Raw genomic sequence first — 230,686 nt, forward strand, 5'->3', positions numbered from 1 at the left:
CCTGCGTGCCTTCCTGGAAAAACGCCAACCAGCCTGGCAGGAGCCGCAAGTATGAGCCACACGCATATCGACACCCTGCTGGTTGCCAACCGTGGCGAAATCGCCTGCCGCGTCATGCGTACGGCCAAATCCATGGGCCTGCGTACCGTAGCCGTGCACAGTGCCATCGATACCAACGCCCGCCATGTGCGCGAAGCTGATGTGGCGGTCAATCTCGGCGGCGCCAAGCCCGCCGAAAGCTACCTGCTGATCGACAGGATCATCGCCGCCGCCAAGGCCAGCGGCGCTCAGGCCATCCACCCGGGCTATGGCTTTCTTTCGGAGAACGCCGCCTTCGCCCGCGCCATCGAAGAAGCCGGGCTGGTGTTTCTCGGCCCGCCCGCCTCGGCCATCGAAGCCATGGGCAGCAAGTCGGCAGCCAAGGCGCTGATGGAACAGGCCGGCGTACCGCTGGTGCCGGGCTACCACGGCGAAGCGCAGGACTACGAAACCTTCCGCGCCGCCGCCCAACGCATCGGCTACCCGGTGCTGCTGAAAGCCGCCGCCGGCGGTGGCGGCAAGGGCATGAAGGTGGCGGAAAGCGAAGCACAGCTGGCCGAGACGCTGGAGTCGGCCCAGCGCGAGGCTCAGTCGGCCTTCGGCGACTCGCGCATGCTGGTGGAAAAATACGTGCTCAAACCGCGTCACGTGGAGATCCAGGTGTTCGCCGACCGTCACGGCAACTGCCTGTACCTCAACGAGCGCGACTGCTCGATCCAGCGCCGCCACCAGAAGGTGGTTGAGGAAGCTCCGGCCCCCGGCCTGACGCCAGAGCTGCGCCGCGCCATGGGCGAGGCGGCGGTCAAGGCGGCGCAGGCCATCGGCTATGTCGGCGCCGGCACCGTGGAATTCCTGCTCGACGAGCGCGGCGAATTCTTCTTTATGGAGATGAACACCCGCCTGCAGGTGGAACACCCGGTCACCGAGGCCATCACCGGCCTCGATCTGGTCGCCTGGCAGATCCGTGTCGCCCGCGGCGAGCCGCTGCCGATCACCCAGGAACAGGTACAGCTCAATGGCCACGCCATCGAGGTGCGGCTGTATGCCGAAGACCCGGACAACGATTTCCTGCCGGCCACCGGCAAGCTTGCGCTGTACCGGGAGTCCGCCAGCGGCGACGGCCGCCGTGTAGACAGCGGGGTCGAACAGGACGACGAGGTCTCACCGTTCTATGACCCGATGCTGGGCAAGCTGATTGCCTGGGGCGAGAACCGCGAGGAAGCGCGCCTGCGCCTGCTGGCCATGCTCGAGGAAATCCGGGTCGGCGGCGTGCGCACCAACCTGGCGTTCCTGCGTCGCGTGCTGGCTCACCCGGCCTTCGCCGCCGCCGAGCTGGACACCGGCTTTATCCCGCGCCACCAGCAGCAACTGCTGCCGGAAGTCGGTGAATTGCCGGAAACCTTCTGGAATCTGGCCGCCGATGCCTGGGTACAGAGCGAAACTCCGCTGCAACGCGCCGACGATGCCCACTCGCCCTGGGCCGGCCGTAGTGGCTGGCGCTCGGGTGGCCCGGCGGAAATCGACCTGCACCTGAGTTGCCAGGGCAGTGAGCGCAAGGTGCGTGCGCGCCAGCTCGCCCGTCTGCAGGGCGAGGAACTGCTGGCCGAAATCGACGGTACGCGCCAGCGCCTGTGCGCCATCCGCCGTGGCGATACGCTGTTTTTGCAATGGGCCGGCGAACTGCATGCCGTCACCCGCTTCGATCCCATCGCCGCCGCCGAAGCCAGCCATGTGCAGCATGGCGGCCTGAGTGCGCCGATGAACGGCAGTATTGTGCGCGTGCTGGTCGCACCGGGCCAGGCAGTCGAGGCTGGCACCGCCCTGGTAGTGCTGGAGGCGATGAAGATGGAGCACAGCATCCGCGCCGCCGAGGCCGGTACGGTCAAGGCGCTGTACTGCAGCGAAGGGGAAATGGTCAGCGAAGGCGCCGTGCTGGTGGAGCTGGAATAACCACGCACTTCGATTACGGGGGTTGAATGTGAAGGAAGAGCGACATCCACCCTACGCCTGCCAACGTAGGGTGGACTCGTCTTTTATGTCCACCAGCCCTTCGTATCCACCGCCCCGTGCTTGCTCCCGTCACCCAGCTCGGCGCACCCTATTCAGCAATTGCCTGGTGGATCTGTCCACTGCCCCCGGAAAGCATTGAGGAAATCCGATGAGCCTACCCTCCTCCGTCCGCCTGGTCGAAGTTGGCCCGCGTGACGGTCTGCAGAACGAGAAACAACCCATCAGCGTCTCCGACAAAGTGCGCCTGGTGAATGACTTGTCCGCTGCCGGACTGCGCTATGTCGAAGTGGGCAGCTTCGTCTCGCCCAAATGGGTACCGCAAATGGCCGGCAGCGCCGAGGTGTTTGCCGGCATTCAGCGCAGCCCGGGGGTCACCTACGCAGCGCTGACACCAAACCTCAAGGGTTTCGAAGCCGCGCTGGAAGCCAAGGTAGAGGAAGTGGCAGTGTTCGCCGCAGCCAGCGAGGCCTTCTCGCAGAAGAACATCAACTGCTCCATCGCCGAGAGCCTGCAGCGCTTCATCCCGCTGATGGAGGCCGCCAGGGCGGCGAACGTGCGCGTACGAGGCTATGTTTCCTGCGTGCTGGGTTGCCCGTACGATGGCGAAATCGCCCCGGCCCAGGTCGCAGCCGTGGCCCGCGAGCTGTACGCCATGGGCTGCTACGAGGTATCACTGGGCGACACCATCGGCACCGGCACCGCCGGCAAGACCCGTCAACTGATCGAGACGGTCGCCCGCGAGGTACCGCACCACCTGCTGGCCGGGCACTTCCACGACACCTATGGCCAGGCCTTGGCCAATATCTACGCCAGCCTGCTCGAGGGCATCAGCGTGTTCGACAGCTCGGTCGCAGGTCTGGGCGGCTGTCCCTACGCCAAGGGCGCCACCGGCAACGTCGCCACCGAGGACGTGCTGTACATGCTGCAGGGTCTGGGCATCGACACCGGGATCGACTTGGATCGACTGATCGACGCCGGCGCGCGCATCTGTGAGGTGCTGGGCAAGGCCAACGGCTCGCGCGTGGCGCGCGCTCGGCTGGCGAGTCGCTAGGCTCCCGCGCACCTTCAGGAGCGGATTCATTCGCAAAATTCGCGGCCAACGCCGTTCCCTCAAAGCAGACCTCAACACCTGACCAGGCAGAAGCGAACCTCGATGAAAAATACCGCTACCCTGCGTGACTACCAGCATGTGCGCCTGCTGGCGATTCGTTCGCTGTTCGAGATCGTCGAACAGTCCAGCGAAGGCACGGTAATCGTCGACCGTGACGCACGTATCGTCTGGATGAACGAGCGCTACGCGCGCCGCTATGGCCTGGACGAAGCCAACCAGGCCATCGGCCAGGACGTGGAGAAAGTGATTCCCTCCAGTCTGCTGCGCCAGGTAGTGGAAACCGGCGAGCCGATCCTGCTGGACATGCTCGACACGCCCGGCGGGCCACTGGTGGTGATGCGCCTGCCGGTGCACGACGACGACGGCGAGGTCATCGGCGCCATCGGCTTTGCCCTGTTCGACCAGCTGAAGAACCTTGCGCCGCTGGTAACCCGCTTCATGCAGATCCAGGAGGAGCTGGCCTCGACCCGTTCGCTGCTGCAGGCGCGCCAGGCCAAATACAGCTTCGCCCATTTCATCGGCAACAGCGCCGCCAGCCTGGAAGTAAAGCGCCGTGCCCGGCGCAGCGCAGCTAGCGAATCACCGGTGTTGCTGCTCGGCGAAACCGGAACCGGCAAGGAACTGCTGGCCCACGCCATCCACAGCGCCTCGCCACGGGCCCACCGGCCCTTCGTCAGCGTCAACTGCGCAGCCATTCCGGAGAGCCTGCTGGAAGCCGAATTCTTCGGCACCGCGCCGGGGGCCTTCACCGGTGCCGACCGCAAGGGCCGCCCCGGCAAGCTGCAGATCGCCCAGGGCGGCACGCTGTTTCTCGACGAGATAGGCGACATGCCGCTGGCCCTGCAAAGTAAGCTGCTGCGCGTGCTGCAGGAGAAGGAATTCGAAGCAGTCGGCTCCAACGAAGTGCGGCGCAGCGACATTCGCCTGATCGCCGCTACCTCGCTGGATCTGGAGCAGGCCATCCAGGTCGGGACCTTCCGCGCCGATCTCTATTACCGCCTCAACGTCCTGCCGATCCAGCTGCCGCCGCTGCGCGAGCGCCTCGACGACCTGCCGGCGCTGTGCGAGACCATCCTCGATGAGATCCCCGGTCATCATGAGCTCGACGCCGAGGCCGTGGCATTGCTGGCCAGCCACGCCTGGCCCGGCAACGTGCGCGAGCTGCGCAACGTGCTTGAACGCACAGCGTTGCTCAGCGACGAACCCCGCCTGGGCGCCGCCGCCCTGCGCTCGGCCATCGGCCGCCTGGTGCCGCTGCCGCAGCAGCGCCCGGCGACGTCCACGCCACAGGTTGCAGTCGGCAACTTCCATGCCGCCCGCGAAGCCTTCGAGCGCGAACTGATCCGCCAGGCCCTGGCGGAGCACTCCGGCAACGTGCAACAGGCCGCCGCGCGCCTGGGACTGGGCCGCTCGACCCTGTACAAGAAGATGGTCGCCCTGGGCCTTTCGTCCTGAAATGGAGACTTTCTCATAATAGAGACAGGCGTTGAGAACGGGACTTTGCGGCGATTACCCAGGGAAAATTCTCAAGTCTGAGACAAAAGGCTTTCTAGTTCCTTCGATGGGGCAGAATTAATCCTTTAATTTCAATAACTTAAATAGTTGGCATGGATTTCGCTATCTCCTGCCCGCACCCGCTCCGGGTGCCGACAACAACAATCAGCCGCGCACCACGCGGCGCCAGGAGATAGCTCCATGAGCGTGATCATCGCCCTCGCGGCCCTTGCCCTGCTGATGCTCGCCGCCTACCGCGGCTACAGCGTCATCCTCTTCGCCCCCATCGCCGCCCTTGGCGCCGTCCTGCTGACTGACCCGTCTGCCGTAGCGCCGGTGTTCACCGGCGTGTTCATGGAAAAGATGGTCGGTTTCATCAAACTCTACTTCCCGGTGTTTCTGCTCGGCGCAGTGTTCGGCAAGCTGATCGAGCTATCCGGTTTCTCCCGGGCAATCGTCGCCACCGCCATCCGCATGATCGGCACCGGCCAGGCGATGCTGGTGATTGTGCTGGTCTGCGCGCTGCTCACTTACGGCGGCGTGTCGCTGTTCGTGGTGGTGTTCGCCGTGTACCCGTTCGCCGCCGAGATGTTCCGCCAGAGCAACATCCCCAAGCGCCTGATCCCGGCCACCATCGCCCTCGGCGCGTTCAGCTTCACCATGGATGCCCTGCCCGGCACCCCACAGATCCAGAACATTATCCCCACCACCTTCTTCGGCACCACTTCCTGGGCGGCCCCCTGGCTGGGCGTGATCGGCACTCTGTTCGTCTTCGTCGTCGGCATGTTCTATCTCAACCGCCAGCTGAACAAGGCGCGCCATGCCGGTGAAGGCTACGGCACCGAACTACGCAACGAGCCGGAGACCGCCGAGGACATCGCCCTGCCCAACCCCTGGCTGGCGCTGGCGCCGCTGGTGCTGGTGGGCGTTTCCAACCTGCTGTTCACCCACTGGATTCCGCAGTTCTACGGCCAGACCCACACGGTGCAACTGGCCGGCATGACCACACCACTGAGCAGCGAAGTAACCAAGCTCACCGGCATCTGGGCGGTGCAGGCAGCGCTGCTGGCGGGCATTCTGATGGTGCTGATCTGCGGTTTCGGCGCCATCCGCACGCGACTGGCCGAAGGCACCAGGACCGCCGTCGGCGGCGCCCTGCTGGCCTCGATGAACACTGCGTCGGAGTACGGCTTCGGTGCGGTGATAGCTTCCCTGCCGGGCTTTCTGGTACTGGCCGACGCACTCAAGAACATCCCCAATCCGCTGGTCAACGAGGCTATCACCGTCACCCTGCTGGCCGGCATCACCGGCTCAGCCTCCGGCGGCATGAGCATTGCCCTGGCAGCCATGTCCGACACCTTCATCGCCGCCGCCAACGCCGCCAGCATCCCGCTGGAAGTGCTGCACCGGGTCGCCTCGATGGCCTCCGGCGGCATGGACACCCTGCCGCACAACGGCGCTGTGATCACCCTGCTGGCGGTGACCGGCCTCACCCACCGGGAGGCCTACAAGGACATCTTCGGCATCACTCTGATCAAGACCCTGGCGGTGTTCTTCGTCATCGGCGTGTTCTACGCCACCGGCATCGTCTGAGCGTAAAGTGACAAAGGAGACAAACATGAATCTGCAAGGCAAGACCGCCCTGGTCACAGGCTCCACCAGCGGCATCGGATTAGGGATAGCCCTCAAACTGGCCGAAGCCGGTGCCAACCTGGTACTAAACGGCTTCGGCGACGTGGAGGCGGCCATCGCGACCGTCTCCACTAACGGAGTCCAGGTGCGCCATCATCCAGCCGACATGAGCAAGCCCGAGGAGATCGAGGCGATGATGCAGTTCGCCGAGCAGCAGTTCGGCGCCATCGACATTCTGGTCAACAACGCCGGCATCCAGTACGTGGCGCCGGTAGAGGAACTCCCGGTGGAGCGCTGGGACAGCATCATCGCCATCAACCTCAGCTCAGCCTTTCACACCACGCGCCTGGCACTGCCGGGCATGCGTAAACGCAACTGGGGGCGGATCATCAACATCGCCTCGGCCCACGGACTGGCCGCTTCGGTCGGCAAGAGCGCCTATGTTGCGGCCAAGCACGGCCTGGTCGGCCTGACCAAGAGCGTGGCGCTGGAAACCGCCATCTCCGGTGTCACCTGCAACGCCATTTGCCCGGGTTGGGTACTAACGCCGCTGGTGCAGAAGCAGATCGACAGTCGTGCCGTCGACGGCGATATCGCCCGCTCACGCCACGACCTGCTGGCCGAGAAACAGCCTTCGCTGGACTTCGTCACACCCGAGCAGCTTGGCGAACTGGCACTGTTCCTCTGCAGCGACGCCGCCATTCAGGTGCGCGGTGCTGCCTGGAACATGGACGGCGGCTGGCTCGCCCAATAACCTGTATCGATGCAAACCTGTAGGATGGAAACCGCGAAGCGTTTTCCACTACCCGGCCGGTGGATGTAAAAAACGACATCCACCCTACAACAAGAATCAAATCCGGAATCCGCTATGTCGCAACCGCTTTGGACCCCCTCTGCCGACCGCATCGCCACCACCCGCATGGATGCGTTCCGTCGCTTCATCAATCAACGTCACGGCCTGCAACTGGCCGACTACCCGGCCCTGCACGCCTGGAGCGTGACGCAGCGCGAGGCGTTCTGGCAGGCCATCGTCGATTTCTTCGAAGTACGTTTCGCCAGACAGCCCGAGGCGGTACTGCGCGAAGGAGCGGCCATGCCCAGTGCCCAGTGGTTCCCCGGAGCCACCCTGAACTTCGCCGAGCACCTGCTGCGTCGCCGCGACGAGCATCCGGCGCTGATCGCCATCGGCGAGGACGGCTCCCGCGAGCAGTTGTCCTATGCCGAACTGGCGGCCCATGTCGCCGGTCTGCAGCGCAGCCTGCGCGAGGCTGGCGTCGGGGTTGGCGACCGCGTGGCCGCCTTCATGCCCAACACCTGGCAGACGGTGGTCGGCATGCTCGCCAGCGCCAGCTTGGGCGCCACCTGGTCATCCTGCTCGCCGGATTTCGGTACCCAGGGGGTGATCGACCGCTTCGGTCAGATCGAACCCAAGGTACTGATTGCCGCTGCCGGCTATCGCTACGCCGGCAAGAACCTGAATCTGACCGACAAGCTCAACGAAATCCTCGAACGCCTGCCCTCGCTGCAACAACTGGTGGTGGTGCCCTACTCGCGCCCCGAGGCCAGCGCCCTGGACTACCGCTCGACGGCACGCGTGAGTCTCTGGCATGACTTCTATCAGAACAGCGGTGAACCGCAGTTCACACAGATTCCCTTTGAACATCCGCTGTACATCCTTTACTCCAGCGGCACCACCGGGGTGCCCAAGTGCATCGTCCACGGGGTCGGCGGCACCCTGCTGCAACACGTCAAGGAGCTGGGGCTACACACGGATCTACACACTGACGACACCCTGTTCTACTACACCACCTGCGGCTGGATGATGTGGAACTGGCTGGTCTCAGGCCTGGCCCTGGGCGCCACACTGGTGCTGTTCGACGGCTCGCCGTTCCACCCTTCCGCCGAGCGCCTGATCGACCTGATCGACGCCGAGAACATCAGCATCTTCGGCACCAGTGCCAAGTTCCTCGCCGCCCTGGAAAAGGCCGGCGCCAAACCGCGCGAGACACATAAGCTGGAGCGCCTGAAGGCCATCCTTTCCACCGGCTCGCCGCTGGCCCACGAGAGCTTCGAGTACGTCTATCGCGACGTGAAGGCCGACCTCTGCCTGTCCTCGATCTCCGGCGGCACCGATATCGTTTCCTGCTTCGCCCTCGGCAACCCGACGCTGCCGGTTTGGCGGGGCGAGCTGCAGTGCAAGGGTCTGGGCATGGATGTACAGGTGTGGGACGAGAGTGGCAAACCGATCATTGGTGAGAAAGGCGAGCTGGTCTGTGCCCGGCATTTCACCTCGATGCCGGTGGGCTTCTGGAACGATGCGGATGGCGATAAATTCCGAGCGGCGTACTTCGACACCTTCCCGGGCGTCTGGGCGCATGGCGACTATGCCGAGGAAACAGAGCACGCCGGCCTGGTGATCCACGGTCGCTCCGACGCAGTGCTCAACCCGGGCGGCGTGCGTATCGGCACTGCAGAAATCTACCGACAGGTGGAAAAGATACCGCAAGTGCTAGAGTCGCTGGCCATTGGCCAGGACTGGCAAGGCGATGTGCGAGTAGTGCTGTTCGTTCGTCTGCGTGACGGACTACAGCTTGATGATGCCCTGCGCGAGGAGATCCGCCAAATGATCCGTAGCAACACCACTCCTCGCCACGTGCCGGCGAAGATCATTCAGGTTCGAGACATTCCTCGCACCATCAGTGGCAAGATCGTCGAACTGGCAGTGCGCAATGTTGTTCACGGCCGCCCGGTGAAAAACACCGATGCACTGGCCAACCCCGAGGCGCTGGAGCTGTATCGTGACCTTGCAGAGCTGCAACAATAGGGTCCTGTCGCACGTTAGAAGTGACCAGCAAGGTTTTGTAACCGACATGATGCCCGCCATGCACAAACCCTTCTTTCTGCTGTTCGCCCTGCTCTGCCTTGCTGCGCCTGCTTTGGCCAAGGATCCCGTGCATCTCTATATGCCGGACGCGCCACCGCTGACGCTGCTGAATCAAGGTAGCCATCACGGCCTGACCGGAGACATCGTGCTGGCGGCGCTGGCACGTAGCGGCCGGCTGGTACGGATAGAGGGTGAACCCTGGCCCCGGGCACAAATGCGAGTCGCCAGCGGCCGCAACCTGTTGATCGTTCCACTGTCGCGCACACCGGAACGCGAGGAGCAATACACCTGGATCGCCCCGTTGATGATATTGGAGCGCGCCTTCTTCAGCCTTGACGAGCCTGTCAGCAGCTTTGCCGAAGCCCTTCAGCGCTACCAGCGTATCGGCGTGGGACTGGGTACTCCGCAGGCGGAGATACTCAAGCAACAGGGTTTCAGCGAAAGCCAGATCGTCCAGCTAAAGCTCGGCGAGAACCCGGCATGGATGCTGGAAAAGGGCCGTATCGATGCCTGATTCACCAGCGTGCCGGAAGCGCTGTACATCTGGAAGGACGCGCAGCCTGGCAGCCGGCCTCTGAATGCCAGCCCAATACTGGTTGAGACGGGGCTGTATCTGGCCTGCTCGAAGAACTGCGACGACGAACTGGTCTCGGCTCTGCGCACCGCCATCACAGAAATGGAACGCGAGGGGATCAGTCAGCACCTGCGCAAGGCCTATCCCTACCTTCATACCCTGGCGAAATAACCCCGAAGCCTCTATTCAGGCAACCGCGCACGGCCACAAATCCGGCTGAATGCGGGCACAATAGCCGACCGAAGAAATTGAGGATCTCATCAATGGCAAAAGCTATGGCCCGCCACATACTCGTCAAGACCGAAGCGGAAGCTGCTGCTCTGAAGAAACGCCTTGCAGCCGGCGAAGCCTTTGACGTACTCGCGCGCCGATACTCAACCTGCCCTTCCGGCAAGAAAGGTGGCGACCTGGGGGAAGTACGTCCAGGGCAGATGGTACGAGCAGTGGATCAGGTGATTTTCAAGAAACCACTGCGCGAGGTGCATGGCCCTGTAAAGACCCAGTTCGGCTATCACCTGATCCAAGTCTTCTATCGCGATTGAAGACCGCTCGCTCAGCCCTGCTCGGCTGCTTCCCGCGCCAATACCGCACCGTGCACGCGGTTGACCCACCAGCCGAACAACCCGGCAGTAAAGAACATGATGATGCTGTAGAGCGCCGCAGGAATAGCCATGGTCGGATTGTTCAACAGCATCGGGCTCAGTGCCAGGGCAATGGCCAGTGTGCCGTTGTGAATGCCAATCTCCATGCCAATGGCAACAGCCTGACGCTGCGACAGCTTCAGCAGGCGCGGCACGAAGTACCCCACCGCCAAGCTCAGCAGGTTGAAACTCAGAGCCGCCAGGCCTACCAGCGGCGCGTAATCGACAAAGGTCTGCCAATCCTTGATCACCGCCAGAAGCACGATCAGCGCCAGAAACAGTGCCGACATGATCTTTACCGGCCGCTCCATACGCGCCGCAAAACCGGGAAAACGGCTGCGAACCCACATGCCGATGGCCACCGGCCCCAAAACGATAAGGAACACCTGGATAATCTTGGCAAACTGCAACGGAATGGCCTGATCACCCTCCATGAAATACATCAGCGACAGGTTCACGATCAGCGGCATGGTGAGAATAGCGATTACCGAGTTGACCGCCGTCAGAGTGATGTTTAGTGCCACATCACCATGCGCCAGATGGCTGTAGAGGTTCGCCGTGGTGCCGCCGGGCGAAGCAGCCAGCAACATCATGCCAACTGCCAGCGCAGCCTCCAGTTGCATCCCCTGAACCAGGAGAAAGCAGGCCAGCGGCAGCAGGATTATCTGACAGCCAAGCCCGATCAGCACCGGTCGCGGGTATTTGACCACCCGGGCGAAGTCCGCAAGGGTCAGGGAAAGCCCCAGGCCAAGCATGATGATGCCCAGGGCCAGGGGAAGGAACAGAGTGCTCAGAAGGCTTGCAGTCATCTTGTTATTCTCGTGCCGGAAGGAAACCTGCAGCTGGCGGCAAATGCCAGCCGGCCAGCCCTGCCGTTAGCGAATCTGGCAGGCAGTCTAGACTAGCGGACACCCGACAGCCGGGGCAGCATTATCAGACAGACAAGTGACAAGCCATGCAGGCGACTGATGAGTCAGCTGCCCTGCCTGCTCAACCCCGTAGTTCAGCGACCACAGCCGCCAGCGCATCAGCCGGATCAGCCGCCTGGCTGATCGGCCGGCCAATCACCAGGTAGTCGGAACCAGCTTCCAGAGCCTGGCGGGGAGTGAGAATGCGCTTCTGATCGTCAGCACTGCTGCCGGCTGGACGAATCCCCGGGGTCACCAGTTGCAGATACGGCTGTGCCACCTTAAGCGCCCTGGCCTCCTGTGCCGAGCAGACCAGACCATCCAGACCCGCATCGGCCGCCAGCCCGGCCAGGCGCAGCACCTGCTCCTGCGGCGGCACATCCAGACCGATACCGGCCAGATCCTGCTGCTCCATACTGGTCAGTACCGTCACCCCGATCAGCAAGGGTTTCGAGGTGCAGCCCCGCTCCAGTTCCTCGCGACAGGCAGCCATCATGCGCAGCCCTCCTGAGCAGTGCACATTGACCATCCATACGCCTAGCTCGGCAGCAGCGCGCACTGCCATGGCGGTGGTGTTGGGAATATCGTGGAATTTCAGATCGAGAAAAACCTCGAACCCACGCGCCTGCAGCGCTTCGACCACCTGCGGGCCACTGCGGGTGAACAGTTCCTTGCCTACCTTGACTCGGCACAGTTCCGGATCGAGCCTGTCGGCCAGCTTCAGGGCGGCCTCACGGCCGGGAAAATCGAGGGCAACAATGATCGGAGTCTGGCAGGCTGGCATAGGCAGGTCTCGGCGGAGGTAAAAACGCCGCGCATTGTAGCGCAAAGGTTCCGCGCCTGCGTGCGGCCCACCACGCCCTGACAAGTTGCCGGCAAGCGAGTATGGTGAAATAAGACCACCCGAAGGAGTCAATCATGCCCTGGTACGCCTGGCTTATCCTGATTCTGGCCCTGGGATCCATCCTTGGCAGCCTGCTGTTGCTACGTGACACGGCCAGAAAGCTGCCACTGACCGAGGAACAACTCAAACGCATCCGAGAACGTAATGCCGAACAGGATGCCAAGGATCGGCAGGAGCGCTGAACAACGCGCTGTATTCTCAAGCGCTATCGCTACAGTTTGCCGGCTCTGCCGGGCAAGCTGATGATTTCTCAACCGTTCGCCGGCAGCCCTGCATTATCAAACGATGGCATTTGCCGACAAGGCAGACCACGCTAGCGTCTGGCGGTTGCCGGCGGCCCTGCCGAGCCGTCCACTGCTACGGGCATGACGGCAATCCGGTAAGGCGAAAATATCCGCGTCAGCGCTCCGGAAGCACGAAGTTGCTCAAACAGCACGGTGAGCTGCTCCGGGGAAATCGGAGCGCCGTTGCGCAGCATGGCGTGGTGACGGTATATCTGGTCAACGCGATTGGAGATCAGCAATTGCCGAGCCTTGTCTCGATTGCGTCGGATGAAATCGTACAGATTGGAACGTGTCACTAAAGCAATATCGGCCCGTCCGCGCAGCACCATCAGCAGGTTGCTGTCGTGGGAATGTCCGAGGTTGGCGTTGAAGGTATTGATCAGGTAGTCGGGATCGCTGCGGAAACCGGCGAATCCGTAATGGTAGCCCCGGTACAGAGCCAGGCGCTTCTCCTGCAGTTGCTCGAAATAATCCTGATCACGCCCGCTTATGTCGAGCGCAACGAATAGCTCGGCATCTTCCAGGCCCATATCGACCGCTGAGGCGTCGATTCCCTGCCAGCCCCATGCGGGATTTTCAAAAATGGCCATGTCGATACGCCCGCGCTGTAAATCGCCAAAACGCCGAACAATGGCCGTGGGCAGCAGGGTGAAGTAATAGTCCTGCTGAACATCGTTGAGCGCATCAAGCAACTGCGGCAGCAGCCCGGTGGCCTGGTTGAGGTCGGACTTGATCACATAGGGGGGGAAATGGGCCGCCCCTACCCGAACGGTTTCCGCTGCAGACAGCGAAGCCACAAACAGCAGGCTCATTGCTCCCAGCCAGGCTCGCGTCCAGCACCGCGAATGGCGCATTGAGACTCCTCCGAAGTTTCTGCTGCTCAACAGCTGGCAGCCTACTCCAGTACAGGCCTGACCGACTAGATGGTTTTTTGCTTCCCAGGGCGCATCGATAGAGCCCTTCAGGACTCTTTACAGACCAGCGAAAGAGCTTCTTCGGCCAACTGATCCAGAGTCATCGGGCCATCCGGACGGAACCAGGTGGTAGTCCAGCTCAACGCGCCGGTGAGAAAGCGTCGCTGAATGAATGGATCCCCTTTAAAGAAACCGGCCTCGCGCGCCTCGTTCAGTACTTCAAGCCAGATCTGCTCGTAAGTGTCGCGCAACGCCAGCACCTGGGCCTGACTACGCGCCGAGAGCGAACGCCATTCGTACACCAGTACAGCCATGGCCTCACCAGTACCGCCCATGATCGACTGCAGTTCGCAGCGAATCAGTGCCAGTAGACGCTCGCGGGTTCCCCGGGCCGCCGCCAGATCGGCTCGCATCAAGGCGGTGTTGTAGATGATGGTCTCCTCCATCACTGCGCGCAGGATTTCATCCTTGCTCTTGAAGTGATGAAAGATGCTGCCTGACTGGATACCGATGGCACTGGCCAGGTCACGCACCGTAGTACGTTCGTAGCCCTTGCTGCGAAACAGGTGGGCGGCCTTCTGCAGCAGCTTGCCACGTGCACTCTCCGGATCGGTCAGTTGTCCGCTGTCGACCAGCGTCTGCATCACCGCTCGGGCATTCTGTTCATCCACGCTGGCATCTCCCCGTCTCTGCAAATGGTCGCCGCGTTAATCCTGATTGGAGCAATCGCCGGCAAGTGCTTGTCGTTAGGGTGAAATTTATGCCTGACAGCGATACCAAGCAAGCGCTTGGGCGCACTTTTGGCTGTTATGCCATCCCCACCCACTTTTCAACCAAGCGCTTGCTTGGTAGTGTTGTTCTACCTTTTCATTGTGTGACGGGCCAATTCCAATGACCAAGACCGTGCGCATCGGCTGCGCCTCCGCATTCTGGGGTGATACTTCCACCGCCGCCGCCCAACTGGTTCGGGGTGCCGAACTGGATTATCTGGTGTTTGACTACCTTGCCGAGATCACCATGTCGATCATGGCCGGCGCCCGCATGAAAAAACCCGAAGAAGGATACGCCCGCGACTTCATCGAAGTGCTGGCGCCGCTGCTGGGCGAAATCGCCGAGAAAAAGATCCGCATCATCTCCAACGCCGGTGGCGTAAACCCCGCCTCCTGCGCTGCCGCCATGGCCGCCGCCTGTGAAAAGGCCGGCGTGAACCTCAAGATCGCCGTTCTGCATGGCGACAACCTGCAAACCAAGCTCGGCGAGCTGGCTAAAGCCGGCACCAAGGAAATGTTCACCGGCGCCTCGCTGCCGCCGTTCTGCGTCTCGGTTAACGCCTACCTGGGCGCTCCGGGCATCACCGCCGCGCTGGAGCAAGGCGCTGATATCGTCATCACCGGCCGCGTGGTCGACAGTGCCGTGGTCTCCGGCGCTCTGGTGCACGAGTTCGGCTGGAGCTGGCAGGACTACGACAAGCTCTCGCAAGCTGCGCTCGCCGGCCATCTGGTCGAATGTGGCGCACAAAGCACCGGCGGCAACTTCACCGACTGGCGCGACGTGCCGGACTACGAGCACATCGGCTTCCCCGTGCTGGAAATCGAAGCCGATGGCCAGTTCGTCATCACCAAACCGGCCAACACGGGCGGGCTGGTCACGCCGTTCACCGTCGGCGAGCAGATGCTCTACGAAATCGGCGACCCGCGTGCTTACCTGCTGCCCGACGTGGTGTGTGACTTCACTCAGGTCAAGCTTGAGCAAGTCGGCGAAAACCGCGTACACGTCAGCGGCGCCAAAGGTCTTGCACCTACCGACACGTACAAAGTCAGCGCCACGCACCCGGACGGCTTCCGCTGCACCGCCAGCTGCCTGTTGGCCGGTATCGATGCGCGCGACAAGGCCGAACGCGTCAGTCAGGCCATCATCAACAAAACCAACGAGATGTTTATCGAGCGCGGCTGGGGGCCTTACCGCGAGGTCAATATCGAACTGCTGGGCACCGAAGCCACCTATGGGGCTCGCGGTCAGCGCGGCGACACCCGCGAAGTGGTGCTCAAACTCGCGGTCAGTCATGCCAAAAAAGAAGCGCTGGTGCTGTTCTCCCGCGAGATCGCCCAGGCTTCCACCGGCATGGCACCAGGCCTGACCGGCATTGTCGGTGGTCGCCCTACCGTGTACCCGATCATCCGCCTGTTCAGCTTCCTGGTGGACAAAGCGGCCTGCAATCTGGAAGTGGAAATCGGCGGCGAACGCACACCGGTTGCCCTGCCTGAGGTCGGCCGTTTCGACGCTGCTCAAATCGCCGCCGAAGCCGCTATCCCGACCGCCGAAGGCAGCGCCACGGTCTCGGTGCCGCTGGTCAAACTGGCAGTAGCCCGCTCCGGCGACAAAGGCAATCACAGCAACATCGGCGTGATGGCGCGTAAAGCCGAGTACCTGCCGTGGATCGCCCAGGCCCTGAGCTGCGAGGCAGTCGCCGGCTGGATGGGCCATCTGCTCGACGCCGAAAAGGGCCGCGTCAGCCGCTGGTACCTGCCGGCCACCCACAGCCTGAACTTCCTCCTGGAAAACGCCCTGGGCGGTGGTGGCGTGGCCAGCCTGCGTATCGACCCGCAAGGCAAGGCGTTCGCCCAGCAACTGCTGGAATTCCCCGTGCCGGTGCCGCGTGCATTGGCTGAGACTTTGTAGGGTGGATGACGCTTCACCCATCCACCAGATCCTGGTGGACAACGCTTCGCGGTTGTCCATCCTACGACGAGGACGATAACGACAATGGCATACGACTCCGTATTCAGGGCCGGCCTGTTCGCCGAACAGACCATCCTGGTCACCGGTGGCGGCAGCGGCATCGGTCGCTGCGTCGCTCACGAGCTGGCGCATCTGGGCGCGCATGTGGTGCTGGTTGGCCGCAAGCCGGACAAACTGGAAAAGACCGCGGCTGAAATCACTGAAGACGGCGGCAGCGTCAGTTTTCAGGTTTGTGACATCCGCGACGAAGAGTCGGTCAAGGCCATGGTTAAAGCCGTGATCGCCGAACGCGGACGCATCCATCACCTGGTCAACAACGCCGGCGGCCAGTTCCCGGCGCCGCTGGTAGGAATCAACCAGAAAGGTTTCGAGACCGTGGTACGCACCAATCTGGTCGGCGGTTTTCTGCTGGCCAAGGAAGTGTTCGTACAAAGCATGAGCAAGCATGGCGGCAGCATCGTCAACATGCTCGCCGACATGTGGGGCGGCATGCCCGGCATGGGGCACTCCGGTGCGGCGCGTGCCGGCATGGACAACTTCACCAAAACCGCTGCCTACGAGTGGGGCCATGCGGGCGTACGGGTCAATGCCGTAGCGCCCGGTTGGGTGGCTTCCAGCGGCATGGACACCTACCCCGAAGCGATGAAGAACATGATCCGCAACCTCAAGGATCACGTGCCGTTGCAGCGCATCGCCACCGAGGCGGAAATCGCCTCAGCCATCGTATTTCTGCTCACCCCGGGCGCCAACTTCATCAGTGGCAACACTGTGCGCATCGACGGCGCGGCCAGCCTCGGCACCCGCGCCTGGACCCTGGGCAAAGCCAAGAACAGCGAGTCCTACAACGGATTCCACCGTGCCTACCAACCTGACGTACTGAAGGACGGAGAATAACAATGCCCGTGATCCAGTCAGAGATCGACGTCCACGGCGAAGCCTTTGCCGCCAACCGTGAAGCGATGCTTGCGCATATCCAAAGCTTCCGTGAAGTGGAACAAAAGGTGCTCGACAAGGCTGAAGAAGCCAAACCCAAGTTTGAAAAGCGCGGTCAGTTGCTGCCGCGCGAGCGCATCAACCTGCTGCTCGACCCGGGTGCGCCGTTCCTTGAGCTGTCCTCGCTGGCCGGTTACAAGCTGCACGACGACAAGGACGGCACCCAAGCCGGTGGCGGCATTATTGCCGGCATCGGTTATGTGGCCGGCGTGCGCAGCCTGATTCTGGCCAACAACAGCGCCATCAAGGGCGGCACCATCTCCCCCACCGGCCTGAAAAAGTCCCTGCGCATGCAGCAGATCGCGGTGGAAAACAAACTGCCGATCATCACCCTGGCAGAAAGCGGTGGTGCCAACCTCAACTACGCAGCCGAAATTTTTGTCGAAGGTGCGCGCGGCTTTGCCAACCAGGCGCGCATCTCGGCCATGGGCATTCCCCAGATCACCGTGGTGCACGGCAGCTCCACTGCCGGTGGTGCCTACCAGCCGGGCCTGTCGGACTACGTGGTGGTGGTACGCGGCAAGGCCAAGATGTTCCTGGCCGGCCCGCCCCTGCTGAAAGCCGCTACCGGTGAAATTGCCACCGATGAGCAACTGGGCGGCGCCGAGATGCACGCCCAGGTCGCCGGTACCGCCGAGTATCTGGCCGAGAACGACGCCGACGGCGTGCGCCTGGCCCGCGAGATCATGGCCATGTTGCCGTGGAACCAGCAGTTGCCGGCGCGTCCGGCCAAAACCTGGCGTGAGCCGCTGTATCCGGCCGAGGAACTGCTGGGCATCGTTCCGGCAGACCCGAAAAAGCCCTACGACGTACGCGAAATCATCGCCCGCATCGCCGACGGCTCCGAGTTCCTGGATTTTAAAAACGAGTTCGACAACCAGACCGTTTGCGGTCACCTGCACATCGAAGGTCAGGCCTGCGGCTTTATCGGCAACAACGGCCCGATCACCCCGGCCGGTGCAGCCAAGGCGGCGCAGTTCATTCAGTTGTGCGAGCAAAGCAACACGCCGATTCTGTTCTTCCACAACACCACCGGTTTCATGGTCGGCACCGAGTCCGAGCAGAACGGCGTGATCAAGCACGGCTCGAAGATGATCCAGGCGGTGGCCAACGCCACCGTGCCGAAGCTGACCATCGTCGTCGGCGGTTCCTACGGCGCCGGCAACTACGCCATGTGCGGCCGCGGCCTTGACCCACGCTTCATCTTCGCCTGGCCCAACAGCCGCACCGCGGTGATGGGCGGCGCCCAGGCCGGCAAGGTGCTGCGCATCGTCACCGAGGACAAGCACCGCAAGGAAGGCAAGGAAGCCGATCCGAAGATGCTCGACATGCTGGAAATGGCCACCGCGCAGAAGCTCGACAGCCAGTCCACTGCCTTGTATGGCACCGCCAGCCTGTGGGACGACGGCCTGATCGACCCGCGCGACACACGCAAGATCCTCGGATTTCTGCTGGACATCTGCGTCGAAGCGCAAATCCGCCCGCTCAAGAAGAACACCTTTGGCGTAGCCCGCCTGTAACTTGCTCGACGCACTCTGGAAGAAAGGACAACAACAATGCATTTCACCCAGGAACACGAAGAACTCCGTCGCACGGTCAAGAATTTCGTCGACAAGGAGATCAACCCCTACGTCGACGAGTGGGAGAAGGACGGCCGCTTCCCCATGCGCGAAATCTTCAAGAAGGCCGGCGATCTGGGCCTCTTGGGCATCTCCAAGCCGGAGAAATTCGGCGGCATGGGCCTGGACTACAGCTACTCGATCGTCGCCGCCGAAGAATTCGGCACCGCCCACTGCGGTGGCGTACCACTGGCCATCGGCGTGCAGACCGACATGTGCACCCCGGCCCTGGCCCGCTTCGGTTCCGACGAACTGCGCGAGCAGTTCCTTGCCCCGGCCATCGCCGGCGACATGATCGGCTGTATCGGCGTTTCGGAAACCACCGCCGGCTCCGACGTGGCGGGCCTGAAGACCACTGCGCGCAAGGACGGCGACGACTACGTCATCAACGGTCACAAGATGTGGATTACCAACAGCCCGCAGGCCGACTTTATCTGCCTGCTGGCCAACACCAGCGATGACAAGCCGCACGTCAACAAGTCGATGATCATCGTGCCGATGGACACCCCCGGCATTACCGTCAGTCCGCATATCGAGAAACTCGGCATGCGCAGCTCGGAAACCGCCCAGGTGTTCTTCGACGACGTACGTGTGCCGCAGCGCTACCGCGTCGGCCACGAGGGGGCCGGCTTCATGATGCAGATGCTGCAGTTCCAGGAAGAACGCCTGTTTGGTGCGGCCAACATCATCAAGGGCCTGGAGCTGTGCGTCGACCAGACCATCGAGTACTGCAAGGAGCGCAAGACCTTCGGCAACGCGCTGATCGACAACCAGGTGATCCACTTCCGCCTGGCCGAGCTGCAGACCGAGATCGAAGCCCTGCGCGCCCTCGTCTATCACGCCACCGAGCAGTACATCAAGGGCCGCGACGTCACCAAACTGGCCTCCATGGCCAAGCTCAAGGCCGGTCGCCTGGGCCGCGAAGTGACCGACAGCTGCCTGCAGTACTGGGGCGGCATGGGCTTCACCTGGGACAACCCGGTCTCGCGCGCCTACCGCGACGTGCGCCTGGTCTCCATCGGCGGCGGCGCCGACGAGATCATGCTCGGCATCATCTGCAAGATGATGGGCATCCTGCCGGGCAAGAAGAAGGGCTAAGCGCCGGACGTGGGGTGGATCACGCTCCACCGATCCACCATCGAGTGTCACGGTGGATGGGCAAGCGACATCCACCCTACGCAGATGTCGCGATACGCCGAATGATTGAAGGAGCCTGCAATGGCTGAACTACCGAGTTGTGAAACCCTGCTGCTGAACCTTGAGGGCGGCGTGCTGCACGTCACCCTCAACCGCCCCGACAGCCGCAACGCCATGAGCCTGGCGATGGTTCATGAACTGCGCGCCGTGCTGGCCGCGGCCAGCGCTCAGAGCGATGTCCGCGCACTGGTGCTGCGTGGCGCCGGCGGACATTTCTGCGCCGGTGGAGACATCAAGGACATGGCCAGCGCGCGGGCCCGCGGCGGCGATGCCTACCGTGAACTGAACCGCACCTTCGGCAGCATGTTGGAAGAATTCCAGCGCGCGCCGATGGTGGTAATTGCCGCACTCGAAGGCGCGGTACTGGGTGGCGGCTTTGGCCTGGCCTGCATCAGTGATATTGCCATTGCCGATGCCGGCTGCAAGTTCGGCCTGCCGGAAACCACTCTCGGCATCCTGCCGGCGCAGATCGCCCCGTTCGTGGTCAAGCGCGTAGGCCTGACCCAGGCCCGTCGACTGGCCCTGACCGCTGCCCGCTTCGACGGCGTCGAAGCGCTGCGCCTGGGTCTGGTGCACTACTGCGAAGCCAGTGACAGCGCGCTGGAACAGCGCTTGACCGAAGTGATCGAGCAAGTACGCAAGTGCGCGCCGCAGGCCAACGCCCTGACCAAAGCCCTGGTGCTGACCTCCGAGGACGAAGAGATGGGCAGCCTGCTCGACCGCGCAGCCGAGCAGTTTGCGGCAGCCGTTACCGGTCCCGAAGGCGTGGAAGGCACCATGGCCTTTATGCAGAAACGCGCTCCCAACTGGGCGCAGTGACATCGTAGGGTGGATGTCGCTTTCCACATCCACCAGAACACCGCACGGTGGATCGACGAAACGCGATCCACCCTACGTAAATCCGTAGTGGATTCGACGGCAGGAGTAGAACAACAACATGGCTGCATTCAACAAGATTCTAGTTGCCAACCGTGGCGAGATCGCCTGCCGGGTGATGCGCACCGCCAAGGAACTGGGCTACCGCACCGTGGCGGTGTACTCCGAGGCCGACGCCGACGCGCGCCATGTGCAGGTGGCCGACGAGGCCGTGTGCATCGGCCCGGCCCAGGTCAACCAGTCGTATCTGGTTATCGACAACATCATCAATGCGGCGAAGAAGACCGGCGCCGACGCCATCCACCCGGGCTACGGCTTCCTCTCGGAGAACGCCGACTTCGCCCGCGCCTGTGAGGCCGCAGGCATCGTCTTCATCGGCCCGACCGTGGAAGCCATCCACCTGATGGGCTCCAAGCGCCTGTCGAAGATCGCCATGATCGAGGCCGGTGTGCCCTGCATCCCCGGCTACGAAGGCTCGGCCCAGGACGACGAGACCCTGATCCGCGAGGCCGAGCGCATCGGCTACCCGCTGATGATCAAGGCCAGCGCCGGCGGCGGTGGCCGCGGCATGCGCCTGGTGCAGCAGGCCAGCGAACTGTCCGAGCAGATCCGCACCGCCCGCTCCGAGGCGCAGAACGCCTTCGGCTCCGGCGAGCTGATCCTCGAGCGAGCGGTGATCCGCCCGCGTCACGTGGAGATCCAGGTGTTCGGCGACCAGCACGGCAACATTGTCTACCTGGGCGAGCGCGACTGCTCGGTGCAGCGCCGTCACCAGAAGGTGGTCGAGGAAGCGCCCTGCCCGGTGATGACGCCGGAGCTGCGCAAGGCCATGGGCGAAGCCGCGGTCAAGGCGGCCGCCAGCGTCAACTATGTCGGCGCCGGCACCGTGGAGTTCCTCCTCGATGCCTCCGGCGAGTTCTTCTTCCTGGAAATGAACACCCGTCTGCAGGTGGAACACCCGGTTACCGAACTGATCACAGGGCAGGACCTGGTGGCCTGGCAGATCCGCGCCGCCGAAGGCCAGAAGCTGCCGCTGACCCAGGAGCAGATCCGGCTCGACGGCCACGCCATCGAAGTGCGTCTGTACGCTGAGGATTCGGCCAACAACTTCCTGCCGCAAACCGGTCGTGCCCTGCGCTGGGAGCCGGAGCTGCTGGACGGCGTGCGCATCGACCACGGTCTGGTCGAAGGCCAGGAAGTGACTCCGTTCTACGATCCAATGCTGGCCAAGGTGATCGCCTACGGCGCGACCCGCGAAGACGCCCGGCGCAAGCTGGTCCGCGCGCTGGAGAACTGCGTGCTGCTGGGCGTCAACGGCAACCAGCGCTTCCTCGCCAACCTGCTGAGCAACGCCGAGTTCGCCGCCGGCAACGCCACCACCGCGTTCATCGCCGAGCACTTCGCCAGCGACGAAAGCCTGACCCCGCAGGCACCGGCCGCCAACGAACTGGCCATCGCTGCCGCCCTGCTCTACCAGGCCTCGGCCAACGGCACCGCCCACCAGGGCGGCCTGGCCGGCTGGCGCAGCGCCGGCAGCGCGCCGTGGCGCTTCGTCCTCAAGCAGGGCGAGGCCAAACACACGGTGGAGCTGGACGTGCTGGGCAGCGGTAGCCAGGCTCACCTCAAGGCCCGCGTCGGCGAAACCGAGCTGGAACTGAAACTGCTGGCCAGCGACGGCCGCTGGCTGACCCTGGAAGAGGACGGCGTGCGCAGTCGCCGTGCCTATCACCTGGACGGCGGCAGGGTCTGGCTGTTCGGCCACTTCGGCAACCTCGAACTGCTTGACGTCACCCACGAGCCAGCCGGTGGCCAGAACGCCGCCAGCAGCGGCGCGGTGAAGGCACCGATGGATGGCGCCATCGTCGACGTACTGGTCGAGGAAGGCGCCCGCGTCAGCAAGGGCCAGCTGCTGGTGGTGCTCGAAGCGATGAAGATGGAGCACCCGCTCAAGGCCGGCGTCGACGGCACCGTACGCCGCATCGGCATCAGCAAGGGCGATCAGGTCAAGAGCCGTCAGCTGCTGGTGGAGCTTGAAGCCGACGAAGCCTGATCACTTCCCTTGATGCGTCACCCCGAGCCCCGCTCCAAGGCCTCACCAGAGGTCCTTGGGCGGGGTTTGGTCTTTTCCGTGCAATCGCCTGTGTGGAGGCCTTATGTCGCTCAACGGTAAAACCCTGTTCATCACCGGCGCCAGCCGGGGTATCGGCCGCGAGATCGCCCTCAAGGCTGCCGCCGATGGCGCCAATATCGTCATAGCGGCCAAGAGCGCCGAGCCGCATCCAAAACTGGAGGGCACCATCTTCAGTGTCGCAGCCGAAGTGGAAGCGGCTGGCGGCAAGGCCCTGGCCCTGCAGCTGGACGTGCGTGACGAGCGGGCCGTGGCAGCCGCCATGGCGCAGGCCGCCGAGCATTTTGGCGGTATCGATGCCCTGGTCAACAACGCCGGGGCGATCAAGCTGGTGGGCGTGGAAAAACTCGAACCCAAGCGCTTCGACCTGATGTACCAGATCAATACCCGCGCGGTGATGGTCTGCAGCCAGGCCGCACTGCCCTATCTGAAAAACAGCGCGGGCGGGCATATCCTCAACCTCTCCCCACCACTCAACCTGGACGCCAAGTGGTTCGCCTAGCACGGCCCCTACACCGTCACCAAGTACGGCATGAGCATGCTCACCCTGGGCATGAGCGAAGAGTTCAGGAAGTACGGCATCAGCGTCAATTCCCTATGGCCGAAGACCATGATCGCCACCGCCGCCATCGAGTTCGAACTGGGCAGCCGCGACGCCTTCAAGCGCGCCCGCACACCGGCGATCATGGCTGACGCGGCCCATGTGATCCTCTCCAGTCAGGGCCGCAGCATCACCGGGCGCCTGCTGATCGACGAGGACATTCTGCGCGAACAGGGCGTCAGTGATTTCGAGCAGTACCGCTTCGATCCCGCCGGCGGCAGCCTGGTGCCGGACCTGTTCGTGGATTGAACAGCGCTGGATACAACCGGCCTCTTCTCCACTTTGGAGAGGGAATGCGTTTTCGACTTCGTAGCCCGGATTTCATCCGGGCTACGTACGGAGGACGCGGCAGCGTTACCGCCTCTGAGCTACTGCTTGAACTCGAACTGCAGCTCGGCACCTTCAATGGAGTCCCAATAGTCATCCACGTGCTCGTTGCTGATCAACCGACCGCTGATCTGGAACGGACTTTCGACTTCGGCTTTCTCACCAAACAATGGCGGTAACAGTGGGGCAAGTTCATCGCGGGTCTCGCTTTCCAGCGCCTGCTCGAACAACTCCTGCGGCAGGCTGAGATCCAGCGCCGGTTTGGACTCGGACTCTGCCGGCTTGGGTTGCGGCACCGCGGCGGGTCCGGGCTTGGCGGCGACGGGCTCCCTGGCGGGGGCGGCAGGCTTGCTTTCGACCGTTCTGGCAGGCGATGCCGGCTCGACAGGCTCGGATTTGCCGGCTGGTGCAGACTCGGGTGCGGCAATTGCTGCGGGCTCTGGCTGGGCATGCTGCGCAACAGGCTCGGACGCGCGCTCACAGGCGCTCAGCCAGGCCAGGCTCAGCAACAGGAAAATGCTCTTACGCATCATGGAAGAAGAGTAACTCGATCAGTAACGCGCCCATGCTCCCCCGCCTGGGCGCGTCTGACAAGCTGGCTTACAAGACTTTTACCCGGCAGCTCATTCAGCTGACGGCTCGCTGACCAGATGCTCGAGCTCGGCTTCGATATCCAGTTGCGGGTAGTCGGCCTGCAATTGTTCCAGCAACCGCTGCGCCTCCTCCTGCTTATCGGTGTTGCGCAGCTCCAGCAGACGCAGCAGCGCCTCGCGCGGTTCGCTCTGGATCACCAGTTCGGCCATCGGAGCGATTGCGGCGGTGCTGGCCATCGGCGTATCAGCAACTGCAGCAGGCGCCACCGGCCGTGGCATGGCCTCAGCCTTGAGGCGCTCCTGGGGCATGGCCATGCGCGTCATCGGCTCGCTCTCGGCTGCCCGCTTGGCTGCCATTGGCGCAGGTGCTGGCGCGGCCGGGCTCATCGCCACACTGGACGGCACTGCGTCGAAGGCATCCGGTGTCTGCTCCAGCGTGCGCCAGGTCAGGCTGACGCCGATCCCGACACAGGCCAGCCCGGCGACGGCAACCGACCAGCGCTGGCGACCACTGCCGAACAGCCATTGGTGCAAACGCTGCGTCCAACCGGCGTTGTCGCTGTCGATCTGGGCCTGCTGCGCTTCACGGGCCGCCGTACTGGCCGCGGCCAGGATACGGGCATCCAGCTCGGCCGAGGGTTCGCCGCTGCCATGGGCACGAAAATGCGCCAGCAGCTCCTGTTCGTGATCCAGCGATTCTCGTTCGTGGGTCATGCGGACAACTCCTCGGTGGCCAGCAGCCGGCGCAGTTTCTGCAGGGCATAGCGCAGACGGCTCTTGACCGTCTCGGCAGGCGTGCGGGTCAACTCGGCAATCTCGTTCAGTTCCAGGTCGCCATGGGCGCGCAGCAGGAACACCTCGCGCTGGTCTTCCGGCAGGTCGGCCAATGCCGCCTGCAATCGCTCGCTATCACGGCTCAGGCCCCACTGCTGCTCAGGGCCCGGCTGCGGGTCGGCCTGGGCGTGCAGGCCTTCGTCGTATTGGTCATGCCCGGCCTGATGACGACCCGTCTTGCGCCAGTGGTCGATCAGACGATTGCGGGCGATCTGGTACAGCCAGGTCTTGAACAGCACCGCCTCGCGCTGCTCGCTCTGACTGCGGATCAGGCTCATCCAGGTTTCCTGAAACACTTCCTCGGCCAAGGCATGATCGCCGCACAGGCCAAGCAGAAAACGGAACAGGCCCAGTCGATGGCGCTGGTACAGCACATTGAATGCCGCGGCATCGCCGCGCCGGTAACGCCGCAATAAAGCGGCGTCGTCATCCGTGAGAGGTGCGTTCACTGCTGAACTCGTACTGGTGTGGAGCCGGAAGTTTGCAGGCTCTGGGCAATTTCGGCCAGCTGGATAAACTCACCGCGCAGGCCGAAGCGATCCTCGCCCCTGGCCGAGCGCGCCAGTTCGATGCTTTGCGCCAGACCGAAGTCGCCCATGTAACGACCGTCCTTGAGCTGCTGGGCGAAGGCGGCAACCGCCGAGGCGAAACGCAAATCCTCGCTGGCGGCGTTCATCGGCTTGGCCTCGTCATGCGCGATGGGGCGCTCCAGCAGTCGACTGCCCGCCTCGCCCGGCGCCTTGTAGCGAATCCGCAACCAGGCCAGTTCGCCACTCCCGCTCGCGGGCTGGGCATTGCTCTGATAGCGCAGCGGCTCCAGCCAGCCCTTGCCACCTGCCGGGACGATCTCGTAGAGCGCAGTGACCGTGTGACCGGCTCCAATGTCGCCGGCATCGACCTTGTCATTGCTGAAGTCCTCGCGCTTGAGGGCGCGGTTCTCATAGCCCAGCAGCCGATATTCGCTGACTTCGGCCGGGTTGAACTCCAGCTGCAGCTTCACGTCGCTGGCCACCGTAGCCAGGGTCGAGCCGAGCTGATCCACCAGCACCTTGCGCGCCTCGCGCAGGTTGTCGATATAGGCATAGTTGCCGTTGCCGGCGTCGGCCAGTTGCTCCATCAGGCGCTCGTTGTAGTTGTCCACGCCAAAACCCAGGGTGGTCAGCGAGACGCCACTCTTGCGCTTGTCGGCGGCCAGCTGCTTGAGACTGTCGAAGTCGCTGATACCTACGTTGAAGTCACCATCGGTGGCCAGCAGGATGCGGTTGATACCGCCGTCGATCAGGTGCTTGCTGGCCTGCTGATAGGCCAGCTGGATACCCGACTCGCCCGCCGTCGAGCCAGCAGCAGTCAGTTGATCGATGGCCGCGCGAATCTTTGCCTTTTCGCTGCCTGAGGTGGAATCCAGAACCACCTGGCTGTCTCCGGCATAGGTCACCAGGGAAACACGATCCTGCGGGCGTAACTGATCGACCAGCAGCCTCAGCGTGGCCTGCACCATTGGCAGGCCTTCGCGGCGGTGCATGGAGCCGGAAACGTCTACCAGAAATACCAGGTTGGCTGGCGGCAGCTCGTCTAGCTGACGATCCGATGCCTTGATGGCGATACGCAGCAGGCGCGTCTGCGGGTTCCACGGTGTCACCGCCAGCTCGGTGCTGACACCGAAAGGTACGTCTCCCTGCGGCAACGGATAGGCATAGGGGAAATAGTTGACCAGCTCCTCCAGGCGTACCGCGTCCTTCGGCGGCAATTGCCCGGCATTGAGAAAGCGCCGCACGTTGGCATAGCTGCCGGTATCGACATCGATGCTGAAGGTGGAAATCGGAGTTTCGGCAGCGGCAAACACCGGGTTGTCGGCATAGGTCTGGTACTGCTCTCGCGCAACCGGTGGTGTGAAAGTAGTTTCCATTCGCGCCAGAGCCGGCATGGCAGCGTAGCTCTGGACTGACCCAAGGCTTAGTCGCGCACCAGCCAGAACCGGAGCGGGTGCATCGGCCACTGCGGGTAAAGGGTTCTGGGACATCGGTCTGTCGGTGGAATCGGAATTGCTGCAGGCCGCCAGAACCAACAGCACGCTGATACAAAAGCCGCTAGCCAGCGGGCGGATGGGCACTCGTGAACGAGTCGGCATGATGCGTCTCCTGAACAATGCATAAAGGCTTCGTCCAGGTAGACGGTGTCATGTAGCAAAGCGGGTTAAGCTGCGTGAAAATGCGCTGGGCAGTACCCGGGGGCTCAACGAAAGTTCGTTGAGCCAGGCTCCACTCAGGCAAAAATCACTGAAGCCGATGCATGCTGTAGATGAGCATTGCGAACGACCTTTAACCCCAGGTCACTGCTGCGCAGACAACCGACCTAGAGTCCTTCAGCTTCCAGGCAAAGCTGTGTGGCCAGCATTCCGAGGGTCATCAGCGCCCTCTCCGCTTCGCGGTTCCAGGGGATCCCGCAGTTCAACCGTACACAGTGATTGAACTGCTCGGTATTGCTGAAGATCAGTCCAGGCGCGATGGAAATACCCTGCCTGAGCGCGCGCACGTGCAGATCCTTGGTGTTGACCCGTGCCGGCAGACTGACCCAGAGGATAAAGCCCCCCTTGGGTCGGGTCATTTGCGTACCGGCCGGAAAATATTGCTGAACCGCCAATTGGAAGGCACTGAGGTTTTTGCGGTACTCCTGACGGATATGCCGCAAGTGGCGGTCATAACCACCATTTTCCAGATAGGCGGCCACCGCCATCTGCGTGACACTGCATGCCGAATGGGTGGAGAAGGTCTGCAGACGCTGGATTTCTTCCTGATACTTGCCGGCAACAACCCAGCCGATCCGTACCCCCGGCGACAACGTCTTGGAAAAGCTCGAACAATAGAGTACCCGGTTGTCTCGGTCATACGACTTGAGCGCCTTGGTCGGCCCCTGCTCAAACATCAGTTCGCCGTATATGTCGTCTTCGACAATCTGGAAATCATAGTCCCCGGCCAAGCGCAGCAGCTGACGCTGACGCTCCTCGGGAATGGTACCTCCCAAAGGGTTGGACAATCGTGCCGTCAGCACCAGCGCCTTGATCGGCCACTGGTTGGCTGCCAGTTGCAGAGCTTCGAGGCTAATGCCGGTGGTGGGATCGCAGGGAATCTCGATCACCTTCAGGCCGAGAAGATCCGCCAGCTGCAGCCAGCCGTAGTAGCTAGGCGACTCCACCGCAATCAGATCACCCGGTTTGGTAGTCACCCGCAGCGTCATCTGCATGGCATCTACACAGCCATGGGTGATTACCACCTCCGAGGGATCAACCACTACCCCGGCATCACGCATACGGATCGCCACCTGGCGCCGCAGTGGCTCGAACCCCGGGCTGAACATGTAACTGAAGGCTCGCGGGCTATGAAAACGGGTGACCTTCGCCAGTTGTTGGTGCAGCGCACGTACCGGCAGGTATTCGACATGGGGCACCGCCGCCCCCAAAGGAAACACTCCTTCTCGGCGCGACTCGGTAAGAATCTGGTCGATGATGCTGGCGCGCGTCACCAGCCCCGGTCGCTCTACCCTGGCGATATCTGGTGTCGGCGCGGTCAGGGCCGGGGTCTGGTGTACATAGAAACCGGACTGTGGGCGGGCCCGAATTAGGCCCTGATCCTCAAGATTGGCGTAGGCCTGCAGCACCGTAGCATGGCTGACGTTGAGCTGCGCGCTCATCTTGCGTACAGACGGCACGCGCTCGCCCGGCTGATAGACACCACGACGAATGTCCTCAGCCAGCTGCTGAGCAATGCGCTGGTAGAGCAACAGATTAGTCATGGTCGGCTCCTCCGGATCACTGAACCATAACAGTAGCTCAGAGGATGACAATTGTACCGAAACAGATCGCAACAGTTTGGGCAATACAGCCTAAAATGACAGCTGTACCTGTTCAGTAAAAGTAGAGAATTCTAAAAATCCAAATGTCATGCCCTAGACAACTTCGTCAGACGGTGAACCGTCTGACGAAACAGCAGGTGCGGAGCTTGAAAGAAATGCACGCCGGCTAGCGCATCGGGCCTAACTGACCGTTTTCGTCGGAAAAGACGATCTCGACCCGTCGATTTTGCGCTCTGCCACGAGCCGAAGCATTCTCGGCCACCGGGAAAGCGACACCATAACCAGCCACTTCGATGCGCTTGGCATCGATGCCCAGATCCATCAGCAGATCTGCCACAGCCTGGGCCCGGGCACGAGAGAGGCTCAGGTTGTCCTCGACACTGCCGGTATTGTCGGTGTAGCCCTCGATCCGCACCCGACGCTGCGGGTTGAGCTGAAGGAACTGCACCAGCTTGAGGAGGGTGCGGTTGGCCGCAGACTGCAGCTCAGCCCGTCCGGCATCAAACAGCACGTCGCCCAGGGTCATGACCAGACCGCGCTCGGTCTGGTGGGTGACGAGACTGACCAGTTGCTCCTCAAGCCAGTCGCTATGCTGCTGTACGCTATGCAGTTTGGCTTCACGCAGGGCCAATTGCAGACGCTGAAGCTCCAGCTCCTGACGAGCCAGTTGCTCCTGATTGAGACTGATTGCACTGTGCTGGCGGGCAATCTCGGCATAACGCTGACTGAGGTAGGCGTAGTGACGCACGTCGTCGCCGCTGCCCCAGTAGCTGGCCAGGCGCTCTGCCCGAGCCAGCGACTCCCCGGCCCGGATTACGTCTTTGGGCGCAGCACGCAGCACCGCTGAATCTTCCTTGACCGATTGAAAACTGTTGCGCGCTGCCTCCAGAGCCCCCTCATCGGAACCCGAGTGCAAAGCACAACCGCTCAACAGTAAAGCCGCCAGCGGCAGCGCTGCACGCGTAGGCATGCTCATTACAACGCCCCCAATTGCTGGCGCAGACGAGTGATGCGCTGGTTGATCTCGGCCAGTTGCTCGCGGCCCTTGGCATTGACCTGTTCAGCCTCGGCCAGACGGGCATCAAGCTCCGACTGCTCGGCAAGCAGCCGGGCCTCCTTGTTCCGCCCGTCCTGCAACGCCTGCTGCGCCCTGGAGAACTTGTCCTGCGCCAGGCGCAGCGATTCGGACTGTTCGATGGAAACCCCCATGGTCTGAGCCTGGGCTAGGGTCTGTTCAGTAAGGCGTAACTGTTCCAGAGGCGCCGGATCGCTGACACAGGCACTTAACGCCAGCACCAGCGGTACGAGAAGAAGTCGATTCACACAAATATCCTACTGATTGACGTCGCCCACCGGATCCGGCTGCATCTGCTGGGCCTTCCAGAGCTCCAGATTGTGCCGCAGCAACTGCTCGGGCAAACCGGCAGCGACCAATTCTGTCATCTTCCGCGCCAGTTGTCCGCGTAGCCATGGCTCATTGCAGGCCGAGTTGTGCGACAGCGTCAGATACAGCCCCTCACTGGAAACAGGAGGTTCCAGTACTTCCAGGTCGTTCTCCATGCCCAGCGTCTCAGCCAGGGCCAAGCCTGGGTAGTGCTCGTAGATAACATAGTCGGTGCGGTTGAGCAGCAGTTTCTGGAAAGCCTGAGCCAGGCTGGGAACCTCTTCCAGAGCCAGATTGGCCTTGGCATAAGCGTCGAACTGCTGACCATGGCTGTTGTTGACCAGTCGCCCACCGGTACGTCCCTGGAGATCGCCCCAGTTACTGTAGGGAAACGCCTCACCCCTACGCACCCAGACCACGCTCGGGGTGAAATAGAATGCGGGATGCACATAGTCCATGCTGTCGAGCCGTGGCATGGTCAGAAAAGCGCCGGCGATCAGGTCGACCCGGCCAGTGCGCACTTCATCCTGTGCCCGTGACCAGGGGCCGGTATAGATGATATCCACTGTCACCCCCAGCTCTTTGGCGAGATGCCGGAGCAGATCGGCGTTGGCGCCGATCAACTGCTGTGGGTTCTGCGGATTGCGCCAGAGATAGGGCGGATATTCGGGGTTGCCGGTCGCCACCAGGCGTTCACATTTACCTGCAGCCAGACCCAGTGTCGGCGCCAGCGCCAGAACGCACCACAGCAACAGTGACTTCAATAGACAACGCTCGTGCATTGGCAACTCTCGCCTCATGGGGTAACCGCCGCTAAAGACCTGATCGAATCCGACACCTCACCTATCCATGCTAGCTTAGTGACGCCTCCGCCACTCCATGCGACAGGGACGTGCCATGAAAAAACTGCTTTATGTTTCTCTCCTACTGCTCATCGGTGGCCTGGCAGTACTGTACTGTTTCCCGGCAGTACAGTGGGCTGGCCTGCAGTTGCTGGAACAGCAGCGTGCGGGACTCTCCTCCCGACAACTGCGTGTGGCTGATCTTAACATCCATTACTACCAGGGAGGATTACCGAAAGGTGAAACCCTGGTACTGCTTCACGGGTTTGCTGCAGATAAGGATAACTGGCTGCGCTTTTCCCGCCACCTAACCGATCGCTATCAGGTAATCGCTCTCGACTTGCCTGGTTTCGGTGCCAGCGAGCGACCTACCGGCAGCTACGACGTCGGCACTCAGGCCGAGCGACTAGCCGGAATCCTCGACGCTCTGCAGCTTGAACGGATACATCTGTTGGGTCACTCCATGGGCGGCCATATCGCGGCGCTGTACGCAGCTCGCTACCCTGAGCGTCTGAACTCGCTGGTTTTGCTCGCCAACGCCGGGGTCGACACTCCCGTGCGCAGCGAATTCTTCCAGATTCTGGAGAATGGCGGCAGCAATCCACTGATCGTCCGCCAGCCGGAGGACTTTGCCCGGCTGCTGAGTTTCATCTTCACCGAGGTGCCCCGGATTCCCGAAAGGCTCCGTTACTACTTGGGCGAACGAGCCGCCAGCCAAGCCGAACATCATGAGCAGGTCTTCAGTCATCTGGTCACCCGCCACATTCCCCTTGAACCGCTGTTGCCACGCATCCAGGCTCCAACCCTGCTGCTCTGGGGAGACCATGACCGCGTGCTGGACATTTCCAGCCTGCAGGTCATGCAGCCGTTGTTGGGTAAGGTGAGCGTAGCCGTGATGCCTGGGATCGGTCATGCACCGATGCTGGAAAGTGCGGAAGAATGCGCCCGCATCTACCGGAACTTCCTGCAAAGTCTGGAATAAACTGAAATAGGCTCAGCGCAGCTCCCCCTAAGGCCCTCCGGAGCGGGCCTTGGGGGGCATCGATTCTGCAGGATCAGGCGGACAGCTCGATCAGCAGCTTGTTCAGGCGCTGCACGTAGGCCGCCGGATCCTTCAGGCTGTCACCGGCGGCCAGGGCGGCCTGATCGAACAGGATGTGCGAAAGGTCGCTGAAACGATCCTCGTCCGGTTCGGCGTCCAGTCGCTCGATCAGCGGGTGGGTCGGGTTGAATTCGAAGATCGGCTTGGACTCCGGCACCTTCTGCCCGCTGGCTTCGAGGATCTGGCGCATCTGCAGGCCAAGATCCTGCTCACCGATGGCCAGGATCGCCGGCGAATCGGTAAGACGGTGTGACACGCGCACCTCGGCCACCTGTTCGCCCAGCGCCCCCTTGAGACGCTCGATCAATCCCTCCTTGGCTTTGGCTACTTCCTCCTGAGCTTTCTTGTCCTCTTCCGAGTCCAGCTTGCCCAGATCCAGATCGCCGCGGGCGACGTCGACGAACTGCTTGCCGTCGAATTCGGTCAGGTAGCTCATCAGCCACTCGTCGATGCGGTCGGTGAGCAGCAGCACCTCGATACCCTTCTTGCGGAAGACTTCCAGATGCGGGCTGTTCTTGATCTGCGCGTAGGATTCGCCGGTGAGGTAGTAGATCTTGTCCTGGCCTTCCTTGAAGCGACCGAGGTAATCGGCCAGCGACACGGACTGCTCGTCACCCTCGCCAGCGGTGGAGGCAAAACGCAGCAGGCTGGCGATCTTCTCCTTGTTGGCGAAATCTTCCGCCGGGCCTTCCTTGAGTACCTGGCCGAAGGCCTTCCAGAAGGTCTTGTAGTCGTCCGGCTTGTCCTTGGCCAGCTTCTCCAGCATGTCCAGCACGCGTTTGGTCAGCGCCGACTTCATGGAGTCGATGACCGGACCGGACTGCAGGATTTCGCGGGAAACGTTCAGCGACAGGTCGTTGGAATCGACCACACCCTTGATGAAGCGCAGGTACAGCGGCAGAAACTGATCGGCCTGGTCCATGATGAACACGCGCTGCACATAAAGCTTGAGGCCCTTCGGCGCTTCGCGGTGGTACAGGTCGAACGGGGCACGTGCCGGTACGTACAGCAGCGAGGTGTACTCCAGCTTGCCTTCGACCTTGTTGTGGCTCCAGCTCAGCGGGTTCTCGAAGTCATGGCCGACGTGCTTGTAGAACTCTTGGTATTCCTCGTCCTTGATCTCGGTACGCGGGCGAGTCCAGAGCGCACTGGCGCGGTTGACGGTTTCCCACTCGACCTCGGCCGACTTGTCCTTCTCCTCGCCGTAATGCTCCTTGGGCAGTTCGATGGGCAGGGCAATGTGATCCGAATATTTCTTGACGATGTTGCGCAGACGCCAGCCGTCGGCGAACTCTTCCTCGCCCTGCTTCAGGTGCAGAACGATGCGGGTACCACGCTCGGGCTTTTCGATGGTGGCAACCTCGAACTCACCCTCGCCCCTGGACGACCAGAGCACACCCTCGGCGGCCGGCTGCCCGGCTCGACGGGTGAACACCTCGACACGCTCCGCAACGATAAATGCCGAATAGAAACCGACGCCGAACTGGCCGATCAGGTGCGAATCCTTCTTCTGATCACCCGAGAGGTTCTTCAGGAATTCGGCAGTACCTGACTTGGCAATGGTACCCAGATGGGCAATGACCTCATCACGGCTCATGCCGATGCCGTTATCTTCAATGGTGACGGTCTTGGCGTCCTTGTCGAAATACAGACGAATCTTCAGATCAGCAGCGCCTTCGAGCAGCTCGGGCTTGGCCAGAGCCTCGAAGCGCAGCTTGTCGGCCGCGTCCGAAGCATTGGAAATCAGCTCGCGGAGAAAGATTTCCTTGTTCGAGTACAGCGAATGGATCATCAGGTGAAGCAACTGCTTCACTTCGGTCTGGAAGCCCAGAGTCTCTTTTTGAGTTTCCACACTCATGGTCGTCTAACTCCATCTACAGGTCAGGTGTCGCCAAGACAGGCGGATTTCCTGCAGATGGGGACAGTCGGCGGGATTTCAAGAGTAATCACTCAATCACGCCGCACAAGGCGGGCATCAGGGTTCGAGCAGTTCCAGATTACCGATCTCGCCAGGCAGAAAGCGGAAACTGGCCTGGCCACCACCTCGTCCCATTTGTTGGCTGAGATGGATGCTGCCGTCCGCATCGATACCAACGAAACGCCCTTCTACCGTGCCGCCGCCAGCCCGGGTTAGACGCATGCTCAGATTGCGGTAATGTTCTGGGTGACGCTGCAGGCGGGCAAGGCTGAAACGCTGGCGACGATCCGCAGGACGGCTCACACGCTCCTCAGTGACTACACGTTCGGAGCGCGCATCGGTCTGCACGCTGGCGACTGGCGGCAGCGGAGGGAAATGATCGCCCTCCACAGCCCAGCCGGACTCACCCCGTTTACGCAGACGAACCGGAAGCTGCTCGTTACGTTGCTCGACCTGTGCCTCCACCAGCAGCTCCAGCGTGCTGCCGGCAAAGCTGAGCGGCGGCAACCTCAGGATGACGACATCGGCGGTGGCGAAGCGACGCTGCAAGTAGTCATGCAACACGTGGGCAATGGTATCGCGCGAATCGAAGGTCAGATCCACTCGACCATCGACATAACGCAAACGATCACGGTACAGCTCCACACGGCCACTGAGACTGGTCTTGAAACGCGCAGGCAGCACTAGGTGGAAATCGCCTTCCAGGCGATTGGGAGCCCTCGGCTGCAGATCCAGATGCAGGGTATACCCGCGACTCAGACGACGTGCCTCGGGCAACTCCTGCTCCGGCAGCAGCCAACTCAGCTCCACTTCGGGCAGGTTGTCACCGCTGTCCTGTGGCAATACATCCACCCGCACTGCTCCCTCGGAATGTTGTGGCAAGCGGATGATAAGTTCACGCTGGGCAAAGAAATCCGCTCCTTCACGCAGGCTCAGCACGCCGCCGATCAGTTCGCCATGTTGCGGGCGGAACGGCTGGCCGTTTAGCTCGCCAGCCAGTTCGATAGTCAGCTCAGGCTGCCCCTGCAACTCGGGATTGAGCCAGTCGAGCCGGATGATCGCCTCCAGACGTTCCGGATCCTTGCCCGCAAGCCCCACCAGCCCTGCCACCAAAGGAATAACGCCAAGACTGAAAAGAATCATGGCGCTGCGCGCCCGACTCCAGTGTCTGAGAAGATAGATCAGAGTGACCGGGGGAAAAAGGCTGCCCCAGCCCCAAAGCAGGCTGGTAGCGAAGGCTCGCATAATCAGCCAGACCAAACCGGCCAGCATCAGCAGCAAGCCGGCGATAATCAGCAGCGCATCCATCTACAGAATCCTTGTCGTTGTTCACTGCGCAGCCGTCCTCTGCCTTTCCCCGCTCAGGGCTCGTCGACCTTGAAGTGGGCACGGGCGGTGGCGATGGGTTCCGTCTGAGTGGTCTGCCAGGCGGTAATGGCCACATTGGCTACCCGCCGCCCCTGGCGCCAGACCTGACACTGCGCGTAGGTGTCACGATAATGACCAGCACGCAGGTAATCTATCGAGAAGTCGATGATTTTCGGCAAATGAGGAATCCCCATGAACATCAGCAGATGCAGCATGGCGGCATGCTCCATGAAGCCGGCGATCACTCCGCCATGCAGCGCCGGCAAGGTCGGGTTACCAATGCAGTCGCGGTTGGCGGGCAGACGGAAGACCATGTCGTCGCCGAGACGCAGGCACTCGATGCCGAGCAACTTGGCATAGGGAATCAGGCTAATCAGCGGATCATAGTCGTTCTGCTCGTGGGCCCTGGCCACCAGTTGCTCGAGGTTCAGCGCGCTCATGCAGCACCTCCCTGATGGGCGTCCGACCTGGGTTCTCGCCCTGAGGCAATCCTGCCCATGCGCATGAAGGTTCCGACCACGTGGGCAATCGGCTGCTGAGGGTCATCCTGATAGGCGTAGCCGCGAGTGAAGATGACATTGGGCGTCACCCGGTAGCACTCGGCGAAACCGAACACGTCACGCCCGGGTTCGGCTGGATGCATGTAGTCGATGCGCAAATCCAGAGTCGGGCAGATCTCAAACTCAGGCAACACACAGACAGTGGAGATGCCGCATGTGGTGTCCATCAGCGTAGTAATGGCGCCGCCGTGAATCACCCCGGTGTCCGGATTACCGACAATGTGCGGCGCATAGGGCAGACGCAAAGTTAGGCCCTGCTCACTGGCACCCTCCACGCTCATGCCAAGCACCTGGCAATGGCGCAGCGCCGCCAGAAAGCGCTGCGCTCGCTGCCGAATGGACTGTTCATTCATATAACGCTACCTGCCCCACTGCTCGCAAGGGAAAGCCGCACATGATAACGCCTTGCAAGGACAGGCTCACAACCCTTGCGGACAATGCATGGAACTTAGACGACAGGCGCGTCATCAAAGCGTCATGTGCCGGAGAGCTGTTCCGGTATCTCCCCCACAGACACACGGAGTGATGAACGTGAACAAACCACTGACCTATGCCTTGCTGCTTGCTACGACCCTGGGCCTCGCCGCCTGCGAGAAAACTCCGGAAGAGAAGATGGAGTCAGCCCGGGAGTCTGCTGCCGAGGCAGTTGACAACATGCAGGATGCAGCACGGGAGACCGGCGAAGCGATCAAGCAGAAAACCGATGAGGCGCTGAACAATGAGCCAACCATCGGCGAACGCCTCAAAGATACCGCCAAGGATACTGCCGAGGCCATTGAGGAAGCTGGCGACAGGGTCGAGCAGCGTGTCAATAAAGAGCCGACCATTGGTGAGCGTCTTAAAGATACCGTCAAGGACACCACTGAAGCCATTGAGGAAGCCGGCAGCAGGGTCGAACAGCGAATCAAAGAGGAAAACTAGGTTCCGACGGCCTGAAAGCAGACGACGCCCCCTGGTTAACCAGGGGGTTCCTTTTTCTGCACCTTGCTATTTCGGCAGCCAAAGAAAAGAAAGGCCCGGCCGCGCATTTCGCGACCGGGCCGTTGTTCCGCTCTGCAGATCAGTCTTCGCGATAGCGACGCAGTTTCAGCGCCTTGCCGGCGACCCGAGTGTCCTTGAGTTTGCCGAGCAACCGGTCAAGACCCTCTTCCGGCAACTCCACCAGACTGAAAGTTTCGCGAATCTGAATCCGGCCAATGGCCTCACGGGCCAGACCACCCTCGTTGAGAATGGCTCCCAGCAGATTCTTAGCGGCAATGCCGTCGCGGGTACCCAACGCAGTGCGGCAGCGCACACGGCCTTCGCCCAGCGGCAGCGGGGCGCGACGCTCGCGATATTCGCCGCGGGCCGTGTCGCGCTCGCGGCGTTCACGCGGGGCACCGACACCCGGCACCAGCGGCTGTTCGCGTTCGACGCTGGCCAGATCCAGGGCCTGACCATTGGTGGCCTTTTTAAGCAGTGCAGCAGCCAAAGCACGCGGGCTACAGCCGATGTCGGCGATCAGCCGATCAAGCAGATCGCCATGGCTGGCTTCGGCCTCACTCACCAGCGGGGTCAGGCTGGCGGTCAGTCTCTTGATACGTGCATCGAGCACCTGCTGCGGATTGGGCAGCTTGACCTCACCGACCTTCTGCCCGGTAACACGCTCGATTACCTGCAGCATGCGTCGCTCACGCGGCGTCACCAGCAGCAGCGCACGGCCATCACGGCCGGCACGGCCGGTACGGCCGATACGGTGCACGTAGGACTCCGGGTCGTACGGCATGTCGACGTTGAACACATGGGTGATGCGCGGCACGTCGATACCCCGGGCAGCCACGTCGGTGGCCACGACGATGTCCAGACGGCCATCCTTGAGCGAGTCGATCACCCTCTCGCGCTGGTTCTGGGCTATATCGCCGTTGAGCGCGGCAGCCTTGTAGCCCTTGGCCTCCAGCGCGCTGGCCAGATCCAGAGTAGCCTGTTTGGTACGTACGAAGGCGATCAGCGCGTCGAACTCTTCCACTTCCAGTAGGCGCAACACGGCGTTGACCTTCTGATCGGCATGGATCATCAGATGCGCCTGCTCGATACGCGAGACCGTCTGGGTCTTGGCCGCAATCTTGATGTGCTTCGGCTCGCGCAGGTGCTTCTCGGCGATGGCGCGGATCGAATGTGGCAACGTGGCGGAGAACAGCACACTCTGACGGCTTTCCGGCATGGCTTCGAAGATCACTTCGAGGTCGTCCATAAAGCCCAGCTTGAGCATCTCGTCGGCCTCATCCAGCACCAGATGCTGAATAGTGGACAGCAGCTTCTCGTCACGCCGCAAGTGGTCGACCAGCCGTCCGGGGGTAGCAACGATGATCTGTGCCCCCATGCGCAGCGCCTTGAGCTGCGGGCCCATCGGTGCCCCACCGTAGACGGCGACCACGTTCACGCCAGGCATCTGTTTGGAATAGGTTTCGAACGCAGTGGCCACCTGCAGGGCCAGCTCACGGGTCGGCGCCAGGATCAGAACCTGAGGCTCACGCTTGCTCGGGTCAATCTTCGACAGCAAAGGCAACGCGAACGCAGCGGTTTTGCCGGTACCGGTCTGAGCCTGACCGATCATGTCGTGACCCTCAAGAATCACGGGAATGGCTTGCGCCTGAATGGGAGATGGCTCCTCGTAACCAACAGCGGTCAGAGCAGCAAGAATATTGGAGTGAAGGCCGAGCGCGGCAAAGCCGCCGGATTCCTGGGTCATGGGTCTGCCTCAAAACGTCCGCAAAGACCCATGCCCTCCAATGCTGCGCGTGCCTTGTAAGACCTTGTGGGTCACCCTGGCAGCCTGGTCGGCGGGGATTTGCGAAATATGATGAAAGTGAATCGTCAAGGATAGTCCGCGAGGGACTGGCTGCCGGGCACGGAAGCCCGGGCGAATTGCACTACCTGAACGTGGTCAGAAAATTAACCGGCGCAAACTATACCGGAAAATCGCTTCGCGCGCGCTGGTTTTTATCCTTTTCCCGACAAATATCAGTTAGGGTGCTCAGCTGGCCGGCCGTAGCGCAGCAATCAAAGGCTGCAGGGAATACCCCAGACGCGGCGCCAGCGCATCGGCCCGTTCGCTCAGGCATGCCAAATCCAGCGACTGACCTAGACTTTCCGGAATCAGCAGCACGACATTGCCTTCCTTGACCGGGCATTCCCAGTAATGACGATGGTACAGCCCGCGCAACAGCGCGGCGCCAAGTGGCTTGCCATCGTTGCCGGCCCACTGATTGATGATCAGCCAGCCGCCCGGGTTGAGCTTTTCCCGGCAACTCTCCAGAAAGTGCCACGCCAGGTGCCCGGCCCCCGGCCCCTGATCCGTATACAGGTCGACAAAGATCAGATCGGCGGTTTCCGCACTGGCGAGCAGTTCCACCGCATCACCAATACGTATGGTCAGCCGCGGGTCATCATCCAGACCAAGGAGCTGCATGGCCAGGCGCGGTACATCCGGGCGCAGTTCGATAACCTCGACATCCTCCAGCGGCAGGAACTTCAGGCACGCCTGGGTCAGGTTACCGGCCCCAAGCCCGAGGAACAGCGCGCTTTCCGGTGCTTCATGGCACAACGCGCCCATCAGCATGGCACGCGTGTAGTCGTATTCCAGCCAACTGGGATCCGGCGGATAGACACAACTCTGCTCGATGCCCTGGCCAAATTCGAGGAAGCGGTAGGCGCCGATCTGCACCACACGGATCACGCCATAGGCATCATGCACCTCGGCCAGCAGCACCTCGTCCAGCTTCTGCATCTCCTCGCTCGGCGGCAAGCCAGGCATTGCTCCATCCCCCACAGTGACATCCCGCACCACAAGCGTGCGAGCAAAGGCGCCGATTGTCATTGAAGCCAACACCCCTGGTCACGCGATAATTCGACAACTTGCGTTGCACCTACATAACAATAACGAGGTTCCCCATGTATGCCATCATCGGCGCCGGCCCCATGGGCCTGTGCGCAGCACGGCAATTGAAGAAACAGGGCATCGACTTTGTCGGTTTCGAACTGCACAGCGATGTCGGCGGGCTATGGGATATCGACAACCCGCATAGCACCATGTACCACTCGGCGCACCTGATCTCCTCCAAGGGCACCACCGAGTTCCGCGAATTCCCCATGGATCCCGAAGTTGCACCCTACCCGCATCATAGCCAGATGCGCCGCTACTTTCGTGACTACGCCCGGCACTTCGGTCTTTACCAGCACTATCAGTTCAACACCCGCGTGCTGCGGGTCGAGCGCCAGGCGCAAGGTTGGCGGCTGATCAGCGAATGTCGCGGTGAACAGCGTCACTGGCAGTTCGAGGGCATACTGATCGCCAGTGGCACCCTGCATACGCCGAACCTGCCGCCTCTGCCGGGTGAGTTCGCCGGCGAGTTGCTGCATTCGAGCGCCTACAAGAGCGCCGATAGCTTCGCCGGCAAGCGTGTACTGGTGGTTGGCTGCGGCAACTCGGCCTGCGATATCGCCGTCGATGCCGTGCACCGTGCTGCCTCGGTGGATCTGTCGGTACGCCGTGGCTATCACTTCCTGCCCAAGTTCATCCTTGGCCGGCCGACCGACACCTTCGGCAACGTCATTCCTCTGCCTCGCCCGCTCAAGCAGCTGCTCGACGGTTTCCTGGTGCGCGCCCTGGTAGGCAAGCCCTCGCAGTACGGCCTGCCGGATCCGGACTACCGCCTGTACGAGTCGCACCCGGTAATGAACTCGCTGGTGCTGCACCACATCGCCCATGGCGACATCCACCCACGCGGCGAGATTCGTTCCGTCAATGGTCACAGCGTGACCTTCGCCAGTGGAGAAAGCGGCGAATACGACCTGATCCTGATGGCAACCGGCTACAAACTGGACTACCCCTTCATCAAGCGCAGCGAGCTGAACTGGCCGCAGGATGTCGGCGCGCCACAGCTGTATCTCAACGTATTCCACCCCGAACATGACGATCTGTTCATGCTTGGCATGGTCGAGGCTTCAGGTCTTGGCTGGCAGGGCCGTGATGAGCAGGCCGAACTGGTGGCACTGTACATTCGCCAGTTGCGTGCCGGCAGTCCGGCTGCCCTGAAACTGCGCCGTACCATCCGCGAGCAGGCGGGGCGGCGCGTCGATGGCGGCTACCAGTACCTGCAACTGGAGCGCATGGCCTACTACGTACACAAGGACAGCTACCGCCGGCGCATCGCCGAGCACAGTGCTGCACTGCGCCGCGAACTGAGCAGCGCCACCCTGCCTGCGGTACAGGAGGTCTGAGGATGGACGAGGTTAAAATCGCCTTCGACCCGAGCAGCCTGGTGCTGATCAACCTGATCGTTGCGCTGATGATGTTCGGCGTCTCGCTCGAACTGCGCGCCGAGGATTTCCGCCGCATCGTGCGTTCTCCCCGTGCGCCCTTCATCGGCCTGCTGGCGCAGTTCCTGCTTTTGCCGGCACTGACCTGCCTGGCCTGCTGGCTGCTACGCATCGAGCCAGAACTGGCACTGGGTATGACTCTGGTGGCATCCTGTCCCGGCGGCAGCTTCTCCAACATCATGACCTGGATGGCGCGTGGCAACGTCGCTGTCTCGGTGAGCATGACCGCCGTCTCCAGCCTTGCCGCCAGTGTGCTGACGCCACTTAACTTCGCCTTCTACGCCTGGCTCAACCCGTATACCCAGCCTCTGCTCACCAGCATCGATATCGATCCGTTCGGTCTGCTGCTTCTGGTGGTACTGGTACTCGGCGTACCGCTGGTGGCCGGCATGGCTATCGGCAGGCGTTTCCCTCTACTGACCCTGCGCGTGGAGAAACCGTTGCGTCTGGCCAGTCTGGTCGTGATGCTGGGTTTCGTTGGATTGGCTTTCAGTCGCAACCTGGATCAGTTCCTCAGCCATTTCCATCTGTTCTTCTGGCTGGTTGTCGGGCACAACCTGCTGGCCCTGTTGATTGGTTACTGCAGTGCGCGAATGGCGCGCCTGAGCGAGGCAGACACCCGAGCCGTCACTCTGGAGACCGGCATTCAAAACTCCGCACTGGGTCTGGTGATTATTTTCACTTTCTTCCCGCATGCCAGCGGCATGCTGCTGATCGCCGCATTCTGGGGCTGCTGGCATCTGGTCTCGGGCCTGAGCCTAGCGTGGCTCTGGTCGCGCCGCACGTCGGCAGCGGCGCCTGGCAGGCCGATCCAGGCAGGAGAACCCTGATGCACGTTACCCTGATCACCGGCGCTGCCGGTGGGCTCGGCTGGCAGCTGGCACGGGCCTGCCACGCCCGCGGCGACGCCCTGCTGCTGACCGACATCGATGCTGCCGGTCTGGCTGAGCGTATTGCAGAGCTGGAAAGCGATCGAGTACTGGGGCTGCCCGGCGACATCACGGAGTCGGCGCTGCATGAGCAGCTCATCGAAGCCTGCCGCACACGCTTCGGCCGTCTGGACCTGCTGATCAATAACGCCGGCATCACCCATCGCTCCCCCACCGTACGCACAGCACCTGCCGTGTTCCGCAAGGTCATGGCAGTGGACTATCACGCGCCGCTGGAACTGACCCTCAGCGCCCTGCCGCTGCTGCGCGAGAGCCGCGGTCAGGTAATTGCCATAGGCTCCATGGCCGGCTGGATGCCGGTTTTGGGACGGGCAGGCTACTGCGCGGCGAAAAGCGCACTGGCCCAGGCCTTCGAGGTATTACGAGGAGAAATCGAGCGTGACGGCATTGGCCTGCTGCTGGTCTATCCAAGCTTTCTCGACACTCCCATCGAACGCAACGCACTCGGTGCCGACGGTCTTCCTGCCGCTCATCCGCGCTCAACGATCGGTGCCATACGCAGTGCCGAGTGGATGGCCGTGCAGACTCTCCAGGCCCTGCAACAACGCCGCAAGCGACTGTTTCCGGATCGCGCCAGCTGGCTGGCAAGCCTGCTCTGGCGTCTGACCCCCAGTCTCTACTACCAGAAAATGAGCCAGCGCTTCGCCGGAGAATTGCCATGACTGCCCTTGCCCCCTACGCACTGGGCCTGTTCATCCTGCTGGCCTACACACTGGAAGCGGTAACCGGCTTCGGCAGTATCGTCATTGCCCTGTCACTCGGCGCGCTGCTGTTGCCAATCGATCAACTGCTGCCAGTACTTGTTCCACTGAACATCGGCATGACCGGCTACCTAGCCTGGCAGCACCGCGCACAGATCGACCTGACGCTGCTGCTGGGCAGCATCCTGCCGGGGATGTTGGTCGGCACCCTGCTCGGCTACTGGCTGCTGCCCTGGCTGGATGCCGGGCTGCTCAAGCGCGGCTTCGGCGTACTGATCCTGTGGTTCGCCGGCCGTGAGCTATGGCGTCTGCGCCGGGCTAGCACTCTGCCGCAGCGTCCGGCCTGGCTGACCCGTCTGATCACCCTGGGCGCTGGTCTGAGCCATGGACTGTTCGCCTCCGGCGGTCCGCTGCTGGTGTTCGGCCTGACCGGCACGCATCTGGACAAGGCTCGTCTGCGCGCCACCCTGGTCAGCGTCTGGTTCACCCTCAACAGTCTGCTGACCCTGGCTTTCCTGCTCGACGGCCGCCTGATTCCGGCACTGCCACAGGTATTGGGCTATGCGCCGCTGCTGCTGCTCGGCGTCTGGTTCGGCGAACGCCTGCATCGGCGTTTTGACGAGCGTCATTTCCGCATCGCCATCTACATCCTGCTGCTGGCCACCGGCATCCTGCTGCTGGCCCCCTGGAGACTGCCATGAGCTACGACATCATCATCAAGAACGGTCTGTACTTCGACGGCACCGGCACCCCGGGGGTCCGTCGTCACATTGGCATCCGCAATGGACGGATCGACGTACTCAGCCTCAGCCCGCTGAACGAAGACGGTTGCCCTGAGGTGATCGACGCCGAAGGCAAGTGGATCACCCCAGGTTTTCTGGAAATCCACTCACACTACGACGCCGAAGTAATTGCCGCACCGGCACTGAAGGAGTCGGTGCGCCACGGCGTAACCACCGTTACCATCGGCTCCTGCTCCATTTCCATGGTGCTGGCTGAACCCGAGGACTGTTCGGATCTGTTCACCCGGGTCGAGGCAGTGCCGCGCGAATATGTCCTGCCGATCCTGCAGGAGAAGAAGACCTGGCGCGACGCATCTGGCTATCGCGCTTTCTACGACCAGCTACCGCTGGGACCGAACGTCAACTCCTTCCTCGGCCACTCCGAGCTGCGCGTGGCAGTCATGGGCCTGGAACGCGCTACCAGTCGGGTCAAACCGACCGAGACTGAAATGCGGCGTATGGAGCAACTGCTGGAGGAAGCACTGGATGCCGGCTGTATCGGTCTTTCGGTAATGACGACACGGCTGGACAAGATGGACGGTGACCGCGCCTGGTCAAGTCCCTTGCCTTCTACCTTCGCCAGCTGGAAGGAGTTTTCACGACTGTTCGCCATCCTCCGTCGGCGCGGTGCCGTGCTGCAGGGCGCGCCCAATGCGGTCACCAAGGTCAACGTGTTCGCCTTCCTCTGGCAAGCCCATGGCTGGTTCCGCAAGCCGCTCAAGTGCACCATGCTCACAGCCCTGGATCTCAAGTCGCAACCACTGCTACACCGTTTCACGCGTCTTTCCGGCTGGCTGGCGAACAAGGTACTGCGCGGCCACTTCCGCTGGCAGACCCTGCCGGCCCCCTTCACTCTGCGTCTGGAAGGTCTCAACGTGAACGCCTTCGAGGAGTTCGGTGCAGGTGAGATTCTGCGCAATATCAAGGATCCGGACGAACTCTACGCCAAGGTCAAGGAACCCGAGTTCCGCGCCCTGTTCAAGAAGCAGGTCAAGGCGATCCTGACCAAGGGCCTGTGGCACCGCGATTTCTCCGATTGCTGGGTAACCGAATGCCCGGATCCTGCAATGGTCGGCAAGAACTTCAAGCAGCTCGGTCAGGCGCGCGGCCTGGACGCGGTGGATGCCTACTTCGAGCTGGCCTGCCAGTACCGCGAGGAGCTGAAATGGACGACCTGCTACGGCAACGAGCGCGAGCCGATCATGCGCAAGCTGCTGGCCAGCCCCTGGACGCACCCGGGCTTCGCCGACTCCGGCGCGCACCTGCGCTCCATCGCCCAGTACAACTTCCCACTGCGTTTTCTCAAGTACGTGCGCGACGCCGAACTGGCTGGCGAGCCGTTTATGGAGCTGGGGCAGGCGGTACGCCGCTGCAGCGGCGAGCTGGCCGACTTCATTGGGGTAGATGCCGGATACATCCGTGTCGGTGATCGCGCCGACCTGGTGCTGATAAACCCGGCGGGACTCGACGAAACACTGGATGAACTGCACGAGGCGCCGATGGAAGTGCTCGGCCTGGAGCGAGTGGTCAAGCGCAATGACGCAGCGGTGGAGCTGACGCTGATCAACGGTCGGATCGCCTACCGGCGTGGCCTGGAGTACCCGGACGAGTTGGGCAAGGTACAGCAGTACGGCTGTTTCCTGCCGAGCCGCGAAGTGCTGCCGCGCTATCAGCCCGTGGCACAACCAAGTCATATCGCACCGGCCTAAGGGAGTCTGGGCTTTCAGTGAGCGGGGCCAGTTCGGTTAAGATGCGCCTCTTCCGCCCCAATGTCAGAGACGCTCATGCCACACACCTGGAGCCCAGACAGCTGGAGGGCCAAGCCTATCCAGCAGCAGCCCGAATACCCTGACGCCGCACACCTTGCTCGGGTTGAGCAGACCCTGGCCGGCTACCCGCCGCTGGTGTTCGCCGGCGAGGCCCGCGAACTGCGCCGGCAGTTCGCCGAGGTCACCCAGGGCCGCGCCTTCCTGCTGCAGGGTGGCGACTGCGCTGAAAGCTTTGCCGAATTTTCCGCAGCAAAGATCCGCGATACCTTCAAGGTGCTGCTGCAAATGGCCATTGTCATGACCTTTGCCGCTGGTTGCCCGGTGGTGAAGGTGGGCCGCATGGCCGGCCAGTTCGCCAAACCCCGCTCGGCAGGCTACGAGACGGTCGATGGCGTCACCTTGCCCGCCTACCGCGGCGACATCGTCAACGGCATCGCCTTCGACGCCGCCAGCCGCGCGCCTGATCCCGAGCGTCTGCTACAGGCCTATCACCAGGCCACGGCAAGTCTCAATCTGCTGCGCGCCTTCGCTCAGGGTGGCCTCGCCGATCTGCATCAGGTGCATCAGTGGAACCTGGACTTCATCGCCAACTCGGCACTGTCGGAAAAATACCGACAACTGGCCGAGCGTATCGACGAAACCCTGGCCTTTATGCGCGCCGTAGGACTGGACAGCGCCTCCCAACTGCGCGAAACCAGCTTCTTCACCGCCCACGAGGCTCTGCTGCTGAATTACGAGCAGGCCTTCGTTCGCCAGGACAGCCTCACCGGCCGCTGGTACGACTGCTCCGCGCACATGCTTTGGATCGGCGACCGCACCCGCCAGCTCGATGGTGCCCACGTCGAATTCATGCGCGGCATCGAGAACCCGATAGGGGTCAAGGTCGGCCCGAGCATGGATCCGGACGAACTGATTCGCCTGATCGACATCCTCAATCCGGAAAACGATCCGGGTCGCCTCAACCTGATCGTGCGTATGGGGGCCAACAAGGTCGAGGCACACTTCCCGCGCCTGCTGCGCAAGGTGCAGAGCGAAGGCCGCCAGGTGCTATGGAGTTCAGATCCGATGCACGGCAATACCATCAAGGCCTCCAGCGGCTACAAGACTCGCGACTTTGCGCAGATCCTCGCCGAAGTCCGACAGTTCTTTGCCGTTCACCGCGCCGAGGGCACCCATGCCGGCGGCATTCATATCGAGATGACCGGACAGAACGTCACCGAGTGCATTGGCGGTGCACGACCGATCACCGAGGATGGCCTGAGCGATCGTTACCATACCCACTGCGACCCGCGCATGAATGCCGACCAGTCCCTGGAGCTGGCCTTCATGATCGCCGAGACACTGAAGCAGGCACAGCGCTGACCCGGGTGGAGAACCGGCTCACACTTATCCTGCGCTTCTGCGGCATAATGCAGGCTGCGCCGACCGTCCGGCGCAGTAGCTGCGAAATGACCGTACTGCTGTCTGTCGGGTAGATTCGCCGCCACCATCACTTACACGGACAATGATCATGCAACTGCGTACCTCTCTCTCCGCCTTCGCCCTGTCCGGCGCCGTCCTGCTGAGCGGCTGCCAGAACATGTCCCCCGATGCCATGCTGCAATCCGGCCTGATGGCCGTGCAAGCTGCCACCCTGACCGATGCACAGGTCAAGAGCATGTCGGATCAGGCCTGCGCAGAAATGGATGCGGCTGCCAAGATTGCCGATGCCTCCAGCCCCTATACCAAGCGCCTGGAGAAGATCGCCGCCAATCTAGGCCATCAGATCAACGGTACTCCGATCAACTACAAGGTCTATCTGGCTGATGAGGCCAATGCCTGGGCCATGGCCAACGGCTGTGTGCGCGTCTACAGCGGGCTAATGGACCTGATGACCGACAATGAAGTGGAAGGAGTTCTTGGCCACGAGATCGGCCATGTCGCGCTCGGTCACACCAAAAAAGCCATGCAGACCGCCTACGCTACGGCCGCAGCCCGCAACGCTGCCGCTGCCTCGGGCAACTCCACCGTGGCCCTGCTGTCTGCTTCACAGCTCGGCGCACTGGGCGAGCAACTGATCAATGCACAGTTCTCGCAAAGCCAGGAGAACGCCGCCGACAACTTCTCCTTCGACCTGCTGACCGAGCGCAACATCCCGCGCCAGGGTCTGGTCACCGCGTTCGAGAAACTGGCCAAGCTAGGCGGCGGCGAAGGCAGCCTGTTCTCCTCCCACCCCGGTGCCTACGAGCGTGCGCAAAACATGCGCACACGCCTGAGTCAGCAATAGGAAGCCAAGACGTCTGCCCTGAGGAGCTTACGGGGCAGACTCTTCCTGCCTACTCAGTTAACCTGGCTGCCAGCCGGCGGCGCAGCCAGGGAGCACTGCTAACCAGGCTGATACCGGCCAATACCAGAGCCGCGCCAATAATGAAGTTCAACGTCAGCGGCTCGTCCAGCACCAGTACCCCGAAGCTCACACCGAACAGGGGTGTCATGAAGGAAAACACCGCCATGTTCGAAGCCAGGTAGCGGCGCAACAGCCAGAACCATGCCAGGTAGGTGAAGAACGACACCACCACACCTTGCAGCAAAATGCTGCCCACAGCCAGTGGCGTCCAACGCAGCTGACTGAAATCCACCACCAGCAACGCATAAGCCAGCAGTAGCACAAAGGCCACTCCTAACTGGTAGAACAGTGTCAATCCCGCTGGGGCTTCCGACAGGCGCGAGCCGCGCACCACAACGGTGGTCATACCCCAGGCCATGCCTGCACAGAGTCCCAATGCATCGCCGAGCAACATCGAGGCGTCAAGTCCACCCCAGTTCCCGCCGATGCCGAAAGCCACCACTACACCGCTAAAGCACAGTGCAATACCCAGCCACTGCAGTAGACGCAGACGTTCGCTGGGCAACATAAAATGCAAACCCAGTGCCGAGAAGATCGGCGCCGTGTAGAGAAACACCGCCATGTGCGAAGCCGTGGTAAAGCGCAAGCCAGCGGCAATGAAGAAAAACTCCAGAGCAAACAGCACACCAGCCAGCAGACCGGCCAGCCAGGTCGGGCCTAGCCACTCACGCCAGCCACGTTGCCATAGCAACAACAACCCAACCAAAACGGCAGCGATGCCGGAGCGCAAGGCCACCTGCAACATGGGCGCGACGTCATCGGCCGCCAGCTTGATGGCAACCTGCTGACTGCCCCATATGGCGCAGAGCAGCAGCATCACCTGGAACAGGAAAATGTCGGCGCCCTTACGTGCAGCACTCATTCAGACACTCCAGTCAGTTCATTTACACAACGAGCTCTCCCGTATCGGCTACAGCGCCTCGTTCAGGACACCCGGGCGCATCCGCCAACCCAGTTGACGCCAGCGGCGCCGCATAGGCCACAGCATTCGCAGCGCCGAAACTCGCCACGAACCATCACACAACCTTGCTGAACGTCGCCAGCCACGCCAACAGACTCGACAGCTGTCGTTCCAAAAAGCATTGCAGCAGAAAGTTGGATCACGCCATAGGCTTGTATCTGCCAGAAATGCCCAGTCAGACAGCATAACCGCCCCCATGACGGCAATCGTCCATTCGCCGCCCTCTATGGCACCGAAGGTTCTCGCCTGAAGAGAGCGAAGATTGACGTCCTACTCCAGCGCCAACATCAGTGCACAGAGCAGCAGGAAAACGCAGAACAGACTGCGTAGCAAAGACTCCGGCAGTGAATGCGCCAGACGCACTCCCCAACTGATGCTGAGAAGACCACCGACGGCCAGCGGTACCCCCATCCACCAGTTGACCTGGTCATGCAGCGCATAGGTGAACAGCGTCACTCCAGTGCTGGGCAGTGCCAGTGACAACGACAGCCCCTGCGCCACAACCTGGGTAGCACCAAACAGACTGGTCAGTGCCGGCGTTGCCACCACCGCACCACCGACGCCAAACAGTCCCCCCAGAGCACCGGAAAACCCACCTAGCACGGCGAGCCAGCCACGCCTTTGCTGCAACCGGTCGACGCACGGACGCTGAGGCATTTGCATTCGCAGCAGACTGTAACCGACCAGCACCAGCAGAAACCCGACGAAGGCCCAGCGCATGCTGCGCGAATCCAGATCCACCGCATAGAGCGAAGCCAGCCAGGCACAGACGAGACCGGAGACACCAAGCAGCAAGGCATTGCGCAACTCGATGCGGTTGCGCTGGTGGTAACGCCAAAGCGCCAGCATCACATTGGGCACTACCATCACCAGCGCCGTCCCCTGAGCCAGTTGCTGATCCAGGCCGAACAGCACGCCCAGCACCGGAATGGCAATCAGACCGCCACCGATGCCGAATAGTCCGCCCAGTGTGCCGAGTCCGAGCCCCAGCAAAAGATTCAGCAGTGGATCAAGCAAATTCATGGCACCCCCCGGACATTTCCACGCATGGTAGTCGCCAGCATATGGCGCGGAAACGCACAGCCACGCAAAATGGCTTTGCCCACAACGCAAAACAGAGACCACGCCATGAATCCCGATGTACTGACCGAGCAGTTGCAGCTGTTTCTCGATGTAGTGGAAAGCGGCAGCTTCTCGGCAGCGGCCCGGCGCCATCCCCTCACGCCCTCGACGGTAGCCCGACGCATTGACGCGCTGGAACGGGCGCTTGGCAGCACCCTGTTCAGCCGCACCACGCACGCGGTGCGGCTAACCCCGGCAGGCCTGGCCTTCGCTGAACGAGCCCGTCGCATCCTCGCCGAGCTGCACTTGGCGCGCGCTGAAGCGGTATCGCTAAGCAGCGCCCCGGAGGGTCTGATCCGCATTGATGCACCCTCGCCCTTCGGTCGTCGCCACCTGGCACCGGCTATCGCCGACTTCCTGCGCGCCAATCCCGGGCTGGACGTTCAGCTAAGACTGATCGACAGCTTCATCGACCTGCAGGGTGAGCATTTGGGGGAAGTGGATATCGTGGTGCGAATCGGCCCGCTGCCTGACAGTCGCCTGGTCGCCACTGCGCTGGCGTCGATGACCCGCATCGTCTGCGCCAGCCCGGAATATCTGCGCCGTCGCGGTATTCCGCGCTCCCCCCTTGAACTGGAACAGCATGACGGCCTCGATTGGGACAGCCTGGCACCTCCTTATGCCTGGCGCTTCGAGGTCGATGGCCGACTGCAACTGTGCAAGCCCAGGCGTCTGCGGCAGACCAGCAACAACGCCGAAACGCTACTGTTCAGTGCACTTGCCGGGCTCGGCATCGCCCATCTGCCAACCTGGATGAGCAGTGAGTACCTGCAGCGTGGCGAGCTGATCCCACTGTTCTGTGAGAACGGCCTGCCAAAGGCCGAACCTGCCAGCATCTACGCCCTGCGCCTGGAACGCGAGGCCAGTCCGCGCACGCGCCTGTTGCTGAGTTTTCTCAAACAGCGCTTCGGTTTTCCACCGCCGTGGGACCAGGCACTGCAGGCCAGCCTGGACGGCTCGCATCACTAGCAGCAGGCTTCAGGCGGTTGCCTGCTCCAGCCAGCCGAGAATGCGAACGGCACTGTCGCGATCTTCCCCGCAAACCTCCCGGTCGGCCATAAAGGAAGAGCAGACAGCCGGCCGCTCGGGGCGCCCGAAAAGCCTGCAGAGAAAGTCCGGGGAAAGATGTATGCAGCGCACGCCTGCCGGTTTCCCGGCCGGCATGCCTGGAATAGGTGAGCTGATGGAAGGCGCGATGCAGCAGGCACCGCAGCCGGCACGACACTCCATGAGCAACCTCGAAAGGGTAAAACCGAGGGCGCAAATCCTAATAATGCCGGCCGCAGCCTGTCGAGATTTTTCCACTCAGCGGTTGCGCTGCAAACGAGCCACCAGACTGGAGGTGTCCCAGCGGCCACCGCCCATGCCCTGGACGTCGGCATAGAACTGGTCAACCAGTGCCGTTACAGGCAGTTGCGCACCGTTGCGCCGCGCCTCCTCGAGCAGGATCGACAAATCCTTGCGCATCCAGTCGACCGCGAAGCCGAAGTCGAACTCGCCAGCCAGCATGGTCTTGTAGCGGTTTTCCATCTGCCAGGACTGTGCCGCTCCCTTGCTGATGACATCCACCACCGCATGACCGTCAAGACCGGCGCATTGGGCAAAGTGCAGCCCCTCGGCCAGTCCCTGAACCAGCCCGGCGATACAGATCTGGTTGACCATCTTGGTCAGTTGCCCACTGCCGACCGGCCCCATCAGCCGCACCATCCGCGCGTAGCTCTGGATTACCGGCTCGGCTGTGGCATAGGCCTGTTGTTCGCCACCGACCATCACCGTCAGTACACCGTTGACCGCGCCGGCCTGGCCACCGGACACCGGCGCATCAAGAAAGCTCAGGCCACGCTCGGCAGCAACGGCCGCCAGTTCACGGGCAACATCGGCCGAAGCCGTAGTGTGGTCGACCAGAACCGCCCCCGGCGCCATGCCGGCAAAAGCACCCTGCTCACCCAGTACTACGCTGCGCAGGTCATCATCGTTGCCCACGCAGCACATCACCAGCTCAGCGCCTTGAGCGGCCTCACGTGGTGTCGCAGCACTACTGCCGGCATATTCGCCCATCCACTGCTCGGCCTTGCCCTGCGAGCGGTTGTAAACCGTCACCTGATGCCCCTTGCGGGCCAGATGCCCAGCCATCGGATAGCCCATGACGCCCAGGCCGAGAAACGCCACCTTTGCCATATCAATACTCCTTCGAATGCAGGCGGCAGAGCCTAACATGAGGTTTGCCCGGATCGAAAAGGCCTTCCATACTGCCTGCGATTCTGGATCAGGCTGCAGTGCTAAGGAGCGCCCATGGGGCATTGGTTGGTCATCGACTTGGAAGCCACCACTGATGAAGGTGGCTGGCCCACGGAGGAAATGGAAGTCATCGAGATTGGCGCCTCACTGGTAAGACCTGACGGCCGCGAGTGCGATCACTTCCAGCGTTTTGTCCGGCCGCAGCGCCGACCTTGCCTCACCGTCTTCTGCCGTGAGCTGACTCACATCGAGCAGAACGATATTGATGCGGCTGCCTCCATGCCGCAGGTCTGGTCGCGCTTCGAGAACTGGCTGCAATGCCAGGCCCCATTGCTGGCCGGCTGGTGCAGTTGGGGTGATTACGATCGCCGCCAGCTCGAACAGGAATGGCGCCAGCACGACCTGCACAGCCGGCTGGCAGAAATTCCGCATCTGAACCTTAAGCAGGCCTTTGCCCGAGCCCGTAAGCTGCCACGCCCGGTTGGACTGAACACTGCACTGCAATTGGCCGGTATGCAGTTCCAAGGGCAGCAGCACCGCGCCCTGGAGGATGCCCGCAACACTGCCCGGCTGCTGCCGCTGGTACTGCCGCTCAAAGGGTAATGACGGGTAAATTGCGCTTGGGCATACTGACGCCCCTTTTTCAACCGGTCCCAAGGAAACGCAAATGTTCAAGGTCAACGAGTATTTCGACGGCAGCGTCAAATCCATCGGTTTCACCATGGCACAAGGCAATGCCACCGTCGGCGTCATGGCACCGGGCGAGTACGAGTTTGGCACCAGCCAGGCGGAAATCATGCACGTCGTCGCCGGCGCCCTGACGGTCAAACTGCCTGGCAGCGACAGCTGGGTCACCTACGAGTCTGGTAGCCAGTTCAACGTACCGGCCAACAGCAAGTTCCAACTGAAGGTTGCCGTGGACACTGCCTACCTCTGCGAATACCACTGATCCATTCCAAACTGGCCGGATGCGTCCGCCTGCTCCAAGGAGCAGTCCGGCACACCGGCCACCACTTGCCGGAAGGCCTGTACTCACTGCTCTGTAACAGAACCGGACCGGCAGAGTTTTCCAGCCCGAACTCAGCAGGAGCAGCCATGCCCCGCACCGCCATTCTTCTACCCGTCGGCCTGCTTGTTGTGGCCATGACGTCGATTCAGAGCGGCGCATCGCTGGCCAAGAATCTGTTTCCGCTGGTCGGTGCCGAAGGCACCACTACACTGCGCCTGGTGCTTGGTGCCGTCATCCTGTCGCTGGTCATGCAGCCATGGAAAGCCCGGCTGAGCCTGCGTAGCTGCCAGACATTGCTGGCCTATGGCGTATCGCTGGGCGGTATGAACCTGCTGTTCTACATGTCCCTGCAGAGCATTCCGCTGGGCATTGCCGTAGCGCTGGAATTCACCGGGCCACTGGCATTGGCACTACTCTCTTCGCGACGCCTGCTGGACTTCATCTGGATCGTGCTGGCCGTGCTCGGACTATGGCTGCTGCTACCCACTGGATCACGCGATGCTGCCATCGATCCGCTGGGCGCCACACTGGCTCTAGGCGCCGGCGTATTCTGGGCGTTATACATCGTCTTCGGACAGAAGGCCGGCGCAGAACACGGCCGCCACACCGTAGCCCTCGGCACCTGGGTGGCAGCCCTGATGGTGTTCCCCGTCGGTTTGTGGCACGCCGGCAGCAACCTGTTGGCGATGGAACTGTTGCCCATTGCCCTGGGTGTAGCAGTGCTATCGTCGGCTCTGCCCTATAGCCTGGAGATGCACGCACTCACTCGCCTGCCAGCCCGAACCTTCAGCATCTTGATGAGTCTGGAGCCGGCTATCGCAGCACTGTGCGGGCTACTCTTTCTCGGCGAGAAACTGCTTTGGAGTCAGTGGCTGGCAGTGGCGGCCATCATCATTGCCTCGACCGGAGCTGCGGCCACCATCAGGCCTCAGCGCTGAAACTCGCGTCATGCTGCCCAGGTTCATCTAACGCAGCACTTTCCTGCAGATCCTAAAGTTTCCGGGGACGATAGTGACCGATGATCTCGAAAGCGAACAGGATGTCTTCCTCCTGCGTGCCGCTACCAATGTTGTGCAGGATCAGCGGCACACCCTCGGCACCGGTACGGTCGCTGACGATGCCGATATGAGTGAGCCCACGTCCCAGATCCCAGGTAACAATATCCCCGGGCCTGAATGCTGACGCTTCCTGGCGAAGTGGCAGCGACCAGCCCTGACGCCAGAACCAGGTCATCAGGTTGGGGACGCGGCGGTGGTCAATATTGCTGTCCGGCCGCGTCAACCCCCAGCGTTGCGGATAGGCCGCAAAGTCAGCGCGCATGTCGCGGTGCACTGCCTCCTGCAGGTCAAGCCCCTGCACACGCAAGGCTCGAATTACCACATCGCTACAGACTCCAGTCCATAGCGGAACGTCCCCGCCTGGATAGTCGAGACGGCGGTAGCTCGGGTCATAGCCTAGAGTCAGGCCGACCTGGCTGCGCGCCGCCTGAACCAGTCGCTCGGGCTCGATGGCCTGCACGGGGACGCTCAGCAGTCCCAGCAGCCCGATCACACCCCACATTGATACCCAGCTCACAGGCTGGCACGCAGTGGATAGAGCAGTTCTTCGCGGTAGCCGGCCCAGACCCGAACCACGTCCGGGAAGGCGTCATCAAGCGTCGTATCGCCACTGTCAACCAGCAACGGACGCCCCTCCAGCGTAGCCAGCTTACGCTTGGTAGCCACCACCCGCAGCCGTTCCAGTCCCACTGCCCGAAGGACGCGCGGACTGATCTGCTGGTTGCCTCGGCCAATGATGTGACCCTGACCACCGATGGCGGTCACCAACAGGTAGGCCGTATGCCCATCGACCAACTCGAACAATTCGCGCTCGTTGACATCCCGAGCAATAACCTGACCATCCTCGATCACATCCACGCCCAGCAGAGTGGTTTCCAGTCCAAGATTCTGCGCCAGCCCGTGCAGAGTCGAGCCTGGACCCAACACGTAGCGAGTGCCGGGCTCCCAGTCGCTTTCCAGCCAGGCAGCGAGATCGGCCAACACCAGCTCCTCCGACTCCACCCCACCCTGCTTGACCGCCTGCACATAGCCGCCTTCCTGCGGTACACAAAGCTCGCCGTACCAGCGTGCGGTTACCCGCCCCTCGCGCAAGGCATTCTCGTCGATATCGCGCACCTCGCCACTGGTCAAGCGAACCAGCCCGCCTTCGATCAGGCGGACGGTCAGCTCGCCGGCGGCACGCGGGCTGATGGCATAGACGCCGGACTGAATCTTCACCCCGGCGGGAATTCCCAGAACCGGCTGATCAGGACGAACCGCCGAGCAGACATCGCGCGCTGTCCCATCACCGCCAGCGAACAGGATCAACGCCACGCCGGCCTGCTGCAGCTGCTGCACGGCGCGGCGCGTATCCTCTGCTGTGCTCGGTCCGGCGCACGGCTGTCCCAGCAAACGATGGACAAAGCCCATCTGTGCCAGCAGATCGCCGCCCATGGCCCCCGGATAGCTGATGAATTCAATGCGCTCGCGCAATGGCAGGAGCTGCTCCAGAGCTGTGCGCGCACGTTGCGCGGCCCGTGGTTCGATGCCCAGGGCCAGCGCCTGCTCGGCCAGGCCGTCGCTCCCCTTGAAGGCGGCCGGGCCACCCAGGCCAGCCAGCGGATTGATGATCAGACCAATATGAAAACGCGACATGTATTCCTCATATGAACACAGGCTGTCCGGCCACCGGCCTTAAGAATTGCCGGGATCACCACCCAAAGTATCCCGTCATAGCGTCGTCATCCAGTGCTTGTAAATTGACCGCAGCCAAAAACAAGGGAGACGCCAAATGAATCTGCACGACGCCACTGCCTGCCAGCATCCGACCAATTCGTCCCGGCAAACCCGGGAAACGACGGGCGGTTTTATCATCGACAGCCAGAACCGTGAAATCCCCATCACCGAAGAGATGATACGGCAGGCCTGTCGGAGCTTGCTGGAGGCCGAGCGGACACAGGCTCAGAGCGTCTGAGCCTGCTGGCAGCCAGCTCAGCTGCGCGGAACCCGTTTCAGTGCCACCGAGTTGATGCAGTAGCGCAGCCCCGTTGGTCGCGGGCCGTCGGGAAAAACATGACCCAGGTGGGCATCGCAGCGTGCACAGCGCACCTCAATGCGGTGCATTCCATGGCTGAAGTCGTCCAGCTCACGAATGACGCTATCGTTCACCGGCTGGAAATAACTGGGCCAGCCGCAGCCTGAGTCATACTTGGCATCCGAATCGAACAACGACTCACCGCAGCAGACACACTGGTACAGGCCGGGCGTCTTGTCGTTATGGTAGACGCCACTGAAGGGACGCTCCGTGCCGCCCAGGCGACAGACATGGAACTGTTCCTCGGACAATTCCTCGCGCCAGACCTCCAGAGGCTTCTCCAGCTTTTCCATGGCATTCTCCTTCTCGATCAGCTAAGCGGCTCTGCCGATTCTGCCACGAACGGCAGCCCCGCAATGACAGTCGATTGCAGCACAACGATCCATCGGGCAGAAAGCGGGAAAATGGCGACCTGTCATGCAGAACAGAAAAAACCCCTCCACGCACCTTTGCCATGCCCAAGGCGCGACGTATGATTCGCCCCCAAAGTCAGTCCCCAGCTCCGGTTGCCGTACCCTGCAAGAGGTGCCGGCAGTACACCCGGCGGGCATCTCATCGATCAGGATTTCTCACATGCAGGTCAGCAAATCGAACAAGCTCGCCAACGTCTGTTACGACATCCGCGGACCGGTACTCAAGCACGCCAAACGTCTGGAAGAGGAAGGTCACCGGATCCTCAAGCTGAATATCGGCAACCCGGCACCGTTCGGATTCGAGGCCCCCGAGGAAATTCTTCAGGACGTGATCCGCAACCTGCCAACCGCACAGGGCTACAGCGACTCCAAGGGACTGTTCAGCGCGCGCAAGGCGGTGATGCAGTACTACCAGCAGAAGCAGGTGGAAGGCGTCGGTATCGAGGACATCTACCTGGGCAACGGCGTATCCGAGCTGATCGTCATGGCCATGCAGGCGCTGCTCAACAACGGTGACGAGGTACTGATTCCCGCTCCCGACTACCCGCTGTGGACGGCTGCCGTAGCACTTGCCGGCGGCAAGCCGGTGCACTACCTGTGCGACGAACAGGCCGGCTGGTTCCCGGACATCGCCGACATGCGAGCCAAGATCACGCCAAATACCAAGGCGCTGGTACTGATCAACCCGAACAACCCCACCGGCGCGGTGTACTCCAAGGAGGTTCTGCAGGACATTGTCGAACTGGCACGCCAGCACAATCTGGTGCTGTTCTCCGATGAGATCTACGACAAGATTCTCTATGACGACGCCATGCACATCAGCACCGCCTCGCTGGCTCCGGACGTGCTCTGCCTGACCTTTAACGGCCTGTCCAAAAGCTACCGGGTGGCCGGTTTCCGTTCCGGCTGGGTAGCCATCTCCGGGCCAAAGCACAAGGCGGCCAGCTATATCGAGGGCCTGGATATCCTCGCCAACATGCGCCTGTGCGCCAACGTACCGAGCCAGCATGCGATCCAGACGGCTCTCGGCGGCTACCAGAGCATCAACGACCTTGTTCTTCCAGGCGGCCGCCTGCTGGAACAGCGCAACCGTGCCTGGGAGCTGCTTAACGACATCCCGGGCGTCAGCTGCGTCAAGCCCATGGGGGCGCTTTACGCCTTCCCTAGGATCGACCCTAAGGTCTGCCCGATTCACAACGACGAGAAGTTCGTGCTCGACCTGCTGCTTTCGGAAAAGCTGCTGATCGTTCAGGGAACTGCCTTCAACTGGCCATGGCCAGATCACTTCCGCGTAGTCACCCTGCCCCGGGTGGACGATCTGGAGCAAGCCATCGGCCGCATAGGCAACTTCCTCAAAGGTTACAGCCAATAGAGCACCATGGATCTGCAGATCGACGATTTCTACCGCGACGCCGCCAGTGGCCTGCTAATGCTCTATCAGGCCTTCCCACGCAAGATGGCCCTGTACGTGGAAGACCTTATCGGCCGCGAGGAGCCCGACGAGTTCGGCCTGCCCAGCAAACGCCACCAGGCCTGTCTGGGCGCCCTCCTGTGGTTGGCTGAAGAAGGTTATCTGCGTTTCGAGTCGACCATCGCCTATGACGCGCTGGATCAGGCCGTGCTGAGTGAAAAGGGCTTTCTGCGTCTGTCTGGTGCCCTGCCCCATATACAGGTGCAAGATCAGACACTGCCTCCGAGCGTACGCCGCGTCCATGCCACTCTAGCTTTCCAGCTGCGCGAAGCACTGGCCGAGCAGGATGGCGAGCGCATCGCCAGCCTGACCCGCCTGCTGTTCGAGTAGCGCCAGCCCGGTCAGACGACATAGTTTGAAATAGTCACCGCTTGAAAGGCTTCAGAGGCCGCCCTTATATAGCCGGCATTACACCAGAATCTTTCCCTGTGAGGAGTCCGTCCACACCATGATGCGCATTATGTTGTTCCTGGCCACCAACCTAGCGGTGCTTGTCATCGCCAGCATCACCCTCAAACTGCTGGGGGTCGACCGCTTCACCGGCCAGAACCATGGCAGCCTGCTGGTATTCTGCGCGGTGTTCGGCTTCGCCGGCTCGTTGGTATCGCTTTTCCTGTCCAAGTGGATGGCGAAAATGAGCACCGGCACGCAGATCATCACTCAGCCGAGAACCCGCCATGAGCAATGGCTGCTACAAACCGTTGAAGAGTTGTCCCGCGATGCCGGCATCAAAATGCCGGAAGTCGGCATCTTCCCGGCCTATGAATCCAACGCTTTCGCCACCGGCTGGAACAAGAACGACGCCCTGGTAGCAGTCAGCCAGGGTTTGCTGGAGCGATTCTCTCCCGATGAAGTACGTGCGGTACTGGCTCACGAGATCGGTCACGTGGCCAACGGCGACATGGTCACCCTGGCGCTGATTCAGGGTGTGGTAAACACCTTCGTGATGTTCTTCGCACGCATCTTCGGCAGCTTCGTTGATAAGGCGATCCTGAAGAACGAAGAAGGCCACGGCATCGGCTATTTTGTCGCGACCATCTTCGCCGAGCTGGTGCTGGGCATCCTGGCCAGCATCATCGTTATGTGGTTCTCGCGCAAGCGCGAGTACAAGGCTGACGAAGCTGGCGCTCGTCTTGCCGGTACCGGTTCAATGATCGCCGCTCTGCAGCGCCTTCGCGCCGAGCAGGGCGTACCGGTGCAGATGCCCGACAGCCTGACCGCCTTCGGTATCAACGGCGGCCTGAAAAATGGCCTGGCCGGCCTGCTGATGACCCACCCGCCATTGGAAGATCGTATCGAGGCGCTGCGCCGCCTGGGCTGATGCTCAAACCGCAGACTAAAAAGGCGACCCTCGGGTCGCCTTTTTCATTGCAGCAGTGCCGCTAGCGGCGCGTCAGATGGAACACCCGCTCATCCACAGCAGTCAGGCCGCTGTCGCTGAAGCGCGGATTTCCCGTCAGCACATCCTTTTCCTCCACCATGCGCAGCGACCAGCCTGCCGCGAAATGCTGCCTGACCTCGTCATCCTCCACCGAGAATGGCGGGCCATCCATACGCTGCTGATCGTATACCAGCGTCACCAGCAGCCCCTGGCAGGCTTGCGGCAATATCGTCTGAAGATGCGCGACATAGCGCTCGCGCATTTCCGGGGGTAACGCGATCAGCGCGGCGCGATCATAGAAGGCCTGGCAGTTGGCGACATGCTCATGGCCCAAGGCAAAAAAATCGCCGCAGAGAATCTGAAGCTCACCTGCCTGATAGACCTTGAACGCACCCTGCTGGGAGACCTCAGGCTGAACATCACGCTCGGCAAAGAAATCCTGCACCGCACGCTCTGCCAGCTCGACCCCAATGACCCGGTGCCCCTGCTCCGCCAACCAGGCCAGATCAAGACTCTTGCCACATAGCGGTACCAGCACTGCTGCATCGCCGGGTAGCCCGAGGCCTGCCCAGTGTCGGCGCAGATAGCCGTTGACCTTCTCCTGATGAAAACCGATTTGGCTACGCGCCCAACGCTCCTGCCAGAACGCCTCATGCATGGATAACCCTCCACAAATTCGATAGGAATGCTCAACTATTTATGCTGGAAGTCGATAGATCCAGCGACGAAGATGGCGTCATCCTACTTCAGGAGCTGTTCGCCATGCTGCCCTCACTGTTCATATCCCACGGTTCGCCCATGCTGGCTCTGGAGCCGGGCGCCAGCGGCCCAGCTTTGGCCAAACTGGCCGCCGAACTGCCCAGGCCCAAGGCTATCGTGGTGGTGTCGGCACACTGGGAAAGCCAGCGTTTGCTAGTCACGGCAGGTGAGCAACCGCAGACCTGGCATGACTTCGGCGGCTTCCCAGCCCCGTTGTACGCCGTGCAGTATCCCGCTCCCGGCGCACCAGCGCTGGCCAAGGAGATCGCAGAGCAATTGAATGACGCGGGTCTACCGACAGAGCTCGATGCCCAGCGCCCATTCGATCATGGCGCCTGGGTTCCGTTGTCGCTGATGTATCCGCAAGCCGACATTCCCGTACTTCAGATTTCACTACCCAGTCGCCTCGGCCCCGAGCTGCAGACCCGTGTGGGGCGCGCACTGAGCAGCCTGCGTGAGCAAGGCATATTGCTTATCGGCTCCGGTAGCATCACCCACAACCTGGGCGAGCTGAACTGGCGCGCAGGCCCGGAAGTCATCACGCCCTGGGCTCAGGCATTTCGCGACTGGATAGTGGAAAAACTCGCATCCAATGACGAACAGGCGCTGCACGATTACCGCCACTTGGCGCCAAACGCCGTACGCAACCACCCGAGTGACGAGCACCTACTGCCGCTGTTCTTCGCCCGCGGCGCCGGCGGCACCTTCAGCGTCGCGCACACAGGGTTCACCTATGGCGCGCTGGGTATGGATATCTATCGCTTCGACTAGCCGCTGCTCTTCACGCTGTCCCAGGCGATCTGCGCCAGCAGATCACGGCACTCGCCCAGCTCGCTCTGGGTGCGGCCGGCCAGCCAGTTGCGCGCCAGATCATGCGTCGGACCGATTACCACCGAGGCGAAGCAGTCATCTGGTAGCGCCTTGAACAGTCCCTGTAGGCGGTACTCGGCGAGCGCCGTGAGAATCTGCGCGAAATGCTGGCGATTGGCTTCGCGCAGGGCACCGCCCATTTCTCCCGCCTCGACCCGACTGCGGCTGTGCAGGATGAAACGCGCCCAATCCGGATTGGCCACCACCCAATCGATGTAGCTGGTCACCAGCAGCTTGACGCAGGCTTCGGCGCTGGCTGCCTCGGCAAACCCGCGCTGCAACAGGTCGGCGTATTGGGCAGTGCCGGCCAGATACAGCGCGGCAATGATCCGCTCCTTGTTACCGAAGTGGTGGTACAGACTGCCGATGCTCGCACCAGAACGGTCGCGAATCATCTCGATGGTGGTGACATCGACGCCGTGCTCGGTGAAGCAGGCCAAGGCAGCCTGCAGGATCTCGTCTTTACGCGATGGACGGGCCATGCCGCTCCTCATGAATAGAATATTTTTCTAGAATAATTTTCTAACGCTCGTATACTGCCTCGGCGCGCGCTCATCTTCAATCGCAAACACGCAGGAGAGAGTCATGAGTCAGATGTTGCAGATGTTCCAGCAGGCCGGTGCTGCCCAGTTCAGCGCGATGATCGGCCAGGTCGCCCCCTACTTCGCCAGTATCGCTCCGCAGATGGTCGAGCTGCGCCCCGGCTATGCCGAGGTCAGCTTCGCCAAACGCCGCGAAGTGCTCAACCATATCGGTACGGTGCACGCCATTGCCTTGTGCAATGCTGCCGAGCTTGCCGCCGGCAGCATGACCGACGCCTCCATTCCTGCCGGTTGTCGCTGGATTCCAAAGGGCATGACGGTGGAATACCTGGCCAAGGCCAATGGCGACATCCGTACAGTGGCCGACGGCAGCCAGGTGGATTGGAGTAAGACCGGCGACATCAAGGTGCCGGTGATGGCCTACGTCGGCGACAAGCCGGTGTTCCGCGCGGAAATCACCATGTACGTCAGCCAGGCCTGAAAATGCAGAGGCCCGTCATCGACGGGCCTCGTTCAGCGCTCAGTCGAGCCGCACCAGGATACGACCGACCATGCCGCCGGCCAGTATCCGTTCGATGGCTCCCGGCAACTCCGCCAGGCCAATTTCCTGGCACAACACAGAAAGGTCGAGCTTCCACTGCAATGACAGCTTGTCCCACATCGAGGCCTTGACCACCAGCGGCAGTTCCACCGAGTCCACACCCAGCAGATTCACCCCTCGCAGGATGAACGGCAGGACACTGGCCTGAAACCCCACGCCGGCAGTCAGCCCGCAACAGGCCACACTACCACCGCGCTGCAGCGACTTGATCACATTGAACAGGATCTCGCCGCCCACGGTGTCGACTGCCGCCGCCCACTGCTCCTTGAGCAGCGGGCGCTCTCTTCCATGCTGCAAAGCCTCGCGCGACACAATCTCGTCGGCTCCCAGCCCGCGCAGAAAATCCTCCTGCTCGCTTTTGCCGGTAGCGGCGGCAACACGATAGCCCAGACGCTTGAGCAACATCACGGCAATGCAGCCGACGCCGCCAGTCGCTCCGGTCACCAGAACTGTTCCAGCCTCGGGGGTAGCTCCGGCCTGCTCCAGCTTGTCGACACACAGTGCCGCAGTCAGTCCAGCGGTACCGAGCATCATTGACTCGCGCAGCGACAGACCACGCGGACGCTTAATGGCCCAGCTCGATGGAACCCGGATGTACTGGCCGAAGCCACCAGCGGTATTCATACCCAGGTCGTAGCCGGTGACGATAACCTCGTCACCTACCGCGAACTCGGCCACGCTGGACGCCTCGACCACACCGGCAGCATCGATGCCCGGAGTATGCGGGTAATTGCGGGTCACCCCGCGATTGCCGCTGGCCGACAAGGCATCCTTGTAGTTCAGCGAGGAATAGTGCACGCGAACCAGCAGGTCACCGGCCGGCAACTGCTCAAGATGCCGACCGACCACTTCCTGGTGAAAACCGCCATCGGCATCTTCACTAACCAGCAAGGCCTTGAATTCAGTCATTACCCTCTCCTCTCGTAATGGTTGCGGCTGCACGTGCCCGGTAGCCGAGCTACCAGAAGCGCTGCTGGTTGAGACGGCTCAGCCAGGTCAGAACGAAACGATCCAGTGCCATGCTGGCCGCCAGCCCGACACGCTCCTGCAGACTCTTCTTCTGCGCAAAGTGCAGGTGAAACAGCTCTGCCTCGGCCGCTCGCTCGGCCAGATACTGGTCACTGGTCTTGATCTCGTCCACCAGTCGCTGCTCCTGTGCGGCCATGCCAAGCCAGACCTCACCAGTGGCAATGGCATCGATGTCCAGCTGCGGACGGTAGCGAGCCACAAAGTCCTTGAACAACGCATGGGTGGTTTCCAGATCCTGCTGGAACTTCTCCCGTCCCCTTTCGGTGTTCTCACCAAAGACAGTCAGGGTTCGCTTGTATTCCCCGGCGGTGAGCACTTCGAAATCGATATCGTGCTTTTTCAGCAGCCGGTGCACGTTGGGCAACTGCGCCACCACACCGATTGAACCGAGAATGGCAAAAGGTGCCGAGAGAATCTTCTGGCCAATGCAGGCCATCATGTAGCCGCCGCTGGCGGCGACCTTGTCCACGCATACCGTCAGTGGAATTCCAGCCTCGCGGATACGCACCAGTTGCGAAGACGCCAGACCGTAGCTGTGCACCATACCGCCACCGCTTTCCAGGCGCAGAACCACTTCGTCCTCGGGACGCGCCATGCTCAGCAGCGCGGTGACCTCATGGCGCAGGTTGTCGGTGGCCGAGGCCTTGATGTCCCCGTCAAAATCCAGCACATACACCCGCGACTTGCCTGCTGATGCCTTCTTCTCCTGCTTCGCTGCCTTGGCTTCGGCCTTGCGGGTCGCCTTGAATTGCTCCTTCGGCAAAATGCTGTGTTCCAGCCGCTCGCGCAGATCCCGATAGAAATCATTGAGCTTGCGCACCTGTAACTGGCCGCTGCCACGCCTCCCCCTGCCACGGATGGCTGCAATAGCCACCAGCACCACAATGATGGCGACCACCAAGGTCAGGGTCTTGGCCAGAAAGCCGGCGTACTCGCTAAGAAACTCCACGGAACCCCCTTTAGGCAAAGCTGCCGCGCCTGTGCGCGAAAGCCCAAGCATACCGACGCAGCCAACTGACGGCCAAGCTCGGCGGCAAGCCCCTTGAACTGTATCCGACTGGAGCAGCCCCTTATCGCTCAGAGTGGCATGGCAGCAGAAAAAACAGTCATGATGCAACTTCATACAAGCAATTCAAACAAGCGTATGTTTTTTCGTTGACAGTCTCCCTGCTTCCTCATAACCTCGAGACAACTTGAAGCGTGCCGGGATCAAGACGGACGTGGGCAGCATCTACCTGATACGACATGGCCAGGCCTCCTTCGGCGCCGAAGACTACGATGTCCTGTCGCCCATCGGAGTGCGTCAGGCCGAGGCGCTGGGCAGCCATCTCAACGATCTAGGCATCGTCTTTGACCGTTGCGTCAGTGGCAGTCTGCGTCGTCAACGCCATACAGCCGAAGCAGCGCTGCAGCACATGAGTCGGCCCCCCGAACTGGAAACCGACGAAGCCTTCAATGAATTCGATGCCGATGCGGTGATTCGTACCCTGCTACCGGATCTGCTGCCCGAAGAGCCCGAGGCCCTGCACATCCTGCGCAACGCTGCGCAAAACCGCGCCGAGTTCCAGCGGCTTTTCGCCCGAATGATCCACCGCTGGATATCTGCCGAATATGACAAGCCCGGCCTGCAGAGCTGGCAGACTTTCATCGAGCAGGTCGAAGGTGGCCTGCAGCGCCTGCTTGAGCAGGCCGACAGCCGACAGAACATTGCCGTCTTCACTTCCGGAGGCACTATTACCGTCCTGCTATGCCTGATAACCGGCGTACCGGCGGAAAAAGCCTTCGAACTGAACTGGCAGATCGTCAACACCTCGCTCAGCCTACTGAAGTTTCGTGGTCGCGAGGTCAACCTGGCTTCCTTCAACAGCTATGCGCATTTACAGCTGCTGAAGATGCCGGAACTCGTAACTTACCGATGAGTTCCAGCCCACTGCAGCCGCAAGGCTGCGCGAAAAAACCGAAAAAAGGATAAGACCATGAGCGTTGCTGACATCGTCCAAACCATGCAATCCAAGTTCAACGCCAGCGCCGCTGCGGGCCTGGATCTGGTGTTCCAGTTCAATATCGAAGACGGCGACAACTATGCCCTGATCGTCAAGGACGGCACTTGCGCCATCGAGCAGGGTGACAACCCCAATGCCAACGTAACTCTGATCATGGACAGCGAAACCCTCAAGGGCATCGTTAGTGGTGAAACCGATGGCATGCAGGCCTTCATGGGCGGCAAGCTGCGCGCCGAGGGCGACATGATGCTGGCCATGAAGCTGGGCGAGCTGTTCCCGGTCTAATCGGAACAACAGCCGCCTGCAAGAGAAAACCGGAGTCCGCGCACTCCGGTTTTTTTATGCAAGGCATTGCCCCCAGCAGTCCCTCATCCTCGTAGCAACCATTGAATCAGGCCGCTTGATCGACAGGCAACACGCCTGCCTATAACACCACGGCATCGCTTGTGGGGGGGCAGAGAGCAGCATTAGATTAGCCAATTATCTGGGCCATTCATCATAAACAGAAGGGATAAGTATGGCGCTTATTGACCCATCCACCAGCATCCGCAGTGGAGAGGAACTCGACGTCAAGATCATAGACGCCTACCTCAAGGCCAATATCCCCGGATTGAGTGGCAACGCGAAAATCAGTCAGTTTCCAGGCGGTGCCTCCAACCTCACCTACCTGGTCGAGTACCCGCAACAGGAGTTCGTGTTGCGACGCCCGCCGTTCGGCCACAAGGCCAAATCAGCCCATGACATGGGCCGCGAATACCGCATCCTCAATCAGCTCAATGCCGGCTTCCCCTACTGCCCCCGAGCCTACCTGCATTGCACCGACAAATCGGTGATTGGCGCAGAGTTTTACGTCATGGAACGCGTGCGCGGCATAATCCTGCGCTCGGATATTCCCACCGGGCTGAACTTCAGTCCTGAACAGACCAACGCTCTGTGCAGGAGCTTCATCGACAAGCTGGTGGAACTGCACAGCGTCGACTACGCCGCCTGCGGCCTGGCGAGCCTGGGCAAGCCCGAAGGTTATGTTCGACGCCAGATTGAGGGCTGGAGTGATCGCTATGAAAAAGCCATGACCGACAACGCCCCGACCTGGGAAACGATCAAGGACTGGCTGCGTGACAAGATGCCGGCCGATCATCCCAAACCGGGCCTGGTGCATAACGACTACCGTTTCGACAATGTGATCCTTGATCCAAACAACCCGATGCAGATCATTGGCGTGCTCGACTGGGAGATGACCACCATCGGCGATCCACTGATGGATCTGGGCAATACCCTGGCCTACTGGATCGAGGCTGGCGATCCACCTCCAGTGCAGTTGATGCGCCGTCAACCGAGCAACGCACCTGGCATGCTCACACGTCAGCAGTTCGTCGACTACTACGCCGAACGAGCCGGCATTGATATTCGGAACTTCGATTTCTACTACACCTACGGCCTGTTCCGGCTAGCCGGCATCGTCCAGCAAATTTACTACCGTTTTCATCATGGTCAGACCCAGGACAAGCGTTTCTCTCAGTTCATTCACATGAACAAGCTACTGGAGCAGATGAGCCTGCAAGTCATCAGCAAATCCACTCTCTAACCCCGGGGTAACCACAATGTCCAAGACTCAACTGTTCGACCTCGACGGCAAGATTGCCTTCGTCTCCGGCGCCAGTCGCGGTATCGGCGAGGCCATCGCCCGACTCCTGGCCCAGCAAGGTGCTCATGTGATCGTTTCCAGCCGCAAGATTGATGGCTGTCAGGCAGTGGCCGATGCCATCCTGGCTGACGGTGGAAAGGCCACCGCCATGGCCTGCCATATCGGGGAAATGGAGCAGATCACCAGCGTCTTCGCGCAGATCCACGAGCAGTTCGGCCGCCTCGACATCCTGGTCAACAACGCCGCCACCAACCCGCAGTTCTGCAACGTGCTGGACACCGACCTGGGCGCTTTCCAGAAGACTGTGGACGTGAACATTCGCGGCTACTACTTCATGTCGATCGAAGGCGGCAAGCTGATGAAGGAAAACGGCGGCGGCTCGATCATCAACGTCGCCTCGATCAATGGCGTCTCCCCGGGCGAGTTCCAGGGCATCTACTCGGTGACCAAGGCCGCGGTGATCAGCATGACCAAGGTCTTCGCCAAGGAATGCGCGCAGTTCGGCATCCGCTGCAACGCCCTGCTGCCGGGCTTGACCGACACCAAGTTCGCCTCGGCGCTGACCAAGAACGACGCAATCCTCAAGCACGCCCTGCAGCGCATTCCGCTCAGACGCGTGGCCGAGCCGAGCGAGATGGCCGGAGCCGTGCTCTACCTGGCCAGCGAAGCCTCCAGCTACACCACCGGCGTGGCCTTAAACGTGGATGGCGGCTTCCTCGCCTGAACCGGACAGGCCGGGTGCACCGACAGTGCCCGGCTCACCTGCCGGTTTACCCCTTTACCAGTCCTTGAGTGCCGTCTCGGCGGCCGCGTTCATCGGCTCAGCCAGTAGGCCGGTAGGGGTCAGATTGACCCTGTAAACGGCATCGGCGGCAATCGGCAGGTAAGCCACTCGCAACGCCTGCGGGTCGAACATCAGCAAATCGCGCTGGTTCAGCCGCAGCCAACGCCACAAATCGACCCCGTAAAGACTTTCCGCCAGTTGAACACGAGCATGCCGAGCCAATGCCTGCTGCTCAATGGCTAGAAAGCGGCCTGACAGTCGCCCCAGACGGTAGCCCGGTTCCAGCCCGATCAACTCGGCCAGACCCTTCCAGCGAATCAGCCGAGCATCAAGCTGCCACATATCGCCTTCCAGGGTTACCGTGCGCTCATGCCCACCTTCCAGTAGAGTCACCTGGTAACGCTGCTGGCCTTCGGCTTTGAAGCTCAGGGTTACCAGCGGCCTACCCGGCTCGATCGCCTTGTAGCCATACAGGTCGTAGGCCACCAGTCCCACCAGTCCGGCCAGGGCAAGGAAGGCCAAACCACAGGTACCTCGCAGCCAGCCGAGAAACCAGCTCGCATTGAGCAGAATGCGCAAGGCCACCAGCAGCGTCAGCACGCCCAGCAGTGCCAGCGCCCAGGCTAACCCGTCGTATTGCATCGATTGCGTTCCTTCTCTGACGAAATCCCGGCATTATGCTCAGCTCTCCTCGCGCCGAACAGCGCCTGCCTGCGCACTTGCCCACAACTCGACACTTTGCCCATGCCCTTCGCCCTCGAACTTGCCATCGACCCCGGCACTCTGGCCATCCTGGCACTGGTTGCTTTTCTTGCCGGCTTCATAGACGCAATCGCCGGCGGAGGCGGCCTACTGACCCTACCTGCCCTGCTCACCGCAGGTCTTCCACCTCATTTGGTACTGGGTACCAACAAACTCTGCGCCACCTTCGGCTCAGGCACAGCGGCACTGACCTTTTTCCGTCGCCGCCTGTTCGACCCCAGGCAATGGCGTGGCGCACTGCTGGCGACCCTGATCGGAGCACTGGCAGGAGCGCTGGTTGCCCACTGGATGCCGGCAACTTGGCTCAACCAGATGCTGCCACTGGTTGTGTTCGCCTGTGCTCTGTACCTATTGTTCGGGCGCACGCCAGAAGCGACCGGGGAGCAGAACCGTCCAATCGCTCAAGGCCGGCAATGGCCTCAGGGACTGGGCCTGGGGTTCTACGATGGCGTGGCCGGCCCCGGTACCGGAGCCTTCTGGACCGTTAGCAGCCTGCTGCTATACCCTCTGGACCTACTGCGTGCCAGCGGCGTGGCACGCAGTATGAACTTCGTCAGCAATGCGGCGGCACTGGTGGTTTTCATCGCTTTCGGACAGGTGGCCTGGATACTGGGTCTGAGCATGGGCGCAGCCCTGATGACCGGTGCCTTCCTCGGAGCTCGCACGGCCATCCGTGGCGGCTCAACGTTCATTCGTCCGGTTTTTATCCTGGTGGTTCTGGCTCTCACCGTACGACTGGTGTGGCAGCACTGGTTTGGCCAGTAGCCGCATCAGGCGTGAAGTTGCGGCTTCGGCAGCCCTAGACGCTGCGCCACATAAAGATCGATCAGGTAGCGAGCAATGGAACGCTGCGCCGGCAGTGGCGGCAGCGTATCGATGCGGAACCAGCGAGCATCCTCGATCTCGTCCTCCTGCATGACGATATCGCCGCCGGCATAACGCGCATGGAAACCCAGCATCAGCGAATGCGGGAAGGGCCAGCCTTGACTGCCGACGTATTGCAGATCCTGCACCTCGATGCCGACCTCCTCGCGAACTTCGCGCGCTACGCAATGCTCGACCGACTCGCCAGGCTCGACAAAACCGGCCAGGGTGCTGTAGACGCCGGTGACAAAGCGCGGTGAACGGGCCAGCAGGATCTCGTCATCACGGGTGACCAGCACAATCATGCTCGGTGCCAGGCGTGGGTAATGCTGCCAGTTGCAACTGTCGCAGCGCATGGCTCGCTCGCCCGGCATCTGCCGGGTCGGCGCACCGCAGCTGCCGCAAAAACGGTGCTCGGTAAACCAGGTACCGATCTGTGCGGCATAGCTGAGCATACGGAAAATTTCCGCCTCGCCAGTCAGCATGAATTGACGCAGGCTCTGCCAGCTGCATCCGTCGAGACAGGCCGAGTGATCCAGCAACAACAGGTAGACCGGATCTTCGCCCAGGTAGCCAATACCCTGCTCACCGCGCACAGGCAGATCCTGGCGCTGGATCCACTCACGAGGAAACAGCACGCCATTGCTGTCACACAGAAAGTGCTGCTGGCTGTACAGCAGCACCCAGCCACCTGGCTGGGCAGGATCGAGAAAAACGTTACGCCAGCGCATCAGGCCGCAACCTGCATACCCAGAGCCCGGACGCTTTCCTCAGCCAGGTCAAGCACGCTGGGACGTGTCTCCGGCCGCAACACGGCACCGCCCTCCAGGTAGTACTCCAGACTGCTGAGCGCATCGGCCAGGGTTTCCAGCATCTGTTCCGACGGCATCGGGTCAGCATCGAGCATGCGTGTCTGGATGTAATCGGCACAAGCGCCGACCAGGGCAGCGGCCCGACGCTGTTCAAGGAACCACAATCCACCACGCACGGCCTGCAGACTGAAGGGCACATTGCTCAGGTGCATCTTGTCGCCGTTCGACTCCAGATAGGAGGTAATGGCGCGCTTGGCCAGTGCCAGGCCTGCCCGGGCCTCGTCGACCACGACGATCCGGGCCTCGCTGAGCTGGTGCCCAGCAAAAGAGTCGGCCTCGTTACCCGGCTCGACGGCTACCGGTCGACTGTCACGACCGTCGCCGCTTTCAAGGCTAGCGACCATCCCTTCGACATAGAGCACGGCATCGGCCAGCCTGTGCAACTGCTCGGGACTGGCCGTCTCGCCTTCACTCCAGGCAGCGACTTGCGGCAACTGCGCGCTGAGCGAATTCCCCGCCGAATTCAAACCAACCATGCCCAGTGTCTTGGCCAGCTTGCCCAACAGGGCGTGCAGGCCGGTCAATGCTTCGCCCTGCAGAGTGCCACGCTCAAGCAGATCGAGCATATCCTTGGCGCTGGCCAGCTCCTCACGAATGGCAGTCGACAACGAACGCATCACCCCCTGCCCGGGGCCTGCCAGTCGCTGGTATTCCTCTTCCAGCAGATGATCGGTGAAAGGCATCGGTGTCAGGCCGAAAACCTCACGTACGGCAGTAGCGTGCGGGCCATGAGTGTCGGCCAGTGCAACCAGGTATAAAAGTTCCTTGAGCAGGCTTCGTGGCACCTCATAGGCAGGGTTGGCCAGCATCAGCTTGAGTTCACGATCAACCCGTGAGAACAGTTGCTTGCGCGATTTGCGCGGCAGCAACTGACCGTCGCACTGGGCCTCCATGGCCGCCGCGCCGATCCAGCACATACGCCCACGAGGCTCGTTGGCGAACAGGCTGTCCAGACGAGACATCGCCCGCACCATCAGTTTCAGGCTGGCCTGCAGGTTCTGCTCGCGAATGAAACCCAGCAGCCCCACCTGGTACATGTGGCGCAAACGCTTGCCTTCCATCAGCCTTGCTGCACCATCGAGTGCTTGGGAAGCAGTGCGGGGGCGCGCCTGGTCTAGACGTACACTGAAAAAGAAGCTCTCCGGCAGTGGCTGCTGGGCAGCGGCCTGCCGCAGCTCGTTGATAGCCGGCAACAGCAGCTCGGGGATTTCCTGACGATGGGAATCGACGTTCTCCAGGTAACGGCGCAACACGTGCAGCGCATTGCTCAGCGCCGCCAGCTGTACGTCCCGCTCCTCACCGGCGCCTGCAGGAATGTCGGTAGCCAGTTCCAACACCTCCTGAGCCAAAAGTTCAGCGCCGGTCAGCTCTATCAGACTCAGCGTGCCGCGCACCTGCTGCAGACTTTCCACTGCCTGTTGCAACAGGCTGCCGTTATGACGCTCGGCAATGAAATGTTCCAGACTTTGCTCGGCCTCTTCCATGGTGACGAACAGCTCGTCGCGCACCAGGCTTAGCGATGTAGCTCCACTTACCATGCTCTATGCACCTCGCGACCCGCAGCAGACAACGGGGCACAGCCCCCTGGCGAGCAACCTAGCCGCCGCCAATCCCTTTGCGGCCCCGCATCCACCGGACGTATGCGACATTGTCATCCGCTGTCGCCAGACAACGGGCATTCCTGCATCGACCGCCTCGCCTCCTGCTCGATACCACATCAGTCGGCGAACTCCGGCTTCTGCTTACTCATGTGCGCCGTCATGGCCAGCCGCAAATCCTCTGACTGCAGCATAGCGGCATTCCAGGTAGCCACATAATCAAGACCATCGTCGACGCGATGATCACGCATATAGCGGATCATCGCCTTGGTACCACGCACCGCCAGCGGAGACTTCGAAGCAATCTCCCGGGCAATGGCCATGACGCCTTCGAGCAGTGCCTCCTGGCTCTCGTAGGTACGGTTGACCAGACCTAGACGGGCCGCCTCATTGCCATCAATAGTGCGTCCCGTGAATGCCAGTTCGCGCATCATGCCGTCACCGATGATGCGCGGCAGACGTTGCAGAGTGCCGACATCGGCCGCCATGCCCATGTCGATTTCCTTGATGGCGAACTGCGCATCACTGGTGCTGTAGCGCATGTCGCATGCACTGATCAGGTCGATGGCACCGCCCAGGCAGTATCCCTGGATCGCTGCCAGCACAGGCTTGCGGCAATTGTCGACGGCGTTGAACGACTCCTGCAATTCAAGAATCTTGCGTCGCAGCGCTTCGGCATTGCGCCCCACGTCCTTGCCCAGCTGTGCACCGACAGAGGCCAGCAGCATCAGGTCGATCCCCGAGGAAAAGTGCCTTCCCGCGCCGGAAAGCACCACAACACGAACCGTATCGTTCTCGCTTGCCCACTGAAAGATGTCGACGATTTCACGCCAAAAATCGGCGTTCATCGCGTTGACCTTTTCCGGACGGTTGATCTGCACATGGGCGATCTTTTCCGCCAGTTCGACGCTGAAGGCTTGATAATCGGACATGGCAGACATCCTCGGCCGCAACGCGGCAGTGCTGTAATTAATGGTGATTAATAATCGAGCAACTATAACAAGCAAGCGATAAAAGTCGATGCTTGGCTGTGTGACACAGGCCACGCCCCAGAATTAACAAGGACTTTCAACAACACGCCATAAGAGATTGATCTGCCGGGGTCTCCACCCCGGCAAAACCCTCACTCCTATTCAATCAGACAGTCGACGCGGTACTCGCCATCCTCGGTCTGCAGCCCGTGAACATCAATATCGAAACCCGGGAAGGCCTGATCGAAGGTACGGGCGAAGCTCAGGTAGTCGAGAATCGACCGAGTCGCTGCGGTAAAGCGTTCACCCGGCATGATCAATGGAATGCCCGGCGGATAAGGCACCAGCATCACTGCCGCGATACGTCCTTCGAGATGATCGACGGGCACCGCCTCGACCTCGCCACGCACCAGGCGGTCATAGGCATCGGCCGGTTTGATCGCCACCTCCGGCAGTACCGTGTACATACTTTTCAGAGCCCGGGCGGTAGCGTTGTCGCGATAACAGCCGTGCAGGGCATCGCAAAGATCGCGCAACCCCATTCCCTGATAACGCCCGCCGCCGGCTTGGACGATGGAAGGCAGTACATCGGCCAGTGGCAGGTTGGCGTCATAGCTGCGCTTGAACTCCAGCAGCTCGGTCAGCAGGGTGCTCCATTTGCCCTTGGTAATCCCCATGGAGAACAGCACCAGGAAGGAGTACAGGCCGGTCTTCTCCACCACCAGGCCACGCTCCCAGAGGAACTTGCTGACCACTGCGGCAGGGATGCCCTGCTCTTCCATGCTGCCGGCAGCGTTGAGCCCCGGCATCACCAGCGTCACCTTGATCGGATCGAGCAATACATAATCGCCCGCCACCTCGCCGAAACCGTGCCAGTCGGCGTCCGGCTGCAGCAGCCAGTCACTCGTGGCAAGGCTATCGACGCCATCGGCCGCCGGCGGCTGCCAGATGCTGAACCACCAGTCATCAGCGGACAGGTTGCTCCGAACGTTGGCCAGCGCGCGACGGAAACTCAGTGCCTCGTCAAAGGTCTCCTGAATCAACGAGCGCCCTGCCGGCCCCTCCATCATTGCCGAAGCCACATCCAGCGAGGCGATGATGCCGTACTGCGGCGAAGTGGAGATGTGCATCATGAAGGCTTCGTTGAAGCGGTCGCGATCCAGCTGCCGCTGGCCACCATCCTGTACATGAATCATCGAAGCCTGGCTGAAGGCCGCCAGCAGCTTGTGAGTGGAGTGCGTAGTGAACACCAGCGGCGAACGCTCGTCACAACGCGTGCCCATACCGTAGCGTCCGGCATAGAACTCATGGAACGCCGCGTAGGCGTACCAGGCTTCGTCAAAGTGCAGCACTTCCACCGAGTTGCCCAGCGTCTGCTTGACCATCTCGGCGTTGTAGCAGAGGCCGTCGTAGGTGGAGTTGGTCACCACCGCCAGCTTGACCTTCGGTGCGCGGCCGCGAGTCAGCGGACTGGCGTCGATTTTGGCCTGGATCGACTCCTTGCTGAATTCACTCAGCGGAATCGGCCCGATGATGCCCAGCTCGTTGCGCTCCGGGCACAGGTACAGCGGGATGGCACCGGTCATGATAATCGAGTGCAGGATCGACTTGTGACAATTGCGATCCACCAGCACCAGATCGTCGCGGCCGACCATGGAATGCCAGACGATCTTGTTCGCCGTCGAGGTGCCGTTGATCACGAAGAAGGTGTGATCGGCGCCGAAGTTGCGTGCGGCACGAGCCTCGGCCTCGGCCAGCGGGCCGGTGTGATCGAGCAGCGAACCCAGCTCCGGCACCGACACTGAGAGGTCCGAGCGCAGGGTGTTCTCTCCGAAGAACTGGTGGAAGGCCTGCCCCACCGGGCTCTTGCGATAGGCCACACCACCGCCGTGACCGGGCGTGTGCCAGGAATAGTTTGACTGTGCGGTATGCCGTACCAGTGCCTTGAAGAAAGGCGGCAGCAAACCCTCCAGATAGTTGTGCGCGGCTCGGGCCACCTGGCGGGCGAGAAATGACACGGTGTCTTCGTAAAGATAAAGGATGCCGCGCAGATGGTTGAGATCGGCCATGGCCTCGGCTGGCGCATTCTCGATGGTGACCTGCTCGCCAAGGGCGAAGATCGGTAGCTGCGGCGCTCGCACCCGCGCCACGCGGATCAGCTCGACCATGTCTTGCAACAGTCGGCTGTTCTCCCCTGCCCCCTCCGCTGCGACCAGAATGCAGGCCAGACCGTGATGGGTGGAGGCGACGATGCGCCCTTCGGCTGCGCTGGCCGTAGTCAGAATGCTGAAACCGTCCTGAGCAAGTTCCTGGGCGATCGCACGCACGCGCTCGCCAGCGACCGTATCGGCCTTGATATCGCGGTGAACGATTAGGACGGGAAAATTGAGATCTTTATACATTGTGGCGTCCTGAAGGCTGGCAGGTAGAACCTGCCCGTCGCTTCAGGTTAGAGGCTCGCCTGCAGCGGCGGAACCCCCCGTGCGTGGAGCTATACGAAAAAGTCGCAATTGCGCTGTTCGTTATTCCGTCTTTGCTTCCAACTGAGCCCACAAGGTCGGGCCGCCGGCAGCTTTCTCGATCGCTGCCAGCCGCGCCTGATGCGCGGCCAACTCTTGCTCGTTGGCGCGAATGACGCGAGTGCGCACTCGCGAGGCATCAAGCCGGCGGATCGGTGCGGCCTGCGGGCGACCACTGCCATCAGCGTCCGCCCCCTCGCCGGCCAGTGACAGGTGGGTCTGACCACCGGTCATCGCCAGGTAGACGTCGGCGAGGATCTCGGCGTCGAGCAGTGCGCCGTGCAGTTCGCGATTGGAGTTGTCGACACCGTAGCGCTTGCACAGAGCGTCCAGGCTATTACGCTGCCCCGGGTGACGCTCGCGCGCCAGCATCAGGGTATCGAGCACCGTGCAGTAGTCATAGACCTCGGCACGCTCACTCTGCCCCAGCAGAGCAAACTCGTTATTGATGAAGCCGATATCGAACGCTGCGTTATGGATGATCAGCTGGGCGCCCTTGATGAACTCATAGAACTCATCGGCCACGTCACGAAAGCGCGGCTTGTCGGCGACAAACTCATTGGTAATACCGTGAACCGCGATAGCGCCTTCGTCGATCTCGCGATCCGGATTGAGGTAGACATGAAAATGCCGCCCGGTCAGACGCCGGCCGAGCACCTCAACGCAACCGATCTCAATGATCCGGTGCCCTTCGGTGACCGGCATACCCGTGGTTTCAGTATCCAGTACCACATAGCGATTGACGCTGTTGTCGCTTGTCACACTCGCCTCTCTGATCTATTTGGGGCGGGACATTCTAACTCAGCCCCTGCGCACCTCGTCGACGCCGCGGTTGGCCAACTGGTCGGCCCGCTCGTTACCCGGATGACCGGTATGCCCGCGCACCCACTCCCAGCGCACCTGATGTCGGTTCACCTCCTCATCAAGCTTCCGCCAGAGGTCGGCATTTTTCACCGGCTCCTTCGCGGCAGTTTTCCAGCCACGTTTCTTCCAGCTCGGCAGCCATTCCTGGATACCCTTCATTACGTATTGAGAGTCGGTCACCAGGCGCACCGAACAGGGTCGGGTAAGAGCCATCAGTCCGGCAATGGCGGCCGTCAGCTCCATACGGTTGTTGGTGGTACTCGGCTCACCGCCCCAGAGCTCCTTTTCCGCCCCCTTGTACACCAGCAGCGCTCCCCAGCCACCCGGGCCCGGATTGCCCTTGCAGGCGCCATCGCTATAGATCACAACTTCATCGGTTTCAGACATTACTCAGCTCTGTAAGGGGATTTCAGGTCGCCGGTGCAGTCTCAACTATCGGCGTCACGCCGACTGATCTTGGCCACCGGCAGCGGCAGCAGTTTTCCCATAGGTTCGCGGCGCGACTGCCGCAGCGGGCGCAGGCCTACTACCAACTTGCGCGCTACCAGCAGATAGAAGCCGGCACCAGGCAGTTGCCAGGCATCACCCCAGCGCTCCAGAGGACTCAAGCGCAGCTGCCATACCAGCGAAGCGAGCGGCGGACGATAGCACCCGAAACGACGTTTCTCCAAGGCAAACCCCAGCAGCGCCAGCCAGTCGCAAACCCGCCTTGGGGCAATGCAGCGCGCTCGGCCCAGGCCGTCGCGGGCAAACAGTCGTCGCGCGCCCCATGTGCTCCAGGGATGGATGCCGAGGATCAGCAAGTGCCCCCCGGGACGAACGCTGCGCGCCGCTTCACGCAGCAATCCGTGCGGCGACAAACTGAAATCCAGGCCGTGCTGCAGCACCACTACGTCAGCTGCATGCTCACCCAGCGGCCATGATTGCTCTTCGCAAACGATCTGCACGCCGGGCATGGGTGCCCCGAGACGCACATTGCACTGGATCTGGCGAGCCTTCGGTGGGCCTTCCGCGCCAGGCCCATAGCTCACCAGATAACCGCCGAAAAAACGTGCCAGCTCTTCCTCCAGCAAGCGCCGCTCTTGCTCCAGCAGCAGTTGACCTACGGGCCCGGCCAGCCATTCGCGAGCCTCACTGACGAGCATGAGCCATTCGGGATCGACCCGGGCAAATGCCTGATCGCTCATCGCTACCTCCGCATGACAGTTTCTGCGCCTGCGCCTAAGATGCACCTTTATCACCAGCTTAGCGACCCGCAATGATTCAGATCGACGCCCTGCCTGCTTTCAATGACAACTACATCTGGCTGCTGCAGGATCCGCACACCAAACGCTGCGCCGTGGTCGATCCGGGCGATGCGACTCCGGTACTGGCCTGGCTCGGGCAGCATCCGGGCTGGCAACTGAGCGACATTCTGGTGACTCATCACCACCTCGACCACGTCGGCGGCATCGAACGGCTGAAGGCCGAGACAGGTGCGCGCGTGGCCGGGCCGGCTACGGAACGCATCCCGGCCCGTGATATTGCCCTGAACGACAAGCAACCGATCGAGGTGCTGGGCCTGGAGTTTCACGTGCTGGCAGTCCCCGGTCATACCCTGGGCCATATCGCCTACTATCATGCCGACGAACAATTGCTGTTCTGTGGCGACACCCTGTTCGCCGCCGGCTGTGGCCGACTGTTTGAAGGAACACCGCAGCAGATGCACGGCTCACTGGCGCGCCTGGCCGCTCTGCCGGGCGACACGCGAGTCTACTGCACTCACGAATACACCCTGAGCAACCTGCGCTTTGCCCTGGCGGTAGAGCCGCAGAACCTTCGTCTGCAGGATCGTTTCGCCGAGGTCTCAAGCTGGCGTGAGGCAGGTCGTATCAGCCTGCCATCGAATATCGAGCTTGAGCTTGCCACCAATCCTTTCCTGCGTACCGGCGAGCCGGCTGTGATCGCCGCAGCCTGCGAACATGGCGCTACAGATGAAACGCCCGAGATGATTTTCGCCGCTCTGCGTGCCTGGAAGGACAATTTCTGAAGAGGCGCCTGGCGCGAGCAGCTTTTCTAGAGCGAAGTTCAGGCAGGCCAAACGGGGGGCAACAAGCGGGCTGGCGTCCGACGCTACCAGTGCCAAATGATCATTGCGAACCGCTTTTTAACCGGATATCAGTGGTGAACTGGCACTTTTCATACAGAAATCAGGTAGCGCCGAGCTATAACCAACAAAAGATCGATAACCTCGCAAAAGACTGGTGAAAACTTGACCACCCCCTGGTCGGTTCCTAGAATCGCCCGATCCTTTTTCGCAAACAGTACACCAGCCAATGCCTTCCTCTTTGCGCAACTTATTGAATACCAAGGCATTGTTGCGCAGATCCCACCTACTGGTGGTAATCGGCGCAGCCGCTCTCAGCGGCTGCCAGAGTCTGTCAGATACGCCAAGGGATCCCGGCCCCAGCACCTCCCGCGCCGTGGGGCTTGAACGCGAGCCACAGTGGCTGAATCACGACATTAAACCCCGTGAATATCAGGATATCTGGGAGCGAATGCGCGACGGCTTCAAGCTTCAGGATGAAATCGGCATCAACCCGCGCATCGAGCGCATGCGCCTGTGGTATGCCAGTAACCCCAAGCATGTGGACACCGTCAGCGAGCGCAGCGCGCCCTACATCCACTACATCGTCGAACGCCTGGCCGAACGAGGCATGCCGATGGAGTTGGCCCTGCTGCCGGTGATCGAGAGTGCCTACGACCCGATGGCCTATTCGCCTGCTCAGGCCGTCGGGCTCTGGCAGTTCATTCCCTCCACCGGCCGTCATTTCAACCTGCGGCAGACCGCTTGGTACGACGGCCGGCGCGACGTCACCGCCTCGACTCAAGCCGCCCTGGACTACCTCAGTCGATTGCACGAAATGTTCAACGGCGACTGGTTGCTGGCTCTGGCAGCCTACAATGCCGGCGAGGGTCGCATCAGCCGGGCTATCGAGCGCAACGAAAAACTGGGCCTGCCCAGCGATTACTGGAACCTGTCGCTGCCCAAGGAAACCGAGAACTATGTACCCAAATTGCTCGCCCTGTCTCAGGTCATCCTGACTCCGGAAGCCTATGGCGTCACCCTCTCGCCGATTGCCAACGAACCCTACTTCGAGCGGGTGGCCATCAAGCAGCATATGGATCTGTCCCGTGTTGCCAGACTGGCCGATCTGGACGAGAAGGAGTTGCTGCAGCTTAACCCTGCCTACAAACGCGGCATTACCCTGGACGGTCCGCAACATCTACTGGTGCCTGCCGAGAAGGCCGACTTGCTCAGCGCCAATCTGGCGCTGATGAAACCACAGGAACTGGTCGACTGGCAGAGTTACACCGTGCGTTCCGGCGACAGCCTGCATGCCATAGCCAACCGCCATCACGTCACCGTCAGCATGCTCAAGGATATCAACCGGCTAAGCAGCAACAACCTGAGCATTGGCCAGGTACTAACCATTCCGGGCCGCCCCGGCAGTCAACCGAGTGAGCCACTTTATCAGCGCGGCGCAACACCCTCCGGTGCTCCCACCTATCGTGTCCGCGAAGGGGACAACCTGTGGCGAATTGCCCGGACCCACAATGTGGCAGTGCATGACCTCAAGCGCTGGAACCGGCTGCAGGGCAACCAGCTCAAAGCCGGTCAGGTGCTGCAAATTGCCGATGCGGCCAGCGACAAGTCACTGGCCGAGAATTCCAACCGCCGCAATGGTTCTCGGGAAAAGGTCACCTACTACCGGGTGCAGGAAGGCGACTCCTTCTACGTAATTGCCAAACGTTTCCAGGTCGATCTCAAACGTCTGCAAGCCTGGAATCCACGCACTAGCACCCTGCGTCCCGGACAGCTACTGACGCTGTATCTGCCCTAAGTGACCAGCCCGGTCGAGCACGCTGCTCTCATCGCCTCCCGTCTCCCAGCAGCAATAGCAGCACCATTCTTGCCGATCGGCAGTGCCTCTACGGCCACGCACTCTTTTTCCTGTCCGGACAAGCTGTTACTGTACCGTTCAAGAAGCCCCAAAGCCGCCATGGACCGGATTTCACGCCTGATGCGTCCCCTCCTTCTGCTGTTTCTCGGCCTGGTAATGAGCTCTGCCGCCTCGGCCAGCATTAGCGAGAGTCATGGCTATGCGCAGTTCGGCACCCTGAAATATTCGGCCAGCTTCAGTCATTTCGACTGGGTCAATCCTGATGCGCCCAAAGGCGGAACGCTTCGGCTGATGGCCTCAGGCACCTTCGACACGCTCAATCCCTATCCACTAAAAGGCACCAGCCCGGTGTCCACCGCGCACTTCCTGCAATACGGCGTCAATGAGCTGAACGAGCCACTAATGGTCGGCACCGGCTCCTACGACCCATCAGGCGACGAGCCAGCCTCCAGTTACGGACTGATCGCTCGCAGCGTGGAGTACAGCGAAGACCGCAGCTGGGTAGTGTTCAACCTGCGTCCCGAGGCACGCTTTCACGACGGCAAGCCAATCACCGCTTACGACGTGGCCTTTTCCTACCGCGTACTTCGTAATGAAGGGCATCCGCAGTACCGCACCAACCTTCAGGAAGTGAAGCGCGTCGACATTCTCAATCGGCACCGCATCCGCTTCGTTTTCAAGCGTGCCGGCAACCCTCTGCTGATCCTGCGCCTGGGCGAAATGCCGGTGCTACCGCAGCACTACTGGAAGGATCGCGACTTCAAGGCCACCACCTTTGAACCGCCACTGGGCAGTGGCCCCTACCGCATCACCCAGGTGATACCAGGCCGGCGCCTGGTGTTCGAGCGAGTGAAGGACTGGTGGGGCAAGGATCTGCCGGTAAACCGCGGCAAGTACAACTTCGACCGCGTCGAGGTGGACTTCTACCGCGACAATCACGTGGCCTTCGAAGCCTTCAAGGCCGGCGAATTCGATCTGTATATCGAGAATCAGGCAAAGAACTGGTCGAACGGCTACCGTTTTCCCGCAGTGGCCCGCGGCGACATCATCCGCGCCGAGATTCCCCACCAGATCCCCACCCAGACCCAGGCGCTGTTCATGAACAGCCGGCGCGCCCTGTTCAGCGATGTCCGGGTACGCGAGGCACTGGGGCTGATGTTCGACTTCGAGTGGACCAACCGCACGTTGTTCAACAATGCCTACGTGCGCGCCGAGAGCTACTACCCCAACAGCGAGTTCTCCGCCACCGGCAAACCCGAAGGCGCCGAGTGGCTGCTGCTGTCGCCACACCGTGAGCGCCTGCCAAAACAGCTTTTTCTTGAACCGCCCAGACAACCGGTCACTGAAGGCCGCGGCATCCCCCGCGAAACTTTGCGGCGCGCTCTCGGTCTGCTCGCCGAGGCCGGATGGAAACCCAACGGCCAGTATTTGCGTAACGCCCGTGGCGAGCGCTTTGAGTTCGAGATCATGCTGGTCAACCCCAGTCTGGAGCGTATCCTCCAGCCCTACAGCGCCAACCTGGCAAGCCTCGGCATCCGCGCCAACCTGCGCACCGTCGACCGTGCGCAGTACAAGCAGCGTCTCGACCAGTACGATTACGACATGATTCTGCTCACTCTGCCGCAAACCCTCAGCCCTGGTCTGGAACAGTCGCTGTACTTCCACTCCAGCCAGGTCAACGTCAAGGGTGGACGCAACTATGCCGGCGTCGCCGACCCGGTAGTGGACGAGATCATCGACCGGCTGCTCTCGGCCCAGACCCGCGACGAACAGATTGCAGCTACCCGTGCGCTGGATCGCGTCCTGCTCTGGCAGCACTATGTGATTCCCAACTGGTACATCAACTATCACCGCCTGGCGTACCGCAACCGGTTCGCCTTCGTCACCACGCCGCCCTACACCCTGGGCCTGCGAGCCTGGTGGCTGAAGCCTACGGAGAACGCCCGATGATCCAACCGCTGCGCAGTTTCCTGCTTCACGGTAGCAGCCTCCTACTGCTCGGCCTGGCCAGCCTGGCCACTGCCGCCCCCCAGCATGCCGCCACGCTGTATGACGAGCCGCCCAAATATCCGGCGGACTTCAGCCATTTCGACTACGTCAACCCGGATGCGCCCAAGGGCGGCATCTTCCGCCAGGCCGGCTTCGGCAGCTTCGACAGCCTCAACCCCTTCATCAGCAAGGGCGTAGCGGCCGACGACATCAGTCTGATCTACGACACCCTGACCGTGCAAAGTCTGGACGAGCCATTCAGCAGCTACGGTCTGCTCGCCGAGAAGATCGAGAAAGCTCCCGACAACGCCTGGGTGCGTTTCCTGCTGCGCAAGGACGCGCGCTTCCACGACGGCACGCCGGTCACCGCTGAAGACGTGCGCTTCACCTTCGAGACCCTGATGAAAAAGGGTGCGCCGATGTTCCGCGGCTACTACGCCGATGTCGAGCGGGTGGAAGTAGAGTCGCCGCACAGCGTGCGCTTCGTTTTTCGCCATGCCGGCAACCGCGAACTGCCGCTGATCGTCGGTCAGTTGCCGGTACTGCCTCAGCACTGGTGGAACGAACTGGATGACAGCCAAGCTGCATTGCAGCCCATTCTCGGCGACGAGCGCATCACTCGCGACATCCGCCTGGAAGATACTGGCCAGGCCATACTGGTGCAGTTGCAAGAGGATCCGCGCCTGGCCGGCAAACAGAAACTCAGCCTCGAGCTGCTGCGGCTCAACCTGCAGGCAGCCGCCCGCTCCGAGGAACCGGCTCTGGCAGCGTTGCGCCTGGTCAGCGACTTTCAGGAGCAGGACGCGCACAGCCTGCGCCTGATCCTGAGCCAGGCCGGCGACGAAACATTACTCGAAGCCCTGCGTCAGCTGCCTCTGCTACCAACCCGGCGCGACTTCACTCGCGGCAACCTGGAACCGCCACTGGGCAGCGGTCCCTACCAGGTCGAGCGTGTCCAGCCCGGACGCAGCATCAGCTACCGACGAGTGGAGGACTGGTGGGCCCGGGATCTGCCGGTGGCCCGTGGCCTCTACAACTTCGACCGGCTGCAGACCGACTATTACCGCGATAACACCGTAGCACTGGAGGCGCTCAAGGCCGGACAGTTCGACTACTGGCTGGAAACCAGTGCAAAGAACTGGGCAACCGCTTACAACGTTCCGGCGGTAACCAATGGCCAGTTGATCAAGGAAGAAATCCAGAACCACAACCCCACCGGCATGCAGGGTTTCATCTTCAATACCCGTCGCCCGCTGTTCCAGGATCGCCGGGTACGTGAGGCCCTGGCCCTGCTGTTTGATTTCGAGTGGGCCAACAAGCGCCTGTTCAACGGTGCCTACTTCCGGACCCGCAGCTATTTCGACAACTCCGAGCTAGGTTCGAGTGGCCTTCCCGGAGAGGACGAGCTGGCCATTCTGGAACCGCTACGCGGGCAGATTCCCGCTGAGGTCTTCAGCCAAGAGTTCCGCGTTCCGGTCAGTGATGGCAGCGGCATCATCCGCGAACAGCAACGACGCGCGTATCAGTTGCTGCAGCAGGCTGGCTGGCGCATCGAGGGTGACCGTATGCTCGATACCGAGGGTCAGCCGGTCAACTTCGAATTCCTGCTGGTGCAGACCGAGTTCGAGCGGGTACTGCTGCCGTTCAAGCGCAACCTGGCCGACCTGGGCATCGAGCTGACCATCCGCCGGGTAGACGTGTCCCAGTATCTCAATCGTCTGCGTTCACGCGACTTCGACATGATCGTCGGCGGCTTCGGCCAATCCAACTCGCCTGGCAACGAACAGCGCGAATACTGGCACTCCTCCAGCGCCGACAATCCCGGCAGCCGGAACTTCATCGGCCTCAAGGATCCGGCCATCGACCAGTTGGTTGAAGGGTTGATCGCAGCCGACTCCCGGCAAAGTCTGATCGCCCACACCCGCGCACTGGATCGAGTGTTGCTCTGGGGCCACTACGTGATCCCCAATTGGCACATCCGAACCTGGCGCGTGGCCTACTGGAACCGCTTCGAGCACCCGGAGGTCACCCCGCTGTACGACATCGGCATTCACACCTGGTGGGTGCGTCCGGGACAGGAGCAGCCAAGCAGGCTGCCAGCGCAGGCGCAGGAGGAGCAATAAGATGCTGGCCTATATCCTCCGCCGCCTGCTACTGATCATCCCTACCCTGTTTGGCATCCTGGTCATCAACTTCATCATCATCCAAGCCGCCCCTGGCGGACCGGTTGAACAGATGATCGCCAAGCTGGAAGGCTTTGATGCTGCCACTGGCGGCGCCACCGGCCGGGTCTCTGGCGGTGGCGCTGAAGTCTCGGTAGCCGGCTCCAGCTACCGTGGCGCCCAGGGGCTCGACCCCAAACTAATCGAAGAAATCGAGAAAATGTACGGCTTCGACAAGCCGGCTCACGAACGCTTCTGGCTGATGATAAAAAGCTATGCCCAACTGGACTTCGGCAGCAGCTTCTTCCGCGACGCCCAGGTCATCGACCTGATCCTGGAGAAAATGCCGGTATCCATCTCGCTGGGCCTGTGGAGCACCCTGATCACCTACCTGGTCTCAATTCCGCTGGGCATCGCCAAGGCCACCCGGCACGGCAGCGCCTTCGACGTCTGGACCAGTTCGGCGATAATCGTCGGTTATGCCATCCCCGCCTTTCTTTTCGCCATCCTGCTGATCGTGCTGTTCGCCGGCGGCAGCTACTGGGACTGGTTCCCGCTACGCGGGCTGACCTCGAACAACTTCGATGAACTGAGCCTTGGCGGCAAGATCCTCGACTATCTCTGGCACCTCGTGCTGCCGGTCACCGCACTGGTCGTCGGCAACTTCGCCACCCTGACCCTGCTGACCAAGAACAGCTTCCTCGACGAAATCGGCAAGCAGTACGTAACTACCGCCCGAGCCAAAGGCCTGACGGATCGGCGCGTGCTCTACGGCCATGTATTCCGTAACGCCATGCTGATCGTGGTGGCCGGTTTTCCCTCTGCGGTGCTAGGCATTTTCTTTGCCAGCTCCATGTTGATCGAAGTGATCTTTTCCCTCGACGGCCTCGGTTTGCTGGGCTTCGAATCCATTATCAACCGCGACTATCCGGTGGTCTTCGGTACGCTATTCATCTTTTCCCTGTTCGGCCTAGTGGCCAAGCTGCTCAGCGACCTGATGTACACCCTGATCGACCCGCGTATCGACTTCGAAAGCAGGGAGGGCTGAAGATGAAACTGTCCCCCCTCAACCAGCGCCGCTTCGAGCGTTTCAAGGCCCACCGCCGCGGCTGGTGGTCGCTGTGGCTGTTCCTCATCCTGTTCGGCCTGAGCCTCGGTGCCGAGCTGATCGCCAATGACAAACCGCTGGCGGTGCGCTACGACGGCCAATGGTACTTCCCGGTACTCAAGCGCTATCCGGAAACGGTGTTCGGCGGCGAATTCCCGCTGCAGGCCAATTACAAGAGCCCCTACATTCAGGAGCTAATCGCGCAGAAAGACGGCCTGATGATCTGGCCGCCGATCCCCTTCAGCTATTCGAGCATCAACTACGACCTGGAAGTGCCTGCCCCGGCGCCGCCTTCGGCACAGAACTGGCTCGGCACCGACGATCAGGGGCGCGACGTGCTGGCACGGGTGATCTACGGTTTCCGCATCTCGGTGCTCTTTGCCCTGGCGCTAACGCTGGCCAGCTCGGTGATCGGAGTCGCCGTGGGTGCTTTGCAAGGCTTCTATGGCGGCTGGATCGACCTGCTCGGGCAGCGCTTCCTGGAAGTCTGGTCCGGGCTGCCGGTACTGTTTCTGCTGATCATTCTGGCCAGTTTCGTACAGCCGAATTTCTGGTGGCTGCTGGGCATCATGCTGCTGTTTTCGTGGATGAGTCTGGTGGACGTGGTGCGGGCCGAGTTCCTGCGAGGACGCAACCTGGAATATGTGCGCGCAGCCCGAGCGCTGGGCATGGGCAACACCGGCATCATGTTCCGTCATATCCTGCCCAACGCCATGGTCTCGACCATGACCTTCATGCCCTTCATCCTGACCGGCGCCATTGGCACCCTGACCTCGCTGGACTTTCTTGGCTTCGGCCTACCAGTAGGCGAACCCTCGCTGGGTGAGCTGGTTGCCCAAGGCAAGAGCAACCTCCAGGCTCCCTGGCTGGGTATCAGCGCATTCGTGGTTCTGGCGCTGATGCTGAGCCTGCTGGTATTCATCGGAGAAGCCGCCCGCGATGCCTTCGACCCGAGGAAATGACATGAGCCAGCACGAGACCCTGTTACACGTTCGCGACCTGGCCGTCGAATTCGTCAACGGCGAAAACTGCCAGCGCGTAGTGGAAGAAGTCACCTTCGATATTCGCAAGGGCGAGACTCTGGCCCTTGTCGGAGAAAGCGGTTCCGGCAAGTCGGTGACCGCCCATTCCATTCTGCGACTGCTGCCCTACCCGCTGGCCCGCCACCCGCAGGGCAGTATCGAGTATGCCGGGGAAAACCTGCTGCAACTTAGCGAAGCGCGCCTGCGCAACATCCGCGGCAATCGCATCGCCATGGTGTTCCAGGAGCCGATGACCTCGCTCAATCCTCTGCACACCATCGAAAAGCAGATCAGCGAAGTGTTGGCCTGGCACAAGGGCCTGCGCGGCAAGGCAGCCACTGCCCGGATCCTGGAACTGCTGGAGCTGGTCGGTATCCCCGAACCGAAGAAGCGTCTGAAGGCCTATCCACACGAGCTGTCCGGCGGCCAGCGACAGCGGGTGATGATCGCCATGGCTCTGGCCAACGACCCCGAACTGCTGATTGCCGACGAGCCAACCACTGCTCTGGATGTCACGGTGCAGCTGAAAATCCTCGAATTGCTCAAGGATTTACAGGCACGACTGGGCATGTCGCTGCTGCTGATCAGCCACGATCTCAACCTGGTTCGCAGAATTGCGCATCGTGTATGTGTCATGCAGCGCGGTCGGATCGTCGAACAGACGTCGTGTGAAAAATTGTTCCAGGCGCCCGAGCATCCCTATACCCGGGAATTGATCGGTGCCGAACCCAGTGGCGAACCAGCGGCCAACCCCGTGGGTAAGCCGCTGCTGGAAGTGGACGACCTGCGCGTATGGTTCCCGATCAGAAAGGGCCTGCTGCGCAAGACCGTGGATCACGTCAAGGCAGTGGACGGTATCAGCTTCAGCCTGCATCAGGGTCAGACCCTGGGCATCGTCGGTGAAAGCGGTTCCGGCAAGTCCACCCTTGGCATGGCCATCCTGCGGCTGCTTGCCAGCCGTGGCGAAATCCGCTTCCAGGGCCAACCCCTGCAGGGGTTGTCGCAGAAGGACGTACGTCCTTTGCGACGGCAAATGCAGGTGGTCTTCCAAGATCCGTTCGGCAGTCTCAGCCCGCGCATGTCAGTGGCCCAGATCGTCGGCGAAGGCCTGCGCATCCACGGGATAGGCAGCGAGGCCGAACAGGAACAGGCAATCATCGACGTACTTATGGAGGTGGGTCTGGATCCGCAGACGCGGCATCGCTACCCCCACGAGTTTTCCGGCGGGCAACGGCAGCGGATTGCCATTGCCCGGGCACTGGTGTTGAAGCCGGCGCTGATTCTGCTCGACGAGCCCACATCGGCGCTCGACCGAACAGTTCAACGCCAGGTGGTGGAGCTGTTGCGCGACTTGCAGGCCAAGTACAACCTGACCTACCTGTTCATCAGCCATGATCTGGCGGTGGTTCGGGCGCTAAGTCACCAGTTGATGGTGGTCAAGCAGGGACAGGTGGTGGAACAAGGCTCTGCCGAGTCAATCTTCGGCGCACCACAACACCCTTATACGCAGCAGTTGCTGGAAGCCGCCTTCATGGCCCCGGCAACCGCTCACTGATCCTTGAAACAGGAAGAGGAATAGCACAATGGGTTTTCTAACCGGTAAGCGTGTACTCATCGTTGGCGTTGCCAGCAAACTGTCCATCGCTTCGGGCATCGCCGCCGCCATGTACCGCGAAGGCGCTGAACTGGCCTTCACCTACCAGAACGAGAAGCTCCGCGGCCGCGTCGAGGAATTCGCTGCCGGCTGGGGTTCCAGCGCCGACCTGTGCTTCCCCTGCGATGTGGCCAATGACGAGGACATCAACGCAGTATTCGAGGCTCTGAGCAAGAAGTGGGACGGTCTGGACTGCATCGTTCATTCCGTTGGTTTTGCCCCGGGCGACCAGCTCAACGGCGACTTCACCGAAGTCACCACCCGTGAAGGCTTCAAGATCGCCCACGACATCAGCGCCTATAGTTTCGTCGCTCTGGCCAAGGCCGGCCGCGAACTGATGAAAGGTCGCAACGGCAGCCTGCTGACCCTCTCCTACCTGGGCGCCGAGCGCACCATGCCGAACTACAACGTAATGGGCATGGCCAAAGCCAGCCTGGAAGCCGGTGTACGCTACCTGGCCTCCAGCCTTGGCCCGGAAGGTACTCGCGTCAACGCCATTTCCGCTGGTCCTATCCGCACCCTGGCCGCCAGCGGCATCGCCAGCTTCCGCAAGATGCTGGCTGCCAACGAGAAGCAGACCCCGCTGCGTCGCAACGTCACCATCGAGGAAGTCGGCAATGCCGGCGCCTTCCTCTGCTCGGATCTGGCCTCGGGTATCAGCGGCGAGATCCTCTATGTCGACGGTGGCTTCAACACCACCGCCATGGGTAACCTGGAAGACTGATCCGGCCACTATCCAACGAAAAAGGCCTGCCACTATGGCAGGCCTTTTACTTTCCGCGGTTCATCACTCAGCCAGTGCAAGACCGGCCGAGCAACTGGAGGTTTACCACCAGTGCTCCACTTGCACACCGAAGTTGTAGCCGTGACGGGCATTGCCGAATACACCGCTGTCAGACAGTGCCGAACCTGCTGCCAGTTGAGTGGCCGCCTGCTGTGCGGCACGGTTCCAGGAGGCATAGGTCAGGTACAGGCGAAACTCTGGACGCGCCCAGAAGCCAGGCCCGGCAGGTGACCAAGTCGGCGCGATGGTGACCTTGGTCAGCTTGCGTGTGCCATCACGGGCATCGACCTGATCGTGCCCCAGCTCACCGACCAGCTTGAACTGCTCGCTAAACGCATAGCTGGTTCTCCCACCCACTGAAAGCCAGTCCTGATCCTCGCCATCGGGCCTGGTGTCCTTCTGGTAGACGAACTGCATCTGGCCACCAAGGCGTGGTGTAGCCTGCCAGTCGAAGTATTCCACCAGGCGCCAGCTTTTGTTGTTGCGATCCAGAGTCACATCGCCGGTATAACCCAACCCGGTTCCCGGGCCTCGGCCGTACTGCAGAGCCAGGGTATTAACGCCGCCAAAGAAGTCACGCTGCTTGTGCTGAGCGGTGATCGCCCAGCCACTGTGGGCATCGTCGCCATCCGGCTTGTCGATATAACTCAGGCCAAACTCCAGCTCCCCCCCCGGATTGACCTTGAAACCGGCGACGTTGAAGTCGTGGCGATTAATGTAATCTTCCTGGAAATAACTGTCCTTGCGCGAGAAAGCGTAGCTGTATTTCAACCCACCGAACTCAAAGTCCTCGATACCGGCCCCGGTAGCACTCTGGTTCCAGTAGTAGAAATCAGTGATATGAATATCGTTGCGCTTATAGAAACGCCGCCCCGCCCACAACGAGCCGCCATTGAGAGCAGGCACCTTGCTCCACTCGGCATACATCTGGTTCATTCGGGCATAACCGTACTCACCAGTGAACTTCGGTGTATGACCGTACGCATTGTTGAGCTGTGCCATACCCTCGACGCTCAGCACTGAGCCATCGTCCAGTGTCAACAGATCCTGGCGCAGATCCAGTTCAATATAGTGCTCGCATTCGTTGCCCAGACGGTACTTCGACTGCGCCCCCGGCAACTGGAAGCAGGACTGCGTGCCGCCATGCTCCCCGCCACCGACGCCACTGCGCAGGTAGCCCGAGAACTCAAGGGCATGCGCCTGTGTAGAAGCCAGGCCAACAGCCAGCAGGCCAGGGACTGCAAACAGATGCAACAAGTTAGTAGATGGGGTTTTCATCTTCGCTCCAGATTGTTTTTATTGTGCGGATGCTTCGGATACCCCCCGAAGCGGCGGGGACTACTAGCTAACGCGCGACCTTCAAGGACACACGGGAACTAGCCAATTCTCAGACGACTGACGTTGCCAGCTGGCGCAGCCTGATACTGCTGCGGACGCACTCGCTCGCCGCTGGCGGCGTCAAACAGCAGCACGCGCTGTGGCTCGATCAGCAGATCGATCGAAGTTCCGGCCTGTACCGCCTCGTCCGGGGCCAGACGGCAGCACACTTTGGTTTGGTTGAGAGTGAAGAACACCAGAGTGTCCGGGCCAGTCGGCTCCACCACCTCGATCTCGGCGCGCAATCCGGGCGTGCCGGCCGCAGCTGGCAGGATCTGCTCTGGTCGAATCCCGAGAATCAGCTCACGCCCCTGCAGATCAGTGGCATCGCCCAGCACCAGTTCTGCACGCGCGCCAGTACTACTTTCCAGCAGACCGATGCACTGCTCACCATGGATTTCGGTGCGCAGAGGGATGAAGTTCATAGGAGGCGAGCCGATGAAGCTGGCAACGAACTGGTTGGCCGGGTCGTTGTAAATCTGCTGGGGCGTACCGAACTGCTGGATGATGCCGTCCTTCATCACCGCCACCTTGTCACCCAGGGTCATGGCCTCGATCTGGTCGTGGGTAACGTAGACCGTGGTAGTCTTCAGACGCTGGTGCATCAGCTTGATTTCGGTGCGCATCTCCACTCGCAGCTTGGCGTCGAGGTTCGACAGAGGCTCGTCGAACAGATAGATCTTCGGCCGTCTTGCCAACGCCCGGCCCATGGCCACACGCTGTTGCTGGCCACCAGAAAGCTGACTGGGCTTACGGTCGAGCAGATGTTCGATTTGCAGCAGGCGCGCCACACGTTCTACTTCGGCATCAATCTCCGCCGCGGGCATCTTGCGGATCCGCAGGCCAAAGGAAATGTTGTCGCGCACACTCATGGTCGGGTACAGCGCGTAGGACTGGAACACCATGGCGATATCCCGATCCTTCGGGCTCATACCACTGATATCGGCGCCATCGACGAGAATCTCCCCGCCGCTGATGCTTTCCAGGCCAGCGATACAGTTCATCAGGGTTGATTTGCCGCAACCCGACGGCCCTACCAGGATCAGGAACTCACCGGAGTCGATGGACAGCTCGATGTTCTTCAGGGTGTCCACTAGGCCGCTGCCGTAGGACTTGATGACATTGCGCAACTCAAGGGTAGCCATTTCGTTTTCTCCACTGGTGCAGCCTTTACGGGCACGGCGATACCTACCGGGCGTGCCCGACGCTGCTTCAATTTGGTTGGTTTCAGCCCTTCACGGCGCCGGCCGTAAGGCCACGCACGAAGTACTTGCCGGCGAGGATGTAGACCAGCAACGTCGGCAGCCCGGCGATCATCGCGGCGGCCATATCGACGTTGTATTCCTTGACCCCGGTGCTGGTGTTGACCAGATTGTTCAGGGCCACGGTGATTGGCTGGGTATCGCCACTGGAGAACACCACCCCGAAGAGGAAGTCGTTCCAGATCTGGGTGAACTGCCAGATCAGGCAAACCATGATGGTCGGCAGTGACATCGGCAGCAGAATGCGTCCGAAAATGGTGAAGAACCCCGCACCATCAAGCCGAGCAGCACGTACCAGCGCCTCGGGGATGCTCACGTAGAAGTTGCGGAAGAACAGCGTGGTGAAGGCCAGACCATAGACCACGTGAACCAGTACCAGCCCTTCGGTGGTATTGGCCAGACCAAGCTGGCCAAGGGTGAAGGATGCCGGCAGTAGAATCACCTGGAACGGCAGGAAGCAACCGAACAACAGAAAACCGAAGAACAGCTGCGAGCCGCGGAAGCGCCACATGGCCAGTACGTAGCCGTTGAGCGCACCGACCAGTGTGGAAATCAACACAGCCGGAATGGTGATTTTCACCGAGTTCCAGAAATAACCGCCAACCCCGTCCCAGGCCTTAACCCAACCGATAAGGGTAAACACGTCCGGAATCGACAGCAGGTTGCCGCTACGGATGTCGTCTGGAGTCTTGAAGCTGGTCAGCAACATCACCAGCAGAGGCACCAGATATACCGCACAGGCCAGAATCAAGGTCGAGTAGATGGCCAGACGGCCGAGGCTGAAACCCTTCAGCCGAAGTACCGGGCGCGTCGCCACGCGTGTATCGAGAACAGTATCAGTCATGGCGTTTGCCTCGCAGTTCGGAATACAGATAGGGCACCAGAATTGCCAGCACTGCGCCGAGCATCAGCATCGCGCTCGCAGCACCAAGCCCCATCTGGCCGCGGGTGAAGGTATGGGCGTACATGAACATTGCCGGCAGATCCGAGGCATAGCCGGGCCCTCCGGCGGTCATCGAAGCCACCAAGTCGAAGCTCTTGATGGCGATATGAGCAAGGATCATCAAGGCGCTGAAGAACACCGGGCCCAGGCTCGGCAGCACGATGCGCAGGTAAATGGTCGGCAGACTGGCTCCATCGACCTGAGCGGCACGAATGATCGACTGATCAACCCCTCGCAGGCCGGCGAGAAACAGCGCCATGACGAAGCCCGAGGACTGCCACACCGCAGCCACCACCAGGCAGTAAACGACACGATCCGGATCCATCAGCCAGTCGAAGCGAAAACCGTCCCAGCCCCAGTCACGCAGCAGCTTGTCCAGACCCAGCCCCGGGTTGAGCAGCCACTTCCAGGCCGTGCCGGTAACAATCATCGACAGCGCCATGGGATAGAGAAAAATGGTCCGGATAAAGCCTTCGCGGCGGATGCGCTGATCCAGCAAAACCGCCAGCAATACGCCGATCACCAAGCTGATGGCGATAAACAGGCTGCCGAACAGCAAAAGGTTCTTGCTTGCCACCCACCAGCGATCGTTCTCCCACAGCCGCAAATACTGCTGCAGGCCGACAAAGCTGTAGCTGGGCATGAAGCGCGAGTTGGTAAAAGACAGCAGGAAAGTCCAGCCGATATAACCGTAGAAACCCACCAGTACGATTACCATGCTCGGTGCCAGGACCAGCTTCGGCAGCCAGCGCTGCAAAGCATCCAGTGGTCTGACCCGGGTTGAAACTGCAGAAGAACGCATGGGGACTAGCTCCATGGACAGGTTTTTTACTGCCTCCTGCGCAAATGCGAGGAGACTGGAAATGGGAACCGGCAGCAAACGAGAGACAGCCGATCCCCTGGCACCCGGAGGCGCCTGATTGAAATCAGGGGTTTAGAGGGCTGCCTGACGGCAGCCCATAATGGCTACTGCACGGCGGCTATGGCCGCGGCCAACTGGCGGGCAGCCCGCTCCGGGTCAGCCTTCGGGTCATTGAAGAAGTTGGTGACCACGTCAAACACCGCACCCTGCACGTAGCTGGACGCTGCCATGCCGTGAGCCAGGCTCGGCTGCAGGCCGTCATTGCCGGCTGCTTCCCGGAAGTCGGCCATGGAGCGCTGGGCACAGGCATCAAACGAACTCATGTCCTGATCCAGGCGTACAGGAATCGAACCCTTGTTCTTATTGAAGATCTCTTGGAACTCGCTACCCATGACGGTGCGCGCCAGATCCTCCTGAGCACGGCGATTCTCGCCCTTGCTCAGTAGAAACATAGCCAGCGAGTCGATGTTGAAGGTGAAGTCGCCCTGGGTACCCGGGAACGGAACGCACTGATAGTCCTTGCCGGCTACCTTGCCAGCAGCCGTCCATTCACTCTTGGCCCAGTCGCCCATGATCTGCATGCCAGCCTTGCCGTCAATCAGCAAACCAGTAGCTCCGTTCCAGTCGCGCCCGGCTGCATCGGCATCAATGTAGCCACGAAGTTTGGCGAGAGCCGAGAAAGCCTGCACCATGCCCGGACCACTAAGCACCTTGCTATCGAGATCGACAAAGGCCTTGTGGTACTCCTGCGGACCGAGAATCGACAGCGCCAAGCTCTCGAATACCGTGGCATCCTGCCAAGGCTGGCCGCCGTGAGCGATGGCGATGTAGCCGGCCTCACGCAACTTGTCGGCTGCGGCAAAAAGCTCGTCCAGAGTGTTCGGCGGGGTCGCACCTGCCTTGGCGAAAACCTCCGGATTGATCCAAAGCCAGTTGACCCGATGCACGTTCACCGGCACCGCGACGTAGTTGTCCTGATATTTCATGACATCGACCACCTGAGGAGGCAGCAGTCGATCCCAGCCCTGCTCGTCGGCCACCTCATCAAGATTGCCGAGCAGGCCCAACTCGCCCCATTCCTGGATGTCAGGCCCCTTGATCTGCGCAGCCGAAGGCGGGTTGCCCGATACCGCACGAGTCTTCAGCACGGTCATGGCTGCCTCTCCGCCACCGCCGGCGACGGCGAAATCCTTCCAGGTATGCCCCTGCTTCTCGATCAGTTGTTGCAGGGTATCGACGGCGCGCTTCTCGCCTCCGGAAGTCCACCAGTGCAGCACCTCGACTTCACCAGCCGATGCATGCAGAGGCAGAAGGGAAACCAACGAGACAGCCGTCAGGCGGAAAAAGACGTTCATAGACAATACCTGTAATTGTTGTTATCGGGAGACAGGCAGAAGGACACCTGCACCTAAACAAGTCTAAACAGAGCAATAAATCCGACGGGTAACGAAGGGATAGGGAAAAGTCACGATCCGGTTACAAAATGCCGGCACTCATTGCCGCGGCAATCTCAGAGTCACTCGCAGCCCACCCTTGGTCAGATTGCACAGGCTCAGCTCGCCCCCATGGCTGTGAGCGATGTTGCGCGCAATACCCAAGCCCAGGCCGTAGCCTGGCTGGTGGCCAGAGAGACGGAAATGAGGCTCGAACACCTGCGCCAGACGCTGCTCAGGAACCCCTGGCCCCTCGTCATCGACATGCAGGACGAAAGCCGCAGCATCGTCCTCAATGCGCAGATGAGCGCGCTCACCGTATTTCAATGCGTTGTCGACCAGGTTGCCAATGCAACGCTTGAGTGCCAGCGGCTTTCCCGGGTAACTGGCATGAGCCAGCCCCTGCAAGGTCAGCTGCCCGCTTAGCAAATAGGGCTCCACCACACACTGCAGCAGGTGATTGAGATCCACCGGCTCGACATTTTCGTGAATGTCGGTGTCCTTGACGCACTGAAGTGCGCCTTTGACCAGCATCTCCAGCTCATCCAGATCACGGTTGAACTTGATCTGCTGAAACTCGTCATCAAGCAATTCGACACGCAGACGGAGTCGGGTTATCGGAGTACGCAGATCGTGGGAAATGGCGCTGAACAGTTGACTGCGCTCGCGCAGGTAGCGGCTGATCCTCTGGTTCATGGCATTGAAGGCACGCCCTACCTCGGCCACTTCACTGGCACCTACCTCCGCCACGGGCGCTGACTCAACTTCCAGCGACATGTCCCGCGCCGCCAGGGCCAAACGCTTGAGCGGGCGAGTCTGCCAGTGCACCAACAGGCCGATAAACAACAACAAAAAACCGCTGGTAAGCAGAATGAACCACAGTTGCTGCAGTGGCAGCCCCGTTCGCTCAAGATTGACGTAGGGTTCCGGAAGCAGCGAAGCCAGGTAAAGCCACTCTCCCGGCGCTATACGGATTTGCGTCACCAGCACAGGCGGATCCAAGGGTTCCAGGGTCAGCGCGTAGTGCGCCCAGGAGCGCGGCAACTCGTCCAGTTTCAAGCCGCTATTGAAGATGCGCAGATCTGCCGGATCGACAAACTGCAACGACACATCCAGACCCCGCCCGAGACGCTCCTGTAAAGTCTGCTGTACGGCATTCAGTACTGCACGCTTGCGCGGCGTCTCCGGAAGCGCACGCATCTTCAGTGGTTTCTCGTTGAGCGAAACGAAAAAGCGCGTCCCCCCCATGTTGCGCAACTGGTCAAGCACCAAGGGGCGGTAGCCCATGGGCAGCGAGCGAAAGTAACCGACGCTGGCCGCCATAGACTGGGCCAGACTGCGCGAGCTGGTCAGCAGGCCTTCCATCTGACTGGCACGCAACTGAACCATCCAGATCGCACTGGCCAGAGTCTGAGCCAGCAGAACCGCCAGCAATGTCAGAAGCAGCATGCGCCCGAGCAGCGAGCGCGGCAGCAACCTAATCGCCATGCTGCGCCGTCGTCACACTGGCAGCCAGCAGGTAACCGCTGCCACGCACGGTACGGATCAGTCGCGGCGGTTTGTCAGTATCGCGCAAGCGCTGACGCAGACGGCTAACGGCCATGTCTACAATGCGCTCAAGCGGCATTACTTCTCGCCCCCGGGTGGCATTGCCGATGGTGTCACGGTCGAGAATCTGCTGGGGATGGTCGAGAAACAGCTTGAGCAAGGTGAAATCGGCGCCCGAGAGAATCACCTCCTCGCCGTCGGCATGAAACAGCCGTCGACTGATCACGTCCAGCCGCCACCGGTCAAAAAACAGGACTTCCCCCTTGCGCTCCTGAATGAAGCTGACCCGACGCAACAGCGCCTTGATCCGGGCCAGCAGCTCGCGCGGACTAAAGGGCTTGGCCAGGTAATCGTCGGCCCCAAGCTCCAGACCGATGATCCGGTCAGCTTCATCGGAACTGGCCGTAAGCATGATGATCGGCACCTGGGCGAAACGCGGATGCGCGCGTACCCAGCGACACAGGCTGAAACCGTCTTCATCCGGCAACATCACATCGAGAATCAGAAGATCGGCCGCCTCACGCTCCAGTTGCCGGCGCAGGCTGGCGCCATCAGCCACCGTCTGTACCTGAAACCCGGCGCGGCTCAGATAGGTCTGCAGCAGCTCACGAATGTCCTGATCGTCATCGACCAGCAGTATCGACTTGCCGGGCTGGCTCACCATCCACCTTCCTTATTGTTATCAGCACCCGCAAAGCTAACCCGAGAATGCCTGCTGCAGGGCCACGCCCGCCCCTGTCAGTCCAGGGTACTCGGCAGTCACCAGCCAGACCGGCACCTCATCGAGATAATGGCTCATGCAGCCCTTTTCCACAAAGCTGCGGGAAAAACCGCTGACTGCAAAGAAATCAGCAAAGCGCGGCACCACACCGCCAACCACGTACACTCCACCCAGTGCACCTAGCGTCAAGACATTGTTTCCGGCCACCCGACCGAGCCAGACGCAGAACTGTTCGAGTACTGCCAGCGCCAGTGGCTCACCAGACAACGCTGCTGTCGTGACCTCGGCGGGCGACTGCAACTGCGCCGGCGAGCCGCTGAGACGGGAAAAAGCGCGGTACAGAGTGAGCAGGCCAGCACCACTGAGCACGTCCTCGGCTCGTACATGGCCCAGCATATCCAGCAGAATCTGCCACAGCTCGGCCTCCTGCAGGGTTGCCAGCGGCAAATCCACATGCCCGCCCTCACCCGGCAGCGCCTTCCAGCGGCCATCCCCCAGCGGCAACAGGCTGGCTACACCCAACCCCGTGCCCGGACCAATCACCATACAGGGCGAGCCGATCTGCGCAGTACCCGGGCGCACCAGCCGCTGCTCGCCGTCCTGCAGGCGAGTCATACCCAGGGCCATCGCTGTAAAATCATTGATCAACAGCAGGTCTCTCAGGCCCAGCGCACGGCAGAAAGCCGCGCGCTCCAGACGCCAGTGGTTGTTGGTGAAACGAAATGGCTCACTGACGACCGGCCCGGCACAGGCCAGACACACCGCGTCCACGGCCTGCGGATCAAGATCGAGGCTGGCCAGATAGGCACCGATAGCCTCCTCCGGGCCGGCATAGCCGGCCGTGGGCAGCACCTGTACCGACTCCAGGCATTCGTTGCGCCACAAGGCAAAACGTGCGTTGGTGCCACCGATGTCACCGACCAGACCCAGCTTCACTTGAGCACCTCCAGACTGGCGGTAAAGGCGCTAGCCCCTTTCTCCGCACTACTGAAGCTCTGGCGCATGAAGGCAAACAACTCGCGCCCACAGCCAACCGCAGCGGCTGGCGCCTCGGCCAATGGCCGGGCCATCAGCTCAGCCTCGTCAAGCAGCACCTGCAACACACCGTTGCGACCATCCACACGCAGCGGATCACCATCCTGCAGGCGCGCCAGCAGGCCACCGTCGAAAGCCTCGGGGCAGACATGAATCGCCGCCGGAATCTTGCCTGAGGCGCCAGACATGCGTCCGTCTGTGACCAGCGCCACCTTGAAACCACGATCCTGCAACACCCCAAGATACGGGGTCATCTTGTGCAGTTCCGGCATGCCGTTGCTACGCGGCCCCTGGAAACGCACCACTGCGACGAAGTCACGCTCCAGCTGGCCGGCCTTGAACGCCTCGACCAGTTCCAACTGATCCTCGAACACCAGTGCCGGCGCTTCCACCACCTGATGCTCTGGCGCTACCGCCGAAACCTTCATCACCCCACGGCCGAGGTTGCCCTGCATCAGGCGCAGGCCACCCTCGGCGGAGAACGGCCGGGCGACGGGCCGCAGGATCGTCTCATCGAGGCTTTCCCGGGGCCCCTCGCGCCAGACCAGTCGGCCATCCTCAAGAAACGGCTCACGGGTATAGCGTGACAATCCGGGACCGGCCACGGTATTGACCGACTCGTGCAGCAACCCGGCGTCAAGCAACTCACGGATCAGGAGGGCCATACCACCAGCGGCCTGGAAATGGTTGATATCGGCCTTGCCATTGGGATAGACGTGGGCCAGTGTCGGCACCACCTCGGACAGGTCGGCCATGTCCTGCCAGGTCAGCAGGATGCCTGCCGCCCGAGCAATGGCCGGCATGTGCAAAGTATGGTTGGTAGAGCCACCTGTCGCATGCAGTGCAACGATGGAGTTGACCAGGCAGCGCTCATCGACGATCTCGCCAAGCGGAGTGAACTGTCCGCCCTGACGGGTCAGACGGGTCACCTGCCGGGCCGCCTCACGGGTCAGAGCCTCACGCAACGGAGTGCCTGGGTTGATAAAGGAAGAACCTGGCAGGTGAAGCCCCATCACCTCCATCAATAACTGGTTGGTGTTGGCGGTACCGTAAAAGGTACAGGTACCCGGACCGTGATAGGCGGCCATCTCCGCCTCCAGCAACTCTTCGCGACTGGCCTTGCCTTCGGCGTAGCGCTGACGTACTTCGGCCTTTTCCTTGTTGGACAACCCGGAAGTCATAGGTCCTGCCGGCACGAAAAGCGCTGGCAAATGTCCGAAGCGCAACGCTCCCATCAAGAGACCGGGGACGATCTTGTCACACACGCCGAGGTAGAGGGCAGCATCGAACATGTTGTGCGACAGCGCCACGGCCGTGGACATGGCAATCACCTCGCGGCTGGCTATGCCCAGCTCCATGCCCGGCTCCCCCTGAGTGACACCATCACACATGGCCGGTACGCCCCCGGCGAATTGCCCCACCGAACCCAGCTCGCGGAGCGTCTGCTTGATTTGCTCTGGGAAGTGCTCGTAGGGCTGGTGTGCCGAGAGCATGTCGTTGTAGGCCGAAACGATGGCCACATTGGCAGCATCCATTAATCGCAGGGCCTGCTTGTCATTGCCACCGCAGGCCGCTACACCGTGAGCAAAGTTGGCACACTGCAACTTGCCCCGCTGCGGCCCTTCACTGGCAGCAGCATGCAGCATCTCCAGATACCGCTGACGGGTGGCACGGCTACGCTCAATCAGACGCTCTGTGACTTCTACAACGCGCGGGTGCATGGAAAGAACTCCGGCTAGCTATTGTTTTTAATAAGAATAAAAAATAACCCTTATCTACCGTTTTTTCCAGCGGAAACACGAGCAAATTTTGATAAAAAACAACATAAACTTTCAAAATGAACCAATAGGTCGAACCCGGCAGCATCCGGACGGAACCAATAGCCGCATGAATTCGCGACTTCGGGCAGGGTAAAGGAGAAATCGCCCACTGTCGCTCCGAGCATCATTGGCACGGAAGATTTGCGAGGACGTCAGATTGGAGGAGTCAGCCGGCAGTAGAGAACAGTCGTTCGGGGGGAAGCGGCTGCCCCAGCCAGAATCCCTGCAGGGAATCACAGCCAAGACGGGTAAGAAACTCCTGCTGCTCAGGCGTTTCCACGCCCTCGGCAACGATGCGCAGGTTCAACGCCTGGCCTAGAGCAACAATGGCCGAAACTATGGCGACATCTTCGCCGTTACCTTGCAGGTCGTTGACAAAGCCACGGTCGATCTTCAATTCATCGGCAGGCAGGCGCTTGAGGTAAAGCAGACTGGAGTAGCCGGTGCCGAAGTCATCGATGGCAATGCCTACCCCCATGTCAGTCAGTTTCTCGAGAATCGACTGACTGACGATCACATCCTGCATGGCGGTACTTTCGGTGATTTCCAGAGTCAGGCAACTGGCTGGAAGACAGTGGCGGGTCAAACTCTGCCTGACATTCTCGAGCAAGCCAGCATTGCCGAACTGCAGCGCCGACAGATTGACTGCCACGCTCCAGTCTGTGTGCCCCTGCTCGTACCACTGGCGCATCTGCCGACAGGCCTCATCAAGCACCCAATTGCCAATGGGAACGATAAGCCCTGTGCGCTCGGCCAGTTCCATGAACTGTGCCGGAGACAGCAGGCCGCGGTGCGGATGCTGCCATCGCAACAGTGCCTCGGCCCCCAGCATCCGTCCGCCGTCACTGGCGAACTTGGCCTGGTAATACAGGCAGAACTCCTGCCGCTCCAGAGCCATGCGCAAATCTTGCAGAAGTTCCAGTTGCTGACGCGCATCAGCATTCATTGAGCGCTCGAAGAAACTGTAGTCGTTCTTGCCCAGACGCTTGGCATGGTACATGGCTGCATCGGCGTTGATCAGTAACGTCTTCTGATCCTCGGCATCGCCCGGATACAGGGCAATGCCTACGCTGGCCGAAACCCGCAAACGATGTCCATCTACCTCGAAAGCTTGCGTCAGCAACCCAAGTACATGACTGGCAATCTTGGCCGCATCGTCTCGTTGGCGCAGTTCCACCAATAGGACGAACTCGTCACCGCCAATACGTGCCAGGCTGTCCTGAGCCCGGAGATGACTGCGCAGACGCTGCGCTACAGCCACCAGCAGGCGATCCCCCACATGATGACCAAAGGCGTCATTGATCGGTTTGAAACCGTCCAGATCCATGTACAGCAGCGCCAGATGCCCGCCATGGCGCTGCACCTTGAGTATCCCCTGGGCGATCCGATCCTCCAGCAGCAAACGGTTGGGCAACTTGGTTAGACCATCATGCAGGGCCAGTTGAGTCAACTCGGCATTGGCCCGGGCCAGGGAACTGTTGAGCAGTTCGGTACGTGCCTGCAAGCGGGCATCGAGCACCGAGGTCAACAGCGTGATGGCCAGCACCGCCAGGGTGGTAACGATCACCAGGCTGGCCAGCCAGCGGCTATCCAGGCCGCTGAGTGCGGCACCGCAGAAGCTGCCTGCCGGGAAGTTCGCCGCGGCCATACCGGTGTAGTGCATACCGACAATGGCAAGACCCATGATAACCGCCGCACCCGCCCGGGCCAGGCGTACATGGGGCATATGCCGGCGCAGACGAAAAGCGACCAGCAGCGCCGCTCCCGAGGCCAGCACAGCAATCAATAGAGACAGTACGAAGAGCAGCGGGTCGTAGTCGATACCCGGCTGCATACGCATTGCCGCCATACCGATGTAATGCATTGAGCCGATGCCTGCGCCCATGGCCAGCGAGCCCAGACCAATGTGCCATAGCGGCAGCACGGGCTGACTGACCAGCCAGAGCGCAAAGCCCGAGGCGAGAATGGCGATTGCCAGCGACAGCAGAGTCAGTGCCAGATCGTAGCCAAGGGGGATAGGCAGACTGAATGCCAGCATGCCGACAAAGTGCATTGACCAGATGCCGAAGCCCATCGCCACGGCGCCACCGCCAATCCACACTCCTCGCGAAGATCCCTTCGCACTGGCGATACGCCCGGCCAGATCAAGTGCTGTATAAGCCGAAAGGATGGCCACGCAGAGCGAGAGTACAACCAGCGGTAAGTCGTAACTACCAATCAACATCGAGAACTTCTGCGGCAATAGTGCACGACCGAAAGGCGCAAAGCGCCCTGCATCCATGATGGCCAATTGCAATCAATAAAAGCGGGAGGCGAATAATAGCGGAAAACCAGGTAACAGGCTCAGTCTTTAATGTGCTGCCTCGTCACTGTTCGCCTTCTCCTGCAGCCGAGTCGTATCCCAGCCTCCGCCCAGGGCAGTGATCAATTGCACGCTGGCAGTCAGGCGCGAGGCCAGCAAGGTCAGGTTGCTGCGTTCGTTGTTCAAGGCTGTAGCCTGTACCGTAACCACACTGTTGTAGTCCACCATACCGGCCCGGTACTGGTTCTCCACCAGCCGCAGCGATTCACGGGCTGCCTCCAGAGCCTCCTCCTGCACCCTGCTTTCCTGCTCCAGCACATGTAGTTGCACCAGCGCATCCTCCACCTCGCGGAAGCTGTCTAGAACAGACTGGCGATACTGCGCCACGGTCTGTTCATAGGCGGCTTCACTACGTTCCAGTTCGGCACGCCGAGCGCCTCCGTCGAACAGACTCAGGGCCAGTTGCGGGCCGAGCGACCAGAAACGGCTCGGTGCCTCGATCCAGTGAGCAAAGCTGGCGTTGCGATAGCCGCCACTGGCCGACAGACTCAGATCCGGGAACCAGGCCGCCTCAGCCACGCCGATCTGGGCATTGGCGGCCATCACCCGGCGCTCGGCGGCAGCCACGTCCGGACGCCTTTCCAACAGTTGTGACGGCAGCGCCGGCGGAATTTCCGGCAGTTGCGGCAAGCTGTTACGCGGAGCGATGGACAACTGAGCCGGGCTAACCCCGACCAGAACAGCGATAGCATGTTCCAGCTGGGCTCGCTGCCACTGCAAGTCAATGGCCTGACCCTGGGCACTTTTCAGTTGGGTGGTGGCCTGGGTCACGTCCGACTTCGGCACGATGCCAGCCCGGTACTGGTTTTCTGTCAGACGCAGCGAGCGGGCATAGGCTTCCACCGTGGCCTCGAGCAGACGCAACTGTTCATCCAGCACTCGCAGTTGCAGGTAGTTGCGCACCAGCTCGCTCTGCAGGCTCAGGCGCACCGCAGCCAGATCCGCCGCGCTGGCCTCGGATTCCGCTCTACTGGCCTCCAGACTGCGGCGCAACCTGCCCCAGAGATCCAGCTCCCAGGCAGCGGTCAGGCCCAGATCATAGCTATTCGATACACCCTGGGCCGTGTCGCCGCCCTGCCCTGAGCGGGTCACCCCGGCCGAGCCAGAAAGTGTCGGGAAAAGGCTCGCGCGCGACCCGCGTACCAGCGCCCTGGCCTGACGATACTGGGCTTCAGCTGCCGCCAGGTTCTGGTTGGAAACCTGCAGGCGCTGAACCAGAGCATCGAGTTCGATATCTCCGTAGTACGTCCACCAGTCTCCATGCTCCTGCATATCGGCCGGTGTCGCGCTCTTCCAGCCCTCGACCTGACGAAACTGCTCCGGCACCGCCAGCTCCGGACGCTGGTAGTCCGGCCCTAGTGTGCAGCCACCGAGCAGCGCGACGACCAGGGCCAGGCCCCTCAGGCGACAGTGGGCGGAGTGAACGGCAGTAAAGGGGTAACGGTTCATAACGGAGTTTCCAGGGAAGCATCGGTACGCACACCGCGCCGGCGGTTGAAGCGATGGCGCAGGCGGTCGAAGTAGAGGTACACCACTGGCGTGGTATAGAGAGTCAGCAACTGGCTGAGCACCAGTCCGCCCACGATGGTGACGCCCAGCGGCTGGCGCATCTCCGAGCCCTCGGCACTGCCCAGCACCAATGGCAAAGCACCGAGGATGGCCGCCAGGGTGGTCATCAGAATCGGCCGGAAGCGCAGCAGGCAAGCCTGGCGAATCGACTCCTGCGGGGTCAGGTGCTCAGCACGTTCCAGCTGCAAGGCCAGATCCACCATCAAAATAGCGTTCTTCTTGACGATGCCGATCAGCAGGAACAGCCCCAACAGGGATATCAGGCTGAACTCCATGCCCACCAGTTGCAGCGCCAGCAGTGCGCCGACGCCGGCGGATGGCAGTGTGGAGAGAATGGTCAGCGGGTGCACATAACTCTCGTAGAGCACGCCGAGAACGATGTACACCACCGCCAGCGCCAGCAGGATCATCAGCGGCTGATTCTGCTGCGTAGACTGAAACGCCGCGCCAGTGCCGCCTAGGGTGCCCTGCACCTCGGTGGGCAGGTTGAGGCGGGCAATGGCCGTGTCGATGGCGCGTGTGGCCTGATCCAGGCTGACACCTTCGGCCAGCGAGAAGCCGATGTTCTCCACTGCGAACTGGCCCTGGTGACTGACTCGGTCGTTCTCCAGGCTGCGCTCCCAACTGGCGAAGGTTGAGAGCGGCACTCGTGCGCCGTCCGCGGTAATGACCCGAATCTGCTCCAGCGCCTCGGGATGCTGGGCATAGGTAGGGTTGATTTCCATCACTACACGGTACTGGTTCAACGCCTGGTAGATGGTCGAGACCTGTCGCTGGCTGAAGGCATTGTTCAGCACGGCGGTGATCATATCCATGTCCACCCCCAGGCGCTGCGCCGCCTCGCGATCCACGACCAGACGGATCTGCTGAGCACCATCGGTTTCCCGTGCGTCGATATCGGTCAATTGCGGCAAGCTGCGCAATGTCTCACGTACTTGCGGCAGCCAACTGCGCAGTGCATCGAGGTCGTCCGAAAGCAGCATGTATTCGTTCTCCGAACTTCGCCCCTGACGACCACCTATTTGCAAATCCTGATCCGGCATCAGAAACAGCCGCCCACCCGGCACCTTGGGCAGGCTAACGCGCAGACGGTTGATCACCTCCTGGGCGGAATCACGACGTTCTGATCTGGGCTTGAGCCGCACGATCATGAAGGCATTGTTGATCCCGCTGTTGCCACCGATAAAGCCGGCAACGCTGTCCACTGCCGGATCCGCCATAACAGCCTTGCGGAAAACCTCCATCTTCGGCTGCATAACCTGGAACGACAGGCCGTCGTCGCCACGGATAAAGCCGATCAGTTGTCCGGTATCCTGCTGCGGCATAAAGGTCTTGGGCACACTGACGAACAGGTAAACGTTCAGAGCTATGGTCGCCAGCAAGCTCAGCAACATCAGCAACGAATGACGCAGCGCCCAGTCCAGGCTGCGCCCGTAGAGCGCCAACATGCGCGCCTGCAAACGTTCGCCCCACTGCTGCAGACGGCCGCCTGGCTGTTCGTCCTCGGCCCGAAGCCAGCGCGCACAGAGCATCGGTGTCAAGGTCAGCGATACCAGCAGGGAAATAAGCACGGCCACCGCCAGAGTCAGTGAAAACTCCCGGAACAGCCGCTCGACGATACCGCCCATGAACAGAATGGAGACGAACACCGCCACCAACGACAGGTTCATCGACAGCAGCGTGAACCCCACCTCACGGGCGCCCTTAAGCGCTGCGTCCAGCGGTTTCTCACCGTTGCGGATATGTCGTGCAATGTTTTCCAGCACCACGATGGCATCATCGACCACCAGCCCGGTAGCGATGATCAGCGCCATCAGCGACAGATTGTTCAGCGAGAAGTCCAGCAGGTACATGGCAGCGAAACTGCCGATCAGCGACACCGGCACCGCCAGCGCCGGGATCATTGCAGCCCGCCAGCGGCCGAGGAAGGCCAACACCACCAGAATCACCAGCGCTACGGCGATCAGCAGCGTCCGCTCAGCTTCGTGCAGGGTAGCCCGGATCACCGGCGAGCGATCCATGGCCACCTCCAGCTCTACACTGGCCGGAATCATCTCGCGCAACATTGGCAGCTCGGCACGGATGTCGCTGATGGTCTGCAGGATGTTCGCCCCGCTCTGCCGGTTGATCACCAGCAGCACCGCCTCGCGGTCATTGTAGAAGCCGCTGTTGTAGCGATCCTCGACACCGTCGGTGACCGTTGCCACGTCGCCCAGGCGCACCGCTGCACCGTCCTGATAGCGGATGATCATCGGCATGTAGCCGGCAGCATTGGAAAGCTGGTCACTGGCCTGCACCTGCCAGCGGCGCTGCGCGTCCTCCACCGCCCCCTTGGGTTTGAGCGCGTTGCCGGCAGCGATGCTCTGGCGTACCTCATCCAGAGCAATACCGTAGTGGTCAAGCAGACGCGGCTCCAGCGCCACCCGCACTGCCGGCAGCGAGCTGCCGCCGACCTGCACCTCGCCGACCCCACTCACCTGCGCCAATTTCTGCGCCAGGATGGTAGAAGCCACGTCATAGAGCTGGCCCTTGTCCAGGGTGTCGCTGGTCAGCGAGATGACCATGATCGGCGCCTGCGACGGGTTGACCTTGCGATAGCTGGGCATGCTGCGCATACCACTGGGCAACAGCTCGCGAGCAGCGTTGATGGCTGCCTGCACCTCGCGTGCAGCGGTATTGATGTCCTTGTCGAGTTCAAACTCGACCATGATCCGCGTACTGCCCTGGCTGCTGTTACTGTTCATCTGACTGATGCCGGCAATACTGCCCAGCGAACGCTCCAGCGGTGTGGCCACGGTGGCTGCCATGATCTGCGGGCTGGCCCCCGGCAGGTTGGCCTGCACGGTGATGACCGGAAAATCCATGTTCGGCAGCGGCGCCACCGGCAGCAGGCCAAAGCTCACTACGCCCAGCAGCATGATTGCCAGGCTCAGCAGCAGCGTGGCCACCGGGCGACGAATGAACGGCGCGGACAGATTCATGCCAGCCTCACGCCTCGACACCTGCCGCACTGCGCCCGGTAAGTCGCCGAGACAGACGGTCGAACCACAGATAGATCACCGGCGTGGTGAACAGCGTCAGCACCTGGCTGACCAGCAGGCCGCCGACCATCACCAGCCCCAGCGGCTGGCGCAGCTCGGCGCCTGATCCGGAAGCCAGCATCAGCGGGATGGCGCCGAACAGTGCCGCCAGGGTGGTCATCAGAATCGGCCGGAAGCGCAGCAGCGCCGCCTGGTAAATGGCTGACTGCGGGCTCATTCCCTGATTACGTTCAGCCTCCAGGGCGAAGTCGATCATCATGATCGCGTTCTTCTTGACAATGCCGATCAGCAGAATGATACCGATGATGGCGATAAGCCCGAGATCATTGCCGGTCAGCAGCAGTGCCAGCAACGCGCCGACACCTGCCGAAGGTAAGGTGGAAAGGATGGTGATCGGGTGGATATAGCTCTCGTAGAGCACGCCAAGCACGATGTACATGGTGACGATGGCCGCCAGAATCAGCAGCAGGGTCGAGTCCAGCGAGGCGCGGAAGGCTTCGGCCGCCCCCTGGAAGCGCGTACTGATGGCACCGGGCAGGCCAATTTCGGATTCCACCTGCTCGATCACCGCCACCGCCTCGCCCAACGCCACTCCCGGCGCCAGGTTGAATGACAGGGTCACCGCCGGGAACTGGCCTATATGGTTCACCAGCAGGCTGGCTGCACGCTCCTCGATACGCGCCAGCGACGACAGTGGCACCTGTCCGCCGTCACCGGTTGCGACATGGATCTGGCCCAGTGCCGCCGGGCCGATACGGCCCCCGTCGCGGCTCTCCAGCACTACACGGTACTGACTGGCCTGGGTGTAGATGGTGCTGATCTGGCGCTGGCCGAAGGCATCGTAGAGTGCATCATCGATGGTGCTGACGCTCACGCCCAGGCGCGCGGCGGCGTCGCGGTCGATCTGCAGGTAAACCTGCAAGCCGCGGTTCTGCAGGTCGCTGGCCACGTCGGTAAGCTCGCTACGCTGGCGCAGGGCCTCGACCAGGCGTGGTGTCCATTCTTCCAGCAGCGCGCTGTCCGGCGACTCCAGAGTGAACTGGAATTGGGTACGGCTGATCCTATCCTCGATGGTCAGATCCTGCACGGGCTGCATATACAGCTCGATGCCCGGTATCTTCGCCAGCTCCGGACGAAGCCGTTCAATCACCTCGCTGGCCGTCACGTCGCGCTCGGCATGGGGTTTGAGGTTGATCAGCAGGCGGCCACTGTTGAGCGTCGGGTTCTCGCCATCGACACCAATCGACGAGGACAGGCTGGCCACTGCCGGGTCACGCAGGATGACCTCGGCCAGACGCTGCTGACGCTCGCTCATGGCAGCAAACGACACCGACTGTGGCGCCTCGGAAATGCCTTGGATCAGCCCGGTATCCTGCACGGGGAAGAACCCCTTGGGCACCGCCAGATACAGCAGCACGGTCAGCCCCAGGGTCGCCAGTGCCACCAGCAGGGTCAGTGACTGATGACGCAGCACCCACTGCAGCCACAAGCTGTACCTGGCGATCAGGCCATCAATGAAGCGCCCTGCGGAGTGGAAGAAACGCCCTTCTTCCTCGGGCTTTTCCACCTTAAGCAGACGCGCACACATCATCGGCGTCAGGCTCAGCGAGATCACCAGGGAAATAAGAATGGCCACCGCCAGGGTAATGGCGAACTCGCGGAACAGCCGGCCGACCACGTCGGCCATGAACAGCAGCGGGATCAGTACCGCAATTAGTGACAGGGTCAGCGAAACCAGAGTGAAACCGATCTGCCGCGCCCCCTTGAGTGCGGCATTCAGCGGCGTCTCGCCCTCCTCCAGGTGACGGGCGATGTTTTCCAGCATGACGATGGCATCGTCCACCACGAAACCAGCAGCTACGGTCAGTGCCATCAGCGTCAGATTGTTGATGGTAAAGCCGGCCAGGTACATCACGCCGAAGGTACCGATCAATGACAGTGGCACCACCACCGACGGGATGAAAGTAGCTGACAGCTTGCGCAGGAACAGGAAGGTCACCATCACCACCAGGGCGATGGCCAGCATCAGTTCGTGTTGCACGTCACGCACGGCGGCACGGATGGTCTGAGTACGATCCGTGAGCACAGTAACCTCGACACTCGCCGGAAGGGTCTCGGTAAGGTGCGGTAGCAGCGCCTGGATACGATCTACCACCTCGATCACGTTGGCCCCGGGCTGGCGCCGCACGTTGACCAGCACCGCCTGATTACGGTCGGCCCAGGCCGCCAGACGCTCGTTCTCGGCGCCATCGACGATCTCGGCCACATCCTTCAGGCGCAGTACCGCACCGTTCTCATAGCTGAGGATCAGTTCGCGGTACTCTTCAACCGAACGCAGTTGGTCGTTGGCATCGAGTTGCGAGACGCGGGTCGGGCCGTCGAAGTTACCCTTGGGCTGGTTGACGTTGCTGGCCGTGATCAGGCTGCGCACGTCGGCCAGACTCAAGCCGTAAGCGGCCAATGCCTCGGGGTTGACGCGAATACGCACAGCCGGGCGCTGACCACCGGCCAAAGTGACCAGGCCGACGCCGCTGGTTTGTGCCAGTTTCTGCGCCAGCCGGGTATCGACCAGATCGTTGACCTCTGGCAGCGGCAGCGTGGCGGAACTGACAGCCAGGGTCAGCACCGGCGTATCGGCCGGATTGACCTTGTTGTACACCGGCGGCGCCGGCAAATCGCCCGGCAACAGGTTGCTGGCAGCGTTGATGGCTGCCTGTACTTCCTGCTCGGCCACCGCCAGGGAAACCTCCAGGTTAAACCGCAGGGTAATGACCGAGGCGCCGCCGGAGCTGGTCGAGGACATCTGCTGGAGCCCGGCCATCTGCCCAAACTGGCGCTCCAGCGGCGCGGTGACCGCACTGGTCATCACATCGGGACTGGCTCCCGGGTACAGCGTCAGCACGCGAATGGTCGGATAATCCACCTCGGGCAGAGCCGCCACTGGCAACAGTCGGTAGGCAATCAGACCACTGAGGAAGATAGCCACCATCAGCAACGTGGTGGCCACCGGCCGTAGAATAAACGGGCGCGAGATGTTCATGCGTCGGTCCGCGCTGCATCCACCGAAACGGATTCCTCCGCTGCCTGCAGCGGCGTCTCGATCACCTCCACCGGGCTGCCCTCACGCAAGCGGTCGCTACCTTCCAGAACCAGCCGCTCACCGACCTCTACCCCTTCCTCCAGCAACGTGATTTCACCATCGCTGGCACCGACCCGAACCGTGCGAATCTGCACCTTGTCGTTGGCATCCAGCGCAAAGACAAAGGTACCGCGACTGCCGAACTGCAGCGCCGAAGACGGGATGATCAGAGCGTCCTTGCGAGTTTCCACCTGCAAGCGGACATTAACGAACTGATTGGGGAAGAGCATCTGCCCGGCGTTGTCAAACCGAGCCTTGAGTTTGACCGTGCCGGTAGCGGTATCGATCTGGTTGTCCAGACTTTCCAGAACGCCCTCGGCCAGCTTCAAGCGCTCGCCACGATCCCAGGCCTGAACCTTCAGCGTGGCTCCATCACGCAGTTGCGCCAGCACTGCCGGCAGCTCGCCCTCGGGAATGGTGAAAACCACCGCAATCGGATCTGTCCGGGTGATCACCACCAGCGGCGTAGCGTCACCGCTGCTGACCAGGTTGCCGACATCCAGTTGGCGAAGGCCCAGACGGCCGTCGATGGGGGCGCGAATCCGGGTAAATTCGAGGTTGAGGCGGGCCGAATCCACCTCGGCCTGGTTACTGGTGAGGCTGCCCCGATACTGATTGACCAGCGCCCGCTGGGTATCAAGCTTCTGCCGGGCGATGCTGTCATCGGCATACAGGCTTTCGTATCGCGCCAGATCCAGCTCGGCATTCTTCAACTGGGCGCGGTTCTCCTGCAGATTGCCTTGCGCCTGCTGCAGTGCCACCTCGTAGGGGCGTGGATCGATCACAGCCAAAAGGTCGCCGGCCTTGACCTGCTGGCCCTCGCGAAACAGTACTTCAACCAGTTCGCCGTCTACCCGCGAGCGCACATTGACCGTACTGTAGGCTGTCACGGTACCGAGCGCCCTGAGTTCGACGACGAAGTCGCCACGCTGCACCTCCGCCACCCGCACCGGGGTCGTCCCGCCTCCGAAGCGGTTGCCCATCGGCGGCTTGCTCGGCTCCGGCCAGAACCACCAGAGTACGAGCAGCAACAGAACCAGCAGACTAAGGCCGATCAGCCATTGACGGGACAGGTTGGCAGGTGCGGAGGACGAAGGCAGTTCGGACATGGCGGAAAAACAAGCTCTTTTCGGGAGTCGGAACGATAAGCACTGACTGGCGGCAAGCAAAGCCCATTTACCGGCTTTTTACTTAGCCCTTACGTAACCAACCGTATGCGCGGCGCGCCTGTCGGTTGTCTGCGCAATCAGGACAGAAATGAAAACGGCCTGCAGAGCAGGCCGTTTTCCACCAGCGGTGACTTACAGTACCGCCAGAGCAGCGGCATAGTCAGGCTCATTGGCAATTTCGCCAACCAGCTCGCTGTGCAGCACCTTGTCATTTTCATCCAGCACCACCACAGCGCGCGCAGCCAGGCCGGTCAGTGGGCCGCTGGCAATGGCCACACCATAGTCACGCAGGAACTGGGCGCCACGCAGAGTGGACAGATTGACTACGTTCTCCAGACCTTCGGCACCGCAGAAGCGCGCCTGGGCGAAAGGCAGATCTGCAGAGATGCACAGCACCACGGTGTTGTTCAGTGAGCCGGCCTCGGCATTGAACTTGCGCACGGAGGTAGCACAGGTCGGGGTGTCGACACTCGGGAAGATGTTCAGCACCTTGCGCTTACCGGCCAGGCTGTCCAGGCTGACGTCGCTCAGATCGCCGGCCACCAGGCAGAAGCCCGGAGCCTGCTGACCAACCGCAGGCAGTTGGCCGTCGACCTGCACCGGATTGCCTTTGAGGGTAACTTGCGCCATGGGAATATCCTTGTGATTGAAAGGTTGAAGGGCGAATGTGCAATACGGGCCTCACCTTGGCGAAAGCCCACGAAATGGCAGGTCACGGCCCGACCATGCTGCAGCCTACCCCAGAAGCGCGGCCGATACACCCGCAAGCCTGTAGGGATATAGACCGTTCAGAAATCCCGCCGGTAGAACAGATCCAGCGAGCTGGCCAGCCCGCTGGCCGCTTCCAGGAATAATCGCCGGCTGAGCATGTAGCGCAACGCAATGGTATTGGCCGGCTCGAACACGCCGACCCCGTAACGCAGGCTGAGACGATCGGTGATATTGCCGCTGGCAACCACGCTGGTAGTCAGACCGCTACCTTCCGTGTCGAGCTGGAAGTCCTTGATGCCCAGACTGCTGGCCAGACTGCTGGTCAGCGACGAACTGCCGGCCAGCCCCAGTGCCAGCGCTGCCTGGCCCAGCATGTTGTTGTCACCGCTACCCTGCCCCAGAGGTCGCCCCAGCACCAGATAGGACAGCGCCTGCTCCTGGCTCATGGCCGGTTCGGCAAATACCGTGGTGGCAGGCTGCTCGGCACTGCCGGAGAGACGGATACCGGCGACCACGTTGTCTACCCGGCGAATCGCCTCGACATCTAGAAACGGCTGATCAATCGGCCCGGTAAACAGCAGGCGCGCCCGGCGGATGGTCAGGCGCTGGCCATAGGCCCGGTAGCGGCCGCCGACCAGGTCCAACTCGCCACGGGTAGTCAGGTCATCGGTGATATGCAGGCGGCCGCGCAGATCGGCACTCAGACCAAAACCGGAAAATGCCAGACGCTCCTGGCCCACCTCGACCGTCACGTCCATGGCGATACCCATGGGCTGCTCGGCCTCCGGCAACTCGCGCCCGAGTACCCGTGCATCCTCGGAAATTCGCACAGTCGAAGGCGGCAGCTCGCGCACACTGATCTGGCCACGCGGCACGCCCAGCCGGCCGCTGACTGACAGGTAGCGGTCATTCAGCTGCAGCTGCAGATCCGGCTCTACCTCAAGCTCGGCGTAGGGCTCGACGGTGAGCGGCAAACGCTCACCCTGTAAACTCAACGTGCCACTGAGTGCCTGCCCCCAGTGCAGTTTCCCCTGCAGACTGCCGCGTCCGTGCTCGCCACTGCGCCAATTGCCGTTCAACTGCACTCGATCACCGGTAATCAGTGCCAACAGTTCAAGGTTTTCCAGGCTCACCGGTAACTCGCTACCGGACAATTCGCCACCCTCCAGTCGCAGTTGGCCGTCGATCTGCGGTGACAGCAGCGTCCCTGCGATGCTGCCACTGCCCTGCAAGTGCCCTTCCAGGGTCTCGGCCATCGGCACAAACGGCCGCAGCACCGTCAGGTCGAAGCCCTGTAGACGGAATTGACCGCGCATGGGCTTGTGCGCCCGCCGTGGATCTATCTGCAACTGCAGCGCCATTTCCCCCATGGCCGGGCTGACGAAACGCAGCTCACCATCTACCTGCTGCGGACGCAGGGTGCTACTCAGGCGCAGGCTGTCATAGGGAAACTCCAGCCACTCGTCCTCATCCGGCTGACGAATGCGCAGACTGCCACTGCCGGCATCGAGCAGTAACTGGCCTTTCGGCCCGCTGTCAGGCAGCTCGACACGCAACTGACCGTTGAGGCGCCCCTGCCAGGTGAAGTCCTCGGGCAGCCAGGGCTGCAAACTGGTAAGAGGGAAGTTGTCCAACCGCCAGTCCAGATTCGTCTGCGGCAGCAGTTGCTGCTGTCCACCACAAAGACTGGCATCGGCGGTACGCCAGCAGTGGGCACCGAGAGTCAGACGGCCGGCACTCAGGCGCTCCAGGCTGGCCGGTTGCTGCAACTGCCAGTCCTGCCCGCCGCTACGGATGCGGCCACTGGCGATGCGTCCATGCCAGTCGCCCTGTTCACTCAAGCGTCCGTCCAGCGCCAGAGCCAGTTGCAGCATCGGCCCACGCAAATCCAGCGACAGCTGCTGACGCTGCGCATCACCCTGGCCATCGAGCTGCAGACGCCCAAAATGGTTTTCTCCGCTGCGGATGCCAAGTGCCCGCAGCGTTACGCGCGCCTGCTGACGGGCGTCGAGACTGGCCTCCAGCTTCAGTTCGCGCAGGCTCGAACCGGCAAACGCCAGTCGCTCACCGGCAAGATTCAGTTGCCCTTGAGGCGCTTGCAGTGTACCACCCAGCTGCAAGCGCCCCTGTACCTGCCCCTGCAGCCCAGGCCACAACTGGCCAAGACGCGGCAAGGCCACCTCAAGTTGGCCATGCAGTTGCTGCTGCAAGGCTGCCCGTCCGCTGATGCGGTTTTCCCCCAGACGCAGTTGCAACTGCTGCAGTTGCCACTGCTCGCCAGTGCCGCCGCCTTGCAGTTGAAGCTGCGCCGGCTGGCCGCGCAACCGACCCGTCAGGTCTATGTCGGCCTGTGCCCGCAGCAAGTCGTCGGCCAACTGCCCCGAAGTATTGAGTGATCCGGCCAGGCTGCCCGGCAGTTGCTCAAGCCAGTAACCGGGATCCAGTTCGCTCAGTTGCAGCATGGCCTGCCATTCGAGCCCTTCGGCAAAACCCAGCTTGAGCACCCCCTCGGCACGCCCCTGACCGGCTACCAACTGCAATTGCGGCAGGGTCACCTGGGTCAGATCGCCGCTAACCGGACTGCTCAGGCTAAAGTTACCTGCCGGCCCCTGAAGTTGTGCGCTGAAATTGCCCAGGTAACCGCCGCCAACGTAGCTGAGTTCGGCTTCGAACCGCTCCAGCTCTACTGACGGTACCGACTCCGGGCGAAGCAGGTTCTGCCAGGGAAAGGCCTGCCAGCTCAGCTTCGCCTCGGCCTCCAGCGCCTCGCGCCAGTTCAGCCCGCCGACCAGTTCGACAAACTGTTGCACCTGACTTTCAATTCGCAGCAGATCGATACCCGCCCCCTCGGCATCGACCCGCCCGCGCAGGGTCAGCGCCATTGGCGCCTGCTCGGCTGGCAAGCTGGCAGTTCCTTCAAGCTGATAGCCGCCGACAAGATCTCCCGTCGCGTTCAGCTCAAGCTGCTGCAGCTCAAGCGTCGGCGGCAGGCTAACGGCTGGCAGAAACGCCTCGCTGGTCAACTGCAGTTGTGCCGGCAGATGTTTGGCCAGCGGTTGCACCCTGCCCTGCAGGCGAGCCTGCAGGTAGCCACTGCTGTCAGCCTGCAATCGCAGGCTGTGCTGCAGCTCACCCTCGGCACGCAAGGCCAATTGCCAGGGCCGGCCCTCGATTTCCGGCAACTGCATGTTGCCTTCCAGTATAAGCGGCCACAGCCCCTGCGAACTCAGGCGACCGCTAAGCGTCAGGCTCAAGTCGTCGCGCTGCACGGCCAGGCGCTGCAACTCCACGCCCTGCTCTTCCCAGCGAGCGCTCAGCTGCAGATCCGTCAGTTGCTGCTGGCCATTAATGAGCAGCTCGCCAAGCCGGATGTCGTCCAGCTGCAAGCGTAGCGGCATGCGCAGATCCGGCAGTTGCACCGGCCCGCTATCTTCGCTCTCACTGGCTGGCAGGTTCAGCTCAAGCCGCTGCAGGTGCAGACGTTCCAGACACAGGCTCAGACGACCGAAACAAAGTGGCGACCAAGCCACGTCCAGTTGCTGCAGCTCCATCTGCAGATCGTTCTGTTGCCAGCGCAATGCATCGGCCTGCCAGGCACCGGCCAGTCGGCCACGGAAGCTATCTACCTCCAGCCCGGGCACCCGGGCCAGCAACCAGCGACTGCCGGCCTCGCTGCCAAGCCCGGCGACAAGCCCCAGGCTCAGAGCAGTCAGCACCAGCAGCAGAATCCAGACCAACCACCGGCCCACGCGCCTCACAGTTCGGGCCCCATAGAAAAGTGCAAGCGCACACCGCCTTCGTCATCCAGTGCATGGGCCAGATCCAGACGCAGCGGCCCCACCGGCGATACCCAGCGCACCCCCAGACCAACACCGGTTTTCAGCCCCGGGAAGTTCAGAGAATTGAACGAGTTGCCCTGATCGATGAAGGTTGCCAGACGCCACTTTTCAGTCAGGCTGTACTGGTATTCGACGCTGGCGGCAAACAGATAACGGCCGCCGATACGATCCCCCCGATTGTTCTGCGGCGACAAGGTCTGATAGTCATAACCGCGCACGCTCTGGTCGCCACCGGCGAAAAATCGCAGCGACGGAGGTACCGCGGAAAAGCCGTTGGTCTCGGTGCCGCCGAACTGCACCCGGCCGAGGAAACGGTGCCTGTCGAACAGAGTGGTAAGGCCCTTGAGCATGACATTGCCATGTATCACGTTCGCATCGGAAAGCAGACCGTCCACCGCGCCGGCCAGATCGAACTGCAGACGATAGCCAAAGTTCGGATCCAGACGGTTGTCGCTGTGCAGCAGCGAATAGCCTACACCCGGCATCAGCAACGTGCTGAGGCCTGAATCGTCACCCAGGCGATACTCCTCGCGCTGCCACTTGAGTGACAACACCCGCTGCCAGCCACCGCTACGCTGGCTGTGCCATTCCGGCCCCAGACTGATCCGCCGGCTGAGGCTGTCATTGCTGGCCAGTTCCTCATATTGATAGCCGCCAGCCAGACGCAACTTGTCGGTCAAGGGCGCCTGCCCGGGAATGTCGTACCACAGCCCGAGGTTCTGCCGTGGCGTGGACAGTTCGCTTTCCACTCCGTAACTGTGTCCCTGCGGGTTACGCCAGTGGCGCGTCCAGTTGGCCCGCAGACGCGGTCCCACGTCAGTGGAAAAGCCCAGACCGAGGCCCAGGGTGCGCGGCTCGCGTACCTGTAGCGCTACATCCACGGGAATACGCATCTGCTGTGCCTGACTCGGCATGGCATCGACCCGCACCGAATCGAAATAGCCGCTGGACTGCAAAGCCTGGTATAGCTCGGCAATCAGCTCGGAGTCATAGGGTGTGCCGGCGCTGAACGGCACCATGCGCCTCAGCAACTCCTCATCGAACGGAAAGTCGCCACCAAAGGCGATATCGCCCAGACTGTAGCGAGGCCCGCTGACGAATACCAGTTCAATGTCAGCAACCCCGGCCTCCGGATCGATCTGCAGCTGCTGACGGGAAAAGCGACCGTCGAAGAAGCCGTAGCGTGAAGCCTGGTTCTGGATCAGTCGCTTGGCATCCTCGTAATGCCCATGGTTGAGCACAGCTCCTGGCTGCAGACGGCTACTTTTAGGGACACGAAAGGCCTTCAGCTCGCTGGCCGGCCCCTCGATACGCAGACTGACGTTGCGCAGACGCACCGGCTCACCCGGTTCCACTTCGAGAACCAGCCGCGGTGGCTCGCCACCCTCGATACGGCTGCGAATACGTGCCTGGTAGTACCCCAGCGCCTGGGCGGCCTTATCCGCTTCGGCCTCGACAATACGGCGCACCCGACGCAGAGCGCGCACGTCCTCGCCGCCGAGGCTGCCCAGGTAGCCTTCAATATTGGCTTTCAACGCGGAGTTGGACGGTGTGATCCGTACATCCAGCTCGCTGGCCGGCAGCGCGCCCGAAGCGATCAGCAGCAGCGTCAGGCCACAGCGAATATATCCATATGACTTCATGGCTGCCGATGCTACCACGCTGCGTTAGGCTTACCAGACGCAGCGTATCAGGCGCGTACCATTGCAACTTCAGATGCTGGCACGTACCACCGGCTGCGGGTTGGGGTGGAAGAACACATGTTCGACCACCGGCCCTATGGCCAGTTCACTGACTTCCTCATATCCGTGGCGACGGTAGAAGTCCAGGTAACGAGCATTGCCGGTATCCAGCACCACACCCTGCGAATCGGCATCTTCAGCGCACCAGTCGTGCAACGCTTCCAGCAGTTGTTCGCCACGCTGCTGCCCCTGAAACTCCGGATGTACCCCGATCAGCGGGAGTATGTGATAAGGCCCGGGCGGCAAACTGGCCAGCACGGCATGGTGATAGTCAAGATAGCGCCGGGTGCAACGAAAACCGGTACTCAACAGCATACGCAGGCGCCAGCTCCAACTATCGGTAATATCCAGGCGGCGCTGCGGCGGGGCGATCAGCGCCGCGCCAATCAGACGATCATCAAGCAACTGGCCGATGGCCGGCAGCTCCTCGTCGAAGTGTCGCTGAACCAGTTCGCGGATCGTTGCCCGCACCCGCTGGTCATAGCCGGGCCGTTCGGCCTCGAACAGATAGGCGAAGGTGGGTTCGTGGCGGTAGGCGTGATACAGCAGCGAACGTACCTCCCGGGCATAACCGCCATGGAGCATACGTATCTCGGCCGGGGCATGATGGGGCATGGCAAACCTCTGTCGTTATCGTTCGATCAGGCGACCGGCACTCTTATCGAAAGCAGTTGCGTACGACGAACTGTCTGACTGTCCTGGCGGAGTGCCTCTGGCTACTTTTTACAGACCCTAGCACAGCCCCGGAGAACCGCCAGGCGCTGGCTGTCGGCGCTGCAGATCGGCTAGCATCACCCTTTTGCTCAGGACTCGCCGCCGATGAAAATCGTTTCCTTCAACATCAATGGCCTGCGCGCCCGCCCTCATCAGCTCGAAGCCCTGATCGCCAAGCATCAGCCGGATATCATCGGCCTACAGGAAACCAAGGTGGCCGACGAGCAGTTCCCAGAAGGGGAAATCCGTCAGCTTGGCTACCACGTGCACTACCACGGCCAGAAAGGCCATTATGGCGTTGCTCTGCTCTCGCGCCACGAGCCCCTGAGCCTGCATAAGGGCTTCCCCGGTGATGCCGAGGACGCCCAGCGGCGCTTCATCTATGGCACCTTTGCCGACGCCGACGGCCAGCCGATCACAGTAATGAACGGCTATTTCCCTCAAGGCGAGAACCGCAGCCATCCGTCGAAGTTCCCAGCCAAACAACGCTTCTATGCTGATCTGCAACAGCTGCTGGTGGAGCGTTTCGACCCGCAGCAGCCGCTGGTGGTGATGGGCGACATCAACATCAGTCCCGAGGACTGCGATATCGGCATCGGCGAAGCCAATCGCCTGCGCTGGCTGAAAACCGGCAAATGCAGCTTCCTGCCGGAAGAACGCGAATGGCTGGGTAAACTGAAGGACTGGGGGCTGGTGGACAGCTTCCGGCATCTGCACCCGCAGGTGAATGATCGCTTCAGCTGGTTCGACTACCGCAGTCGCGGCTTCGAGGACGATCCGCGCCGCGGCCTGCGCATCGATGTGATCCTCGCCAGCCAGGCCCTCAAACCGCGACTCCACGCAGCCGGCATCGACTACGAGCTGCGTGGCATGGAGAAGCCCTCGGATCACGCCCCGATCTGGCTGGAACTGGCCTAAACCCGGCCGTTGAAAAGCCCGAGCATCACATTTCTGCAACCTGACTGACTTATTCTGCGCGGCACTTTCAGTGGTTCTCAGGAAGGTGCCTCTCGCATGTCGCGCACACCCTCGCTACTCCCGCGCGGCCGATGCCGCGCGCTGTTGCTTGCCATCCTCGCCCTGCCCATCAGCGTCTCAGCTTCACTGCCCGTTCCCCCGGAGGATGTCCCGGTGCTGCGCATCCAGGGTTCCAACACCATCGGCGCCCAACTCGGTCCAGCGCTGGTACAGGGGCTGTTTGAGCAAGCCGGCCTGCAGCAGATCCGCCTCGAACCGGGCACGCTAGAAAATGAACAACGCGTTCTCGCACGCACTCCGGGAGGCCGCCAGGTAGTCGCGCAGATTGCCGCGCACGGCTCGGGCACTGGCTTTTCCGCCCTGCTCGACGGCAGCGCTGATCTGGCCGCAGCCTCGCGCCCGATCAAGGATGCCGAAGCTCACCGCCTGCAGGCGCTGGGCAATATGCGCAGCCCCGCGGCCGAGCAGGTCATCGCCATCGACGGCCTGGCCGTCATCCTGCATCCGGACAATCCCCTCGATACCCTCAGCGTGACGCAGGTGGCCCGGCTGTTCGCCGGCGAAATCAGTGACTGGGCCGTGCTGGGTGGCCGCCCCGGCGCCGTGCACCTTTATGCCCGGGATGACAACTCCGGTACCTACGACACCTTCAGCGAGCTGGTTCTTGCCCCACGGGGACGCAAACTGTCGCTGCAGACACAGCGCTTCGAGTCCAGCGACAGGCTTTCCGAGGCGGTGAGCAGCGATCCACAGGGAATCGGCTTCATTGGCCTGCCCTACGTGCGCCAGGCCAAGGCCGTGGCCATCGTCTCCGGCGACTCACTGCCGATGCAGCCTAGCAGCAGCCTGATCGCCACCGAGGACTACCCCCTGTCGCGCCGCCTGTTCTTCTACGCCCCGGAACAAAGTGACAGTCCCTGGGTACACGCCCTGATCGACTTCACTCAGGGCCCGCAGGGCCAGGCCATCGTCGAGCGCAACGGTTTCATCGCCCAGACGGTGCGTCCAATCCAGGTGCCCGTGGAAACGGACATGCCACCACGCTATCGCCAACTGGCCGGGCAGGCACAGCGCCTGTCGGTGAACTTTCGCTTTCAGGAAGGCAGTGCCAACCTGGACAACAAGGCCCGCCGCGATCTGCAACGGGTGGCGAGCTATCTCAAGCGTCAGTCGACTCAACGGCAGATCATCCTGGTGGGCTTTGGCGACCTAAAAAATGATCCGCAGCGCGCCGAGCTGCTCTCGCGCCTCAGAGCCATGGCAGTACGCCGCGAGTTGGCCCGACACGACCTGCATCCGCAGGAAATCATCGGTCTCGGCGACGAGCTGCCGGTGGCCACCAACAGTGAAACCCAGGGTCGTCAGCGCAACCGCCGGGTAGAGGTATGGGTTCGCTGAAATATCCCGCCCGATACTTGGCAGAAGCCTCGGCCAGAGGTAGCCTTGTCGCCGCGTGACGCCGGGCCCCTCTGGCGGTGAGCCTCTCACCGTGATGTCGGAGTCACTGAGTCGAACATCAACTCAGGCAGACATAAGGGAGGGCTCATGGACGCTCTGCTTGCCTATTTCACTACCTCTTACTTCGGCACCCCCGGCTGGTTCTGGCTGGCGTTCCTGACACTGATCCTCATCCTGCTGGTACTGGATCTCGGGGTGCTACACCGCGACAACCACGAGATCGGCATGCGCGAAAGCCTGCTGCTGTACAGTGGCTACTTCAGCGTCGGGGTCGCCTTCGGCGGCTGGATCTGGTGGCAGCTCGGCGCCACCAAGGCCATGGAGTACTACACCGGCCTTCTCGTCGAACAGTCGCTGTCGATGGACAATGTGTTCGTCATGGCGATGATCCTCGGTTACTTCAACATCCCGCGCAAATTCCAGCACCGCGTACTGTTCTGGGGCATTCTCGGAGTGATAGTGCTGCGCGCCATCATGATTGGCCTGGGTACTGCACTGGTGCAGGAATTCGACTGGATCCTCTACCTGTTCGGTGCTTTCCTTCTGTTCAGCGGCATCAAGATGCTGCGCAAGAATGACGAGGACGAGCACCCGGATCTGGACAACAATCGCTTCATCCTTTTTGTCCGCCGCCACATGCGCGTTACCGACGACTACCACGGTGGCCGTTTCCTGGTTCGCCTGAAGGATCCGCAAAGCGGCCGGATGATGCTCTATGCCACCCCACTGCTGCTGTCGCTGGTGCTGATCGAACTGGCCGACCTGGTATTCGCCGTGGACAGCGTACCGGCCGTATTGTCCATTTCTCAGGATCCCTTCATCGTCTATACGTCCAACATCTTCGCCATCCTCGGCCTGCGCTCGCTGTACTTCGCCCTGGCCGCGCTGATGCACCGCTTCATCTACCTGCAGTACGCCCTGGCACTGGTGCTGATGTATATCGGCGGCAAGATCTTTTTGCACGATCTGGTCAAGGTTCCCGCCCTGCTCTCTCTTGGCGTAACCTTGGGCCTGCTGGCCGGCGGTGTCCTGTTGTCGCTGATCAAAACCCGCAACCACAAGACAGCGAACTAGCACAGCAGCCATGGCGGCCAGCCCGGAAAGTCATGAGGAGAGGCGTGATGCCCGAAGTCAGCATTGAGTGCATCGAACAGCAGGGCCAAAGGCTCTGGGTGGTGCGTCTCGGCCGGCGCACCCTGAGCTTTCGCGACGAAAACGCTGCACGCGCCTTCGCCGCGCAGTTGCACATGCGTCGCGACTGGCTGCTGCAAGCACAGCCGGGAGCGGGCAAGACCTCCTGAGATACGCCGGGTTGGCTTCCTTCAGCGACCGGCCTTCATCATCTCACGCGGCACGTACTTGCCGATTTCATACTTGCCAATGGCGGCCCGGTGCACCTCGTCCGGGCCGTCGGCCAGGCGCAGGGTTCGCTGCATGGCATACCAGTAAGCCAGCGGAAAATCACCGGAGACTCCTGCACCACCGTGCATCTGAATTGCCCGGTCGATCACCCGCAATGCCACATTTGGCGCCACCACCTTGATCTGGGCGATCTCGCTGGCGGCGACCTTGTTGCCCACCGTGTCCATCATGTAGGCGGCGTTAAGCGTCAACAGGCGCGCCTGGTTGATCTCCATCCGCGAGTCGGCAATCAGATCGATGTTGCCACCGAGCCGGGCCAGCGGCTTGCCAAAGGCGCTACGACTGATGGCACGCTTGCACATCAACTCCAGTGCGCGCTCGGCCATACCGATCGAGCGCATGCAGTGATGAATGCGCCCCGGGCCGAGACGCCCCTGGGCGATTTCAAAACCGCACCCCTCCCCGAGAATGACGTTCTCGTAAGGCACCCGCACATTCTCGAACAGCACCTCGGCATGGCCATGCGGCGCATCGTCATAGCCGAATACTGGCAGCGGACGCAGCACCTTCACGCCCGGAGCATCCATCGGCACCAGAATCATCGAGTGCTGCTGGTGGCGGGGTGCGTCAGGGTTGGTCAGCCCCATAAAGATCATCACCTTGCAGCGCGGATCGCAGGCACCGGATGTCCACCATTTGCGGCCGTTGATCACCCACTCGTCACCTTCGCGGCGGGCGCTGGCCTGCATGTTGGTGGCGTCGGACGAGGCCACTGCCGGTTCGGTCATGGCAAAAGCGGAGCGAATACTGCCGTCGAGTAGCGGCTCCAGCCACTGGCGCTTCTGCTCAGCACTGCCATAGCGCACCAGCACCTCCATGTTGCCGGTATCCGGTGCGGCACAGTTGAACGGCTCCGGGCCAATCAGTGAGCGCCCCATGATCTCGGCAAGCGGCGCGTATTCAGTATTGCTCAGGCCGGCACCGTATTGCGAATCAGGCAGAAACAGGTTCCACAGGCCCTCTGCCTTGGCCCTGTTTTTGAGCTCTTCCATGATCGCGGTGGGCTGCCAGCGATCACCCTCGGCCACCTGCTGCTCGAACAAGGCTTCAGCCGGATAGACATGCGCCTCCATGAACGCCGTCACGCGCTCACGCAGCTCTTGAACCTTGGGGGAATAGGCAAAATCCATGGGAGTACCTTTCGGAGGGCAGTTTGGAACAGAGGATGTGTGGTTGTGGAAATGATGCTAGAACAGCACTTAAGATTTACCTAGTCTATTTTCAATATCGATGAAGATTCATAATTTATATATAGATAACTGATCCTGCCCCTCTGGAGCACTGCCGGCATGAACCTGACCAAGGTGGATCTCAACCTCTTCATCGTCTTTGACGCCATTTACACCGAGGCCAATCTGACGCGTGCCGGACAGATTGTCGGCATCACCCAGCCGGCAGTATCCAACGCCCTCGCCCGCCTGCGCGAAACCTTCAATGACCCGCTTTTCGTGCGTACCGCGCAGGGCATGGTGCCGACCCCGATGGCGCAGAACATCATCGGCCCGGTACGCAATGCACTGCAGCTCCTGCGCATATCGGTACAGGAAAGTCGCACCTTCAACCCGCAACAGGCCAGCAAGACCTACCGCATCAGCATGGCCGACCTCTCCGAGCAGATCCTCCTGCCGCCGCTGTTCCAGCGTCTGCGCCGCCTGGCGCCCAGTGTCAGTATTGAGAGCTTCCTGGCCAAGCGCCGGGAAACCACCAAAGAGCTGGCCGCCGGTCGCCTGGACTTCGCCGTCGACGCCCCGCTCAACACGGATCCGCAGGTGCGCCACGTGAAACTACTGGACGACAGTTACGTCTGCGCCATGCGCCCGGGGCACCCCATGGCCAAGGAGCAAATCAGCCTCGATGAATACCTGTCGCTGTCACATATCCACATCTCCAGCCGGCGTAGTGGCCTCGGCTACGTGGATCTGGCGCTGGGGAAAATGGGCATCCAGCGCAAGATCGTGCTGCGCTCGCAGCATTACCTGATGGCCAACAGCGTGATGCAGCAGACGGATCTGGTGATGACCGTGCCCGAGCGCTTTGCCCGTCGCCACAATCTGCATCACGTAAGCCTGCCGGTCAGTGACGTGCCGACACTGGAGACCCATCTTTACTGGCACGAGAGCACGGATCAGGATCCGGCCAACCGCTGGATGCGAGAGCAGATAATCGAACTGGCCCAACAGGTAGTAGCACAGGAAAAGAAGAGCGAACAGCAAGCCAGCGACTGAGTTCTCCAACACAATAAGGCCCGCGCATGGCGGGCCTTATTGATGAAGCAATGATGTCGTCTTAGCGCGACAGTCTCTCGTCCAGCGACAGTCGACCGCCCCCCTCAGACAGCAGTGCCAAGCTGATGGCCAGCAGCACCAGCGCATATTCATAGCCGTTGTTGCTCATGAAGAAGCCGTTGCCGATATGCACTGCGAAGATCGCCACCAGCATGGCAGTCGACAGCACCACACTGGCCGGGCGCACCAGCAACCCGAGAATCAACGCCAAACCACCGAAAAACTCACCACTACCTGCCAGTAGCGCCATCAGAAAGCCAGGAGCCAGACCGATGCTCTCCATCCACTGGCCGGTGCCGCTCAGGCCATAGCCGCCGAACCAGCCGAACAGCTTCTGCGCCCCATGGGCTGCGAAGGTCAGGCCAGCGACGATGCGCAGCAGGGTAATGCCATAGCCCGCGTGACTGATGGTGATGCGTTTGATGAGGTGATTCATGGCAGAGCTTCCTTTATTGGGTTGGGGGCCCAGAATATCCACATTATTCGATAATAAAACTGCATTTAATTACTAAAAATAATCGAATAATTGGATATCAGTATAAGGACAGTCGCGACGTCTATGGTTCCAGCAGATAACGCTCGCGGTCATAAGCAAGGTAGTACTTGTTGACCGAGTTGACATAGCTCACCACACCCATGCCAACCTGCTCCATGGCTACCCGCTCCACCTGGAAGAACCACTGATTGGGATTAAGCCCCTGCCTACGCGCCTCGGCTCGCAGGCTCTGTACCCGCTGTGGGCCGAGATTGTAGCCGGCCAGTACAAAGGCTATACGTTCACGCTCGTTAAGCTGTGGGCTGTTGAAGAAGTTGCGCCGGATCATCGCCAGATAGCGACTGCTGGCGCGGACATTCCCATCCAGGGTATGGATGTCACTTACCCCGACGCTGCGCGCAGCCACCGGAGTGACTTGCATCAGCCCTGTAGCTCCGTTGGCACCTCGGGCCGCCGGATTGAGGGTAGACTCCTTGAACGCCAGCGCCGCCAGCAGCAGCCAGTCGAACCCCTGCTGCCTGGCATGTGTCTGGAGTACGGAGCGCACCTTTTCCAGACGCTGACGCTCGACGCGGCCAAGGGGCGAATGCACCTTATACAGTCGCCGGTAAACCCGCTGGAAAGCCGCATCCTGGTCAGCGGGGCTCTGATACTGGCTGAAGAAGCGGTCGATGCTGGCTCGCAGAATCGGGGTATCGGGACGCACAAACCACTTCATCTCCCCCCCCTCGGCCAGTACCAGATGACGGTCAATTCGCAGCTTGGGCATCACCTTGGCCCAACGCTCGGCGATCGGCAGCTCTACCGCGGTACGCTCGAAGATGCCGGCCTGCACCATCTCCAGCACATCCTCCACCGCCAGAGTCGGATCCACCCACTCGATCACGATAGGCGGCAGCTTGCGCGCTGCCAGTTGCCGATTGATCTCGCGCAGAGCCTCACCTACAGCACTACCAGCAGGCAACGACAGGCTGCGTCCGGCCAGTTGATCGAGATCGCGGTAATGCCGGTTGCCCTGCTTGGAAACCAGTACCAAGGGTACATTGCGGCGGATAGCTGCACTGGCACTGACATCGTGCCCGGTGCGCACGTTGAGCAGCTCCCCCGGGGCGACCAGATCGCCCTCACCGCGCAGCAGAGCGCCAAGCAACTGATCCTTGGCCTTGGGGATGATCTTCAAGGTCAGCCTTCGGCCTTCTCTGGCATTGCGGTTAAGGTACTGCTCGAACGCCCGCAACCGGTGATATTCCACACCAATGCCCTGCCCGCGCACGCTACCCGAGCTGTTGCGACTCTGGTTGACTAGCACGCGCAATTCTCCGCTGCTGCGAATCGCCGGCAGATCACGGACGCTGCGAACCGGGCTACTTACTTCCTGCGGGCCGGCCAGGCGCGCGCTGACAGGCAGCGGCAGCATGGCCAGAAGGCAGAGGATCAGTAGCAATCGCGGCATCGATTCTCCAGCAGCGGCATCCGGCCGCCCAGCTCGCTCAGGGTTCGTCGCCGACGATCCGCCGACGCGCGACAGACCGCCTCCACTCGGGCAAGTTCCTCTAAGCCCGCCGAGGCGCGGAGAGTGGCACAGGCAGGCGCCACTGCGCCACCCCGGACGCTGTGCGACCTTGCCAAGCAGTCATCAAGCCATTGTTTTTCCTGCCTTTTCAGACGAACGGCCAGTGTCTGCTATGCTCACCATCCGAGCTGTCAAGGTGAAGTCATGCAACTCATCGATATCGCTGTCAACCTCTCTCATCCAAGCCTCGCCAGCCAGGCTCCGGAACTGCTGGAAAGAGCCTATGCCGCCGGTGTGTGCCAGATGATCCTCACCGGCACCAGCCTGTCCGAAAGCCGTGAAAGCCTCGAACTCTGCCACCAGCTGGATGCGAGCGGCCAGCGCCTGTTCAGCACTGCCGGCGTACATCCGCACGATGCTGCCAGTTGGGATGGCAACAGCAGTTCGGCACTGCGGGCATTACTGACTGAGTCGCAGGTACGCGCTGTCGGCGAATGCGGGTTGGACTTCGACCGCGACTTCTCGCCTCGCCCGGCACAAGTTCGCGCACTTGAGGAGCAACTGGCGCTGGCCGTCGAACTACAGATGCCGGTATTCCTCCATGAACGCAACGCCAGCCAGCGCATGCTGGAGATCCTCCGCGAATTCCGAGACCGCCTGCCGGCTGCCGTCCTGCACTGTTTTACCGGCGAGCGCTGCGCCCTCTACGGCTATCTGGATCTCGATCTGCACATCGGCATCACCGGCTGGGTCTGCGACGAACGACGCGGCACACATCTGCATCCACTGCTCGGCGACATTCCGGCCAACCGGCTGATGCTGGAAACCGATGCACCTTTTCTGCTGCCGCGCACGCTGCGTCCCAAACCACGTAGTGGACGCAACGAACCGGCGTTTCTCGGCGAGGTTCTGCGTGAGGTAGCCAGACACCGGGGACAAAGCGAACAAACCCTGGCGCAACAGACTACGGCATGCGCTCGCGCATTCTTCACCTTGCCGACCATACTCTAGAGCCTGACAACGATATGCATTGATGGACATCAAGAATCCGGGGCAGCAGCCGACTCATACTGCTGATAGCATTTAGCCAATACCGGCCACAGCGAGACGGATAACTACAGCATGAGTGCCTGGATCAGCGATCTTTCTCTCAAGTACAAATTCTGGGCGGTGAACGCCGTCGTTTTCGTCATCACCCTGATGCTGGTGCTGTTCGCACTGCATACCGAGCAGCAGGCACGCACTATCGATGCCCGCCAGGCTGCTGTTGAGCAGGCGCAACTATTGCGCCACTGGCCCAAGGATACGTCACTACCTGCCCTGCCCGGGCTGCAACAGCTACAGGGCAATGCCAGCTTGCCTGGCGCCCGCGGCGCAGCCGATGCCAGCGGTTGGCAGGTGCTGGAGCACGATACCCTGTTTGGCGACCATCCAATCGTCGGCGCCCAGCGCGTTGCCCTCGCCGACGGCCGCCAGGTGGCCGTACTGGCCCGCGTGCCCAGTCTGCTGAACCTGTTCACCGAGCATGCCCCAGCCTATGCCGTGGCCGTCGCCGTGCTGATGCTCCTGCTGCTGGCTGCCTCGCAGTTGCTGATCCGCTTCCTGCTGGTACACCTGAACCGCCTCAAGGACGTGATGCTGCAAGCCGAGCGCAGTGGCGACCTGTCACTACGTGCCCCTCTCAACAGCCGTGACGAAGTCGGTCAGATGGCCGCAGCCTTCAACGCCATGCAGGCTGGCTACCAACGCGTAGTCGGCACCGTCGGCGAAGTTGCCTCCCAATTGAACGGTGGTACTCGCAGCATGGCCGAGCGCATGAACAGCGTGCGTCAGGGCATGCTCAGCCAGCAAAGCGAGACCGATCAGGCAGCCACTGCCATCAACGAAATGTCCGCTACGGTGCAGCACATTGCCGAACATGCGGCTACCACCCGTGATCAATCGCACAACGCCGATCAACTGGCCCGCGCCGGCCAACGGGTGGTCGAACGAGTCGAACAGTCCATCGCCGCCCTGTCCCAGGGCGTGCGCCAGAGTGCCGGTAGCATCGAACGACTGGCCGAGGACAGTCAGGACATCAGTCGCGTAGTGGGCGTGATCCACGGCATTGCCGAGCAGACCAACCTGCTCGCCCTCAACGCCGCCATCGAGGCGGCCCGGGCCGGCGAAATGGGCCGTGGTTTCGCCGTGGTGGCTGACGAAGTACGCAATCTGGCCAAGCGCGTACAGGACTCCACCGACGAGATCACCCAGATGATCGGCAGCCTTCAGGCCGGCAGCCGCGACGCCGTGGAATTCATGCGCGAAAGCTCGGAGAACGCCAACCACTGCGTGCAACTGGCGCAGGAAGCGGGCGAGTCGCTGGCGGCCATCACCGCTGCCGTGGCCCTGATGCGTGACAGCAACACGCAGATTGCCGTGGCTGCCAACCAGCAAAGCCAGGTGGCAGAGGAAATGAGCCGCTCGGTTGTGGGCATCCGCGACGTCACCGAGCAGACCGTGGCACAGACCGTGGAAACCGCGGCTACCAGTCAGCAGTTGGCCCAATTGGCCGAAGAACTGAGTCAGGCAATCAGTCAGTTGCGTTTGTAAGGCATCCAGCGGGCGGCGGCCCCTGCCGCCCGTGGTTCTTATGGATCAGAGCGCACCCAGCTCAGCCAAACACGGTGACCGTCTGCCGGCTCAGGGCGATCAGTTCGCCGGCTGCGCTCCACAACCCTGCCGCCACATGGCCGTAGCCGTCGCGGGCATGTTCAATTTCGGCCCGGTACAGACACCAGTCGTCAGTGTTCAGCTGCGGCAGCGGCTGGACGAACTCGATAGTCCAGGTCAGCGAACTGCCAGGCGCAGGCTGCCTGAGGTGCGACAAAACCGCCGGCGGCCAGGCGTCGACCAGCGCAAGCAAATGTGCCTCGGTCATAGTCTGCACCACTGGCTCGTCACGCAGCCGTACCCAGCCGCCCATCTGGCGCGATCTGTCATGGCTGAATGGCATACCGCCAAGCCCCCAGCGCATGGCCAGGTAACGGGTGAAAGCCGGCGTCACCCCGGGGATGAAGGGCAGCTCGCGGCAGTCCTCGGGAGGTGCGATCTGCGGAGCCGGCAAAGCCTCGACCATCACGTTGGAAGTGCGCGCCGCTCCAAAGCTGGCCTGTACCAGCGTCATCACCTGGCCATTCTGGATCGCCCGCAGACACAGCTGACTGACCGAGCTGCCCTCACGCAACACTTCGACCTGCAGCTCCAAAGCCGTATCGGCGGCCACCGGGCCGACAAAGGTGGTAGCCAGCGAACGCAGCGCCCGCCCCTTCGGAACCCGCGCACGCAATGCCTCGTAAGCCAGTGCCACCACCAGTCCACCGAAACTCGCCCGGCCCTGCCCCCACTGCGCCGGTATCACCACCGCTGCAGGGTCACGGCGCACAGCTTCGAGCATCTCGGAAAAGCGCATATACACCTCATGACAGGTCAAGGCTGTCCATCTTAGGTTCTGCAGGAAATGCCGTCGAGCGCAGGCCTGGCAAGACAAAGAGCATTCAGCGGCACCTCGACATGCTATCGGGCGCAGGATCGCAAAGATGAAGGCGCGCCTGCAGAACCTGCACAGACTCCAGACCATGGTTGATGAGCCGGATCAAGTGTGCACAACAGGTTGCCTGCTGATGCTAGTGCCGCACTCGCCATGGCAACGCCCGGCGCAACTCCCTCAGGGCCCGCCGCAAAGCCCGCGGTGAGGCAGGCGCACTCGCATAGCGTTGCTGCTCAAAGCAATCGGCAAAGGCCTCGATCAGCTGCGCCTGCTGCGGTAAGGCAAGTGCGGCTCGCCGGGCAAAACTGCGTGCCCCCTCCCCTGGCAGGCGCTGCACGCCATGGCGGGCCATCTGGCGTTCAAAACCTTGCCAAAGTCGCCCCAGCAAATCCGCACGGTGGCGCCAGGGTTTCAGGAGCCAAAGAGCCAACACCCCCAGCGACAACGTCATCACGCCAGTGATCAGCAAAGCCAGGCGCTGCCAGTCGAGGGTACCGAACCAGCCATTCAATAACCGCAGCTGCTGGTCACCCTGATAGCCCAGAACCCAGCGCTGCCAGCCGTAATTTAGGCCATCCCAGCTCAGCCGTAACTGATTGAGCCAGGCCAGCTCGCGGTATCGCAACGGCGAGAATGGCTGATCACCTAGAAAGCCTTCCTCGCCGGCCAGTGCCTCCTGCGAGCCGTTCTCGATACGCTGCGGCGCTACCTGGAAGGTTGGATCGACACTGCGCCAGCCACTGCCCGGTTGCCAGTATTCGACCCAGGCATGGGCGTCGAACTGGCGTATCTGGAAATAGTTGCCGGCCGGATTGAATTCGCCGCCCTGGTAACCGGCCACAACCCGCGCCGGAATACCGGCGGCGCGCAGCACGAAGGTCATCGCCCCGGCATAATGAGCGCAGAAGCCGCGACGCGTGTTGAAGAGAAAATCATCGATACTGTCGCGCCCTAGCGGCTGCGGATTCAGGGTGTAAACGTAAGGCTCACGATTGAAATGCTGCAGCAGCGCTGCCACCAGTTCGTCTGGATTGGAGTGACGGGCCTGCAGCTCGGCGGCCCAGACGCGACTGCGCGGGTCACCCTCGCGAGGCAGCGCCAGGGCACGCTGCAGACTGGCCGAATCAACCTTGATGCCGCGCACGGCCTGCGGCCAGGAATGCGCCTGATAAAGCAGAGTACGCTCCACCGGACGCCGCAGCTGCCAGCGGAAGTCCTCCATCATTCGCGCATCATCCAGTGCCAGCTCGGCCACATCCAGAGCAAACAGCCAGGGCTTGCCGCTGGGCTGCATGACAATGCTGTAGTCGAGGCGCTCGCCGCGCTGCTGCCAGTCTGCCGTGCGCGGGCTTTCACCACGCGCGCCACGTGACCAGCGCCGGCCATCGAAATGCTCCAGGGTCAGAGCCCGCCAGTACAACTGTTCACGTGCCGGGGGCTGGCCATCGAAGCTGGCCCGAAATACCAGTTCCGGCGAACGACTGAGCTGTGCTATATCCGCCGGATCCATGCTGTCGGAAAGACCGGTGACACCCTGGTTGCCAGGCATCGGCAGCGACCACAACGGTCCGATACGCGGAAACAGCAGAAACAGCATCAGCATCAGCGGCAAGGCTTGCAACAACATTCCACCAGCCAGCCGCAAAGTTGGCCAGGGTCGCTCGAGCAGACTCGCAGACTGCAAACCGATCAGCGCGGCCAACAGCGCGGTCACCGGCAGCAGGCTGTAGAGCGCAGCCAGCAGACCGTCCTCGAACAGGTAGCCGGTGACCACGCAGAAGAAACCAAGAAAGACCACCACCAAAGCATCACGCCGGCTGCGCATCTCCAGCAGTTTCAGAGTGAAGGTGGCAATCAGCAGCAGTACCGCTGCATCCAACCCTACCAGGGTGCCGCGCGACAGGAAAATGCCGGCCAGCACCAGCAGTAACAATCCGCCTTTGATCCAGGCTCCGGGGTAGCCCGCCCGCATGCGAAAAATGCGTACCCGCCAGACCGCCGCCGCCAGCCACAGCAGGCTGATCCACAGCGGCAGGTGCAGCAAATGCGGCAGGATCACCAGAACCTGCGCCACCAGCAGCCAGCTCAACGCTACCCGTGGAATACCCGGCAACCGGCTCATACCGGCTCTCCGAACAGCGCCAGTGCTCGCAGACACGCCTCGCGGTGGTCAGAGCCGGTATCCGGGGCAAGCGGCGCCTGGCCAGGCAGGCGCAGTCCGAAGCTCTGCCGACGTTCGCTCAGCACCAGCACCCAGTGGCACAGGCACGACAGGCGCAGCTCGCAATCGCCGTCGAAGGTATCGAAATCCAGCCACAGGTCGCGCCCGCCAAGACTGGCGAAATCCTTGACCAGCAGTCCCTGACCGCGCGAATAGGCTTTCCAGTCCAGCCGCCGCCTTGAGTCGCCAGGCTGGTAGTCGCGCAGCCCCAGAAAGTCATCGGCGCCGACATTACGCAGGCGCATGCCTTCCTCCTGCTCATCGGCCTCGCCGGCCGACAGAGGCAAATCTCCCGGCAGCGGCTGAGGATAAACCAGCACGACCTGATCCAGATCCACCCAGCTCCAGGCAACCAGCAGACCGAGCGGAAAGCGACTTTCCACCCGCAGGCGCTCCGGCCGCATCCATCCGCGCCGGCTCGCCAGCACACCCAGCTCGACCTCAGCCTGCCCGCCGGCCGACACATCGCACAGCTGTAGCCCGACCGTCGGCCAACCCAGCGCCACAGCACAATGCCCGCGCTCGCCCCCCTCCAGACGTACGCGCAGGCACGCCTGCTCCCCAGCAAACACTGCCGACGCACCACCGGCCTTGAGCACCAGCCCTGAGAGGTTACGGTAGGTATGCAGGATAGTGACAACAAACACCGACAACAGCAGAAAGGTAAGAGCGTAAGCCAGGCTGTTCTGGTAGTTGATCCCCACCAGCAACATCAGCAGCAGTACTCCGGCGAAAGCAACCCCTATCCGGCTGGGCAGGATAAAGATGCGTCGCTGGTTCAGCTGCACGCTGGTGGCTGGCGGGATACGCCGGGCCAGCCAACGCCGCCACAGCGGTTTCAACGCTGCCTGCATATCAAAGCGCCGGCACTTCGCGCAGCAGACATTGCACCAGGCTGCCACCGCCATGACCACTCGGATCGGCCCGTTCACGCAAGCGGTGCCCCACCACCGAAGGCAGCACGGCCTGTACGTCCTCGGGGATTACGTAGTCGCGCTCGGCCAACAGGGCCCAGGCCCTTGCTGCCGCCAGCAGTGCCAGACTGGCACGGGGCGACACCCCCCAGGCGAATTGCGGCTGACTACGGGTGGCCTCGACCAGCCGCAGCACATAGTCGACAAGCGCATCACTGGCGCGAATTCGTGGCACCTCGGCCTGGATCCGCGCCAGTTCGACACGATCGAGAACCGGCTCCAGGCGCGGCAACAGATCACGCCGCGCATCGCCCATCAGCAGCGCACGCTCCGCCGCCTGAGACGGATAGCCGAGCGACAGGCGCATGAGAAAGCGGTCGAGCTGCGATTCAGGCAGGGCAAATGTTCCACCGCTGCTGACCGGGTTTTGCGTGGCGATGACGAAGAACGGCTCCGGCAGTGGCCGGGTAGCGCCCTCGATGGTTACCTGCCCCTCTTCCATGGCCTCAAGCAAGGCGCTCTGGCTCTTCGGCGTGGCCCGATTGATCTCGTCGGCCAGCAGCAGCTCGGCGAATATCGGCCCCGGATGAAAGATGAACTGCCCGCTTTCCCTATCGAACACCGAGGTACCGAGGATGTCGCCGGGCAACAGATCCGAGGTGAACTGGATACGCTGGAAGCTCAGCCCCAGCACCCGCGCCAGAGCATGGCTGAGAGTGGTCTTGCCCATTCCGGGCAGATCCTCGATCAACAGGTGCCCACGTGCCAACAGGCAGGTCAGAGCCAGACGAACCTGCATCTCCTTACCCAGCAGTACGCCATTGACGGCCTCGAGACAGGCTTCCAGTTTGCTTCGCATCGTTTGCTCCTTACATGCACAAGGTCGATGCTACTGGGCCACCTCTATGCGGCAAAGCGCTATGAAACCTTTGCTCACGAATCCGTGAGACGGTGCGCTATGTCAACCGGAACTGACCGGCCATGGCCTGCAACTCCTGCCCCAGCTCGGCCAGTTGGATACTCGAAGCGGCGGTCTCGTCCATGGCCGTGGTTGACTGGTCGGCGATATCACGAATCGAGGTGACGCTACGATTGATTTCCTCCGCCACCGCAGTCTGCTGTTCAGCGGCTGCGGCAATCTGCTGGTTCATTTCGGCAATCTGCGCTACCGCCTCGGCAATCGCAGCCAGAGCTGTTTCGGTCTGACTCGCCTCGGTCACGGTCAGGCCCACCAGGTTGGCGCTTTCCTGCATGTCAGCCACCGCGCGGCGACTGCCTTCACGCAGCGCGGCGATCAGCGACTCGATCTCGGCAGTGGACTGCTGGGTACGCCGGGCCAACGCTCGCACTTCGTCTGCCACTACAGCAAAGCCACGGCCCTGCTCACCGGCCCGGGCCGCCTCAATGGCGGCATTGAGCGCCAGCAGGTTGGTCTGTTCGGCCACACTCTTGATTACTTCCAATACTGAATCAATGCGTTGGGTATCATGACTCAGACGCTCGATACTGGCGGTGGCAGCGTCCATAGACAACGAAAGCTGCTCGATGCGCTGCAGCGTCTGGCGTACCACCTGACTGCCTCTGACGACGCGCTGGTCGGCCTGTCGGGTTGATGCCGCCGCTGCTTCGGCATTGCGTGCCACCTCATGGGCCGTGGCTGTCATCTGACTCATGGCCGTAGCCACCTGCTCCGTTTCCTGCTTCTGCTCACTGACACCCTGGCGAGTCTGCTCGGCGGTGGCCGAGAGCATCTGGGCGGATCCGGAAAGCTGCGCCACGCCGCCTTGCAACCGCCCCACCATGTCACGGAGATTGCCCGCCATACGGTGCATGGCAGCCAGCAGCTGACCAATTTCATCGCGCCGCTCCAGTGTCGCCCGAATGCTCAGGTCACCCTCCGCCACCGCTTCGGCCAGACCGATCACCCGCTTCAGCGGGCGCACGATGGCCAGACAGATAAGCGTCGCTGCCCCCAGGCCCAACAGCAGCGCCAACCCTGCCGCCAATACGATCAGACTGCTACTGGCCTGCTGTCGGGCCTGCATCGACCGGCGCTGCGCAGCCAGTGCCTGGTCGACTCGTTCCAGCAACTGCTCGACCTGCACTTCCAGTTGCTGGTACACCTCCTTCTGCAGTTGCAACTGCTTCGCATATTCGCGGATTCGTTCGTTGAAGGAGTCGACGTTAACCACCACCTCGCCGAGTACGGCGGAATAACCAGGATCGTCCAGCCCGTCACGCAGTTGTGCAGCCAGCACCTGCGCCTCGTCGGCCTGGGCGATTTCGCCCTGTTCGTCACTATTACCGCGCCGACTGGCCTCCAGACGCTGCCGGGCCTGAGCCAGCGCCTGCAACAGCAACTGATGAATACGTCCCACCTGACCGGCCTGCAACACCGAGTCTCCCCCCTGCTCGCCCTGACTGCGCCGAAGTAGGTCGACACCGTCCTCGGCCAGCCCTTCCTGCAGCAGATCGAGGCTATTGGCGGCACTAACCACCAGCCAGTCAGCAGCCTGCAACGACAGTTGCAGACTGTCGGTCAGCTCGACATAGCGGGCAAAGGCGTTGCGATAGTCCTCCAGCGCCGGTTCGACCTGAGCCAGAATCGAGGCACTCTCGCTATCGAGCTCCAGTAGCAGGGACGCTCCGGCTTCGTTGATGGCCTGCGCCTGCTCCAGCAGGTCCTGGGCATGCTGGCTGTTTCCGGTACGGGCGAAGGCCTGGTCAGTCAGGTGCAAGCGCAGCACCTGCTCACCCAGCGCACTCATGCGTTGCTGGAGCTGCACACCGGTATGCACCTCGCGTAGTGCCAGCAGTCCGGTTACCGCCACCAGCGCAGTCAGACCAAGCACCAGCGCAAACCCGAGCATCAGCTTGCCGGCCGTACTCAGGCTCGCCAATCGATTCAGCAACGAGCCACCCATAACATTCTCCCTGCATTTTTTGCAGTCGCCCCAGATTACGGAACATAGGAGCGCAGCCGTGCTAGCTACAAGCCATCAATCAGCAGTATGGCTGAAAGAGCTAACCGGACGTCGTTTTCAGGATGGTTTGCGCACAGCCCCCGTCAGTTCAGGGCCGCAGCATATGAAACAACTCGCAGGTTCGACTGTAAGCGCTGCCACCAAGACGCCCGATCAGATCGAGCTTGAGCGGATCAATGCGGCCCTGCTGGTCGAGCACGGCATCATCGACATGGGCCAGCAGCACCTCGGCAAAGATCAAGTGGCAATTCGGCTGCTGCGCCGGATATGGCTGGATCTGTGCTACCCGACACTCAAAGGTTACCGGGGAGCCGGCCACCCTCGGTACGTTCAGCCGCTCGCATGGCAGGCAGGGAATACCGCAGCGAGTGAACTCACTGACCTCGGGTGGAAGAATCTCGGCACTGGCATTCATCATCTCAGCCTGAGCAAAACTCACCAGCTGAATCGCCAGCTCGCCGCTGGATCGGGCATTGCGCAAGGTGTCCTTGAGAGTGCCATCATCACGACTGCTGACGTTGACCAGCAGGGTCGGCGGATCATCACTGATGACCTGGAAGAAACTGAACGGCGCCAGATTGGCCACCCCGTCCGGGGATCGGGTGGAAACCCAGGCGATCGGTCGTGGCGTGATGCTCGAAGCCAGCCAACGGTAGGCCTCCAACGCACTGAGACGGGAGAAGTCGAGCAGCATCAACGCCCCGCTCGCGATTCGCGGATATAGAAGCGGGCACGCTCGGACTTGCTGGTGCAACCTTCGTAGGCCTCGAACTGCTGCTGGGTCTTGGCCGCTGTCAGCAGGGAGAGTGCCTTGGAATAGCTCACGGTACCGGCAAAGCCTTCAGCCTCGGCGATGCTCAGTTCCTTCCAGGCTGCATCCAGCTGGTTGGCGCAAGTCTCACGGTACAGGGTCTTGCCCGCACAGCCGCTCAGAGCTACCGCCAGCAGCGGAAAACAGATCCAGAGTTTCATTTCGACCACACTCCTTCCACGGATAGGACTACAGGTTAACCCGGTCTATGACGCCGGGTAGCGGGGAAAGTGCCCGGTGCCCGGCCACTGCAGGGGGCGGGAACCGCCGTCGGATTCTAGCAAAGAGAAACTTGGCGTCGCCCTGCGGCGGGCGTAAGGTCGACACTTCTTCGGGGGAGTTCACAGATGAGCAAAAAAGTCGCGCTGGTACTGGGCTCGGGAGGCGCACGCGGCTATGCCCACATCGGCGTGATCGAAGAGCTGCTGTCACGCGGCTATGAGATCGGCTGCATTGCCGGCTGCTCCATGGGAGCCGTGGTCGGCGGCATCTACGCTGCCGGACGTCTGGATGACTACCGAACCTGGACCGAGAGCCTCGACTACCTGGATGTCCTGCGGCTGCTGGATGTCAGTTTCCGGCTCGGCGCCATTCGAGGTGAACGGGTATTCGGGCGCATCCATGAGATGGTCGGCGACATCAACATCGAAGATCTGCCGATCCCTTTCACAGCTGTAGCCACGGACCTGACCAATCACCAGGAAATCTGGTTCCAGGAAGGCTGTCTGCACCAGGCCATGCGGGCCTCGGCGGCGATTCCCAGCCTCTTCACCCCAGTGATTCAGGGCCGCCGCGTGCTGGTTGACGGAGGCCTGCTCAACCCGCTGCCGATCGTTCCCGTAGTGTCCAGCCATTGTGACCTGATCGTCGCGGTCAACCTCAATGCCACCAACCAGAACCACTACCAGTTACCGGTGGTGGAACGACCGGCGGCCTGGAAAAACCGCATCGATCAGCTGGTGTCGAGCCTCGGCTCACATCTGCCGGGTTTTCTCCGTCGCAATGGCGATACGGCACAATTGACGGACGAGCGGAGCGCGATGCAAACCCCGGTGGCTGATGAGGATCAGGCCTCGCCCAAATCGGCCAGTGGCTCCCATGTGGCCGACTTCAGCGGGCCAGGCTCGCTGCTGGAGCTGGTCAACCAGAGCTTTGAAGTAATGCAGACCTCGCTGGCGCAGTACAAGATTGCCGGCTATCCACCGGACATCCTGATCAATATTCCGCGCCGCGTCTGCCGCTTCTTCGAGTTCTACAAGGCGCCTGAGCTGATCATGCTGGGCCGGCAGATCGCTCACGACACCCTGAATCGCTACGAGAATCCGCTGGGTTGATCCTCAGTCAGGCGGATTCTCGCCGGCGCGTGAATCACCGGCAAGCACAGTGACCGGCTCCTTGCTCGCTACCCAGTCACTGAGCAGGCTATAGGCCACTGCCAGCAGGGTCGGGCCAAGGAACAGCCCCATGAAGCCAAAGGCCAATACTCCACCGAACACGCCAAGCAGAACCACCACCAGCGGCAGGTTACCGCCACGGCTGATCAGGTAGGGTTTGAGGATGTTGTCCACCCCGCTGATGATGAAGAAGCCCCAGACACCGAGGAAAATGGCCATGCCGATCTCCCCCTGCCAGACCAGCCATCCCACCGCCGGCCCCCAAACCAGCGGTGGCACCATGATGAAGCTGACGGCAAAGGTCAACACAGCGAGTACCAGTGCACCGGGCACTCCGGCGATGGTAAAGCCGATGTAGGCCAGAACCGCCTGTGCCGCCGCCGTGCCGATCACCCCATTAACCACCCGCTGTACAGTGCCTGCCACCAGTTCCAGATAATGGTCGGCCCGCTCGCCGATCAGGCGCTCCAGAAGGCTGTGTACGAAGGTCGCCAGGCGTGGGCCGTCGCGATAGAAGAAGAACACCAGCACCAGACTCAGGGCCAGCTCCAGCATCCCCCCCCCGATCTTCGCACTGCGCGCCAGCAGCCAGTTACCCAATTGGCCAAGGTATGGACGCACCGTATCGAAAAAGGCCGCGCCCTGCTCATCCAGGGTGCGCCAGCCCTCTATCAAGCGCTCGCCCACCAGTGGCACCTCCTCCAGCCACTCTGGCGGAGGTGGAAACCCCTCAAGCTGCAGATCTCTCACCAGTGCGTTGGCATCCTTAATATGATCGGCCAGGTTGAAGCCCAGCCAGATCAGCGGCACAGCCACCAGGACAACCCAAACGCCGGTGAGAATACCGGCCGCCAGTGCCTGGCGATTACCCAGCAGATGGCTTAGCAGGCGCATCAGTGGCCAACTGGCAAAGGCCAGTACCCCAGCCCAGAACAGCGCCGACCAGAAAGGCGCCAGCACCCACAGACTGGCAGCCAGCAGGCCGAACAGAAGAACCTGCACCAGCAGACGATCATTTGTGGCCATCAAGCCAGACTCCTTCGATCAAGCAGAATACCCCTGGCAAGCATCATGCCGGCCAGGGGGAAAGCAGCAAAGATTGCCTGCGCTAGGTTAGCGCAACAACCGCAGCTCCAGGAGACCGCCCTGCCCGTCACCCAGTTCCAGACGGACGGCACCGATACGCAGAGCCTTCAGGCGTTCATGCCACTCTCCGGCTCTGGTACCGGAGAGACTGACACGCACGGTACTGTCCAGACTGAGACAGCGCGCCAGCAGCTCAGCCCAACTACTTTCCGGCTCTGCGGCTTCAGGCAGCTTCAAGCGGCCATCATGACGCAACTGGCGCAGCAGGGTTTCCGGCGTCGGCAACAACTCGCCCAGCGGAGAGGCCGCCTTTAGCTGCTCTACATGCAGATAAGCACGGCGGTTGCCACGGGTAATGCTATAGAGGCTGAGCAGACTCTCCCCCTCGGCCCCAGACAGCCGCAGCAGCGCGTAGGCCTGTTGCTCATCGGAGCCATATAGGGTGGCATTGCCGAACACCGCATTGGCCCACAGACTGCTGGCCCCGCACTCGCGCCCCTGGCACCAGTAGAGCAGCTCGCTACCACGCTCCAACAGCGCCTCACGAGCGGCATTGAAGGCTTGCTCGGCAGTGTGTGTGCGCGGTAATTCATAGGTCACCGCCCGGTAACTGCCCTGCGCCAGGATCTCCCGCTCATAGCGCAGGCGGCCACTGATACGGCGAATCGAGCCCTGCGGGTAGAGGCGCTCGGTTTGCACGCTCTCCCTGAAATCGACGATCTGGCTCGACGGGAAACGTGGCAACACGTCAAGATCGCGGCTGCCCGGCAGATCCACCGCCAATACGCCACCGGCACCAGTGGCGGCAAGCACCAGTACCATCCGCTGCAGGGCGCCCCTCATCGAGCGTCCTCCGGCAGGCAGGCGATGTCAGCGAAATGCCGGGAGCGGCAACGCGGGAAATTGAGCGGAACGATCATGCAATTCTCCATGGCAGACCACCACACCATTCCCCAGCGGGCACGGGCAAGTCAAGGCAGACGCAGGAATGGATTGAAACAATCCGCTACACGCTGGGCTCCGGCTTCATCATCCAGATGCAGATGGTGTCCACCGGGCAGGCGATGCACCTCGAAGGACATCTCATCCAGCAGCGGCTGCAAATGTGGCTGAACATTCAACATCCCCTGCTCCGCCAGCACCAAACAGACCGGGCATTTCAACGCGCGGACGAAAGCCTGAGCGTGAGCCTGACTCAGGCGCAGCGAAGATGGCAGGGTCAGGCGGCTGTCCGTGCGCCAGGTATAGCCGCCGGGCACCGGCATCAGCCCTCGCTGAGCGAGCAATTCAGCGGCCTCTCGGCTGACCGCGCCGCCCCCCTTCATACGTGCCGCCACCGCCCGCTCGGTTTCCGCATACACCGGCTTGCGCTTTGCCCCCAGAGCCAGCCGCGCACGCAGGGCTTCGCCGAGCTTGACAGGTGCTTCGTCCGGCTCGCTGGTGTAAGGCATCAAGCCATCGATCAGCGCCAGCCGGCTTACCCGTTCCGGCAAGGCTGCCGCCAGCAGTACAGCAGTAATAGCCCCCATGGAATGCCCAAGCAGGGCAAAACGCGGCCAGCCAAACTGCTCGGCCACCTGCAATACGTCATAGGCGTAATCCCACAGAGCATAGCCGGCTCCCTCGGGGCGATGCTCGGAGTGGCCGTGGCCGGGGAAATCCAGGGCAACGATACGCAGCCCTTCGAGCCGTGGGGCAAGACGCGCGAAACTGGCGGCGTTATCCAGCCAACCATGCAGAGCCAGCACCGGCACGCCATCTTCCGGGCCGTATAGATGGGCAGCCAGCTCGATGTGCGGCAGACTCAGGCGGACCTCCTGAAAAATCGTGCTCATGCACATTCCTCGTGCGAATCAGCCTGCGGTATCTGACAACCCAGCGCCAGGACATCGGATAACTTGGCGCAGGCAGAGAAAAAACCTTTGGCGCTCGAGAAGAGGATCAACATGCGACATGTGCAAACCATACCTGGCAACGAATCACCGGATTGTCCGGCAAGACCGACGGGCCGGCAATGCACATAGCCGACATTGCCGGCGACTCGGCAGAGCCCGGGCTCAGTTAGCCCCCGGCAGCGGCACAACCGCCACGGTCAGCCGCGAGATACAGCTGGGCCGCCCATCGTCACCATGCAGGCGGATATCCCAGACATGGGTGGTACGCCCCAAATGCACCGGTCGGGCCACGGCATGCACCCGTCCGCTGCGCAGAGCACGCAGGTGGTTGGCGTTAACCTCCAGACCAACGCAGTAAAACTGGCTGGGGTCGATGCACAGGTAACTGGCGGTCGAGCCAAGGGTCTCTGCCAACACCACCGAGGCACCTCCGTGCAACAGGCCATAGGGCTGGTGGGTGCGCGGGTCGACCGCCATGCTGGCGCTGATGGAATCCTCGTCGAAACCTTCGAAACGGATATCCAGTTGTTCGCCAATGGTGTTCTTCAGTGTCGCATTGAGTGCATCGATATCCGGTATTCGCTGCCACAGCTTCATGCCAACTCTCCTCATCCGCTGCCCTGTAGGGGCCGGCAAACCGGCCCATTGTGCTTCAGTCGAGCCAGATAACCGCTTGGCTGTTCTGTTGCCATTCGGCAAATCTCTCGCCGTAGGTGTCCTCGATAACCGCCCGCTTGATCTTCAGCGTCGGTGTGAGGAAGCCGTTCTCCACACCCCATACATCGTTTACCAACACCAGTCCCTGCAACCTCTCATGCTGATCGAGACGACCATTAACCTCATCCAGCAGAGCCTTGAGACTTTTCTCCAACTGACTGCGATCATCGCTGGCCGCCTTCTGCCGCCCCACGTCGGACAGTATGCACAGGGCGATGGGCTGCGGCAGACCGTCGCCGACAATACACACCTGCTCGATATGTTCATGCTCGCCGAGGCGATTCTCGATCGGTGCAGGCGCCACGTACTTGCCCTTGCTGGTCTTGAAGATCTCCTTGAGCCGCCCGGTCAGACGCAAATTGCCGTCAGAATCCTGCTCGCCCTTGTCGCCTGTACGCAAGAAACCATCTTCGGTCAGCGCCTCGGCCGTGCGTGCCGGATCCTTGTAGTAGCCCTGCATGGTTGCGCCACTGCGCACTTGCACCTCGCCATCCTCGGCAATGCGCACCTCTACGCCCGGATTGTTCTGGCCGATCCAGCCCGGCTTGAAGCAGCCCGGACGGCAGACATGAGAATAGCCGCAGTTCTCGGTCATGCCGTAGACCTCCTGGATCTCCATGCCCAGACGCCGATACCAGTGCAACAGGGCATCGGGTACCGGCGCGGCGCCGGACAGAGCGTAGCGAATGGCATCAAGCCCCAATCCGGTCAGTACCTTGCGCCCAACAATCCGGCCAATGATCGGCAGTTTCAGCAGACGTTCGAGTTTGTGCGCCGGCATCTTGCTGTAGACCCCCATCTGGAACTTGGTCCAGATGCGCGGCACACCAAACATCACGGTCGGGCGGGCTCGCCGCAGATCCTCAAGAAAAGTATCCAGGGTATCGGCGAAAAACACTGTCTGTCCGGCATAGATCGAAGCCATTTCGATAAACATGCGCTCGGCCACATGACACAGAGGCAGATAGGAAATCAGCCGGTCATTCTCACCGACATTGAACAAGCGCACGGCGTTGTCGGCGGCAAAGCCGAAGTTGGCGAAATTGTGCATCACCCCCTTGGGCGTGCCCGTGGTACCGGAGGTGTAGATGATGGTGGAAAGCTGATTGCCCGCCGGGCTTGGAGAATCCTGGATCGGTGCGCAGCGCTGGAGGTCGTCCCAGCTATAGTCGAACTGCCCCTGCGGATGCAGTGGCAAGCTGATGGTCGGCAATCCTTCGGGCAGACCGGGCGCCATCGCCGACCAGTTGTCGAGCTTGCCAATAAAAGCCAGCGCCGCCTCGGAGTGCTCCAGTACCTGGCGCATGGAGTCGGCGGTCAGGTTGGGATACAGTGGAACCGAAACGTGCCCGGCCATCCAGATTGCCAGATCCGCAATGATCCAGTGCGCACAGTTCTTGGAAACGATGGCGATACGGCTGCCGGCCGGCAGTTCACGACCGCGCAGCCAGTTGGCGGCGCGCCGGGCCTGTTCCCCGACATCGGCCCAGCTCAGTTCCAGCAGTTGCCCGCCTCCCAGGGGTTGCACCATGTAGCGCTTTGTCGGGTGCCTTGCTTCACGTTCGTAAAACAGTTCAAGCGGCAAACGTATTGCTTCAGCCACAGGGCTTCCTCCCTTGTTGTTTTTGTAGGAATCAACCAAGCACTTGCTTGGTCGACTATTCCACGCTGACAAGGGCGGTGCAAGTTAAGAAATGTTTCCCGTCGTGGAGAAGTTCGACAGGCTCAGTCGGGATGACTCAACGTTTTGAGAGTCATCAGTCCGGCGGCGGCCATTTCGCCTTCAAGTTCGGCCAGGCTGGCAGTACGCATCGGCAATGGCTGCTGGCGATGACCATGGATCAGCAGCCCTCCCAGAGTCCCTACCAGCGGTTGATGGGTGACCAGCAGAATTTCGTCTGCCTCGTAGGTGTCCAGATGAAGGAGCGCTTCGCGTGGATCGCTGTCCGGAGTCAGCCAGGACGCATTCAGAAAAGCTCCGTCAAATCCCAGTTCGTCGCGCACCAGCTCGGCAGTCTGGCGGGCCCGTACATAGGGGCTGACGAGGATCGTCGTCAGCGGTCGACCGGTCAGTCGCCGGGCTGCCTGACGCACCTCAAGTTGACCGGCCTCTGTCAGCTCACGCTCTGCGTCACTGGCTGCCCGCGCTGCGGCCTGGCCATGCCGCAGCAGCCACAGTTTCACAGTTTCGGTTCCTCGTCCCGAACCGGATGTGCGGCCGCTGGCACACTATGCGCTGCTTCACCCTGCGGAGCCTGCGCTACCGGCCAGTCGGAAAACGGCCAAGGCTTCTCGTCACTGTTAAAGGTGCCAAAACGACCGATCTGCGCCAGGTACTGACTCAGGCTGTCGCCCAAGCTCAGCAGCGCGGCGCTGGGCGCACCGTAGAACAGCCGATAGCCCAGTTGCAGCAGTACCACCACGCCCAGCACCAACTCAGCCAACTGCCAGACAATGACGAAAATCACCATCCACAGAATACGCAACGCAATGGATTCACGCTCCAGTGTTCGCTTTTCGTTACTCATAAGGCGCTCTCCTTAAAGTTGCCGTCCGGGCTAGAAGCCCGCGGTTGGAATGAAGTCCACGTCCGTCTTGGGTTCACCACGCATCAGCAGTTCGATGACCTGCTCCAGCGTACGCCCCTCGAACAGGATGGCATGCAGACCGGCGACCAGCGGCATATATACCCCAAGCTCCTCAGCCCGTGCCTTGAGTACCCGCAGGGTGTTGACCCCTTCAGCCACCTCCCCCAGACGTGCCACCGCTTCGTCCAGAGCCAGACCTTCGCCCAGGGCGAAGCCGACCTGATAGTTGCGACTTTTGGGCGACGAACAAGTGACGATCAGATCACCCACACCCGCCAGGCCGAGGAAAGTCATGGGGTTGGCGCCCATGCGCACGGCAAAACGGGTCATTTCCGCCAGGGCTCGGGTAATCAGCATGCTCTTGGTGTTCTCCCCCATGCCCAGCGCAGCCGCCATACCTGACATGATGGCGTAGACATTTTTCAACGCCCCGCCCAACTCAACACCGAAGCGGTCCGCACTGGCATAGACGCGGAAGGTACGGCCATGCAATGCCTGTTGCACACAGCGGCACAGAGCCACGTCCTCACTGGCAATCACCGTGGCGGTCAAGGCATGCTCGGCCACCTCGCGCGCCAGATTCGGCCCGGAGAGCACGCCGATGCGCGCGGCCGGAGCGATTTCCTCGAGAATCTGGCTCATCAGCTTGAAGGTTCGGGGCTCGATACCCTTGGTGGTGCTCACCAGCATTTTGCCAACCAGTTGTGCGGCCACCGGTTGCAGGGCATCGCGCAAGGCGCTGGACGGCAACGCTACCAGAATCAGCTCGGCCTGACCGAGCGTCTCCTCCAGGTTGCTGGTCGGCTCAATGCCCGGAGGCAACCGGACCCCTTTCAGATAACGCGGATTCTCACCGCTAAGGCGCATCTGTTCGGCCTGTTCGGGGTCACGCATCCACTGTAGGACACGCTGGCCGTTTTCGGCCAGCAGAATGGCCAGTGCCGTGCCGAAGCTTCCGCCGCCCAGTACGGCAATGGGTTGGAGCTCAGTCATAGGTATTCCGATTGAAGCCATGCAAGGCGATCGGGCGCCATTATACGGAGCCTGGCGTATCCGGTCAGGGCAAAAGTGAAGCCAGCGCTGCCGCTTACCCTGGCGTCGCAGACACGCTGCCAAAGCAGCGCTGGTCGGTTAACATGCCGCTTTGTTGTCAATTGCCAAGGACGCCCCGTGCCAACAGGCAACCCCTTGCCCCCGCCGCACACAACCAGGATCGGTGCCGCCATGCAGCAGCGGCGCGGCTGGAACATTCATACGCGCACCCAGCTCATCAGCCTGGGCCCGGCCCTGCTGCTGACCCTTCTGCTGACCGGTTTTCTCACCTTCACCCGACTGCAGGATCTGCGCCAGGAACAGGGTCATATCGGCCAGTTGATTGCCAACCAACTGGCACCTGCCGTACGCCCCAACATGCAGGACGCCAACCTGGAAGCACTGGAGCACCTGCTTCGCGCCACCCTGCACACTCCAGACGTGCGCTTTGCCGAGGTACGCGACCGCTACGACAACATCCTTGTATACGTCGAACGTCCAAAGGAACAGGGCCACAGCACGTCTCAGGTGGCGGTATTCCAGGCCCTTATGCGCAATCATTCGTTAAATTCCGGCGAAAGCAGCGAAGCGGCACCCAACAGGATATTCAACGAAGACTATGCCGGCCGGGTTGTTATCGGACTGTCCAATGACAGTTTCAATGCTCGTCAGCAGGAAATCCTCCTCAAGGCCGGCATCCTCTCGCTTGTCGCCCTGCTGTTGACCTTCCTGCTCGCCCGCCGACTGGCGCGCAGCCTGGCGCGACCACTCGGCGCCATGGGTCGGGCACTGGAACGTATCCAGGCAGGAGATTACCGCCCCGCCCTGAACGAGCACGGCAACAACGAACTGACCGATCTGGCCCGACACATCAACGACCTGGCTCGGACCCTTGAATACAGCGGTCGGGAACAGCAGCAGGCGATGGCCGAATTGATCCATGCCCGGGAAGAAGCCGAGCAGGCCAACCGGGCCAAGTCGGACTTTCTGGCCATGATGAGCCACGAATTGCGCACCCCGATGAACGGCGTACTGGGAATGCTGCAACTGCTGGAAACCACCTCGCTCAACGACGAGCAGGCCGAATACGCGGCCCTGGCCACCGAATCCACCGAGCATCTGCTAAAGGTCATCAACGACATTCTCGATTTCTCTCGCATTGAGCGTGGTGCACTGGAGCTGGAGACCATCCCCTTCAACCTGCTTGAACTGCTGCAGAACTCCATCCAGGCCTTTCAGCACAGTGCCCAGCAGCGCGGCCTCCAGCTACTGCTTGAGGCCCAACCCGGGCTGGAACAACTGGAGGTCAGCGGCGATCCCACACGTATCCGCCAGATACTGGTCAATCTGGTCGGCAACGCACTGAAGTTCACAGAAGAGGGCAGTATTCGACTGCTGGCCAGTTGGCAGCGTCTGGATGACCAGGTGCTTTGGTTCACCTGCGCCGTGCATGACAGCGGCATCGGTATCAGCAGTGACCGTCTGGAGCATATGTTCGATGCCTTCCAGCAGGCCGACACCTCCATCTCCAGACGCTATGGCGGCACGGGCCTGGGCCTGCCGATCGCCCGTACCCTGGCCGAATGCATGGGTGGCACCCTGCATGCCGAAAGCCATCTGAACGAAGGCTCTGTGTTCACGCTCGAAATTCCCCTGCCGTTCCGCGAGCAACGTGCCCTTGCGCCGACCGGCGAACAACAGCCGGAGGGAGCAGGCAATGGTCAAACGGTTCTGCTGGTGGAAGACAACCCAGTCAACCAGACCGTGATTGAAGCAATGCTGCGCAGCCTGGGCTACTGCGTCATTCTGGTCAGCGACGGCCAGCAGGCGTTGAAGGCGTTCACCACCCGGGACTACGCAGCCGTTCTCATGGACTGCCGCTTGCCCCTGATGGATGGTTACGAAACCACGCGACAGATTCGTCAGTTGGATAGAGGCCGCGAAACCCCGATCATCGCTCTGACTGCCAACGCCCTTCAGGGTGACCGAGAAGCCTGCCTGAGTGCCGGAATGAACGATTACCTCGCCAAACCTTTCAAACGGGCAGACCTGCAACGAATTCTGCAGCGCTGGCTGCCGGCCCGACCATAGGCCAATGGCAAGGTTCGGATGGGGATATTACAAGGAGAAACGACTACTGCTGTGACAGCGCCAGAACAACAGAGTACAACTGTGCTCACCGACTGTGACTTTCAACAACACGCAATAGTCTATGACTAGGCTGCCGGCAGACCCTCTCACGGAGGCCGGCCGAAAGATCCACCCAGCCTTGGAAGCATGGGAATAACTGAGGAGCTCGCATGACAAAACAAAACGCCTATTCCCAGGAAGAACTGCTCGCCTGCAGCCGCGGCGAACTCTTCGGCCCGGGAAACGCGCAACTGCCCGCCCCGAACATGCTGATGATCGATCGCATCGTTCACATCAGCGAAACCGGCGGCAAGTACGGCAAAGGCGAAATCGTCGCTGAGCTCGATATCAGACCGGATCTGTGGTTCTTTGCGTGTCACTTCGAAGGCGACCCGGTAATGCCCGGCTGCCTCGGCCTCGACGCCATGTGGCAACTGGTCGGCTTCTACCTTGGCTGGCAGGGCAACCCTGGTCGTGGCCGCGCCCTGGGTAGTGGCGAAGTGAAGTTCTTCGGCCAGGTTCTGCCGACCGCGAAGAAGATTACCTACAACATCCACATCAAGCGCACCATCAACCGCTCCCTGATTCTCGGCATCGCCGATGGCACAGTGGCAGTTGACGGCCGAGAGATCTACAGCGCCGAAGGCCTGCGCGTTGGCCTGTTCACCTCTACCGACAGTTTCTGAAGGACTTGCACATGCGTCGTGTCGTGATCACCGGTCTGGGCATCGTTTCCTGCCTGGGCAATGACAAAGAAGCCGTTGCCAACAGCCTCCGCGCAGGCAAATCCGGCATTCGCTTCAACCCCTCCTATGCCGAAATGGGCCTGCGCAGCCAGGTTTCCGGCTCGGTCAACCTGAATCTGGAAGAGCTGATCGACCGCAAGTTGTTCCGCTTCATGGGCGACGCAGCAGCCTACGCCTATCTAGCGATGGAACAGGCCGTCAAGGATTCGGGGCTGAGCGAGGAGCAGGTTTCCAATCCGCGCACCGGCCTGATCGCCGGCTCCGGTGGTGCTTCCACCCTGAACCAGATGGAAGCCATCGACACTCTGCGCGAAAAGGGCGTCAAGCGCGTAGGTCCGTATCGCGTTACCCGCACCATGGGCAGCACCGTTTCCGCCTGCCTGGCCACGCCGTTCAAAATCAAGGGCGTGAACTACTCGATTTCCTCGGCCTGCGCCACCAGCGCCCACTGCATCGGCAATGCCGTCGAACAGATCCAGCTTGGCAAGCAGGACATCATCTTCGCCGGCGGCGGCGAAGAAGAGCATTGGAGCCAGAGCTGCCTGTTCGATGCCATGGGCGCCCTCTCCACCCAATACAACGACACCCCGGAGCGCGCCTCGCGTGCCTACGATGCCAAGCGTGACGGTTTCGTCATCGCAGGTGGTGGCGGCATGGTAGTGGTCGAAGAGCTGGAGCATGCTCTGGCTCGCGGCGCCAAGATCTACGCCGAGATCGTCGGCTACGGCGCCACCTCCGACGGCTACGACATGGTTGCCCCGAGCGGTGAAGGCGCCATCCGCTGCATGCAGCAAGCCCTCGCCACCGTCGACACCCCGATCGACTACCTGAACACCCATGGCACCTCCACCCCGGTCGGCGACGTCGCCGAAATTCGTGGCATCCGTGAAGTGTTCGGCGACAAGGCCCCGCTGATCAGCTCGACCAAGAGCCTGTCTGGCCACAGCTTGGGCGCCGCCGGCGTGCAAGAAGCGATTTACTGCATGCTGATGATGGAAGGCAACTTCATCGCTGCCTCGGCCAACATCGATGAACTCGACCCTGAAGTGGCCGACATGCCCATCCAACTCAGCACCGTTGAGAACGCCAAGCTCGACACCGTGATGAGCAACAGCTTCGGCTTTGGCGGCACCAACGCCACCCTCGTGCTCAAGCGCTGGACCGGCAAGTAACCGCTCCTTATCGCGGCGTCGGTGTGCAACAGCAGCCGGCGCCGCTCATAAGCGCTACAGGGCTAACGCCCTTCTCTCGGCACCGTTTGTACACCACGGGTAATGGCCGTTGCCTGCTCACTGCCACGAAACAACTATGCCGCACCGCCAACACACCTAATCCAGTCCCAGATCGGCCCTTACCCGGCGCGGAAGCACGGCAAGGAAGTTGTCATGGGCCACCTTCTGCGCCACATCCTCCGGCAAGGCATCGAGAAACGGCTCAAAACCTTTCATGTAGTCCCCCAGGCTGGCAAAACGGCCCACCACGTCAGAGCCCAGCATGAAGCGCTGCGGATAGCTGCTGACCAGATGCACCCAGTCAGGATCAGGCCGCCCCCGTTCATCCAGCAGGTAGGGACGCAAAACCGTCCACGAAAGATCCACATAGAGATTGGGGTACTGGCCGAGCATCCGCTCCAGGGTTTCCCGGAGGAATTCCAGCTTCTCCTGATGCCGGTGAATCTCGGCACTGGTGCCGGCATGGGCCCAGATAAAGCGCACGTGCGGATGATTACGCAACGGCTCCTCGATCTCTGCCAGATACAGCGGTTCACGCTCTCGCTTGGAGGTAATGTTCGAATGCAGCATGACTGGCAGGTCGAACTCGGCTGCCAGATGAAATACCCGCGCCAGGGCCTCATTGCTTGCCCGTGGCGCACTGCCGTGGATCAGGGCAGTAAGGTCATCGTGACGGGTGAAAATCTCGCCAATGCCCTGCCAAAGACCGGGATCCAGCTCCAGCATTCGGCGGATATGCGCATCGGCGTTCATGTCATTGGGGTTGAAACCGGACAAAAATGGATGAAAGCGCCGACGCTGCTCTGCCGGCAGACGCTTGTAAGCCGCCGCAACAAATACGTCGGTAGCACTGTACCAGTAGGCATTGGCATCATCGCCAGCGTAGTAACGCGGACGTTTGGGCTCGTCCTCGTCCCACTTCTTGACCACGGGTATTCCGGAGAGCATCACATGCTCAACGTTGCTCTCGGCCATCTTTTCCAGTAGCTCGTCCATCCCGGCCGTTTCCTGGAAGAAATCGACATAGTGCAAATGGGCATCGCTGTAGCGGTATTCACGGGCCTGGGCAGCCCCTGCCAACACCGCGCATAACGCAAGCAGCCAGGGCAGTCGTCGGGATCGGAACAAAGCAGATTCTCCTGAGGGCTATGAGCAGCATAGACCGCCCGGCAAAGCCGCAAGTTCGCTCATTGCCCTTCAGGGCCAACTCCGGGGCAACGTCCTGCACACTTATTCGCCAGGAGGAAGCGGCCCCTACAAGCACAACTCCCATGCAGAAGCTCCGTCCCAAGGCAAACGGCACTCACCTCCTGCCAACCACTTTGCTGCTGGTATCCCCAGATACGCTGAGCTAGGCTGGCGGCATTGTCATTACATATCAGGGAAGACGCCATGATCCGTATCCACACTCGCCAGGGGCTGCAACACCAGATCGAAATCGGCCCGCACCACCTGCTTGGCGACGTATCCCCGGAACTCGGTGGCGACGGAAGCGGCCCTGATCCACATGACCTGTTCGACGCCGCACTAGGCACCTGCAAGGCCATGACCCTGCTGCTCTACGCCCGCCAGCGCAAGATTCCGCTGGAAGGCGTCGAGGTTCACGTCGAGCGTGATGACAGCGCAGAACGTACCGGCCATTACCACCTGCTGGTGGAACTCACTCTCAACGGAGCCCTGGATGAAGCCCAGAGCCAACAACTGCTGCGCATTGCCGACCGCTGTCCTATACACAAGCTGATGACCAGCAGCGAAATCCAGGTAGATACCCGCCTGAATGGAGCTACCCCATGAGCAAAACGCTACTGATTCGCCCCCGTATGGAAACCCTCAGCGGCCAGCCAATCCTGCGTCCGCTTCCCTCCGCAGGCGCACGCAGCATAGGCCCTTTCGTTTTCTTCGATCACATGCTGGAACGGGAGTATTGCTCCGGCAGCGGCATGAACATCGCGCAGCATCCGCACATCGGCCTTTCTACTCTTACCTACCTGTTCGAAGGGCAACTGCAGCACAAGGACAGCCTCGGCTCGGATCAACTTGTCGCCGCTGGTGACGTCAGCTGGATGACAGCAGGACGCGGCGTGGCCCACGTTGAACGCACGCCTGCTGAACAGTTGCAGCAGGACAAGCGCCTACACGGCCTGCAGGTATGGCTGGCGTTGCCACAAGCGCAGGAAGAATGCGAACCGGCCTACAGCTTTCATCCAGCCGATAGTCTGCCTCGGTATGACAGCCTGGGAGTGCAGATCATCCTGATCGCCGGCAGCGGCTTCTGCCTCGAATCACCGGTGCCAGTGCATTCACCGACCCTTTATGCCCTGCTGCAACTGTCGGCCGGGGCCAGCCTGACAATCCCCGACGAATACACTGAGCGTGCGCTCTATCTGATCGACGGCGAGGCAGAGCTGGACGGTGAGTCGCTGCCGCCCAACCATCTGGCGATCATTCCGGCAAACACTACTCCCCTGTTGACGGCTTGCACGAAATGCCACCTGGCACTGATCGGTGGAGAAGCTCTCGGCCCACGGAGGATGAACTGGAACTTCGTGGCCAGTAATGAGCAATTGATCGAACAGGCCAGACAACGCTGGGCCGCCGGAGAATGGCCTGTAGTGCCGGGCGAAACCACACGTATCGAACTGCCGCGCTGAACACCCGTTCGCCCCAGGGTGCGGTTTCTCACGAAGCAAGCAGCAGCGCTGTCAGACATCGAAGCGCTGGCGCTGGTACATACAGTCGACAATCTCTCCCTCCGGCCGATAGCCATTGACAGTCTGTCGCAACAGTTGGCGAACTCGGCCGTAGTCATCCTCCTTCAGGGCATCCAGCAGCGCCTGAAGTACCTGCTTGAACTCCTCCCAGGAAAGCATCTCCTCGTTGGCGCGCATGATCATCGGGTGATCGGTTTTGCTCACGTTATCGCCGATCAGCAGCTCTTCATAGAGTTTCTCACCCGGCCTCAAACCGCTGAACTCGATGGCGATATCGCCCTGCGGGTTGCGCTCGGAACGAATGCTCAGACCGCTCAGGTGAATCATCTTCTCGGCCAGATCGAGAATCTTGACCGGCTGCCCCATGTCCAGCACGAATACCTCACCGCCCTGCCCCATGGCTCCGGCCTGAATCACCAGCTGCGCCGCTTCCGGAATGGTCATGAAGTAACGGGTGATATTAGGATGAGTGACGGTAACCGGACCGCCCATACGTATCTGCTCATGAAATAGCGGGATTACCGAACCGGATGACCCCAGCACATTGCCGAAGCGCACCATATTGAAGCGGGTCTTGTTAACCCGATGCACCCCGCCTTCACCAAAGGCCACTGGTGCCGGCTCACGGCTCAGCGCCTGCAGAATCATCTCTGCCAGCCGCTTGGTGCTACCCATCACATTGGTCGGGCGCACGGCTTTGTCAGTGGAGATCAGCACAAAGTGATCTACCCCGGCCTGAATCGCCGCCTGGGCCGCATACAACGTTCCCATCACGTTGTTCAGCACCCCTTCGGCGATGTTGTACTCCACCATCGGCACATGCTTGTAAGCCGCAGCGTGATAAACAGTATTGACCTGCCAGGCCCGCATCACCTCGAGTAGCCGATCGGCATCGCGCACCGAACCAAGCACCGGCAGCAATTTCACGGACAGATACTCGCGCTGGATCAGCCGCTCCAGTTCGGCATGAATGGTGTAGAGGTTGAATTCGGAATGATCGAACAGCACCAATGAACGGGATCCGCCCATCACAATCTGTCGACACAGCTCGGCACCGATCGACCCACCGGCTCCGGTCACCATCACCACCTGGTCGCGGATACAGCGCTCCAGCAGGCGCTGATCCGGCGGTACCGGATCGCGCCCCAGCAGGTCGGCAATGTCGACCTCCTGCAGGTCGTCTACCTTGACCCGCCCGTTGGCCAGATCCATAAAACCGGGCACCGTGCGCACATGCAGCGGAAACTGCTCAAGATGCTCAAGAATCTCCCGCCGCCTACCCCGGGATAGGGAAGGCACCGCCAGTAGAATCTGCTGAGCACCGGTCTCTTCGATCATCTGCTGGATATGCTTGGGCTTATACACCTGCAAGCCGGCAATGATTCGCGTGGCAATGTTGTCATCGTCATCGACAAAGGCCACCGGCTGGATCGAGCGGCCCATACGCAGGGCTGCCACCAGCTGGTTGCCGGCAGCACCTGCACCGTATATGGCCACTCGCGGCAACGTTCCGGTACGGCTGCCATGGATGAACGGCACCTGGCGCGCCGCCACGTACCAGTCGCCCATGAAAAACTGCCGCATCAGCAGCCGCAGGCCACCGATCAACACCAGGCTCAGCCACCAGTAGTTGACCACCAGAGAACGAGGCACCAGCGCCGGTGGCTCGCGGTACCAGTAAACGGCCAGCGCCAGTGTTAGTGACGCCAGAGACACCGCCTTGAAGATGGCAATCAGCGCATCGTTGCCGAAATAGCGCATTACCGCCCGGTACATGCCCAGACGAATAAAGTAGGGAATCGCCAGCACCGGTGCTACAGCGAACAACCAGAGATGGTCGCCCAGTGGATCGATACGCTTGTCAAACCCCAACCGCACCACGAACGCCAGCCATAGAGCCAGCCAGACCAGAACAACATCCACCGCCACCTGCAACAGGCGCTTGTAGCGTCGCGGAAGCCTGATCAGCGCCTTGCGCACCCTTTGCGCCAAACGATCTTCCGGACCTACCGATCGCGAGTTCGCAGTCATATCTCTTCATCCATCCACATCACGCCAGGCACCACAGGGGCATCCGTATCATTCGGCCGCACCAGCTCTGAAGCGCCACGCCAGCCAGCCCAGTGGTACATAGGCCAGCACCAGCCCAGCCAGTCCTGGCACATATCCCAGTGCTACCGCAACAGCCAGGGGCAACAGCCACAACAGGTTGATCACTGCCACAGCGAGCGTTACCGGCAAGTGCCGACGAAAACGACGGGAAGCGAACTGATAGGCATGACTACGATGTGCCTCATAGACCCGCTCCCCTCTTATCAGACGATGCACCACTGTCCAGGTCGCATCCACCACAAACACCCCCAGCAAAATCAGCCAGGCCCAAAGCAGCTCACTGTCCAGCCAGGCAGCCTGCAAGGCCAATGCTCCCAGCATCAGGCCGAGAAAACCGCTGCCCGCGTCCCCCATAAAAATGCGCGCAGGAGGGAAATTCCAGTACAGGAACCCGGCCACTGCAACTCCAAGCGACAAAGGGAGCCACAACAATGCCGATTGGCCGAGCAGCAGATACAGCAGCGCACCACCTGAGCATGCACAAATCGCCTCCACTGCAGCGATGCCATCAATGCCGTCCATGAAGTTGTAGAGGTTGAGCAGCCATACCAGACCGAACAGCGCCAAACCGTGTCCCAACCACCCCAGATCAAGGCTCAACCCAGCCAATGCAAGCGGTGGTAACCCGCCCAACCATACAAGCACCCAGCCTGCCGCAACGAAGTGCCCCAGCAAACGCCAGCGCGCCGCCACATGACCGTGATCATCGAGAAACCCCAGTAAGGCAATCCAGGCCCCTCCGCCGCACAGCGCCCACATCACAGACAAGGGCAAAAACCCCTCCAGCATCAGCACTGGTAGCAGGGCGAGAAATACCAGCACGATCGCCATCCCGCCGCCTCGTGGCGTCGGAACCGCATGGGAGCTGCGCGCATTGGGTACATCCAGCAACTGGCGCTTCAGCGCATAACAGCGCATCCAGGCAGTCAGCCCCCACGAAGCCAACAGAGCGCCGGCCAAGCACAGGCCGATCATCGACCACTCCCCTTTAGAAAATCGCTGACAGTGGCATGCAGGCCCTCATCCACGTCCAGCGGCGCACGCCACCCCAGCAGCACCCGCGCTTTGCGACTGTCCACCAGCAATTCGCCACACAGACGCTGCGCGGCAGCACTCTGCCCGACCAGATACAGACCGGCTGCCAGCCAACTGGCAGGCACTGGCACCAGCCAGGAACGCACGCCCATTGCAGCCGCCAGCTTTTGCACCAACTCGGTCACCGAAAGATCCCTGTCATCGCTGAGCACAAAGCACTGATTGGCTGCCTGAGGATGTTCGACGCAACAGGCAAGAAAATCGGCCAGGTTGTTCAGCGCCACCAGACTGCGCCGATTGGACAAGCCCCCCAAAGGCAAGGGATGCGCACGCTGCAGCAACTGCATCAACCGGCGGAAATTGGCGCGCACGCCCGGCCCGTAAACCAGCGGCGGGCGAACCACTACCCACTCCATGCCTCGGGCCCGGCAGAATGTTTCAACCAACTGCTCCGCAGCCAGCTTCGATCGGCCGTAGGCGTCTACCGGGTTGGGCGCATCCAGTTCGGAAAAGGGCCGCCCGGGCGGACTGACCTCGCCATTGACCTTGATGGAACTGACCAGCACGAAGCGCCGAACACCGGCAACGGCAGCGGCCTCCAGCAGAGCCTGCGTACCTTCGACATTGACGGAAGCAAAGGCTGCATCAGGATCGACAGCCTGCTCATCCATCACATGAACACGAGCCGCCGCATGCACCACCACATCCACATCTTCCAGTACAGATGCATCGACCGAGCCTTCGGCCAGATCCCCAAGCACGCGAGACTCAAAGACCATGGAAGCTGTCGATTCCGGGCTACGAACCCCGGCGATGGGAACCACGGCCGCCCGCTGAGCCAGGCAGCGCAACACTGCCGAGCCCACCAGCCCGTTTCCCCCCGAGACCAACACCCGCATCAGCTCTCCCATGATTCCTTGGCAGATCGAACCCGTCGCCTGAGCTTTCCATTACGCCTAGCCAGTAGGTGCCTGCTCCGAGGCGAACCACTCCAACGTCCTGCGCATATATTCACTACGAGAGCGCAACTTCCACAGAGCAGAAGTCAACCACCGGTACGTACGTTGAAAATTACCCGGGCCAGATCCTTCACATTTTTCTGTGCCCGGTAATCGGCAGTGATCAACGGCAGGCCTTTGCCCCGATAGGTCACCTGGAAACGCTCCGGTGTGTCATTCCGTACTTGGCGCACATAACCGCGTCGCGCCAGATCAGCGAAAGTCAGAGACTCCAGTTCCATCAGACTCTTCGACGACTCCACCACATAGCGATCGGTCACGTCCTTGCCCTTGCGAATCAACTCATAACGCACTATCTGCCCCTCGATAGGCAGCACGTCGCCGTCCTTGAGCACAATCCCGTTACGCTGGAAGGCTTGGGTCACCTGAGTCGAATCTGCCTCCTGCACCGTCGAAGGCGCATTGGCTCCATCACAACCGGCCAGCAATGCAAGCAGCATGCAGGCCCCTATTCCTGAACGATACAAATCCAATCCTCCCCAAAACCTGTCAGGCCAATGCCCATATCCAATCGTCAAACTTCGTAGAAACGCCGATACCAGTGAACCAGTCGCTCCACACCCAATTCAATGGGCGTCGAAGGCGCATAGCCAACAGCCTCCATCAGCGCGCTGACATCGGCATAGGTATGTTCGACATCCCCAGCCTGCATCGGCAGAAATTCCTTGATTGCCGTTTTGCCGAGCGCCTTCTCCAGCAATTCGATATAGCGCAACAACTCCACCGGCTGACCATTGCCGATATTGTAGATACGCCAGGGCGCCCGGCTGCTGCCACAAGTGGGCGTCAGCCCGGACCAGTCAGGATCAGGGCCTGCCGGACGATCCAGACAACGCACCACGCCCTCGACGATATCGTCGATATAAGTGAAATCCCGCCGGTGCCGGCCGTAGTTGAAGATCTTTAGCGGCCGGCCTTCAAGAATCGCGCGGATAAACAGAAAAGGCGACATGTCCGGCCGCCCCCACGGCCCATAGACAGTGAAAAAGCGCAGACCTGTGGCTGGCAGCCCATAGAGATGGCTGTAGGAATGCGCGATCAGTTCGTTAGCCTTCTTGGTCGCGGCATAAAGCGATACAGGGTGATCGACATTGTCGTCTACCCGAAACGGCATGCTTTCGTTAGCCCCGTATACCGAACTGGAAGAAGCGAATACCAGATGCTCCACCGCCCGCCGGCGACAACCCTCGAGCACGTTGACGAAGCCAACCAGATTGCTGTCGACGTAGGCATGCGGGTTCTCCAGGGAATAACGCACCCCCGCCTGCGCAGCCAGGTGCACTACCCGGGTAAAGTCATGCCGCTCAAACAGCGTCGCCATCGCCTCGCGATCGGCGATGTCCAGCTGCACGAAGGTAAAGCCCGGCTCGGTCGTCAACCCGGCCAGACGCGCCTGCTTGAGGCTCACGTCGTAGTAGTCGTTCAGATTGTCGACGCCAAGCACCTCATCGCCCCGCGCCAGCAGGTAGCGACACAGATGGTAGCCGATGAAGCCGGCCGCGCCGGTTACCAGAACCTTCATACGCGCCCTCACGCCGGCAGCCGCAGTGAATCGGCACGACCAATGGCGTAATACATCAGTCCGGCAGCCTTGACTGCCGCCGGCTCGAACAGATTACGCCCGTCGACAACCACCGGACTGCGCAACTGCGTCTTCAGCCATTGAAAATCCACTGCACGGAACTGTTTCCATTCGGTGCAGATCACCAGCGCATCCGCCCCCTGCACTGCGGCTTCGCGGCTGGAGACCAGCTGCAGATCCTCGCGTGCGCCATACAACCGGGCGGCCTCACTGCGTGCTTCAGGGTCGAATGCCTGCACCCGGGCGCCTGCGTCCCACAGGGCCTCCATCAGGCTTCGACTGGGAGCCTCGCGCATATCATCGGTATTGGGCTTGAAGGCCAGCCCCCAGAGCGCAATGGTCTTACCAGCCAGTTGACCGTCGAAGGCAGCCTCCAGCTTGCCGAACAGCACCTGCTTCTGCCGTCGGTTGACTGCCTCAACCGCCTGCAATAACTCGGCCTCGTAACCGACCTGCAATGCCGTACGTGCCAGCGCCTGGACATCCTTCGGAAAACAGGAGCCACCATAGCCACAGCCCGGATAGATGAAGTGAAAGCCGATCCGCGGATCCGAGCCGATGCCCAGCCTCACCTGCTCGATATCCGCGCCAAGACGCTCGGCCAGTTGCGCCAGCTCGTTCATAAAGCTGACCTTGGTGGCAAGCATGGCGTTGGCCGCATACTTGGTAAGCTCGGCAGAACGAACCCCCATGAACATCAGCTTGTCATGGTTGCGGTTGTAGGGCGCGTAGCACTCGCGCATGCGTGCCCGCACCAAATCGCTATCGGTACCGACGATGATGCGTGCCGCCTTGCTGAAATCCTCGATAGCGGCACCTTCCTTAAGAAATTCCGGGTTGGAACACACATCGAACGGCAGCTCCAGGCCGCGCTGCTCAAGAATGCCGGCGATAGTCTGACGAACCCGGTCAGCCGTGCCCACCGGAACGGTGGACTTGTTCACCACGACCTTGTAGCCATCCATATGGCTGGCGATGGTGCTCGCCACCGCCAGCACATGCTGCAAATCGGCGGAACCGTCCTCATCCGGCGGAGTGCCCACCGCAATGAACTGCAGCTCGGCAAAGGCCACGGCCTCGGCGGCATCGGCAGTGAAGGCCAGCCGCCCTTCGGCATGATTGCGCCGGACGATCACATCCAGCCCGGGCTCGAAAAACGGCACAATGCCTTGACGCAGCCTCGCTATGCGCTCCTGATCGATATCGACGCAAAGTACCTGATGACCCACATCAGCCAGGCACGCCCCTGCAACCAGCCCAACGTACCCTGTGCCAAACACCGTGATATTCATCAATCATTCCTTTGAGCCAGGCGTAACGACCAGCCCGTCAAGACAACATCCGCAGCCCAACTCATCCACGATAATCAGCATTGCCTACCCGACACCAGTCCAATCCCGACAAACAGCAGGTAGCAAAAGCCTTACGCCATAGAGCCGCGACCTCGCAGCCAGTTCAGTCAGCACCGAGCAACCCCGGTACAACACAGCTCTACTTAGCCATTCCTGGCAAAACGCTCAGCCACCTGCATATAGGCTTCGATAACCGTCCTCACATCGAAACGCAGCTCGGCAAGTCGACGCGAATGCCGGCCCATATCCTCAACCTGCCGAGCCGGCAATGCCAGAAAACTGCGCATTGCCTCATACAAGGCATCGGCCGAACGCGGCTCGATCCTGTAACCATTGAGCCCAGGCTCGACAACCTCGCGACAGCCAGGCTGCTCGGTGGTGATGACCGGCCTGCCACAGGCGATAGCCTCAATCAGTACCCGGGGCACTCCCTCCGGGTAATAGGAAGGCAACACGACACAATCGACCCGTTTCAGCAACCCCGGCATATCCTCAACCTGCCCCAGGTACTCACAACCTTCACGACTGGCAAAAGCCTCCAGCAACTCAGGCTCTATACAGCGCCCCGAGTCGTCCTGCTCCCCCGCCAGCAGATAACGCGCCCGAAAGCTCTCGCTCTGCTCCTGCTGCAAACGCTCGACCGCCGCCAGGTATTCCCCCACCCCTTTCTGTTTCAAGAGTCGGGCCGCCATCAGAAACACCCGCTCGCCTCGCGGCGTGAGTTCTTGTTGCGGCGGAGTAAATCGCTCCAGCTCTACCCCGGATCCTGGCAATAAAGTGCAACGTCGGGCATCCACCCAGTTACGACCGATCAGAGCGTCCATATTCTCCGGATTCTGAAAGAACACCCAGCGCGCCCGACGCATGAAAATCCCCATCGCCCGGCGATACAGCCGGCCTTTGAGTCCACGCAACTGGTCGGCCATACCCACGCCCGAAACATTAGGCACATAGGCAAGCCCCAGCACGCTGCAGGCGATGGCCGCATACAGATTGGACTTGGGATTGAAACTGAACACCAGTGCCGGACGCAGACGCCTTAGCACTCGCATCAGCGACAGCAGGGAGATGAGTTCGGCACGATAACTGATACTCGATGCCGCAAAGCGGAAACACTCCACCCGCCCACCCAACTGACGTAGTGCCTGAAGCGACTGGGCATCCGAACTCTCGGGAACAATGCAGCACACCGCATAACCGCGTTCACGCAGGGCCACGATGGTCGTGCTACGAAAATTCTTCAAATACCACGCGCTGTTGGCCAGCAACACGACTTCGTTCAAAACATCACCCACATCAACTACTGAAGGCGCCAACCGCCCCCCCCGATCCGGGTAGCGTTCGGCCAAGGCGCCGGAGTGCTGTCTCATCCCTGAAACTCCGTATGAATTCTTGTCGCTTGCCCTGCAGAGTGAAGCAATTATACGTACAAGCCAGAAGAAATTTCCGCCTTTGCTGAAGATTCATCCACTCAGCGCAGCAAACCAGTATCCCAGACATCGGCGGGCGCGCCCGCTCTCAGCGCACCACCTCCACCGGGCTCGACGCCTCACGATGACGGGCATAGAAAGCACTGGCGGAAGCCGCAATATCAGCTTTGAGAAAGCCATCCAGAGGCACCTCCAGAGCCATCAGACGGACATCCTCGTCCGATACCACAGCCAGCACATCCAGCGCACTGCTGAACCAACTTGCCACACAGGCCGGCGCCCGCTCCCCGAGCAGATACTCCAACTCATAGGGCCGCTCGAAACGCTTACAGCGGATCCCCAACTCCGACTCAATCCGCTGCAACTGTGCATCTGACTCAGCCCAGTGCCCGACATAGAGCAACGGCCCCGGCAGCAGACCGACCAGTCGCTGCAGCCAACCCTTATAAACCTCCCAGGACAGCTCGCCGCGATCGACAAACGGCGCACCGAGAAAGTGCGTGCCTTGGCGGGGCCCTTTGCTACGCATACGCCCTTTGAGCCAGGCATAGCTATTGGCTGTAGTAGCAAAGCCAGCCTTTGCGGCTGACTCGACAAAGGCGGTAAACGCCTCGGCACGGCGCAGCGGCGCTCGATAGTCGCCGTAAAAAGAACGGAAACAGCAGTCCTTTAGCAGAGCCAAGGCATTGCCGTGAAGGGAAAAGCCACCTCCATTCTGCCCTCCCCGGGCCGCCACCTGCTCATAGAACGACACAGTTCCTGTGCCGTCATCCAGGCAAGTCAGGCTGGCCTGCGCAAACAGACTGGCCAGATACAGATGCTCAGGCGTACGTGGATTACCGATGAACATATGCCGGCAAGCCGGATACTCCCGAGGCAGGCTCCGCAACCTCAGGCGGTTGCCCAACAACCCACGCAGAACACCCCATACGCCAAGCCGTGCGGAGACACGATTCAGCTCCAGCAGACGAATACGAGAGAAAGTGCTCTGTGCAATCTCCCGGGCACACAACCAGGTAAAACGGTGCCCCGGATGCTTGCAGACCACCCAAAGCTCTGCCTCGACCCCAACTGCCAGCAAAGCATGCCGAGCCTCAATGGCATTGAGCAGTTGCAAAGGCGTGGAAACGACGAAAACGCTCATTCCCTCCTTCATTGCGTTAACGCATCCCCATCGGGACAGTCCTTTTCACAGGCTGGCTCGGCATGCCGCAGCGCCTGCCGCATGCTCTCCTGCAAACCCGGATTACGCTTCAGCCAGGCGGCACGCTGGGTACGCAAGCGCGCCAGATGCAGCTCGATATTCTCTGCGCTCAGGCGCTGTCCGAAAGACCGGTATTTGCTCTCGGCGTCATACACGCGACGAATCAAGATATTCCCCAAACGCTCTTTGAAATGACTGGTATCCCAGTAGCTCTTCATCACCGGCCGACGCTCGTCCGCCGCCGGCAATGCCTCAACATGCAGAGGATGGTAGCCAGTAAAGTCCCACAGCGGAAACGCATCACGTCCGGCCTCGGCCGCCACCTCTTCGTTGATTCGTACCATCTCCCGCTTCCACTGCTCGAAGACATCCCAGCCAACCTGCATGTCCAACACCTCCCACAGACGCGGATGACTGGGAGAAAAGAACAGAATGAACTCATGCCCTTCGCGATGCGCCGTCAATAGCACCTCGCGGAACACTCTTAAGTTCTCGGCTCCCAGCTCGTAAGCGGAGTAAGTGTCATCATGGTATTGCTGCTCGGCACGTAGAAACTGCTGCAGTGGCTGTCGTTTACTAACCTGGTAATAGGCCGGATTGGTCATGCCACGATCCGTAAAGAAATTCGGCCGCTTCGATTGGTAGAGATGCTGCAGGGCAGCCCGAGTGGTGTGCCAGGAAAAGGCAATGCGCAGCTTCTCCCACAGAGGCTGGCCGCGGCATTCGCTGTCACGCAGCAAGCCAGGCCGATAGCTACGATTGAAGGCATCGTGCTTCGCCGCAAACATACCGAAATCAACTCCCCAGAGCACCGCCTTCAGGCGCCCTGCACAACGTGCGTGGTGATAGTAGGCCTGAGCCTCCTGCAACCGCTGAACGGCCTGAGCCGCGTTATAGGGACTGTCATAACGCTTTAGGAATTCCGGGTGCAGCGGATTGATGCCGTCACGGGCACGACTCCAACCCAACACCAAAAAATCCGGGCGAAAGTATTCGATCTGCGCGGCCTTGTGCATGCGCTCGTTACGACCTATGGCATAACGCTGTAATTGTAGGTGCGCTTCATCCTGTCGGGAAAAGACCAAAAAGGGATCGACCAGGAAATTGAAAAGCCCCATCAGCAGCAGCGACCCCACCGCCACCGACAAGGTCAGCATCACCTTACGCATGATCCGCCGTCAGAAGTTGAAGTAGATGAACTCGGAATAGCTGGACAGCTGACTTACCGAAAGCGCCAGCGCCAGTCCGGCCAGCCAGGCATGACGCGTCTGCATGCGCCATCCGTGGAGATAGCAGGTTGAGTTGCGCAGGCACAATACGGCCAGTAGCGCCAGGCCGATCCACAGCCCTGTCTCGAAGTGCACATAGTATCGCGTAAGCCCTACCAGCACCGAGCGCGGCCAAGCCGGAAGCTCTGCCAGTTGCCAGCCACCCAGCCCCAGCATGCCCCGGTAAATATTCCAGGCACTGGTCAGATCCGGCGCGCGGAACAGCACCCAGGTGACGTTTACGAAATTGAATGTCAGCAGCCAGCCCAGCCAGTCGGGCATTACACCACCCAGGCGCTGCCAGATCCGGTGAACCACCAGTGCTGCGCCGTGCAAGCCCCCCCAGAACACGAACATCCAGCTTGCCCCATGCCACAGGCCACCCAGCAGAAAAGTCACGAACAGATTGGCATACATCCGCCCGCGCCCGCGCCGGTTGCCGCCCAACGGGACATAGAGGTAATCGCGCAGAAAGCGACTCAGAGTAATGTGCCAGCGACGCCAGAAGTCCTGAATACTCAGCGCCTTGTATGGCGAATTGAAATTGATGGGCAAGCGGATGTTGAACAACAAAGCAGCGCCGATGGCCATATCGGTGTAGCCGCTGAAATCGAAATACAACTGGAAGGTATAAGACAGGCTGGTCGCCCAGGCCTGCGCGAAACCAAGTGCCTCGCCCTCATCAAAGCCCGGAGTTGCCCATTGGGCAAAGGTGTCGGCTATTACCACCTTTTTGAACAGTCCCATACTGAAAATAAACAGCCCCAGCGCCACATTTCGATAGCGCCGCACGGCATTCCAGCGTGAGGCAAACTGGGGAATCATTTCCCGGTGATGCACGATGGGGCCGGCAATCAGTTGGGGAAAGAAGGTGACGAACAGCGCATAACCGAGAAAGTCCGACTCCTTCGTCTCGCGCCGGTAGCAATCCACCAGATAGGCGATCTGCTGGAAGGTAAAGAAGCTGATCGCCAGTGGCAGCGCAATGCCGGTCAAACCCAACTGCAAATCCAGCAATACATTGAAAGTGCCGAGGAAGAAATCCACGTATTTGAAGTAACCCAGCAAGGCCAGATTGCCCGCCACGCCCAGCGCCAGCAAGGTTTTGCGCCGAATATGCCGTGGCCCGGGCTCGTCGCCCGGTTTCGCCAACTCTGCGCCCAGAGCGAAATTGCACAGCATGGAGCCAAGAATCAGCGGCAAATAGTTGATATTCCACCAGCTGTAGAAGAACAGGCTGGCCAATACCAGCCATACCCGGGCTGCCTGCAACAGACGCCGCCCGGTCAGAAAGAAATAAACCAGGAAGGTGATTGGCAGAAAAGCAAAAATAAACTCGTAGGAGCTAAACAGCATAATCAGCCAGCATTGATACCTCAAAAAAACTCAGGAAGCCAATCCTGAGACCCTCCAATAAAGCAATGAAACCTGTCCAGGCAGATCAAATAAAAACCTGCCAAGCTCAGTCTAAAACTTCAAACCCTGCGACTTCAGGTTAGCAAGAATAAAAGCGGCCCCCTCATAGGTAAGATGACCACGATCATAATGTGTCGGAACGCCATCCAATGTTTTAACCACGCAGGAGCCACTAGAACAAAGAGCCCTAAATACCGAGAAAAATTCAACACCTAATCCCTTTGAAATATTCTCGATAGATTTATCTATAGATTCAACCCGACGATAAATACTTGCCTCCTTCACAAGCCGACCAGAGTCACCTCTCATATATGACTTCGCCAACAGCTCTGGCAACGGCGCCAAATATCTTATTCCAGGCCCAAAAACCAAGACCCGCTTAACTCTCTTAGAAGCCGTCTCTAAAGTTGCCCTCAGCTTTTTCAAGTCCTTACTTGACCAATTCCCTGAAAAAACAACCGCATCAACTTCATTTTTTTTCAAAAAATCATTTACAGCAAAATTAGTGAAATACTGACAATTCGTCCCTTTCTCCCGAGGCAATACGGGCGAGCAGGCTGCTGTAGTAACTTGTAAAAAATTCACATATGGATACGCCTCACGAATAGCTTTTGAGAAATGCATCATATGGCTATCTCCCAAAAGCAAAACATTAGGCTTATCCTTACTTAGAGCAAGACAGTCTTTTTTGGAAAACCGATCCTTTGGAGTTCTCCTTCCATTCCAGCAAGCCTCACCATTCTGTTCGACCAATGTCCGCTGAGCATACGCCTCCAACATCCTCGCCTCTGAAGGCAAACGCTCGGGCAGCCCCTTCAAACCAAGCACCGCAACACCCAGAGCTGCCACACTGCACATTACCGCAGCGCCAACGGATACATTGAAGACCCGTCCTTTTCTCTGCTTGCGGAAGGGCTGCTCAACAAAACGCCAGCACAGATAGGCCAGTACAAAGCACAGCACCACCAGTACCAGAGCCTCGCTCAAGCCGGGCATTCTCCCCGTGCCATAGTGCCGGTAGAGCACCACCAGCGGCCAGTGCACCAGATAAAGTGAGAAGGAAATCTTGCCGATAAACACCATAGGGGCCAGGGAGAGCCCCCGGGCCATCCAGGTATTGTCCGACTTCGGCCACAGCAGCAACGCCGCACCCAGACAGGGATACAGCGCATTCAGCCCAGGGAAGGTCATCTTGGTATTGAGCAGAAACACCGAACCCAACACCAGCGCCATACCCGCCAGCGCCATCAGCTCGGCAACAAGACGCCTGCCGATGACCGGGGCATATACCAGCAGACCACCCAGCGCCAGCTCCCAGGCCCGGGCATGGATCATATAGAAGCCGGTCTTGCTGTCCCGGCTGACCACCCAGACCGCCATGGCAAAGCCCACGACGACCGCCGCCAGCAGAAAGGCCGGCAGCGCCTTGGAAGAACGGCCAAACAGTTTGTGCACCAGCAGAATCAGAATCGGCCAGAACAGGTAGAACTGCTCCTCCACCGCCAGCGACCACATATGCAGTAGCGGCTGCATTTCCGCTGCAGCATCGAAGTAGTCGGTATTCCACAGAAAGTAGAAGTTCGCTACACCCAATGCGGCATAAGCCGAGGTCTCTCCGAGCACAGCAAAGTTGCCGGGCAGCAGAATAAAGTACCCGGCCACCAGCGTCAGAAAAATCGTAGCCAGAGCCGCCGGCAGAATACGCCGCACCCGGCGATCATAGAAATCAAGGAAGGAAAAGCGCCCCTCGGACACCTCCCGGACGATGATGCCGGTAATCAGATAGCCGGAGATAACGAAGAATACGTCAACCCCGACAAACCCCCCGCTCATCAGGGGAAGTAACTGGTAGTGATAGAGAATCACCGCAATAACGGATATCGCACGCAGACCATCAATATCGCTGCGCCACTTCAGAGTTGCCATACTTCCCCTAGCAAGTTAGTGCTTAATAAGAAACTTTTTGCGGATAGCCTTTAATGGCCAGGCAGTCCATATGCCCCTGGACAAAGCCATAGCCATTGGCCGTAGCCCATTTTACCCAGGCCGCCCAGTCATCCCGTGACAGATTGAACGACTCGAAATTGATAATGGTCGGCCGAAAACTCCCCAGCGTTTCCAGCACCTTCCAGTCGTAGCCCTCGCAATCGATCTGTAGCAGATCCACATGACTGTAGCCATGCTCGACCAGCAGACTGTCCAACCGCGAGGCCGGCACTTGCGTTGCCACTACGGCAGTCTCGGCACCGGCCTCATCCAGCGCCAGCCGATCACGTACCTTTTCCAGCACATAGGCCGAGTTGAATGAGGCAATTGCCGACGGATGACGCCCAACCCGCTCGATATACTGCTCGTGCAGATCCTCCCGCAGGGTATGCAGTGTCAACTGATCGCCTTCTGCCGCAACAGCCTGGTTAAGGATACGCAAATCTCCAGTAAACGCCGAGTAGTTGCTGCGCAGCTTGTCCAGCAACATGGCCTGCGGCTCGATCAGCAGAACCCGCTCGGCATAGGCCATGATCAGATGGTGAACCGGATCCCCGGTCACACCATCATTGGCCCCAACCTGAACCACCGACAGACCTCGACCGTTCAGCGCTGCAGCCAGAGTCGCCACTGCCAGATCCAGAGCAGGAGGCTGAAATGCCCGATAGGCCCACTTGCGCAAACGCCCAGCCAGGCGTTCAACTTCCGCTTGGCTAGTCCTATGCTGCTCCAGCTCCTCGGCAGGTATTGCCTGACCTGCCAAAACCTTGAGTGCCAGACGGGCCTTCATTTTTACCTTCATCTCTACCTCCACAATCAATACCTCATCTGTAGCGCAGAGAAACCGGAAAGTAAGCCACCCACCTCATGATGAGCCGACAGCGAAGCCAACACCGACCGCGCCTGCGCACCCAGTATCGGAGTGGCCAACGCGGTAGCGGGTTCCCACCATTCAAAGGATTCATAGCCCCAGCGATTGGCCACCGGCAGCGAATCCGGCAGCTTCAGTTCGTAGGCATAAACCAGTTGCACCGAGGATTTTCCATTGCTGGTAATAACCTCGCGAACGTTATGTCCGACCTGCACACAGCGCCCCACAGGCATTTCATGCCCAAGCAGAGTACTGGCAATACGCCGGGCCGCATCATCCAGGCTCTCGTTCTTCAGCCAGAAATCCATGGGCAATGCCAGCCGGCGCACCTTGTCTTCTTCCAGTGCATGGCCCAGCAGCACCCGGCCGCGGGCAGCGATGCGAAGCTCGACCATAATCACCGGCAGGCTGCGCGCGAACTGCTGCAAAACTTCCGCACGAGGCCTAACAACTTTGGGGCGAGGCTGCGGATACAGCGCATCGGTCGGTGGGAACAGTGCCATATCGGCAACAAACAATGCCGGCTGCTCCGAGGGTAACGCCACCTCGGCTACAACCGGTTTGCCATCAGGAATCTCCCGCACACTGACCTTGTCGCCGCCCTCATGCCGGCGATAGAACAGCTCCGCAGCCTCCAGAATCTTGCCCTGGCGCTGCTTGTCCTCGGCCAGTTTGACCTTGGGCAAACGGTAAGCCACCAGTTCGAGATTGGGGACGCCGCAGTTGCCCAGGTTGTCCAGCGCCGAACAGAACCAACTGGCCACAACCTGCGGACGTTTGCGCATCATGCACAACTCGATTTCATACGGAAGCTGCTGACGAACCACGGGAATATTCAACTGCTGCGCAAGTTTCTTGCCCCAGTCGTTACTCTCACGTGGATGCAAGATATAAACGAAACGTTTCCCGTCGTAATGAGCTATCAGATTCTTCAGCCAACGAATATAGGCTGCTTCCGGTACTCCATCACGCTCCACCAGCGGAGCACCAAGAAAGTGAACAAGGCTTTCGTCTGTTTCGCTATTGCGTAAACGCTCACGAAACCACATCTGTTCATTACGTACCCATCGGGCTGGCGCAAGAGGCCAGATCTCATATACAGAAAAAAACACTTGCTGCCTAGGAACCTGCGGAGAAACTCGTAAGAGTTTGCGTGTAACAAATGCACTGACTCGCGGCCTGACAGTCGTTTGAGAGAATCGCATTAAGCGGCGATAGAGCGGCCTTACTCCAGGCAAGCGCTTAAGCATTTTTTTAACCAGCGACGACATGATTAGCTCGATCCTTTCTTGACTTTATCAAACCGGCCTTTTCTATTATTCGTCCCGGCCCTCTTCGTCACTACCGCTTTACGTTTCAGCTGTGTAGTCTTTCGAGCCATCCCTGGACGCCCTTTAGGTGCAGCCTTAGCCCCCTTACCTGAGCCAGTTCTCTTAACTACTCCTGTTGTCGCATTCTTACCGACAGATTTATTAGAAATCGTTGACCTCTTGGCAACTCCAGACCTACCTGGCGATACTACTTTTTTGGAAACTCCGACTTTCTTAGAAGCCACTGAACCTTTCGCAGAAACCGAATCTTTCTTCTTACCCCCTCTGACAGCCTTAACTTTCCCCGCCACCGATTTGGCACTTTTTCTTTTTGCCCCGACCGCAGAAATAGTTTTAGAAGTCGAGACAGCTTTCTTTTTAGCAGGAGGCAGCACTGAATCCAGTGCAAGAGCGTAAGACAAGGTACCATCGTCCAGCCATACAATCTCGCGCGCACTTAGCCAGTTAGCGATAATACGATTTGCAATCATTCGATTGAAACTTACAAAAACTCGCGACACTCCTTTTGCTTTCGCCAGTTGCTTTTGCCAACCACGATAATACTTGTATATAGCCAGCTGAAACTTAAAAAAAGAAAAAATCCCCCTCCCCTCTACCGGCAAATCCCCTACCCAGATCACACGCCCCCAAGGTGCAAGATCAATAACTGGCTTAATACTGTTAGGCGGTGCCGCCGGAACAGTTTTTACAACTAACCAAGCACTCGCAGGATCGATATTGAAGGCGACACAAGCATCCATCGCATTCATAATATGCAATGACGTATTGCAAATAAAAACCGTCGAAGGTGAAGTGTCATCCATGGACTGACACCTCCTCCTGAAGAGCCTCTACCACAACTTCCTTTAATTGCGCACGATATGCTACCGCAAGGCGCCTGCCAATGTTTCGCTCATTTTGCTCAGGATCAAGCCGATATGACGGAAGGCTCGGATTTATATAAGCATCAAGATGACCAATAAAAGTCATATGCGCAAGACAGCCCAAATAACGGCGAATATCCGCATTGTCATGCACAACGCCAGAAGCAATCTTGCTAAGCGCATCCTTGGCATCCTGTCGCGAACGCACCTTATAAATACCCGGTGCATCCTGATACAGGATATGTCCCAGTACCAGCGCCGGCTTACGCCACAGCCATGCCTCCCAAGCAGCGGCACCAGTCAAGGTAGCAACGGCAAGAGCCCCCTTCTGCAAATCGCTTGAGGAAACACCTTGCTCAACTAGAACTACATTGGAGTTTTTGACCAGCTCGTGATACCAGCCCGCCGGACGAGCCTCCATTTTTTGTAATGGGTGTTCCTTGACAACCAACTTCCAATCAGCCGGAAGAGCTTCCGCCAGCATCCTTACCGCTCTCAGTTGATCAGAAAACAACCCACCTAACGGACATGAACTGGCTTCAGGCTGCATATGCAGCGGAAAATATAGATACTTTCCAGTAGGTACTTTATTGGTAGACAGCTTTTTATAATCTTGGCGATTGTTCTCAGCTCGGCGTCGCCAGGCTTGATGCTGACGGAATACTCCCAAATCACCAGTCAAAAAAGCTTTAGCCCAGGCCCGTAAACCAGTCAACCATTTAGGCTGATGCAAAAATTGCGCAGGAGGGTCCATCATCATAGAAGCCAAGGTTTCCCTTGACAAATCACCCAGGCTTTTGCCTCCCAACACCACTTCGTTATATATCAGCTCCAGATCATCAGGTAACGGCTGATTAATAAGCCCTTCATCGATATCGCCTGCCCGAACAACAGTACCATCTTCGAGATAAACAGCACCATGATCAAATAAATCAACTGGAATATAGAGACGCGCAAATACACCAGGAACTATCGGAAGACGATAGGGAAATACCGTCGGCATTCCATTGCGACGACATATCTCATAGCAGATATAGTCATCCACAAAATGTGGCGCATTTGAGTTGACCCAACCAACCAAATTTCGCCCACGGACAAGATCAGCCCAAAATGCAATCTTGTTACGAATAACTGTACGCCGCAAATCACAGCTTTCGATGCTTCCAGCATCAACCTCCGCTTTTACTTGACCGTTATTACGGCCCAGCATCTCACTTGCCAGAACCTCAACATCGCTGTACTTAACCAATTCGTCCACTCCCAGACTTGCCGCAGAGTGACTACTTCCCTGAAACATCATAACCTGATGAATGGGATAAATTTTATCCACACCAACATAAGAGGAGGCAGAGCGACTAATCAAAAGAATCTCCCGCCCAACCTCATCCAGAAAAGTTTTCAAAACTAGCGGCCCTTCCTTTCCTCCAGTAAACGGCGACAACCGCTTACTGGAGAAGGGAAAGCCAAACACAGCAATACGCGGAGTTTCTTCCTTTGAAACAAAAAGCTCAGATGACATACCTCCCCCCTTAAAAACCGTACAGCTTATTATTAATTAACTTTCCATGTCAGACTCAAGGTAACTTTTGCCTTCTTTTGGCCTTCCTTGAGCACGCGCTTGTAACGGGCAGTAACGGGAGCTACATCTTTTTTTCTATAAAGTACATGCATACTTTCCTGATCTTTGCTGCGTTCCTTGCGCTTGTAGCCGGCCTGCTTGAGGATCGTGGCAACGCTCTTGTCGATTTCAGCCGGTTTGAAATCATTGAATACAATGGAGATACGGCGGTACTTGCCACGCTCGTTGGTCACTTCACGGTCACTGACCTTGCGACCGGCCAGTTCCAGGCCAGTATTGTCCGGCAGATAGATGACATTGGCCTTGGCAGTCGCCTGTGCCTCTTTGGGAGCCTGGGTGGTTTTCGGGGCTTCTGTCGTAGCGTTGTCACAGCCTGCCAGCAGGGCTGCCATCAACATAAGCGGCAAAATTCTCATGAGGTTCTCCTTAAGTTTTCAAGAGTTATTTGTTTTGGTTATTCACACATTCATCGCTGACGAAATTGTCAGTCAATGATGATCTGATCCAGCCACTGCACTACTTGCAGCTGGTTTTCCCGGCAATAGGCCGGCCAGTCCTTGAATTCACTGAAACCGGACACGAATACGAAATCCATGCCGAACTGGCTGGCTACCACGTGGTCGTAACGGGCGTCGCCAACAAACAGCCGCTTACCCGGCAGCTCGCCTGCAACATCCAGCCGGCGCACCAATTCGAGCTTGTCCACCGGGTTGCCGTAAATGCCGTGGAAAAAGCCGGCCAGTCCTTTCAGCTCCAGCACCCAGCGCACTTCTGCCTCGGCCCCACCGGATACCACGAAGCGTTTGCTACCTTCCGGCAGGCTGCGCAGCAGTTCCACTACACCGGGCGCAACGGCACAGTTGGCCAGGCCGTCACGTACCTGCTCGGCGTAGGCGTTGAGTGCCTGCTGGTAGTCCTCCTCCGGCAGTTGCGCATGACCAAGGATTTCGAGAAAAAACAGGCGAAATTTTTCCTGCCTTGAAATACCACCGTTGGCCTTGTGATAACTCAAAAGCTTCTGCGCTGCCGCCTCACCATAAGGCAGGGCGGCGGCGTAGAAGGCATCGGTCTTGATCCGGTTGGAGTCGATCAGTACACCGTCACAGTCGAATACGAAGGTGTCATAGGCACTGATGGGCTGGGACAGCCGCTGCATCATTGCTTCTCCAGGGCAGCGACCACACGGGCAACATCTTCCGGGGCATCCACGGCAATGGAGCTGCCGGAGACTTCGACCATGCGCACTTCATAGCCCAGCTCCAGGAAGCGGAGGATCTCGATATCCTCCAGTTGCTCCAGCGGCGTCTTGCTGGTGCAGGCAGCATAGGCCTGCAGCGCTTCCGGCGGGAAGGCGTAGATGCACACCTGCTTGTCCGCACGAACGAATTCGGCACTCTTGGTGCCCGGAATCGGTGCACGGCTCATGTACAGCAGGCGACCGTCAGGACGCATGACCACCTTCGGCACATTGCGGCTCAGGTAGTCCTGCTCTTCCTTGATGGCACAGTAGGCGTTGAGTACCTGCCCAGGATGCTCGACAGCCAGATCGATCACGCGCTGGATGTCTTCAGGCTGGATCATCGGCTCGTCACCCTGGACGTTGATATAGATGTCGGCCTTGAGCTGCTGGGCAGCTGCGGCCAGACGGTCGGTGCCGGTCAGGCAGGTGTCAGGGGTCATGACCCAGCGCGCGCCAATGGCCTGACAGTGATCTGCAATACGCTGGTCGTCGGTCGCCACCACGACGCCCTCCTCCCCCAGCACCGGTACACAACGCTCCCATACGCGCTGCAACAGCGTTTTGCCGGCGATATCCACCAGTGGCTTGCCCGGATAGCGGCTGGATGCATAGCGGGCGGGAATGATGATCAGTGCTTTCATTTAAACCTCAAGTGCGTAAGGCGAAGTTTCAGGCAGAGAGAGAGTGGTCGGCGTGATGGCCACCAGCGGAACACTCTGCGGGGCCGACCGGTATAGGCTCAGGGCCTGTTCCATCTGGTTGTGACGCGGATCGCCATGCAGGTAGCCGTCGAAACCAGCCATCAGTACGCGGCGGGCACCGCCTGCGCTGCACAGGGCCAGACCATAGACAGCAGACAGAGCTGCAGGCAGCTCGGCACCGGTGCTGTGGATGGCCAGGTGTTCGGGTTTGATCTGGATGCCGTAATCCAGCAGCGTCCAGTGTTGCCATACCGCCTTGCTTTCCTCGTCCAGCACGCCGGCAGGCACCACCAGTTGGCCGTGATTCTCGGCGTAGAATTCGCGATCCAGCAGCAGGCGCTGACGGTTGCAGGCCACCCAGGCGTTGATCACGTGTGACGGGAACCAGGGGTTACTGTTGACGCACATGACGAACGGTTTGTGCCGCTTGACATAATGCAGCAGGCCTTCGAGGTGCTGCTTGACCCCCTCACCCGGGCCGATCAGCAGCACGTCCTTGCCATCCAGCCAGCTCGATGCATCCCAGCTGCCCTTGCTGATCAGGCACTCGTCCTGCATGGCATCGAGCAGACGATCACGGGAGAAGCCTTTGGCACCCGACTCACCAAGACGACGCAGCGCGGTGATGATGGCGGACGGCTTGTAACGCTCATCGGAGAGCATTTCCTGAACGTAGGTCGGGTGCACGCCATACATGGCCGAGAGGTGATAGTAGAGGTTTGCACCCCAGCCATAGGCTTTCTGCATGGGCTGGAATTCCTCGACCACCAGATTGAGCAGACCATCGAGCTTACCGCTGTACAGGCCTCGCTGGCTCAGTTCCAGCAGCAGGTACTCCAGGCGCACGTTGCCGGCACCACGGCCCATGCCCAAAACGGTAGCGTCAATCCAGGTCACACCCGCCTCAATGGCCGCCAGTACGTTAACCAGGGCCAGTCCCATGTTGTCGTGGGAGTGGAAGCCCATCGGGCCGCTCCAGCCTTCACGCATGGCACTGACGGTAAAGCGGATGTCATCCGGCGACATGTTGCCCAGCGAGTCGGCAAAATACAGAACATCCAGCGGCCATTCGGATACCAGAGCCGACTTTTCAGCCAGCTCCTCACGAGAGCGGCCACTGGACTGCATGAAATTGAAACCGACCTTGTAGCCCAGCTCAGCCAGGGCTACAACAGCCTCTCGACTGGCCTCAATCTCGGAGAAGTGAGCCGCCACACGCACCAACTCCACAGGCGATTCGTCGGCGTGGGAAAACAGGCGGTTGACCATTTCTACGGGGTTACCGCCCTGCAGCAGATCCTTGGCGTTGCACATCACGCCAACACGCATACCATCAGGGATACCCACGTGGCGCAGCCAGTCATCAACGGTGAACGCATAGGGCCCTGCGTACGCCGAGGAGGCAAGCGCGCGCAGGCCCAGTTCCACGTAGTCGACACCGGCTTCCTTCATCACATCCAGGTAGCGGCGTACCAGCGGGGTGGGAAAATCCCAATTGTTGTAGTAGCCCCCATCACGCAAGGTACAGTCCAAAATGGTCAGCGGTGATGCGCCTGCGGCGCTCGCAGCAGCCAATAGGGCCTCCTGGCTATTCGGTTGCTCAATGGACATGCTCACTCCTCCTCAAATAGTTCTTCCTGCCCCTTGACACGCTGCTCCAGCAGTCGTTTTTCAAGCCGTTTTTTAAGGGCAGTTATGGTCTTCCAGTTGTCTTGCACCCAGCCATACGAACCGAGGGCAACAACGGCACCATCGGCTCCCACCACTGCAGCAAAGGATGTGTTTTGGCCTGCATGCAGGCTTTTCGTTCTTTCCGTGCATAACAGCACCTTTCGCTCGGAAAAGCGCTCTCGCATGGAGGCAAATGCTGCCCCCATTCCAGGTGCATCCAAGTTGATCAGCACCAGTTTCCTTTCTGTGAGCAAAGCCTGGGCCAGAAGAATACGCGCACGCCATTCCTCGATGGCTGTTCTGCTCAGGCCGACTCTATCCATCTCCTTATCACTGCCCAATGCCATTGCATATTGCTTATCTGACAGCTTCGCCATCTCTGTCAGAAATGCCACATCTACCGAAGGGTCAGGCTTGGATGCGTCATCCATCCAACCAGCCACAAGAACCAACGATTCAAAGAAAGCGTGCAGTTGAGCATGACTTTTCATGCCAAGCGCACGTCCCGGTAATTCGACAGTGAATCTTGAAAAATGACACGGCAGATGCAAAAGCATAGGCCGCCCGGGCACCCATGCGACCTTCCTGCGCTGCTCCACCAAACTCTGCCGGCGAGCCCGAAGAGCCAGACCGTCTGGCTCGGTAGACAATACTGGAGCATCCAACGCCGCGAAATACTGGGTTAAACGGTACAGCGACGGATAGAAGCGCGAAACACTGGTGAATGCCTGATTGATCTGACGTATTGCCAGCATGACAAAACGCAAAACAATCAGATAACTCAAGACAAGCAGCCAGGGGATTTCGCCGATACGGGAAAAGTGGCTCAAGCCCAGTGCAAGCACGCATACAGCCAGCACCATAAGTAGTCGACTGGTTAGCTCGGACTGGGTCACAGCAACGAAGCGATCCCGATGAGCCTCGACCACCGCCTGGAAATTGCTATAGCCCTCGCCGTCCAGGGGAAAGCGGTTTTCCTGCCAGCTGCTCTGGCGCGCCTGCAGCTCCACTCCGCGCAAAGTGTCGGTACGCGCCGGCCCGGTCATCTCTTCAAAACGCCGGCTTGCCCTCACCGCTTTCTGGTTGATCACGTAGTAGAAAGGCAGCATCAGGCCCGCCATGCCTGCCACTGCCAGGGTGGCGGCCCAGTGCAGGTAGAACAGCAGCGCTCCTCCAACGAGCAGCACCAGGCTGGCGAGTTTGGCATCGATCATCCGCCGCAGTGCCATGCCGGCATTGCGCGAATCACTCCCCATCAGTCGCGCCAGTTCACTGCGCAAACGACTGTCACTGGTATAGGTGCTGGAGGAAGTGCCAAACACCCCGTAACCACCGGCCACCTCGGAAGCGCAGGCCAGACTCAGACGCGCCGCCAACAGAACAGCGCCCTTGCGGGAACGATAGAGAAACAGCACGCCGAGGGTCATGACCAGGACGATCAACGCCACCATGCTGGCGAGGAACTCCGGCTCACGCAGCGGCAGCTCGACACCCCAGATGGCAGAGTCCTGCTTGCCTTCCATCTTGCGCACCAAAGTCACTAGCAACAGGATGGCAACTGCACTGACAGCCAGGCCGAACCATTGGCCCACCAATACCAGCAGCAGCTGGGCCCGGGAATGCCGCCAAACCCTGCCGACCAGCCAGCGGATGGCCGAGGAGTAGCGCTCGAACTGACGCAAGAAAGAAGGCACTGGCATCAACCCCGAGGCTGTTGAAAATACTGCATCGCTGGAGCGACTGACAGAACCGTCATATGGGCAGATGCAAAGCCGGTCGGAGCACTCTCCAAACCTGATGTTTGGCTCTTATTCATGGACAGCTGACTCAGGAATTTTGATCGCAACACTGCGCCCCGCCTTTCGGTAGAGTTCGCCCAGTTGATTCGCCAGCGCCTGTTTGGCACCTGCATCACCGTGCACCACTCTCACCTCCTGCGGCCAGTGGCGCATCCGCGCGACAAATCCGAGCAGGCCTTTTTGATCTGCGTGAGCTGAATAGCCACCTATGGTATGGATCTGCGCACGAATCTCATAGCGCTGTCCATCCAGCAGCACATACCCCCCTTGCGGCCCAAAACGCTGTATCTGCCGACCGGGTGAGCCTTCGGCCTGGTAGCCGACAAAAAGAACATCATGGCGCTCGTCCCCGAGCATTGCCTTCAGGTAATTAATAATACGCCCGCTGGAACACATACCGTTGCCAGCAATGACAATGGCAGGCTGTGCAGTATGCGTCAGGCGGTTAACCATGGCTTCATGTGCAGCATGGCTGTCGACGCTTAGCAGGTTTGCAAATGCCAGTGGATTGCGCCCTTTCTTGAGGCGCTCTCGGGCTTCGGCATCCCAAAACTGGTCAAGCTCCCGGTAGACCCGGGTAAAACGGCTGGCCAGGGGTGAGTCGAGGATAATCGGCAGATTCGCCCAGTCCATTCCGGAGCCTGATGCTTTCTGCCGACGCTGATGAATGATGCCTTCCAGCTCGTACAGCAGCTCCTGCGTACGGCCAATACTGAAGGCCGGGATCAGTACCGTTCCACGGTTGCTCAGAGCATGCTCCAGCACTTTTTCCAAACGCTGACGACGCGTGCGCCGGTCTTCATGCTGGCAGTCTCCGTAGGTACTTTCGATCACCAGAACATCGGCTTTATAGGGAGATTTTGGGGCCGGCAAAATCGGCGCGTACGGAGCTCCGAGATCACCAGAAAACACCAGACGCTTCTTTTCGCCCGAGGTCGGATAGTGCAGATCCAGCTCAATATAGGCCGATCCCAGGATATGTCCAGCGCGCTGTAGGCGCACACGACTTTTCAACTGCGCACTGTCAGTGAGGGTGAACCATTGCTTGTACGGAATGGCAACAAGACGCTCTTCGATAAGCCGAAGATAGCGCTCGACCTGCTTCTGGTCGCGGCTAAAACCAAGCTTGAAGGCATCCTCAAGGACAATGGGCAGCAATCGGGCCGAGGGCTCGCTGCAGAGAATCGGACCGGCATACCCGGCCGCCAACAGATAGGGGATGCGCCCAACATGGTCGATATGCACATGCGTCAAGATCAGCGCCTTGATGTCCTTCAAAGGAAAGTCAATGGCGAGCCGCCCTGCTGCTGCCTGACCATCTGGAGAGGTTTCCGCTCCCTGAAACAGGCCACAATCAATCAGCACCGCATGGGCATCATCCATCTGCACCTGGTGACATGAGCCGGTTACACCGTTAACGGCACCATGATGAATGAGCGTCGGGTAACGCAAAAGTCAATCCTTTAACAAAAACGAGCTCCAATGGGACTCCGCCCAGGAGGCGCAAATTATGGCTCAGCCCGCGTAAACAGGGTAATAAAATGCGTAATCCAGATCCTGAAAACGCAAGACGCGGCACATTTTGCCAATTTCTCATTTTTTGGCAAGCAGAACGAAAGTATGAAACAGGGGTCACACCCCTTCCCTTACAGCTCAGGTCAGGCTTTTCTCGTCCTCATTAACCCGATCACGCAGCTCCTTGCCAGGCTTAAAATGCGGCACGAATTTTCCATCCAGGTGTACCGACTGCCCCGTTTTCGGGTTACGTCCGATCCGTGGCGCACGATAGTGCAGCGAAAAACTGCCAAAGCCACGAATCTCGATGCGATCGCCAGTCGCCAGTGCCTGGGACATTTGCTCCAGCATGGTCTTGATAGCCAGTTCGACATCCTTGGAGGATAACTGACCCTGTTGGCTGACAATTCTCTCGATCAACTCCGACTTGGTCATAGTTTTCCCTTCTTTTTCAAGCGGCTAGAAGATTCGACGGTTCGGTTGTAGCACGCTGATCAGCATTTGAACAGTCTAAAAAACAAGGTCTTAGCTCTTTCGGGAATTAACCAGGCCAAATCAGCATCAACAATCATGCCAGCAAGGCCATCAGCAACGCAGGAATTCCTCCCAAGGACGCCCCATCAAGACGCCAAATCAAAGCCGAAAAGTCGCCGCCTCGCTACCAACTGCAAAGAAGCCCCGGGACAAACTGAGCAAGGCGCATTTCATTGGCCGCAAGGGGTGACATCCGCAGGCGCACAAGCTTGATCAAACCCACGCAGAAACGAAAAAGGGCGACCCGAGGGTCGCCCTTTTTGCAAATGGCCAGCAGAACTTAGTTCTGGCTTTCCATCTGAGCACGGATCAGATCACCAATGGTGGTCGGGCCAGTGCTTTCTACTTCCTGCTTGCGCAGTTCCTTCATTGCGTCCTTCTCGTCCTCAACGTCTTTCGACTTGATGGACAGGCTGATGACGCGGGACTTGCGGTCAACGCTGATGATCTTGGCTTCGACTTCGTCGCCTTCCTTCAGCACGTTACGGGCGTCTTCAACGCGGTCGCGGCTGATTTCGGAAGCCTTCAGGGTCGCTTCGATGTCGTTGCCCAGGTCGATGATGGCACCCTTGGCGTCAACTTCTTTCACGGTGCCACGCACGATGGTGCCCTTGTCGTTCAGCGACACGTAGTTGCTGAACGGATCATCTTCCAGTTGCTTGATGCCCAGGGAGATGCGCTCGCGCTCCGGATCAACCGACAGGATAACGGTTTCCAGCTCGTCACCCTTCTTGAAGCGGCGAACAGCTTCTTCACCCGGCTCGTTCCAGGAGATGTCGGACAGATGAACCAGACCGTCGATGCCACCTTCCAGGCCGATGAAGATACCGAAATCGGTGATCGACTTGATGGTACCGGAGATGCGGTCGCCCTTGTTGAACTGGCCGGAGAAGTCTTCCCACGGGTTGGTCTTGCACTGCTTGATACCCAGGGAGATACGGCGACGCTCTTCGTCGATGTCCAGAACCATGACTTCCACTTCGTCGCCGACGTTGACGACCTTCGACGGGTGGATGTTCTTGTTGGTCCAGTCCATTTCGGAAACGTGCACCAGACCTTCAACGCCTTCTTCCAGCTCAGCGAAGCAGCCGTAGTCGGTCAGATTGGTGACGCGAGCCATGACGCGGGTGTTTTCCGGGTAACGGGCCTTGATGGCAACCCACGGATCTTCGCCCAGCTGCTTCAGACCCAGGGATACGCGGTTGCGCTCGCGGTCGTACTTCAGAACCTTGACGTCGATCTCGTCGCCAACGTTGACGATCTCGGACGGGTGCTTGATACGCTTCCAGGCCATGTCGGTGATGTGCAGCAGGCCGTCTACGCCGCCCAGGTCAACAAACGCACCGTAGTCGGTGAGGTTCTTGACGATACCTTTGACCTGCTGGCCTTCCTGCAGGGATTCCAGCAGAGCTTCGCGCTCGGCGCTGTTCTCGGCTTCCAGGACGCTGCGACGGGAAACGACAACGTTGTTGCGCTTCTGATCCAGCTTGATGACCTTGAACTCGAGCTCTTTGCCTTCCAGGTGGGTGGTATCACGCACCGGACGGACGTCAACCAGGGAGCCCGGCAGGAACGCGCGAATACCGTTGACATCAACGGTGAAGCCACCTTTGACCTTGCCGTTGATAACGCCCTTGACCACTTCTTCAGCGTTGAACGCAGCTTCCAGAACCAGCCAGGATTCAGCGCGCTTGGCTTTCTCGCGGGACAGCTTGGTTTCACCGAAGCCATCTTCAACCGCGTCCAGCGCAACGTGGACTTCGTCACCGACCTTGATGGTCAGCTCGCCCTGTTCGTTGAAGAACTGATCGAGCGGAATGACGCCCTCGGACTTCAGGCCTGCATGCACGGTAACCCAGTCACCGTCGATGTCGACCACGATGCCGGTGATGATGGCGCCCGGCTGCATGTCGAGGGATTTCAGGCTTTCTTCAAAAAGTTCTGCAAAGCTTTCGCTCATGTTGATTCCTGTTATCAAGGGCGGGGATTCGCCCAAACCACACTCCAGACAATGTGGGTTCGTTCATGTAAAAGAGGCCTGTGGAACAAGGACTGGGTTTTCCGCAGGCCTCCTTGCGAGCCGCTCGGCTTGAGGCAGCCGTAGCTCAGTGCCCGGCGAGGTCGCGATCAGCAACTTCGCGCAGAATTCGTTCAAGCACCTGCTCGATGGTCATTTCCGTGGAATCCAGCAAAATCGCGTCGTCAGCCGGTTTGAGCGGCGCTACGGCCCGTTGGGTGTCGCGTTCATCACGCGCACGGATCTCGTCAAGCAGACTCGCAAGATTAACATCATCCCCCTTGGCCTTCAACTGCAGGTAGCGGCGGCGAGCGCGCTCCTCGGCACTGGCGGTGAGAAAGACTTTCAGCGGCGCATCCGGAAAGACCACTGTACCCATGTCGCGACCATCGGCTACCAGCCCCGGGGCTTCGCGGAAGGCGCGCTGCCGCTGCAGCAACGCATCACGCACGGCCGGCAGCGAAGCCACCATGGAGGCACCGGCCCCCACCTGCTCGTTGCGGATGGCATGGGTGACTTCTTCGCCTTCGAGGATGATGCGCTCGCCAGTGAACTGTACGTCCAGATGAGCTGCCAGTTGCTTGAGCGATTCTTCGTTGGTCAGATCAATACCGTGGTTACCGGCGGCAAAAGCCAACAAACGATACAACGCACCGGAATCCAGCAGTTTCCATCCCAACTGCTCGGCCAACAGGGCACAGATAGTGCCCTTGCCCGATCCGCTAGGTCCATCAACGGTAATCACGGGTGCTGTCATGCGTTGCCCTCCTCGGCTACACGGATACCTACCTCGGCCGCCAGGGCGAGGAAGTTGGGGAAAGAAGTGGCCACGTTGGCGCAGTCATGGATGCGAATCGGCGCCGTGGCACGTAGCGAGGCCACGCTGAAGGACATGGCGATGCGGTGGTCGCCGTGAGCCCAGACCTCACCGCCGCCCAGCACGCCCCCGTCAATGACAATGCCATCCGGAGTCGGCTCGGCCTTGATACCAAGCGTCTGCAGGCCATCAGCCATGACCTGAATGCGATCCGACTCCTTGACCCGCAGCTCCTCGGCGCCGCGCAGCACGGTACGCCCCTCAGCGCAGGCGGCTGCCACGAACAGCACCGGGAATTCGTCGATGGCCAGCGGCACCAGATCCTCGGGAATGTCGATACCCTTGAGTTTCGCGGAGCGTACACGGATGTCTGCCACCGGCTCGCCCCCTACTTCGCGCTGATTTTCCAGCGTGATGTCGCCGCCCATCAGCTTGAGAATATCGATCACCCCGGTGCGCGTAGGATTGATCCCCACATGCTCAAGCAGCAGTTCGGAATTTTTCGCAATACTGGCTGCCACCAGAAAGAAGGCTGCCGAGGAGATATCAGCCGGCACCTCGATGCGTGTTGCACTGAGCTTGTGACCTGCTTCGACACTGGCGGTGCTACCTTCTACCTGTACCGGGCAGCCGAAACCTCGCAACATGCGCTCAGTGTGGTCACGAGTCGGCGCCGGCTCAGTAACCGAGGTAGTTCCGGAGGCATAGAGCCCTGCCAGCAGCAGGCAGGACTTGACCTGAGCACTGGCCATCGGCATCTGGTAATGCATGCCGGTCAGGAACTGACCACCCTTGATCTGCAGCGGCGGACGCCCTTCGGGGCCGGTCTCAATCACTGCGCCCATTTCCCGCAGCGGTTTGGCAACGCGGTTCATCGGGCGCTTGGACAACGAGGCGTCACCGGTCAGTACCGTGTCAAACGGCTGCGCTGCCAGCAAGCCAGAAAGCAGGCGCATGGAGGTGCCGGAGTTACCCATGTAGAGCGGGCCGGCCGGCGCCTTCAGGCCGTTGAGGCCAACACCGTGGACAGTGACCCGGCCGTTGTGCGGCCCTTCGATGACCACGCCCATGTCACGGAATGCCTGGATGGTTGCCAGGGCGTCTTCACCTTCGAGGAAGCCCTCTACCTCGGTGGTGCCTTCGGCCAGCGAGCCGAGCATGATCGAACGGTGCGAGATGGATTTGTCGCCCGGCACACGGATGCGCCCACTGATACTGCCGCCAGGTTTTGCCAGAAAAATCAGATCGGTCGAATGCATAGCGTCCACATAGGCCCTGCGGGCCAGAATTTTGCTGAAATGTTCGCGGGCTGCCCGGGCGCGAGTGAACACGCCCAGCAGTTGATGCCCATCCCCTGCGTCAACCGCGTCGCGCAAGGCGTCAAGGTCGTCGCGAAATACATCCAGTGTGCGCAAAACAGCCTCTCGGTTGGCCAGGAAGATGTCGTGCCACATTACCGGATCACTGCCGGCGATCCGCGTGAAATCACGAAAACCACCAGCGGCATAACGGAATATCTCCAGGTTCTCACTGCGCTTGGCCAGCGAGTCGACCAGAGTGAAAGCCAAAAGGTGCGGCAGATGACTGGTGGCGGCCAGCACCTGGTCGTGGTGCTCCACCTCCATCAGCTCAACGTCCGCGCCGAGGACATGCCACAGCTCCGCAACCAGCGCCAGCGCAGCCTCGTCACTCTGCTCGCAGGGCGTGAGGATGACCTTGTGACGACGGAACAGCTCGGCATTGGCTGCTTCCACCCCGCTGCGTTCAGAGCCGGCAATGGGATGCCCAGGCACCAGCCGCACGCTCTTGCCAGCGAAAGCCTTGCGCGCCGCCCGCAGCACATTGCCCTTGGCACTGCCAACATCGGTCAACACGGCCTGCCCCAGATCAAAGCCGGCCAGCTCAGCCAGCACCCTCTCCATGGCCAGGATCGGCACCGCCAACTGAATCACGTCGGCCCCCTCACAGGCAGCGCGAAGATCCACCTCACAACGATCAACCACCCCATTCTGAACCGCCAGCCGTCGCGAAGCAGCATCCAGATCGACGCCAACTACCTCGCTGCACTGGCCGCTCTCGCGCATTCCCTTGGCGAAGGAGCCGCCGATCAGGCCGAGACCGACCACCACCAGGCGACCAATGCTCGGCTCTTTGGGTTGCAACTGCGTTACATCGCTCTCGCTCACGCTGAAAGAACCTTGGCCAAAGCCTCAAGGAAACGGGCATTCTCTTCCGGCAAGCCAACGGAGACCCGCAGGAAGTTGGGCATACCGTAGCCGCCAACCGGACGCACGATGACACCTTCCTTCAGCAACGCCTGGTTGATCGCCGTGGTGTCGCGTCCAAAATCCACAGCGATGAAGTTGCCACGAGAGGGAATCCAGCTCAGTCCCAGGGTACGCAGACCATCCTGCAGTTGCTGCATGCCGGCATCGTTAAGGCGGCGGCTCTCGGCCAGGTAGTCACTGTCACCCAACGCGGCACAGGCCGCAGCCAGGGCCAGACTGTTGACGTTGAACGGCTGACGCACGCGATTGAGCACGTCCGCCACTACCGGCGAGCTGATGGCGTAACCGACCCGCAGCGAGGCCAGGCCGTAGGCCTTGGAGAAAGTGCGCGAAACCAGCAGGTTCGGGTAGCGAGCCAGATAGCTCAAGCCATCCGGCAGCTCGTTGTCGCCAGACGCGTATTCGATATAGGCCTCATCCAGCACCACCAGAACCGACTCCGGCACACGAGCCAGGAAGGCCTCCAACGCGTCCGGGCCGAACCAGGTACCGGTCGGGTTGTTGGGGTTGGCAATGAAAACCACCCGGGTCTGCTCGTCAATCGCGGCCAGCATGGCCTCCAGATCGTGGCCATAGTCCCGCGCCGGTACCACTCGGCCCTGCGCACCCACAGCCTGAGTGGCGATCGGGTAGACGGCAAAGGCGTATTCGCTGAATACGGCATTCAGCCCGGGGGCCAGATAGGCACGGGCAACCAGATCGAGGATGTCGTTGGAACCATTGCCCAACGTCACCTGCGCGGTATCCACGCCGTAGCGTTCGGCCAGGGCGGTCTTGAGGATGAAACCGTTGCCGTCTGGGTAGCGGGTCAGTTCGTCGAATTCGCGACGCACCGCCTCCAGCACCCTGGGGCTCGGGCCCAGCGGGTTTTCGTTGCTGGCCAGCTTGACGATACCAGCAGGATCGAGTCCCAGCTCGCGCGCCAGCTCGTCAACCGGCTTGCCCGGCACATAGGGGGAGAGTTTTTGCACGCCCGGCTGGGCCAGGGTGAGGAAATCGCAGGACATAGCTAGCAGCCTCAAGCTTCGGAAAGGGCGACTCTAAAAGGGCGCCGCCGGCACCGGACAGCCTGCGTGCGAAGCGTGACCACACTCCGCGCGACCGGCCTCCGCTACCCGGCGGTCACAGTACGGCTTTAGGATACGAGCCGAGCACCTTCAGTGCCACGGCCTCCTGGGCAAGCTTCTCCAGCACATCCTTGATCAGCGGATCGCAGTGATGACCGACAAAGTCGATGAAGAACACATAGGTCCACTTGCCGCTGCGCGACGGACGGGTCTCGATGCGGGTGAGGTCGATACCATTGGTGTGGAACGGCACCAGCAGCTCGTGCAGCGCCCCCGGCTTGTTGCGCATGGAGACAATGATCGATGTCTTGTCATCACCGGTCGGCGGTACCTGTTGATTGCCGATGATGAGGAAACGCGTGGAGTTGTCCGGACGATCCTCGATCTTCTCGGCCAGCTTGCTCAGGCCGTAGAGCTTGGCGGCCATGTCGCCGGCAATGGCGGCACTGTTCCACTCGCTCTTGACCCGCTTGGCAGCATCGGCGTTGCTGGAAACAGCCACGCGCTCGACGTTCGGATAATGAGCATCGAGCCACTTGCGGCACTGCGCCAGGGACTGGGCGTGAGAATAGATGCGGGTGATCTTGTCGGTCTTGGTGTTCTCGCCGACCAGCAGGTGATGGTGGATGCGCAGCTCAACCTCGCCGCAGATCACCAGGTCATGTTCGAGGAAGCTGTCCAGGGTGTGGTTGATGGCACCCTCAGTGGAGTTCTCCACCGGCACCACGCCGAAGTTGACCGCACCGGCCGCCACCTCGCGGAACACTTCGTCGATGGCGGCCATCGGCACGCTGATCACCGCGTGACCGAAGTGCTTCATGGCCGCTGCCTGGGAGAAAGTGCCTTCCGGGCCGAGATAGGCCACCTTCAGCGGATTTTCCAGCGCCAGGCAGGTGGACATGATCTCGCGGAACAGCCGCGCCATTTCCTCGTTGCTCAGCGGCCCCTGGTTGCGCGCCATGATGCGCTTGAGCACCTGGGCCTCACGCTCCGGCCGGTAGAACACCGGCGACTCGCCTTCCTTCAGATCCTTCATCTTCACCCGCGCCACTTCCTCGGCGCAGCGCGCGCGATCACTGATCAACTCGAGGATGCGCTCATCAAGGTTGTCGATGCGTACCCGCAGCGCCTGCAGTTCCTGCTCCGACATATCAGCCGCGCTCCTTCTCGAACTCGGCCATATAGGCGACCAGCGCTTCGACAGCATCCAGGCCCACGGCGTTATAGATCGAGGCGCGCATACCGCCTACCGAGCGGTGCCCCTTGAGATTGAGCAGGCCACGTTCTTCAGCGCCAGCAAGGAATACCTTGTCCAGGCGCTCATCAGCCAGACGGAACGGCACGTTCATCCAGGAGCGCGAAGCGGGCGCAACCGGATTGCTGTAGAAGTCACTGCTGTCGATAGCCTTGTACAGCAGATCCTTCTTGGCACGGTTGATCCGCTCCATGGTTTCAACACCGCCCTGTTCCTTGAGCCACTGGAACACCAGCCCCGAGAGATACCAGGAATAGGTCGCCGGGGTGTTGTACATCGAGCCGTTGTCGGCAGAAATCTTGTAGTCGAGCATGGTCGGGCAACTGGCACGGGCACGGCCGAGCAGATCCTCACGGACGATCACCACCACCAGGCCGCTGGGGCCGATGTTCTTCTGCGCACCGGCGTAGATCAGGCCGAAGCGAGAAACGTCGAGCGGACGCGAAAGGATGTCCGAGGACATGTCCACCACCAGCGGCACATCGGCGGTTTCCGGAATCCAGTCGAACTGCAGGCCGCCAATGGTTTCGTTGCTGCAGTAATGGACGTAGGCAGCATTGGCCGACAATTGCCAGTCGCTCTGCGCGGGAATGGCGAAGTAGTCCTGCGATTTGGCGCTGGCGGCAATATTAATGGTGCCGTAACGACGGGCTTCCTCGATGGCCTTCTTCGACCAGATGCCGGTTTCCACGTAGTCGGCCACGCCGCCTTCAGGCAGCAGGTTCAGCGGAATTTCGGCGAACTGCTGACTGGCGCCGCCCTGCAGGAACAGCACCCTGTAGTTATCCGGCACGCCAAGCAGATCGCGCAGATCCTGTTCAGCCTGTGTGGCGATGGCGACGTACTCATCGCTGCGATGGCTCATCTCCATCACCGACAGGCCCCTGCCCTGCCAGTCGAGCATCTCGGCCTGGGCTCGTTCCAGTACAGCGGTCGGCAGCGCGGCCGGGCCGGCGCAGAAGTTGAATGCTCGCTTACTCACGTCAGTCTCTCTCAAGATCGATGCCTGGCGAGCCCTGCCGGACAGGGCTCGCAAATGTCTGCCGCCGGGAAGCCCCGGCCCGGCGCTGCGACGCAAGACGGCGAGCCGACGGCTGCCGCCCTGGCCAAGCCTTACTCCTCTTCGCTACCCTGAGCGGCCTCGCCCTGCACATCATCGGCTGCATTCGCGACACTCTCGCCTGCCTCTTCGGCAGGCAGCTCGTCGTCACTGCGACTGGGCTCCTGAACACGCTCCAGCCCCACCAGGGTCTCATCCTTGGCCAGTCGAATCAGCGTCACGCCCTGGGTGTTGCGGCCGGAGACGGAGACCTCATCGACACGGGTACGCACCAACGTGCCCTGATCCGAAATCAGCATGATTTCCTCGCCATCCTGCACCTGGATGGCGCCCACCAACTTGCCGTTACGTTCGCTGGTGACCATGGCAATCACGCCCTGACCACCGCGCCCACGACGGGGGAACTTGCCCAGCGGAGTGCGCTTGCCATAGCCGCGCTCGGAAGCAGTGAGGATCTGCGCACCGGATTCGGGAATCAGCATGGAAATCAGCTGCTGGCCCTGGCCCAGGCGCATGCCACGTACGCCACGGGCGCTGCGGCCCATGGTACGCACCTTGCTCTCGGCGAAGCGGATCACCTTGCCGGCGTCGGAGAACAGCATCACCTCCTTGGAGCCGTCGGTAATGGCCGCCGCGATCAGGGTGTCACCCTCTTCCAGCTTCAGCGCGATGAGACCCGCGCTGCGCGGACGGCTGAACTGGATCAGCGGAGTTTTCTTCACGGTACCGAATGCGGTGGCCATGAAGATGTAGGCACCAGTAGGCTCAGCGTTCAGCTCCGGGGTATCGCCGTCGGCCTCTTCGACCTCTTCAGCCTCGAGCACTTCGCCCTCGATTACCGCCCCTTCGTTCTCGTCCAGATCGTCTTCATCGCCACCACTTTGCTGCAAGGCTTCAAGATCGATCTGCAACATCGCGGTGATGCGCTCGCCCTCATCAAGCGGCAACAGGTTGACCAACGGCCGGCCACGCGCAGTACGCGAGGCCTCGGGAATTTCGAAGGTGCGCAGCCAGTACACCTTGCCCTTGCTGGAGAACAGCAGCAGCGTGGCATGACTGTTGGCTACCAGCAGGTGCTCGACGTAGTCCTCGTCCTTCACACCGGTAGCCGACTTGCCTTTGCCGCCACGACGCTGCGCTTCATAGGCAGCCAGAGGCTGACTCTTGGCATAGCCGCCGTGGGAGATGGTGACGACACGCTCTTCCTCAGTGATCAGGTCAGCAATGGTCAGATCCTGACGCGAAGCAATGATCTCGGTGCGGCGCTCATCGCCGAATTCGGCCTTGACCTTCTCCAGCTCTTCGCGGATCACTTCCATCAGCCGCTCGGGGCTGGTGAGGATACGGATCAACTCGCCGATCTGGGTGAGGATTTCCTGGTATTCGGCCAGCAGTTTCTCGTGCTCCAGACCGGTCAGACGGTGCAGACGCAGTTCGAGGATGGCCTGGGCCTGCTCGGGAGACAGATAGTACTTGCCGTCACGCAGGCCATACTGCTCATCAAGCCCTTCCGGACGGCAAGCCTCGGCTCCGGCGCGCTCAACCATGGCTTCCACGGCACTGGATTCCCAGGCGGTGGCGATCAGGCGCTCCTTGGCTTCAGCCGGGGTCGGCGAGCTCTTGATCAGCTCGATCACCGGGTCGATATTGGACAGCGCGACAGCCTGACCCTCCAGGATATGACCGCGCTCACGGGCCTTACGCAGTTCGTAGACGGTACGCCGGGTCACCACTTCGCGGCGGTGACGGACGAATACCTCAAGCATTTCCTTGAGGTTCAGCGTCCTGGGCTGACCATCGACCAGCGCCACCACGTTGATGCCGAACACACTCTGCATCTGGGTCTGGGCATAGAGATTGTTCAGCACCACGTCCGGCACTTCGCCACGACGCAGCTCAATCACCACGCGCATGCCGTCCTTGTCGGACTCGTCACGCAGCTCGGTGATGCCCTCGATTTTCTTCTCTTTCACCAACTCGGCGATCTTCTCGATCAGTCGCGCCTTGTTCAGCTGGTACGGCAGCTCAGTGATTACCAGTTGCTGGCGGTTACCGGTCTTGTCAATGTCCTCGATCTCGACGCGGGCGCGCACGTAGATGCGACCACGACCGGTACGGTAGGCCTCGATGATGCCGGCACGGCCGTTGATGATGCCGGCCGTGGGGAAATCGGGGCCCGGAATGTATTGCATCAGCTCGTCAACGGTCAGCTCGGAGTTGTCGATCAGTGCCAGGCAGCCGTCGATCACCTCGCTGAGGTTGTGCGGCGGAATATTGGTGGCCATACCCACAGCAATGCCGCTGGAACCGTTGACCAGCAGGTTGGGAATCTTGGTCGGCAGGACTTCAGGAATCTGCAACGAACCGTCGTAGTTGGGCACCCAGTCGACGGTTTCCTTGTCCAGATCGGCCAGCAATTCATGGGCCAGACGCGTGCGACGCACCTCGGTGTATCGCATGGCCGCTGCGGAGTCGCCGTCCACCGAACCAAAGTTACCCTGGCCGTCCACCAGCAGGTAACGCAGCGAGAAGGGCTGCGCCATGCGCACGATGGTGTCGTACACCGCCGAGTCACCATGCGGGTGGTATTTACCGATCACGTCGCCGACCACGCGGGCCGACTTGAGGTAAGGCTTGTTCCAGTCGTTGCCCAGCTCGCTCATTGCATAGAGCACGCGACGGTGCACCGGCTTCAAGCCATCACGCGCATCCGGCAGAGCCCGGCCGACGATCACGCTCATGGCGTAGTCGAGGTAGGACTGTTTCAGCTCGTCTTCGATATTGACCGGGAGAATTTCTTTGGCCAGTTCGCCCATGAGAAGCCTGGTTCCTTTTTCTGATGAAACCCCGCGCCATTCTTCCTGAACGCTGCGAGGCTCGCCGCCATGACCTCGGGTCATTGGCGACTCACGACAAATCAACGAGTTATGCCACGATTCAATGCATAAAAGGCGACCGCAACCAGCCCCCTTGAAAACTGCCGGAGCTTACCACAAAGCGTGCCGCGCACCTACCCCATGGCCTTCAGCCGCCATACTACGCAAGCCGCGACCCAGCCCAGGTCGTAGCTGACAGTTCCAAGTGTCCCCGAGTGCACATCCCTACGCCCCGCAGGAACCTCAACCTCGCGACGAAGTAAGAGTCGTCAGCCCGACGCCTCGACGCTCCAGGGTTCATGCCATCGCGGTTCACCTATACACTGGCGCCCTTTAGCCCGTTCACGCCACAGGCTTGCGCCCCATGCCCGACTCACCGCTCGATCTGCTGCTGCTTCCCACCTGGCTGGTGCCGGTAGAGCCTTCCGCCGTGGTGCTGCGCGACCATGCACTAGGTATCCGCAACGGTCAGATTGCACTGATCGCCCCACGGGCCGAGGCGCTACGCCAGTCAGCCCGGGAAATCCGCGAACTGCCGGAGTGCCTGCTGGCTCCAGGCCTGGTCAACGCCCACGGCCATGCTGCCATGACTCTGCTGCGCGGTATTGCCGACGACCTGCCACTGATGAGCTGGCTGCATGAGCATATCTGGCCAGCCGAACACCGCTGGGTCGACGAGAATTTCGTCCGCGACGGCACCAGCCTGGCCATCGCCGAGCAGATTCGCGGCGGTATCAGCTGCTTTGCCGACATGTACTTTCACCCGCAGATCGCTGCACGTTGCGTGCACGATGCCGGCATACGGGCCCAGATCACCATTCCGGTTCTCGACTTCCCCGTGCCCGGCGCACTTAACCCGGCCGAGTCCTTGCGCAAGGGCCTGCAACTGTTTGACGACCTGAAGCAGCATCCTCGCATCCGCATCGCTTTCGGCCCGCACGCACCCTATACGGTGCCCGACGCAGTACTGGAGGAAATCCGGATACTGGCCGACGAACTGGATGCCGGTATCCAGATGCACGTACACGAGACAGCCCGTGAAGTGCAGGACAGCCTGCAACAGCACAGTCAGCGCCCACTGGCCCGACTGGCAAATCTCGGCCTGCTGAGCCCGCGCTTTCAGGCCGTACACATGACCCAGATAGAAGATGAGGATCTGGCTCTGCTGGTCGAACACAATTGCAGCGTCATCCACTGCCCTGAGTCCAATCTCAAGTTGGCCAGCGGTTTCTGCCCGGTGGAGCGCCTCTGGCAGGCTGGCGTCAACGTTGCCATCGGCACCGACGGTGCTGCCAGCAACAACGACCTTGACCTGCTGGGAGAAACCCGTACCGCCGCACTACTGGCCAAGGCCGTTGCCGGCTCCGCCACGGCGCTCAATGCCCACTCAGCGCTGCGCATGGCTACCCTTAACGGTGCCCGCGCACTGGGTCTGGACAATCTGATAGGCTCGCTGGAAGTGGGCAAACTGGCGGATCTGGTAGCCTTCGACCTATCCGGTCTGGCACAGCAACCGGTCTACGATCCTGTCTCGCAGCTGCTCTACGCCAGCAGTCGCGACTGCGTAAAACACCTCTGGGTCGGCGGCCGACAGCTATTGGACGAACGCCGCCTGACCCGCATGGACGAGACGGCCCTGATTGCCCGGGCGCGCGCCTGGGGTGAACGGATCGCCAGCCAATGACCCGACAACAGCAACGCACGGTGACAGCCAGCGTCCTGCGACAAACTGACATATATTGATCCAGCCCGCGCCGCCCCACACCGGGCGCCAAACTGGCAACATGGCGCGATACGCTTTTCCTGCTTTTAAAAGAGATGCTTATGAGCAATGTGGACCGCGCCGAAATCGCCAAATTCGAGGCACTGGCACACCGTTGGTGGGATCGCGAAAGCGAGTTCAAGCCCCTTCACGACATTAACCCTCTGCGGGTCAACTGGATCGACGAGCGTATCGGCCTGGCCGGCAAACGAGTGCTCGACGTTGGCTGCGGCGGCGGCATTCTCAGCGAGGCCATGGCCCTGCGCGGGGCTCAGGTAACTGGTATCGACATGGGCGAGGCACCGCTCTCGGTGGCCCGACTGCACCAGTTGGAATCCGGGGTTGAGGTGGAGTACCGGCAGGTCACCGCCGAGGAGCTGGCCGAGGAAATGCCTGGCCAGTTCGACGTGGTTACCTGCCTGGAAATGCTTGAGCACGTGCCCGATCCGGCCTCGGTAATCCGGGCCTGCCACAGGCTGGTCAAACCCGGCGGCCAGGTATTTTTCTCCACGATCAACCGCAACCCGAAATCCTACCTGTTTGCGGTAATCGGAGCCGAATACATCCTGCGCCTGTTGCCACGCGGCACACATGACTTCAAGAAGTTCATCCGCCCCTCCGAACTGGGCGCCTGGAGCCGCGCTGCCGGACTGGAGGTCAAGGACATCATCGGCCTGACCTACAACCCGCTGACCAGGCACTACAGGCTGGAAGCCGATGTCGACGTCAACTACATGATTCAGACACTGAGAAAAGACTGATGCGCCTACGTGCTGTACTGTTCGACATGGACGGCACCCTGCTGGACTCGGCGCCGGACTTCATCGCCATCACCCAGGCCATGCGCAGCGAGCGCGGCCTGCCGCGGCTGCCAGACAAAACCATCCGCGATCAGGTTTCCGGCGGTGCCCGTGCCATGGTGGCCTGCGCCTTCGATGCGGCACCGGACTCCGCCGATTTCGAAGCGCTGCGGCTGGAATTCCTTGAGCGCTACCAGGCTCATTGCGCAGTTTTCACCCAGCCCTTCGACGGCATCGAGCAACTGCTGACTGATATCGAGCAGGCCGGCCTGCTCTGGGGCGTGGCCACCAACAAACCGCTGCGCTATGCCGAACCGATCATGCAGCAGCTTGGCCTGGCCGAACGCTCGGCAGTACTGGTCTGCCCTGATCATGTCGAACGAAGCAAACCCGCTCCGGACATGCTGCTGCTCGCCTGCGAGCAGATGGGCGTGCAACCGGAGCAGGTGCTGTTCATCGGTGACGATGCCCGCGACATCGACTCCGGACGCGCCGCTGGCTGCCGTACCGCTGCGGTAAGCTATGGTTATATCCATCCTGAGGACAACCCGCGTAACTGGGGTGCCGACGTGGTCGTTGATCAGCCTCACGAACTGCGTGCGGTTATTGACCGCGCCCTGTGCAGCTGCTGAGGCACTGCTACATATTGTTGTTCGACGCCTGCCAGCCTGGATGGCAGGCTCCGAAGGAGAAAATGCATGTTCGATTACAGTGCCCGCCCGGATCTGCTTAAGGGTCGGGTCATCCTGGTCACCGGTGCCGGTCGTGGCATCGGTGCTGCCGCCGCCAAAACTTTCGCCGCCCATGGCGCCACCGTCCTGCTACTGGGCAAGACCGAAGCCAACCTGAGCCAGATCTACGACGAGATCGAGGCAGCCGGCCATCCGCAACCGGTGGTCATTCCCTTCAATCTGGAAACCGCCCTGCCGCACCAGTACGACGAACTGGCGGTGATGATCGAGAACGAGTTCGGTCGCCTCGACGGCCTGCTGCACAACGCCTCGATCCTCGGCCCGCGCACACCGCTGGAACAGCTTTCGGGCGACAACTTCATGCGCGTAATGCATGTGAACGTCAACGCCATGTTCATGCTCAGCAGTACTCTGCTGCCGCTGCTCAAGCTTTCCGAAGATGCCTCGGTGGTCTTCACCTCCAGCAGTGTGGGTAGAAAAGGCCGTGCTTACTGGGGGGCCTACGCGGTATCCAAATTCGCCACCGAAGGACTGATGCAGGTGATGGCCGACGAGCTGGACGGAATCAGTAACGTGCGCGCCAACAGCGTCAACCCGGGCGCCACCCGCACAGCCATGCGCGCTCAGGCCTATCCGGGTGAAAATCCGGCATCCAGACCGTTACCGGAAGAGATCATGCCGGTCTATCTCTATCTCATGGGCCCGGACAGCAAGAACGTCAACGGCCAGGCTCTGGACGCCCAGTAGGATGCCCGCCCCGGGGTATAGCTCCGGGGCGTCGGAAATCCGCCACCTCCCCAAGCTGACAGAAGCATTCGCCATTATCAGCGTCAGACAACCGGCGACATCTCTGCTGAAATCCTAAAGTCAAAAAATAACCAATTGATTTAAAAGGATTTTTTATAAAAAAATAGCCTGGCATGGATTTCGCTAACCCCTCTTTGTCGCATTATCGCGTCAGAGGTTTAGCAACCATGGTTCCCCCCAGCCGTTCCAACACCATCGACTTCGACAGCGCCAGGCTGCAGCGTCTCGGCCTCGGCAGCACCTGCCATCTGCCCCTACAGGTCAACAGCCTGGCAGAACTGCGGCACTTGCTGGGCCTGCAGTTGCAGACCAGCCTGGAGGTCGAGCGCATTCTTACTCTGTTCTTCACCGGCGTGCAGCGTCTGGTGCCACTGGATGCGCTGGCCTATCTGCACCCCGTACAGGACGTGCGGCTGGAGCTGGGTGAGCGCGCCAGTCATTCGGCCAGCTATCGCCTGAGCCACGAAGGAGAGTATCTCGGCGAGCTGATCTTCCGCCGCCAAAAACGCTTCAGCGAGCAAGAGCTCGCCCAGCTGGAATCCCTGCTGGCCAGCCTGCTGTACCCTCTGCGCAATGCCTTGCTCTACCGAAGCGCCCTGCAGAGCGCTCTGCGCGACCCCTTGACCAATGCCGGCAATCGCATTGCCATGGATCAGGCTCTGCAGCGTGAAGTGGATCTGGCGCGACGAAACCTGCATCCACTGTCATTGCTGATGGTGGATATCGATCACTTTAAATCGATCAACGACAGCTACGGCCACGCAATGGGCGATGAAGTACTCAAGGCCATTGCTCAGACGCTGAAAAGCCAGTTGCGCAACATCGACATGGTGTTCCGCTATGGCGGTGAGGAGTTTCTGATACTGCTTTCCGGAACCAGCCGGGAGGGCGCAGCCCTGGTGGGCGAACGCCTTCGCATGGCGGCAATGCAGATGCAGGACAAACACCCGGAATTGCCGGAGGTATCCATCAGCCTGGGCTGCGCCAGCCTGCTGCCGGGCGAGTCCGCCGACAGCCTGCTGCGCCGCGCCGACATGGCCCTCTACGTGGCCAAGCGCGAAGGGCGCAACCGCCTGACCATGGCCGGCTAAACGCCGGCCGTATCTGGCCTCAGCGCTTGCGGCCGAATCCCGGACGCTGTCCCTCGCCTGCCGGCGGACGCTTGCCAGACGGCAGCGGACGCGGCTTGCGCGCCGGTCGATCGGCCACTTCCACGGCAGGACGCGGCTGACGCTTCTTCACATCCGCCGGACGCTCGGCGACCGGAGTACCACGCCCACTGCCACGTCGCTCCCCAGTCTCCCCCCGCGCGGCACGAGGTTCGTCTTTGGCAGGACGCAAAACGCGCTTGCCACGGCCTTCCACCGGCTTGGCCGATTTGCGCTGCAAACGATCGAGCTTCTCACGCAGTTTTTCCTTCATCACGGGCAACGGCTGCGGTGCCAACCCGACCTCTGCACTGAGAATGTCTACCTCGCGCTGATCCATCTCGCGCCAGCGGCCCATGGTCAGCTCCGAAGTGAGGAACACCGGACCGAAGCGTACGCGCTTGAGACGACTGACCACCAGGCCCTGGGACTCCCACAAGCGGCGCACTTCGCGGTTACGCCCCTCCATCACCACACAGTGATACCAGCGGTTGAGTCCCTCGCCGCCCGGTGCTTCCTTGATGTCGGTAAAACGGGCAGGACCGTCTTCGAGCATCACCCCGTTCTTGAGGTTCTCCAGCATTTCCTCGGTGACCTCCCCGCGCACACGTACCGCGTATTCGCGATCCATCTGGTAGGACGGGTGCATCAGACGGTTGGCCAGTTCCCCGTCAGTGGTGAACAGCAGCAAGCCGGTGGTATTGATGTCCAGGCGACCGATATTGATCCAGCGGCCCTCGCGCGGGTGCGGCAGACGGTCAAACACCGTTGGCCGGCCCTCCGGATCGTCACGAGTGCAGATCTCGCCGTCCGGCTTGTTGTAGATCAGCACGCGGCGCACCGTAGCGGTGATTTCCTCGCGCTTGAGCAGACGCCCGTCGAGCGCGATGGCATCCTGGCTGACGACGCGCTGGCCCAGAGCAGCAGGCACACCATTGACCTTTACACGGCCTTCGCCGATCCAGGCCTCGATCTCGCGGCGCGAGCCCAGGCCCATGCGGGCCAGGACCTTCTGCAGTTTTTCGCCCACTGGGCGCTGGAGTTCATGCTCGGTCATCGTGGGCACCTCCCGGTGTAGTAAAGGCATGATTCATGGCGCGCGCATCATACGCGCAGTCAGCATCATAGGGTAGACGAGCCTTGGCCGGGGCGACGCCACAAGCAGTGAATATTGCATCAGGGCGTCCCGGCGCAGCACCACGAACCTACTACTTTAGTACCGGTTTTGCTCACCAATGTAGAATTCCCAAGCCTGCGACCATCGCCTGTAATACCGGGACAACAATAAGTAGAGACCGTGCCATGAAGTATCCTCTGCCCTTTCGTGCAGGTTGGCTGATCGCGTCCGTACTCTTGGCCTGCAGCGCCCGGGCCGAAGCGCTGTTCGATGCCGAAGGCTATCGCAGCAGCCAGTACCGCAGCCCTACTCCCTTAAGCCTGGAAGGTGTACAGGTCGTCGATACCTCCCGCCTGCAGCACTTGCTTGAACAACAACCGCGCCCTCTGCTGGTCGACGTCTATCGACGTCCCTGGGTGCACGGCCGCTTCGTCGAGGACAGCCCACACGCCAACGTACCCGGTAGCCTCTGGCTGGCCAATACCGGTGACGGCAACCTTGCACCTCTGTGGCAACGCTACTTCCACCACCATCTGGAGCAGGCCAGTGGTGGTGACCAGCAGTACCCTGTGGTGTTTTACTGCCGATCCGACTGCTGGCTGAGCTGGAACGCCGCACGTCGTGCCCATGCCATGGGTTACACGCGGCTCTACTGGTATCGTGACGGCATCGATGCCTGGGAGCAGGCTGGCCTGCCTCTGGTACATGCCGAGCCAGCCGAACTGCCCGCCGCTTTGCTGCCCTCCACTGTCACCCCATAATCACAGCAACGAGGTGAAAGGCCATGTACAAGATTTTGATTGCCGATGATCATCCGCTGTTTCGTGAAGCCATCCACAATGTGATCGCCGACGGCTTTCCCGGCAGCGAGATCATGGAAACCGCAGACCTGGACAGTGCCTTGGCGCTGACCCAGGAACACGACGACCTGGATCTGATTCTGCTCGACCTGAATATGCCCGGCATGCACGGTCTGGGTGGCCTGATGAACCTGCGCAACGAGGCGCCGACCATTCCGGTGGTGATTGTCTCTGCCGAGCAGGACAAACAGATTGTCTTGCAGGCCATTACCTACGGCGCAGTGGGCTTCATCACCAAGTCCTCGCCACGGGGCCAGATGACCGAGGCCATCGCCCAGATCCTCGACGGCAACGTCTACCTGCCACCGGACATCATCCGCTCGCAGCGCAGTAGCAGTTCACGCCAACACACCGACAGTCACAGCATCCCCCCGGAACTGCTGCAGGCACTGACCCGCAAACAGCTGCTGGTACTCGAACGCATGACCAAGGGAGAATCGAACAAGCAGATCGCCTACAGCCTGGATATCGCCGAAACCACCGTCAAGGCGCATGTTTCCGCGATCCTGCGCAAACTGGGCGTGCATAACCGCGTCCAGGCCATTCTCTCGGCCGGAGACATCGACTTCGCCTCCTACCTACGGCGCTGAAGCAACGCAAAGGCCCCGCCTTTACGGCGGGGCAACCTATTTTTGACAGCCGAATGGCAACCGTGCCGTCTCTTTTTATGGCTGATCGGCTCGGGGCAGTGCCTGACGCTCGTAACGCGGATAGAGGTGGGTAACACTACGAATCAGCTCATAACGCGACAGACTGACCTGGGCAAAACGCTCCGGAATGGGTGCTCGGATCAGCTCATTCATCTCGGCGCCCTGCTCGGCGCCCTGACGCAGAAGGCCGTCAAGCCAACTCAGATAGTCGCGCATCTGGGTAAATGGCTCTGCGTTATCCGTCACGGGGCCATGCCCGGGCACCAGCAAACGCCACGGCAAATTCTCCAGACGCTGCAAATCGGCCAGCCAGGTTTCCAGACCCGGAGTGTTTGGGGTAGTCAGTGCCCTCTGATAAAACAGCAGATCACCAGCAAACAGTACACCGGTCTGCTCATCGAGAATTGCCAGATCCGCACCGGTATGACCGCTTAGCGCCAGCAGTTGCAGGCGTCGCCCACCAATCTCCAGCGCTCCCTCATTCACCTCCTGAGTCGGCAATACCACCTCGGTACCGCGCATCCAGTCACCAACCAGACGATACATATTCTCGGCCATGGCATCCCCCTGCTCGGCCAGCAGACGGGTTGTGGCAGGCAGCGCAGCAATGGGCACATCGCTAAAAGCCTGATTGCCCAAGACATGATCCGGGTGATGGTGAGTCAGCAGCACCAGCTGAACAGACTTATCGGTAGTTTGCGCGATGCTATGGCGCAGGGCCTCGCCATAGCGGCGCGAAGGCCCGCTGTCGATCACCACCACGCCATCGCGGGTTTCGATAAAGCCAATGTTGACGATATTGCCACCGTTATCCGGGGCAAAATTGTCAGTGCTGCCCTCCAGCAACCACACCCCCTCTGCGATCTGGCGTGGCTGCAGGCGGTAGTCAAGCGCGGCCTGAGCCAGCCCGGTGGTAAACAACAGCAAAAGCGTTATCCAGCGCATGCTTCTCTCCTTGGGAATGATTCGTTGCAGGAAACGCGTTCTCGCGGCCGACGGGGAAACCGCCCTTGCTGCGTTGCTCCGGGTATCGCTTCGTCCGGCGCAGGACTCCTGCGTCAAAGCCACTCAACTGTAGGAGTCGCGATCTTGCGGTGAACGGGGTAATCCACCTTGACGGCGTCGTCTCTTGCGAGCGCTTGCCCGAAAGCCGGCTTCTACGCCAACCCAAAGTACAGCCCAGGCATCATTTAGAAACTGGCCTGAAACTCGTTGCCATTGTTGTCGCGCAACCACAGCTCGGCCTGCTGGTCGCCACGCAGGTCGAAGGTCAGTGTCGGGTTCTCGCTGACGGCCGGAAACAGTTCGATTCTTCCCAGTACCTGACCGTCCTGGCTGCGCAGCTCCGCCTTCTCAAGGAAAAACTCGGGAATTCCGCCAACCAGGCCATTGTCCATGGGGTGCGAAACCTGAAGGCGCAGACGGCTTTCACCACCGCGCTGGAAACGCTTGCCCAGTACCTGCCCCAGGCGCTCTTCCCAACCGGCTTCGGCCCTTACCACGCTGGGCGCAGTGCAGCCGCCGCCTGCAGCTTCAACCCGCACCGAGCCGATGTGCCAGATACCATCATCGGTCAGCACTGCGGCACGGATCGGCGTAGCCTGCTCGACCCGAATACGCACGGCCAGCCGAGGGAGAACCTGCTCGCCCGGGGCAAAATCGAAGATTCGCGGAATGGGATTGAGTTCAGCCCAGGCCAGCATGCGCCGAACCTTGCCGTCATAGGCACTGGCATCGATCTGGATAGGCACCTGTCGCGCGTCCTCAGCAAAGGGCGGCGCCTCAAGGCGAATCTGCTCGTCGAACACGAAGGGCTCACCATCCAGCAGGCGCTGGTGATAGTAGCTCCACATGGCCGAGCCCAGCGGATCAGGAGCCGCCGCCTGCGCCTCCCCCCCCCAGGCAAGCAGTACCGACAATATCAGGCCACGCCAATCCATCGTCGCTCCTAAGCAGCCTTTAAAAGCGCTGCTCGCTACATCAATGCCGCGAAAGTCCCACAAGAACAGCAGGACTGCTCCTATTCCTCGATATGAACGCTTTCAAGGTAACTACGCACCGCCCACAGCGCTTCCTGGCTGAGGAAGTTGGCCATCTTCGGCATGTACACGCGCCCGTCACGCACGGCCCCGTTGATTACGCGCTCCTTGAACCACTCATCACCGCTGGCTCCCGGCTCCAGCAAACGCAGATCCGGCGCAATGCCACCAGACTTGGCCTCCAGACCATGGCAGGCAGCGCAGTTCTGGTTGTAGGCCGAAGCACCAATCTCAATGGCGCGAGCATTGCCCCGGTAGGGGTTCTCATCCAGCCATTCTTCACCCAGGGGCTCCAGGCCTTCTGTATTGACCGCCTGCGGCACCACGTCACCGTGCGCCCAGATGCTGGTCGACGCGGCGAGCAGCACCAGCGCCAGGGTGGATTGAATTTTCTTCTTCATGGCTAGGGACCTCATCAAATGCACGCAAGACAGCCCATTCAGAGCACGTGGCAGCCATCTTAAAAAGGCCAAGCCAGGCGCCGAATGCTGCTTTGGTGGTCGCGATCTAGTCCCTTGGTAGTAGGGCTTGGGAGGGAGTTCGGCTGATGCCTTGGCAGCAAGGCCAAGTCATGCCCCAACCGGGAAATCATCCCGGCAAAGTCGGGAATTTTTCCGTAGGCGCAAAGTGGCCCCGGTTCCACCATCAACCTGCCACTGCGGCGACCTATCACATCCAATGGGAAGCACAACGATGACAACAAGAAACCTACCCAGCACTCCGCGCCCCCTGGCGCTCGCACTGATGCTGGCCGGCGGCCTGGCATTGAGTTCCGGGCTGCAGGCCAAGCCGGTGACCTGGGAAGACATTGCCAACGACCACCTCACCACCCACAACGTGCTGCAGTACGGCATGGGCACCAACGCCCAGCGCTGGAGCCCGCTGGCAAAGGTGAATACTGAAAACGTCTTCAAGCTGACTCCGGCCTGGAGCTACTCCTTCGGTGACGAGAAGCAGCGCGGACAGGAATCACAAGCCATCATCCACGATGGCGTGGTCTACGTGACCGGTTCCTACTCCCGTGTCTTTGCTCTTGATGCCAAGACCGGTCAGCGGCTGTGGACGTACAGCCACCGCCTGCCGGACGATATCCGTCCGTGCTGCGACGTGGTCAACCGTGGCGCCGCCATCTACGGCGACAAGATCTACTTCGGCACTCTCGACGCCCGCGTCGTGGCGCTGAACAAGGACACCGGCAAGGTAGTCTGGAACAAGAAATTCGGCGATCACGCAGCCGGCTACACCATGACCGGCGCGCCGACTATCGTGAAAGACCAGAAAACCGGCAAGGTGCTACTGATCCACGGCAGCTCCGGTGACGAGTTCGGCGTGGTCGGCCGCCTGTTCGCCCGTGACCCGGACACCGGCGAGGAAATCTGGATGCGTCCATTTGTCGAAGGCCACATGGGCCGCCTGAACGGCAAGGACAGCACCCCGACCGGCGACATCAAGGCGCCGAGCTGGCCGGACGATCCCAACAGCCCGACCGGCAAGAAGGAAGCCTGGAGTCAGGGCGGCGGCGCGCCGTGGCAGAGCGCCAGCTTCGATGCCGAAACCAACACCATCATCATCGGCGCGGGCAACCCGGCGCCATGGAACGGCTGGGCACGTACCGCCGACGGTGGCGACCCGAAGGACTACGACAGCCTGTACACCTCCGGCCAGGTTGGCGTCGACCCGACCACCGGTGAAGTGAAGTGGTTCTACCAGCACACTCCGAACGATGCCTGGGACTTCTCCGGCAACAACGAACTGGTGCTGTTCGACTACAAGGACAAGGACGGCAAGGTCACCAAGGCCACCGCACACGCCGACCGCAACGGTTTCTTCTACGTGGTCGACCGTGCCAACGGCAAGCTGAAAAATGCCTTCCCCTTCGTCGACAAGATCACCTGGGCCAGCCACATCGACCTGGAAACCGGTCGCCCGGTGGAAGTCGAGGGCCAGCGTCCGCCGAAGCCGAAGCCCGGCGAATCCAAGGGTGAAGTGGTCGAGGTCTCCCCACCCTTCCTTGGCGGCAAGAACTGGAACCCGATGGCCTACAGCCAGGACACCGGCCTGTTCTACGTACCGGCCAACCACTGGAAAGAGGACTACTGGGCCGAGGAAGCCACCTACAAGAAAGGCTCCGCCTACCTGGGCATGGGCTTCCGCATCAAGCGCCTGTATGACGACCACGTCGGCATTCTGCGTGCGATGAACCCCACCACCGGCAAGGTGGTCTGGGAGCACAAGGAGCGTCTGCCGCTGTGGGCCGGTGTGCTGGCCACCAAGGGCGGTCTGGTGTTCACCGGTACCGGTGACGGCTACTTCAAGGCTTTCGATGCCAAGAACGGCAAGGAGCTGTGGAAGTTCCAGGTCGGCACCGGGATCATCTCTCCGCCCATCACCTGGGAACAGGACGGCGAGCAGTACATCGGCGTGACCGCCGGTTACGGTGGCGCGGTTCCGCTGTGGGGTGGCGACATGGCCGATCTGACCAAGCCGGTCGCCCAGGGCGGTTCCTTCTGGGTATTCAAACTGCCCAGCTGGGACAAAGCCAGCGCCCAGCGCTGAGTCTGGTGCGGGGTGCCTGTCGCACCCCGCTGCCGGCCTTTCGAAACGGCGCCCGCATGGGCGCCGGTTTCGCCTGAAGCTGCATACAGCTCTCCCGTCCCTGTTGAGGTATCGACATGAATTACCTGATTCTGCTCGTTCCGGTTCTACTCCTGGCACTCGGTAGCCACGCCATCGGCGCCGAGGATGACGGCGTTCCACAGATCAACGGCTGCCGCATCGAACCCGACAGCAAGTGCCCCAACGCCGACCTGCGTGGCGCCAAACTAAGCAATCTGGATATGCGCCGCATGGATCTTTCCGGCGCAGATCTTTCCGGTGCGGATCTGCGTCATACCAATCTGGATCTGGCCAATCTGGAGAAAGCCAAACTGCGTGGTGCCAACCTGACCCGCGCCAGTCTGCAGCAAAGCAACCTGCGTCTGGCCGACTTCAGCGGCGCTACCCTGGTAGCCATCAGTGGCTGGGGACTGTTCGCCCAGGCCGCGCAATTCAACGACGCCGACCTGCGCGCAGCCAATCTGGAGTTCGCAAGGATGTCGGCAGCCAAGATGCACAATGCACAGCTTCAGGCAGCCAACCTGGAGATGACCTGGCTAAGCAAGGCTGACCTGAAAGGCGCCCACCTGGAGGATGCCAACCTGCAGGAAGTGAAACTCGGCGGTTCCAATCTGGAGAACGCCAACCTCACCGGTGCCCGCCTCCGTTTCGGCAACTTCCAGGGGGCCAATATGCCCGGCTGCGTTCAGTGCCCCGAGGGCTGGGACTGACCTATCTCGCCGCGCCGGGTATCTCGACCCGGCGCCCTGGCCCTGCAACCACTTCGCCACAGATCAGCATTCAGCCTCGCTGCATGCCAGAAGGGGTAAGTCAGCCCCCCCTCCATCGCCTTCCCGACAATGCATCACGGCAGCGCTCACATGAATGCAATAGCAAACAATTAGTAAACGCAATAGATTTTCATTTGTTTTGATAGTAAAAGATAGCCTGCTTTCAATCCTTGCCCGGCAGTCCGCTGGCTGCCCGCTTAAACTGGAGTCCAGCATGTCTATCTCTTCCTTCCTGCGACAGGTCGCGCTGGCGCTGTCTGCCACAGTTTTCGCCAGCCTTCCTCTGCATGCCGCCGAACGCACCCTGGACACCGCTTACGGCCCTCTGAACCTTGAAGGAACACCACAGCGCGTGGTGGCTCTGGGTGACAGCGCTCTGGATGCGGCGCTGTCGCTTGAGGTGAAACCGGTCGGAACCCTCGCCAGCCGGGGCGGTAACGATGTACCGGAGTACCTCAGGGTCAAAGCCGGGAAAATCACGCTGGTCGGCAGCGTGCGTGAACCCAACCTGGAAGCCATCCTGCGCCTGCAACCGGACTTGATCCTCGCCACCGGCGATCTCTCGCGCGAGCTTTACGCCAAGTTGAGCCTGATTGCACCAACCGTGGTGCCGCGTGGCAACAATTTTGCCGACTGGCGCGAAATCTATGCGACTTACGCCCAGGCTCTTGGCAAGGCAGATGAGGGCCGGCTGCGTCTGGACGAAATCGAGAAACGCAGTGCCGCCCTGCGCGAACGTCTGCCGCAGGGGCTGGAGGTCAGCGTGGTACGCTGGAACCCGCAGGGTCCAGTGATTATGTCCAGTCGTCTGTTTACCGGCCAGTTGCTGGAAAACCTCGGCCTGCGTGCTAACGCTCTGGCTGCCGAGCAGCAAAGCAAGCCTCACAGCGACGTGCTCAGCTTGGAAAACCTGTCGCGCATCAATGCCGACTGGATATTTATCGCCACCCTAAATCCTGATGGCCACACCGCCATGGAAGATGCTCGCAAACAGCCCGCCTTTACCCGCCTAAAAGCCGTAGCCAACGAGCATGTAGTGACAGTCGACGGCCATATCTGGAGCAGCAGCTCAGGCTACCTGGCAGCCAGCCAGATCCTGGATGACCTGGAGAAGGCGCTGCTCGACTGATGCTGACCACCCGCATGCCCATGCCCCGGGCTCTGGCCCTGGGCAGCTTCAGTCTGGCGTTGCTGTGCCTGGCCAGCATGCTGCTGGGCGCCGGAGAGATCGGTATCGGCAGCAGCCTGCAGGCCCTGCTCGGCAAGGCGGACGAAGATGCCCGTTTCATCGTGCTGGAGCTGCGCCTGGCGCGTACCGAGCTGGCCCTGCTGGTCGGTCTGGCACTGGGTGCCGCCGGAGTCCTGCTGCAGGCGGTGACCCGCAACCCGCTGGCCGAGCCCGGCTTGCTCGGAGTCAGCGCCGGTTCCTCATTCGCCGTGGTGATAGCCATCAACCTGGGTGCTTCGGCCGCCGGTCTGCATCTGGGCGTGGCCATGCTGGGCGCCCTTATCGGCTGCTTGCTGGTATTGCTGGTGACCCGTCTGCGCGGAGTAGGCGATGACCCGGTGCGTCTGGTACTGGCCGGTGCGGCCTTCTCCGGCATTCTCGGTGCATTGAGCAGCCTGCTTTTGTTATGGGATCAACGTACCGCCGACGAAATGCGCTTCTGGATCATCGGTGCATTGGCCGGGCGACCGCTGGACACCCTTGACTGGAGCCTGCCAGGCCTGATCGCCGGACTGCTTTTAGCCCTGCTGGTAGTCCGCCCACTGGCAGCACTGGCACTGGGCGAGCGAGTGGCCAGCGGCCTGGGCCATCATCCGCAGTTGACCCGCCTGGGCACGTTGCTGGCAGTGGCGATACTGGTTGGAACCGCCACAGCCGCAGCCGGCCCTATCGCCTTCATCGGCCTGATCGTGCCCTATATAGCCCGCCGCCTGATTGGTTCGGACATCCGTCGTACCCTGGGCCTGAGCATGCTGCTCGGCCCCTGCGTGCTGCTGCTGGCGGACGTTGTCTCGCGTCTGCTGGTACGCCCCTATGAACTGCCGGTAGGCGTGGTAAGCGCCTTTATCGGCGCACCGATCCTGATTGCCGTGGTACGCAGCCACCGCCTGCCGACACTGTGACATGAATCATTCCGCCCCCTTCGTCCTGCATGCGCCAGCCGGCTACTACCTGCTGCGCCTGAGTCGCTACAGCCTGCTACTGCACCGTCGCAGTCTGCTGGTCGGTCTGTTGCTGAGCGCGCTGCTGCTGATCAGCGCAACCGCCATACTGAGTGCCGGTGACGACGCCCTCGGCCCCTGGAACGTCCTGCAGGCGGCGCTCGGCCGCGGCGAACCACTCCAGGTTTTCCTGATTCAGGAGCTGCGTCTGCCACGTCTATTGGCAGGGCTGCTCAGCGGCGCCGCACTGGGAGCCGCCGGCTGCCTGCTGCAGACACTGGCACGCAATCGCCTGGCTACCCCAGGCGTGATCGGCATCGACAACGGCGCCACCGCCTTTGCCGTTGCATCCATTGTCGCCGTCCCCACCAGCCTGGCGCCCTCGGCGCTGGCGTTGAGCGGCGCCGCCACGGCCGCCGTACTAACCTTCGCTCTGGCCGCAGGTGGCGGTGCCCGCGGCTACCGTTTCATCGTCGTCGGTATTGCCGTCGGTGCGCTATTTGGCGCCCTGACCAACCTGATGCTGGCCCGCAGCGACATGGATGCGGCCAACGCCGCCTATCCCTGGACTGTCGGCAGTCTCAATGCCCGCCCAGCCGATTCGGTAATGCTGCTGGCCATCGGCCTGGCAAGCGGGTTGCCGCTGGCCAGGCTGCTGGTCAATGCGCTGACGCTGATGCGTTTCTCCGACAGCGTCGCCATTGGCCTTGGTGTTCGCCTGCAACGCATGCGCTTGCTGACCCTGGCTTTGTGTGTATGGCTGACGGCACTGGCGGTCGCCGTGGTCGGCCCGGTCGGCCTGATCGCCCTCGCCGCACCAGAAATGGCGCGCCACCTGTGTAGCCGTCACGGCGTGCCGGTAATCAACGCTGCGCTGTCCGGGGCGTTGATGATGATTCTTGCTGACTGGCTTGGGCGCAGCCTGCTGGCTCCCATCGAGATCCCGGTCGGGATCATCACCGCCGTAGTCGGCGGCCCCTTCCTGCTTTGGATTCTTCTGCGCCAGACACCTCGGAGTTCGACATGAGCCTGCCTTCCTCCCTGCTCGGCCACGCCAGCCAACCGGATGTACGCCTGCAAGCCCGCGATCTGAGTCTGGACTACGAACGCACACGGATCATCGACGGGCTGAATCTGGAGATCCCCAGAGGCCAGGTCAGCGCCATCGTCGGCCCCAATGGCTGCGGCAAGTCCACCTTGCTGGCGGGCCTGGCCCGGCTGCACAAACCCAGCGCCGGTGCCGTGCTGCTCGATGGCAAAGTCATCAGCAGCCTGCCCTCGCGCGAGGTGGCCCGACGACTCGCCCTGCTGCCGCAGGATGCCAGCGCGCCCGACGGACTGACGGTCAGCGAGCTGATCCGCTTTGGCCGTCAGCCGCACCAGAGCCTGCTGCGCCAATGGAGCGAGGAAGATCAGGCCATCGTCGAGGCTGCGCTGGCCGCCGCAGATTTGCTGGAGCTGGCGGATCGGCCGCTGGAATCCATGTCCGGTGGCCAGCGGCAGCGGGCCTGGATCGCCATGGCCATCGCCCAGGCCACCCCGCTGCTGCTGCTCGACGAGCCCACCTCGGCGCTGGATCTGGGCCATCAGATCGAGGTTTTCGAGCTGATCCACCAGCTTGCGGCAGCCGGCAAGACCGTCGTCATGGTGGTGCACGACCTGTCCAGCGCCTGCCGCTACGCCGACCATCTGATCGCCATGCAACAGGGACGGATCATCGCCAGCGGTCGACCGGAGGAAATCGTCACCAGCGAACTGGTGGAACAGCTGTACGGCGTACGCTGCACCCTGCTGCGTGACCCGCTGAGCGGTACCCCGGTAATCGCCGGAATCAGCCGGCTCGCCTAGCCGCTCGAGGCTGCTCTGCCGCGTTGCCTAAAATGGCAACGCCTGCACCACAAAGCGTCGAACCGGGGCGACAATTTCCTCCTGGGCCACGACCAGCGGCAGGTCACGGGCGCCGGCACTGGTACGGGCAACCAGTGCATAGAGAGTCGCAGTAGCCAGTTCCAGCGACTCCGGCAAGCTCAACCCCAGCAGCAGACGGGCCAGCAGCACAGCCGAGAATACATCGCCCATGCCGTTGGGCAGCGGGTGCAAGGTCAGTCGTGGGGTATTGACCAGCCAGGCTCCTTCGCCATTGACGGCCAGCGTGCCCAGCTCACCCTCGCCCATGTCCGCCGTGGACAGGCTGGTGACCACTACCACGTCCGACCCACGGCCACGCAGCTGCCGTGCGATTCTCACGGCGTCCTGCAGATCAGTCGGTTTACTGCCTGTCAGCAGCTCAAACTCGAACTGGTTGGGCGTGATGATGTTGGCGCAGGAAATCGCCTGGTCACGCAGGAAGTCCGGAATCGCCGCATTGACGAAAACCCCCCGCCCCACGTCGCCCATCACCGGATCACACAGATAGCGTACAGACGGATTGTGCTGGCGAATCTCGCCCACCGCCTCGAGAATTACCCGGCCACTCTCGGCATCACCAAGATAGCCCGACAGCACTGCCGCCAGGCGAGGCAACAGTCCTCGTTCCTTAAGCCCCAGCAACACCTCGCGCACGTGATCAGGCCCGAACACCTGGCCGCGGAACTGGCCGTAGCCGGTGTGGTTGGAAAACTGCACGGTATGGATCGGCAGTACCTCCAATCCCAGTCGCTGCAAAGGGAACACTGCGGCGGCATTGCCGACATGGCCCCAGGCCACATGGGACTGAATGGACAAAACGAGGGTGGGTAAGGTTGCGCTCATGGCGGTCTCTGCGGGCAGGGATCAAAGAGACGGGAATTATTCGCCAAGCAGCTTCAACGCACCACTGTCATGTCAAGCGGAACCGGTCTGTCTCCCACATTGCCCGGACACAGAGCCTTGCTCCTCGCGCACAGGCTCCGCCCACTCCACACGGTTGCGACCGGCGGCCTTGCCCCGATACAGCGCGCTATCGGCCTGTTGCAGGCAGTGATCAAGCGAATGCTCGCCATTCAGATCACCGGCCACTCCAATAGTGGCCGTGCAGCGAATCGGTTGTGCCAGCCCCGTTCCCGGCACATTGCTGTCCTCAATGCCCTGGCGAATGCGCTCGGCCAGTTGAAGTGCGCCATCCCGATCCGTATAGAGGGCAATCACGACGAACTCCTCGCCGCCCTGGCGGCAGATCAGATCCCCCTGGCGGGAAGTGCTGCGAAGAACCGAGGCAATGTGGCGCAGAACAAGATCGCCGATCTTGTGCCCATATACGTCGTTGATGCGCTTGAAATGATCAATATCGACGATCAAGAGATAAGCCGGCGTCGCCTGACGGGCCAGAAAGTGTTGCGCCAATCTGTCCATGAGTCCACGTCGATTGAGCAGGCGGGTCAACGGATCATGCGCCGCCAGCGCATGCAGACGATCGGTCAGACGACGCAGAACCAGCCAGACGGCGCTGGGCGGCAGTACCGTGGCCAGGAACGACATGTACAGATAGAAGACCTTCTGGAAGTTGCTCCCCAGATCCAGAGCAGCCAGTCCCTGATCGAGAATCATCGCGAACTTCACTGCGTTAAGCACGCAAATGCCGGCAATCAGCAGAGAAAAAAACCACATTTCGATGCGCAGATCGCGGGCGAAACTGCGGCCGCCATGAAAAGCAATCAGTGCCATGCCGGAGAACAATAGCGCACAAGCGGCCGACAGCATGGCATGCCGCGCCTCGACACCGATCAGCCACTGCACGAGCAGCTGTGCCAAGCTGTAACCAACGGCTACGGTCAGCAATGGCCGAAGCACCGCAACAGGTCTGTCGAAAAATCGCATGGCTCCAAGCAGATAGGCCACGGGAGCACAGAGCGTCAGGGTGTGATTGACAATACTGCTCAGCTCCTCATGCCGAGTGCCACCGAACAGTTGCAGCAGGTAGGCCAGCCCCAGCATCAGGTTACCGGCGGCGAACACCTCCATCCCCATCTTCTTGCCGTTCAGTCGTGTACTGATGAGAAAGAACATCAGACAGAAGCAGAACAGGTGGACACAGAGCATGCCAATAACGACGGTGGTGACCATAAGTTCGCGCCGGTAAGGAACAGATGCCAACCCGTCAGGTTCACGGCATGGCTGATAGAAGCTGCTGATCGTAGGCTGATCGGGTTACGGAAGGCAATCTGACATCAATCGAAAACCAGTTGTCTTATATGCCGGCATTCGCCGATGCCATGCTCCATCAGCATACAAATATTGATAGCAGCATACACGCACTAGCCCTGCCCCGGAGCAAAAGACCAGCTCTATAGTCAATCCCGTACAGCATGCTTCTTCGCCAAAAGAGCAGCCTTCCGAAAGCTGCCGCCACACTTATAAATATAAAAATATTCTAAAAAAATATTTATCTATTTCTTTTTAGCAATATTAGCATTGCTTCACCGGACCGCCGGACCCTTCTTCAAACAGCACTTACCTGTCCTGCGGCTAGGCATCCTCGTCAGAAGGGCCAGCCTGCTTTCGAGGAGCAACACATGACCCCCTTTCCTTTCGTGCGCCAACTACTGGCCGCGCTGACCCTGTCGAGTCTGACCCTGGCTGCCCAGGCCGCCGACTTTACCGTGGCCTACCAGACCATGGCCGATCCCGCCAAGGTGGCCCAGGCTGACGGTGTCTACGAACAGGCTACCGGCGTGAAGATCAACTGGCGCAAGTTCGATAACGGCGCTGACGTGATCACTGCTGTCGCCTCCGGTGACGTGCAAATCGGCAACCTTGGCTCCAGTCCGCTGACAGCCGGTGCTTCGCGCAAGCTGCCGATCGAAACCTTCATCATCGGAGCACAAATCGGCGCCGGCGAAGCGCTGGTGGTACGTGAAGGCATCGATTCGCCGGAAGATCTGATCGGCAAGAAGATCGCCGTGCCATTCGTTTCCACCGGCCACTACAGCCTGCTGGCGGCGCTCAAGCACTGGCAGATCGACCCGGCCAAGGTACAAATCCTCAACCTGGCGCCGCCGGCCATCATCGCTGCGTGGAAACGCGGCGACATCGACGCCACCTACGTTTGGGATCCGGCACTGGGCGTGGCCAAGGAAAACGGCAAGGTGCTGATCACCTCCGGCGAGCTGGGCAAGTTGGGTGCGCCGACTTTTGATGCCTGGATCGTGCGCAAGGACTTCGCCGAGAAACATCCGGAAGTGGTCCAGGCCTTCGCCCAGACGACTCTCGCCGCCTATGCCGACTACCGCCGCGACCCGCAGGCCTGGGTGGCCAATGCCGACAACATCGCCAAGGTAGCCAGCCTGACCGGCGCCAAAGCCGAAGACATCCCCGCGCTGCTGGAAGGCAATGTGTTCCCTCTGGCCGAGGAACAAAAGCAACTGCTCGGCCCGGCGACCGTCAAGGCTGTGCATGACACCGCCGTATTCCTCAAGGAGCAGGGCAAGGTCGACCAGGTTCTGCCGGACTACACCCCCTACGTCAGCAATCGCTTCATCAGTAACTGACCAAGACCTTTGCGGGCGGCAATTGATGCCGCCCTTTTCGGAGCTGATTCAATGCCTCGTATCCATCGACTGTTCGCAGCCGTGACCACTGCCCTGTTCGCCTCGTTCGGACAGGCTGCCGACCTGACCATCGCCTATCAGACCGGCATCGATCCGACCAAGGTTGCCCAGGCCGATGGAGCCTATGAGCAAGCCATTGGCCAGAAGATCGACTGGCGTCGCTTCAACAGTGGCGCCGAGATCGTCACCGCCCTAGCCTCCGGCGATGTGCAGATCGGTAACCTCGGCTCCAGCCCGCTGGCTGCCGCAGCCAGTCGTGGTCTGCCCATCGTCACCTTTGTCGTCGCAGCACAGATCAACGCCGCCGAAGCCCTGGTCGTACGCAACGGCAGCGGCATCGAGAAACCCGCCGACCTGGTCGGCAAGACAATCGCCACACCATTTGTTTCCACCTCGCACTACAGCCTGCTCGGTGCCCTCAAGCACTGGCAGATCGACCCGAACAAGGTGCGCATCGTCAACCTCAATCCGACTGAAATCAACGCGGCCTGGCAACGCGGCAACATCGACGGAGCGTTCGTCTGGTCACCAGCGCTGGGCGTGATCAAGAAAACCGGCAAGGTGCTCACCGACGCCGCCGAAGTCGGTACCTGGGGCGCACCGACCTTCGAGGTCTGGGTTGCCCGCAAGGACTTCGCCGAGAAGCACCCTGAAGTGCTGGAGCAGTTTGCCAGGGTCACGCTCGACAGCTTCGCCCGCTATGCGACGGAAAAAGATCAGTGGACGGCCGACTCCGAACCAGTACGCAAGATCGCCACACTGACCGGCTCAAACCCTGCAGATGTACCGGAACTGCTGGCCGGCTCGGCCTTTCCGGATCACCAGCAGCAACTGGCACTGCTCGGCGAACGCACCGCCCGTGATATCGCCGCCACAGCCGTATTCCTCAAGGAGCAAGGCAAGGCTGACCGAGTGCTTGAGGACTATTCGCCCTATGTCAGCAGCCAGTACATCAAACCCTGAACCCGCGCCTGCATTGAAGAGAAACTGAACATGGCCCTACTCGAACTGGAGCACGTCAGCGCACAGTATCCGGGCGCCGCCAACACGGTATTGAGCGACCTGTCACTCAACCTCGGCCCAGACCAATTGCTGGTCGCTCTCGGCCCCTCCGGCAGCGGCAAGACCACTCTGCTCAATCTCATTGCCGGCTTCATCACGCCCAGCGCCGGGCGCATCAGCCTCGATGGTCGCACCATCGAAGGCCCCGGGGCAGAACGCGGCGTGGTGTTCCAGGATGATGCTCTGCTGCCCTGGCAGAACGTACTGGAGAACGTCGCCTTCGGTCTGCAACTGGCCGGGGTAGCACGTGCCGAGCGAGAATCCAAAGCTCGCGAACTGCTGACACTGGTCGACCTTAGTGGATTCGAGAAGCGACGCATCTGGGAGCTTTCCGGCGGCCAGAAACAGCGTGTCGGCCTGGCCCGCGCTCTGGCGGCCGATCCTCGCGTGCTGCTGATGGACGAACCCTTCGGCGCACTCGACGCCTTTACCCGTGAGCAGATGCAGGAACTGTTGCTGCAGGTACAGGGGCGTACACGCAAGCCGGTGTTCCTGATCACCCACGACATCGAGGAGGCGGTGTTTCTCGCCACCGATCTGGTGCTGCTGGCGCCGCACCCGGGCCGGATAGTCGAGCGTCTGCAACTGGACTTCGGCCGCCGCTACAACGCCGGCGAGAGTGCCCGCGCCATCAAGTCCGATGCCGATTTCATTGCCACCCGCGAGCACGTGCTCGCCCGGGTATTCGCAGAACGCCAGGAGAGACGCGCATGAGCAGTTTCGAATACCTCTACGACAAAACCGACACCCCCCTAGAACCCGAACGCCCCACCCGCGAACTCAGCCTGCTGACTATCAGCAGTCTGAGCGTTGGCGCCCTGCTCTGGCTGTGGTGGGCGGTCACCGCCAGCGGCCTGATCGAGCCATTGTTTCTGCCCAGCCCGCAGGCTGTGTTACTGCGCGGCTGGCAACTGCTCGGTGAAGGCTATATGAACGCCAGCCTGTGGCAGCACCTGGGTGCCAGCCTTGGACGTATCAGCCTCGGCCTGCTGGGCGCGGTGGCCACTGCCATCCCGTTGGGTATCGCCATCGGTCGCAACCGCATCATGCGCGGCATCTTCGACCCGCTGATCGAGTTTTACCGGCCGATTCCACCGCTGGCCTACCTGCCGCTGATCGTCATCTGGTGCGGCATCGGCGAACTGTCCAAGGTGCTGCTGATCTATCTGGCCATCTTCGCCCCCATCGCCATCGCTACCGCCACGGGTGTACGCAATGTGGATCCGGCCAAGCTGCGCGCCGCACAGTCGCTTGGTGCAACGCCCTGGCAACTGATCCGCCACGTGGTACTGCCGGGCGCTCTGCCGGAAATCCTCACCGGGGTACGCATCGGCCTCGGTGTCGGCTGGTCCACACTGGTCGCCGCAGAACTGATCGCCGCCACCGAAGGCCTGGGCTTCATGGTGCAATCCGCCGCCCAGTTTCTGGTCACCGACGTGGTGATCCTCGGCATCCTGATCATCGCCCTGATCGCAGTCACGCTGGAGCTGGGCCTGCGCGCCCTGCAACGCAAACTGGTGCCCTGGCACGGCCAGGCCCACTGATTTTTAGCAGAGGGTGGCGGACGGTCTGCCCGCCACCAAGGAGTCCTGTATGTCACTGACCATCACCCCGATAAGCCCGGCATTAGGCGCCATTATCGAGGGTATCGACCTGCGTCAGCCGCTGTCCGACGCCAACCAGCAGCACATCGAACGAGCGCTGCTCAAGCACCAGGTACTGTTCTTCCGCAACCAGTCCATCGAGCCGTCACAGCAGGCCGCCTTCGCTGCGCGTTTTGGCGACCTGCATATCCACCCGCTCTACCCCAATGTGCCGGAGCAGCCCGAAGTCCTCGTGCTCGATACCGCCGTGACCGATGTGCGCGACAACGCTATCTGGCATACCGACGTCACCTTCCTGGAGACACCGGCCATGGGCGCGGTACTGGCCGCCAAGCAACTGCCGACCTATGGCGGCGACACCCTCTGGGCCAGCAGCAGCGCGGCCTTCGATGCATTGTCAGAACCGCTTAAGCGCCTGCTCGACGGCCTGACCGCAACCCATGACTTCACCCGTTCGTTTCCGCTGGAACGCTTCGGCAATACACCGGAAGCTCTGGCGCACTATCACGAGGTACAACGCACCCACCCGCCGGTGGTGCACCCGGTAATACGCACCCACCCGGTCACCGGGCGTAAGGGGCTGTTCGTCAACGACGGCTTCACCAACCGGATCAATGAACTGGAACCTGCGGAAAGCGACGCCCTGCTGCGCTTTCTCTTTGCTCACAGCACACGTCCGGAATTCAGCATCCGCTGGCGCTGGCAGGAAAATGACGTGGCCTTCTGGGACAATCGCATCACCCAGCATTACGCCGTCGATGACTACCGCCCGGCACGCCGCGTGATGCACCGCGCCACGGTGCTGGGCGACAGGCCGCGCTAAGCAAGTTCGCCCTCCTCCCCCTGCAATGGCCCGGTCATGGCCGGCTCCATGACCGGGTGCAACTCTCCACAAGCTAACTCGAACGCGCAGGCAGCCTTGGCCCCAACGGGCCTGATGCGGCCTGCTGTTTCTTATGCCCGGTTACGCGTCCTTGTGACGGATGCGAAACAACTTCCGGACACATATATATTCTAAATTAGTATTTAAAGTTGAATTTTAAATCTCATAGGTTATAAAAACCGGTCCACCGGAGCCTCGATTATCCCGCCGCTCCGTTGCACCTCATCCCGGTGCCGTTGCTGGCGTATCCGCAGATGAGGTTTGTATGAGCAGCCAAACATTCCCTGAGGCCAGTGATCAGGACATCGTCCCGCCTCTTCATCCTGCCGCCGTGCTTGCCACCGATGCCGAGGCCTTGCAGGCCGCCCGGGCACTGGCTGAGACTGCACAAACCGAAGTGATTCGACGCGACCGCGAACGGCGCCTGCCCTGGGAACTGGTGGAACGCTTCACCGCCAGCGGCCTCGGCAGCATCGCCGTGCCGCGCGAATTCGGTGGCCCGCAGTTGTCCTTCGTCACCATCGCCGAAGTGTTCCGCATCATTTCCGCCGCGGACCCGGCCCTGGGCCAGATCCCGCAGAACCATTTCGGCCTGCTCGGCCTGCTTCGAACCGCAGCCTCGCCAGCTCAGCAGCAGCGCCTGTTCACCAGCGTGCTGGCCGGCTGGCGCATCGGCAATGGCGGCCCTGAGCGTGGCAGCAAGCACACGCTGGACATCCAGGCACGCCTGGTACGCCGCGATGGCCGCTGGCTGCTCAGCGGAGAGAAGTTCTACTCCACCGGTGCCATCTTCGCTCACTGGATCGCGACCAAGGCGCTGGATCAGGACGGCCGCCCCTGGCTGGCATTTATCCAGCGCGGCCGGCCAGGCCTGCGCATCCTCAACGACTGGTCCGGCTTCGGTCAGCGCACCACCGCCAGCGGCAGCGTGCTGTTCAACGAGGTGGAAGTCGACGAGGACAATCTGATCCCGCTCTGGCCGCTGGCCGAGCGCCCGGGCATCCAGGGCGCCTTCTCTCAACTGATCCAGGCCGCCATCGATCTGGGCATTGCCGATGGCGCGCTGCACGATGCTATTGCCTTCATACGTGATAAAGCGCGGCCCTGGATCGATGCCAAGGTCGAACACGCTGGCGACGATCCCTACGTGATTGCCGACATTGGCCGTCTACAGATCGAACTGCACGCCGCCGAAGCGCTGCTGCAGCATGCCGGCCGGGTGCTCGATGAAGTCTCCGCAGCTCCCGTCGACGCCGATGCGGCTGCCCGTGCTTCCATCGCCGTGGCCGAGGCCAAGACGCTGACCACCGAAATCAGTCTGGCCGCCAGCGAAAAGCTGCTGGAGCTGTCCGGCAGCCGCGCGACGCTCGCCGAGTTCGGCCTCGATCGCCACTGGCGCAACGCCCGCACCCACACCCTGCACGACCCGGTGCGCTGGAAGTACCACGCCATCGGCGACTACTACCTCAACGACCGACTGCCGCCGCGCCGAGGGACCATCTGATGGCCAAGCAAGTGCTGCTCAACGCCTTCAACATGAACTGCGTCGGCCATATCAATCATGGCCTGTGGACTCATCCGCGCGATCGCTCGGTGGACTTCAACCGCCTGGACTACTGGACGGATCTGGCCCGCCTGCTGGAACGCGGCCTGTTCGACGGGCTGTTCCTCGCCGACATCCTCGGTGTCTACGACATCTACCAGGGCAACCTCGACCTGACCCTGCGCGAGAGCATCCAGTTGCCGGTCAACGACCCGCTGCTGCTGGTCCCGGCCATGGCCGGCGTCACCTCGCACCTGGGCTTCGGTGTCACCGCCAACTTGAGCTACGAGGCGCCCTACACCTTCGCCCGGCGCATGAGCACCCTGGATCACCTCACCAATGGCCGGGTCGGCTGGAACATCGTCACCGGCTACCTGGACAGCGCCGCCCGTGCCATGGGCCGGCCGCAGCAGGTGGAGCACGACCGCCGCTACGACCAGGCCGACGAGTACCTGGAGGTGCTCTACAAGCTCTGGGAAGGCAGCTGGGAGGACGACGCGGTGCTCGCCGACCGCGACCGGCGCATCTATGCCCAGCCGCACAAGGTACATCCGGTGCGCCACCACGGGGAGTTCTACCAGGTCGAGGGCTACCATCTCAGTCAGCCTTCGCCGCAGCGCACGCCACTGCTGTTCCAGGCCGGCTCCTCGGCACGCGGCCTGCAGTTCGCCGGCAACCACGCCGAGTGCGTGTTCATCGGCGGGCAGAACAAGGAGGCGGTGCGCGCCCAGATCGACAAGGTACGTGCCGCGGCCGTGGCCGCCGGCCGTCCGGCGGAGGCCATCAAGGTGTTCATGGGCATCAGCGTGATCGTCGCGCCCAGCGAGGCCGAGGCCCGCGACAAGCTGGCCGAGTACCAGCGCCATGCCAGTCCCGAGGCCGGCATCGCGCACTTCTCCGCCTCCACCGGCATCGACCTGGCCGCCTTCGGCCTGGACGAGCCCATCGTCGAGCGCAAGACCAACGCCATCGAGTCGGTGGTCAAGAGCTTCAGCGGCTGGACCAAGCGCCGCCTGCTGCAGCAGCACGCCCTCGGCGGGCGCTATCCGCAGGCGGCCGGCTCACCGTCACAGGTGGCCGACCAGCTGCTGGCGTGGATCGACGAGACCGGCCTGGACGGTTTCAACCTGACCCGCACGGTCACCCCGGAAAGCTACGCCGACTTCATCGACCTGGTGGTGCCCGAGCTGCAGCAACGCGGCCGCTACAAGACCGCCTACACCGAAGGCAGCCTGCGTCAAAAGCTGTTCGGTCAGGGATCGCGCCTGACCGCTCCCCACCCTGCCGCCAACTGGCGGCAACTCACTCAACACCTCCAAGAAAAGGAATCTCGCCATGCGTAACACACTTCGCAGCTTCAGCTTGCGTGCTGTCGCCCTCGGTCTGCTGCTGTCATGCTCTCTGCTGCATGCTGCCGAACCACTCAAGCTCGGCACCACCGCCGCCTTCGTCCCACCGCTGGAAGTGGCGGTGGAGGAAGCCCGGGCCCAGGGTCTGGAAGTGAAACTGGTGGAGTTCACCGACTGGATCGCGCCCAATGTCAGCCTGGCCAACGGCGACATCGACCTGAACTACTTCCAGCACATCCCCTTCCTGGAAAACGCCAAGCAGGAAGGCGGCTACGACCTGGTGCCGGTGGCCCGCGGAGTGATCAACAACGTCGGCCTCTACTCGAAGAAGCACAAGGACTTCACCAGCCTGCCCGAAGGCGCCAGCGTGGCCATCGCCAACGACCCGATCAACGGCGGCCGCGCCCTGCAGCTGCTGGAGAAGGCCGGACTGATCCAGCTCAAGCCGGGCGTCGGCTACAAGGCCGCCCAGCAGGACATCACCGCCAACCCCAGAAAGCTGAAGATCATCGAGCTGGAAGCGGTACAACTGGTACGCGCGCTGGACGAAGTCGACCTGGCCCTGGGCTATCCGCACTACATCCGCCTGGCCGGCACCCACGACGCCGAATCCGCGCTGCTGTTCGACGGCCTCGACTACCCGGGGTACATCATCCAGTTCGTCGCCCAGCCGCAGAAGGCCAAGGACCCGCGCATCCTCAAGTTCATCGAGATCTACCAGAGCTCGCCGAAGGTCCGCGCGGCCCTCGACAAGTCCAACGGCAAGCTCTATCAGGCTGGCTGGGAGAGCTGAGATGAGCGGTTTCCAGGCCCACCTGCCGCAGACCACCGGCGAGGCGCAGCTGCGCTTCGCCGGTGTCAGCAAGACCTACAGCAACGGCGTGCGTGCCCTGCGCGACATCGACCTGGCCATCGAGCGCGGCGAGATCTTCGGCATCATCGGCCGCAGCGGCGCCGGCAAGTCGTCGCTGCTGCGCACCATCAACCGCCTGGAGCAGCCCACCAACGGCAAGGTGCTGATCGACGGCGTCGATATCGGCGCCTACGACTACGACCAGCTGGTGACGCTGCGCCGGCGCATCGGCATGATCTTCCAGCACTTCAACCTGCTTTCGGCCAAGACCGTGCGGCAGAACGTCGAACTGCCGCTGAAGGTGGCCGGCGTGCCGCGCCAGCAGCGCCGGCGCAAGGCCGAGGAGCTGCTGCAGCTGGTCGGCCTGGCGGACAAGCACGACGCCTACCCGGCGCAGCTCTCCGGCGGGCAGAAGCAGCGCGTCGGCATCGCCCGCGCGCTGGTACACGACCCGGACATCCTGCTGTGCGACGAGGCCACCAGCGCGCTGGATCCGGAAACCACCCAGTCGATCCTCGCCCTGCTGCGCGAGATCAACCGGCGACTGAACCTGACCATCGTGCTGATCACCCACGAGATGGCGGTGATCCGCGAAATCTGCGACCGCGTGGTGGTGCTGGAACAGGGCGAGATCGTCGAGCATGGCCAGGTCTGGCGGGTATTCGGCGCCCCCGCCCACGAGGTCACCCGCACCCTGCTGGCGCCGCTACAACACCAGCTGCCGGACGACCTCAAGACGCGCCTGCGCAGCCAGCGCCAGAGCCCGCATGACCACCCGGTGCTGCGCCTGCACTACGCCGGTCACGGCGCGCCGGACCTGCAGAACCTGGGCAGTGCCCTGGGCGGGCGGATCACCCTGCTCGACGGCGACATCGAACGCATCCAGGGGCGCCCGCTCGGCCGCCTGCTGCTGGAAGTGGCGGACAGCCCGCTGGATCCCGAACAACTGCTGGACAACGCCCGCCGCCTGGCGGATCACGTGGAGGTGATCGGTTATGCCGCTGCTGCTTGAACGTCTCTGGCAAGGGCTGCTCGACACCCTGCTGATGGTCGGCGTGTCGTCGCTGCTGGCGCTGCTGGCCGGCATCCCGCTGGCCATCTTCCTGGTCACCAGCGGCCCCGGCGGGCTGTTCGAGTCGCCGCGACTCAACCGCCTGATCGGCGCGGTGGTCAACCTGTTCCGCTCGATCCCCTTCCTGATCCTGATGGTCGCGCTGATCCCCTTCACCCGCCTGGTGGTCGGCACCACCTACGGTGTCTGGGCGGCGGTGGTGCCGCTGACCATCGCCGCCACGCCGTTCTTCGCCCGTATCGCCGAAGTCAGCCTGCGCGAGGTCGACCACGGCCTGATCGAGGCGGCCCAGGCCATGGGCTGCCGACGCCGGCACATCGTCTGGCACGTGCTGCTGCCCGAGGCCCTGCCGGGCATCGTCGGCGGCTTCACCATCACCCTGGTGACCATGATCAACTCCTCGGCCATGGCCGGGGCCATCGGCGCCGGCGGCCTCGGCGACCTGGCCTACCGCTACGGCTACCAGCGCTTCGACACCCAGGTGATGCTCACCGTCATCGTGGTGCTGGTTGTGATGGTCAGCCTGATCCAGCTCAGTGGAGACAGGTTGGCGCAGAGGTTGAACAAGCGCTGACGTGAAAATGGGATAGAACCCCAATTTGCCATAGAGAACAAGATCGTCCAGCGCTTCCACTACCACGCCACCATCCGTAGTGCCTGGGGCAACTACTTCTAAACGCTGACTCCCTCAAGTCGATCGATGCCCCGGTGCCCATGCGGTTTCGGCGCCAGCGCTCGCTCGCAATACTGGCATATAGCCGCCAAAGCCGAGTTATCATGCCGGCGTCCGCGTTCGGCATGACGACAAGGAGCAGTAGATGAACGATTCGCGCCAAGCGGTGTTCGCCAGGGAATGCGACCTGATCATGAAGGGCGGTATCACCAGCGGCATCGTCTATCCGCTGGCCATTACCGAGATCGCCAGGGCATTTCGCCTGCGCAGCATCGGCGGCACCAGTGCCGGTGCCATCGCCGCCGCGGCAGCAGCCGCCGCCGAACTCGGTCGCCAGCGCTTCCAGAGCGGGCAATTGAGCAGCGACCCGGACGGCTTCGCCGAAATCGAGCGTTTGCCCGAACATCTCTGTACCCCAGCAGCGGAGGGACATGGCACCAAACTGCTGGCCTTGTTCAAACCCGTTCCCGCACTGCGAACACTGTTCGACACCTTCATCGCCGCCCTCGAAGCCAAGGGCAAGGGGCCGCGCGCGCAACTGCTGGCGCCCCTCAAGGTGATGCTGACGCGACACAAGTTCGCTGCGCTGATCGGCGCACTGGTGGCGGGTGGGCCTTTGTGGGCCAGCGCCATCGCCGGCGGCAGCCTGCTGGTGTGGTTCTGGGTGTTGTCATTTGCGGCGCTTGGCGGCGTTTTTGCCGCAGCCTTGCGTGTGCTGCTGCCGGCCCTGCGGCAACTGCCGCAGAATGGCTTCGGCCTGTGCAGCGGTTTGTCCGACGCCGATGACAAGGCGCCGGATGAAGCCCTGACCAATTGGCTGACCCACTACTTCGATCGTCTCAGCGGGCAGCAGGCGTTCTGTGCGCTGCATCCGGAGGCCATCGAATGCGAGCGGCCGCTGACCTTCGGCGATCTGCGCGCGCACGGCATCGATCTGCAGGTGATGACCACCTGCCTGAGCATGGCGCGGCCGTTTCGCCTGCCATTTCGCGATGACGATCAGGTACGTGAGAACAACCAGTTCCATTTTCGCGAGGAAGAGTTTGCCCGCCTGTTCCCGCGCCGCGTAGTGGCCTGGATGCGCGCACGCCAGCGCCCCGGTTGCGATGAACGTAATGACGGCTACCTGCGTTTGCCCTTGCCCGACGATCTGCCGGTGATCGTCGCGGTGCGCATGAGCCTGAGTTTTCCGCTGCTGCTCAGCGCCGTGCCGCTGCACGCCGTGGATTACCGCAGGAACGAGAGGAAACTGGAGCGCTGCTGGTTCACCGATGGCGGCATCAGCTCCAACTTTCCCATTCACTTCTTCGATGCCGCCCTGCCCCGGCGCCCCACCTTTGGCCTGGACCTGGGACCGACCGACGGCGCGGATGAGCAGCGCGTGCGCTTCCCGCGCAACAACGGCGATGCGCGGCTCGCCTACTGGCGGCGTTTTCCGCAAAACGGCCTGCCGGCGCTGCGTGGTTTTCTGGCCCAGCTCAGCAACGTGGCCAAGGACTGGAACCACGAAACCCTGTCGCTGATGCCAGGCTTTCGCGACCGCATCGGCCTGATTCAGCTGACCCGCGAGGAAGGCGGCCTCAACCTGACCATGCCGCCCGAGCGCATCGCTCGCCTGACCCGTTATGGACGCGAAGCCGGCCAGCAGTTCGTGCTGCGCTTTGGTGATCCGGCTTGCTGGCAGCCCGGCGCCAAAGCCTCGCCGATGAACTGGGAGAACCATCAGATCATCCGCCTGCGCCTGCAGTTGGCCAGTGTTGCCGAACAACTGCAAAGCCTGGAGCGCGCCTGCCGCGAACTGCACGGTACCGCGCACGACTACCAGCGCTTCTTCACCCCGGAGGCCAAGCGCTACAGCTACCCCTTACGGGGACTCAACGACCTGGCGCAGGACCCGGACAGCGGCCTGTACCGCACTCAGGCCGGGCTGGCCAGGGCCATGCTCGATCAGCTGAGGGCAATCGCCCAGATGATCGAGCAGCACCCCGACCACCACCCGGCCGGGAATGCGCCCAAGCCCACTCCCGAACTGAAGCTGCGGCCACGCATTTGAGGCTGGCCGCAGAGGCGATCAGCTACCCGGATTAGCCTGGGCCTCTTCGAAAAAATAATCCTTCCACGACGCGGCCTTGTTCTTCAACACGCCCAGCTCATGCAGCTTCTCGGCATAGATGAAGGTGCGCTGCGGCGATACGGTGAAGTCGTTTTCCGGGTCTTCGATGATCTTCTTCACGAACTCCAAGGGCAGCTTGGAGTTCTCCACGCGGATGTAGATCTCGGCAGCCGCGGCCTTGTCCGCCTTGATGATCTGTTCGGCCTCCACCAGGGCGTCATAGAAGGCCTTGTAGGTCTTCGGGTTTTCGTCGTGGAACTTCTCGGTCGCATAGAGCACGTTGAAGGTCGCCTGGCCGCCAAGAATGTCGTAGCTGCTGATCAGCTTGTGCACATTGGGATTCTCCAGCGCCTGATACTGGAACGGTGGGCTGGAGAAGTGCGCAGTGATTTCCGAACCGCCCTTGATCAGCGCTGCCGTGGCATCGGGGTGCGGCAGGCTGATGGAGATGGCGTCGAAGCGCTGGAAATCGTCCTTGCCATAGCGCTTGGCCGCCTCGATCTGCAGGGTGCGCGACTGGAATCCAACCCCGGCAGCCGGCACCGCTAGTCGATCCTTCTCGCTCAGATCGTCCAGCGACTTCACGTCGTCACGGTTGCTTAGCACGTAGCCGGGCAGCGAGCCCAGGGCCGATACCGCCTTGACGTTCTGCCGGCCGTAGCTGCGATCCCATACGGTGAGCATCGGCGGCACACCGGCCGAAACCACGTCGATGGCGCCGGACAGCAGCGCATCGTTCACCGCCGAGCCTCCGGAGAGCTGCTGCCAGTCGACCTTGATGTCCAGCCCCTCGGCCTTGCCGTGCTTCTCGATCAACTGCTGGTCACGCACCACGTTGAGCAGCAGGTAGACGATGCCGAACTGCTCGGCGATGCGAATCTGCCCCTCGGCGTGCGCCGCCTGAGGCACCGCCAGCGAGCCCGCCAGCAGGCCCAGGGAAAGACCGATGGCCCCGGGCAGCCGGCCAAAACGCGGAACGAAGGTAAAGCGTTTGCCTAGAGACATGGTGTGACTCCATTCGGACTAGAGCAGGAAAAGGGGCCTGAACGCGATGCGGCGGATCAGAACGGCACGTCGCCCTGAATCGTCGTGCGGTGCATGCGCCGGCGCAGGTGGCTCGGGCAACCGGTGGCCAGGTGGATCAGCGCGCGGTTGTCCCAGAACACCATGTCGTGCGGCCGCCACTGGTGACGGTAGATGAATTCGGGCCTGGCGCTGTGGGCAAACAGCTCGGCGAGAATCTGCCGGCTCTCGTCCTCGGGAATGTCGAGAATGTGGGTGGTGAAGTTCTCGTTGACGAACAGTCCCTTGCGTCCGGTTTCCGGATGGGCACGCACCACCGGATGGACTACGGCCTTGACCTCGGCCAGTTGCGCCTCGGTCAGCGTCGGGCGGCGAATGCCGGCGAACACCTCATCGGCGTAACGCGCCGTGTAGGAATGCGCGGCACGCTTGCCCTCGATGGCCTGGCGCAGCTCGGCCGGCAGGGTTTCATAAGCCAGCTGCTGACTGGCAAACAGGGTATCGCCGCCCTCTTCCGGCAGCTCCTGCGCCAGCAGCATGGAGCCGAGGCTGGGGAACTCCTTGTAGGACAGATCCGAGTGCCAGAACTTGCCGGCATCACCCAGACCGATGGGCTGACCGTTCTCGACGATGTTGGAGATGATGAAGATTTCCGGGTGATCGGCGAGCAGGAACTGCTTGAGCACGTGAATCTGCAACGGGCCGAAACGGCGACTGAAGGCGATCTGCTATTCAGGGGTGATGCGCTGGTCACGGAACACCAGCAATGCATGATCGAGATGGGCACGATGGACGCGGGCAAAGTCTTCATCGCTGAGCGGCCGGGTCAGATCCAGACCGATGATCTCGGCACCCACCGGGGCGTCGAACGGGCGAACTTCGAACGACTGCGCCGACGCCGAGGGGATGGAATGAGCTGCTGCCGACATAGAAAACTCCATGCAAGGGGCGCCAATCGGCGCATCACTTTGACCGGCCGGGATTCGGCCATGTATTCAGTGCGGCGCGCCGATTGGTCGGCAGGTACGCATGGAGCGAACTTTATAGATATAAGAAAACCAATTTAAATATTGTTTAGGAATATTCATATGACTTGTTTCGCCCCATGCCTTCGGCTGCCTGCTCGACACTGCCGAGCTCGCTGATCATTGTGCGTCGCATCAGCAATCTCCCGAAGCCGATGCATCCGACCCCGGGAAGAGTGAATACGAGGCAGAAACCGAGCCGGCAGCTGGACCGCTAGCTGACGACACGGCGCAGCTGCGCACCTTGTCTGCGCAGGTAAAGAACCTGAGTAATGATCCCGATGATCAGAGCAATCAGCAGACCGACTTGGGTACCGATCAGCAAGGGCGCGTGCAGGTCCGTGACGACCGGGTGTCCGTCCGGCACGCGACGCAGCACTTCGGAAGCGGTTGGCAGCATGAGCAGGAAGACGGTTGCGCTGAGCAGGATGGTTTCCAGATACATCCCTGCTCGCCTGAAAGCAAACACACGACCGACCCCGTAGCCGGCCAGCAGCAACACCAGAGTCAGCGCTGCAAAAGCGGCACTGACGGGCTGCCTGGCGATGATGAACACAGAGGCAGCACCGATCACCATCGATACCAGGTAGATCAGGCCCGGCGTGGAACGGGGAACGATGCGCCCGTGACGTGCAAGCATGTAGGCGGCTGCCGGAATAGCGGGCAGGCTACCCAGTGTGTGTACCCAGCCAAGGGCAGAAATTCCGAACATTTGGCAATTCCTCTGTTTGGATGATCGGCATAGATCACGACAGCCGGGGCGGGACTCGACTTTCCAGCTCAACCTGGCGGTGCTCTATGATTCCGGTCACACGTTAATCGACGCATGGCCGGCGCTACATGACCGATACGCTCAAATCCTTGATCAATCCTCCGGAACTACAGCTGGAAAGCATCGCGAGCGGGGATCTGCTCTCCCAGGTGCTCGCCCAGATACGACTGACAGGGGATCGTGTGTACTCGTGTGTGCTGAACGCTGGAGAGTGCCTCCAACTGGACAGCAACAGCGCACACGTTTGCCTGATGCAGTCCGGCCGGTTGCACATCCGCACAGGCGACGAGAGCGTACTCGCGATGGAGCCCGGCGATGTCGTCCTGTTGCCTCACAGCGCATCCACTTTGGAACTCCAGTCCGACGATGAACCCACGACGCTGGCCATATACCGCTTCTGGTTTGATGCAGGCAGCTTCAGGGCCATGCTGTTCGCGCTCCCTTCGCTGATTCATATCCGTCAGGTCGACGCCGCGCCATGGTCCGAAGGCTTGCTGCACTTCATGCTGCTGGAGGCCGACGACGTGCAGCCAGGTGGTGCATTGATGATCTCGCGACTGATCGACCTCACCGTCATCCGCATTCTGCGGACCTGGGTTCAACAGGGTGCTGCCTCGGGATGGCTGGGCGGTCTGGCCGACGCCCGTATAGCTCGCGTGCTCAGGGCCATTCATGAACAGCCCAGGCAGAACTGGCGCGTCGATGCACTGGCGGCAATGGCGGGCATGTCACGCTCCAGCTTCTGTGAGCGCTTCAGCGCGCTCGTCGGCCGCTCACCTTTGCGCTATCAGAACGAATGGCGGCTCACGCTGGCCAGAACCTTGTTGACCACCCAGGACCGCCGCATCAGCGACGTGGGATTCTCGGTCGGCTATGAATCCGAGGCGGCGTTCAGCCGCGCTTACAAGGCATTTTTCGGTCGATCTCCGCGACAGGATCGCAGCGCGCTGAGTGCCACTGAAGCATAGGGCGTAGCCTCACTTCCGTTTGGCCAGGCTTGTCTGCACCATTCCCGCCGACACCGCGCAGATCAGCCTGCCACGAGTTTGATAGGAACAGGCAATACTGGAATCCGATCCGGCATCGTTCCCTCATCCCCGTCGCCCTAGCATGACCGCTCACCATTTCCCCTGGGAGCGCCCACATGAATGCTCAGAAAACTCTCTTCATCACCGGCGTCAGCAGTGGCTTCGGCCAGGCCCTCGCGAGAGAAGCCCTCGCCCTGGGCTATCGCGTGATCGGCACGGTTCGCAGCGAATCGGCCCTCGCCGCCTTCGAGGCGCAATCCCCCGGGCGAACCCATGGCGTAATGCTGGACGTGACTGATTTCGACGCAATCGATGCGGTGATAGCCGTCGCAGAGGAGCGGCACGGTCCGGTGGATGTGCTGGTGAACAATGCAGGTTATGGCCACGAAGGGATTTGCGAAGAATCGCCGCTCGCCGAGATGCGTCGCCAGTTCGACGTCAACGTATTCGGTGCAGTGGCCGTAACCAAAGCCTTCCTCCCCTATTTCCGCCGTCGTCGCGCCGGGCACATTCTGAATATCACTTCCATGGGTGGCTACATCACCATGCCGGGAATCACCTATTACTGCGGCAGCAAATTCGCTCTGGAAGGCATCTCCGATACGCTGAGCAAGGAGCTTGCGCCCTTCAACATTTCTGTCACAGCGGTGGCGCCGGGATCATTTCGTACGGATTGGGCAGGCCGTTCGATGCAACGCACGCCGCGCAGCATCAGTGACTACGATGCAAGCTTCGACCCGGTGCGCAAAGCACGTGAGGAAAAGAGCGGCCATCAGTTGGGGGACCCGCAGAAAGCGGCACGCGCCATGCTGACCATAATCGCCAGCCCCAGCCCGCCGGCTCACCTGTTGCTGGGCAGCGATGCCCTGGCCCTGGTACGTGAAAATCTGCATCGCACGGCAGAGAGTATTGAGCAATGGGAAACGCTTAGCCGCTCTGCGGATGGCTGAGCATGAGCAGCGAGAGGTGTCAGCCGATGGTCAGATCCAGCGACCCGATTACCCAACGCATGGTGCGGCTGATGAGCCCGCTGGCGCCGCTGGAGGGTTACAACCTGAGCCAGCTGGACGACGTCCGCTTTCTGCGCTCCAACCGGCCACTGACGCGAACCCCGGCGCTGTACGAGCCGGGTATCGTCATCCTCTGCCAGGGACGCAAGCGCGGTTACATGGGCGACGAGACCTACGTCTACGACGCCCAACACTATCTGGTGGTGTCGGTGCCGGTTCCCTTCACCATGGAAACCGATGCCAGTGAGGCGGAACCCATGCTGGCGGTTTACATACGGCTGGATTTCACCCTGGCTGGCGAGCTGATTCAGCAACTGGACGAGCTGCGGGGTTTCCGCACAGCGCAACCGATGGGCATGTACGCCTCCCCCATGGATGAACCGCTGCGCCAGTCGACACTGCGCTTTCTGGAGATCATGTGCGACCGGACGGACGCACAGGTCATCGGCCCAGCGATGCTTCGAGAGCTCTACTACCGCATCCTTGCCGGTGAGCAAGGCGGCACCCTGCGCGCGGCAATCGCCCAGCAGGGGCCGTTCGGCAAGGTCACGCGCGCTCTGGACAAGATCCACAGCTGTTACCACGAGCGTCTGGATGTAGCCACCCTGGCCAGAGAAGCGCAGATGAGTGTGCCCAACGTTCATCGACACTTTCGCAAGGTGACCGACTCATCACCGATTCAGTATCTGAAATCGACGCGCCTGCATCAGGCGCGATTGCTGATGTTGCGTAACGAACTTACGGCAGCCAAGTCGGCATTCCTGGTCGGCTATGAAAGCGCCTCTCAATTCAGCCGCGATTTCAAACGCTTTTTCGGTCGCACACCCTCAGCGGAAGTGGCGTGGATGAAACGAACCTATGCGCTGCCGGCCCCAGCAACCCCGTCGCCTTACGTGTCATCGCACTGAGCTTCCATCCAATCTGCGGCGCTCAAAGCTTGAGATGTGGCACGCAGAGGTAGAAACGTGCGTTCAAGAAACGAAAGAATGGATGGGACGGTCGTCGCCAGAGCGTCTGCTATCTGGACCCCACAAAAAAGGATCACCCCCTGCCGGATGATCTGAGCGTCCTGATAAGAAGCTCTCTGAGGCTGTTCACCGCTTTGGAATTGTGCGACGCCCGGCTCCGGTAGACACCAACTTCCACCGGTTCCAGAGGCCCGAGACCATGTTCAAGGCCCAGTATCTGCAAATGATCCGGAACGCTGCAGCGGGTCAGTACTGCGATAGCCAATCCGCTTTCGACTGCAGCGAACTGCCCGGCCAGGCTGGAGCTGTTGTAAACCACCTTGTAGCGACGCCCTTGCAGGGCGATTGAATTGAGTGCATTGCGACGTGCCAGACTGGCGGCTTCATAAACCGCAATCGGCAACGGGTCTCGGCGCCAGAGTTCAAATTGCGCGGAGCCCACCCATACCAGAGGTTCATGAAAGAGAAAGGTGCCTCGCCGGGCGTGATCACGGGAAACCAGAGCGAGATCCAGGTCCCCGCTTTCCACCCGGGGAATCAGTGCGGTCGACTGTTCACAGTTCAGCTCGATCTCCACACCGCCATGACGTGGCGAGAAACGCTTGAGCACCGGCGTGAGGTATCTGGCGGCATAGTCGTCGGGCACACCAAGGCGTATGCGACCGGTGAGCGCCTCGCCATGGAAAGCGGCCTTGGCCTCTCCGTGCAAGTCCAGCATGCGCCGGGCGTACCCCAGAAGCTTCTGCCCATCCACAGTCAGCTGAAGGTGCCGAGGGCCTCGTATCAGCAGCTGCCGGCCGACGGCCGCCTCCAGTTTCTTGATCTGCATGCTTACCGCCGACTGGGAGCGGTACACTTCCTCGGCCGCGCTTGACAACGACCCCGTGTCGACAGCCGCGACGAAACACTTGAGCCAGTCGATCTGCAGGTCACGATCAGCCATAGCCGCACTGTTTCGATAATCGAATAGATGCGTGCAATATTATTCGCTTCTCGTAATTTGTGCCCGGTTTCATGCTGGGGGCATGAAAACATCCGACCAGGCCGTCGCCAACGGCTACTCCACCGCTCAAGGCAGCCTCGAAAAGGGAGGAACCCAGGCGTTTCTTCTGGGTAGCCTGATCCTCGGCACCGTTGGTGTCTTCGTGCACGAGGCCAATGCCGACCCGCTGACCGCAACGTGGTTTCGCTGCGTTTTCGGCCTGCTCGGCCTCACGCTCTGGGCTGCCTGGCGTGGGCAACTGGGCGATCTGCGGCGTTACCGTGCCCCCGGCTTTGCAGTACTTGCGGCCGGCGTGCTGATGGTGACGGCGTGGGGGTTGTTCTTCGCGGCTATCGAGTACGTGTCCGCCGGCATCGCCACGGTACTGTTCCACGTCCAGCCGCTGTGGGTGCTGCTAGGTGCCTTCTTCCTGAAAGAGTCCATCGCCAGGCGACGCATCGCGGCGGTGCTGATCGCCATGCTTGGCCTGGTACTGGCCACCGGGGTGCTCGAACATCTTTCGCTGTTCGGCGCCAGCCAGCCTGCCCAGGCCACATACTGGCTGGGCGTAGCCTTCTGCCTGATCGGTGCACTCTGCACTGCCTGCGTCACCCTAGTCGCCCGGCAGGTGCGGCATATGCCTGCCGGCATCCTTGCCTGGTGGCAGTGTGCAGTTGGCGCAATAGCCTTGTTCGCCTGGCCAGCCCTCAATGGCTGGCCGGAAATGGGCATGTCCTGGGTATGGCTTTCGGGGCTCGGTCTGATTCACACCGGGCTCGCCTATGGTCTGATCTATGCCGGCATGGCACGCCTGAACACGGATCGGATCGCGGTGTACCAGTTTTTCTATCCGGCAGTCGCCATCATCATCGACTGGCTGTTCTACGGGCAAAGCTTGGGGGGCCTGCAATTGACCGGTATCGCGATAATGCTGGTCGCGATCTGCTATGCCGAACGCTAGCCGGCTCCTGTAATTGCAAGCCGGGGCCTAGTGCCCTGTCATTTCAGGACATTCCGGAAGGTGAAAGCTTCCACTGTGGTTCCATCTCTGCCACACGCTGCGCAATCCAGTCGCTGAAAGCGCGTACGGTTGGTGAGAGGTGGCGGTTC

General features: G+C 61.1%; 202 protein-coding genes and 4 pseudogenes (2 of these 206 running past the window's edge). 91 read left to right on the forward strand and 115 right to left on the reverse strand.

The window, feature by feature from the left end; genetic code table 11:
* The 10 genes from NCCP436_RS06100 to NCCP436_RS06140 form a co-directional block, all read left to right on the forward strand.
* Positions 1-55, forward strand: partial view of a gamma-carboxygeranoyl-CoA hydratase gene (locus NCCP436_RS06100; RefSeq protein ID WP_220803017.1) — the end only. It extends 746 nt beyond the left edge of the window; the window shows 55 of its 801 coding nt (coding positions 747-801); the start codon falls outside the window, past its left edge; its stop codon occupies positions 53-55.
* Complete coding sequence (locus NCCP436_RS06105; RefSeq protein ID WP_220803019.1) at positions 52-1,989, forward strand: acetyl/propionyl/methylcrotonyl-CoA carboxylase subunit alpha; 1,938 nt, start codon at positions 52-54, stop codon at positions 1,987-1,989. Before NCCP436_RS06100 ends, NCCP436_RS06105 begins: the two co-directional genes overlap by 4 nt.
* Before the next feature lie 208 nt (positions 1,990-2,197).
* Positions 2,198-3,100 (forward strand): hydroxymethylglutaryl-CoA lyase, encoded by a 903-nt coding sequence (locus NCCP436_RS06110; RefSeq protein ID WP_220803022.1) that lies wholly within the window; start codon positions 2,198-2,200, stop codon positions 3,098-3,100.
* A 102-nt stretch (positions 3,101-3,202) separates the two neighbouring features.
* Positions 3,203-4,615: a sigma-54-dependent Fis family transcriptional regulator gene (locus NCCP436_RS06115; protein WP_220803023.1), complete on the forward strand. Its 1,413-nt coding sequence runs from the start codon at positions 3,203-3,205 to the stop codon at positions 4,613-4,615.
* A gap of 240 nt (positions 4,616-4,855) precedes the next feature.
* Positions 4,856-6,247: a GntP family permease gene (locus NCCP436_RS06120; protein WP_220803025.1), complete on the forward strand. Its 1,392-nt coding sequence runs from the start codon at positions 4,856-4,858 to the stop codon at positions 6,245-6,247.
* Between the two features lie 25 nt (positions 6,248-6,272).
* A complete protein-coding gene (locus tag NCCP436_RS06125; protein ID WP_220803027.1) occupies positions 6,273-7,040 on the forward strand; it encodes a 3-hydroxybutyrate dehydrogenase in 768 nt (255 codons plus the stop codon).
* Positions 7,041-7,154: 114 nt separating this feature from the next.
* Positions 7,155-9,110, forward strand: coding sequence for an acetoacetate--CoA ligase (locus NCCP436_RS06130; protein WP_220803029.1), 1,956 nt, complete (start codon positions 7,155-7,157; stop codon positions 9,108-9,110).
* Between the two features lie 58 nt (positions 9,111-9,168).
* Positions 9,169-9,684, forward strand: a complete 516-nt coding sequence (locus NCCP436_RS06135) for an ABC transporter substrate-binding protein (protein WP_259651452.1) — start codon at positions 9,169-9,171, stop codon at positions 9,682-9,684.
* A gap of 9 nt (positions 9,685-9,693) precedes the next feature.
* Positions 9,694-9,915 (forward strand): hypothetical protein, encoded by a 222-nt coding sequence (locus NCCP436_RS17610; protein WP_259651453.1) that lies wholly within the window; start codon positions 9,694-9,696, stop codon positions 9,913-9,915.
* Positions 9,916-10,007: 92 nt separating this feature from the next.
* Entirely contained in the window at positions 10,008-10,286 is a 279-nt protein-coding gene (locus NCCP436_RS06140) for a peptidylprolyl isomerase (protein WP_220803031.1), read from the forward strand.
* Positions 10,287-10,297: 11 nt separating this feature from the next.
* Here the strand turns inward: NCCP436_RS06140 and NCCP436_RS06145 are convergent, their stop codons facing one another.
* Positions 10,298-11,194 carry a bile acid:sodium symporter family protein gene (locus NCCP436_RS06145; protein ID WP_220803033.1) on the reverse strand — a complete coding sequence of 299 codons (897 nt, stop codon included), beginning with the start codon at positions 11,192-11,194 and terminating at the stop codon, positions 10,298-10,300.
* A 181-nt stretch (positions 11,195-11,375) separates the two neighbouring features.
* A complete protein-coding gene (gene pyrF / locus NCCP436_RS06150) occupies positions 11,376-12,077 on the reverse strand; it encodes an orotidine-5'-phosphate decarboxylase (RefSeq protein WP_220803035.1) in 702 nt (233 codons plus the stop codon).
* A gap of 134 nt (positions 12,078-12,211) precedes the next feature.
* Here pyrF and NCCP436_RS06155 point away from each other — a divergent pair, with 134 nt between their 5' ends.
* Positions 12,212-12,379: a DUF2897 family protein gene (locus tag NCCP436_RS06155; protein ID WP_220803037.1), complete on the forward strand. Its 168-nt coding sequence runs from the start codon at positions 12,212-12,214 to the stop codon at positions 12,377-12,379.
* A 131-nt stretch (positions 12,380-12,510) separates the two neighbouring features.
* Here NCCP436_RS06155 and NCCP436_RS06160 read toward each other — a convergent pair whose 3' ends face one another.
* A complete protein-coding gene (locus NCCP436_RS06160; protein ID WP_220803039.1) occupies positions 12,511-13,335 on the reverse strand; it encodes an amino acid ABC transporter substrate-binding protein in 825 nt (274 codons plus the stop codon).
* Positions 13,336-13,442: 107 nt separating this feature from the next.
* Positions 13,443-14,066: a TetR/AcrR family transcriptional regulator gene (locus tag NCCP436_RS06165; protein WP_220803041.1), complete on the reverse strand. Its 624-nt coding sequence runs from the start codon at positions 14,064-14,066 to the stop codon at positions 13,443-13,445.
* Positions 14,067-14,286: 220 nt separating this feature from the next.
* Here NCCP436_RS06165 and NCCP436_RS06170 point away from each other — a divergent pair, with 220 nt between their 5' ends.
* From NCCP436_RS06170 to NCCP436_RS06200, 7 genes and pseudogenes are all read left to right on the forward strand, one after another.
* Positions 14,287-16,074 (forward strand): acyclic terpene utilization AtuA family protein, encoded by a 1,788-nt coding sequence (locus NCCP436_RS06170; protein WP_220803043.1) that lies wholly within the window; start codon positions 14,287-14,289, stop codon positions 16,072-16,074.
* 84 nt (positions 16,075-16,158) lie between these two features.
* Entirely contained in the window at positions 16,159-17,028 is an 870-nt protein-coding gene (locus NCCP436_RS06175) for an SDR family oxidoreductase (RefSeq protein WP_220803045.1), read from the forward strand.
* A gap of 2 nt (positions 17,029-17,030) precedes the next feature.
* Complete coding sequence (gene atuC / locus NCCP436_RS06180) at positions 17,031-18,647, forward strand: geranyl-CoA carboxylase subunit beta (RefSeq protein ID WP_220803046.1); 1,617 nt, start codon at positions 17,031-17,033, stop codon at positions 18,645-18,647.
* A 36-nt stretch (positions 18,648-18,683) separates the two neighbouring features.
* Positions 18,684-19,844, forward strand: coding sequence for a citronellyl-CoA dehydrogenase (gene atuD / locus NCCP436_RS06185; protein ID WP_220803047.1), 1,161 nt, complete (start codon positions 18,684-18,686; stop codon positions 19,842-19,844).
* Positions 19,845-19,964: 120 nt separating this feature from the next.
* Positions 19,965-20,762, forward strand: a complete 798-nt coding sequence (locus NCCP436_RS06190; protein WP_220803048.1) for an enoyl-CoA hydratase/isomerase family protein — start codon at positions 19,965-19,967, stop codon at positions 20,760-20,762.
* Positions 20,763-20,880: 118 nt separating this feature from the next.
* Entirely contained in the window at positions 20,881-22,869 is a 1,989-nt protein-coding gene (locus tag NCCP436_RS06195; protein ID WP_220803050.1) for an acetyl/propionyl/methylcrotonyl-CoA carboxylase subunit alpha, read from the forward strand.
* 103 nt (positions 22,870-22,972) lie between these two features.
* A pseudogene (locus tag NCCP436_RS06200) lies at positions 22,973-23,797 on the forward strand (SDR family oxidoreductase).
* Positions 23,798-23,916: 119 nt separating this feature from the next.
* Here NCCP436_RS06200 and NCCP436_RS17615 read toward each other — a convergent pair.
* From NCCP436_RS17615 to NCCP436_RS06240, 8 genes are all read right to left on the reverse strand, one after another.
* The gene (locus tag NCCP436_RS17615; protein WP_259651454.1) at positions 23,917-24,171 is read right to left on the reverse strand and encodes a hypothetical protein; all 255 of its coding nucleotides are present in this window, start codon (positions 24,169-24,171) and stop codon (positions 23,917-23,919) included.
* Positions 24,172-24,498: 327 nt separating this feature from the next.
* The gene (locus tag NCCP436_RS06210) at positions 24,499-25,182 is read right to left on the reverse strand and encodes a hypothetical protein (RefSeq protein WP_220803053.1); all 684 of its coding nucleotides are present in this window, start codon (positions 25,180-25,182) and stop codon (positions 24,499-24,501) included.
* Positions 25,179-25,751, reverse strand: a complete 573-nt coding sequence (locus tag NCCP436_RS06215; protein ID WP_220803055.1) for an RNA polymerase sigma factor — start codon at positions 25,749-25,751, stop codon at positions 25,179-25,181. The genes NCCP436_RS06210 and NCCP436_RS06215 overlap by 4 nt, the downstream gene beginning before the upstream one ends.
* Positions 25,748-27,430 (reverse strand): VWA domain-containing protein, encoded by a 1,683-nt coding sequence (locus NCCP436_RS06220; RefSeq protein WP_220803057.1) that lies wholly within the window; start codon positions 27,428-27,430, stop codon positions 25,748-25,750. Before NCCP436_RS06220 ends, NCCP436_RS06215 begins: the two co-directional genes overlap by 4 nt.
* 224 nt (positions 27,431-27,654) lie before the next feature.
* Entirely contained in the window at positions 27,655-29,091 is a 1,437-nt protein-coding gene (locus tag NCCP436_RS06225; RefSeq protein ID WP_220803059.1) for a PLP-dependent aminotransferase family protein, read from the reverse strand.
* Positions 29,092-29,317: 226 nt separating this feature from the next.
* Complete coding sequence (locus tag NCCP436_RS06230; protein WP_375709476.1) at positions 29,318-30,121, reverse strand: OmpA family protein; 804 nt, start codon at positions 30,119-30,121, stop codon at positions 29,318-29,320.
* A 5-nt stretch (positions 30,122-30,126) separates the two neighbouring features.
* Positions 30,127-30,480, reverse strand: a complete 354-nt coding sequence (locus tag NCCP436_RS06235; RefSeq protein WP_220803304.1) for a DUF4398 domain-containing protein — start codon at positions 30,478-30,480, stop codon at positions 30,127-30,129.
* A 3-nt stretch (positions 30,481-30,483) separates the two neighbouring features.
* Entirely contained in the window at positions 30,484-31,317 is an 834-nt protein-coding gene (locus NCCP436_RS06240) for an ABC transporter substrate-binding protein (RefSeq protein WP_220803063.1), read from the reverse strand.
* Between the two features lie 115 nt (positions 31,318-31,432).
* On the opposite strand from NCCP436_RS06240, the gene NCCP436_RS06245 reads away from it, so the two are divergent.
* Positions 31,433-32,359 (forward strand): alpha/beta fold hydrolase, encoded by a 927-nt coding sequence (locus NCCP436_RS06245; protein WP_220803065.1) that lies wholly within the window; start codon positions 31,433-31,435, stop codon positions 32,357-32,359.
* A 73-nt stretch (positions 32,360-32,432) separates the two neighbouring features.
* Here NCCP436_RS06245 and htpG read toward each other — a convergent pair whose 3' ends face one another.
* The 4 genes from htpG to NCCP436_RS06265 all read right to left on the reverse strand — a co-directional run bounded on the left by htpG (position 32,433) and on the right by NCCP436_RS06265 (position 36,678).
* Positions 32,433-34,337 (reverse strand): molecular chaperone HtpG, encoded by a 1,905-nt coding sequence (htpG, locus tag NCCP436_RS06250; protein WP_220803067.1) that lies wholly within the window; start codon positions 34,335-34,337, stop codon positions 32,433-32,435.
* A gap of 117 nt (positions 34,338-34,454) precedes the next feature.
* The gene (locus NCCP436_RS06255; RefSeq protein WP_220803068.1) at positions 34,455-35,705 is read right to left on the reverse strand and encodes an MFS transporter; all 1,251 of its coding nucleotides are present in this window, start codon (positions 35,703-35,705) and stop codon (positions 34,455-34,457) included.
* A 53-nt stretch (positions 35,706-35,758) separates the two neighbouring features.
* Positions 35,759-36,205 (reverse strand): PaaI family thioesterase, encoded by a 447-nt coding sequence (locus NCCP436_RS06260; protein WP_220803069.1) that lies wholly within the window; start codon positions 36,203-36,205, stop codon positions 35,759-35,761.
* A complete protein-coding gene (locus tag NCCP436_RS06265; RefSeq protein ID WP_220803071.1) occupies positions 36,202-36,678 on the reverse strand; it encodes a PaaI family thioesterase in 477 nt (158 codons plus the stop codon). The genes NCCP436_RS06260 and NCCP436_RS06265 overlap by 4 nt, the downstream gene beginning before the upstream one ends.
* A 178-nt stretch (positions 36,679-36,856) precedes the next feature.
* Here NCCP436_RS06265 and NCCP436_RS06270 point away from each other — a divergent pair, with 178 nt between their 5' ends.
* Entirely contained in the window at positions 36,857-37,246 is a 390-nt protein-coding gene (locus NCCP436_RS06270) for a hypothetical protein (protein ID WP_259651456.1), read from the forward strand.
* 139 nt (positions 37,247-37,385) lie between these two features.
* Here the strand turns inward: NCCP436_RS06270 and NCCP436_RS06275 are convergent.
* Both NCCP436_RS06275 and NCCP436_RS06280 read right to left on the reverse strand, forming a co-directional pair.
* Positions 37,386-39,085: pseudogene (locus NCCP436_RS06275) on the reverse strand (DEAD/DEAH box helicase).
* Positions 39,086-39,338: 253 nt separating this feature from the next.
* Positions 39,339-40,118: a spermidine synthase gene (locus tag NCCP436_RS06280; RefSeq protein ID WP_220803074.1), complete on the reverse strand. Its 780-nt coding sequence runs from the start codon at positions 40,116-40,118 to the stop codon at positions 39,339-39,341.
* Between the two features lie 137 nt (positions 40,119-40,255).
* Here NCCP436_RS06280 and NCCP436_RS06285 point away from each other — a divergent pair, with 137 nt between their 5' ends.
* The 7 genes from NCCP436_RS06285 to NCCP436_RS06315 all read left to right on the forward strand — a co-directional run bounded on the left by NCCP436_RS06285 (position 40,256) and on the right by NCCP436_RS06315 (position 48,151).
* A complete protein-coding gene (locus tag NCCP436_RS06285) occupies positions 40,256-41,584 on the forward strand; it encodes an NAD(P)/FAD-dependent oxidoreductase (RefSeq protein WP_220803076.1) in 1,329 nt (442 codons plus the stop codon).
* 2 nt (positions 41,585-41,586) lie between these two features.
* A complete protein-coding gene (locus NCCP436_RS06290) occupies positions 41,587-42,513 on the forward strand; it encodes a bile acid:sodium symporter family protein (RefSeq protein ID WP_220803078.1) in 927 nt (308 codons plus the stop codon).
* A complete protein-coding gene (locus NCCP436_RS06295; protein ID WP_220803079.1) occupies positions 42,513-43,295 on the forward strand; it encodes an SDR family NAD(P)-dependent oxidoreductase in 783 nt (260 codons plus the stop codon). The genes NCCP436_RS06290 and NCCP436_RS06295 overlap by 1 nt, the downstream gene beginning before the upstream one ends.
* On the forward strand, positions 43,292-44,035 hold the full coding sequence (locus NCCP436_RS06300) for a sulfite exporter TauE/SafE family protein (RefSeq protein WP_220803080.1): 744 nt from the start codon (positions 43,292-43,294) through the stop codon (positions 44,033-44,035). Before NCCP436_RS06295 ends, NCCP436_RS06300 begins: the two co-directional genes overlap by 4 nt.
* A complete protein-coding gene (locus NCCP436_RS06305) occupies positions 44,032-45,825 on the forward strand; it encodes an amidohydrolase family protein (protein ID WP_220803081.1) in 1,794 nt (597 codons plus the stop codon). The genes NCCP436_RS06300 and NCCP436_RS06305 overlap by 4 nt, the downstream gene beginning before the upstream one ends.
* Positions 45,826-45,900: 75 nt before the next feature.
* Complete coding sequence (locus tag NCCP436_RS06310) at positions 45,901-47,247, forward strand: class II 3-deoxy-7-phosphoheptulonate synthase (protein ID WP_220803082.1); 1,347 nt, start codon at positions 45,901-45,903, stop codon at positions 47,245-47,247.
* A gap of 148 nt (positions 47,248-47,395) precedes the next feature.
* Positions 47,396-48,151 (forward strand): M48 family metalloprotease, encoded by a 756-nt coding sequence (locus NCCP436_RS06315; RefSeq protein ID WP_220803084.1) that lies wholly within the window; start codon positions 47,396-47,398, stop codon positions 48,149-48,151.
* A 49-nt stretch (positions 48,152-48,200) separates the two neighbouring features.
* On the opposite strand, the gene NCCP436_RS06320 is transcribed toward NCCP436_RS06315, so the two are convergent.
* Both NCCP436_RS06320 and NCCP436_RS06325 read right to left on the reverse strand, forming a co-directional pair.
* Positions 48,201-49,133 carry a DMT family transporter gene (locus NCCP436_RS06320; protein WP_220803086.1) on the reverse strand — a complete coding sequence of 311 codons (933 nt, stop codon included), beginning with the start codon at positions 49,131-49,133 and terminating at the stop codon, positions 48,201-48,203.
* A gap of 369 nt (positions 49,134-49,502) precedes the next feature.
* On the reverse strand, positions 49,503-50,255 hold the full coding sequence (locus NCCP436_RS06325) for a sulfite exporter TauE/SafE family protein (protein ID WP_220803087.1): 753 nt from the start codon (positions 50,253-50,255) through the stop codon (positions 49,503-49,505).
* Between the two features lie 105 nt (positions 50,256-50,360).
* Here NCCP436_RS06325 and NCCP436_RS06330 point away from each other — a divergent pair, with 105 nt between their 5' ends.
* Positions 50,361-51,323: a LysR family transcriptional regulator gene (locus NCCP436_RS06330; protein ID WP_220803089.1), complete on the forward strand. Its 963-nt coding sequence runs from the start codon at positions 50,361-50,363 to the stop codon at positions 51,321-51,323.
* 9 nt (positions 51,324-51,332) lie between these two features.
* Here NCCP436_RS06330 and NCCP436_RS06335 read toward each other — a convergent pair whose 3' ends face one another.
* Together NCCP436_RS06335 and NCCP436_RS06340 are read right to left on the reverse strand one after the other, a co-directional pair.
* Positions 51,333-51,584, reverse strand: a complete 252-nt coding sequence (locus NCCP436_RS06335) for a YkgJ family cysteine cluster protein (protein WP_220803091.1) — start codon at positions 51,582-51,584, stop codon at positions 51,333-51,335.
* Between the two features lie 75 nt (positions 51,585-51,659).
* The gene (locus NCCP436_RS06340; RefSeq protein WP_220803094.1) at positions 51,660-52,532 is read right to left on the reverse strand and encodes an NAD(P)-dependent oxidoreductase; all 873 of its coding nucleotides are present in this window, start codon (positions 52,530-52,532) and stop codon (positions 51,660-51,662) included.
* Positions 52,533-52,646: 114 nt separating this feature from the next.
* Here NCCP436_RS06340 and NCCP436_RS06345 point away from each other — a divergent pair, with 114 nt between their 5' ends.
* The 3 genes from NCCP436_RS06345 to rhtA all read left to right on the forward strand — a co-directional run bounded on the left by NCCP436_RS06345 (position 52,647) and on the right by rhtA (position 54,539).
* Positions 52,647-53,195, forward strand: a complete 549-nt coding sequence (locus tag NCCP436_RS06345; protein ID WP_220803095.1) for an exonuclease domain-containing protein — start codon at positions 52,647-52,649, stop codon at positions 53,193-53,195.
* A 64-nt stretch (positions 53,196-53,259) separates the two neighbouring features.
* Positions 53,260-53,541, forward strand: a complete 282-nt coding sequence (locus tag NCCP436_RS06350; protein ID WP_220803096.1) for a pyrimidine/purine nucleoside phosphorylase — start codon at positions 53,260-53,262, stop codon at positions 53,539-53,541.
* 146 nt (positions 53,542-53,687) lie between these two features.
* On the forward strand, positions 53,688-54,539 hold the full coding sequence (rhtA, locus tag NCCP436_RS06355) for a threonine/homoserine exporter RhtA (RefSeq protein ID WP_220803097.1): 852 nt from the start codon (positions 53,688-53,690) through the stop codon (positions 54,537-54,539).
* Positions 54,540-54,591: 52 nt separating this feature from the next.
* On the opposite strand, the gene NCCP436_RS06360 is transcribed toward rhtA, so the two are convergent.
* Positions 54,592-55,161: a DUF1287 domain-containing protein gene (locus tag NCCP436_RS06360; RefSeq protein ID WP_220803098.1), complete on the reverse strand. Its 570-nt coding sequence runs from the start codon at positions 55,159-55,161 to the stop codon at positions 54,592-54,594.
* An 11-nt stretch (positions 55,162-55,172) separates the two neighbouring features.
* Positions 55,173-56,294, reverse strand: a complete 1,122-nt coding sequence (locus tag NCCP436_RS06365) for an ATP-NAD kinase family protein (protein WP_220803099.1) — start codon at positions 56,292-56,294, stop codon at positions 55,173-55,175.
* A 136-nt stretch (positions 56,295-56,430) separates the two neighbouring features.
* Here NCCP436_RS06365 and NCCP436_RS06370 point away from each other — a divergent pair, with 136 nt between their 5' ends.
* Positions 56,431-56,613: a PA1571 family protein gene (locus NCCP436_RS06370; protein ID WP_220803101.1), complete on the forward strand. Its 183-nt coding sequence runs from the start codon at positions 56,431-56,433 to the stop codon at positions 56,611-56,613.
* A 17-nt stretch (positions 56,614-56,630) separates the two neighbouring features.
* On the opposite strand, the gene msrB is transcribed toward NCCP436_RS06370, so the two are convergent.
* A complete protein-coding gene (gene msrB / locus NCCP436_RS06375) occupies positions 56,631-57,026 on the reverse strand; it encodes a peptide-methionine (R)-S-oxide reductase MsrB (protein ID WP_220803103.1) in 396 nt (131 codons plus the stop codon).
* A 280-nt stretch (positions 57,027-57,306) separates the two neighbouring features.
* Between msrB and NCCP436_RS06380 the strand changes: the two genes are divergently transcribed.
* The 3 genes from NCCP436_RS06380 (at position 57,307) to htpX (ending at position 59,938) form a co-directional block, all read left to right on the forward strand.
* Complete coding sequence (locus NCCP436_RS06380; protein WP_220803104.1) at positions 57,307-58,518, forward strand: pyridoxal phosphate-dependent aminotransferase; 1,212 nt, start codon at positions 57,307-57,309, stop codon at positions 58,516-58,518.
* A 6-nt stretch (positions 58,519-58,524) separates the two neighbouring features.
* The gene (locus NCCP436_RS06385; protein ID WP_220803106.1) at positions 58,525-58,947 is read left to right on the forward strand and encodes a hypothetical protein; all 423 of its coding nucleotides are present in this window, start codon (positions 58,525-58,527) and stop codon (positions 58,945-58,947) included.
* Between the two features lie 118 nt (positions 58,948-59,065).
* Positions 59,066-59,938, forward strand: a complete 873-nt coding sequence (gene htpX / locus NCCP436_RS06390) for a protease HtpX (RefSeq protein WP_220803108.1) — start codon at positions 59,066-59,068, stop codon at positions 59,936-59,938.
* Between the two features lie 61 nt (positions 59,939-59,999).
* On the opposite strand, the gene NCCP436_RS06395 is transcribed toward htpX, so the two are convergent.
* Entirely contained in the window at positions 60,000-60,656 is a 657-nt protein-coding gene (locus NCCP436_RS06395; RefSeq protein ID WP_220803109.1) for a thiopurine S-methyltransferase, read from the reverse strand.
* Positions 60,657-60,760: 104 nt separating this feature from the next.
* On the opposite strand from NCCP436_RS06395, the gene NCCP436_RS06400 reads away from it, so the two are divergent.
* Positions 60,761-61,528, forward strand: a complete 768-nt coding sequence (locus NCCP436_RS06400; RefSeq protein WP_220803305.1) for a class III extradiol ring-cleavage dioxygenase — start codon at positions 60,761-60,763, stop codon at positions 61,526-61,528.
* Here the strand turns inward: NCCP436_RS06400 and NCCP436_RS06405 are convergent.
* Positions 61,525-62,109, reverse strand: coding sequence for a TetR/AcrR family transcriptional regulator (locus NCCP436_RS06405; RefSeq protein ID WP_220803111.1), 585 nt, complete (start codon positions 62,107-62,109; stop codon positions 61,525-61,527). The genes NCCP436_RS06400 and NCCP436_RS06405 overlap by 4 nt on opposite strands.
* 103 nt (positions 62,110-62,212) lie before the next feature.
* Between NCCP436_RS06405 and NCCP436_RS06410 the strand changes: the two genes are divergently transcribed.
* Complete coding sequence (locus tag NCCP436_RS06410) at positions 62,213-62,650, forward strand: hotdog fold domain-containing protein (protein WP_220803112.1); 438 nt, start codon at positions 62,213-62,215, stop codon at positions 62,648-62,650.
* Positions 62,651-62,689: 39 nt separating this feature from the next.
* On the opposite strand, the gene NCCP436_RS06415 is transcribed toward NCCP436_RS06410, so the two are convergent.
* On the reverse strand, positions 62,690-63,679 hold the full coding sequence (locus tag NCCP436_RS06415; RefSeq protein WP_220803114.1) for a YhdH/YhfP family quinone oxidoreductase: 990 nt from the start codon (positions 63,677-63,679) through the stop codon (positions 62,690-62,692).
* Between the two features lie 49 nt (positions 63,680-63,728).
* Positions 63,729-64,748: a protease SohB gene (gene sohB / locus NCCP436_RS06420; protein WP_220803116.1), complete on the reverse strand. Its 1,020-nt coding sequence runs from the start codon at positions 64,746-64,748 to the stop codon at positions 63,729-63,731.
* Positions 64,749-65,019: 271 nt separating this feature from the next.
* On the opposite strand from sohB, the gene NCCP436_RS06425 reads away from it, so the two are divergent.
* The 4 genes from NCCP436_RS06425 to NCCP436_RS06440 all read left to right on the forward strand — a co-directional run bounded on the left by NCCP436_RS06425 (position 65,020) and on the right by NCCP436_RS06440 (position 68,171).
* A complete protein-coding gene (locus NCCP436_RS06425) occupies positions 65,020-65,718 on the forward strand; it encodes a histidine phosphatase family protein (protein WP_220803306.1) in 699 nt (232 codons plus the stop codon).
* A 57-nt stretch (positions 65,719-65,775) separates the two neighbouring features.
* Positions 65,776-66,087 (forward strand): SCP2 sterol-binding domain-containing protein, encoded by a 312-nt coding sequence (locus NCCP436_RS06430; protein ID WP_220803118.1) that lies wholly within the window; start codon positions 65,776-65,778, stop codon positions 66,085-66,087.
* Positions 66,088-66,319: 232 nt separating this feature from the next.
* Entirely contained in the window at positions 66,320-67,387 is a 1,068-nt protein-coding gene (locus NCCP436_RS06435; RefSeq protein WP_220803119.1) for a phosphotransferase family protein, read from the forward strand.
* A 16-nt stretch (positions 67,388-67,403) separates the two neighbouring features.
* Positions 67,404-68,171: an SDR family oxidoreductase gene (locus NCCP436_RS06440; RefSeq protein ID WP_220803121.1), complete on the forward strand. Its 768-nt coding sequence runs from the start codon at positions 67,404-67,406 to the stop codon at positions 68,169-68,171.
* Positions 68,172-68,225: 54 nt separating this feature from the next.
* Here the strand turns inward: NCCP436_RS06440 and NCCP436_RS06445 are convergent, their stop codons facing one another.
* Complete coding sequence (locus NCCP436_RS06445; protein WP_220803123.1) at positions 68,226-68,873, reverse strand: hypothetical protein; 648 nt, start codon at positions 68,871-68,873, stop codon at positions 68,226-68,228.
* 102 nt (positions 68,874-68,975) lie between these two features.
* On the opposite strand from NCCP436_RS06445, the gene NCCP436_RS06450 reads away from it, so the two are divergent.
* Complete coding sequence (locus NCCP436_RS06450; protein ID WP_220803125.1) at positions 68,976-69,758, forward strand: TSUP family transporter; 783 nt, start codon at positions 68,976-68,978, stop codon at positions 69,756-69,758.
* Positions 69,759-69,763: 5 nt separating this feature from the next.
* On the opposite strand, the gene nudC is transcribed toward NCCP436_RS06450, so the two are convergent.
* The 7 genes from nudC to NCCP436_RS06485 all read right to left on the reverse strand — a co-directional run bounded on the left by nudC (position 69,764) and on the right by NCCP436_RS06485 (position 77,868).
* On the reverse strand, positions 69,764-70,588 hold the full coding sequence (nudC, locus tag NCCP436_RS06455; protein ID WP_220803127.1) for an NAD(+) diphosphatase: 825 nt from the start codon (positions 70,586-70,588) through the stop codon (positions 69,764-69,766).
* Entirely contained in the window at positions 70,588-72,267 is a 1,680-nt protein-coding gene (locus tag NCCP436_RS06460; RefSeq protein ID WP_220803129.1) for a ferrous iron transporter B, read from the reverse strand. The genes nudC and NCCP436_RS06460 overlap by 1 nt, the downstream gene beginning before the upstream one ends.
* Positions 72,268-72,446: 179 nt before the next feature.
* Positions 72,447-73,259 carry a crotonase/enoyl-CoA hydratase family protein gene (locus NCCP436_RS06465; RefSeq protein WP_220803131.1) on the reverse strand — a complete coding sequence of 271 codons (813 nt, stop codon included), beginning with the start codon at positions 73,257-73,259 and terminating at the stop codon, positions 72,447-72,449.
* A 197-nt stretch (positions 73,260-73,456) separates the two neighbouring features.
* Positions 73,457-75,700, reverse strand: coding sequence for an Orn/Lys/Arg decarboxylase N-terminal domain-containing protein (locus NCCP436_RS06470; protein WP_220803133.1), 2,244 nt, complete (start codon positions 75,698-75,700; stop codon positions 73,457-73,459).
* Between the two features lie 120 nt (positions 75,701-75,820).
* Positions 75,821-76,579, reverse strand: coding sequence for a DNA polymerase III subunit epsilon (gene dnaQ, locus NCCP436_RS06475; RefSeq protein ID WP_220803135.1), 759 nt, complete (start codon positions 76,577-76,579; stop codon positions 75,821-75,823).
* A gap of 39 nt (positions 76,580-76,618) precedes the next feature.
* Positions 76,619-77,068, reverse strand: a complete 450-nt coding sequence (rnhA, locus tag NCCP436_RS06480) for a ribonuclease HI (RefSeq protein WP_220803137.1) — start codon at positions 77,066-77,068, stop codon at positions 76,619-76,621.
* A gap of 41 nt (positions 77,069-77,109) precedes the next feature.
* Positions 77,110-77,868, reverse strand: a complete 759-nt coding sequence (locus NCCP436_RS06485; RefSeq protein WP_220803139.1) for a class I SAM-dependent methyltransferase — start codon at positions 77,866-77,868, stop codon at positions 77,110-77,112.
* Positions 77,869-77,939: 71 nt separating this feature from the next.
* Between NCCP436_RS06485 and gloB the strand changes: the two genes are divergently transcribed.
* The 8 genes from gloB (at position 77,940) to fabI (ending at position 89,284) form a co-directional block, all read left to right on the forward strand.
* Entirely contained in the window at positions 77,940-78,710 is a 771-nt protein-coding gene (gene gloB / locus NCCP436_RS06490; protein WP_220803140.1) for a hydroxyacylglutathione hydrolase, read from the forward strand.
* Between the two features lie 286 nt (positions 78,711-78,996).
* Positions 78,997-80,565: a LysM peptidoglycan-binding domain-containing protein gene (locus NCCP436_RS06495; protein WP_220803141.1), complete on the forward strand. Its 1,569-nt coding sequence runs from the start codon at positions 78,997-78,999 to the stop codon at positions 80,563-80,565.
* Between the two features lie 180 nt (positions 80,566-80,745).
* Entirely contained in the window at positions 80,746-82,575 is a 1,830-nt protein-coding gene (locus tag NCCP436_RS06500; RefSeq protein WP_220803142.1) for an extracellular solute-binding protein, read from the forward strand.
* Positions 82,572-84,737, forward strand: a complete 2,166-nt coding sequence (locus NCCP436_RS17620; RefSeq protein WP_259651457.1) for an extracellular solute-binding protein — start codon at positions 82,572-82,574, stop codon at positions 84,735-84,737. The genes NCCP436_RS06500 and NCCP436_RS17620 overlap by 4 nt, the downstream gene beginning before the upstream one ends.
* A 1-nt stretch (position 84,738) precedes the next feature.
* Positions 84,739-85,824 (forward strand): microcin C ABC transporter permease YejB, encoded by a 1,086-nt coding sequence (locus NCCP436_RS06515; RefSeq protein ID WP_220803143.1) that lies wholly within the window; start codon positions 84,739-84,741, stop codon positions 85,822-85,824.
* A 2-nt stretch (positions 85,825-85,826) separates the two neighbouring features.
* Positions 85,827-86,846: an ABC transporter permease gene (locus NCCP436_RS06520; protein WP_220803145.1), complete on the forward strand. Its 1,020-nt coding sequence runs from the start codon at positions 85,827-85,829 to the stop codon at positions 86,844-86,846.
* A gap of 1 nt (position 86,847) precedes the next feature.
* Complete coding sequence (locus NCCP436_RS06525) at positions 86,848-88,461, forward strand: ABC transporter ATP-binding protein (protein ID WP_220803146.1); 1,614 nt, start codon at positions 86,848-86,850, stop codon at positions 88,459-88,461.
* A gap of 28 nt (positions 88,462-88,489) precedes the next feature.
* Positions 88,490-89,284: an enoyl-ACP reductase FabI gene (fabI, locus tag NCCP436_RS06530; RefSeq protein ID WP_220803147.1), complete on the forward strand. Its 795-nt coding sequence runs from the start codon at positions 88,490-88,492 to the stop codon at positions 89,282-89,284.
* A gap of 102 nt (positions 89,285-89,386) precedes the next feature.
* Here fabI and NCCP436_RS06535 read toward each other — a convergent pair whose 3' ends face one another.
* The 18 genes from NCCP436_RS06535 to NCCP436_RS06620 all read right to left on the reverse strand — a co-directional run bounded on the left by NCCP436_RS06535 (position 89,387) and on the right by NCCP436_RS06620 (position 118,532).
* Complete coding sequence (locus NCCP436_RS06535; RefSeq protein ID WP_220803149.1) at positions 89,387-90,622, reverse strand: carbohydrate porin; 1,236 nt, start codon at positions 90,620-90,622, stop codon at positions 89,387-89,389.
* Positions 90,623-90,720: 98 nt separating this feature from the next.
* Entirely contained in the window at positions 90,721-91,866 is a 1,146-nt protein-coding gene (locus NCCP436_RS06540; protein WP_220803151.1) for an ABC transporter ATP-binding protein, read from the reverse strand.
* Positions 91,867-91,948: 82 nt separating this feature from the next.
* Positions 91,949-92,827, reverse strand: a complete 879-nt coding sequence (locus tag NCCP436_RS06545) for a carbohydrate ABC transporter permease (RefSeq protein ID WP_220803153.1) — start codon at positions 92,825-92,827, stop codon at positions 91,949-91,951.
* Positions 92,820-93,728 carry a carbohydrate ABC transporter permease gene (locus NCCP436_RS06550; RefSeq protein WP_375709473.1) on the reverse strand — a complete coding sequence of 303 codons (909 nt, stop codon included), beginning with the start codon at positions 93,726-93,728 and terminating at the stop codon, positions 92,820-92,822. Before NCCP436_RS06550 ends, NCCP436_RS06545 begins: the two co-directional genes overlap by 8 nt.
* Positions 93,729-93,892: 164 nt before the next feature.
* Positions 93,893-95,143 (reverse strand): ABC transporter substrate-binding protein, encoded by a 1,251-nt coding sequence (locus NCCP436_RS06555; RefSeq protein WP_220803157.1) that lies wholly within the window; start codon positions 95,141-95,143, stop codon positions 93,893-93,895.
* A 138-nt stretch (positions 95,144-95,281) separates the two neighbouring features.
* Complete coding sequence (locus NCCP436_RS06560; protein WP_309295052.1) at positions 95,282-96,709, reverse strand: ATP-binding protein; 1,428 nt, start codon at positions 96,707-96,709, stop codon at positions 95,282-95,284.
* Complete coding sequence (locus NCCP436_RS06565) at positions 96,699-97,430, reverse strand: response regulator (RefSeq protein ID WP_220803307.1); 732 nt, start codon at positions 97,428-97,430, stop codon at positions 96,699-96,701. The genes NCCP436_RS06560 and NCCP436_RS06565 overlap by 11 nt, the downstream gene beginning before the upstream one ends.
* A gap of 36 nt (positions 97,431-97,466) precedes the next feature.
* Complete coding sequence (locus tag NCCP436_RS06570) at positions 97,467-98,426, reverse strand: glucokinase (protein ID WP_220803159.1); 960 nt, start codon at positions 98,424-98,426, stop codon at positions 97,467-97,469.
* Positions 98,423-100,246 (reverse strand): phosphogluconate dehydratase, encoded by a 1,824-nt coding sequence (gene edd, locus NCCP436_RS06575; protein WP_220803161.1) that lies wholly within the window; start codon positions 100,244-100,246, stop codon positions 98,423-98,425. Before edd ends, NCCP436_RS06570 begins: the two co-directional genes overlap by 4 nt.
* Positions 100,247-100,511: 265 nt before the next feature.
* On the reverse strand, positions 100,512-102,569 hold the full coding sequence (locus NCCP436_RS06580) for a bifunctional diguanylate cyclase/phosphodiesterase (RefSeq protein ID WP_220803162.1): 2,058 nt from the start codon (positions 102,567-102,569) through the stop codon (positions 100,512-100,514).
* A 126-nt stretch (positions 102,570-102,695) separates the two neighbouring features.
* Positions 102,696-104,156: an efflux transporter outer membrane subunit gene (locus NCCP436_RS06585; protein ID WP_220803163.1), complete on the reverse strand. Its 1,461-nt coding sequence runs from the start codon at positions 104,154-104,156 to the stop codon at positions 102,696-102,698.
* A complete protein-coding gene (locus NCCP436_RS06590; protein ID WP_220803165.1) occupies positions 104,153-107,257 on the reverse strand; it encodes a multidrug efflux RND transporter permease subunit in 3,105 nt (1,034 codons plus the stop codon). The genes NCCP436_RS06585 and NCCP436_RS06590 overlap by 4 nt, the downstream gene beginning before the upstream one ends.
* 7 nt (positions 107,258-107,264) lie before the next feature.
* A complete protein-coding gene (locus NCCP436_RS06595; RefSeq protein WP_220803166.1) occupies positions 107,265-110,357 on the reverse strand; it encodes an MdtB/MuxB family multidrug efflux RND transporter permease subunit in 3,093 nt (1,030 codons plus the stop codon).
* Entirely contained in the window at positions 110,354-111,565 is a 1,212-nt protein-coding gene (locus tag NCCP436_RS06600) for an MdtA/MuxA family multidrug efflux RND transporter periplasmic adaptor subunit (protein WP_220803168.1), read from the reverse strand. Before NCCP436_RS06600 ends, NCCP436_RS06595 begins: the two co-directional genes overlap by 4 nt.
* A 192-nt stretch (positions 111,566-111,757) precedes the next feature.
* The gene (gene tpx, locus NCCP436_RS06605; protein ID WP_220803170.1) at positions 111,758-112,255 is read right to left on the reverse strand and encodes a thiol peroxidase; all 498 of its coding nucleotides are present in this window, start codon (positions 112,253-112,255) and stop codon (positions 111,758-111,760) included.
* 158 nt (positions 112,256-112,413) lie between these two features.
* Positions 112,414-116,094 (reverse strand): translocation/assembly module TamB domain-containing protein, encoded by a 3,681-nt coding sequence (locus tag NCCP436_RS06610; protein ID WP_220803171.1) that lies wholly within the window; start codon positions 116,092-116,094, stop codon positions 112,414-112,416.
* Positions 116,091-117,818 (reverse strand): autotransporter assembly complex family protein, encoded by a 1,728-nt coding sequence (locus NCCP436_RS06615; RefSeq protein ID WP_220803173.1) that lies wholly within the window; start codon positions 117,816-117,818, stop codon positions 116,091-116,093. Before NCCP436_RS06615 ends, NCCP436_RS06610 begins: the two co-directional genes overlap by 4 nt.
* Before the next feature lie 69 nt (positions 117,819-117,887).
* On the reverse strand, positions 117,888-118,532 hold the full coding sequence (locus NCCP436_RS06620; RefSeq protein WP_220803175.1) for an N-acetyltransferase: 645 nt from the start codon (positions 118,530-118,532) through the stop codon (positions 117,888-117,890).
* Between the two features lie 204 nt (positions 118,533-118,736).
* Here NCCP436_RS06620 and xthA point away from each other — a divergent pair, with 204 nt between their 5' ends.
* From xthA to NCCP436_RS06640, 4 genes are all read left to right on the forward strand, one after another.
* Positions 118,737-119,549: an exodeoxyribonuclease III gene (xthA, locus tag NCCP436_RS06625; RefSeq protein WP_220803177.1), complete on the forward strand. Its 813-nt coding sequence runs from the start codon at positions 118,737-118,739 to the stop codon at positions 119,547-119,549.
* 96 nt (positions 119,550-119,645) lie between these two features.
* The gene (locus NCCP436_RS06630; RefSeq protein WP_220803178.1) at positions 119,646-121,007 is read left to right on the forward strand and encodes a substrate-binding domain-containing protein; all 1,362 of its coding nucleotides are present in this window, start codon (positions 119,646-119,648) and stop codon (positions 121,005-121,007) included.
* Between the two features lie 147 nt (positions 121,008-121,154).
* Positions 121,155-122,141 (forward strand): TerC family protein, encoded by a 987-nt coding sequence (locus NCCP436_RS06635; RefSeq protein WP_220803180.1) that lies wholly within the window; start codon positions 121,155-121,157, stop codon positions 122,139-122,141.
* 47 nt (positions 122,142-122,188) lie between these two features.
* A complete protein-coding gene (locus NCCP436_RS06640; RefSeq protein WP_220803182.1) occupies positions 122,189-122,368 on the forward strand; it encodes a hypothetical protein in 180 nt (59 codons plus the stop codon).
* A gap of 21 nt (positions 122,369-122,389) precedes the next feature.
* Here the strand turns inward: NCCP436_RS06640 and NCCP436_RS06645 are convergent, their stop codons facing one another.
* Entirely contained in the window at positions 122,390-123,619 is a 1,230-nt protein-coding gene (locus NCCP436_RS06645) for an acyl-CoA dehydrogenase (protein WP_220803184.1), read from the reverse strand.
* Positions 123,620-123,778: 159 nt separating this feature from the next.
* Here NCCP436_RS06645 and NCCP436_RS06650 point away from each other — a divergent pair, with 159 nt between their 5' ends.
* A complete protein-coding gene (locus NCCP436_RS06650) occupies positions 123,779-124,714 on the forward strand; it encodes a LysR family transcriptional regulator (RefSeq protein WP_220803186.1) in 936 nt (311 codons plus the stop codon).
* Between the two features lie 61 nt (positions 124,715-124,775).
* Here NCCP436_RS06650 and NCCP436_RS06655 read toward each other — a convergent pair whose 3' ends face one another.
* Both NCCP436_RS06655 and NCCP436_RS06660 read right to left on the reverse strand, forming a co-directional pair.
* A complete protein-coding gene (locus NCCP436_RS06655; RefSeq protein ID WP_220803188.1) occupies positions 124,776-125,210 on the reverse strand; it encodes a DoxX family protein in 435 nt (144 codons plus the stop codon).
* Positions 125,211-125,331: 121 nt separating this feature from the next.
* A complete protein-coding gene (locus tag NCCP436_RS06660) occupies positions 125,332-126,723 on the reverse strand; it encodes a transglycosylase SLT domain-containing protein (RefSeq protein WP_220803190.1) in 1,392 nt (463 codons plus the stop codon).
* 264 nt (positions 126,724-126,987) lie between these two features.
* On the opposite strand from NCCP436_RS06660, the gene NCCP436_RS06665 reads away from it, so the two are divergent.
* Both NCCP436_RS06665 and NCCP436_RS06670 read left to right on the forward strand, forming a co-directional pair.
* Positions 126,988-127,794 (forward strand): TatD family hydrolase, encoded by an 807-nt coding sequence (locus NCCP436_RS06665; RefSeq protein ID WP_220803191.1) that lies wholly within the window; start codon positions 126,988-126,990, stop codon positions 127,792-127,794.
* A 111-nt stretch (positions 127,795-127,905) separates the two neighbouring features.
* Positions 127,906-129,375, forward strand: coding sequence for a methyl-accepting chemotaxis protein (locus tag NCCP436_RS06670; protein WP_220803194.1), 1,470 nt, complete (start codon positions 127,906-127,908; stop codon positions 129,373-129,375).
* Between the two features lie 61 nt (positions 129,376-129,436).
* Here the strand turns inward: NCCP436_RS06670 and NCCP436_RS06675 are convergent, their stop codons facing one another.
* The 8 genes and pseudogenes from NCCP436_RS06675 to NCCP436_RS06705 all read right to left on the reverse strand — a co-directional run bounded on the left by NCCP436_RS06675 (position 129,437) and on the right by NCCP436_RS06705 (position 137,403).
* On the reverse strand, positions 129,437-130,234 hold the full coding sequence (locus NCCP436_RS06675; protein ID WP_220803195.1) for an acyl-CoA thioesterase II: 798 nt from the start codon (positions 130,232-130,234) through the stop codon (positions 129,437-129,439).
* Positions 130,235-130,448: 214 nt separating this feature from the next.
* The gene (locus NCCP436_RS06680; RefSeq protein WP_309295053.1) at positions 130,449-132,434 is read right to left on the reverse strand and encodes a DUF3488 and transglutaminase-like domain-containing protein; all 1,986 of its coding nucleotides are present in this window, start codon (positions 132,432-132,434) and stop codon (positions 130,449-130,451) included.
* On the reverse strand, positions 132,431-133,387 hold the full coding sequence (locus NCCP436_RS06685) for a DUF58 domain-containing protein (RefSeq protein ID WP_220803197.1): 957 nt from the start codon (positions 133,385-133,387) through the stop codon (positions 132,431-132,433). Before NCCP436_RS06685 ends, NCCP436_RS06680 begins: the two co-directional genes overlap by 4 nt.
* Position 133,388: 1 nt before the next feature.
* A complete protein-coding gene (locus NCCP436_RS06690; RefSeq protein ID WP_220803199.1) occupies positions 133,389-134,306 on the reverse strand; it encodes a MoxR family ATPase in 918 nt (305 codons plus the stop codon).
* A gap of 97 nt (positions 134,307-134,403) precedes the next feature.
* The gene (locus tag NCCP436_RS17785; protein WP_375709477.1) at positions 134,404-135,279 is read right to left on the reverse strand and encodes a methyl-accepting chemotaxis protein; all 876 of its coding nucleotides are present in this window, start codon (positions 135,277-135,279) and stop codon (positions 134,404-134,406) included.
* Positions 135,262-136,371: pseudogene (locus tag NCCP436_RS17790) on the reverse strand (HAMP domain-containing protein); the annotation flags it as partial. The pseudogene NCCP436_RS17790 and the gene NCCP436_RS17785, both read right to left, overlap by 18 nt.
* Before the next feature lie 148 nt (positions 136,372-136,519).
* Positions 136,520-137,125, reverse strand: coding sequence for a flavin reductase family protein (locus NCCP436_RS06700; RefSeq protein ID WP_220803202.1), 606 nt, complete (start codon positions 137,123-137,125; stop codon positions 136,520-136,522).
* Entirely contained in the window at positions 137,125-137,403 is a 279-nt protein-coding gene (locus NCCP436_RS06705; RefSeq protein ID WP_220803203.1) for a hypothetical protein, read from the reverse strand. The genes NCCP436_RS06700 and NCCP436_RS06705 overlap by 1 nt, the downstream gene beginning before the upstream one ends.
* 186 nt (positions 137,404-137,589) lie before the next feature.
* Here NCCP436_RS06705 and NCCP436_RS06710 point away from each other — a divergent pair, with 186 nt between their 5' ends.
* A complete protein-coding gene (locus NCCP436_RS06710) occupies positions 137,590-138,576 on the forward strand; it encodes a patatin-like phospholipase family protein (protein ID WP_220803204.1) in 987 nt (328 codons plus the stop codon).
* A gap of 3 nt (positions 138,577-138,579) precedes the next feature.
* Here NCCP436_RS06710 and NCCP436_RS06715 read toward each other — a convergent pair whose 3' ends face one another.
* The 8 genes from NCCP436_RS06715 to NCCP436_RS06750 form a co-directional block, all read right to left on the reverse strand.
* Complete coding sequence (locus NCCP436_RS06715) at positions 138,580-139,662, reverse strand: AI-2E family transporter (protein ID WP_220803205.1); 1,083 nt, start codon at positions 139,660-139,662, stop codon at positions 138,580-138,582.
* Positions 139,663-139,749: 87 nt separating this feature from the next.
* Positions 139,750-140,565: a DUF4892 domain-containing protein gene (locus NCCP436_RS06720; protein ID WP_259651459.1), complete on the reverse strand. Its 816-nt coding sequence runs from the start codon at positions 140,563-140,565 to the stop codon at positions 139,750-139,752.
* 128 nt (positions 140,566-140,693) lie between these two features.
* Complete coding sequence (locus tag NCCP436_RS06725) at positions 140,694-141,557, reverse strand: alpha/beta hydrolase (RefSeq protein ID WP_220803206.1); 864 nt, start codon at positions 141,555-141,557, stop codon at positions 140,694-140,696.
* A gap of 222 nt (positions 141,558-141,779) precedes the next feature.
* On the reverse strand, positions 141,780-142,214 hold the full coding sequence (locus NCCP436_RS06730; protein WP_220803207.1) for a hotdog fold thioesterase: 435 nt from the start codon (positions 142,212-142,214) through the stop codon (positions 141,780-141,782).
* A 55-nt stretch (positions 142,215-142,269) separates the two neighbouring features.
* Positions 142,270-143,937: an AMP-binding protein gene (locus tag NCCP436_RS06735; RefSeq protein WP_220803208.1), complete on the reverse strand. Its 1,668-nt coding sequence runs from the start codon at positions 143,935-143,937 to the stop codon at positions 142,270-142,272.
* 122 nt (positions 143,938-144,059) lie between these two features.
* Positions 144,060-144,518 carry a phosphohistidine phosphatase SixA gene (gene sixA, locus NCCP436_RS06740; RefSeq protein ID WP_220803209.1) on the reverse strand — a complete coding sequence of 153 codons (459 nt, stop codon included), beginning with the start codon at positions 144,516-144,518 and terminating at the stop codon, positions 144,060-144,062.
* Positions 144,515-144,862 (reverse strand): DUF4389 domain-containing protein, encoded by a 348-nt coding sequence (locus NCCP436_RS06745; RefSeq protein WP_220803210.1) that lies wholly within the window; start codon positions 144,860-144,862, stop codon positions 144,515-144,517. The genes sixA and NCCP436_RS06745 overlap by 4 nt, the downstream gene beginning before the upstream one ends.
* A 30-nt stretch (positions 144,863-144,892) precedes the next feature.
* Positions 144,893-145,915: an NAD(P)H-dependent glycerol-3-phosphate dehydrogenase gene (locus tag NCCP436_RS06750; protein WP_220803211.1), complete on the reverse strand. Its 1,023-nt coding sequence runs from the start codon at positions 145,913-145,915 to the stop codon at positions 144,893-144,895.
* Positions 145,916-146,146: 231 nt separating this feature from the next.
* On the opposite strand from NCCP436_RS06750, the gene NCCP436_RS06755 reads away from it, so the two are divergent.
* The 3 genes from NCCP436_RS06755 to fabB all read left to right on the forward strand — a co-directional run bounded on the left by NCCP436_RS06755 (position 146,147) and on the right by fabB (position 150,002).
* Positions 146,147-148,045 carry a response regulator gene (locus NCCP436_RS06755; protein WP_220803212.1) on the forward strand — a complete coding sequence of 633 codons (1,899 nt, stop codon included), beginning with the start codon at positions 146,147-146,149 and terminating at the stop codon, positions 148,043-148,045.
* 209 nt (positions 148,046-148,254) lie between these two features.
* Entirely contained in the window at positions 148,255-148,770 is a 516-nt protein-coding gene (fabA, locus tag NCCP436_RS06760; protein WP_220803213.1) for a 3-hydroxyacyl-[acyl-carrier-protein] dehydratase FabA, read from the forward strand.
* 11 nt (positions 148,771-148,781) lie between these two features.
* On the forward strand, positions 148,782-150,002 hold the full coding sequence (gene fabB, locus NCCP436_RS06765) for a beta-ketoacyl-ACP synthase I (protein WP_220803214.1): 1,221 nt from the start codon (positions 148,782-148,784) through the stop codon (positions 150,000-150,002).
* Between the two features lie 156 nt (positions 150,003-150,158).
* On the opposite strand, the gene NCCP436_RS06770 is transcribed toward fabB, so the two are convergent.
* Complete coding sequence (locus NCCP436_RS06770) at positions 150,159-151,172, reverse strand: amidohydrolase family protein (protein WP_259651462.1); 1,014 nt, start codon at positions 151,170-151,172, stop codon at positions 150,159-150,161.
* 282 nt (positions 151,173-151,454) lie between these two features.
* Here NCCP436_RS06770 and NCCP436_RS06775 point away from each other — a divergent pair, with 282 nt between their 5' ends.
* Together NCCP436_RS06775 and NCCP436_RS06780 are read left to right on the forward strand one after the other, a co-directional pair.
* A complete protein-coding gene (locus NCCP436_RS06775; RefSeq protein WP_220803216.1) occupies positions 151,455-151,856 on the forward strand; it encodes an OsmC family protein in 402 nt (133 codons plus the stop codon).
* On the forward strand, positions 151,853-152,713 hold the full coding sequence (locus NCCP436_RS06780; protein ID WP_220803217.1) for a pirin family protein: 861 nt from the start codon (positions 151,853-151,855) through the stop codon (positions 152,711-152,713). The genes NCCP436_RS06775 and NCCP436_RS06780 overlap by 4 nt, the downstream gene beginning before the upstream one ends.
* Before the next feature lie 51 nt (positions 152,714-152,764).
* On the opposite strand, the gene NCCP436_RS06785 is transcribed toward NCCP436_RS06780, so the two are convergent.
* The 29 genes from NCCP436_RS06785 to gyrA all read right to left on the reverse strand — a co-directional run bounded on the left by NCCP436_RS06785 (position 152,765) and on the right by gyrA (position 190,601).
* Positions 152,765-154,804 (reverse strand): nucleoside-diphosphate sugar epimerase/dehydratase, encoded by a 2,040-nt coding sequence (locus NCCP436_RS06785; RefSeq protein WP_375709474.1) that lies wholly within the window; start codon positions 154,802-154,804, stop codon positions 152,765-152,767.
* A 48-nt stretch (positions 154,805-154,852) separates the two neighbouring features.
* The gene (locus NCCP436_RS06790) at positions 154,853-155,860 is read right to left on the reverse strand and encodes a glycosyltransferase family 4 protein (protein ID WP_220803218.1); all 1,008 of its coding nucleotides are present in this window, start codon (positions 155,858-155,860) and stop codon (positions 154,853-154,855) included.
* Positions 155,857-156,819 (reverse strand): NAD-dependent epimerase/dehydratase family protein, encoded by a 963-nt coding sequence (locus NCCP436_RS06795; protein ID WP_220803219.1) that lies wholly within the window; start codon positions 156,817-156,819, stop codon positions 155,857-155,859. Before NCCP436_RS06795 ends, NCCP436_RS06790 begins: the two co-directional genes overlap by 4 nt.
* Before the next feature lie 146 nt (positions 156,820-156,965).
* Positions 156,966-157,379, reverse strand: a complete 414-nt coding sequence (locus tag NCCP436_RS06800) for a hypothetical protein (protein WP_220803220.1) — start codon at positions 157,377-157,379, stop codon at positions 156,966-156,968.
* Positions 157,380-157,453: 74 nt separating this feature from the next.
* Positions 157,454-158,461 carry an NAD-dependent epimerase gene (locus tag NCCP436_RS06805; protein WP_220803221.1) on the reverse strand — a complete coding sequence of 336 codons (1,008 nt, stop codon included), beginning with the start codon at positions 158,459-158,461 and terminating at the stop codon, positions 157,454-157,456.
* Between the two features lie 8 nt (positions 158,462-158,469).
* Positions 158,470-159,813, reverse strand: coding sequence for a UDP-glucose/GDP-mannose dehydrogenase family protein (locus NCCP436_RS06810; protein WP_220803222.1), 1,344 nt, complete (start codon positions 159,811-159,813; stop codon positions 158,470-158,472).
* 203 nt (positions 159,814-160,016) lie between these two features.
* Positions 160,017-161,243, reverse strand: a complete 1,227-nt coding sequence (locus NCCP436_RS06815) for a glycosyltransferase family 4 protein (RefSeq protein WP_220803223.1) — start codon at positions 161,241-161,243, stop codon at positions 160,017-160,019.
* Positions 161,244-161,391: 148 nt separating this feature from the next.
* On the reverse strand, positions 161,392-162,447 hold the full coding sequence (locus NCCP436_RS06820) for a hypothetical protein (protein WP_220803224.1): 1,056 nt from the start codon (positions 162,445-162,447) through the stop codon (positions 161,392-161,394).
* An 8-nt stretch (positions 162,448-162,455) separates the two neighbouring features.
* Complete coding sequence (locus NCCP436_RS06825) at positions 162,456-163,676, reverse strand: hypothetical protein (RefSeq protein ID WP_220803225.1); 1,221 nt, start codon at positions 163,674-163,676, stop codon at positions 162,456-162,458.
* Between the two features lie 9 nt (positions 163,677-163,685).
* Entirely contained in the window at positions 163,686-165,131 is a 1,446-nt protein-coding gene (locus tag NCCP436_RS06830; RefSeq protein ID WP_220803226.1) for an MBOAT family protein, read from the reverse strand.
* A gap of 111 nt (positions 165,132-165,242) precedes the next feature.
* Positions 165,243-167,117: an acyltransferase family protein gene (locus NCCP436_RS06835; protein WP_220803227.1), complete on the reverse strand. Its 1,875-nt coding sequence runs from the start codon at positions 167,115-167,117 to the stop codon at positions 165,243-165,245.
* Between the two features lie 22 nt (positions 167,118-167,139).
* Complete coding sequence (locus NCCP436_RS06840) at positions 167,140-167,979, reverse strand: FkbM family methyltransferase (RefSeq protein WP_220803228.1); 840 nt, start codon at positions 167,977-167,979, stop codon at positions 167,140-167,142.
* Positions 167,980-167,993: 14 nt separating this feature from the next.
* On the reverse strand, positions 167,994-169,319 hold the full coding sequence (locus tag NCCP436_RS06845; protein ID WP_220803229.1) for a hypothetical protein: 1,326 nt from the start codon (positions 169,317-169,319) through the stop codon (positions 167,994-167,996).
* Positions 169,320-169,321: 2 nt separating this feature from the next.
* Positions 169,322-170,182 (reverse strand): hypothetical protein, encoded by an 861-nt coding sequence (locus tag NCCP436_RS06850; RefSeq protein WP_220803230.1) that lies wholly within the window; start codon positions 170,180-170,182, stop codon positions 169,322-169,324.
* Entirely contained in the window at positions 170,175-171,761 is a 1,587-nt protein-coding gene (locus NCCP436_RS06855) for a hypothetical protein (protein WP_220803231.1), read from the reverse strand. The genes NCCP436_RS06850 and NCCP436_RS06855 overlap by 8 nt, the downstream gene beginning before the upstream one ends.
* Positions 171,762-171,793: 32 nt before the next feature.
* Positions 171,794-172,237: a hypothetical protein gene (locus NCCP436_RS06860; RefSeq protein WP_220803232.1), complete on the reverse strand. Its 444-nt coding sequence runs from the start codon at positions 172,235-172,237 to the stop codon at positions 171,794-171,796.
* 68 nt (positions 172,238-172,305) lie between these two features.
* Complete coding sequence (locus NCCP436_RS06865; RefSeq protein WP_220803233.1) at positions 172,306-172,980, reverse strand: HAD family hydrolase; 675 nt, start codon at positions 172,978-172,980, stop codon at positions 172,306-172,308.
* Complete coding sequence (locus NCCP436_RS06870; protein WP_220803234.1) at positions 172,977-173,702, reverse strand: 3-deoxy-manno-octulosonate cytidylyltransferase; 726 nt, start codon at positions 173,700-173,702, stop codon at positions 172,977-172,979. The genes NCCP436_RS06865 and NCCP436_RS06870 overlap by 4 nt, the downstream gene beginning before the upstream one ends.
* Positions 173,703-175,373, reverse strand: a complete 1,671-nt coding sequence (locus NCCP436_RS06875; protein WP_220803235.1) for an aldolase catalytic domain-containing protein — start codon at positions 175,371-175,373, stop codon at positions 173,703-173,705. It lies immediately after the preceding gene.
* 2 nt (positions 175,374-175,375) lie between these two features.
* A complete protein-coding gene (locus NCCP436_RS06880) occupies positions 175,376-177,115 on the reverse strand; it encodes a hypothetical protein (protein ID WP_220803236.1) in 1,740 nt (579 codons plus the stop codon).
* Between the two features lie 126 nt (positions 177,116-177,241).
* Positions 177,242-178,684: an MBL fold metallo-hydrolase RNA specificity domain-containing protein gene (locus NCCP436_RS06885; protein ID WP_220803237.1), complete on the reverse strand. Its 1,443-nt coding sequence runs from the start codon at positions 178,682-178,684 to the stop codon at positions 177,242-177,244.
* 201 nt (positions 178,685-178,885) lie between these two features.
* Entirely contained in the window at positions 178,886-179,182 is a 297-nt protein-coding gene (ihfB, locus tag NCCP436_RS06890) for an integration host factor subunit beta (protein WP_220803238.1), read from the reverse strand.
* Between the two features lie 379 nt (positions 179,183-179,561).
* Entirely contained in the window at positions 179,562-181,241 is a 1,680-nt protein-coding gene (gene rpsA, locus NCCP436_RS06895) for a 30S ribosomal protein S1 (RefSeq protein ID WP_220803239.1), read from the reverse strand.
* A 145-nt stretch (positions 181,242-181,386) separates the two neighbouring features.
* A complete protein-coding gene (cmk, locus tag NCCP436_RS06900; protein WP_220803240.1) occupies positions 181,387-182,055 on the reverse strand; it encodes a (d)CMP kinase in 669 nt (222 codons plus the stop codon).
* Positions 182,052-184,301 (reverse strand): bifunctional prephenate dehydrogenase/3-phosphoshikimate 1-carboxyvinyltransferase, encoded by a 2,250-nt coding sequence (locus NCCP436_RS06905; protein WP_220803241.1) that lies wholly within the window; start codon positions 184,299-184,301, stop codon positions 182,052-182,054. Before NCCP436_RS06905 ends, cmk begins: the two co-directional genes overlap by 4 nt.
* Entirely contained in the window at positions 184,298-185,410 is a 1,113-nt protein-coding gene (gene hisC / locus NCCP436_RS06910; protein ID WP_220803242.1) for a histidinol-phosphate transaminase, read from the reverse strand. The genes NCCP436_RS06905 and hisC overlap by 4 nt, the downstream gene beginning before the upstream one ends.
* Before the next feature lie 115 nt (positions 185,411-185,525).
* Positions 185,526-186,620, reverse strand: a complete 1,095-nt coding sequence (gene pheA, locus NCCP436_RS06915; protein WP_220803243.1) for a prephenate dehydratase — start codon at positions 186,618-186,620, stop codon at positions 185,526-185,528.
* A gap of 1 nt (position 186,621) precedes the next feature.
* Complete coding sequence (gene serC, locus NCCP436_RS06920) at positions 186,622-187,707, reverse strand: 3-phosphoserine/phosphohydroxythreonine transaminase (protein WP_220803244.1); 1,086 nt, start codon at positions 187,705-187,707, stop codon at positions 186,622-186,624.
* Positions 187,708-187,838: 131 nt separating this feature from the next.
* Positions 187,839-190,601, reverse strand: coding sequence for a DNA gyrase subunit A (gyrA, locus tag NCCP436_RS06925; RefSeq protein WP_220803245.1), 2,763 nt, complete (start codon positions 190,599-190,601; stop codon positions 187,839-187,841).
* Positions 190,602-191,025: 424 nt separating this feature from the next.
* On the opposite strand from gyrA, the gene NCCP436_RS06930 reads away from it, so the two are divergent.
* The 5 genes from NCCP436_RS06930 (at position 191,026) to NCCP436_RS06950 (ending at position 195,813) form a co-directional block, all read left to right on the forward strand.
* Positions 191,026-192,345, forward strand: a complete 1,320-nt coding sequence (locus tag NCCP436_RS06930; protein ID WP_220803246.1) for a TRZ/ATZ family hydrolase — start codon at positions 191,026-191,028, stop codon at positions 192,343-192,345.
* 140 nt (positions 192,346-192,485) lie between these two features.
* Positions 192,486-193,184, forward strand: coding sequence for a bifunctional 2-polyprenyl-6-hydroxyphenol methylase/3-demethylubiquinol 3-O-methyltransferase UbiG (gene ubiG / locus NCCP436_RS06935; protein WP_220803247.1), 699 nt, complete (start codon positions 192,486-192,488; stop codon positions 193,182-193,184).
* A complete protein-coding gene (mupP, locus tag NCCP436_RS06940) occupies positions 193,184-193,855 on the forward strand; it encodes an N-acetylmuramic acid 6-phosphate phosphatase MupP (protein WP_220803248.1) in 672 nt (223 codons plus the stop codon). Before ubiG ends, mupP begins: the two co-directional genes overlap by 1 nt.
* A gap of 66 nt (positions 193,856-193,921) precedes the next feature.
* A complete protein-coding gene (locus NCCP436_RS06945) occupies positions 193,922-194,662 on the forward strand; it encodes a YciK family oxidoreductase (protein ID WP_220803249.1) in 741 nt (246 codons plus the stop codon).
* A gap of 227 nt (positions 194,663-194,889) precedes the next feature.
* A complete protein-coding gene (locus NCCP436_RS06950) occupies positions 194,890-195,813 on the forward strand; it encodes a GGDEF domain-containing protein (RefSeq protein WP_220803250.1) in 924 nt (307 codons plus the stop codon).
* Positions 195,814-195,832: 19 nt separating this feature from the next.
* On the opposite strand, the gene rluB is transcribed toward NCCP436_RS06950, so the two are convergent.
* A complete protein-coding gene (gene rluB, locus NCCP436_RS06955) occupies positions 195,833-196,927 on the reverse strand; it encodes a 23S rRNA pseudouridine(2605) synthase RluB (protein ID WP_220803251.1) in 1,095 nt (364 codons plus the stop codon).
* A 245-nt stretch (positions 196,928-197,172) separates the two neighbouring features.
* On the opposite strand from rluB, the gene NCCP436_RS06960 reads away from it, so the two are divergent.
* Both NCCP436_RS06960 and NCCP436_RS06965 read left to right on the forward strand, forming a co-directional pair.
* A complete protein-coding gene (locus tag NCCP436_RS06960; protein WP_220803252.1) occupies positions 197,173-197,748 on the forward strand; it encodes a PQQ-dependent catabolism-associated CXXCW motif protein in 576 nt (191 codons plus the stop codon).
* Positions 197,749-197,771: 23 nt separating this feature from the next.
* Complete coding sequence (locus NCCP436_RS06965) at positions 197,772-198,437, forward strand: response regulator transcription factor (RefSeq protein WP_220803253.1); 666 nt, start codon at positions 197,772-197,774, stop codon at positions 198,435-198,437.
* Positions 198,438-198,512: 75 nt separating this feature from the next.
* Here NCCP436_RS06965 and NCCP436_RS06970 read toward each other — a convergent pair whose 3' ends face one another.
* From NCCP436_RS06970 to pedF, 3 genes are all read right to left on the reverse strand, one after another.
* Entirely contained in the window at positions 198,513-199,442 is a 930-nt protein-coding gene (locus NCCP436_RS06970; protein WP_220803254.1) for a quinoprotein relay system zinc metallohydrolase 1, read from the reverse strand.
* A 245-nt stretch (positions 199,443-199,687) separates the two neighbouring features.
* A complete protein-coding gene (locus tag NCCP436_RS06975; RefSeq protein ID WP_220803255.1) occupies positions 199,688-200,437 on the reverse strand; it encodes a quinoprotein dehydrogenase-associated SoxYZ-like carrier in 750 nt (249 codons plus the stop codon).
* Between the two features lie 80 nt (positions 200,438-200,517).
* Positions 200,518-200,937, reverse strand: coding sequence for a cytochrome c-550 PedF (pedF, locus tag NCCP436_RS06980; RefSeq protein ID WP_220803256.1), 420 nt, complete (start codon positions 200,935-200,937; stop codon positions 200,518-200,520).
* A 292-nt stretch (positions 200,938-201,229) separates the two neighbouring features.
* Here pedF and exaA point away from each other — a divergent pair, with 292 nt between their 5' ends.
* The 6 genes from exaA (at position 201,230) to NCCP436_RS07010 (ending at position 207,939) form a co-directional block, all read left to right on the forward strand.
* Positions 201,230-203,092 (forward strand): quinoprotein ethanol dehydrogenase, encoded by a 1,863-nt coding sequence (gene exaA, locus NCCP436_RS06985; protein WP_220803257.1) that lies wholly within the window; start codon positions 201,230-201,232, stop codon positions 203,090-203,092.
* A 116-nt stretch (positions 203,093-203,208) separates the two neighbouring features.
* Positions 203,209-203,862 (forward strand): pentapeptide repeat-containing protein, encoded by a 654-nt coding sequence (locus NCCP436_RS06990; protein WP_220803258.1) that lies wholly within the window; start codon positions 203,209-203,211, stop codon positions 203,860-203,862.
* 274 nt (positions 203,863-204,136) lie between these two features.
* Positions 204,137-205,051 carry an ABC transporter substrate-binding protein gene (locus tag NCCP436_RS06995; protein ID WP_220803259.1) on the forward strand — a complete coding sequence of 305 codons (915 nt, stop codon included), beginning with the start codon at positions 204,137-204,139 and terminating at the stop codon, positions 205,049-205,051.
* Positions 205,051-206,052: an iron ABC transporter permease gene (locus tag NCCP436_RS07000; RefSeq protein ID WP_220803260.1), complete on the forward strand. Its 1,002-nt coding sequence runs from the start codon at positions 205,051-205,053 to the stop codon at positions 206,050-206,052. Before NCCP436_RS06995 ends, NCCP436_RS07000 begins: the two co-directional genes overlap by 1 nt.
* Before the next feature lies 1 nt (position 206,053).
* Positions 206,054-207,118, forward strand: coding sequence for an iron chelate uptake ABC transporter family permease subunit (locus NCCP436_RS07005; protein WP_220803261.1), 1,065 nt, complete (start codon positions 206,054-206,056; stop codon positions 207,116-207,118).
* Complete coding sequence (locus NCCP436_RS07010) at positions 207,115-207,939, forward strand: ABC transporter ATP-binding protein (RefSeq protein WP_220803262.1); 825 nt, start codon at positions 207,115-207,117, stop codon at positions 207,937-207,939. The genes NCCP436_RS07005 and NCCP436_RS07010 overlap by 4 nt, the downstream gene beginning before the upstream one ends.
* A gap of 27 nt (positions 207,940-207,966) precedes the next feature.
* On the opposite strand, the gene pdxY is transcribed toward NCCP436_RS07010, so the two are convergent.
* Together pdxY and NCCP436_RS07020 are read right to left on the reverse strand one after the other, a co-directional pair.
* The gene (gene pdxY / locus NCCP436_RS07015; RefSeq protein WP_220803263.1) at positions 207,967-208,842 is read right to left on the reverse strand and encodes a pyridoxal kinase PdxY; all 876 of its coding nucleotides are present in this window, start codon (positions 208,840-208,842) and stop codon (positions 207,967-207,969) included.
* Positions 208,843-208,914: 72 nt separating this feature from the next.
* Positions 208,915-210,132 (reverse strand): GGDEF domain-containing protein, encoded by a 1,218-nt coding sequence (locus tag NCCP436_RS07020; protein ID WP_220803264.1) that lies wholly within the window; start codon positions 210,130-210,132, stop codon positions 208,915-208,917.
* Positions 210,133-210,581: 449 nt separating this feature from the next.
* Between NCCP436_RS07020 and tauA (NCCP436_RS07025) the strand changes: the two genes are divergently transcribed.
* The 11 genes from tauA (NCCP436_RS07025) to NCCP436_RS07075 all read left to right on the forward strand — a co-directional run bounded on the left by tauA (NCCP436_RS07025) (position 210,582) and on the right by NCCP436_RS07075 (position 222,708).
* On the forward strand, positions 210,582-211,556 hold the full coding sequence (tauA, locus tag NCCP436_RS07025) for a taurine ABC transporter substrate-binding protein (RefSeq protein WP_220803265.1): 975 nt from the start codon (positions 210,582-210,584) through the stop codon (positions 211,554-211,556).
* Positions 211,557-211,607: 51 nt separating this feature from the next.
* Positions 211,608-212,579 carry a taurine ABC transporter substrate-binding protein gene (gene tauA, locus NCCP436_RS07030; RefSeq protein ID WP_220803266.1) on the forward strand — a complete coding sequence of 324 codons (972 nt, stop codon included), beginning with the start codon at positions 211,608-211,610 and terminating at the stop codon, positions 212,577-212,579.
* A 30-nt stretch (positions 212,580-212,609) separates the two neighbouring features.
* Complete coding sequence (gene tauB, locus NCCP436_RS07035) at positions 212,610-213,392, forward strand: taurine ABC transporter ATP-binding subunit (RefSeq protein ID WP_220803267.1); 783 nt, start codon at positions 212,610-212,612, stop codon at positions 213,390-213,392.
* A complete protein-coding gene (gene tauC / locus NCCP436_RS07040; RefSeq protein WP_220803268.1) occupies positions 213,389-214,222 on the forward strand; it encodes a taurine ABC transporter permease TauC in 834 nt (277 codons plus the stop codon). The genes tauB and tauC overlap by 4 nt, the downstream gene beginning before the upstream one ends.
* Before the next feature lie 49 nt (positions 214,223-214,271).
* On the forward strand, positions 214,272-215,105 hold the full coding sequence (gene tauD, locus NCCP436_RS07045) for a taurine dioxygenase (protein WP_220803269.1): 834 nt from the start codon (positions 214,272-214,274) through the stop codon (positions 215,103-215,105).
* Positions 215,106-215,430: 325 nt separating this feature from the next.
* On the forward strand, positions 215,431-216,669 hold the full coding sequence (locus NCCP436_RS07050; RefSeq protein WP_220803270.1) for an SfnB family sulfur acquisition oxidoreductase: 1,239 nt from the start codon (positions 215,431-215,433) through the stop codon (positions 216,667-216,669).
* Positions 216,669-218,051, forward strand: a complete 1,383-nt coding sequence (locus NCCP436_RS07055; RefSeq protein WP_220803271.1) for an LLM class flavin-dependent oxidoreductase — start codon at positions 216,669-216,671, stop codon at positions 218,049-218,051. Before NCCP436_RS07050 ends, NCCP436_RS07055 begins: the two co-directional genes overlap by 1 nt.
* On the forward strand, positions 218,044-218,850 hold the full coding sequence (locus NCCP436_RS07060; RefSeq protein WP_220803272.1) for a MetQ/NlpA family ABC transporter substrate-binding protein: 807 nt from the start codon (positions 218,044-218,046) through the stop codon (positions 218,848-218,850). Before NCCP436_RS07055 ends, NCCP436_RS07060 begins: the two co-directional genes overlap by 8 nt.
* A gap of 1 nt (position 218,851) precedes the next feature.
* Positions 218,852-219,922, forward strand: coding sequence for a methionine ABC transporter ATP-binding protein (locus NCCP436_RS07065; RefSeq protein ID WP_220803273.1), 1,071 nt, complete (start codon positions 218,852-218,854; stop codon positions 219,920-219,922).
* The gene (locus tag NCCP436_RS07070; protein WP_220803274.1) at positions 219,906-220,556 is read left to right on the forward strand and encodes a methionine ABC transporter permease; all 651 of its coding nucleotides are present in this window, start codon (positions 219,906-219,908) and stop codon (positions 220,554-220,556) included. Before NCCP436_RS07065 ends, NCCP436_RS07070 begins: the two co-directional genes overlap by 17 nt.
* 244 nt (positions 220,557-220,800) lie before the next feature.
* Positions 220,801-222,708: a patatin-like phospholipase family protein gene (locus NCCP436_RS07075; RefSeq protein ID WP_220803275.1), complete on the forward strand. Its 1,908-nt coding sequence runs from the start codon at positions 220,801-220,803 to the stop codon at positions 222,706-222,708.
* 18 nt (positions 222,709-222,726) lie between these two features.
* On the opposite strand, the gene NCCP436_RS07080 is transcribed toward NCCP436_RS07075, so the two are convergent.
* From NCCP436_RS07080 to NCCP436_RS07090, 3 genes and pseudogenes are all read right to left on the reverse strand, one after another.
* Positions 222,727-223,773 (reverse strand): ABC transporter substrate-binding protein, encoded by a 1,047-nt coding sequence (locus NCCP436_RS07080; RefSeq protein WP_220803276.1) that lies wholly within the window; start codon positions 223,771-223,773, stop codon positions 222,727-222,729.
* Positions 223,774-223,829: 56 nt separating this feature from the next.
* Positions 223,830-224,720, reverse strand: a pseudogene (locus NCCP436_RS07085) (TauD/TfdA dioxygenase family protein).
* A gap of 310 nt (positions 224,721-225,030) precedes the next feature.
* Positions 225,031-225,528: a hypothetical protein gene (locus tag NCCP436_RS07090; protein ID WP_220803277.1), complete on the reverse strand. Its 498-nt coding sequence runs from the start codon at positions 225,526-225,528 to the stop codon at positions 225,031-225,033.
* Positions 225,529-225,656: 128 nt separating this feature from the next.
* Here NCCP436_RS07090 and NCCP436_RS07095 point away from each other — a divergent pair, with 128 nt between their 5' ends.
* The 3 genes from NCCP436_RS07095 to NCCP436_RS07105 all read left to right on the forward strand — a co-directional run bounded on the left by NCCP436_RS07095 (position 225,657) and on the right by NCCP436_RS07105 (position 228,534).
* A complete protein-coding gene (locus NCCP436_RS07095) occupies positions 225,657-226,556 on the forward strand; it encodes an AraC family transcriptional regulator (RefSeq protein WP_220803278.1) in 900 nt (299 codons plus the stop codon).
* 176 nt (positions 226,557-226,732) lie between these two features.
* Positions 226,733-227,566 carry an oxidoreductase gene (locus tag NCCP436_RS07100; RefSeq protein WP_220803279.1) on the forward strand — a complete coding sequence of 278 codons (834 nt, stop codon included), beginning with the start codon at positions 226,733-226,735 and terminating at the stop codon, positions 227,564-227,566.
* 26 nt (positions 227,567-227,592) lie between these two features.
* A complete protein-coding gene (locus tag NCCP436_RS07105) occupies positions 227,593-228,534 on the forward strand; it encodes an AraC family transcriptional regulator (RefSeq protein ID WP_220803280.1) in 942 nt (313 codons plus the stop codon).
* A 133-nt stretch (positions 228,535-228,667) separates the two neighbouring features.
* Here the strand turns inward: NCCP436_RS07105 and NCCP436_RS07110 are convergent, their stop codons facing one another.
* Complete coding sequence (locus tag NCCP436_RS07110) at positions 228,668-229,537, reverse strand: LysR family transcriptional regulator (RefSeq protein ID WP_220803281.1); 870 nt, start codon at positions 229,535-229,537, stop codon at positions 228,668-228,670.
* A gap of 82 nt (positions 229,538-229,619) precedes the next feature.
* Between NCCP436_RS07110 and NCCP436_RS07115 the strand changes: the two genes are divergently transcribed.
* The gene (locus NCCP436_RS07115; protein ID WP_220803282.1) at positions 229,620-230,537 is read left to right on the forward strand and encodes a DMT family transporter; all 918 of its coding nucleotides are present in this window, start codon (positions 229,620-229,622) and stop codon (positions 230,535-230,537) included.
* Between the two features lie 43 nt (positions 230,538-230,580).
* Here NCCP436_RS07115 and NCCP436_RS07120 read toward each other — a convergent pair whose 3' ends face one another.
* Positions 230,581-230,686: the 3' end of a LysR family transcriptional regulator gene (locus NCCP436_RS07120; protein WP_220803283.1), read on the reverse strand. Its footprint extends 824 nt past the window's final position; the window shows 106 of its 930 coding nt (coding positions 825-930); the start codon falls outside the window, past its right edge; the stop codon is at positions 230,581-230,583.

This window comes from Pseudomonas sp. NCCP-436 (assembly GCF_019656335.1).
Lineage (GTDB): Bacteria > Pseudomonadota > Gammaproteobacteria > Pseudomonadales > Pseudomonadaceae > Aquipseudomonas.

Coding starts and splice junctions, on each gene's coding strand:
- NCCP436_RS06105 (WP_220803019.1), top strand. CDS start 52: ATGAGCCACACGCATATCGACACCCTGCTGGTTGCCAACCGTGGCGAA.
- NCCP436_RS06110 (WP_220803022.1), top strand. CDS start 2,198: ATGAGCCTACCCTCCTCCGTCCGCCTGGTCGAAGTTGGCCCGCGTGAC.
- NCCP436_RS06115 (WP_220803023.1), top strand. CDS start 3,203: ATGAAAAATACCGCTACCCTGCGTGACTACCAGCATGTGCGCCTGCTG.
- NCCP436_RS06120 (WP_220803025.1), top strand. CDS start 4,856: ATGAGCGTGATCATCGCCCTCGCGGCCCTTGCCCTGCTGATGCTCGCC.
- NCCP436_RS06125 (WP_220803027.1), top strand. CDS start 6,273: ATGAATCTGCAAGGCAAGACCGCCCTGGTCACAGGCTCCACCAGCGGC.
- NCCP436_RS06130 (WP_220803029.1), top strand. CDS start 7,155: ATGTCGCAACCGCTTTGGACCCCCTCTGCCGACCGCATCGCCACCACC.
- NCCP436_RS06135 (WP_259651452.1), top strand. CDS start 9,169: ATGCACAAACCCTTCTTTCTGCTGTTCGCCCTGCTCTGCCTTGCTGCG.
- NCCP436_RS06140 (WP_220803031.1), top strand. CDS start 10,008: ATGGCAAAAGCTATGGCCCGCCACATACTCGTCAAGACCGAAGCGGAA.
- NCCP436_RS06145 (WP_220803033.1), bottom strand. CDS start 11,194: ATGACTGCAAGCCTTCTGAGCACTCTGTTCCTTCCCCTGGCCCTGGGC.
- pyrF (WP_220803035.1), bottom strand. CDS start 12,077: ATGCCAGCCTGCCAGACTCCGATCATTGTTGCCCTCGATTTTCCCGGC.
- NCCP436_RS06155 (WP_220803037.1), top strand. CDS start 12,212: ATGCCCTGGTACGCCTGGCTTATCCTGATTCTGGCCCTGGGATCCATC.
- NCCP436_RS06160 (WP_220803039.1), bottom strand. CDS start 13,335: ATGCGCCATTCGCGGTGCTGGACGCGAGCCTGGCTGGGAGCAATGAGC.
- NCCP436_RS06170 (WP_220803043.1), top strand. CDS start 14,287: ATGACCAAGACCGTGCGCATCGGCTGCGCCTCCGCATTCTGGGGTGAT.
- NCCP436_RS06175 (WP_220803045.1), top strand. CDS start 16,159: ATGGCATACGACTCCGTATTCAGGGCCGGCCTGTTCGCCGAACAGACC.
- atuC (WP_220803046.1), top strand. CDS start 17,031: ATGCCCGTGATCCAGTCAGAGATCGACGTCCACGGCGAAGCCTTTGCC.
- atuD (WP_220803047.1), top strand. CDS start 18,684: ATGCATTTCACCCAGGAACACGAAGAACTCCGTCGCACGGTCAAGAAT.
- NCCP436_RS06190 (WP_220803048.1), top strand. CDS start 19,965: ATGGCTGAACTACCGAGTTGTGAAACCCTGCTGCTGAACCTTGAGGGC.
- NCCP436_RS06195 (WP_220803050.1), top strand. CDS start 20,881: ATGGCTGCATTCAACAAGATTCTAGTTGCCAACCGTGGCGAGATCGCC.
- NCCP436_RS06210 (WP_220803053.1), bottom strand. CDS start 25,182: ATGACCCACGAACGAGAATCGCTGGATCACGAACAGGAGCTGCTGGCG.
- NCCP436_RS06220 (WP_220803057.1), bottom strand. CDS start 27,430: ATGCCGACTCGTTCACGAGTGCCCATCCGCCCGCTGGCTAGCGGCTTT.
- NCCP436_RS06225 (WP_220803059.1), bottom strand. CDS start 29,091: ATGACTAATCTGTTGCTCTACCAGCGCATTGCTCAGCAGCTGGCTGAG.
- NCCP436_RS06230 (WP_375709476.1), bottom strand. CDS start 30,121: ATGCCTACGCGTGCAGCGCTGCCGCTGGCGGCTTTACTGTTGAGCGGT.
- NCCP436_RS06240 (WP_220803063.1), bottom strand. CDS start 31,317: ATGCACGAGCGTTGTCTATTGAAGTCACTGTTGCTGTGGTGCGTTCTG.
- NCCP436_RS06245 (WP_220803065.1), top strand. CDS start 31,433: ATGAAAAAACTGCTTTATGTTTCTCTCCTACTGCTCATCGGTGGCCTG.
- htpG (WP_220803067.1), bottom strand. CDS start 34,337: ATGAGTGTGGAAACTCAAAAAGAGACTCTGGGCTTCCAGACCGAAGTG.
- NCCP436_RS06255 (WP_220803068.1), bottom strand. CDS start 35,705: ATGGATGCGCTGCTGATTATCGCCGGCTTGCTGCTGATGCTGGCCGGT.
- NCCP436_RS06260 (WP_220803069.1), bottom strand. CDS start 36,205: ATGAGCGCGCTGAACCTCGAGCAACTGGTGGCCAGGGCCCACGAGCAG.
- NCCP436_RS06265 (WP_220803071.1), bottom strand. CDS start 36,678: ATGAATGAACAGTCCATTCGGCAGCGAGCGCAGCGCTTTCTGGCGGCG.
- NCCP436_RS06280 (WP_220803074.1), bottom strand. CDS start 40,118: ATGCCTGGCTTGCCGCCGAGCGAGGAGATGCAGAAGCTGGACGAGGTG.
- NCCP436_RS06285 (WP_220803076.1), top strand. CDS start 40,256: ATGTATGCCATCATCGGCGCCGGCCCCATGGGCCTGTGCGCAGCACGG.
- NCCP436_RS06290 (WP_220803078.1), top strand. CDS start 41,587: ATGGACGAGGTTAAAATCGCCTTCGACCCGAGCAGCCTGGTGCTGATC.
- NCCP436_RS06295 (WP_220803079.1), top strand. CDS start 42,513: ATGCACGTTACCCTGATCACCGGCGCTGCCGGTGGGCTCGGCTGGCAG.
- NCCP436_RS06300 (WP_220803080.1), top strand. CDS start 43,292: ATGACTGCCCTTGCCCCCTACGCACTGGGCCTGTTCATCCTGCTGGCC.
- NCCP436_RS06305 (WP_220803081.1), top strand. CDS start 44,032: ATGAGCTACGACATCATCATCAAGAACGGTCTGTACTTCGACGGCACC.
- NCCP436_RS06310 (WP_220803082.1), top strand. CDS start 45,901: ATGCCACACACCTGGAGCCCAGACAGCTGGAGGGCCAAGCCTATCCAG.
- NCCP436_RS06315 (WP_220803084.1), top strand. CDS start 47,396: ATGCAACTGCGTACCTCTCTCTCCGCCTTCGCCCTGTCCGGCGCCGTC.
- NCCP436_RS06320 (WP_220803086.1), bottom strand. CDS start 49,133: ATGAGTGCTGCACGTAAGGGCGCCGACATTTTCCTGTTCCAGGTGATG.
- NCCP436_RS06325 (WP_220803087.1), bottom strand. CDS start 50,255: ATGAATTTGCTTGATCCACTGCTGAATCTTTTGCTGGGGCTCGGACTC.
- NCCP436_RS06330 (WP_220803089.1), top strand. CDS start 50,361: ATGAATCCCGATGTACTGACCGAGCAGTTGCAGCTGTTTCTCGATGTA.
- NCCP436_RS06335 (WP_220803091.1), bottom strand. CDS start 51,584: ATGGAGTGTCGTGCCGGCTGCGGTGCCTGCTGCATCGCGCCTTCCATC.
- NCCP436_RS06340 (WP_220803094.1), bottom strand. CDS start 52,532: ATGGCAAAGGTGGCGTTTCTCGGCCTGGGCGTCATGGGCTATCCGATG.
- NCCP436_RS06345 (WP_220803095.1), top strand. CDS start 52,647: ATGGGGCATTGGTTGGTCATCGACTTGGAAGCCACCACTGATGAAGGT.
- NCCP436_RS06350 (WP_220803096.1), top strand. CDS start 53,260: ATGTTCAAGGTCAACGAGTATTTCGACGGCAGCGTCAAATCCATCGGT.
- rhtA (WP_220803097.1), top strand. CDS start 53,688: ATGCCCCGCACCGCCATTCTTCTACCCGTCGGCCTGCTTGTTGTGGCC.
- NCCP436_RS06360 (WP_220803098.1), bottom strand. CDS start 55,161: ATGTGGGGTGTGATCGGGCTGCTGGGACTGCTGAGCGTCCCCGTGCAG.
- NCCP436_RS06365 (WP_220803099.1), bottom strand. CDS start 56,294: ATGTCGCGTTTTCATATTGGTCTGATCATCAATCCGCTGGCTGGCCTG.
- NCCP436_RS06370 (WP_220803101.1), top strand. CDS start 56,431: ATGAATCTGCACGACGCCACTGCCTGCCAGCATCCGACCAATTCGTCC.
- msrB (WP_220803103.1), bottom strand. CDS start 57,026: ATGGAAAAGCTGGAGAAGCCTCTGGAGGTCTGGCGCGAGGAATTGTCC.
- NCCP436_RS06380 (WP_220803104.1), top strand. CDS start 57,307: ATGCAGGTCAGCAAATCGAACAAGCTCGCCAACGTCTGTTACGACATC.
- NCCP436_RS06385 (WP_220803106.1), top strand. CDS start 58,525: ATGGATCTGCAGATCGACGATTTCTACCGCGACGCCGCCAGTGGCCTG.
- htpX (WP_220803108.1), top strand. CDS start 59,066: ATGATGCGCATTATGTTGTTCCTGGCCACCAACCTAGCGGTGCTTGTC.
- NCCP436_RS06395 (WP_220803109.1), bottom strand. CDS start 60,656: ATGCATGAGGCGTTCTGGCAGGAGCGTTGGGCGCGTAGCCAAATCGGT.
- NCCP436_RS06400 (WP_220803305.1), top strand. CDS start 60,761: ATGCTGCCCTCACTGTTCATATCCCACGGTTCGCCCATGCTGGCTCTG.
- NCCP436_RS06405 (WP_220803111.1), bottom strand. CDS start 62,109: ATGGCCCGTCCATCGCGTAAAGACGAGATCCTGCAGGCTGCCTTGGCC.
- NCCP436_RS06410 (WP_220803112.1), top strand. CDS start 62,213: ATGAGTCAGATGTTGCAGATGTTCCAGCAGGCCGGTGCTGCCCAGTTC.
- NCCP436_RS06415 (WP_220803114.1), bottom strand. CDS start 63,679: ATGACTGAATTCAAGGCCTTGCTGGTTAGTGAAGATGCCGATGGCGGT.
- NCCP436_RS06430 (WP_220803118.1), top strand. CDS start 65,776: ATGAGCGTTGCTGACATCGTCCAAACCATGCAATCCAAGTTCAACGCC.
- NCCP436_RS06435 (WP_220803119.1), top strand. CDS start 66,320: ATGGCGCTTATTGACCCATCCACCAGCATCCGCAGTGGAGAGGAACTC.
- NCCP436_RS06440 (WP_220803121.1), top strand. CDS start 67,404: ATGTCCAAGACTCAACTGTTCGACCTCGACGGCAAGATTGCCTTCGTC.
- NCCP436_RS06445 (WP_220803123.1), bottom strand. CDS start 68,873: ATGCAATACGACGGGTTAGCCTGGGCGCTGGCACTGCTGGGCGTGCTG.
- NCCP436_RS06450 (WP_220803125.1), top strand. CDS start 68,976: ATGCCCTTCGCCCTCGAACTTGCCATCGACCCCGGCACTCTGGCCATC.
- nudC (WP_220803127.1), bottom strand. CDS start 70,588: ATGCGCTGGCGTAACGTTTTTCTCGATCCTGCCCAGCCAGGTGGCTGG.
- NCCP436_RS06460 (WP_220803129.1), bottom strand. CDS start 72,267: ATGGTAAGTGGAGCTACATCGCTAAGCCTGGTGCGCGACGAGCTGTTC.
- NCCP436_RS06465 (WP_220803131.1), bottom strand. CDS start 73,259: ATGTCCGATTATCAAGCCTTCAGCGTCGAACTGGCGGAAAAGATCGCC.
- NCCP436_RS06470 (WP_220803133.1), bottom strand. CDS start 75,700: ATGTATAAAGATCTCAATTTTCCCGTCCTAATCGTTCACCGCGATATC.
- rnhA (WP_220803137.1), bottom strand. CDS start 77,068: ATGTCTGAAACCGATGAAGTTGTGATCTATAGCGATGGCGCCTGCAAG.
- NCCP436_RS06485 (WP_220803139.1), bottom strand. CDS start 77,868: ATGAGCGATCAGGCATTTGCCCGGGTCGATCCCGAATGGCTCATGCTC.
- gloB (WP_220803140.1), top strand. CDS start 77,940: ATGATTCAGATCGACGCCCTGCCTGCTTTCAATGACAACTACATCTGG.
- NCCP436_RS06495 (WP_220803141.1), top strand. CDS start 78,997: ATGCCTTCCTCTTTGCGCAACTTATTGAATACCAAGGCATTGTTGCGC.
- NCCP436_RS06500 (WP_220803142.1), top strand. CDS start 80,746: ATGCGTCCCCTCCTTCTGCTGTTTCTCGGCCTGGTAATGAGCTCTGCC.
- NCCP436_RS17620 (WP_259651457.1), top strand. CDS start 82,572: ATGATCCAACCGCTGCGCAGTTTCCTGCTTCACGGTAGCAGCCTCCTA.
- NCCP436_RS06515 (WP_220803143.1), top strand. CDS start 84,739: ATGCTGGCCTATATCCTCCGCCGCCTGCTACTGATCATCCCTACCCTG.
- NCCP436_RS06520 (WP_220803145.1), top strand. CDS start 85,827: ATGAAACTGTCCCCCCTCAACCAGCGCCGCTTCGAGCGTTTCAAGGCC.
- NCCP436_RS06525 (WP_220803146.1), top strand. CDS start 86,848: ATGAGCCAGCACGAGACCCTGTTACACGTTCGCGACCTGGCCGTCGAA.
- fabI (WP_220803147.1), top strand. CDS start 88,490: ATGGGTTTTCTAACCGGTAAGCGTGTACTCATCGTTGGCGTTGCCAGC.
- NCCP436_RS06535 (WP_220803149.1), bottom strand. CDS start 90,622: ATGAAAACCCCATCTACTAACTTGTTGCATCTGTTTGCAGTCCCTGGC.
- NCCP436_RS06540 (WP_220803151.1), bottom strand. CDS start 91,866: ATGGCTACCCTTGAGTTGCGCAATGTCATCAAGTCCTACGGCAGCGGC.
- NCCP436_RS06545 (WP_220803153.1), bottom strand. CDS start 92,827: ATGACTGATACTGTTCTCGATACACGCGTGGCGACGCGCCCGGTACTT.
- NCCP436_RS06550 (WP_375709473.1), bottom strand. CDS start 93,728: ATGCGTTCTTCTGCAGTTTCAACCCGGGTCAGACCACTGGATGCTTTG.
- NCCP436_RS06555 (WP_220803157.1), bottom strand. CDS start 95,143: ATGAACGTCTTTTTCCGCCTGACGGCTGTCTCGTTGGTTTCCCTTCTG.
- NCCP436_RS06560 (WP_309295052.1), bottom strand. CDS start 96,709: ATGGCGATTAGGTTGCTGCCGCGCTCGCTGCTCGGGCGCATGCTGCTT.
- edd (WP_220803161.1), bottom strand. CDS start 100,246: ATGCACCCGCGCGTTGTAGAAGTCACAGAGCGTCTGATTGAGCGTAGC.
- NCCP436_RS06580 (WP_220803162.1), bottom strand. CDS start 102,569: ATGTTGATTGGTAGTTACGACTTACCGCTGGTTGTACTCTCGCTCTGC.
- NCCP436_RS06585 (WP_220803163.1), bottom strand. CDS start 104,156: ATGAACCGTTACCCCTTTACTGCCGTTCACTCCGCCCACTGTCGCCTG.
- NCCP436_RS06590 (WP_220803165.1), bottom strand. CDS start 107,257: ATGAATCTGTCCGCGCCGTTCATTCGTCGCCCGGTGGCCACGCTGCTG.
- NCCP436_RS06595 (WP_220803166.1), bottom strand. CDS start 110,357: ATGAACATCTCGCGCCCGTTTATTCTACGGCCGGTGGCCACCACGTTG.
- NCCP436_RS06600 (WP_220803168.1), bottom strand. CDS start 111,565: ATGTCCGAACTGCCTTCGTCCTCCGCACCTGCCAACCTGTCCCGTCAA.
- tpx (WP_220803170.1), bottom strand. CDS start 112,255: ATGGCGCAAGTTACCCTCAAAGGCAATCCGGTGCAGGTCGACGGCCAA.
- NCCP436_RS06615 (WP_220803173.1), bottom strand. CDS start 117,818: ATGAAGTCATATGGATATATTCGCTGTGGCCTGACGCTGCTGCTGATC.
- NCCP436_RS06620 (WP_220803175.1), bottom strand. CDS start 118,532: ATGCCCCATCATGCCCCGGCCGAGATACGTATGCTCCATGGCGGTTAT.
- xthA (WP_220803177.1), top strand. CDS start 118,737: ATGAAAATCGTTTCCTTCAACATCAATGGCCTGCGCGCCCGCCCTCAT.
- NCCP436_RS06630 (WP_220803178.1), top strand. CDS start 119,646: ATGTCGCGCACACCCTCGCTACTCCCGCGCGGCCGATGCCGCGCGCTG.
- NCCP436_RS06635 (WP_220803180.1), top strand. CDS start 121,155: ATGGACGCTCTGCTTGCCTATTTCACTACCTCTTACTTCGGCACCCCC.
- NCCP436_RS06640 (WP_220803182.1), top strand. CDS start 122,189: ATGCCCGAAGTCAGCATTGAGTGCATCGAACAGCAGGGCCAAAGGCTC.
- NCCP436_RS06645 (WP_220803184.1), bottom strand. CDS start 123,619: ATGGATTTTGCCTATTCCCCCAAGGTTCAAGAGCTGCGTGAGCGCGTG.
- NCCP436_RS06650 (WP_220803186.1), top strand. CDS start 123,779: ATGAACCTGACCAAGGTGGATCTCAACCTCTTCATCGTCTTTGACGCC.
- NCCP436_RS06655 (WP_220803188.1), bottom strand. CDS start 125,210: ATGAATCACCTCATCAAACGCATCACCATCAGTCACGCGGGCTATGGC.
- NCCP436_RS06660 (WP_220803190.1), bottom strand. CDS start 126,723: ATGCCGCGATTGCTACTGATCCTCTGCCTTCTGGCCATGCTGCCGCTG.
- NCCP436_RS06665 (WP_220803191.1), top strand. CDS start 126,988: ATGCAACTCATCGATATCGCTGTCAACCTCTCTCATCCAAGCCTCGCC.
- NCCP436_RS06670 (WP_220803194.1), top strand. CDS start 127,906: ATGAGTGCCTGGATCAGCGATCTTTCTCTCAAGTACAAATTCTGGGCG.
- NCCP436_RS06675 (WP_220803195.1), bottom strand. CDS start 130,234: ATGCGCTTTTCCGAGATGCTCGAAGCTGTGCGCCGTGACCCTGCAGCG.
- NCCP436_RS06680 (WP_309295053.1), bottom strand. CDS start 132,434: ATGAGCCGGTTGCCGGGTATTCCACGGGTAGCGTTGAGCTGGCTGCTG.
- NCCP436_RS06685 (WP_220803197.1), bottom strand. CDS start 133,387: ATGCAGGCAGCGTTGAAACCGCTGTGGCGGCGTTGGCTGGCCCGGCGT.
- NCCP436_RS06690 (WP_220803199.1), bottom strand. CDS start 134,306: ATGCGAAGCAAACTGGAAGCCTGTCTCGAGGCCGTCAATGGCGTACTG.
- NCCP436_RS17785 (WP_375709477.1), bottom strand. CDS start 135,279: ATGCACCGTATGGCGGGCAATCTCCGTGACATGGTGGGGCGGTTGCAA.
- NCCP436_RS06700 (WP_220803202.1), bottom strand. CDS start 137,125: ATGCTGCTCGACTTCTCCCGTCTCAGTGCGTTGGAGGCCTACCGTTGG.
- NCCP436_RS06705 (WP_220803203.1), bottom strand. CDS start 137,403: ATGAAACTCTGGATCTGTTTTCCGCTGCTGGCGGTAGCTCTGAGCGGC.
- NCCP436_RS06710 (WP_220803204.1), top strand. CDS start 137,590: ATGAGCAAAAAAGTCGCGCTGGTACTGGGCTCGGGAGGCGCACGCGGC.
- NCCP436_RS06715 (WP_220803205.1), bottom strand. CDS start 139,662: ATGGCCACAAATGATCGTCTGCTGGTGCAGGTTCTTCTGTTCGGCCTG.
- NCCP436_RS06720 (WP_259651459.1), bottom strand. CDS start 140,565: ATGAGGGGCGCCCTGCAGCGGATGGTACTGGTGCTTGCCGCCACTGGT.
- NCCP436_RS06725 (WP_220803206.1), bottom strand. CDS start 141,557: ATGAGCACGATTTTTCAGGAGGTCCGCCTGAGTCTGCCGCACATCGAG.
- NCCP436_RS06730 (WP_220803207.1), bottom strand. CDS start 142,214: ATGAAGCTGTGGCAGCGAATACCGGATATCGATGCACTCAATGCGACA.
- NCCP436_RS06745 (WP_220803210.1), bottom strand. CDS start 144,862: ATGAGTAACGAAAAGCGAACACTGGAGCGTGAATCCATTGCGTTGCGT.
- NCCP436_RS06750 (WP_220803211.1), bottom strand. CDS start 145,915: ATGACTGAGCTCCAACCCATTGCCGTACTGGGCGGCGGAAGCTTCGGC.
- NCCP436_RS06755 (WP_220803212.1), top strand. CDS start 146,147: ATGCAGCAGCGGCGCGGCTGGAACATTCATACGCGCACCCAGCTCATC.
- fabA (WP_220803213.1), top strand. CDS start 148,255: ATGACAAAACAAAACGCCTATTCCCAGGAAGAACTGCTCGCCTGCAGC.
- fabB (WP_220803214.1), top strand. CDS start 148,782: ATGCGTCGTGTCGTGATCACCGGTCTGGGCATCGTTTCCTGCCTGGGC.
- NCCP436_RS06775 (WP_220803216.1), top strand. CDS start 151,455: ATGATCCGTATCCACACTCGCCAGGGGCTGCAACACCAGATCGAAATC.
- NCCP436_RS06780 (WP_220803217.1), top strand. CDS start 151,853: ATGAGCAAAACGCTACTGATTCGCCCCCGTATGGAAACCCTCAGCGGC.
- NCCP436_RS06785 (WP_375709474.1), bottom strand. CDS start 154,804: ATGACTGCGAACTCGCGATCGGTAGGTCCGGAAGATCGTTTGGCGCAA.
- NCCP436_RS06790 (WP_220803218.1), bottom strand. CDS start 155,860: ATGATCGGCCTGTGCTTGGCCGGCGCTCTGTTGGCTTCGTGGGGGCTG.
- NCCP436_RS06795 (WP_220803219.1), bottom strand. CDS start 156,819: ATGCGGGTGTTGGTCTCGGGGGGAAACGGGCTGGTGGGCTCGGCAGTG.
- NCCP436_RS06800 (WP_220803220.1), bottom strand. CDS start 157,379: ATGCTGCTTGCATTGCTGGCCGGTTGTGATGGAGCCAATGCGCCTTCG.
- NCCP436_RS06805 (WP_220803221.1), bottom strand. CDS start 158,461: ATGAAGGTTCTGGTAACCGGCGCGGCCGGCTTCATCGGCTACCATCTG.
- NCCP436_RS06810 (WP_220803222.1), bottom strand. CDS start 159,813: ATGAATATCACGGTGTTTGGCACAGGGTACGTTGGGCTGGTTGCAGGG.
- NCCP436_RS06815 (WP_220803223.1), bottom strand. CDS start 161,243: ATGAGACAGCACTCCGGCGCCTTGGCCGAACGCTACCCGGATCGGGGG.
- NCCP436_RS06820 (WP_220803224.1), bottom strand. CDS start 162,447: ATGAGCGTTTTCGTCGTTTCCACGCCTTTGCAACTGCTCAATGCCATT.
- NCCP436_RS06825 (WP_220803225.1), bottom strand. CDS start 163,676: ATGCGTAAGGTGATGCTGACCTTGTCGGTGGCGGTGGGGTCGCTGCTG.
- NCCP436_RS06830 (WP_220803226.1), bottom strand. CDS start 165,131: ATGCTGTTTAGCTCCTACGAGTTTATTTTTGCTTTTCTGCCAATCACC.
- NCCP436_RS06835 (WP_220803227.1), bottom strand. CDS start 167,117: ATGGCAACTCTGAAGTGGCGCAGCGATATTGATGGTCTGCGTGCGATA.
- NCCP436_RS06840 (WP_220803228.1), bottom strand. CDS start 167,979: ATGAAGGTAAAAATGAAGGCCCGTCTGGCACTCAAGGTTTTGGCAGGT.
- NCCP436_RS06845 (WP_220803229.1), bottom strand. CDS start 169,319: ATGTCGTCGCTGGTTAAAAAAATGCTTAAGCGCTTGCCTGGAGTAAGG.
- NCCP436_RS06850 (WP_220803230.1), bottom strand. CDS start 170,182: ATGGATGACACTTCACCTTCGACGGTTTTTATTTGCAATACGTCATTG.
- NCCP436_RS06855 (WP_220803231.1), bottom strand. CDS start 171,761: ATGTCATCTGAGCTTTTTGTTTCAAAGGAAGAAACTCCGCGTATTGCT.
- NCCP436_RS06860 (WP_220803232.1), bottom strand. CDS start 172,237: ATGAGAATTTTGCCGCTTATGTTGATGGCAGCCCTGCTGGCAGGCTGT.
- NCCP436_RS06865 (WP_220803233.1), bottom strand. CDS start 172,980: ATGATGCAGCGGCTGTCCCAGCCCATCAGTGCCTATGACACCTTCGTA.
- NCCP436_RS06870 (WP_220803234.1), bottom strand. CDS start 173,702: ATGAAAGCACTGATCATCATTCCCGCCCGCTATGCATCCAGCCGCTAT.
- NCCP436_RS06875 (WP_220803235.1), bottom strand. CDS start 175,373: ATGTCCATTGAGCAACCGAATAGCCAGGAGGCCCTATTGGCTGCTGCG.
- ihfB (WP_220803238.1), bottom strand. CDS start 179,182: ATGACCAAGTCGGAGTTGATCGAGAGAATTGTCAGCCAACAGGGTCAG.
- rpsA (WP_220803239.1), bottom strand. CDS start 181,241: ATGAGCGAAAGCTTTGCAGAACTTTTTGAAGAAAGCCTGAAATCCCTC.
- cmk (WP_220803240.1), bottom strand. CDS start 182,055: ATGACAGCACCCGTGATTACCGTTGATGGACCTAGCGGATCGGGCAAG.
- hisC (WP_220803242.1), bottom strand. CDS start 185,410: ATGTCCTGCGATTTCCTCACCCTGGCCCAGCCGGGCGTGCAAAAACTC.
- pheA (WP_220803243.1), bottom strand. CDS start 186,620: ATGTCGGAGCAGGAACTGCAGGCGCTGCGGGTACGCATCGACAACCTT.
- gyrA (WP_220803245.1), bottom strand. CDS start 190,601: ATGGGCGAACTGGCCAAAGAAATTCTCCCGGTCAATATCGAAGACGAG.
- NCCP436_RS06930 (WP_220803246.1), top strand. CDS start 191,026: ATGCCCGACTCACCGCTCGATCTGCTGCTGCTTCCCACCTGGCTGGTG.
- ubiG (WP_220803247.1), top strand. CDS start 192,486: ATGAGCAATGTGGACCGCGCCGAAATCGCCAAATTCGAGGCACTGGCA.
- mupP (WP_220803248.1), top strand. CDS start 193,184: ATGCGCCTACGTGCTGTACTGTTCGACATGGACGGCACCCTGCTGGAC.
- NCCP436_RS06945 (WP_220803249.1), top strand. CDS start 193,922: ATGTTCGATTACAGTGCCCGCCCGGATCTGCTTAAGGGTCGGGTCATC.
- NCCP436_RS06950 (WP_220803250.1), top strand. CDS start 194,890: ATGGTTCCCCCCAGCCGTTCCAACACCATCGACTTCGACAGCGCCAGG.
- rluB (WP_220803251.1), bottom strand. CDS start 196,927: ATGACCGAGCATGAACTCCAGCGCCCAGTGGGCGAAAAACTGCAGAAG.
- NCCP436_RS06960 (WP_220803252.1), top strand. CDS start 197,173: ATGAAGTATCCTCTGCCCTTTCGTGCAGGTTGGCTGATCGCGTCCGTA.
- NCCP436_RS06965 (WP_220803253.1), top strand. CDS start 197,772: ATGTACAAGATTTTGATTGCCGATGATCATCCGCTGTTTCGTGAAGCC.
- NCCP436_RS06970 (WP_220803254.1), bottom strand. CDS start 199,442: ATGCGCTGGATAACGCTTTTGCTGTTGTTTACCACCGGGCTGGCTCAG.
- NCCP436_RS06975 (WP_220803255.1), bottom strand. CDS start 200,437: ATGGATTGGCGTGGCCTGATATTGTCGGTACTGCTTGCCTGGGGGGGG.
- pedF (WP_220803256.1), bottom strand. CDS start 200,937: ATGAAGAAGAAAATTCAATCCACCCTGGCGCTGGTGCTGCTCGCCGCG.
- exaA (WP_220803257.1), top strand. CDS start 201,230: ATGACAACAAGAAACCTACCCAGCACTCCGCGCCCCCTGGCGCTCGCA.
- NCCP436_RS06990 (WP_220803258.1), top strand. CDS start 203,209: ATGAATTACCTGATTCTGCTCGTTCCGGTTCTACTCCTGGCACTCGGT.
- NCCP436_RS06995 (WP_220803259.1), top strand. CDS start 204,137: ATGTCTATCTCTTCCTTCCTGCGACAGGTCGCGCTGGCGCTGTCTGCC.
- NCCP436_RS07000 (WP_220803260.1), top strand. CDS start 205,051: ATGCTGACCACCCGCATGCCCATGCCCCGGGCTCTGGCCCTGGGCAGC.
- NCCP436_RS07005 (WP_220803261.1), top strand. CDS start 206,054: ATGAATCATTCCGCCCCCTTCGTCCTGCATGCGCCAGCCGGCTACTAC.
- NCCP436_RS07010 (WP_220803262.1), top strand. CDS start 207,115: ATGAGCCTGCCTTCCTCCCTGCTCGGCCACGCCAGCCAACCGGATGTA.
- pdxY (WP_220803263.1), bottom strand. CDS start 208,842: ATGAGCGCAACCTTACCCACCCTCGTTTTGTCCATTCAGTCCCATGTG.
- NCCP436_RS07020 (WP_220803264.1), bottom strand. CDS start 210,132: ATGGTCACCACCGTCGTTATTGGCATGCTCTGTGTCCACCTGTTCTGC.
- tauA (WP_220803265.1), top strand. CDS start 210,582: ATGACCCCCTTTCCTTTCGTGCGCCAACTACTGGCCGCGCTGACCCTG.
- tauA (WP_220803266.1), top strand. CDS start 211,608: ATGCCTCGTATCCATCGACTGTTCGCAGCCGTGACCACTGCCCTGTTC.
- tauB (WP_220803267.1), top strand. CDS start 212,610: ATGGCCCTACTCGAACTGGAGCACGTCAGCGCACAGTATCCGGGCGCC.
- tauC (WP_220803268.1), top strand. CDS start 213,389: ATGAGCAGTTTCGAATACCTCTACGACAAAACCGACACCCCCCTAGAA.
- tauD (WP_220803269.1), top strand. CDS start 214,272: ATGTCACTGACCATCACCCCGATAAGCCCGGCATTAGGCGCCATTATC.
- NCCP436_RS07050 (WP_220803270.1), top strand. CDS start 215,431: ATGAGCAGCCAAACATTCCCTGAGGCCAGTGATCAGGACATCGTCCCG.
- NCCP436_RS07055 (WP_220803271.1), top strand. CDS start 216,669: ATGGCCAAGCAAGTGCTGCTCAACGCCTTCAACATGAACTGCGTCGGC.
- NCCP436_RS07060 (WP_220803272.1), top strand. CDS start 218,044: ATGCGTAACACACTTCGCAGCTTCAGCTTGCGTGCTGTCGCCCTCGGT.
- NCCP436_RS07065 (WP_220803273.1), top strand. CDS start 218,852: ATGAGCGGTTTCCAGGCCCACCTGCCGCAGACCACCGGCGAGGCGCAG.
- NCCP436_RS07070 (WP_220803274.1), top strand. CDS start 219,906: ATGCCGCTGCTGCTTGAACGTCTCTGGCAAGGGCTGCTCGACACCCTG.
- NCCP436_RS07075 (WP_220803275.1), top strand. CDS start 220,801: ATGAACGATTCGCGCCAAGCGGTGTTCGCCAGGGAATGCGACCTGATC.
- NCCP436_RS07080 (WP_220803276.1), bottom strand. CDS start 223,773: ATGTCTCTAGGCAAACGCTTTACCTTCGTTCCGCGTTTTGGCCGGCTG.
- NCCP436_RS07090 (WP_220803277.1), bottom strand. CDS start 225,528: ATGTTCGGAATTTCTGCCCTTGGCTGGGTACACACACTGGGTAGCCTG.
- NCCP436_RS07095 (WP_220803278.1), top strand. CDS start 225,657: ATGACCGATACGCTCAAATCCTTGATCAATCCTCCGGAACTACAGCTG.
- NCCP436_RS07100 (WP_220803279.1), top strand. CDS start 226,733: ATGAATGCTCAGAAAACTCTCTTCATCACCGGCGTCAGCAGTGGCTTC.
- NCCP436_RS07105 (WP_220803280.1), top strand. CDS start 227,593: ATGGTCAGATCCAGCGACCCGATTACCCAACGCATGGTGCGGCTGATG.
- NCCP436_RS07110 (WP_220803281.1), bottom strand. CDS start 229,537: ATGGCTGATCGTGACCTGCAGATCGACTGGCTCAAGTGTTTCGTCGCG.
- NCCP436_RS07115 (WP_220803282.1), top strand. CDS start 229,620: ATGAAAACATCCGACCAGGCCGTCGCCAACGGCTACTCCACCGCTCAA.